The following is a 230686-nucleotide window of genomic DNA, read 5'->3' as shown; positions in this document are numbered from 1 at the left end:
AGTTCCCCGATGACACACCGCAGCATTGAAATATTGTTGCGCCGGTCAACCGATTGTCCGATTTCACGTTAAGTAACCAGTTAACTGTACAAGCGCGACCGGCTGTGCCGCCCGAAATCGGCCTTGCCGGCTTCACCGAATCCAGCCTTGACGCGTGAATTAGCCTTAGATGAAAAAGAAAGACATTGAGATTTTCGATGTCCTGTCGCTGCGCGGACCGAATATGTGGACATATCGGCCTGTGCTGGAGGCATGGGTCGATATCGGCGAACTTGAAGAGTTCCCGTCCAACAAGATCCCGGGGTTTCCTGAGCGGCTGTCCGAGTGGCTACCCACGCTCATCGAGCACCGTTGCAGCATCGGCGAGCGCGGCGGCTTCTTGCAGCGCCTGCGCGAAGGCACGTGGCCCGGCCACATTCTGGAACACGTCACGCTGGAATTGCAGAACCTCGCCGGTATGCCCGGCGGCTTCGGCAAGGCGCGTGAAACCCCGATCAGCGGCGTCTACAAGGTCATCGTGCGTGCGTGGCACGAAGACGTGACCCGCGCGGCGCTGTTCGCTGCCCGCGATCTGGTCATGGCCGCGATCGAAAACCGCCCGTACGACGTGGAAGCTGCCGTCGAAATGCTGCGCGGTCTGGTCGACAAGCACTGCTTGGGCCCGAGCACCGCCTGCATCGTCGACGCCGCTGACGATCGCGACATCCCCCATATCCGCCTGTCCGACGGCAATCTGGTGCAACTGGGTTACGGCGCTGCCGCCCGCCGCATCTGGACCGCCGAGACGGACCGCACCCCCGCCATCGCCGAGAGCATCTCGCGCGACAAAGACCTGACCAAGCAACTGCTCGAATCGTGCGGCGTGCCCGTGCCGGAAGGCCGTCTGGTCGAGAGCGCCGACGACGCGTGGGAAGCCGCCGAAGACATCGGCCTGCCGGTGGTGGTCAAGCCGTACGACGGCAACCATGGTCGTGGCGTGTTTATCAATCTCACCACGCGAGAAGAAGTCACCACGGCGTTCGACGTCGCCCTCGAAGAAGGCAACGGCGTGATCGTCGAGCGCTTCGTGCAAGGGCTGGAGCATCGCCTGCTGGTGGTCGGTGGCCGTGTGGTCGCGGCCGCCATGGGCGAAATGGCGTCGGTGGTCGGCGACGGCAAGCACACCGTCTCGGAACTCATCGAGCTGCAAATTAATAGTGACCCGCGTCGCGGCAGCGCTGAAGACCAGCCGCTCAACCGCGTGCGTATCGACTCGTCGGCCCGGCTGGAGCTCAAGCGTCAGGGTTTCGACGCCGATTCCGTGCCGCCCGAAGGCAAGAACGTCCTGATTCAGCGCAACGGCAACGTCGCGTTCGACGTGACCGACCGTGTGCACCCGAGCGTGGCCGCCCATGCGTCGCTGGCCGCGCGCATCGTCGGGCTGGACATCGCCGGTGTCGATCTGGTGGCGGAAGACATTTCCCGCCCGCTGGCCGACCAACGCGGTGCCATCGTCGAAGTCAACGCTGGCCCCGGCCTGCTCATGCATTTGAAGCCTGCGTCGGGCGAAGCCCGCCCGGTAGGCCGTGCCATCGTCGATCACCTGTTCCCGCAAGGCGATGCAGGCCGTATTCCGGTCGTCGGCATCACCGGCACGAACGGCAAGACCGTTGTCGCTCGCCTGCTCACGCACTTGCTGCAACTGGCCGGCGAACACACGGGCCTCGCATGCAGCGACGGCTTGTTCCTCGACAAGCGCCTCGTCCAAGGCGGCGATCGCGCCAACTGGGACGCCGCGCACCGCGTGCTGATGAACGCCAGCGTCACCGCCGCCGTGTTCGAGAACGACAGCGGCGCCATCCTCTCCGAAGGCCTCGCTTACGACCGCTGCCAGGTCGGCATCGTCACCAACATCGACCGTCCGGACCATCTGGGCCAGTACTTCGTTGAAGACGTCGACCGCATGTACAACGTGCTGCGCACACAGATCGACGTGGTGCTGCCCGAAGGCGTGGCAGTGCTCAACGCCCGTGACCCGCTCGTGGTCGAAATGGCGGAGTTGTGCGACGGCGACGTGATCTTCTTCGGTCTGGACGAGCAACTGCCCGCCATCGTCGCGCATCGCGCCGCCGGTAAGCGCGTGGTGTTCGTGCGCGACGGCCGCGTGGTGCTTGCCACCGGCGCGGAAGAATCCGTCGTGGCTGCCACCGCCGACATGCCCTTGACTTACGCTGGCCGCGTCGCCTTCCAGATCGAGAACGTGCTGGCCGCTGTGGCTGCCGCGTGGTCGATGGGCGTGAAGCTCGACATCCTGCGCACTGGCGTGACCACGTTCGACGTGGGTCAGGTCGACGCGCCGGGCCGCTTCACCTTGTTCGAAAAGCAAGGCGCGACGGTCATCGTCGACGACGCTCACAATGCCCCGGCGCTGACCGCACTGGCGGCTGCACTGGCCACGTTGCCCGGCGAGCGCCGCATTGCTGTCTACGGCCCGGGCCTCGACCGCATGGACGAAGACCTGCAAGCCGAAGGCAAGCTGCTCGCGCAGACGTTCGATCGCGTGGTGCTGTGCGACGACCTGAGCGTCGCGCGCAAGCGTGAGGCGGCCGAGTCGCGTGCGCAACTGCGCGCCGGTATCGATGCCGCAGGGCGCAAGGTGCAAGTCGTTGACGCTGGCGAGCGCCGCAGCGCTGCCGAGGAAGCGTTGGCCCAGTTGGTGCCGGGCGACGTGCTGGTGCTGCAAGCCGATGAAGGCGGTGCAGCGGCCATGCTCGACCTTGTGCATCTGTGGATGGGTCAGCCGATCCGCGCGCTGGCAGCCTGATCGCCAGTCACAGACAACGGCAATGAAATGAAGACAGGCGGTGCTCGGGGAAATTAAGCGCCGCCTGCTCTATATAGATAGCTACCGAATACCCAAGCCACAGTCGTTTTTCTCGCAAACCACCAGCCATACAGGGACGCGAAGTGGACAGACAGGGATTGCAATTTATGGAAGTCTCCCGCATCCGCGCATTGCGCGGGCCGAACCTCTGGAGCCGTCACACGGCCATCGAGGCCATCGTGACGTGTACCGATCTGGAATACTCGATCGGCAATCTGGCGGGCTTTGAAGCCCGACTGCGCGCACGCTTCCCGGAACTGACGGCCCTCACGCCCGACGCAGAAGAGCGTCCGGTGTCGCTCGCCGACGCGCTTGCCACCACCGCCCTGCACTTGCAGGCGGCGGCCGGTTGCCCGGTGACGTTCAGCCAAACGACGCAAACCATTGAGCCGGGTACGTTCCAAGTGGTGGTGCAGTACACCGAGGAGCCCGTCGGGCGTCTCGCGTTCGAACTGGCCCAGCAACTGATCAACGCCGCGCTCGAAGACAGCCCGTTCGATCTGGCCGATGCCCTCTACCGCTTGCGCGATCTCGATGAAGATGTGCGCCTCGGCCCGTCGACGGGTTCGATCGTCTACGCGGCGGTTGCGCGCGGCATTCCGTATCGCCGTCTGACCGAAGGCTCGATGGTGCAATTCGGCTGGGGCAGCAAGCAACGCCGGATTCAAGCTGCCGAGACCGACCGCACGTCGGCCGTCGCGGAATCGATTGCGCAAGACAAAGACCTGACCAAGACGCTGCTGCACGCTGCCGGTGTGCCGGTACCGCTGGGCGGCACCGTGCGCGATATCGAAGACGCGTGGAAGCTGGTGCAGGAAATCGACGCCCCGGTAGTGGTCAAGCCGCGTGACGGCAACCAAGGCAAGGGTGTCGCCGTGCGTCTGCGCACGCGCGAAGAGATCGAGAAGGCATTCGAAGCGGCGCAAGATATCAGCCGCGACGTCATCATCGAGCGCTACATTCCGGGCCACGACTTCCGCCTGCTGGTGATCGGCAACAAGCTGGTCGCCGCTGCGCGCCGCGATCCGCCGCAAGTGACCGGCGACGGCGTGCATACCGTGCGTCAGTTGGTCGAAACGGTGAACGCCGACCCGCGCCGTGGCGAAGGCCATGCGACGTCGCTGACCAAGATTCGCTTTGACGACATCGCGCTCGCGACGCTCGCCAAGCAAGGCCTGAACGCCGACTCCGTGCCCGAAGCGGGCGCGCGCATCGTGCTGCGTAACAACGCCAACCTGTCGACGGGCGGCACTGCCACCGACGTGACCGACGACGTCCATCCGGAAATCGCCGCGCGCGCTGTGGCGGCTGCGCAGCAAGTCGGTCTGGATATCGCGGGTGTGGATGCGGTGTGCGAGACGGTTATCCGTCCGTTCGAAGATCAGGCCGGTGGCATTGTTGAAGTCAACGCTGCGCCGGGTCTGCGTATGCACTTGCAACCGTCGTACGGCAAGGGCCGTGCGGTGGGTGAAGCCATCGTCTCGACCATGTTCGAAGACGGCGACGACGGCCGTATTCCGGTCGTGGCTGTGTCGGGCACTAACGGCAAGACGACGACGGTGCGTTTGATTGCCCATTTGATCGCCCAGCGTGGCCTGCGTGTCGGCATGACCGGCACCGATGGTATTTATGTGAGCGGTCAGCGTATCGACACGGGCGATTGCAGCGGTCCGCGCAGCGCGCGTAACGTGCTGCTGCACCCGGACGTAGACGCTGCCGTATTTGAAACCGCGCGCGGCGGCTTGCTGCGTGAGGGGCTGGCCTATGACCGTTGCGACGTCGCTGTGGTGACGAACATCGGCATGGGCGACCACCTTGGTCTGTCGTACATCAACACGGTCGAAGATCTGGCCGTGCTCAAGAGTGTGATCGTGCGCAACGTCGCGCCGAACGGCATGGCTGTGCTGAACGCCGCCGACCCGATGGTCGCGCGCATGGCCGACGCCTGCCCGGGCAAGGTGACGTATTTCGCCATGGACGCATCGCATCCGGTGCTCGCCACGCATCGTGCCAAGGGCAAGCGTGTGGTGTTCGTTGAAGGCGGCGACATCGTGACGGCGCAAGGCAGCGAAGAAACGCGCTACGCGTTGTCGGCGATTCCGCTCACGCGCGGTGGTGCGATTGGCTTCCAAGTCGAGAACGCCATGGCCGCGATTGGTGCGGCATGGGCGCTGGCGATCGATCCGGCCATCGTGCGCGCTGGGTTGGCCACGTTTGTGAACGATGCAGGCACGGCACCGGGACGCTTCAACGTGTTCGACTACAAGGGTGCGACGGTGATTGCCGATTACGGTCACAACCCGGACGCGATTGCTGCGCTCACGCAGGCTGTCGAAACGATGCCGGCCAAGCGCCGCTCGGTGGTGATTTCGGGCGCGGGCGACCGTCGCGACGAAGACATCCGCCGTCAGACGGAAATTCTGGGCGACGCCTTCGACGACGTGCTGCTCTATCAGGACCAATGCCAGCGCGGCCGTGAAGACGGTGAAGTGCTGGGGCTGCTGCGTGAAGGTCTGGTGGATGCCCGCCGTGCCAGCCATATCGATGAAATTCGCGGCGAGTTTGCCGCTATCGATACGGCACTGGCGCGTCTGCAACCGGGCGACCTGTGCCTGATTTTGATCGATCAGGTGGACGAAGCACTGGAGCACATTGGCAAGCGCGTGAAGGAAGCGGCGGCGAAGTAAGCCGAACGCATAAACTCTCGTTCTGCCATGAATAGCCTTGCGTGAAAGCGCAAGGCTATTTCTTTTTTCGCGGCTGATTTATCGCGCCTGCCCTGCCCCAGCCGACCCAGCACCGTGTGTTAGATTCACGCATCGTGCGTAGTCCACAACATGACCGACTGGGCGGGGATTCATGGGAACGTACCTTGATGGCGGTGATCGAGATTCGCAAGCGCGCAATCAGCATGACCCGTCGGGTCATTGTGCGTGCGGCGGCACTGCGACCACATTCGAGGATCGCAGTCCTCGCGGCGTCGCGCAGCGCAAGCTGAACCAGCTCATCACCCAAAGTCCGCGAACGCAGCAATTCGCGGCACTTCAGTCGTTCTCTGGCGCTGCGCCCATCCAACGCACGGTCAAGCAATTACGCACGCCCGGCCGGAAGTGGGTCAGCTCTGAACTGCCAGATCAGACATTCGACACCAAAGAGCAGGCATTGGCCGCCGAGAGAAAGAAGGTCGCGGACGATAAGGAAGCCGAAGCGGCCCGTGCACTCGAGGAGCGCCCGGAGGTGAACTTCCAGTTCGTGCCGCCGACGAGCGCGCCGCCGACCATCACTGATCCGACCTCGCTCGCGCTTCATCAACACCGTGCGCACTTCGGTCCGTTGCTGACCACCGGTGGCCACGTCCACCGGAATCAGGTGAGCGCGCTGCTGCCGAGTTCTTCCTCTGCCCCGAGCATTACGAAGGACACGGCGTTCACCGGCAAGGATACGAATGCCGCCATTCTCACGAGTGGACCGGGGGATATTCGCCACGTTTTCGGTCCCACCGGAAACAGTACGTCCCTCGACGATCTGCCCGGCACTGATCCGTTCGAGTTCCACAAGAATCACATATTTAAACAGGGGCGGCCGCCTGAGGGCGTGACGCTACCGGATGGCCGGAGGACGGCGCATGCGGAAGCCAATGCCGTGCATAGTCGCGGCTTTACAGGCGCCGTCAAAAAGAACGCCAGCGACCTTAGCGCTGTGGCGAAGTTGCTAGACATCGATCTCGACAATCTCGACGACGAAGACGACCTTATTGCCGCGCTGGGGCTTCCGCCGGTGACAACCGACATCGTCGAGAACCGCACGTCATGCGGAAGTCACGGAAAAAGTGGTTATGGGGGCGGTTGTAATCAAGAGATGGCAGACACGGTTGCGAGGTATCAGAGCGAGTTGGAAGCGCACCTGCCCCCCAGCTTTTCATTTCTTGCGACGCAAACCGGTCTGGCGTCGTTTGGCCTATCGGCCGCGGGGTCTTATCGGCACGAGGGGAACCCGGGCATCATCACCGGCGCGGGAGGACGCATTGGCACACACCACGCGTTCGATTGGAAAACCGGTCAGGCCCGGCACCCCAAGGAAAACCTTCAGGCCTACTACGCTCGAGCGCATGCGCACGAGCATGAGGCGCACGACGACGTCGATGAAGAAGGGGAAGTCAGCGATGACGAGGAAGCCGAAGACACGGTCAAACCCGGCACGCGCGCGAAACGCGTCGTGAAGTCGAAAAGTGACGATGAGACCAGCGATACGGATATCCCCAAGCGCCCGAAGAAGCGCGGACGGCACGCTAGGGACGAGCCAGACGCAGAACCACCGACAAACCACGACCGCGACGATAGCAAGGAGCCAGTTCAGGACGACCCAGCGCCCTCGGCACCAACAAGGCGTACCAGCCGTCGTTCGGGGAACGGCAGTAAGAAAAAATGATGAACGCGGAGACGGGCACTTCCTGACCGCAAATCTAGGCGGTGCTATTAGGTATTGAAATCCCGACCGAGAATGAAATCAGATACGGCATTTCGGAGTGATCGGACACCCGACGGCTATACAGACGCACACCCCAACTCGCTTCCACAGCCGCCGAGAGATTCTTTTGCCCATTGCGTGGCCAGCCTCCGACCTCGAGTCGATCGCCTACCGTCAAGAATTTCGACTGACTACCATGAGGGGGCATCTACTCGTACCGTCGCTCGGACATCCGTGTGCCGACTTTACTAATGAACTGGGTATGCATTCCACGATATTGAAGTGTTGATTTTTGGCCTGCGCGGGTATCCTCCCGTCAAACGGCTACATCAATCCGTTGCATCCACCGGTTAGATCCGCTGGCACCGATCGGTTGTTGCCAGCGGACTTCCGGTTCAAGTTCGATGGATTATCCCTTCTCGCTAGACGTCTGCCCTGTCGTCACTTAAGTGTCCGCTCTGACAACCGTTTTTTGGCGAGCAACGTCAGGCCAAATCATCAAGAGATGTCCAAAAAGATGCTCAGTACGTTTAGCAATAGCCTGTTCATCCCACGAATCCGCATCGGCACCGTGGAAATACTGGCTCAAATTAAGCTTGTTAAACTTAAGTAGTTCCGGGCGCTTGACGCTCCACGCTGAATTCGACAGTGCGGGGTTGAGACTGCTCGTGATTAGCGTAAGATTCCCCAGCTTGTTCACCGCTTCCTGGCGAAGCGCCGTTGATTCTAGTTTCTTGACTGGATCTTCCTCTGAATCCGACGTTAGCGGCCAGTGCGTGCGCCACGACTGCGGCATGACGTGTTCGATGGTCAGGCCTGATGGGAGCGGGAGTGCTTCCGTCTTGGACGTGTGAGCGTACGCATCGAGTGCCTCCAGGACTGCGCGAACTTTGTACTGAGCCAAACGTCCGTATAAAGGCTGGCGGAATATGGCGACTCTCAACTCGTCGTTGTCGGGAAAACGGGTGCTATCACCCGTCCCCTTTCGCAACTGCGCTTCAACGCTTTCGCGCGATACGCCGCCCTCCTTCTCAACAGCCTTGATAAGATCAACGAATAGGCGGTTGTAGTTTTTAGGCGTGAGATTGCAAATCAACCTGCGCATCAGAAACGATTCGAGCACGGCGACCACGCGATCGAACTCGTCCCGCTGAGTCGGCATGAGCGCCGCGTAGGAGTACAGCAAAAACGGGAAAACGGTCGCAGTATCCACCGCCTCCAATCGCCGCATGAAGAGCGCGAGACGCTTGTGCTCCCCAGGGTTCAAGAACTTCTGGAAGATGCCGGAGAATCGTGCCAAGTGCTCTATGCTTGCAGCTGGGCTGTTTGAGCAGTCCCCCGGGGAAGTCGTCGACGACGCAGTGTCGTTCACGAAAGCCTTGAATGCCGTGAAAAGGTGTGCTGAGCGCACCTCCTCCCTTGTCATCATGGTCAGATAGTGGCTGATGAAGAGATCGATTCTTGGACGGCTCAGGCGTCCCTGTTTGATCACCTCGCGCCAAAACTCGGACTCAAAGCCCTGCCAGTATTTCGTGTTGAGCAGCTCAACATCCTCACCCCGGATTACCGCCTTTCGAAAAAGAAAATTCTTGATCAAGTCCGCCGGAAGTAGATCAGCGCCGCGAGCATTCAGTGTTTCGAAGATGACCTGTGTCTCGTCGTTTTTATCCAGATCGATCACAACCAACTGCAGGCACTCCTTGACGACATGCCAAAGCGTTTCGAGGCGCTGATCAATCGACTTTTCTCTCAGTGCACAAGTGTCATCAGCATCGTCCAGCGCCCCCGACAGCCATGCGCCCAAGCTCGAGTAAAAGTAGTTGTAAGCGTCGATAATCCGGTGACTTCCTCCAGCAAGGGTCGCCTCGTTGGACAATGATTCCCTCAACGCGTCAGGCGAGCTAGCTGCGTGAACGAGTCGGAACGCGGGACGATCGCTGTTCGTCGGCAAGACCTTGTAAAGCTCTTCATCGCGATCGATCTTGGATCTCTTGTTTTCGACCAGGTCCAAAAAACGCTCGTGATATTTATTGTTACCGCTGCGTGCCGAATGGTCCCTCGCCGTCATCAAAAAGATCTGCAAGGTGGTGAATCGCTGCTGCCCGTCGATTACCTGCCGGGTTTCAATTGACCCCGCCGAATTTGGCAGCTGTTCAAGGACGACTGCCCCCATGAAATGAGGGTGGACGACGCCACCACGCAGATGTCTCTCCAGGAGCGACTGAATGTCCTCCCAAAGGGGCTCCCAGTTATCTTTCAAATTCCACACATAAGGCCGCTGAAATAGTGGCACCTGGTATGTGACAGTCTGATCAAAAATGCGTTCGAGTTTGCGCGTATTAGCGTCCATGGTTCCCGGTTGTTCCGTTATATCTATCTGGCCGACGTAATTGTTTAAGTTTTTCTTTGCGCAATCTTATATCAACTCGTTCCGCACACTCCCCGTAGCGTCTTGAATTCGCTAGCGGATGAGTTCAAGCACTGCGTTCGAGCCCATATAAACGTGGCGCACTAATGTCAGTTTGTCACTTGCTGCGACAACCACCGACGACAGGCAATCGCTTCCTTCTAAGCTTCTATCTACGTTGTGTATACCTACGAATTATCGAATAACAGCACCGATGGCTTGGCGACCAAATTGACCGAGCGGGCATTACGGTGGCGTGACCTTACGCGGCAGTTCTGACTCGCAAGCCAAAATTCCTAGGAGCGGCGTGACAACATCCGCTTGAACAAGACATTACAGTTCCCGCGTGATCGAACGGACGCGCCATGCAACCGTAACCATTTCAATTACTAGTACCGGTCAAGGCCTGGTAGGTGCACCCGCGCAAGTGCTACCGAAGGTGTCCGCCCCCGCCGCACAGCTACATACCTGATAGCGAAAGGGATACGTTCATCAATGCACTGTCCGGAGTAGTTCGCGCAGCCCATTGATCCCGCGTCTTTTTATCGCCCCATGCGTAGTCGGCTCGCGTCAGTCCGCCGCGCGCCGCGACTTCCCACTCGGCCTCTGTCGGCAGACAGCAAGGAGCCGGTTCAGGACGACCCACCACCCTCGTCACCAACAAGGCATACCACCGATCGCTCGCTACATCGGGATCGGGCATCCCATAAGTTGCCGCAGATTGGCTCGCGTGGCGTAGAAGATTCCAGCCCTGCACGTCCGGTGGGCTATCATGCCAATCTTCTCCGCAGTTGGTCCTTATGATTTCCGTTCGCAATCTCACGCTGCGTCGCGGCGTAAACGTCGTGCTCGACAGCACGTCCGTCACCTTCACCCCAGGCGAAAAGATTGGCCTTGTCGGCCGCAACGGCGCAGGCAAGTCGTCCTTTTTCGGCCTTCTCAATGGCACGCTGCACGAAGATAGCGGCGAGTTCTCGATCCCCGCTTCGTGGAAGATGGGTCAGGTCGCGCAGGATATGCCCGAGACCGAGCAGGGAGCGACCGACTTCGTCGTCGAGGGTGACACCGTGTTGCTGGCCGCGTACGCCGAAGTCGCCGCAGCCGAGGCTAGCGACGACGGCATGCGCATGGCGCATGCGTATATGAATCTCCATGACGCCGGGGCACACGACGCTCCCGCCCGTGCCCAAGCGCTGATTCAGGGCCTTGGTTTCAGTGCCGCGCAACTCGATCAGCCGGTCAACAGCTTCTCCGGTGGCTGGCGCATGCGACTGCAACTGGCGCGCGCGCTCATGTGTCCGTCGGACCTGCTGCTGCTCGATGAACCGACGAACCACCTCGACATCGACGCACTGGTCTGGCTGGAGGGATGGCTCAAACGCTACCAGGGAACGCTGGTAGTGATCAGCCACGACCGCGAATTTCTCGACGCGGTGACGCAAGTGACCGTGCATGTCGACAATGCCAAGCTCGTGCGCTATGGCGGCAACTACAGCAAGTTCGAAGACATGCGCGCCGAGCAACTCGTCTTACAACAGGCAGCAATGGCCAAGCAGGTGGAAAAGATCGCTCACCTGCAAAAATTCATCGACCGTTTCAAGGCTCAGGCATCGAAGGCGAAACAGGCGCAGAGCCGCGTCAAGGCGCTCGAACGCATGGAAAAAGTGGCACCCGTGCTTGCCGAAGCGGAGTTCAACTTCGAGTTCAAGGAACCCCTCAACGTCCCGAACCCACTGTTGTCGATGCTGGACGCAAGTTTCGGCTACCCTGCCCCGAGCGACGCCCCGCCGGGCACGCCGCCCACGGTCATCGTGCAAGGCATCAGCCGCTCCGTGCTGGCCGGGCAGCGCATCGGCATTTTGGGTGCCAACGGCCAAGGCAAGTCCACGCTAGTGAAGACGGTGGCGCACGCGCTGACGCCGATTGCTGGCGAAATCAGCGAAGGCAAGGGTCTGAACATCGGCTACTTCGCGCAGCAGGAGCTTGACGTGCTGCGCCCGCTCGACACGCCGATGGAACACATGATTCGCCTCGCACGCGACACGCCGCCTCAGATGCGTGCCCCCGGCCAAAGTGGCACCGAACAATCGCTGCGCACCTTCCTCGGTACGTTCAACTTTAGCGGCGACATGGTGCACCAAAAGGTGGGCACGATGAGCGGCGGCGAAAAGGCGAGACTCGTGTTGTGCATGATCGTGTGGCAGCGTCCTAACCTGCTGCTGCTTGACGAGCCCACCAACCACCTCGACCTGGCCACCCGCGAGGCGCTGGCCGTGGCGCTCAACGAGTTCGAAGGCACGGTGATGCTGGTCAGCCACGACCGCGCTCTGCTGCGTGCCGTATGTGATGAGTTCTGGCTGGTCACGAACGGCGGCGTCGAACCCTTCGACGGCGATCTGGACGATTACCAACAGTTCCTGCGCGACGAAGCGCGTCGAATGCGCGAGCAGGTCAGCGCATAACGGAAGGCCGTTCGTGCTTATCAACCGCACGCGCGGCCCATTGCTCGGGCGTCATCACCAATCGAAAACCAATGTGCGACATCGGATTGAGCGGATCAGTGCCGCGCCGTGCGCTCGTGCGGTAGCCGCTGCAATAGGTCTCGGTGCAAAGGAATGAGCCGCCGCGTGTGACGCGTTTCGGCGCATTGGGCGGCGTCGATCCATCGTCGGGGTCGAAGCTTTCGAGCGGACCGCGAGGGTCGACGATACGGCCGCCGCGTTTGGCCTGCATCGAGAAGTAGTCAGCACCGTACCAATCCGCCACCCACTGCCACACGTTGCCTGCCATGTCGTAAAGCCCGTAACCATTCGGCGCAAAGCTGCCCACGGGGCGCGTGCCTACCTCGATTTTCGTGGTGCTAGTCACGGGAAACGGCTGCTTATCGTCATCCCAGATGTTGGCCATCGGTTTTCCGTCCGGCGTCTTTTTGTCGCCCCATGCGTAATCGGCCTGTGCCAGTCCGCCACGCGCCGCGACTTCCCACTCTGCCTCTGTCGGCAGACGCTTCCCCACCCACGCGGCATACGCCAGCGCATCGTCGTAAGACACCTGCACCACGGGATGATCGGCTTTGCCCGTCAGATCGCTGCGCGGCCCTTGCGGATGCCGCCAATTCGCGCCGGGCACGAAGCGCCACCAACGCGTTGCATCCTGTAGCGAAACCTGCCGATCCGTTCCGACGAATACCATCGCGCCCGGGACAAGCGTGCTCGCAGGCGGCTCGGGTGTGCCCGGTGGCAATTGCACCTTCAGGTCGTCCCAACGCGGCGCACGCTCGGCGGTCGTCACGTAACCGGTCGCGGCGACGAATCGCTCGAACTCCGCATTGGTCACGTCGTGCACATCCATCCAAAATCCGTTGACCTTCACGTCATGCGCTGGCCGCTCGTTACGCTGAGCGAGCCGACTGTCGGTCCCCATGACAAAACGCTGCCCCGGAATCCACGCCATGCGCGCCGGGCCATCGCGGCCATCGCCAATGCGTGAGACCACTGCGCCGGTTGGCGGCGTGTCGCCACGCGCCGACAACCACCCTCCCACACCGGCGGTCAGCAGCACACCGACGAGCGGCGCCAGCCACGCCACATTGATCGCCCTCACTCCGACAAGCCCGGTGCCAGCACCACACCGACGCGTGTCATGTACTCGCGCCATCCCTGCTTCAGGCGGGTCACAACGTCGGGATTTGCTGCGCTGACGTCACTCGTCTCGCCACGATCCGCCGCCATGTCGTAGAGCTTCCAATCGGGCGGTCCGGACACGGGATGCGGCCCTTGCTTGAGCTGCACCGACAACAATTTCCAGCGGTTATCGCGGATGTACCGGTTACCGGCAAACTCCTCGCCGACCAACGCGTCGTCGGGCAAATGCGTGGCCTTGGTACCAGTTAGCAACGGTAGCAACGAAGTGCCCGTCATCGGATTGACCGTCTCGCCGCGATAGCGACCGCCAGGGTTAGCAACACCCGCCAACTGAAGGAACGTCGGTGCGAGATCGAGTACCGAGGTCAGTTGCGAGGCCTGCCCTTGCGCGTCGTGCTGCCTTGGCATCCGCACAATCGCGGGCACGCTCACGCCCCCTTCCGCCGGATAACCCTTGAACAACCGGAACGGCGTCGCACTGACTTCGGCCCAGCGTGTGCCCAACGCAATGTTGGAACGGCGGCGGCCCATGTTCGCGTAACTGTTGTCGTTATCGGGGCCGTCGGGATAGAACACATCCACGCGCTCCCCCGACGGGCCGTTATCCGACGCGAAGAACACGAAGGTGTTGTCGTATTGGCCAGAAGCTTTGAGGTAGTCGATGAGCCGCCCGATATTGGCATCGAGACTCTCGACCATCGCGGCGTACACCTCCATCTTCCGGGCTTCGACCTTGCGTTGATCGGGCGTCAATTGCTCCCACGCAGGGTTCGCCGGTGACACAGGCAATTGCGCGGCCGGTTTGAAATCGCGCGGCACGATGCCCAAGGCTTTCTGCCGCGCAAGGCGCTCGTTGCGAATGACGTCGTACCCGGCGTCATAACGGCCGCGATAGTGATCGATAGTGTCGTCCGGCGCTTGCAGCGGCCAATGCGGCGCGGTGTAGGCGGCATAGGCAAAGAACGGCTTACCGTCAGCACGATTGCGTTCGATGTAATTGATCAGCTTGTCGGTGTAGCCGGTGCTCGAATAGAAATTCTCAGGCAGGCGCACGATGGAACCGTTCTCACGATACGACGCACGATCAGCCGAAGTGATCTTGCCCGGTGTCGGCCCGAAATGCGCCGCGCCGCCTTGCAACAGGACGAACGACGATTCGAAACCGCGCGCCTGCGGGCTTTGTCCCGGCGTGAGTCCGAGATGCCACTTGCCGACCATGTACGTGTGATAACCGCCGTCGCGCAACAGACTGGCAATCGAGAGCGAACGCTCGTTGAGATAGCCCTCGTATCCCGGCTGTCCGACCTGATAGATCTGCAACGTCTCGGCCATCGTGCCCAGTCCGGACAGATGGTGATCGGCCCCCGAGAGCAACATGGCGCGCGTGGGCGAGCAACTGGGCGCGACGTGGAAGTTCGTCAGAATCCGGCCCGACGCGATGAGCGCGTCCAGATTCGGCGTGCGGATTTCTCCACCGAATGCACCGACATCGGAATACCCGAGATCGTCGGCGAGGATCATCAGGATATTCGGGCGCTGCGCCGGAGCGGCCCATGCGTTCGCGCTCAGGCATGCGGCGACGGCATACGGTAGCCATTTGAGCGCCTTGATCGCCTTCTGCGCAGCAGGTGCCGCCATGCGCACCGTCCGACCGCAAGCGGTCATTGAATCGTTCATGGTTAAGCTCCCCTCAGAAGGCATGACTGATGCCCAACGCCACGGCGCTCGTGTTTTCACCGGGCAGCGGGGTCATATCGAATGCCAGCGCGTATCTGCTGTTGCCGCGATTGTTGATGCGCGCATAGCTTGCATAGAGTCGCGTGCGCTTCGAGAGGCTGTGCTCGATACCGACATACAGCCCGGTCGCGTCCCCGTTCGAGCCGCCGCTCTCGTTGCGATTGACCAGCGACACCACCAGTTCGTCGGCGGCGGTGAATTGATAACGCCCGCCGAGCTGCCAGTCGAAGCCCTGCTGCGACGGCTTGCCCGACGTGTAGATGCCGGAGTAGCGGTGTACAGCGGCAGTGATCTTGTATTGCCCGTGAATCCAGTATTCGCCGACGAGCCACACGTCCTGCATGCTTTCGCCGGGCTTGGCGTTATTGAAGTTGTCGTAGACCAGCGACGCGAACCATGGCCCCGTCGAATAGCGCAGCCCGGTACTGGTGCCCTGCCCGCTGGTTTTCCGCTCGCCGGTCTGAAGGTTTTCGCCCTGCTTGCCCAGCGACAGCGACGAGATCACCTGAAAGCCATTCCATTTCGGCGTCTCATACTTGACGGTGTTGTTCTCGAGCCAGCGCTCGTACGACGCGATGACGTTAGTGATGACGCTGTAGTTGCCGGTGTACGTCGGGTCGATACGGCCGTACGTGGTCGCCGATGTCACACGCATACGCCCGAGCAACAGTCGACCGAAATCACCCTTGAGCGCAACGTACGTGTCACGTGCCGGTGGCACCGGCTGCGTGCCGTTATTCACACGAAAACGCCATTCGAGCACCGCTTGCGCTTCGAGCGTGTCGGTAATTTTTTCGACATCGCGAAAGACGAAGCGCGACGTTTGGAGACCACCGCTTTGCATGCGAGGCGTGGTCTGGTTTTGGGCGCGGATGGTTTCGAAGTAGCTGTCGACGACGCCGGACAACGTCGGTCCGGTTTGCGCGAAAGACGCGCCGGAACAATGCGCGAGCACCAGCGCAGTGCAGGCTTTCTTGTACATGTCTCCTCCTGTGCGAGCGCCGCCTCGTTGGGGTGTGGGCAGCGTCAGGACAAGGTGGTCCCGGGGCCCGGCAACGTGTGCGGGGTCCGGAGCGTTGTTCGTTCGTGTGGGGGACTGCTGGGGGATGCGGGGGCAGCGCGGGGTGGTACTGATTAGCGCACCCGCAAAGGACTACTTGTTGAGACTCATGACCCACGCGGCAAAACGATCGGCCTCACCTTCGGCGAGTGCGTTCGGCGGCATGGGGATCGAGCCCCATTTGCCTTGGCTGCCTTCGAGAATGCTTTTCTTGATCTTCGCCAGCGCCGCCGGATCGTCGCGATACGACGCAGCAATAGCGCGAAACGCAGGGCCCACCTTCTTGTCGTTCATGTCGTGGCAGGCACGGCAAGTCTGCTCGCTCGCCGAAGGCGCAGCGGTTGCCGTATTCGTCAGCACGCCGAACATGCCGGACGCGCTCAGCGTGAGTGCAACGCTGAAGACAGCGCGGAATTTCATGGTGAACCCCTCAAAAAATGCGATCCCCCCGACAGCGGGACCGCTGAACTGTGACTTTTTTATGTATACGTATCGTTACAAAAGAATACATTGTAAAAAAATAAAATACATATCACTCTTTCGGGATGCACATCATCGATTGGTTATAGCTGGGGGTTCCGCTTTTCGGGATCTCGGGCAAGATGCGGGATCTGCCATTTCTGCTGCCCACGCGATGCCCGCTCTCCCCCCAGTTGCCCCAATTCCTCCCTTCCCTGACGACGCCTGGAACGCATGGACACCCAACGAGCTCGCGCAGCGATTGGGCGAGACGTCAGCTGACTGGTACGTCGTAGGGGGATGGGCGCTAGATCTGTGGCACGGCACGCAGACGCGTGAACATGAAGATCTGGAGTTTTCCGTGCTGCCAGAAGACGTGAGTCACTTCCGGGACACGCTGGCGGAGTTGGTGTTCTTCACGGTGCGTGATGGCGTGGTCGAGCACCTGCCTGCGTCGGAGTCTCCGGCGGCAGACATCACACAGTTGTGGGGCGGGGATTTGACTGAGCGGTGCTGGCGCGTCGACATGATGGTCGAGACGCAGGGGACGCGCGACACGTGGGTGTATAAGCGCGCGCCGGAGCTACGGCGTGCACGTGTCGAGATGATCCGAAAAACCGGCGACGGCGTGCCCTATCTGTGCCCGGCGGCGGTGTTGCTCTTCAAAGCGAAGCACCGCCGCGAGAAAGACGAACGCGATTTTCGTCTCGCGCGGCCCAAGTTGCAGCCGTCCGAGAGAGACGATCTGCGGCATTGGCTAACCACACTGCATCCCGGACATGACTGGCTTCAGGCGCTGTAAAGCGCACTCGCCTGCGCAAGGTCTGCGGGCGTCAGGCGTACTGCGCAAGTCCGTTGCCGAACGACCAGTTTTCCTTGGCGACTTCGACAAGACTGATAAACACATCGTCAGGCCGCACACCGGGGCGCTCCCCTAGCAAGTCGACCAAGCGTCGGTAGAACGCCTTCTTCTGATCTAGCGTTCGCGTGTTGTTGGCGGTGATCTGGATAAACATCACGTCGTCGCTGCGCGATACGCCCTGATAGGTCGGGTCGTAGCGGAAGTTGGCGGCGTCATGCTCCCTGATGGTCATGAACTGATCGTTCTCGGGCACATTGAACGTTTCGCGCATGGCCTGATAGACGCTATCGAAAATCGCCTGACGGTACGCTTCCGGCTTTCCTGCACGCAGAGAGATGCTGACGAGTGGCATGGCTTGGCTCCTGTGGAAATGAGCAGTGGGAACAACGTCAGGTTATCTATTTTGATATGCTATCGCCAATTATTTCACTGATAAGCATTGAATATGATTGGACGCCCGCTGGACCTCGATGCTGTCGACGCATTCGTGCGCATTGCCGAGTTCGGCAGTTTCACGCGCGCCGCTGAAGCGATGCTGACCACGCAGGCCGCCGTGAGCCTCAAGCTCAAACGGCTGGAGGATCGGCTCGGCTTTCGTCTGTTCGAGCGCACGCCTCGGTACGTTGAGCTCTCCGTGCAAGGCGCGGCGTTTCTGGAGCATGCGCGTGAATTGCTCAAGGTGCACGACCGGGCGCTCTCGTCGGTCGCGGGCACGCGTCAGCGTCTCACCATCGGTATTAGCGACCACGTCGCGGGACCGGAACTACCCGCGCTCATCGCGCGGATGAATGCGCAAGACCCGAAGCAGGTGATCGAGATTCGCATCGGGTCGTCCTGCGACTTGCTTCAGAGCTTTGACCGCCGCGAATTTGACACCGTGATCGTGCGCCTGCATGACGGACGTAGTGACGGCGAAGTGCTGGCGGAAGAGAAATTCGGCTGGTTTGCGGCACCGGGTTGGCAGCATCGCAGCGATGAGCCACTGCCAGTGGCGACACTGGCCGAGCCGTGCGGTGTGCGCGTGATGGCTGGCAAGATGCTGGATGCCGCCGGCGTGCCTTGGACGGAGATATTCGTGGGTGGTGGTGTGGCCGCCGTCTCCGCGGCCGTCATGGCCGGATTGGGCGTAGCCGCGTTGGCACCGCGCATGCTTCCGTTCGGTGCGATCGATGTCGGCCCACGCCTCGGGTTACCCGATTTGCCGCGCTTACCGGTGCTGCTGCACACGCGCATCAAAGATGGCCCTGCCCGCGAAACCATCGCTGCGCTATCGGCCGCATTCCGCGCGGCGGTAAGAGGCTAGGGCTAGGGCTAGGGCTAGAGCTAGCGTCTCTCGCCTGCCAGTATTCGTGGATAGCGCGCACCAGTAGAATGAGCCACCTTTCTCACGTCGCCCCTCGCCCGCCGCCCTATGCGAACCCTCCTTGCCTCTGCCCTGCTCTGCGCGCCGCTGCTCGCGCACGCCGATTGCCAAGACAACTTCAAGGCATGGGCGCAGACGTTGCAACCCGGCCGCGCGGTCGATACCGATGTGGCGGCATGTAAGGTCTGGCCCGCGAATCCCGCGCAAACACTAGCGGTCCTGCCACTGCCGCAAAAGGGCAGCACGGATGACGACAAGGTCTATGACGTGGAAGTGCTGGTGGCCGACAGCCAGACGGGCAAGATCATTGCGCACAATTTCGAATCGTCGGCGATCACGTCGGATGCCGTGCAACTGCGCAGCCTCACGCTCGACACAGCCCCTTGGCGACTCACGCCACAGGTACTCGCCTTTGGCGTTCGCGCGACCTATGAAGGGTCGTCGCGCGTGAATCCGTACTCACAAACAACGCTCAGCTTGTATGTCGTCGATGGCGGAAAGCTGCGCAAGGTCGTCAACAATCTGTCGACGCAGCAAGGCGGCGGCGAGTGGGATGGCAACTGTGCGGGCAGCTTCTCCGACACGTCGCGCACCGTCTCCGTCGGCCCGGCAGGGAAAGCCGGTTACGCCAAATTGATCGTCAGCGAGAAGACCGTCACCACGACGAACAAGCCCTCGCGTAACGACTGCGCGAGCAAAGAAAGCACGGCCAAAAGCGCCAACGTCACGCTTGAGTACGACGGCGCGCAGTACAGCATTCCGAAAGCGCTCTCCGGCAGTTGATTCCTCCGCGTCGCGCAGCATCACAACTGCCCGATGTTCAGCCACCTGATACTCGGATGATCGCCGGGCACCGTCAGTGGCACGACGGTATGCGCGAGACGCAAGCCTCGCGCGGCATTTGCGAACCAGACGACGGCGTCTTGCGTCTCGCGATTCGCTAACACCACCGCGCGAAACCCCGGGCTGTTCCCCCAGTGGAAGACGCATCCCTGATCGATCTCGATGCCCCAGCCCAATCCCCAGCCGACCGCCGGATCGATGGGGAATTCGCCTCGCAAATCCTCGACCTCGACTTGCCGCGTGTTGACCCTCGGCACATACCACGCCATGTGACTCGTGTCGGACAACCCACGCCCAGCGAGCGCCGCCTGAACAAACGCGATGTAGTCGGAGGCTGTCGTGAGCAGCGACCACGATGCCTGCGCCTCGGTCAACCGACGTTTCAGCGCAGGCGTACCGTCCAACTCACGCCCTTGCGCGTGATTGTCGGCAAAGCGATCTTGCCAATGCAGGCTTGAGCGCTGCATGCCGAACGGCTCGAACACGCGGCGGCGTGCGAGCGCTTCCAGCGATGCGCCACTCACCGCCTCCATCGCCCGTTGAAGCCATGCGAACGCACTGCTGCCATAGCTGAAGCGCTCGCCGGGTGCGAAGTAAGTACGAAGCGGCGCCTCGTTACGAACGATGTTCGGTAAGCCGCTGGTGTGGGTGAGAACGTGGAATGCCGTGATGCGGTGTGAGCGTGGATCTTGCGGGACGTATTCGCCGCAGATATCGACGAGGGGGCGATGCAAATCCAGTCGCCCCTCGTCGACCAATTGCAGGGCAATGAAGGCAACGAGCGGCTTAGTAAGGGAGGCGGCTTCGAACACCGTCTGCGCATCGACGGCGGCACCGTCGTGCGCGCCACGAATCCCTGCATAGCACTCGATGTGCCGCTCGCCTGCGCGCAAGGTCGCTAACGAGACGCCCGGGATCGCTCCGTCCGATGTGACCTGCGCAAGAAATTTGTCGAGATCCATCGGCGGCACCACGGTGAAGACTGTCGGGGAAAGTGATTCTACAGAATGCGCCGCATGGCGCAGCGCCGGTCTTCCGGCAAACCGCCCTCCACTTCGTCCGCCAAGACTTGCTTGAGCCTTGCGCTCAATTCGGTCGACGGGATTGTCGCGAACCCTAGACGTTCGTAAAACGGCCCGTTCCAAGGCACGTCGCGGAACGTCGTGAGGGTGAGCGCCGCTAGTCCCGTGCGTGTCGCATAGTCGCCCGCCGCTGCCATCAACGCCCGACCAAGACCACGCCCTTGCCAGTCACGATGCACCGACATTTCCCACACATGGAGTTCGTCGCCCACGACTTCGGCATCGAGAAAACCGACCGGCGTATCGTTTTCGTCGACGCCGACCCACGCCGCGCCCTTCTCGATAAACGCCCGATGACGCTCGACCGGCATGCCCTCACCGTCCGCGAGCCACGCAAGCTCAGGAAACCGACGGAATATCTGTCCCGCGTCGCGGTCGATGAAGGGCAGCGCCTCGGCGTCGGCGATCGTCGCCGGGCGTACCTTCACTGCTGTGATTGGCGACGCCGACGGCGTCGCCGACAACGTCAAACCACCACCTCTTGCGGCGCCATTTCAGTGCCGTACGACGTTGCCCAACGGACATCCGCATCGGGTGCCGCCACCGTCGGTTTGCACACGCCAGCCGTCTCGTCGAGCCCTTGCAGCAGCGGGCAGCGCTCAAACAGTTCAGCGATGAAGTCGACAAATACCCGCACCTTGGGCGACAAATGACGATTATGCGGATAGACCGCCGAAATCGGCATGGGTGGCGGTTTCCATTGATGGAGAATCTCGACCAGTTGCCCAGATTGCAGATACGGCAGCGCCATGAAGCGCGCCAACTGCACCGTTCCGAAGCCCGACAATCCCAGTTGCAGATACGCCTCGGCATCGTTCACCGCGACCGAACCTTGCATTTGGACGTCGACTTCCTTGCCATCGACGAGAAACTGCTCGTCCATGACCCGGCCTGTGCGGCTCGAGAAGTAATGCACGGCTGTGTGCCGTTGCAGATCCTCCAGCGTATGCGGCATGCCCATGCGTTCGAGATACGTCGGCGACGCACACGTCACACTCTGGAACAGCCCCACGCGTCGCGCCACCAGACTCGAATCCTGCAACGTGCCCACGCGCAGCACGCAGTCCACCCCTTCCTGAATCAGATCGACGGGCTTGTCGCCCATGCCGACCATCAATTCGATTTCGGGATAGCGGTCGTGAAATTCGCACAGCGCCGGTAGCACCACGAGCTTGCCGAGCGAGCCCGGCATGTCGACGCGCAACTTGCCACGCACGCGCTGGCTGCTCTCCCGGAACGACGATTCCGTCTCCTCAATGTCCGCCAGAATGCGCAGACAGCGCTCGTAGTACGCCGCGCCGTCGGGGGTGAGGTTAAGCCGCCGGGTCGTGCGCTGCAACAGCCGCGTGCCCAGATGCGCCTCGAGATTTTGGATGATGGTGGTCACGGAAGTGCGCGGCATGCCGAGATTGTCGGCGGCGCGCGAGAAGCTGTTCGCCTCGACCACCCGCGTGAAGACCTGCATCGCTTGCAAGCGATCCATGATGTTTTCCCCAGTGAAAACGCTGTTGCACTGGTCAAGCCGACGTTTTCACGCCAATCGCAAAAATATAAGCATATTGGTCGGCGGCATAAGCCAATAACCACAAGGCGGGCGCCGATTAGTCGAACTGACCGAACAGTGTTGCCAAATTATAGGCGTTTATCCCAATGTGCGTGGCCTCTAGACTTCGCTCCATCGAAAGTCACCAGAGGGGCGTCGCTCACGCGACCCCGAAGCCAATATGTCTGCTAACGCCAAGTCGCAATCGGGCCACGCCAGCCAAACCAGCGACGGACTGCGCATCGAAGATGTCAGCATTGCCGGCCATGTCGGCCCGCTGACGCTGCGCCTGTACCGTCCGGTGGCGAAGCCCGGGAAGTCGGCGAAAGCTGCCAAAGATAGCCATCCCGCCCAGACGGGCGAGGCCGGCGTTGTCGTGCCGCTCGAAGCGCACCTGCCCACCGTGTTGTATTTCCACGGCGGCGGCTTCTGCACGGGCACGCTCGACGACGGCGACGCCGCCGCCCGTTACCTCGCCACGCACGTGCCTGCGCTGGTGGTGTCGGTCGCCTACTCGCTGGCCCCCGAATTCCCGTTCCCCGCCGCGCCGGAAGACGCTTGGTGCGCCGCCCTCTGGGTGCAACGCCACGCCCGCCGCTATGGCGCCAGCCCGCGCCGTCTGGCGGTGGCCGGTCACGACTCGGGCGGCAACATCGCCACGTCGCTCACGATGATTGCCCGCGACCGCGGTGAAGTCACGATCTCGGCGCAAGCCCTGCTCGCCCCGCTGCTCGACCCGAGCATGACGCGGCTGGCCAATGCCCGCACGCCCAGCGACATCGAAGCCAGCGAATGCGCCAAGTGCTATCGCGCTTATCTGCCGCATGCCACGCAGCGCTTGCATCCGTATGCCGCACCGCTCGAATCGCGTCGTCTGGGGGGGTTGCCGCCCACGCTGATCGCCTCTGCCGAACACGACCTGCTCCACGTCGAAGCTGAAAAATACGCTGCCGAACTCATCGCGGCCGGCGTGCCGACGCAAGTCACGCGCCATTTGAGCGCGTCCCATCACGGCCTGGCCGCCTTGCCCGCTGCATTGCGCGAGGTAGCCGCCTTCCTGACACGCCGGCTGGCACCGCCTGCCGCTGGCTCTACCCAGTGAGTCCATCCGTTCCGGAGATTTGAATAATGACCACCCTCGCTCGCAAACCCGTCATCATCGCCGCCGCCGCTACGCTGGCGCTCGTGGCTCTCGGCACGCTCACTGTCGTGCGTGTCGATGCCAGCACGCCGCCGGCCGCCCAAGTCATGCCGACTGTCGAAGTCGACGTTGCCAACGTGATCTCGCGCACGGTGACCGACTGGCAAAGCTACTCCGGCCGGCTCGACGCAGTCGATCGCGTCGATATCAAGCCGCTCGTGTCAGGCACCATCACCGCCGTTCATTTCAAGGACGGTCAGCTCGTGAAGAAGGGCGACGCGCTCTTCACCATCGACCCGCGCCCGTATGCGGCGGAAGTCGATCGCGCCGAAGCGCAACTGGCTTCGGCACAAGCGCGCGACGTCTTCACCAGCACCGATCTCGCTCGCGCTAACCGACTGATCGCGGATAACGCCATCGCGAAGAAGGACTTCGATCAGAAGGAAAACGCCGCACGTGAAGCCGTCGCCAACGTGAAGGCCGCGCGCGCTGCGCTCGAAACCGCACGCATCAATCTCGGTTACACGCAGATCGTGGCACCGGTGGCCGGACGCGTCTCGCGTGCGGAAATCACCGTGGGCAACACCGTGTCGGCAGGTGCGCAATCGCCTGCGCTGACCACCGTGGTGTCGGTCTCGCCGATCTACGCCTCGTTCGATGTGGATGAGCAGACGTACCTGCGCTACCTCTCGCGCGACACGGCCAAAACGAGCAGCGTGCCGGTCGATCTCGGTCTCGCCAACGAGTCTGGCTTCTCGCGTAAGGGCACGGTGTACTCGGTCGATAACCGCTTCGACACCACGTCGGGCACGATCCGCGTGCGCGCTCGCTTCGACAACGCCGATGGCGCACTCGTCCCGGGCCTGTATGCACGCATTCGCGTCGGTGGCGGCGAGCCGCACCCGGCCCTGCTCGTGGACGAAGCCGCCGTCGGCACCGACCAGAGCAAGAAGTTCGTGCTCGTGGTCGACAACGCCAACAAGGTGCAGTACCGCGACGTGCAATTGGGCGAGCGCCATGGCGGGCTCGTCGAGATTGCCGGTGGCCTGAAGGAAGGCGAGCGCATTGTCGTCAACGGTCTGCAACGCGTGCGCCCGGGTGACCCGGTCACGCCGAAGGCCGTGAAGATGGCAGGCGACACCGGCGACGCACACGACATCGTGGCCCCGGCACTGGCCGCCAACCCCGCGAGCGCAGTGAATGCCGCCCCGCAGACGACTTCGCAGAACGACGCAAAAGCCCCGGCGAAGGCCGCAGCCGCGAATTCAGCCGCGCATTCAGCCGCTCAACCGGCCGCTAAATCGGCTTCGGCCGACACGACGGCGAAGCGCTCGTAATGCGGACCAGGCACCGTCACGAATTACACGCTGAACGACACCACAGAGTTTCGTAATGAACATCTCAAAATTCTTTATCGACCGACCTATCTTCGCAGGGGTGCTCTCGGTCATCACGCTGCTGGCCGGCTTAATCGCCGTGTTCCAGCTGCCGATTTCGGAATACCCGGAAGTGGTACCGCCGTCGGTCGTCGTGCACGCCCAATACCCCGGCGCCAACCCGAAGGTGATCGCTGAGACGGTGGCTTCGCCGCTCGAAGAGCAGATCAACGGTGTGGAAAACATGCTGTACATGCAGTCGCAAGCCAACAGCGACGGCAACCTCACCACGACCGTGACCTTCCGTCTGGGCACCGACCCGGACAAGGCGCAGCAGCTCGTGCAAAACCGTGTCTCGCAAGCGCTGCCGCGCCTGCCGGACGACGTGCAGCGTCTTGGCGTGACGACCATCAAGTCGTCGCCGACGCTCACGATGGTGGTGCACCTGATCTCGCCGAACGATCGCTACGACATGACCTACCTGCGCAACTACGCGCTCATCAACGTCAAGGATCGCCTCTCGCGTATCAAGGGCGTCGGTGAAGTGCAGTTGTGGGGTGCTGGCGACTACTCGATGCGTGTGTGGCTCGATCCGGCCAAGGTTGCCCAGCGCGGCCTGACGGCTTCGGATGTCGTGAAGGCAATCCGCGAGCAGAACGTGCAGGTGGCGGCCGGTGTGATCGGCGCGACCCCGGCTGGCCCGAATACCCCGCTGCAACTGAACGTGAATGCGCGTGGCCGTCTGAACACGGAAGAAGAGTTCCGCAACATCATCCTGAAGACCTCGCCTGACGGTGCCGTGACGCATCTGGGCGATGTGGCCCGCGTGCAACTCGACGCGTCGTCGTACAGCCTGCGCTCGTTGCTCGACAACAAGCCTGCGGTGGGTCTGGGTATCAACCAGTCGCCGGGCGCGAACTCGCTGCAAATCTCGGACGACGTCCGCGCAGCGATGGCTGACCTGCAAAAAGATATGCCGCCGGGCGTGGAATACCGCATCGAGTACGACCCGACGCAGTTCGTGCGTTCGTCGATCTCGGCCGTGGTGCACACGCTGCTCGAAGCCATTGCGCTGGTGGTGCTGGTGGTGATCGTGTTCCTGCAAACGTGGCGCGCGTCGATCATCCCGCTGCTCGCGGTGCCGGTGTCGATCGTCGGTACGTTCGCCCTGCTGCTCGGCTTCGGTTATTCGATCAACGCGTTGTCGTTGTTCGGGATGGTGCTGGCGATCGGTATCGTGGTGGACGATGCGATCGTGGTGGTGGAAAACGTCGAGCGGAACATCGCTGCCGGTCTCTCGCCGAAGGAAGCGACGTATCAGGCCATGCGGGAAGTGAGCGGTCCGATTATCGCGATTGCGCTCACGCTCGTGGCCGTGTTCGTGCCGCTGGCGTTCATGTCGGGCCTGACGGGTCAGTTCTATAAGCAGTTCGCCATGACCATCGCCATCTCGACGGTGATCTCGGCCTTCAACTCGCTGACGCTCTCGCCGGCCATGGCCGCCCTGCTGCTCAAGGACCATCACGCCAAGCCCGACTGGCTGACGCGTCAGATGAACCGCTATCTCGGTGGCTTCTTCGGTGCGTTCAACCGCGTGTTCCATCGCGGCTCGGAGAAGTACGGTCAGGGTGTGACCCGCGTGATCGGTCGCAAGGCCGTCATGATGGCGCTCTTCGCGGTACTGATCGGCATCACGGTGCTGCTTGGCAAGGTGGTCCCGGGTGGCTTCGTGCCTGCGCAGGATAAGGAATACCTGATCGCGTTTGCCCAATTGCCCAACGGCGCGTCGCTCGATCGCACCGACAAGGTGATCCGCGACATGTCGGAAATCGCACTGAAGACGCCTGGCGTGAAGAGCGCTGTGTCGTTCCCGGGGATGTCCGTCAACGGCTTCACCAACTCGTCGTCGGCAGGCATCGTGTTCGTCACGCTCAAGCCGTTCGACCAGCGTAAGGACAAGTCGCTGTCGGCCGCTGCGATCGCCGCCAAGTTGAATGCGGAGTACCAGAAGAACAAGGACTCGTTCATCGCCGTGTTCCCGCCCCCGCCGGTGATGGGTCTGGGTACGCTCGGCGGTTTCAAGCTGCAAGTGGAAGACCGTGGCGCGCTCGGCTACGAAGCCCTCAACGATGCGACGCAAGCGTTCATCAAGAAGGCCTCGCAGACGAAGGAGCTGGGCCCGACGTTCTCGTCGTACCAGATCAACGTGCCGCAACTGAACGTGGATCTCGACCGTATCAAGGCCAAGCAGCTCGGCGTGCCGATCACCGACGTGTTCGACACCATGCAGATTTACCTCGGCTCGCTGTACGTGAACGACTTCAACAAGTTCGGCCGCGTGTATCAGGTGCGAGTGCAGGCCGATGCGCCGTTCCGTGCCCACGCCGACGATATCGGCCTGCTCAAGACGCGTAACAGCTCGGGAGACATGGTGCCGCTGTCGTCGCTGGTGAAGGTCACGCCGACGTATGGCCCGGAAATGGTGGTGCGCTACAACGGCTACACGGCGGCTGACATCAACGGAGGCCCGGCTCCGGGTTACTCGTCGGGTCAGGCACAGGCTGCGGTCGAGAAGATTGCTGCTGAAACCCTGCCGCGCGGTGTGAAGTTCGAATGGACCGACCTGACGTATCAGCAAATTCTGGCGGGCGACTCGGCGCTGTGGGTGTTCCCGATCTCGGTGCTGCTGGTGTTCCTGGTGCTCGCTGCGCAGTACGAGAGCCTGACGCTGCCGCTGGCCGTGATCATGATCGTGCCGATGAGCATCATGTCTGCGCTGTTCGGTGTGTGGCTGACGCGCGGGGATAACAACATCTTCACGCAGATCGGTTTGATGGTGCTGGTGGGGTTGTCGGCGAAGAACGCGATTCTGATCGTGGAATTTGCGCGGGAACTGGAAATGCAAGGCCGTACGGCCGTGGCTGCGGCCATTGAAGCAAGCCGACTGCGTCTGCGCCCGATTTTGATGACGTCTATCGCGTTCATCATGGGTGTGGTGCCGCTGGTGATGTCGACCGGCGCGGGTTCGGAAATGCGTCATGCCATGGGTGTGGCCGTGTTCTTCGGCATGATCGGCGTGACCGGATTCGGTCTGGTGCTGACGCCGGTGTTCTACGTGCTGCTGCGTACGCTGGCTGGCAAGAAGCCGCTGCATAGTGCGCACGCGTCGACCATGCCCACCAACGTCAAGGCCGAAGTCTGAAGGATGCCAATCATGCAATCGCAATGGATTAAACGCAGTCTGGGTGTTTCGGGCTTGCTCGCCACGCTGCTGGTGGTGGCGGGCTGCTCGATGGCCCCCACGTATGAAGTGCCGAAGGTGACCGATAAAGGCACGCCGACGGCGTTCAAGGAAGACGCTCCGCTGTCGGCTGCCGACGCGGGCACGTGGAAGACCGCGCAGCCGTCGGAAGCGGTGGCGCGCGGTGAATGGTGGAAGGTGTTCGGCGACGCGACGCTCGACAAGCTCGAAGACGACGCGCTCGCGGCCAACCAGAATCTGGCGGCGGCGGCGGCGCGTGTGAAGGAAGCGCGCGGCGTGCAGCGTCAGGCTCGCGCCGCCCTCTTCCCGACGCTCGATGCGGGCTTCGGCCCGACGCGTCAGAAGATCTCGCCCGCTTCGCAGTTGCAGCCGGACGGCAACAACATCGCGCCGTACACGCTGTGGCGTGCACAGGCGAGCGTGGGCTACGAAGTGGATCTGTTCGGGCGCGTGTCGGATAACGTCGCTGCGGCCCGTGCGGACGCCGAGCAAAGCGAAGCGCTGTACCGTTCGGTGCAGCTCGCCTTGCAGGCCGACGTGGCGCAGAACTACTTCAACCTGCGTGAGCTCGACGCTGAACAAGCGCTGTACACGCAGACCGTGAAGTTGCGTGAGGATGCCCTGAAGTTGGTGCAGCGTCGTTTCACGGAAGGCGATATCGACGAGTTGGACGTGGCGCGCGCCAAGGCTGAATTGGCCACGGCCCAATCGGATTCGCTGGCCGTGGCGCGCCTTCGTGCCGCGTCGGAGCATAGCCTCGCGATTCTGCTGGGTAAGACGCCTGCGGAGTTCTCGTACACGCCGACGCCGCTGGTGCCGGTGAACGTGCGGATTCCGGCTGGTCTGCCTTCTGCCCTGCTGGAGCGCCGCCCGGATATCGCGGCGGCGGAACGTGCGATGGCAGCCGCCAATGCGCGTATCGGTGTGGCGAAGGCCGCGTTCTTCCCGTCGCTGTCGTTGACGGGTTCGGGCGGGTTCGAGGCGGCAACGTTGGGTGACTTGTTCAACTGGTCGAGCCGTACGTTCTTGCTCGGCCCGGCCGTGGGCGGTTTGCTCTCGTTGCCAATCTTCGACGGCGGCGCGCGCAGCGGCAATCTGTCGCGTGCCCGTGCGCAGTACGAAGAAGATGTCGCGAACTATCGCCAGCAAGTGCTCGTGGCATTCCGTGATGTTGAAGACAACCTGTCGAACCTGCGCTTGCTTGCCGAGCAGACGCGCGCGCAGGACGATGCCGTGAAGGCGTCGAATCGTGCCGCGCAACTCTCGCGCACGCAATATAAGGAAGGCTCGATTGCGTATCTGGATGTCATCGATGCCGAGCGCACGGTGTTGCAGGCGCAGCGCAGCGCGGTGCAGTTGGCCGGTGCGCAAGCCGTATCGACCGTCAACTTGATCCGCGCGCTGGGTGGCGGGTGGGGTGATGTGCCAGCGGCACAGCCTGCGCCTGACGCAGCGGCGCCGGTGGCGGCTGTGGTGAATCCCGCCACCGTCGCCGCTCGATAAGTGATGAAAAGACGTAAATGCAAGTGAAGTGATTTAGCCCCGTAGCCAACCGAAAGCATCGGGCCGGCGGCCGTCCTCGTGTCCCCCAAGGCGAGCGGCGCGTGGAGTTGCCCCCTCCCATTGCGCGCCATGCGCGCCGCCGGTTTCGATGCTCCTCTGCTTGGTATAGCGGCACCCCGTTTTAACAGTTTCTTCCCTGCGTCCCTGCTTGCCCGGTGTCTGTCCGATGTCAATCGACGTCCGACATGCCCGGGCTCTTTTTTATGCTGCGATGGTAGGATGGCCCTACGGTTGCCCTCACGCGCATTGCGTATGCAGTGCGTCTGACTGGCAGCCGTTACTGGCAAGTCATCTCGAATGCTTCCCCCGCGTGCGGTCGCTAGATCTCACGAAAAGGAGTGCAAGAATGAAGATGCGCAAGACGTTGTCGATGTGTCTCGCCGCCGCTCTGGCGGTGTCATCCACCCTCGCCCTCGCCCAGGGCGGTCCGCCGCAAGGGCGTCCGGACGATCACCGAGGTCCGCCGCCGGGTCATGGCCCGCAACACGGCGGACCACCGCCGGGACACGGCCCGCAGCATGGCGGACCGCCGCCGCGCGGCCCCGCCGAAGATACCTGGCAGCATCCCGACTGGCGCAAGGGCGACCGCATGCCGCAGCAGTATCGCGATCGCCAGTACGTCGTCGAAAACTATCGCGATTACCACCTGCCGCCGCCGCGCCGCGGCTATCAATGGGTTGGGGTCGGCGGTGACTTCCTGCTCGTGGCCATCGCCAGCGGTGTCATCGCAGACATGGTGGTCAACGGCGGACGCTAGCCACCCGCCCCTGTGAACACAGCGAATTCCCGCTGACTTGCCAAACAGCGGCAGGGCCTCAAAGCCCTGCCGCTTTTTCATTTTCACCGCAGTCATCGCGCTCCCCTCCCAGCAACGTGCTGTCGCGCGTGTCGCCAGAAGACATCTCCCCTGCATCGTCTCGTTTTCCACCTTTTGGTGCATCGCATTGCCAACGCGTGGGGCAATGCCGGGATTTCGCTGCGTTGCAGCACTAAAATCACGCGTTCATGCTCTCCCAATCCATCGATATACGATATATCATGCACAAAATATCAATCGATTGCCCCATCTCGGTGCGGTCGGCGGAGGGGACGACATGGCAATGACGCAACGTGATGTAAGGCAATGGTTGACCGGTTTTCTGCCCGCTGTAGTGGCGGTGCAATGGCGCGAGCGGTTACGCGCCGGGGTGGGTGCCCTGTGCGGCATCGCCTTCACTGGTGGCTTGATGCTCTGGATGCTCGGCCCCGCAACTTATATCCCTTGGCTGGTCGCCCCGATGGGGGCCTCCGCAGTCTTGTTGTTCGGCGTTCCTGCCAGTCCCCTCGCGCAACCGTGGTCGATCCTCGGCGGCAATCTCATCTCGGCGTTCGTCGGTGTGACGTGCGCCATGTTTATTCCGTCGCCGGTGGTGGCGGCTGCGGCGGCGGTCGGTATCTCGATTGCGCTGATGTTTACGCTGCGCTGCGTGCATCCGCCTTCAGGTGCTGTCGCACTCACGGCAGTGCTCGGCGGTCCGGCCGTGCACTCGCTCGGCTACGGGTTCTTGCTGGAGCCGATCGCCGTGCAGTCTGTTGCGCTGCTCGCGGCGGCGATTGCTTATCACGCGATCACGGGTCATCGGTACCCGCACGTGGCACGCGCTCAAGCGGCACCGGCCCGCGCGGCCGATGCGGCTGGCGTTCAAGTCACCACGGCCGATGCCGAAAAGGCGCTTGCGCGACATAGCGAACTGCTCTCCATTTCAGCCGACGATCTGGCCGATCTGCTGCGCGACACCCAACGGGAAGCCTATGCCCGACGTGCCCGCGAGCTGACCGTGGGCGATGTGATGACCCCGCCGGTCGCACACGTCAATGCGCATGATGTAGCACCGACCGCTTGGCGCTTGTTGCAACGGCATGGTCTCGATGCGTTGCCGGTCGTCGATGCCGACGCCCGGGTCATCGGACTGGTTTCCCGTCACGATCTGCATTCGCGTCGCGCGCGTGGACAGCGTTGGCCGCGCTTCGGTGCGGGCCTGAGTGCCGGGCCACGTCCGTCCATTCGCGAAATGATGCAGACGGACATGAAGTCGGCCACGGTCGGTATGCCGCTCTCGGAAATCGTCCCGCTGCTGGCGACCCAACGCCACGGCACGGTGCCGGTGCTGGACGAAGCCGCTCGGCTCATCGGCGTGATTACGCACGCGGAAGTGCTGCGTAAGGTGATGTCGTCCTGATCTGATTCACATGCCGTCCGGATGCCATCCGGGCGGCATGCTGTTTTTCGCAGACCGAAACACGTCGACCGTTCGTGTCGACGCTTCCCTCCAAACGCCCTGCCCTAGCGCCGCCCGCCATTTGTCAGTCATTCACCGATCTGTGAGAATGGCGGCGTCGTGACATGCTGCTGCGCGCGCAATAACGTATTCGATGAACAAGCGCGCCCTGCCATCGCCGGGCATGCCGCGACGGGTCAACCACCCGCGCTCCTCAGCCGCTCCGGGACGCGTCATTGCCGCACAGCTTCGGATCACGAAGCGACATACGCTCAGGGGAATCATGGAACCGATCACGTTCAAGCAGTGTTTCACGGGAGCATGGCGCGACGGATGGAATGCTCTGCGCAGTCGTCCGCTGTTGAGTCTGACGGTGGCCGTCATCGGACTGGTCTCGAACGCCGTCAGCGTCTCGATCAAACAACTCGCCCTGACGATGGCGCAAAACGGCGACGCGCCTTCGAGTCGTATGGGGCTCGTCGGCATGGCGCTCGTCGTGGGTATCGTGAATGTGCTTGCCTACACGGTGCTTGCGCTTCATGTCTACCGGCAAACGGTGCTCGGTGTCGACGCCGCGCGGCAAGCCCGTTGGTATCGCGATCTGGGGCGCTACATTTGGACGACGATCCAGTTCGGCGTTGGCGTAGGTGTCGTGTGGGCCATCGTTCTCGTGGTCGCCGCATTAGCGATGCGAGGCGTGGCGCAGGGCGCGAGCTACGCCGTGATCTCCACCGTTCTCACGTTGCTGCTTTGCGCAATGCTGTTCGTGTTTGTGCGCGTATCGCTCATCTTCCCGCAGATCGCTGTCGAGAGAAGCAAACGCTGGGGAGCCGCTTGGGACGACTCACGCGGACACTTCTGGGTGATGTTCGGCACGGCATTCGTGACGATGCTGCCGCTACTCGTCGCTGGCGTGATCCTGACGATTGTCTTCGGCGGGATCATGCAACTCATGCCGAGTGCCACGACGCTGGTGCTTGGCACGCTCATCATTCAGACCGTCCTCGCGGTCGTGTGGATTGCGGTGGGCGCGGGTGTGCATGGCTGGATATATCTGCGTTACGCCGACAAACTGCTCACCCTCGAAGACGCCCCGGACGATCTTTGAGCGCGGGCGTCAGTCCTTCGAAATCACCAGTTGCGTGGCCAGTCCGTGCTGCACTTGCGGCACGACGGCCAGCCGCACTTCGATCACTTCCGCATCGCCCTGCTGCACAGCCATCGGCATGGCATAGACGCACGCGTGCACGCGCTGCACGATGAGCGCGCCGTTTGGCTTTTGATAGGGAGTAAAGCGCATGCTCGCCAGGCGGTCGAGCAGGAAGTTGGCGACGTCGCCGTCGGCGAGCACTTCCACGCCAATGATCCGGGCAAACTCGTCGTGAGCGAAACGGCGCGCCAAAGCTGCCGTTTCCACGAGATTCCCTTCGTCTGCTATCACTTTCATGATGTGTCTGGGATGTCCGCGGTACGCACGCGGGCGGCGTTAGCACGCCGCCGTATATTGCGTGACGAGAAATCCTAGCATGCGAACGCCCCCATTCGCATCATCCGAATGGGGGCGTTTTGAGGGGTACTCAGTGCGTGACTCAGGCAGCGTTTGCTGTCGCTGGGCTGCTGCTGAGCGGGCCGAAGCGCTCGTATTCGCCCAGCCCGTCGGGCCATTGCGTGAGCACTTCGAAGCCGGTTTCAGTCACGGCCACCATGTGTTCCCATTGGGCGGAGAGCGAGCGGTCGCGCGTGACCACGGTCCAGCCGTCGCCCAATTGCTTGGTGTCGGACTTACCGGCGTTCACCATCGGCTCGATCGTGAAGATCATGCCGGGCTTGAGCGTAAGCCCCGTGCCGGGGCGGCCGTAGTGGAGCACCTGCGGATCGTCGTGATACGTGGTGCCGATGCCGTGGCCGCAGTAGTCGCGCACGATGCTGAAGCCTTCGCGATGCGCCACCGTTTGAATGGCATAGCCCACGTCGCCAAGCGTAGCGCCTGGACGCACGGCACGAATGCCGGCGAGCATGGCTTCGTAGGTGGTGTCGACCAGACGCTTGGCGAGAATGCCCGGCTTGCCCGCGTAATACATACGGCTCGTGTCGCCGAACCAGCCGTCTTTGATCAACGCCACGTCGATATTGACGATATCGCCGTCATGCAGTCGCTTATCGCCGGGAATGCCGTGGCAGACCACGTGATTGACCGACGTGCACACCGTCTTCGGATAGCCGTGATAGCCAATGTTGGCGGGCACGGCCTTCAGTTCATTAACGATGAAGTCGTGGCAAATGCGGTCGAGCTCATCGGTCGTCACACCGGGTTTGACGTGTTCGCCGATCATGGCGAGCACTTGGGCGGCCAACTGGCCTGCGTGACGCGAGAGGGCGACTTCTTCTTTCGAGCGGATAACAACGTGTTCGCGCACCATTACGCCACCTTGTTGAATGCGGTGACAGGTGCACCGGTTGTTGGAGAAACGGCGGTCGCTGGCAGTGTGGCAGTAGCCACGGATGCCGCGGAGGCGCCGTCGGATTCGATGAGATGGCGGCAAATCTCGCCATAACTCAGGGTGGGATTGAGCTCGGCGAGCATGCCGACGCGCAGCCAATGCTCGGCTTGCGCATTGATCGAGCGACTGAGGGCGCCACTCGTGTTGCGCAATGCCTCGTGCATCTGCTCCGATATCTTGACGATACCCATGTTGCGGACCTCTTGTATACGAAATAGCTACGAAACGTATATTAGCAGGTCGAGGGGGATTTGTCAGGGGTGGGAGCACATCGGCGGGTGTCAACGTGGGCGGTAGCGCCTCTTATAGGCCCCACTGGCACAGGCATTTCATATGGCGTTGCGAGAATTGCGTGAACAAAAACCGCCGTCCCCGTCCGCAGGCACCATGACACCCCAGCACTTCGCCCTCGCGAGCCTGTTGCCTCTCGCCGCAACCGCACCGCTCGTTGTCCTCTCGCAATTCAAAATGCCGGTTATGCAATGGCGATATATCGGTGTGGCCGTCGCACTGTTCATTCTTAGCTCGTTGTCGCTTTACTTACCAGTGATGGTTCCCGTATTTCAACTCGGACACTATGCCTGGACAGGAAAAATCATCAGTGCAGGTGTGGTGTACATCGTCTTATTGAATTGGCGTTCCGCCGCACCCGGGCGTGAATACCTGACGATCACGCAACGGATTGAACACCCGCGAACTGCCGCGCTTTCCGGCGTATTGCTGGCAGTCATTCCGATTGCACTTTGGCTACGCGCCGATTCGCCGACAGTCGTCATCCCCGGATGGGAGCAACTGCTCTTTCAAGCCACGCTGCCCGGCATTGATGAAGAGGCATGCTTCCGCGCGGGCATCATGGGTTGCTTGCTGGCGGCGTTCCGTAATGATCCAAAGAACCGCGCGGATTACATTTCCGCGGCCATTCGGGCAGTAACGATCAGCAGCGCCCTATTTGGCTTCGCGCACGGACTCAGCATCGACCATCGCTTCGAGATGCACTTCAACTTATTCGCTGTGCTGTTGACCGGCACAGTCGGCGCCCTACTCGCGATGCTGACCATCAGTACAGGGTCTATCGTGCTTCCGATTGTTGCGCACAACTTGCTGAACGTCGTGTTGTCTTTTCAGGGCTAATGAAAAAGTCACCATGACCGCCCGCCGCAATTGCGTTGGCCTGTCTAGAGCAAGTGCAGCGCACTGCCGCACGATTACCGCGTGATGTTATCCGCAGGAAACCGACTACCCAACACGTAGCGATTGGCGGGGTGATAGCAACGCACCATCGTGACGACTGAGCCTCGGGTCCACGTTCTGCGGAACAGCACCAGACACGGCTGCGTCGGGTCCATTTGCAGCAGCGAGGCTTGCTTCTTGGTCGGCAGCGTTGCGTCGACGATGTGCTCGATCTCGTCGACCGGGACCGCTCTGAGTAGAAACGCCGCCGGGGTCTCCTCCGTGAACGTTTGATTGACAAAGTCCGGCGCCATGAATTGATTGACGTAGCGATCTTCCAATTGCACTGGCACTTCGTTTTCTAAGTGAACGCAGACGGAATGCGCCACGAGCTGACCGGTCGGCAGCCCCATCGCGCCCGCGATTTCCGGCGTCGCGGGCACACTTTCCACCGAGATCACATGGCATTGATAACGATGCCCGCGACGGCGGATTTCTTCGGCGATATTCGCGATATGAAGCAGTGTGGATTGCGGGCGGGGTTCAGCAACGAAGGTGCCAACACCTGCGACACGCTCGACGCGCCCTTCTTTCGCCAATTCGCGCAGCGCGCGATTCACCGTCATCCGCGAAATGCCGAATTGCTCGACCAGTTCCTGTTCAGACGGAACGCGGTCACCCGGCACCCACTCTTTCGAGGCGATCTTGCCTTCGATGTAATCGCGGACTTGTTGATAAAGCGCAGATGGCTTAGCGCTAGAGAATGGGGTCGGCACGGCGCTGGCGTTGGATTTCGGGGAAGACATGAATGGAGCCCGCATGAATTGTGCTCACATGATAATGCATGTCTATATCACCTCTGGCCTGGCAATTTCAACGCCCTTCTAGAAAATTCAGCATGGTTTCCAACATGCGGCGCAGATGTGGGGAAATTCCCTTCGCGGTTTCCGGCATATATTCGTATGGCGGGTGTTCCGCCATGTAACACGACCACGTCATTTCGAGTTGTACGGCGTGCACGTTGTTGGCGGGTTGGCCGTAGTGGCGCGTGATATAGCCGCCGGTAAAACGTCCGTTGAGCACGCTGGTATAGCCGGAGGCTGACTTGGCGTCGGCTAGCAGGCGATCTCCTAATGCTGCGGCGCAACTCGTGCCCTTGCCGGTGCCGAGATTCAGATCGGTGAGTTTTCCTTCGAAGAAACGCGGCACGACGGAGCAGATGGAATGCGCATCCCAGAGACCGGCGACGCCATGCACCGCACGAATGCGGGCCAATTCGGCGGTAAGTTGCTGGTGATACGGTTCCCAAATCGTTTTGCGCCGGTCGTCGATTTCTGCTTCGTCTGGCTCGTCGCCGGGTTTCGCGTAAATCGGCGTGTTGTCGAAGATGTCGGTCGGGCAAAGGCTGGTTACGCTTTGGCCGGGATACAGACTCGCGTTGTCAGGCGGGCGATTTAGATCGATGACGTATCGAGAATGCGTGGCCACCAGCACGGACGCGCCAAGTTCATCGGCAAAGTCGTAGAGACGTTCGAGATGCCAGTCGGTGTCGGGGACTTGCTGCGCTGCATCAGTGAAGCGCGCCGCGAGCGCTGGAGGCACATACGTTCCCGCATGCGGTATCGAGATCAGAAGCGGCCGGGTGCCCTGCCGGAATCGAAAAGGCGGTTCGTGAGTCTGCATAGCGTGGGTTTGGGTAGGTGCAGCGTCACTCACTCTGCAATTGGGGACGCGACAAGTCAAGGGAGACGAAAATCGCGCTCGCCGGTGGAAATCCGCTGCCGACGTGGGGGATGAGTCGGACTTATCGGCGTATTCATGGCGCTATGAATCGCTGGCGCGTTGGCTCTCGGCGATGAGGCGCTCCGCTTTTACACTCGGTTCAACTGGTCAATTGTTCAACTGAGAGCACGATTTATGAGCGAGTCATTGGTAGTGCGCGATGTGGTGCCATCGGATTTCGAAGCATGGTTGCCGCTTTGGAATGGATATAACGAGTTTTACGGGCGTGTTGGCGCGACGGCGCTTCCCAAGGAAATTACAGAGATCACGTGGAAGCGTTTCTTTGACGGCTATGAACCGATGCACGCCATGGTCGCGGAGTTGGATGGCCAAATCCTCGGGCTAGTGCATTTCTTGTATCACCGTCACACGACGATGGCTGGCCCCATCTGCTATTTGCAGGACCTCTTCACCGTTCAGGCAGCGCGCGGCAAGGGCGTGGGACGTGCGTTGATTGAAGCGGTGTATGCCGAAGCGAAGAAAGCGGGTTCTGAGCGGGTTTATTGGCAAACCCATGAGACGAACGAAACCGCGATGCGACTTTACGATCAAGTGGCGACGAAGTCGGGGTTTGTTGTGTATCGAAAGGCGCTGTAGGTTGTCGCGAGCGAGCCAGTTAGGCCGATGTATCGTCGTAGCGCTGCCGTGCGTCACGAAAGTCAGCGGCATTGTCGATGACCCAACGCCAAAGGGGCATCATGCCGACCAACAGACCGCGTCCTAATTCGGTCAAACGATAATCGACGCGCGGCGGGACTTCGCCATAGTCCTTTCTGGCGATCAAACCGTCGCGCTCCAACTGACGCAACGTTCGCGTGAGCATGCGTTGCGTCACGCCCTCCAGTTGGCGCGCGAGTTCTGCATGCCGCAACGGGCCGCCGACACCCAAGGCATGCACCACACCTAGCGACCAACGATTTCCCGCATGCGCGAGAATTTCGCGCTTGAGCCCGTCGTCGTCCGCGGACAGGGCGTCGCAAGCCTCTTGCGACTGTCGCACGATCTCTTCGAACGACGGCGACGACGGCAGTATCACTGGTGTGCCTTCTTCTCGCGGGCTCATAACGCTCCTATGATTTGCCACTCACTAGGAGTTGCAAATGACCATTCAAAATTCGCCGTCCGATTCCATCCTCGTGCTAGGCGCAGGAGAACTCGGCGCGTGCGTGCTGCGAGAACTTGCCGAACTTCGCGACGCGGGACAGGTGGGCACTGTCTCCGTGCTACTGCGCCCGGCCGCTGGCGCAACATCGTCCCACAGAGCCGACATCGTTGCCATGCTGGGGGCGCTTCGGGTTTCCATTGTCGAAGCGGATCTCGCTGTCGACAGCGAAGAAGACTTGGCCGCCATCTTCTCCGGATTCGACCAGATTATCTGCTGCACTGGATTTGTCGGTGGCCTTGGTACTCAACGGAAGATCACTGCTGCCGTTTTGGCGGCGGGCGTCGCGCATTACATCCCGTGGCAGTTTGGTGTGGATTACGACGTCGTTGGCCGGGGTAGCGGTCAGGATGTCTGGGATGAACAACTCGACGTGCGCGATATGTTGCGCGCTCAGGAGAGTGTTCGTTGGACGATTGTCTCGACAGGGATGTTCACAAGCTTTGTGGTTCTGCCTGCGTTTGGTCTCGTGGACCTAGAACGCGGTGTCGTGCGCGCGCTTGGCGAATGGGATTACGAATTAACCGTCACCACCCCGGAAGACATTGGCCGCTTGACCGCCTTCGTCGCAGCGAACCGGCGCGACTTCGAGGACAAGGTTGTTCACGTGGCTGGCGACACGTTCACGTACAACGAACTGGCCGATACGTTGGAGGTTGTGTTGAGTCGGTCATTCACTCGCGAACGCTTGAGCGTGCCGCAACTGCGGACTGATGTTGCCGAGCAACCCGAAGACGTGATGCGCAAATACCGCCTCGCCTTCGCGCGCAAAGATGGCGTTGCGTGGCCAAAAGATCAAACGCTTAACAGCAAACTAGGGATGACAGTGATTGATCTAGAGACGTGGCTGCGCGAGTGGAAAGCGCGGGGATATGATCGGTGATATTCGAATGTCGCCAACAAGGTGCTAGGAACTTTCCCCATGCATCGATGGGCGACTTCCGATTCTCGCGACTGACCATAATATCCAGGAATCGTCCGATTGTTTCGCACGTGCCACGCCAATAAGCTTCACATCGTCACGTCCCAAACGTGACCGGGTTTAGCAGCCCGATGATGAGTTGATGGGCACACGACCGCAGTGTTTTGCGGTCTTTGTGTGCAACACCCTTCGTGCGTAAATGCCATGGGTGGGCTTGGATTGGGACGCCTTCGGGCGTGCCGCTGAACCATACTCGTCGCGGTCTGCTAACCCAATCCAATGCCCGCCCACCCCCGCTTCGCGCGGCGGGTGCGGGATTCAACTGGTAAGCACGAGGACAACCGTATGGCGACGCAGCAACATCTCCCCATCCCTTCTCGCGACACGTTAGATCGTCTCAACGAACTCTCCGAACGACTCGTCGCACTCTCAATGGTTGGCGCAAATCAGCGCCACACACCGATTCCCGAGCAATTCAACGAAGCGTATTTCGATCAGATGAGCGACCTGTCGAGCGAGGTCTACAACCTGTGCCATCGCCTCGACGAAGATTTGAGCTATTTGCTGCCGAGTAGCGTGACGCCGTCGCAGTTGTCCTAACCGAAGCGAGCAGAGTTTCGGAAAATCGACTCGGCCACATTGACGGAACTGTACAAGTCCATGTGGCCGTAGCTTTGACCATGAGCTAGCGACACAGTTATCCCAGCACCACTATTGCGCCGCGAGGCTTCGCTGACCGACTGCGAAAACCTGCAATTCGAATTGCGACGATGCCGGCGTGGCCTGAACGCACGCTCGAGCGGGGGCTGCCCCTGACGGCAACCAGTCGGCCCATGCACGGTTGACTTCAGGCAGATTCGCAAGATCTTTCACAAAGATCATTGCAAATAGCATTTCGTCGCGCGTACCTCCAGCCTTGACCAAATATTTTTCAACTTTGTTAAGGGCCTCCAACGTTTGCTCGTACGGCGTGGCATCTGCGTTGTTGGGCACCTGTCCTGACACGAAGATAAAGTGCCCGGAAGCAACGGCTTTACTCAGCTTTTCAGTGGTGTCGAAACGAGTGATGTCAAACATATAAAACTCTCTACAGTGCGATGAAGATCCGATCGCTGCTTTGGCCCGTTCGGTTTTACCAAGCCGAGCAGCGCACGGGAAAAGATGAGGGGAAATGTTGAGGTGCCTACAGTGGCATCACTCGCATGAGGAGCCCTACCGAGAGCAGCTATCGAAGGTTGCTCTGCTTGACGCTGTCGGAACGTGGCCAAGCCGCACCTCGTCGCTTACGTTGAAAACGAACGGCCTGCCGACTCGCCCGCCCCAATAGTCGCGTCTTTGCTTGCCGCAGGTGCATCCACCGAGTCGTGCTTAGCCTCCCACTTCGCAACGACCGCCGTGGCAATGCCGTTCCCCGTGAGGTTCACGACGGTACGGGCCATATCGATGAACGTGTCTGCTGCGAGGAGGATTGCCAAACCCTCAATGGGAACACCGAACATAGGGAGCGTCGAGGCAACAACAACCAGCGACGCACGCGGAACGCCGGCGGCGCCTTTGCTGGCCACCAACATGATGAACATCATTCCAATTTGTTGAAGCAAGGACACGTGGATGCCGTAGGCCTGCAACAAAAAGACGGTAGCGAATGCTTGATACATCATGACCCCGTCCGCATTGAAGGAATATCCGAGCGGGAGGATGAGTGATGAGATGCGATAGGGAACGCCCACCTTGGCGAGCTGCTCAAGCATTTTGGGGAACGCAGCTTCACTGCTCGACGTCGAGAAGCCGATGATCATGGGCGTTCTCATCGCGGAGAGCAGTCGGAACACGCCGCGCTTCAGGAACAGATATCCAACGGCGATCAGCGCGAACATCAAGATCGCGAACCCGCTGTAACAGGCAGCGATAAATTTGCCGTACACGAGGATAACGCCAAGGCCGTGTTCGACGATGGCGGACGCAGTCGCACCGAACACACCTACCGGCGCGAACCACATCACGAAATGGGTCAACTTGAGCATGATTTTCAAGATGCCCTCAATGGCCTGCGCGACGACTCCAGCGCTCGGCTCAACTTTGCGAATCGCAGACAACGCGAACCCGAAGAACACTGAGAAGACGACGATCGCAATGATGTCGTTTTGAGCCATGGCGGCAATTGCGCTTTGCGGCACCATGTGCGTCACAAACGCTTTGAAGTCGAGTGCGCCAGCACTGATATCGGTCTTCAGCGTGCCGTGCGGAAGCGGCATCCCGGCGCCAATGCCGTACATGTTGGCGAGCACCAGGCCAATCAGCAATGAGCAGATCGACGCGGTCAAGAACCATGCCATTGCCTTGGCGCCCAGTCGCCCCACTTCTTTCGGGCTCTCACTACCCAGCATTCCGGAAACAATCCCGGCGAAGACAAGTGGCGCGATGATCATTTTGATCATCCGCAAAAAAATGTCGGCAAGAAGGTGGAAGTAACCAGCGACCTCGACGTGCCAAGTCCCGTCTGGAAGTGTGATGTTGAGGATGTACCCGACGCCGATGCCGAGGAGCAATCCCAAGATGATGAACGTAGAAAGTCGTGGCTTCTTCAAGATTCGTCTCCAAGGTAATGTCGTCACCCCGAATCACAAGGATTCTGGATACAGGATTCTATTTTTGTGAGACAGAAATGCCTTGTCAAGCAAGGGTATGTCCGTAGTCATGAGGAATGAGTTGTCCTCGAAAGCCTTAGATTTTCATTATTTTTCATTAAAAACAACAATCTAAATTCAAAACTGATGTCCAGGCGTTCTCCGATACGGGGTGTTGCAACAGCGATTCACATCGGATATTCTTGGATACAGGATTCAATTTTTGGAGGTTTGGGTGATCCACGTTACCGACGATCAGGTCAATTTGACTGTGACAGCGGCGGATGCGCAGCGAGTGATGCAGGAAGCATTCGCCAGCTTCGGCGTCGATCAGAGTGCGGTTCAGGAGCGAGTCAGAACGCAGGCGCAGGGGGTCAAGTTGTCCACGCTAGGCGCCGTACTGCCGCAGCAAGGGGTGGTCGGGGCCAAGGTGTACACGACGATCGCGGGGCAGTTCAATTTCGTCATATTGCTCTTTTCGGCAACTGATGGTCGCCCGCTCGCGACATTCGATGCCGGTGCAATCACGAGACTTCGCACCGCCGCCACGTCGATTGTTGCCGCCAAGTTTCTTGCCAGGCGAGATGCTCAGAAGCTCGCCCTTTTTGGCGCAGGGCAGCAGGGTATTGAACACGCGATACAGTTTTGCCGCGCATTTCCGATCGACGAAATCTCACTCGTCGATCCGTACGCGGGTGGCGATATCGTGAAGACGCTGGAGCGCGCTTGCGGCGTGCCGGTGTCGCTGCGCGAGCCGAACGATGCGGTGCGCTCCGCTGACATTGTGGTCACCGCATCACGATCGCCTACGCCGTTATTCTGCGGAGCTTCCCTGAAAGCGGGATGTTTCGTCGCAGCAATCGGTTCAAGCCTCCCCCACACCCGAGAGCTTGACGACGATGCATTGCAACGTGCATCGCTCGTGGTAGTCGATTGGCGCCTACAAGCGTTGAAGGAAGCCGGAGATCTGGTGCTTGCGCGCCCAGGCAGCTTGCCAGACGAGAAGGTCGTCGATCTCGCGCAGGTCGTGCTCGGCAAGACCAAGCGCTCCTCCGATGATGACATCGTGATCTACAAATCCGTCGGCATCGGCCTTCAGGACATTGCGCTAGCTGGATTTGCCTACACCGAAATCAGAACGGCCTCCGAGAAAGCACCGGATTCCAGCCCACGCACTTTGGAATGAGGCTTGTCTTCTGATTGGTCAAAGCGCAAGAAGCAAAACCTTAAGAAAGGAAACAGGTTGTGAGACACACGATAACGCCTATTTCTGCGTCGTATGTACGTGGTGGAACCAGTCGGGCGGTAATTTTCCGTTGGGATGACTTGCCGAGTGACCAGACTAAGTGGAAGTCGATTTTCCAGTCGGTTCTCGGTAGTCCCGACCTGGGAAGTAAGCAGCTTGACGGACTTGGTGGTGGGATAACGTCCCTATCAAAGGTTGCCGTCGTCCGACGATCATCAAGGCCTGGCGTCGATGTCGACTACTATTTCGTTCAAGTCGAGCCATCAACTGGTGAGATGTTGGTTGATGCCAACTGCGGAAATATCTCGTCGGCCATCGGTCCTTTTGCTGTGGATGAAGGTTGGGTGCACCCAGAGACTGGTGGTGCACGAGTTCGCATCTTCAATGAGAACAGCGGAAAGATCATCGAATCCAGATTCAATCCTGCTGCGGACGAATCTGAGTTTATCGAGATCGATGGCGTTGCAGGAAAGGCCATGCCGATCACCCTGTCTTTCGAAGATCCATCGAGTTCCATGGGGCGTGGCTTTCTCCCGACCGGGAACATCGTCGACACACTTGATGTCGCTGGCAAAAAACTTGAGGTAACGCTGCTCGATGTCGCCGTCCCTTGCGCCATTGTGGCGGCGAGTTCCGTCGGGATTAACGGTGACGATTCGTATACCGCACTTGTCGCCAACCGGGATTACGTCGATCTGATGCGAGAACTACGCGTTGCGGCGTCATTGCGCATGGGATTCTGCAGCGATGCACGGGAAGCGCGTGACGTCCTGGTGAACGTCCCGGATATCGTCGTCGTTTCGCCCGCGCCTCTGGGACGAGCTGGCATTACGGCCCGGTTCGTAAGCTGCGACCTCCCACACCGCGCCGCTCCGGTGACGTCGTCAATGGCCCTCGCAACCGCTTGCCTATCACCTGGCACGGTTGCCGCAGAGTTCACGGGCATCAATGACACCTCCGTGGTGACGATTCACCACCAATCTGGAGAACTGTCGATTGGCGTTCGGCTCCATCCAGACGGGCGCCCTCTGTCGACGGAAATACAACGTACAGCCCGACGCATCATGCAAGGCCAGGTACTGGTGCCGTTTTCAATGCCCTAACGAGCGAGACACCGCACTGAGTCCAGCCGAGCGCTATCATCCTGTCTTCAACAACGAGAAAGTCTGAGATGGATATGGAAGTGAAGGACGCCCCGACGAAAGGCGTACCCCTGTTTGACCAAGTCCACGGCGCGTTGTGGGGCATGATCATCAAGGGCGACATCAAACCGGGACAACGGCTAAAGGACAGCGAGTGGTCAACCAAGCTGAACGTCAGTCGCACGCCTGTGCGCGAAGCGATGCGCAAGCTGCAACAAGAGGGCGTCTTGTTACCCTTGGCTTCCGGCGGATATCAGGTCAAGGCGGTCAGTAACACTGACCTCGCTGAGCTCTACACCTGCCGAGCCGCCTTGGAGGCAATGGCGACTGAACTTGCGTCGCAACGCATGAAGGCCGGTGATGTCGCCCAGATCGCAAATGCTGTCTATGCCGCCGACGAGGCGATTGAAGCGGGACAGCTTGACGAAGCCTTCGCCCTGAACAGCAGTTTTCACAGGCAAATTCTCGAACTGTCGGGAAACAGCCACCTCAACTTCCTGTCGGAGACGCTGAACAAGATGGTCTTGTTCTACCGGTCCGCATTGTTGAACCGCGTTAAGCGCGACCCTCAATTGGCGAATGCCTATGTGGCTCGCTTGCGGATCAAACAGGAAGCACACCGAGAAATCATTGCGGCGATGGTTGCTGGGAAACACCGAGAAGCCGGTGAATTGATGCGGGAGCATGTCCTTGCGAGCATCAAGGAACTAACAACGGAAGAGCAACGCTAGGAAAAAAGCATGATCGACACGACCGTAACGGTTTGGGGGCGCCTGAATTCCGCAAATGTGCAAAAGGTACTTTGGTGCCTTGCTGATTTGCAAGTCGCATATCGCATAATTCCGGCCGGCGGAGTCGACGGTGGACTGGATACGGACGACTTTGCCAAGCTAAACCCGAACAAACTCGTCCCCGTGCTTGTCGACAAAGGAGTCGCGCTTTGGGAGTCGAACGTCATCGTTCGCTATCTTTGCAAGCAGTATGGTGCCCAACTTGCGTATCGCGACGATCCCTTGCAACAAGCGCTCGAGGAGCGTTGGGTTGATTGGTACGGTACAGAGCTTGGCGGTCTAATGACATCCCTCTGGGGGCATTTCAAGCGGGGGAAGACCCTGGAGCCTGCGCTGCTTACCTCTCGACTTGAACGGGCGGCTCAACTGTGGGACATCATTGATCGGGAACTGGCCGATCGCATCTTCATCGGCGGCAAAAGTCCGGGGGTCGCAGATTACTCGTTAGGTGCAGCCGTGCACCGTTGGGCATCGATCAGAGGCGACGCAGTCAGCGCCAACGTTTCTCGCTGGTATCAGGCGCTGGCTGCACGACCGGTATTCGAGCGGCACATCACCGCTGCGCCGTTGTAAGACGCGTTCCATCAGGGAAGAAGTGAGACCTACAAAACCGATGCCAAAACGGGGAGTTGGTGCGAGGAAGGGGACTCGAACCCCTACACCCTTTCGGGCGTCAGGACCTAAACCTGGTGCGTCTACCAATTTCGCCATCCTCGCAGCCCGTGGGTGTCGGGCACCTGGGTAAGGTGTCGACATCCCGGCATCGGGTCGACTGCATGCGTCCTGTCGGACATGAAAAGGGGCGACTGGTGCCGCCCCTGCTGCATGCGTCAAAGCAGGCGAGCATTCTACACGAAGTGAAAATCGGCGGCAATTGCCTTCCCACATGTCGATTGATGCGCGAGAAAACGATAGCGATACTGAGTCGACCGTACGTCATCTGGAGCCTCGAATGACCTCGCCATCAAACACCCCTCCCTCCGCGCGCAAGCAACTCATTCCCTCCCCCGATCATCCGATCACCGTCACCCCCTCAACCACACGCGTCGTCGTTCGCGCCAACGGACACGTCATCGCCGACACCCGCCATGCCCTCACGTTGCGCGAAGCGTCATATCCGCCAGTGCAATACATCCCGCGCGACGACGTCGACATGTCACGCCTAGTCCGCACCGAGCATCAGACTTACTGCCCCTACAAAGGCGACGCCTCGTACTACTCGATCGCCGCCTTAGGCGAAGCAGGTGAAAACGCGATCTGGACTTACGAGACGCCGTTCGATGCCGTCAAAAGCATCGCCAACTACGTCGCGTTCTACCCCAATCGCGTCGACATCGATGCGAGCGAACCGCTCGGCAATTGAAGCGCCACTGCATCAGGAAAGTACAACGTGACGCCATGCCTCACGCGGTGCAATGCTAGAATTCGCCCCAATTCATGGCATGGCCCCGGCTGCGCGAGCGCGCGCCGACGTTCGGGTCAATGACCCGACCGATACCCCGAAGCACATGCAACCCGTTGATACCGCCGACGACACCGTCGGCACCCCCGCCGGCCCCGCACAGGCCAACGAGTATTGCCGCCAGAAATCGGGTCCGCCGGGATCGGCGCTCTACTACGCCCTGCTGCAACTGCCGCCGTCCAAACGCGATGCCGCTTACGCCGTGCACGCGTTCAGTCAGGAAATCGCCGATATTCACAGCGCCGTGCACGATCCGGGCGTCGCGCATGTGAAGCTCGACTGGTGGCGTCAGGAAATCACGAATCTTTTCGCAGGCAAACCGTTGCACCCGGTCACCCGCGCGCTCGCACCCGTGGTCAAAGACACCGGACTGTCGCGCACAGCGTTTGACGCGGTGCTGCACGGCGCGGAGATGGATCTATCGCAAATGCGATATCTGGATTTTGCAGGGCTCGATCACTACTGCGATGCCGCCGGTGGCGCGCCCGCGGAACTTGCGGCGCACGTGTACGGGTTTGAAGACGCGCAAACGCCCGCCCGCGCACGAGCACTCGGGCACGCAATCACGCTCGCACGACGCGTGACCGACGCAGGCGTCGATGCGCGAGCGGGCTACGTCTACTTCCCTATCGATGAATTGCAACGCTTCGGCGTGACGGCTTCTGATATCCAGAACGGCCGCTATTCGCCTGAATTCGTCGCATTGATGAAGTTTCAGGATGCACGGGCGCGTAAGGCGATCCGTGAAGCGATGGCGGCGATTCCCAAGAAAGACCGCCGCAAGCAGAAGCCTCTACTTGCCCTCGCCGCCTTGCAACTCGCGCTGCTCGACGAAGTGGCAGCGAGCGACTACCAAGTACTGCATCAGCGGATCGATCTCACGCCGCTGCGAAAATTCTGGCGCGCGTGGCGGGCGCGATAATCCCGCCGGACTACGCCCGCAGAATATCCAGCGGCCGGAACGGACCACCCAACACCGGCTGCGGGTTCAATCCCCACCAGCGCTGCAAAACCGTCGCATAGACATCGCGGAAGTCGACGGCGAATGGCAGATTGCCGTTCCCGTCGAGCCGGTCCAGACGCGGCACGTCGCCATACATCCCCCCTTTCACCCGGCCACCCGCCACGAAGTGCGGCGCCACCGTGCCGTGGTCTGTGCCGCTGCTCTGGTTCTCGCGCGGACGCCGTCCAAACTCGGCATACGTCACGATCATCGTCGACTGCCAACGATTCAGTTCGGTCAACCCTGCGCGCAGCGCCATCATCCCGTCGGCCAACTGACGCAACAGATTCGCCTGCTGCCCCGGTTGATTCTGGTGCGTGTCGAAACCATTGAGCGTCAGGCGCAGCACCGCCACGCCGCGCCCCGGCTGAGGCGTGCCCGTCGGGGAATCCGCCGCCGCGACCACCTGCAATGCCGTCTTCACCACGTTGCCGAACGCGCCCTGCGGCATCGGCGTCTTCAGCACGTATTGCCCCTGACGCGGTCGCAAACCGTCGGCCGCCTTCACGATATCGTTCTCTACACGCAGGACGTGCGCCAGCGCCGGGTTGCTCACCTGCGCCGCATTGGCCGACGCGAGACTCGCGTCGCGCAAGAATTGCGCCGGGTTAGTCAACGTGACCGCCCGCGCACCACCCGCCAACGGCCCAAGTTCAGCGCTACCGACGATCACACCATCAGCATCGAAGCCCGTCGGCACCGCATGCTCGGCAAACGCGCGCGACAGCCAACCATCTCGCAAATATTCATCCGAGCGCGAGGCCGTGTTCCAAATCTCGATGGAACGGAAGTGCGACAGATTCGGCTGCGGATACCCCACGCCCTGCACGATCGCCAACTCCTTCGCCTGCCACATCGGCATGAGCGCACGCAGCGACGGATGCAAACCACTCCGGTCGTCGAGCTGCACCACCTGCTCGCGCTTGATACCGATGGTCGGACGCAGACTTGCATACATCGGGTCGGCATACGGGATCACGGTGTTCAAGCCGTCATTGCCGCCCTTGAGTTCGATCAGAATCAGCAAATTGCCGTAGTTGCTCGCGCTGGCGAGTCCCCCGGGCAGCGTGCCAGCGAGGGATTGCGTTGCCGCCAGCAACGGTGCCGGGGTAAGCCATGCAGCCCCGAGGCCGCCAGCGAAGGTCAGAAAATCGCGTCGATGCATGTCACACCTCACTTCACTGCAATTCACTTCAATTGATAAGCCGGGTCCATTAACAACGCCTGCAAATATGCCGCGCTGTTATCGCTCGCCGTTTGCGGTGCCGCCGGTGCGAACGGCAATACGGCGCGCTGCAACGCGTCCCGTGCGCCGGAGTCGGGAACATCCACTGGCCCCAACGAATACGGCTGCAACCAACGCGCCAAATCGAAACGCACCCCCGCCACCGTACGCGGCATCGGCTGCGCAGGCCGCAACGCGGTGAGCTGCACACCCGGGCGCGCCGACAACATCTGCGGCGCCATCGCCGGGCCACCCGCGTTGGCGTTTTCCGTCGCACGGAACATGCGCTCGACGAACTGTTTGCGCGCGAGCAGCGTCGTGCTGTCGATCCACGCATCGCCGCCCGGCCAGCCCTTCACGTTCGGCGGACGGAACAGGTCCTGCCCAAGCACGCGCATCTGCTGCGCGAGCATCACCGGATCGTCGTAGCCGATGTCGAACGCGCGCACGGTGTCGGTCACGAACTCCGATGGCGATTTGACCAGCGTGCCGCGCGTTCGTGCGTCCCAGAAGGCAGGCGTCAACAGCAGCGCCTTGAGCGCCACACGGATGTCATAACCACTGGAACGGAAGGCGTCGGCCACACGGGTGACTTGGGCGGCATCGGGTGTCGGCGAGACGAATTCGCGCCAGAGCTTGGTCGTGACAAACGTCGCCGTCTCAGGACGCGCGAGCAACACGTCGAGCATCTGATCACCGTCGAAATTGCCCGTCTGGCCGAGGACGGTCTTGCTATCGGGATCGTGGAAATTCGGCCGCCAGAGGTAAGTCATCGTCGGCCGGTCGATGCTCCATCCGGTATAGGCCCGTGCAGCTTCTCGCACGTCCTGTTCGCTGTAATGGCCCTCGCCCAGCGTGAACAACTCCATCACTTCACGCGCAAAGTTCTCGTTCGGACGCCCCTTACGACTGCCCGCCCCATCGAGATAGATCAGCATCGCCGGATCTTTCGATACCGCATGCAGCAGGGTGCCGAAGTTGCCGAGAGCATTGGCGCGTAGCAGCACGTTCTGGCGATAGAGCACGCCCGGCTCGCGCACCTTGTCGTCGCTCGAGACAAAGTGGTTGTGCCAGAACATCGTCATGCGCTCGGTCAGCGGCGACGGCGTGGTCGCCATCTCCTGCGCCCACCAACCGGCAAGTTGATTCGCCATTTGGTTGCGGCGCTGATCGAGTGCGCGTCGCTGTTCGACGGTCAGGTTCTTGACCGGCTCGCCATAAAGGGGCGTGTCGTTGACCCATGGCAGGGGCGGCGTGACGGCGGTACGTCGCGTCTCGGCAAGCAGCCGGTCGACGGCCTCCGCACGCGTCAGACCGACGAAGGGCGCAAGCTCCCGGGCGTCGGGCGCGTAACCGGTGCGGGTGAGCAGATAGCGAGCATCGTTTTCGGTGAGCGTGCGCTGCGACTGGTCAGCAGCCGCAGGCGCGCGCGCTGAACGGTGAGCGCTGCCGGACGCCGTAGTGGCATGCTTACCGCTCGCCGCCTGTGCAGGCACAGCGACCAAAGCCAGCGCCGCCATCATCACGGCTGTCATTACCGAGGAACGGCGGGCGCAAAAAAAGCCAGCGTCGATCGAGGCTGGCTGGATTCGGTTCGGCTTCATGAGACGCTCGCATCACAGGGGGCAACGTTGGCGAACGGGGCTGGGTTTCGCGTCGGTCAGTGGCTATACAACTCGCGCACTGCATCCTTAATATGCTCGCGAAGCAAGCGCCGGTCTTCCGGGGTCATATGGCCGTTGGGACGGCGGCCTGCGGGCGGACTCGGCAGATCGTCGGCTCGACGCTCGGCATTCGGATCGTTCGCAGGCGAATTCTTTGGCGCGTTGCGTTGTGGCGTGGTGGCACGCTCGACTTTGGGTGCAGCATGGGTTTGCGCACTGAAATGCGGCACGGGACGGGCGTACGTCACGCTCAGGTGTCCCCAGAGCATGATCCCCCCGAACAGTAGCGTCAACTCAGCAGCCCATCTCATCTTTTGCGTATGTCCTTCATGCCACGCGGCAGGTTTTCGCCCTGGCAGGGGTGCAAGTGTACCCACTGCCTATGGTCATTGCACAAGCCGTAGGGTAAATTGTGTAACCCTTTGTAACCCGCTTTGGCGGCCTCCTCAGTTCGCGACATTTCGAGCTAAGATACGTGGCATGGAAAATAAAAACGCTTCCAAAATTCTGGTTGTCGACGACGATCCGCGCTTGCGCGACCTGCTCCGTCGTTACCTCGGGGAACAGGGTTTCAATGTCTTCGTGGCGGAAAATGCGACGGCCATGAACAAGCTTTGGGTGCGCGAGCGCTTCGATCTGCTCGTGCTGGACCTGATGCTCCCCGGTGAAGACGGTCTGTCGATTTGCCGCCGTTTGCGTGGCGCCAATGACCGCACGCCGATCATCATGTTAACGGCCAAGGGCGAGGATGTCGACCGAATCGTCGGCCTCGAAATGGGTGCGGACGATTATCTGCCCAAACCCTTCAACCCGCGCGAGCTTGTCGCCCGTATTCACGCCGTGCTGCGCCGTCAGGCCCCGCCCGAACTTCCCGGTGCGCCTAGCGAAACGATGGAGACGTTCGAGTTCGGCGACTTCGCCCTGAACCTCGCCACACGCACGCTCACCAAGAACGGTCAGGAAATTGCACTGACCACCGGTGAGTTCTCCGTACTCAAGGTCTTCGCCCGCCATCCGCGCCAACCGCTCTCGCGCGAGAAGCTCATGGAATTGGCCCGTGGCCGCGAATACGAAGTGTTCGATCGCAGCCTCGACGTGCAGATTTCGCGTCTGCGCAAATTGATCGAGCCGGACCCGGGCAGCCCGCGTTTCATTCAGACGGTCTGGGGCTTGGGCTACGTCTTCATCCCGGACGGCGGCGCGTGATCGCTCGGCTTCACGTCTCACGCTTCAAAACGACGCCGGTCGCGACCTCTTCGCGCACCGGCGTCGTGTCTTATCCGGCAACGCCTCTGACGAGGTGCCGCGTGACACACACGCTGGCCCGCCGGACGACCTCGCACTCACGCATTACGCTTTAGACGGAGCAACCCCATGCATCCGATTCGGATGGTACGCGGGCTGTTCGGCGGTCTGTTCTGGCGTACTTTCTTCCTGATTGCCCTGCTGATCGGCGTGAGTCTGGCCGCCTGGTATCAGAGCTTTCGTGTGATCGAGCGCGAACCGCGCGCCCAACGCGTGGCGCAGCAACTCGTGTCGATCGTCAAACTCACGCGCACCGCCCTGCTCTATTCCGAACCCGACTTGCGCCGCGCGCTGTTGCAGGATCTCGAGAGCAACGAAGGCATTCGCGTGTACCCGCGCGAGCCCGCCGACAAGATCGAGAAGCAAGCCGGTGGCGTCGTGACCGACCTCATCACACGCGACGTGCAGCGCCGTCTCGGCACCGATACGGTGATCGCCTCCTCGGTCAACGAAATTCCCGCGATGTGGATCAGCTTCAAGATCGATGAAGACGACTACTGGGTCGCCATCGAACAAGACCGCATCGACACAGCGACCGGCTTGCAGCTATTCAGTTGGGGGACGTTCGCGTTAGCGCTGTCGCTGATCGGCGCAGCCTTCATCACCGCACTGGTGAACCGGCCGTTCGCGCGGCTGGCGCATGCCGCGCGTGCCATCGGCGGCGGCCACCGGCCCGACCCCTTGCCCGAGCGCGGCATGGGCGAAGCGGCCGAAGCTAATCGAAGTTTCAATCAGATGGTGCAGGAGCTGGAGCGGCTAGAAGCCGATCGCGCGCTGATGCTCGCGGGTATCTCGCACGATCTACGCACGCCGCTCGCCCGCTTGCGGTTGGAGACGGAAATGAGCCCGTCGGAAGAGTCGGTCAAGCGCGACATGATCAGCGACATCGAGCAGATGGACGAGATCATCGGCCGCTTCCTCGATTACGCGCGTCCGGCTTCGCGCACTGTGCTGCAAACGATCGACCTCTCGGAGACTGTGCGCGAAACTGTCCACGCCTTCGAAGGCCGCGAAGACCTGAACATCAGCGTCGAGCTGTCCGATGAAACGTTCGTGCTCGCCGAGCGCACCGACCTGAAGCGTCTGCTCAACAACCTGATCGAGAACGCCCGCAAGTACGGGCGCGATGCCGAAACCGATATCGCCAACGTCCACATCGCGACGCGCGTGCTCGGCGAGCGTGTCGAACTGCGCGTGCGCGATACCGGCCCGGGCATTCCCGAAGAACAACTCGCGCTGGTATTCCGTCCGTTCTATCGCGTGGACACGGCCCGTACCAAGGCCGACGGCACGGGGCTTGGCATGGCGATCGTGCAGCGCATTGCGACTCGCTACAAGGGACAGGCGTCGCTGCGCAATGTGCGCCCCGGCTCCGGGCTTGAAATCATCGTGTCATTTCCCCTTGCTAATTAAGGCGTATCGTGCGGAAATTGGCCTCTGCCCACGCTCCGCTGCCGGGCAACCCACAAAATCCTATCGACGGGATTTGATTTAACTATCCCCAGCATAAATATTAACTATTGCTGTCGATTATTCGATAGCGTATAATCCATTAGTTGCCCGGGATCGCGTGAACCCGGGTAGTTGCAGGTTGCGATGTATTTGAAGACATCCAACGTTAACCGCATCAATTAAGGAGTAAATCGATGAAAACTGTCGGCGACAAACTCGAAGCGTTCTCGGTAGAAGCGGCCAAGCCTGGTTTCAACAACCACGAAGAAAACGGCGTGTCGGCTTTCGAAACCATCACCGAAGCCTCGTTCCCGGGCAAGTGGAAGATCATTTACTTCTACCCGAAGGATTTCACCTTCGTGTGCCCGACGGAAATCGTCGAATTCGGCAAGCTGGCGAACGACTTCGCCGATCGCGACGCTGTTCTGCTCGGCGGTTCGGGCGACAACGAATTCGTGAAGCTGGCATGGCGCCGTGAGCACAAGGACCTGAACAAGCTGAACCACTACTCGTTCGGCGACACGACCGGTGCTCTGATCGACCAACTCGGCGTGCGTGACAAGGAAGCTGGCGTGGCCCTGCGTGCAACGTTCATCGTTGACCCGCACAACGTCATCCAACACGTTTCGGTGAACAACCTGAACGTCGGCCGTAACCCGGAAGAAGTGCTGCGTATTCTGGACGGTCTGCAAACGGACGAACTCTGCCCGTGCAACCGCGCCGTCGGCGGTGCAACGCTGTAAGCATCGTCTCGAAGCCCGCGCAAGCGGGCTTTTTCAGCCCAACGCAATAGGAGAAATTTATGGAATTCCTGAACGCGATTAAGGCGCAGATTCCCGACTACGCCAAGGACATCCGCCTGAACCTCGACGGCACGATCGCTCGTTCGTCGCTCGAAGGCACCGACGCTGTGGGCGTCGCCCTGGCCGCCGCGTTTGCCGCGAAGAGCCAGCCGCTCATCAAGGCGATCCGCGAGTCGGGCGTGCTGCCCCCGGAAGAGCTGGAAGGCGCGTTGACCGCAGCCGCGCTCATGGGCATGAACAACACCTGGTATCCGTATCTTGAGATGGCAGATAACGCCGACCTCAAGAACGAGAAGGCCCAACTGCGCATGAACGCCTACGCCACCCGTGGCGGCGTGGATCAGCGTCGCTTCGAGATGTACGCGCTCGCCGCGTCCATCGTCGGCAAGTGCCACTTCTGCGTGAAGTCGCACTACCACCTGCTCGCCAGCGAACAAGGCATGAGCACGGCGCAACTGCGTGACGTCGGCCGTATCGCCGCTGTCATCAACGCCGCGGCGCAAGTCATTGCGGCTGAAACGGCCTAAGTGGTTGAAGCGGTAGAAGCGGTTGAAGTGGCAAAGCAGTAATGCGACTTACGCAAACTAAGTCGCAAGCAAACAAAAACGGCGCTGCCGGGATGATCCCCGCAGCGCCGTTTCCATTGGTGGCACCGACATCTGGGCGACATCCGCCACCCCAGTCCCCCTACACTCACACGCCGACGAGCAACGCCGCAGCCTGTGCCTCGATACCTTCCTGACGGCCGAGATAGCCGAGCTTCTCGTTCGTCTTCGCCTTCACGTTGACCTGCCCTGCCGTGATACCGAGCGCATCGGCAATCGACTGCGTCATCGCTGCGATGTGCGGGGCCAGCTTCGGCGCCTGGGCAATCACCGTGCAATCGATGTTCACGATCTCGTAACCTTGCGCCCGCACACGGCGCATCGCTTCTTGCAGCAGCACGACGCTGTTCGCGCCCTTGAACGTCGGGTCGGTGTCAGGAAAATGACGGCCGATGTCGCCCAGCGCCGCCGCGCCGAGCACGGCATCGGTGATCGCGTGCAGCAGCACGTCAGCGTCGGAATGGCCAAGCAGGCCGCGATCGAACGGAATGGTCACACCGCCCATGACCAGCGGGCGACCGGGGACGAGCGCATGCACGTCGTAGCCCTGACCGATACGGATCTTGGGCAATGCAGCGAGCGAGGGAGAAGAAACAGCTTGTTCAGTCATGAAGGGATCGTCAAATGCAGAGAATCCGGCTCACGCCGGGCGGGCTGCGCCGAGAAAGGCCTCGGCCAGCGCGAAATCTTCGGGATACGTGACCTTGAAGTTGCGCAGGCTGCCGCGCACGAGCTTCGGCGCATGGCCCATGCGCTCGATGGCGCTGGCTTCGTCGGTCACTTCGGCCCCCGCCGCGAGCGCGTCTTCGAGCGCCTGACGCAGCATGCCCAGACGGAACATTTGCGGCGTTTGCGCTTGCCACAGGCCATCGCGCGACTCGGTCGTGCCTACGCTCGACAAGGTTCCCGCAGTGGCCGGACCGGCCTCACGCTTGAGCGTATCGGCCACCGGCAGCGCCAGAATGCCGCCCACCGGGTCGTTGCGCAGCGCTTCGACGAGCGTGCGGATCAATGCCGGGGTGATGCCCGGGCGCGCGGCGTCGTGCACCAGCACCCAGTCGCTATCCTGCGCGCCGAACTCGGTCAGCGCTTGAAGGCCGCCCAGCACCGACGCGTGACGCGACGCTCCGCCGCAGCGGCGCACGGCAAAACGCAGGGGACCAAAACGGCGGCCATCGAAGTGATTGTCGTCCGGCGCCAGTACCAGCACGGTCTGCGCGAACTCGGAACAGGCGTCGAACGCGGCGAGCGCATAGTGAAGCATGGCGCGTCCGCCCACGCTCCGGTATTGCTTGGGCACGTCGGCCCCGGCGCGCACACCCGCCCCGGCGCAGGGGATGACAGCAAAAAGTCGGTCGCTCACGATAAAACGCAGGTAAGGGTAAAGCGGGGATTTTATAATAGACGCTGATTGTCACGGGGCCCCATCTTCATGGAGCCCCGTGCTTTGCCATTTCTGCAACGCTTTTCTATGTCATCCGCTAACGCCATATCCCGTACTACCGTGCCTGTGCCGCTCGTGAAAGCGGGACAGCGTTACGCCTTCGCCGGTGCCCACGCGTCGTCCGACGCGCTGCTCATCGCCCGTTACTTCGAAGAGAACAAAGGCCGTCTGCCGCTGCTCGCCGTCGTCTGCGCGCAAGCCACCGACGCCCTGCGGCTCCAGCAGGAACTCAAGTGGTATGCGCCCGAAGCGCGCGTGCGACTGCTGCCTGACTGGGAAACGCTGCCGTACGACACGTTCTCGCCCCATCAGGACTTGATCTCGGAGCGTCTGGCCACGCTGCACGATCTCGGCGAAAAACGCTGCGACATCGTGCTCGTGCCCGCCACCACGGCGCTGTACCGCATGGCCCCGGCCAGCTTTATGGCCGCGTACACGTTCTACTTCCGCAAAGGCGAACGGCTCGACGAAGCGCGACTGAAGTCGCAATTCACGCTCGCCGGTTATGAGCACGTGTCGCAGGTCATGCGTCCGGGCGAGTACTGCGTGCGCGGTGGTCTGATCGACTTGTTCCCGATGGGCTCGCCGCTGCCCTATCGTCTCGACCTATTCGACGACACGGTCGACAGCATCCGCGCGTTCGATCCCGACACACAGCGCAGCCTGTATCCGGTGACGGAAGTGCGTCTGTTGCCCGGCCGCGAATTCCCGTTCGATGAACCATCACGCACGGCGTTTCGTGGGCGCTGGCGCGAAGTGTTCGAAGGCGACCCGAGCCGAAGCACGATCTACAAGGACATGGGCAGCGGCGTGCCGTCAGCTGGCATCGAATACTATCTGCCGCTGTTTTTTGACGAGACGGCCACCCTCTTCCACTATTTGCCGTCCGATGCGCAACTCGTGTTCGTCGGTGATCTGGAAGGCGCGATCCAGCGCTTCTGGAACGACACGCGCCAACGCTACAACTTCCTCTCGCACGACCGTGAACGCCCGGTGCTGCCGCCCGAGCAATTGTTCCTGCTCGACCAGGACTTCTTCACGCTCGCCAAGCCGTTTGCGCGCCTCACGCTGGCCAAACCCGGCGACAGCAGTTGGGCCACGTCGCTGCCGCCGCTCGCGGTCAACCGCCGTGCCGACGACCCGCTGGCCGCCCTGCGCGCCTATCTCGCGCGCACCCCGGCACGCGCGCTGTTGCTCGCGGACTCTGCGGGCCGCCGCGAAACGCTGCTGCAACTGCTGCACGACAACGATCTGCGGCCAGTCTCGGTCGAATCGCTCGACGACTTCCTGAGCTCCGACGCGCGCTTCGCCATTGGCGTGGCCCCGCTCGCCGCCGGCTTCTTGTTGCCGACGGAAGATCTCGCGTTCATCACCGAGAACGAACTGTACGAAGGGCTAGCACGTCGCGCAGGCAAGCGACGTCAGGAACAGGCGACCTCCGTCGATTCGATGGTCCGCGATCTGGCCGAGCTCAAGGTCGGCGACCCGGTGGTGCACAGCCAGCACGGCATTGGCCGTTATCAAGGGCTAGTCAGCATGGATCTCGGCGAAGGCGAAACCGAGTTTCTGCATCTCGATTATTCGGGCGAGAGCAAGTTGTATGTGCCCGTCTCGCAGCTGCACCTGATCTCGCGCTACAGCGGTGCCGACCCCGACACCGCGCCGTTGCACTCGCTCGGTTCAGGCCAGTGGGAAAAGGCCAAGCGTAAGGCAGCGCAGCAGATTCGCGACACTGCCGCCGAACTGCTCAACCTCTACGCGCGCCGCGCCGCACGTTCGGGTTACGCGTTCGAGCTTTCGCCGAAAGACTACGAGAAGTTTGCCGACAGCTTCGGCTTCGAAGAAACACCCGATCAGGCCGCCGCAATCACTGCCGTGATGGGCGACATGACGAGCGGCCGACCGATGGACCGGCTGGTGTGCGGCGACGTCGGTTTCGGCAAAACGGAAGTGGCTTTGCGCGCGGCGTTCATCGCGGTGCTGGACGGCAAACAAGTCGCCCTGCTCGCGCCCACGACGCTGCTCGCCGAGCAGCATGCGCAAACGTTCTCCGATCGCTTTGCCGACTGGCCGGTGCGCATCGCCGAACTCTCGCGCTTCAAGACCACGAAGGAAGTGAACGCGAGCGTGAAGGCGATCAACGAGGGCCAAGTCGACATCGTGATCGGCACGCACAAGCTGCTCTCGAACGACATCCAATTCCAACGCCTGGGTCTCGTCATCATCGACGAGGAACACCGCTTCGGCGTGCGCCAGAAGGAGGCGCTCAAGGCACTGCGCGCGGAAGTCGATGTGCTCACGCTCACCGCCACGCCGATTCCGCGTACGTTGGGCATGGCACTCGAAGGCCTGCGCGACTTCTCGGTCATCGCCACCGCCCCGCAGAAGCGTCTTGCCATCAAGACCTTCGTGCGGCGTGAAGAAGACGGCGTGATTCGTGAAGCCATGTTGCGTGAACTCAAGCGCGGCGGTCAGGTGTACTTCCTGCATAACGAAGTCGAGACCATCGAGAACCGTAAAGCAGAGCTGGAAGCTCTCGTGCCCGAAGCGCGCATCGTTGTCGCGCACGGCCAAATGCACGAGCGCGATCTCGAGCGCGTGATGCGCGACTTCGTGACCCAGCGCGCTAACGTGCTGCTGTGTACGACGATTATCGAAACCGGTATCGACGTGCCGACCGCCAACACGATCCTGATGCATCGCGCCGACAAATTCGGTCTCGCGCAGCTGCACCAGTTGCGTGGCCGTGTCGGCCGCTCGCACCATCAGGCCTACGCTTACCTGCTCGTGCACGATCCGAAGTCGCTCACCAAGCAAGCGCAGCGCCGCCTCGAAGCGATTCAGCAGATGGAAGAACTGGGCGCTGGCTTCTATTTGGCGATGCACGATCTGGAAATTCGCGGCGCGGGTGAAGTCCTCGGCGACAAGCAGTCGGGTGAAATTCATGAGATCGGTTTCCAGCTCTACACCGACATGCTCGCCGATGCCGTCAGCGCACTCAAGGCAGGCCGCGAGCCAGACTTGAATGCGCCGCTGGCCGTCACCACGGAAATCAACTTCCACGTCCCGGCCATCTTGCCAAGCGACTATTGCGGCGACGTGCAAGAGCGTTTGTCCTTGTACAAGCGACTCGCCAACGGCACGAACGCCGACGCCATCGACACCATTCAAGAGGAACTGGTCGACCGCTTCGGCAAGCTGCCGCAGCAAGCGCAGGCGCTCATCGAGACGCACCGCATGCGTTTGCTCGCGAAACCGCTGGGCATCACCAAGATCGATGCAAGCGAGGAAGCCATCGCGCTGCAATTCGAGCCGACACCTGCCGTCGACCCGATGCGCATCATCGAACTGGTGCAGAAGCATCGCCACATCAAACTGGCCGGGCAGGACAAGTTGCGCATCGAGGCGAGGCATCCGCAACTGACCGACCGCGTGCGTGCGATCAAGGAAACGTTGCGCGCCATCGGCGCACCGGGCGCTCGTGCGGCCTGACGCGCGCTCGCCTCATGACAAAACCAAGGGCAAACCCGCATGCGCATGCCCCTCGGCGCGCGCATGCTGTGGTGAATTCCCGCGCAGCAAGAATGGTTGTGTAAGCAATCTTTTACCTCTAAATTATTTTTGGGTACCATTTCCCGGTACGTATGACTGAAAGATTCACGGAGATTCGAATGACAAGCGCTTCCCCCCTGACCGCAGCGACGCAAGCCACGAACGACGCCCAGCCCGCCTCGCTCGACTGGATCAAGAAGCTGGTCAGCATCGACACGACGAGCCGCGAATCGAACCTCGGCCTGATCGAGACGGTGCGCGACAGCCTGAAGGACGCCGGTGTCGAACCGTGGCTGTCGTATGACGCCACGAAACGCAAAGCCAATTTGTTCGTGACGCTGCCCGCTGCCGACGGCAACACGCAAGGCGGTATCGTCCTGTCGGGCCACACCGACGTGGTGCCGGTCGACGGCCAGCCGTGGGACACCGACCCGTTCAAGCCGGAAGTTCGCGACGGCAACCTGTATGGCCGTGGCACTTGCGACATGAAGGGCTTCATCGGCTCGGTCATGACGATGCTGCCGCAAATGCGCGACGCCAAGCTCAAGACGCCGTTCCACTTTGCGTTCTCGTACGACGAAGAAATCGGCTGCGTGGGCGCACCGGTGATGCTCGCCGAACTGCGCGAGCGCGGCATCCGCCCGGACGGCTGCATCGTCGGCGAGCCGACCAGCATGCGCGTGATCGTGGCGCACAAGGGCATCAATGCCTATCAGTGCTGCGTGCGTGGTCATGCCGCGCACTCGTCGCTCACGCCGAAGGGCTCGAACGCCATTGAATACGCCGCGCGCCTGATTTGCTACATCCGCGATCTGGCCGATCACTTCAAGCAAAACGGCCCGTTCGACGAACTGTTCGACGTGCCGTTCACCACGGCGCAAACGGGCACGATCTCGGGCGGTATCGCGCTGAACACGATTCCGGCACTGTGCGAATTCGTCTTCGAATACCGCAATCTGCCGGGCGTCGACGCCGAAGGCATCTTCGCGCGCATTCAGCAGTACGCCGTCGAAGAGCTGGTGCCGAAGATGCAGAAGGAACACCCGAACGCCGGCATCGAGTTCAAGAAGATTGCCGCTGCCCCGGCGCTTGACGCTTCGGAACAAGACGCCATCACGCAACTCGTGCGCGCGCTCACCAAAGACACCGACAAGCGCAAGGTCGCCTATGGCACCGAAGCCGGTCAGTTCCAATTGGCAGGTGTGCCGTCGATCGTGTGCGGTCCGGGCAATATCGAACAGGCCCACAAGCCGAACGAATTCGTCTCGCTCGAACAAATCGCCCAGTGCGAATCGTTCCTGCAAAAGCTGATTCGCAGCAACACCGTCGGCGCATAAGCCCTTTCGGCAGACGCATCGACTGAAGTCACATCGGGCCGCATTCCGCGTTGGAATGCGGCCCGTTGCCATGGCGCTTCCGCTCAGGCGCGCCACGCAGTACCAGACGCCTCTCGTAGCCAACTACGGCAAGGGCGCAGGACAGTCATCAAGCACCATAACAAGCACCTAGGGTCTCGTCGCCCTAGGGCATACATACCGCACGACAGGATCTGGAGATCTCGCACATGAGCGCAGCAGCCCCCGACGCGACGGCCCCGGCCGCCCGGACTTCCCCGCACGCCTGGCGTGTGATCGTATCGGCCTCGATCGGCAACGCCCTCGAATGGTTCGACCTCGTGGTGTACGGCTTCTTCGCCGTGACCATCGCCAAACTGTTCTTCCCGACCGGCAACGACACGGTGTCGCTGCTCATCGCGTTGGGCACATTCGGCGTGTCGTTCTTCATGCGCCCGCTCGGCGCCATTGTGATCGGCGTGTATGCCGACCGCGCTGGCCGCAAGGCAGCGCTCACGCTCTCGATTCTGCTGATGATGGTGGGCACGCTGCTCATCGCCATCATGCCGACGTATTCGTCGATTGGCATTCTGGCGCCGATCGGCATCGTGCTCGCCCGCATGATTCAAGGCTTCTCCGCCGGTGGCGAATTCGGTAGCGCGACGGCGTTTCTCGCCGAACACGCCCCGAAGCGTCGCGGCTTCTTCTCGAGCTGGCAGGTGGCCAGTCAGGGCCTCACCACGTTGCTCGCTGCCGGTTTCGGTGCATTGCTCACGGGCAACCTGTCGCCCGAAGCCATGGCCTCGTGGGGCTGGCGCGTGCCGTTCTTCTTCGGCCTGTTGATCGGCCCGGTCGCGTATTACATTCGCCGCCGCCTCGATGAGACGCCCGAATTCCTCGACGTCGAACCCACGCAAAGCCCGCTGCGCGACACGTTCGCCAGCCAGAAAGAACGCTTGCTGCTGGCCATCGGTGTCGTGGTCATGGCCACCGTCGCCACGTATCTCGTGCTCTATATGCCGACGTATGCCGTCAAGCAATTGGGCATTCCGTCGTCGGCCGCCTTCTCGGCGGTGCTGCTCACTGGCGTTGTGCAATTGATCGTTGCGCCGATCGTCGGCCACTGGTCGGATACGCATGGCCGCACCAAGCCGATGCTCGCCGCCGCCGTCGCACTGCTGGTGCTCGTCTATCCGATGTTCCGCTTCCTGGATGCGAACCCGACGTTCACCTCGCTGATGGTGTTCCAGATCGTGCTGGGCTTGCTGATGACGACGTACTTCGGCGCGCTGCCCGCCTTGCTCACCGAACTGTTCCCGGTGCAAGTGCGCACGACCGGCCTCTCGCTGGGCTATAACATCGCGGCCACCGTGTTCGGCGGTTTCGCACCGTTTATCATCACGTGGCTCATCGGCGCGACCGGCAACAAGCTTGCGCCGAGCTTTTATCTGATTTTCGCGGCGCTTATCAGCATTACCGCGTTGCTGCGCGTGCGCCGCATCGGTCTGCGCTAAGCCAGCCAAGGCAACCCGCCGCCCCCTCAGGAGACAACGTCCAAGTGACTCAAACCAACACCGCCCTGCACGCTGACACCATCGACGGTCAGCCCGCGCCGACCAAGGACGCCATTGCCGCGTTGCACGAGCAACTCAAGCCGTATGTGCGCACGACGCCCGTCTTCACGCGCAGCGACTTCCCCACGCTCGGCGACACGCAAGTGACCTTCAAGTACGAGTTGCTGCAAGCGTCGGGCACGTTCAAAGCACGCGGCGCGTTCTCGAACCTGCTCTCGCTCAGCGATGCGCAGCGTCAGGCGGGCGTGACGTGTGTTTCCGCAGGCAATCACGCTGTGGCCGTCGCGTATGCGGCGCAAGCCATGGGCGTGAGCGCCAAGACGGTGATGCTCAAGACGGCAAGCCCGGCGCGTTCGTCGCTGTGCCGCGAATACGGCGCGGACCTCGTGCTGGCCGAGAACGTGCACGAAGCGTTCGACGTGGTGAAGCGCGTGGAGCAGGAAGAAGGCCGCTTCTTCGTGCATCCGTTCAACGGCTATCGCACGGTGCTGGGTACGGCAACGCTCGGGTACGAGTGGGCGCAACAAGCGCCCGATCTCGACGCCGTGATCGTGCCGATTGGCGGCGGCGGCCTGATCGCAGGTGTGGCAACGGCGTTCAAGCTGTTTGCGCCGCATGTGAAGGTCTACGGCGTGGAACCGGCGGGTGCCGACGCCATGGCACAAAGCTTTGCCACCAACGGTCCCGTCAAGATGGGTCCGATGACAGGCATTGCCGACAGCCTGATGGCACCGCACACCGAGCTGTACAGCTACACGCTGTGCCGCCGCAATATCGATGAGCTGGTGACGGTGACCGACGACCAGATGCGCGCTGGCATGCTCACGCTGTTCCGTCAGTTGAAGTTAGCTGTGGAACCTGCGTGCGCTGCTGCGACCGCAGCCCTGATGGGGCCGCTGCGCGAGAAGCTCGCGGGCAAACGCGTGGGCGTGTTGTTGTGCGGCACGAACACCGATCCGGCCACGTTCCAGCGACATATCGAAGCGGCGCTTGCCGCCGAAGCGAACGGCTGATCGCCCATGACTGCCACTTCGCCCTCTCCCGCCGTGCTGTTGCTAGACGCTGCGCAAGTCGCGGCGTTGATGCCCGTCGCCGACGCCATTCCCGTGATGTCGGACATGTTCGGCGCGCTCGCGCGCGAACAGATTCACCTGCCCCTGCGTCAGATCGTCCGTCCGCCCGAGGCACTGGGCGCCAAAGGGCTGTTGGGCATGATGCCTGCGTTCATTGCGGGCGACGGCAGCATGCCTGTCTACGGGGCGAAGGTCGGCACCTTCTTTCCGGGCAACAGCACGTTGGGCAAAGATCCGCATCAAGGCTGCGTCGTGTTGATGAGCGGCGAGACGGGCGAGTTGCTGGCCATCATGAATGCCGCCGAGATCACCGGCATTCGCACGGCGGCCGTCACCGGCCTCGCCACGCGCCTGCTCGCCCGGCACGATGCCACGCGCCTCGCGCTGATCGGCGCAGGTCATCAGGCGCACTGGCATCTTGCGGCGCTCGCAGCGGCGCGCCCGCTGTCACACGTTCGCGTGGCAAGCCGGTCGCGTGCGAGTGCGCAAGCGTTTGTCGATGCGGAACAGCCGAACTATGGCTTCACGCTGGAAGCTGCCGACAGCGTCGAAGCTGCGGTTCGTGATGCCGATATCGTCGTGACGGTCACCAATGCCAGCGAGCCAGTACTGCATTCGGGCTGGCTGGCACCTGGCACGCACGTCAATCTGGTCGGCAGCAGCACGCCGCGCCAGCGCGAAGCCGATGCCGAGCTGATGGCACGCGCGCAACTGTTCGTCGACCGTCGCGAGTCGACCATCAACGAATCGGGCGACTATCTGGCGGCGGCCGCCGAAGGCCGTATCGGTCCGGAAGACCTGCTCGCCGAACTCGGCGAACTGGTGATCGGGAAGCACGCAGGACGGACTAGCGCTGAGGACGTCACGCTGTTCAAATCGCTCGGCATGGGCGCGCAGGACGTGGCGCTCGCCGCCGCGCTGTATCGCCGCGCGCAAGGCTCGGCCATCGGCGTGCGGGCGGCTATCTAGCGTTTCGGGACCTAGGGCATAACCGCCCTAGGGTTTCGGGACTCGGGGACAAGGGCGTCGGACCCTGCCGCGTGACAAACAGGTTGTCCGAATACGTCCGCTTCCCGTCCGCACTGGGTCTATTGCCCTCTCGCCGACGTCCGTAAGATGACTCCATCGTCACCCGACCCCATGGAGTCAGTCATGTCGCAAAATCAAACGTCCCGCACTGCCCTGATCGTCATCGACGCCCAGGAATCGTTCCGTCAGCGTCCGTACTGGCGCGAAGACGATCTGGCGACGTACTTCTCGCGTCAGCAAGCGCTGGTGGACGGTGCCGTGGCACGCGGTGTGCCTGTGGTGCAGGTCTTCCATATCGACTCGGGCGTATTCTCGCGTGCCTCCGGCTTTGTCCGCACGCTCGAAGAACTGCGCATCGAGCCGGTTTTCACGGTCGATAAGGTCAAGCACAGCGCGCTGGCTGGCTCCACGCTCGGCGCATGGCTGGTCGAAAACGGCATCACACGCCTGATCGTCTCCGGCATTCGCACCGAGCAGTGCTGCGAGACGACGACCCGTGCGGCCTCCGACGCCGGCTACGAAGTCGATTTCGTCACCGAAGCCACGCTCACGTTCCCGATGAAGCACCCGCGTACGGGCCGCGAATTGTCGGTCGCCGACCTCAAGGAGCGGACCGAAACGGTGCTGGTCGACCGCTTCGCCCGCATCGTGACGGTTGAGGAAGCGCTGGCGGCGGTGTAACGTCGAGGCTCATCCGAAATTGTCCGAATTTGTCCGCTGACTTCTTCGCCCCGGCCATCGCCGGGGTGCTTACGTGATGCCGCGAATCCAACCCGTCTACCTGCTGGTGATGCCCGACGCGCTGCTACTTGATGTGGCCGCGCCTGCGGAAGCGCTGCGCATGGCGAATTTGCAGCAGGATGCGGTGCACTTCACGTTGCATTACGTGGGCACTCAGCCGTCGGTCGCCACATCGATTGGCTTGCAACTCTCGCCGTTGACGGTGTTGCCGGATGCAGTCCCCAACGATGCATGGCTGGTGGTGACCGGTACGGTAGAAAAGCCGCTGCCGCTCGCGACCGTGCCCGGAAACGGCACAACGGCGGCACAGTCGGAGCAGTCAGCGCAGGTGGCTCAGATGGCGCGAGAGGCGCAACAAGGTGCGCCGAGTCGGGCGTCGGGGGATGACCCCGAAACACTGGCAGTGGCGTGGCTGCGGCGAACCGTCCGCCCGACGCACCGGCTGGTGTGCATCTGCACCGGCGCGCTGCTCGCTGCCCGTGCCGGGTTGCTCGACGGGCGCGTGTGCACGACACACCACGGCAGTTGCGACGAACTGCGCACGCTCGCACCGGGTGCGCGCGTGGCAGACAACCGGCTCTACGTTCAAGACGGCAATGTGTGGAGCAGCGCTGGCGTGACCACCGGTCTCGACCTGATGCTCACGTTGATTGCCGAGGTCACCAGCCCCTTGTGTGCGGCGGCTGTCGCCCGGTTGATGGTGGTGTATTCCCGCCGCGCCGGGGCCGACCCGCAGCTCTCGCCATGGCTTGAAGGCCGCAATCATTTGCACCCGGCGTTGCATCGCGTGCAAGACGCCATCGCCGCCGACCCCGCACGCGACTGGACGCTCGCCGCTATGGCCGACATTGCCAGCACTAGCGAGCGCCAGATCACGCGGCTCTTTCGCGAGCATTCCGGCACCGCCCCTATCGACTATCTGCACCGCTTGCGCATCGCGCTGGTGCGAGAGATGTTGGGCAACAGCCAACTCGACCTTGAGCGGATCGCCGAGCGCGCTGGCTTCGGCTCGGCGCGTCACATGCGCCGGGTATGGCACAAGTTCGATGCCGTGCCGCCCAGCCGTACACGTCGGCCCTCGCACCCAGCGGCACTCAGCTAGCTGGTAAATCGCGTCAGGGGCCGTGTCCCGGTAGAATGTCGGTCGCGCCCGGGGTATGCGTCGTAAAACGCGACGCCACCGGCGTATTTGCCGCACCTTTGCCGGACTCTCCCTTTCAAGATGGCCAACGATCTCGTCATTCTGGGTGCCACCCAGCTCCAAGCCGCCACTGCCGACGCCATTCGCGCGCTGGTACCCAGCGCCAAAGTGACCTTCGCCCCGGGCGTGGCACGCATCGCCGACGTCACCGACACCCCGGCACTTCGCACCGCCATGGCGGCGTTCGCACAGGCACATGGCGTCGATGCCGTGCTGGTGGACAGCCAACGTCGCCTCGCAGATTTCAAGCTCGTGGCCATGGACATGGACTCGACGCTCATCACGATCGAGTGCATCGACGAGATCGCCGATTACTGCGGCCTGAAGGCGGAAGTCTCGGCCATCACCGAAGCCGCCATGCGCGGCGAGATCAAAGATTTCAACGAAAGCCTGACGCGCCGCGTCGCCTTGCTCAAAGGACTCGACGCAAGCGCGCTCGAAAAGGTCTATGAGGAACGCCTGCAACTGTCGCCGGGTGCAGAGAACATGTTGCGCGGTGTGCAAGCGTTGGGCATCAAGACGCTGCTGGTGTCGGGCGGTTTCACGTTCTTCACCGATCGCCTCAAAGCGCGGCTGAATTTGGACGTCACGCGCGCCAATACGCTGGAAATCGTGGACGGCAAGCTGACCGGGCGCGTGATCGGCGAGATCGTCAACGCTGAAGTGAAAGCACGTACCGTCGCGGAAGTGGCAGCGCAGTTCGGTGCGACGCCGTCGCAGGCCATCGTCATGGGCGACGGCTCGAACGACCTGCAAATGATGGCGATTGCCGGGCTGTCGGTCGCGTTTCGCGCGAAGCCGGTGGTGCGCGAGCGCGCATCGGTCGCGTTCAATCATGTTGGGCTGGACGGGCTGCTGTCGCTGTTTCGCGGGGATTGATTCGCCAGCCAATCGACACACGGCGCAGTTTGAAAACACGACGACGCGCCGACGATTAGCGTCTCTCCTGCAAAAAAACACCCCAACCGCTGGATAGCCATCCAATCGGTTGGGGTGTTTTTTATTACAGCAGACGGTCAGCTTACGTGGCCAAGTTACGCGGTCAAATGCCCACTCAAGCTCGTCTCGATATCGGCTTGCAGATCGCGCACGTCTTCCAGACCCACATAGAAGCGCACGAGCGCGCCCTTGTGCGGCCACGGCATTGCCGTGCGCATCGACGGCACACGGTACGGCACCACCAAACTGTGCGCACCGCCCCAACTGAAACCAATCTTGAACAGACGCAGCGCTTCGATGAACGCATCGATCTGTGCCTGCGAGTAGCGCTCGTCGAACACCACCGAGAACAAACCGCCTGCGCCCGTGAAGTCGCGGCGGAAGTTCTGATAACCCGGGCAATCTTCGAACGCCGGATGCAGCACGGCGGCAATTTCCGGACGCGTCTTGAGCCAAGTTGCCAGCGTCATCGCCGCACGATCATGGGCTTCGAAGCGCAGTTGCATATTCGGCAAGCTGCGCAGCAACAGACTGCAATCGTCCACCGAAACACCGACGCCCATGCGCATGCGGGCTTGCTTCAGGCGGTGGTGCACTTCGTCGTCGACCGTCACGACCGAGCCCATCAGCACGTCGCTGCCGCCCGACTGGTATTTGGTCAACGCCTGCACGGAAATATCCACACCGTGATCGAACGGGCGGAACGCGATACCTGCGGAATAGGTGTTGTCGATGGCGGTGAGTACGCCGCGCTCACGCGCTACGCGGGCGATGGCCGGGATATCAGGCACTTCCATCGTCACCGAACCCGGGGCTTCGAGCCAAATTAGTTTGGTGTTCGATTGAATCAGATCGCCAATGCCCTCACCGATCAGCGGATCGTAATAGCGCACGGTAATGCCGAACGACGCTTGCAACCAGTCGCCATGCTCACGGTTGGGACTGTAGGCGTTGTCGGGAATCAGAACGTCGTCGCCGGTCTGGATCAGGCCGAAATAGACATTGGAGATGGCGCCCAAACCCGACGGGAACAGCAAGCAGTGCTTACCGCCTTCGAGCGCTGCGAGGCGGCGCATCAGTTCCATCGAGGTAGGCGTGGCATGCAGACCGTAGCGCCACTGACTGTCGTTCTTCCAGTCGAGCGAGCGCATTGCAGCGAGGTCGGGGAAGATCACCGTCGACGCGCGGGCGACCGGCACGGGCATCGCGGCGAAGCCAGCGGGTAACTGCGTGTCGGCGTGGAGAATGTTGGTTTGCCAGTGCCAGCCGTTGGCGTCCGGCTTATCGAGCGCCCCAGCGGGCTTGCGGTTGTCTTGCGTCATCACAGCTCCGGATCTCACGGGCCGGCAACACCGCCGGCCCCCGGGGTGTAACTTACACGCGCTCGAACACGGCGGCAATGCCCTGACCGCCGCCAATACACATCGTCACCAGCGCATAACGGCCGCCGACGCGCTGCAATTCATGCAAGGCCTTCACGGTAATCAGCGCACCCGTCGCACCGATCGGGTGGCCCAGCGAGATGCCGGACCCATTCGGGTTGACCTTGGCCGGATCGAAACCGAGATCGCGCGTGACGGCGCAGGCCTGCGCTGCAAACGCTTCGTTGGCTTCCACCACGTCGATGTCGCTCACCTTCAGACCCGCACGCTCCAGCGCCTTACGCGAGGCCGGCACGGGGCCAATCCCCATGTAGTTCGGATCGACACCGGCGTGCGCGTAGCTCACCAGACGCGCCAGCGGCTTCGCACCGCGACGCTCGGCTTCGGCACGTTCCATCAGGATGAGCGCAGCGGCGGCATCGTTCAGGCCCGAGGCATTGCCAGCGGTCACGGTGCCGTCTTTCTGGAACACAGGACGCAGCTTCGCCATGTCTTCCATCGTGACTTCGGCACGCACATGCTCGTCGGTGGTGAACGCAATGTCGCCCTTCTTCGACTTGATCGTGATCGGCACGATCTGATCGTTGAAGTAGCCCGCGGCCATCGCACGTGCAGCGCGTTGGTGTGATTCCACGGCGAGGCGGTCCTGATCTTCGCGCGTGATATCCCACTTCTTCGCGATGTTCTCTGCCGTCACGCCCATGTGGATGTTGGCAAACGGATCGTGCAGCGCACCGAGCATCATGTCGACCAAGCGCGATTCGCCCATGCGGGTGCCCCAGCGAGCGCCCGGCATCACGTACGGCGCGCGGCTCATGCTCTCGGCGCCACCGGCCATGGCGACATCGGTGTCGCCCAGCAGAATCGACTGCGCGGCCGAGATCACGGCCTGCAAACCGGAGCCACACAGGCGGTTCACGGTCATGGCCGGCGCGTGCTGGCTCACGCCGGCCTCGATGGAGGCCACGCGCGCCAGATACATGTCTTTGGGTTCGGTATGGATGACGTTGCCGAAAACGACGTGACCGACGTCTTCACCGCTCACGCTCGCGCGTGCCATGGCTTCGCGGGCAACAATCGCGCCGAGCTGCGTCGGCGCGAAATCCTTCAGACTGCCACCGAAATCACCGATGGCCGTACGCACACCACTCACAATCACCACTTCTCGTTGCATGTCTCTTCTCCGGGTGGATATAGGTTTGACGTTTGCGAACGAGTATACAGCGGGCAGGGGTTACCGCGATGGCAGGCGCATTGGAGGGAAACGTCAGTTGCCCATCAGGGCCAGCACTTGCTCGGCACGCGGGACCGGAGCTACGGCACCGTAGCCGGTGGTCGAGAGCGCCGCGCAAATGTTGGCGTAGCGCGCCGCCGTGAACGGATCGTCACCCAATGCCAGACGCGCCACGAAAGCGCCGCCGAAGCAGTCGCCCGCCCCGGTCGCGTCGAGCGCTTGCACCGGGTACGGCGCAACGATGCGGCGCTCAGTTGGCGTAGCGACGTAGCAACCTTCGCGGCCCAGTTTGAGTGCCACGACCTTCACACCGTGGGAGAGAAGTTCGTCGAGAATGGCGTCGCGATCTTCCAGACCGGTCACCGCCGTGACGTCGTCCCAGCTCGGCAGGCAAACGTCCGTGAGGCTGAACGCTTCACGCATGGTCGCGCGAGCGCGGGCCAGCGGCCACAGCTTGAGACGCAAGTTGGTGTCGAAAGACACCTGACCACCTGCGGCGCGAATCTTCGACATGGCGTCGAAAGCGGCGTCGCAAGCGTTCACGCTGATCGCCAGGCTGATGCCCGACAGATGCAGAAACTTGGCACCGGCCAACGCTTCGCGCGGCAGATCCTGCGCGTGGTAGCGGCTGGCTGCCGAACCGGCGCGCAAATAATCGAAGTGGTGGCCGTTCTCGTCGTGCGATACGAAATACACGCCGGTCGGCGCCTGCTTGTCGATGCGCACGGTCGACGTGTCGACGTCTTCATCGCGCCACAGGTCCAGCAGCATGCGGCCGAACAGGTCGTCGCCAACCGCGCTCACAAAGCCGGTGCGCACACCCTGACGGCGCGCGGCGATGGCGAAGTTGGACGTATCGCCGCCGAAGCCCTGAAGGTACTGACGGGCGTCGTCGGGCGACTGGTTGAACTCGACCATGGCTTCGCCCATGGCCAGCACTTGCGGCGTTTTCGATTGTGCTTGTGTCATCGATTCGATCCTTAGACCACTTCGCCCCACAGGTCATGGCCATCGGCGCCAGTGACCGTCACGTTCACGAATTCGCCTACCTTCAGACGCTTCGCTGCCTTCGGGGTCGGTTCGATGTACACGAGGCCGTCGATTTCCGGGGCGTCAGCGGCCGAGCGAGCGACGCCGCCGTCCTGATTGATTTCGTCGACGATCACCTGAATCGTCTTGCCGATCTTGCGCATCTGACGCTCGGCCGAGATTTCTTCGGCCACTTCCATGAAACGCGCGCGACGCTCTTCACGCACTTCGTCGGGCAGCGCGCCCGGCAGTTCGTTGGCCTTAGCACCTTCCACCGGCGAATAGGCAAAGCAGCCCACGCGGTCGAGTTCGGCTTCTTTCAGGAAGTCCAGCAGGTATTCGAATTCGGCTTCGGTCTCGCCCGGGAAACCAGCGATGAACGTGCTACGGATCGTCAGGTCCGGGCACGCCTTGCGCCACGCCTGAATGCGCTCGAGGTTCTTTTCACCCGAGGCCGGGCGCTTCATACGCTTGAGCACGTCGGGGTGCGCGTGCTGCAACGGCACGTCGAGATACGGCAGGATGTGGCCCTCGGCCATCAACGGAATGATCTCGTCGACGTGCGGGTACGGGTACACGTAGTGCAAACGCACCCATGCGCCGTACTGCTTGGCCAACTCGCCCAGCGCCGTAACCAGTTCAGTCATGCGGGTCTTGAGCGGACGACCAGCCCAGAAGCCGGTGCGGTATTTCACGTCGACACCATACGCGCTGGTGTCCTGCGAAATCACCAGCAGCTCTTTGACGCCGGCCTTGAACAGGTTTTCGGCTTCGAGCATGACTTCTGCCACCGGACGCGAGTCGAGATCGCCGCGCATCGACGGAATAATGCAGAACGTGCAACGGTGGTTGCAGCCTTCGGAAATCTTGAGATAAGCGTAGTGACGCGGCGTGAGCTTGATGCCCGCAGCAGGCACGAGATCGCTGAACGGATCGTGCGGCTTGGGCAGGTGCGTGTGTACCGCGCTCATGACTTCGCCCAGCGCGTGCGGGCCGGTCACGGCGAGCACCTTCGGGTGGACGGCGGTCACGATGTCTTGCCCGGCGGCGTCTTTCTTCGCGCCCAGGCAGCCAGTGACGATCACCTTGCCATTCTCGGCGAGCGCTTCGCCGATGGCGTCCAGACTTTCCTGCACGGCGTCGTCGATGAAGCCGCAGGTGTTGACCACGACGAGATCGGCACCGTCGTAGGTGCCCGAAATCGCATAGCCTTCAGCGCGCAATTGGGTCAGGATTTGCTCGGAGTCGACCAAAGCCTTGGGACAGCCGAGCGAAACGAAGCCGACTTTAGGGGTGCCGGCGGGCGATGGGCGGGACATGGGGCGAAATCCTGATCTAGTGAATACGGTGTAACGACCGGACAGCGAGCCTCGCAGGACCAGAACGAGGCGATTTCGCCGTCGTAAGTCCCCTGCCCGCCTGCCGATCCTCGCGCCACGGACAAAACCCGCAGCGAAGAACCGCGCATTTTACCTTGTTCGCCCGTTGTGCGTTCCAACTATCGTTGCGGTGTGCGCCCCGAGCCACACCGCAACGTCATACCTATGCGTGCATTCCGCACGCAAAACGCGCACTACGTCGCGTCAGGGTTTCTTATTGGGATCTTTGCCCGGCGTGCCTGGCATTCCCGGCATGCCCGGTGCACCCGGCGCTCCCGGGAACGGGAACGTGCTGAACATGTTCTTGGCCTGGCTCTGCATTTGCTCCTGCATCTGCACAAACAGGTTCTTCGACTGCTCGATGTAGTTGGTCATCATGCCCTGCATCATCGGCGCTTGCATGTTCATGAATTGCGCCCAGACGTCCGGATTGAAGGCAGCGCCCTCGTAGATGCCCTTCGACTGATCGGCCAGCTTGTTCTGAATCTCGATGAAGGTCTGGATGTTCTTCTCGAGGTAGGTGCCCATCATCCCTTGCAGCGCGTGGCCGTAGAAGCGGATGATCTGAGACAACATGGCGCTCGAGAACATCGGCACACCGCCGGTCTCTTCTTCCAGAATGATTTGCAGCAGAATGCTGCGGGTCAGGTCCTCGCCCGTCTTGGCGTCGACGACCTTGAACTCCTCGGTCTCGAGCACCAACTGCTTCACATCGGCAAGGGTGATGTACGTACTGGTCTGGGTATCGTACAAACGCCGGTTCGGATACTTTTTGATCAGGCGCTCGTCAGTCTTCTTGCTCGCGGTCATGCGGTGGGTTTCCTGCTTTTATGAAGGACTTCCCCGACCGACGGTCGGGGTTAGTCACATATTATCGATTCTAGGGCGTTTGCTGCTATGCGGCAAAGCCCTAACCCGCGGCGGAAAAAGGTAGCGACCCGTGGTTCGCCCCTCGCGCTTGCGCGCTTCCGCCCTGCCACCGCTTAGCCCATGTGCAGGCCGCCGTTGAGCGAGAAGTCGGCCCCCGTCGAGAAGCCGGACTCTTCCGAAGCCAGCCAAGCGACGATGGATCCGATTTCGCTCGGCTCGCCCAAGCGCTTGACCGGAATGGTTGCCACGATCTTGTCGAGTACGTCCTGACGGATCGAGCGCACCATGTCCGTCCCGATATAGCCCGGCGACACCGTGTTCACGGTCACGCCCTTGGTGGCCACTTCCTGCGCCAGCGCCATCGTGAAGCCGTGAATGCCGGCCTTGGCCGTCGAGTAGTTCGTCTGACCGAACTGCCCCTTCTGACCGTTCACCGACGAGATGTTGATAATGCGGCCCCAGCCACGCTCGCACATGCCCTCGATCACCTGCTTGGTGACGTTGAACAAGCTCGTGAGGTTGGTCGCGATCACCGCATCCCAGTCCTCGTGCGTCATCTTGCGGAAGACGACGTCGCGCGTGATACCGGCATTGTTCACCAGCACCTCGATCTCGCCCACTTCTGCCTTCACCTTATCGAATGCAGCCTTGGTCGAATCCCAATCACCGACGTTACCTTCGGAAGCGATGAAATCGAAACCCAGCGCCTTTTGATCTTCCAGCCACTTCACGCGGCGCGGCGAATTCGGACCGCAGCCCGCCACGACCTTGAAGCCGTCTTTGTAAAGCCGCTGGCAAATGGACGTACCGATACCGCCCATCCCGCCCGTCACGTATGCAATGCGTTGAGTCATGGAACGCTTCCCCCTAAATAACGGCAAATCTGCCGCCTGTTGCGACTGCCAATTGACCGACGCGCAGGCCGCGCGTTCCCACGCGAACCTTCCGTCTCCTGACTGCCTCCGGCAACAAGCCCGCGCGCGTTGCACGCACGGGCGTCACCGGTTTGATTCGTTGTGGGTTACCGCTCTTCTACAGCGAACAGCGAGTGCGCTGTCACACCCGCTGCCAGGCAATTACACACGTTCGAGCGCCAGCGCCACGCCCATGCCGCCGCCGATACAAAGCGAGGCCAGACCGCGGCGTGCGTCGCGACGCGCCATTTCGTGCAGCAGCGTGACGAGAATACGGCAGCCCGATGCACCGATCGGGTGGCCGATCGCAATCGCGCCGCCGTTCACGTTGATCTTCGACGTATCCCAGCCCATCTGCTTGTTCACCGCCAGCGCCTGTGCAGCAAACGCTTCGTTGATTTCCATCAGGTCAAGGTCTTTCACATCCCAGCCCGCACGTGCGAGGCAACGCTGCGACGCCGGCACCGGGCCAATGCCCATCACGGACGGGTCGACACCTGCATTCGCATAGGCCTTGATGCGTGCCAGCGGCTGGAGACCCAGTTGCTCGGCGCGCTTGGCCGACATCACCACCACGGCTGCTGCACCATCGTTCAGGCCCGAAGCGTTGGCCGCAGTGACGGTGCCGTCTTTCGCGAACGCAGGCTTGAGGCCAGCAAGCGACTCCGCCGTCACGCCGTGGCGCACGAACTCATCGGTGTTGAACAGCAGCGGATCGCCCTTGCGTTGCGGAATCGAGACCGGCACGATCTCCGCGTCGAAACGACCGGCCTTTTGCGCGGCCTCTGCCTTGTTCTGCGAAGCGGCAGCGAACGCGTCCTGCATTTCGCGAGTGATGCCGTATTCCTTCGCCACGTTTTCAGCCGTGATGCCCATGTGGTACTGGTTGTACACATCCCACAGACCGTCGACGATCATGCTGTCGATCAGCTTGGCATCGCCCATGCGGAAACCGTCGCGCGAACCCGGCAGCACGTGCGGTGCGGCGCTCATGTTCTCCTGACCGCCAGCGACCACGATGTCGGCATCGCCCGCGGCAATCGCATTGGCCGCGAGCATCACGGCCTTCAGGCCCGAGCCGCACACCTTGTTGATCGTCATGGCTGGCACCATCGTCGGCAGACCCGCCTTGATGGCCGCCTGGCGTGCAACGTTCTGCCCCGAACCGGCGGTCAGCACCTGACCCATGATCACTTCGCTGACATCGTCGCCCTTGAGTTTGGCGCGCTTGAGGACCTCGTCGATCACGATCGCGCCCAGATCCGGCGCAGCTACCTTGGCGAGCGAACCACCAAATTTACCGACTGCGGTGCGCGCAGCCGACACAATCACGATATCCGTCATGTCTCTTTCCTCGTCTTCAAAATAAGTCGAACCAAAGGGCTGCCCGACGACGCCGCGCCTGCTCAGGCTTTCGCCTTGACATAGCGGCCGGGTGCCGGTTCGATGGGGGCATAAGCAACATTACCATACGCCTTTGGCGCTTTGACGCGTTTTCCGGCATAGCCGGCGAGCCAATCGCTCCAGTCTGTCCACCAGCTCCCCGGGTGTTCCGTGGCACCTGCGAGCCAGTCGTCCGACGCGACGCCCACGTCGTCGTTACGCCAATAACTACGCTTCTTTTTCACGGGCGGGTTGACCACGCCAGCGATGTGACCCGACGCACCCAGCACGAAGCGACGCTCGCCACCGAGCAACGGCAGCGAACGGAATGCCGACGTCCACGGCACGATGTGATCTTCTCGCGATCCGAACACATAGGCCGGGGCATCGATCGTTCCCAGATCGACTGGCACGCCGCAGGTCTGCACGACGCCGGGCTGCTTCAGTTCGTTCTGCAAATAAAGATGGCGCAGATACCAGCAGAACATCGGCCCCGGCAGGTTGGTGCCGTCGCCGTTCCAGTACAGCAGGTCGAACGGCTGCGGCGCGTTGCCCTTCAAATAGCTGTCGACCACGTAGTTCCAGACCAGATCGTTCGGACGCAGGAACGAGAACGTGTTGGCCAGTTCGACACCGCGCATCAACCCAGGCGGTTGTCCAAGCGCCCCGCCGATCGTCTGTTCGCGGAACTGCACATGTGGCTCGTCGACGAACACGTCGAGCACGCCAGTATCGGAAAAATCTAATAGTGTGGTCAGCAACGTCACACTCGCAACCGGCGACTTGCGGCCGTTTTGCCCCTTGGCGGCGAACACGGCAAGGGCCGCTGCGAGCAACGTGCCACCGACGCAAAAACCGAGTGCGTTGATCTGCGGCTGTCCGGAGATTTCACGCACGACATCGATGGCCGCAATCGGCCCTTCGCCCACGTAGTCGTCCCACGTCTTGTGCGCGAGCGATGCATCGGGGTTACGCCACGACACCACAAACACCGTGTGACCCTGCTCCACGGCATAGCGCACGAGCGAGTTCTCGGGTTGCAGATCGAGGATGTAGTACTTGTTGATGCAAGGCGGCACCACCAGCAACGGGCGCTGGTGCACGGTCGGTGTGAGCGGCTTGTACTGGATGAGCTGGATGAGGTCGTTCTCGAAAACGACTGCCCCTTCCGTCGTGGCAACGTTGCGTCCCACTTCAAAGGCGGCCTCGTCCGTCTGCGACACTTTGCCCTTACCCATATCGACAAGCAGATGCTGCATGCCAGCCAGCAGGCTGTCGCCGTGCGTTTGCACGAGGCGCTGTTGTGCGTCGGGATTTGTCGCGATGAAGTTCGCGGGCGAGCTCGCGGCCACCCATTGCTCGACGGCGAAGCGGATGCGTTCGCGTGTCTTCACATCGGCATCGACCAGTTCGGCCATGCGCATCAGGAACCGGCCGTTGAGCAGATAGAGCGCAGCGGGCAATGCATAGAACGGATTGCGCCAGCCGTCGCCCGCGAAACGCCGGTCACCCAGCGGCGGCGCGTTATCGAGCCCCGGCTGGTTGAAACTGGCGACAAGCTCGGCAAATTCGCGCGCATATTCCGTCTGAAGGGCATTCAGACGCGCGGGATCGACGTGCAATGGCGTCGGCTGCGGCATATTGCCGGACTTACCGAACAGTTCGAAGAGATGTGTGAAAGGATTGGCGGGATTCGCTGCGCCATTGGCGCCCGCAGCGGTGGAGCCCCCAGCGCCCGGCAGCGCGCCGAACAGTTGTTGGGCGGCACTGAACCACTGCGACATGTCCTGAGCGGAGAGCGAAGCGGAGGGAAACTGCTGAGCAAACGAGGCGGCAAACGAAGCCGGATCGAAGTTGGCACTGGCGCGATTCATGATAGCCTGAGCGTCACGTCCGTTGCGTCCACGGGCCAGTGCCCGAAACGCGGCGGCGTGCTACGCCTCGCGAGCGTTGCGCCCCGCCTGTAAAGCATTCTTGCGTGCGAGCGCAGGCGTGTCAATGCTTGCGGTGTACGTCCTGCGGAATTCTCCGGCCGCCCCGACCATTTTTGAATGCGCGTTTGTCCCGATGCTGATCATCGTTCTCGGCTGGCTCTATGTTCTCGCGATGGTCGCCATCACCGCACCATCGATCTGGCTCGGCCTGTTTATCTTTCTCGGCGGTGGCGTCGCCCCGGCGCTGCTGTGGCTCTATATCGCCGGGGGACGCATCCGGCGGGCGAGACGGCGGCATCTCGACAGCCTCGCCGACACCGCGCCCAGCGACCTCCGCATGGAGGAGCATCGCCCAAGCGCGCACGATGCAGACACGCCACAGCCCGCCCCGCCGTCACACCCACGTCATTAAGTGACGTCATGAACGTACGACACTAAGTGCGCAGCGACTTACGCCTCGCGCCACACCAGCGCCGCCATGCGCCCCGTCGTCCGATCACGGCGATACGAATAGAACCGCGACGCATCGCTGACCGTACACCACTGACCACCAGACACACTCGTCACGCCCTCGCGAGCGAGCCGCAGGCGCGCCAGCGCGCACAGATCCGCTAACGACTTCCCTACCATCGGATCACCATGCGCGACGAAGGCCGCAAGCGTCGCGTCAAGCTCTTCGGGCAATGCTGCCGCCAAAAACGCCTCGCGGACTTCCGGTCCGACTTCGAACGCTGTCGGCCCGATGCACGGTCCGAGCCACGCGATCACGTCGGCGCGTTCGCCCGCTTGTTCCACTGGTTCCGCTTGCGCCGACTGCGGCAGACGTGCACGCAAGGCTTGCACGGCCTGTTCGATCACCCCCGCGCAAAGCCCACGCCACCCCGCGTGCGCCGCAGCGACCGCGTGCCCCTGCTTGTCACACAACAGGACGGGCAGACAGTCGGCCACCATCACCGTACTCGCCAAGCCCGGAGCATTCGTCGCGCTGGCATCGGCCTGCAACGGATCGCCCGCGCGAACGGCGTCGAGCGCCGCCTGCGCATCCACCACACGCGGGCCGTGCACTTGCGCGACCCACGCCGACGGCACCCCCGTGCGCGACGCCAGCAACGCGCGGTTCGTCGTGACCGCAGCGGGATCGTCATCTGCCTTAAAACCCAGATTAAACGTCGCTTGCGGACCTTCGCTCACCCCACCCGCGCGCGTGGTGAATACCGCGCGAACATTCGATGGTGCGGGCCAATCGGGAATGATCCAGTCGTTGGGGATGTCGTGCTGATGGTTTCGTTCAGGCAGGGAAGAAGTCATCGAGCGAATCGGGAAGGGTTGAAAAGTCGAATTCGAGGCCAAGCGCCGCCATGAGTTCGCGCATATCGTCGGGCAACGGTGCCTGCCAGTGCATAGCACGACCATCGTCCGGATGAATCAGGCCCAGACGCCAGGCATGCAACGCCTGCCGCGTGAAATCGCCGGGCAACGCAGGACGCCGATGGCGAGGCTTATATAGCGGATCGCCCAGCAGCGAATGTCCCAGGTGGGACAAATGCACGCGAATCTGATGGGTACGTCCCGTATCGAGCGAACACAGCACCAGCGAGACCGGCGAGCTCTCCCACTCGGCGCTCGCCACCGTGACCACACGTGTGCGAGCGGGTTTGCCGCCCTGCCCGTGAACGACCGCCATGCGCGTGCGCTCGCGGGGATCGCGCCCGATGGGGGCGTCGACGACCGTACGCAACGGCGGGCGGCCCCACACCAATGCTGCGTAATGACGCTTGACGGTACGCGCCTGCAATTGCCGCACAAGATCGGTTTGCGCGATCAAAGTACGCGCCACCACCATCAAGCCAGACGTTTCTTTATCGAGCCGATGGACGATGCCCGCACGCGGCAGGTCAGCGGCGGCCTGCCCATAGCGGTGCAGCAAGCCATTGAGCAACGTCCCCGACCAGTTACCGGCCGCCGGATGTACCACTAACCCTGCGGGCTTGTTGAAGACGGCCAGGGCGGCGTCTTCGTAGACGGCGTCGAGCGGCACGGGCTCCGGCGCGAACGCCAACTGCTCGGGGAGTGCCGCCGGGATGATCGCCACCGACTCGCCGCCAGCGACTTTTTGGCGCACTTTGGCCGTCACGCCGTCGAGCGTCACGCGCCCATCTTCGACCCACGCCTGTAACCGGCTTCGGGAATACTCGGGAAAACATTGTGCCAGCGCCTTGTCGAGGCGCTCGCCAGCGAGCGCGTCGGGCAATGTGGCGGTCAGCGGTTCAGCACTTTCGGCCGAACCGGCAACGGCAAGGGTAGAATCCGTGTCGGAATTGGCGGTGCCATTGGGAGCACCGGGGAAAGCCGCGGGAAGCAATTCGAGGTCGTCGTCCGACGAGTCCTCTGCATTTTCCGTGGCAAATGAGGCGGTTACGCTATAATCCGGCACTATTGAACGGGTCATCGAGAAGTGAAGCCAACGAGCATGCAAGCCCTGAAACTAGTCAAACATCTTACGCTGGCCGTAATGCTGGTCGGCGGCGTGGCCGCCTGCGGCATTCTGCCGGAGAAAACCGACGAAACGGCCAGCTGGTCGACGAACAAATTATACTCGGAAGCCAAAGACGCCTTTGACGGCGGCGACTACACCAAGGCAGCCAAGTATTACGAGTTGCTCGAAGGGCGCGATCCGTTCGGCCCGCATGCTCAGCAAGCGCAGATCAACACCGCTTACTCCTATTACAAAGACAACGAGCAAGCTCAGGCGCTTACCGCCATCGACCGCTTCATTCGTCTGCATCCGGATAGCCCGTCGATCGATTACGCCTATTACCTCAAGGGCCTGATCAACTTCAACGACGATTTGGGTCTCTTCGGCCGCTTCTCGGGTCAAGATCTGAGCGAGCGCGATCCGAAGGCACTGCGTGCCGCGTACGACAGCTTCAAGTACCTGGTCGAGCACTATCCGACCAGCAAGTACGCAAACGACGCTGCACTGCGTATGCGTTACGCCGTCAACGCGATGGCCGCGCACGAAGTGCATGCCGCCGAGTACTACTACCGCCGTGGTGCGTATCTGGCTGCCGTGAACCGCGCCCAGACCGCACTGCAAGACTTCGACAAGGCCCCGGCCCTCGAAGACGCGCTGGGCATCATGATCAAGTCGTACGACAAACTCGGCATGACCGAATTGCGTGACGACACCCGCCGCGTGATGGAAAAGACGTATCCGAACAGCGGTTATCTGACCGTTGGCCATCGTATCGACGACGGTACCGGCAAGAAGGCCTGGTGGCAGATCTGGCGTTAATTCGTCAGTGCCCCCCGGCATCGAACCTTGCGGTTCTGCCACACCCTCGAAAAGCCCTCGCATGCGAGGGCTTTTTGTTTTCCGCTTACATTGTTGCTTTCTCCGGATATTACGTAAGGAGTCTGTCGCGTGAGTTCGCCTCTTTCCTTCCCCCAACCCAACAAGACCCTGCTCGCCCTGCGTCACGTGCACTTCGAAGATCTCGGCATGCTTGCCCCGTTCTTCGCCCAGCGCGGCTATGCAATTGAATATGTGGATGCGCCAGTGCGTGATTTGCGTAGCATCGACGCCCTGTCGCCCGATCTGATGGTCGTGCTCGGTGGCCCGATCGGCGCGTTCGATGAGGCCATCTACCCGTTCGTTGCTGACGAGTTGGCGTTGGTGAAAGCGCGCCTCGACGCGAAGGCACCGATACTCGGCATCTGCTTGGGTGCGCAGTTGATGGCGCGTGCGCTCGGGGCGAAGGTGTACCCGCTTGGGGTAAAGGAAATCGGGTACGCGCCGCTCACGCTGACGGCTGCGGGCGAAGCCTCGCCGTTGGCGGTGTTAGGCGATGCGCCGGTGCTGCATTGGCATGGCGATCAATTCGACATTCCCGAGGGTGCGGAGCATCTGGCGCTTACGGAGGTTGGCGCGCATCAGGCGTTTTCGCTTGACCGACATGCGCTCGGTTTGCAATTCCATTTGGAAGCCGATGCCGCACAGATTGAATCTTGGCTCGTGGGCCATGCGTGTGAACTGGGCGCAGCGGGCGTAGATCCCGTGGCGCTGCGCGCCGATGCGCAGCGTTATCAGGCACGTCTGGCGCAGGTGGCCCCGGCAGTGATCGGTCACTGGCTCGACGCGCACGCTTAATTTCCAGCGTCTGCCGCCATCTCATCGAAGAACGCACGCACGATCGAGAGTTCGCGCGTGCGCTTGAACGGCGGCAGACTTTGCCAAATGCGCCGACCGTAAGGCTTATCGACCAGACGTGGATCGCAAATCATCAGCACGCCGCGGTCGCGCTCGGAACGAATCAACCGCCCTGCCCCCTGCTTCAGCGTAATAACCGCCTGCGGCAGCTGATGAACGGCAAACGGGCTCAGGCCCTTCTTGGTCAATGCATCGAGCCGCGCGGCCAGTACCGGATCGTCGGGCGGCGCAAACGGCAGCTTGTCGATGATGACCAGCGACAGCGCCTCGCCGCGCACGTCCACCCCTTCCCAGAAACTCTGACTGCCGATGAGCACCGCATTACCGAGTGCTCGGAACCGGTCTAGCAGTTCGGTACGGCTCGCTTCCCCCTGCACCAGCAGCGGATACGGCCAGCCGCGTCGTTCGAACTCTTCGCGCAAACGCTCAGCGGCACGATTGACAGCGCGCAATGTCGTGCACAACACGAACGCCCGGCCGCCACTCACTTCCAGCACAGGCAGCGCTGCATCGAGCACCGCATCGGTAAAGCCTGGCGACGACGGCTGCGGCAAGCCGCGCGGCACATACAGCAAGCTCTGATTCGGATAATCGAACGGGCTCGCCAACGTCAACGACTTCTCGGAATCCAGTCCCAGCTGCGCCGCGTAGTGATTGAAATTGCCCTTCACCGACAGCGTCGCGGACGTGAAAATCCATGCTCGCGGCGCGCCGGCCCGCTGCTTGGCGAAGATCGGCGCAATCGACAGCGGCGTCTGATGCAACTGCACGGCTTGTGAGAACACCTCGATCCAGCGCACCGTTTCAGGCGGCGTGTAGACCTTTTCTTTCCCGCCCTCGCCCTCGGCTTTCGCCTCGGCAGCGACACGTGCCGCTTCCGCCTCACGCGCGATGGCCGCTTTCGCCGCCTTTTCACGCTTGCCGTCCGTCACGCGCGGCGCATCGGGGTCGAGCAGCGGCAACGGTTCCTCACCCGGCGTCGGCGGCGTCACGCCCATCTGCCAACGCTCGAGCTGTTGATGCAGTTCCATTGCGCGACGCAGGCAAGCGCCCAGCGCCTCTGCACGTTCCGCTTGATGTTGCAGCGTCTCGATCAAATCCTGCAACGCGACGTCGACACCATCGAGCGCACCGAACAGCTCGTGATCGTCCGCCAACTGCGTCACCGACATCCGCGTGTTTTCGGGCCCGAACGTCAGTCGCACATCGCGTGCCGCACGCTCGAGATTGGCGCCCAACTTGACCCAGTCGGCGGCATCACGCGCGTGAATCAGACCCTCGGCCACGCAATCGCGCGCGAGTTCGAGAATCTGCCCCGTGGACACCGTCTCGCCGAAGAAAAGCGTCGCCGTCTCGGGCAACTGATGCGCCTCGTCGAAGATCACCGTATTCGCGCTAGGCAGCAATTCAGCCATGCCGGTGTCGCGCAGCATCACGTCCGCAAAGAACAGATGGTGGTTGACCACCACGAGGTCGGCTTGCTGCGCTTCCTTGCGAGCCAGCATCACAAAGCAGTCTTTGTAACGCGGGCACTCCTGCCCCAGACAGTTGTCGCGCGTTGACGTCACCTGCGCCCAGACCGGCGAGTTCTCCGGCACCGACGCCAACTCGGCTTTGTCGCCACTCTTCGTGATCTGCGCGAACGTCACGATCTCGCGCAACTGTGCGGCCTCGTGGCGCGATGCGAAGCGCGCTTCCTGCTGCGCCCGCTCGAGGTAGTAGTGACAGAGGTAGTTCGAGCGGCCCTTGAGCATCGCCACACTGACCGGCACGGCCAGCGCACGGCGCACGGTCGGAATGTCGCGCGCGAAGATCTGATCTTGCAGGTGCTTGGTGCCCGTCGAGATGATCGTCTTGCCGCCCCAAAGCATGGCCGGCACAAGATACGCATACGTTTTGCCGGTGCCCGTGCCTGCCTCGGCAATCAGCGAATCGTGCGTATCCATCGCCGATGCCACGGCGCGGGCCATTTCGGTTTGCGGCTCGCGCGAACGATAACCGTCGATGGCGCGCGCCAGCATGCCGCCATCGCCGAAGATCTCCTCCAGCTCTCGCTCTCGCTTGGGGGCAAGGGGCTTGAGGCCGTGGAAGGTGGGCGCGTCGGCGGAAGTGGAGACGTCGGGAGTATCGCTGGCTGCGGCTGCGGAATCGGTCAAAACGGCAAATAAAACTCAAAGGCGCCGCGAATCGACAACGAGCGATTCGCGGCGCCGGCAATAAAAAGTGTCGCGCAGACGGGGACTTCATGTCACGCGGAGAAGATGCACTGCCGAACATTAGCAAGCGACTAACAAGCGACTAGCAAGCGCTGGCAGGATCCGAGTGCTTCAGACGGATCGAACGATTCGAACGGTTCGAACGGTTCGAACCGTCTCCCTCAGCATTCAACAAATTCACGCCGGTTGATCCGGCGTTTGCTGCACTTGCAGCAGGGTAATGGTGTCTTTGATTTTCAGACGGCGCTTCTTCAGGCGCGTGACTTGCAGTTCATCGTACGTCGGCTCCGTTAGCAACTTGTCGATCAAAAAATCGAGATCGCGGTGTTCGATCTGCAACTCAATGATGCGACGTCCAATGGAGTGAAGATCGTGCTGCATCGTGGCAACTCTCCTGCAACGCTGAAGTGACTCCGGGCCCGGTCACCGACCGGCCCGGCCTCGCTTACTGTCCCGGCAATGCCTTTTGTGCCGGGGTGCTGCCCGACTGCGACTGGGCGCGGCGCTCGTCCGACTTCTTCTGGCGCTCGATGGCTTCCGCCTGCTTCTCGCCGTACTTTCGAACGTTCTCGGCACGCTCGGCAGCCTTCTGATCGGCCGTCGCCTTCGCTTCGTCGAGCTTCTTCTGCTGCTCGGCTTGCTTGGCATTGTACTGCTCGGCGTTAGCCGCCCGTTCCGGTGCCTTGCCGGTGCGCTCGGTCACACGCTGCTGGTATTCGGCCTGCTTTTCCTGATAGGAAGTCACGTTCTGCGCACGCTCGGCGGCGCGTTGCGGGGCTTCGGCAGCGGTCTGTGCGCGCTTGGCATCCAAGCGCTCGTCGCGCTCGTTCGCCCGCGCTTTGCGCTCGGCATCTTCGAGCACCAAGCGCTGGCTGCGCAAGGCCTTGAGCGCTTCGCGCTGTTCGTCGCGCGCCTTGTCGATGCAATAGTTCACGAAGAACTTCGACGCACATTCGTACTTCGCCTCTTGGAAGCGATAGTCGATCCACGCGCGCTGACGATCGAGCACGGCACGACGGCCGGCGAAATCGTCATCATCGGGATGCATGTCGAGTTTGTCGTCGTAGGCGACCGGCTTGTCGTCTTCTGCGGCAGCCGCCGCAGACGCGCTGCTAGCCGCAGACGGCGTGCGATCGGCCGTGGCATCAAACGGGACCTGTGGCACGCGAAGCTGTTCGGTCGTACGGCCCACGGCTTCCGCCGCAGTGAATCCCTGCGCGGACGACACAACGGGCATGGCAACGACGGCCACGGCCGACAGCGCGCTAAAAGCAGCGACCGACGTACCTGCGCGACCGCGCGAAAACAATTTTGCGAAGGAAATCATGAGGTTGAGCAGAGTGATGCCAAATTTTAGCATTGCCTGCCCGGACGCGCCCGCGGTTTATGGCAAAATGCCCCGCTCCTGGCACTTGGGTAATTCGCAACACTCATGACGCAAAACGTAGCCCTTCAGATCGTTCAACGCATCGCCGCCGAACTCAGCGTGCAGCCACGCCAGGTCGCCGCCGCCGTGCAATTGCTGGACGAAGGCGCCACCGTGCCCTTCATCGCACGCTACCGTAAGGAAGTGACGGACAACCTCGACGACACGCAGCTGCGCACGCTCGAAGAGCGTCTGCTGTACCTGCGCGAGCTCGAAGACCGGCGCGCGGCCATCCTCACGAGCATCGAGGAACAAGGCAAGCTCACTGACGAGCTGCGCACGGCCATCGTGGCCGCCGAGACGAAACAAACGCTCGAAGACCTCTACCTCCCGTACAAGCAAAAGCGCCGCACCCGCGCGCAGATCGCCCGCGAAGCGGGCCTCGAGCCGCTCGCGCAAGCCCTGCTCGCCGACCCGACGCTCGATCCGCAAACGGAAGCCGCCAAGTTTGTCGACGCCGACAAGGGCGTGGCCGACGTGAAGGCGGCCCTCGACGGCGCCCGCGACATCCTTTCCGAACAATTCGGCGAGACCGCCGACCTGCTCGGCAAGCTGCGCGACTACCTGTGGAATCAGGGCGTGGTCTCGTCGAAGGTCATCGAAGGCAAGGAAAGCGAAGAAGGCGAGAAATTCCGCGATTACTACGACTACGCCGAGCCTATCGCTTCGGTGCCGTCGCACCGCGCGCTCGCCCTCTTCCGTGGCCGTAACCTCGGCATCTTGATGGTCAAGCTCGGGCTGGGCGAAGAACTCGACGCGCAGATCCCGCATCCGTGCGAGGGCGTTATCGCCGGTCATTTCGGCATTCGCAACCAGAGCCGCGCCGCCGACAAGTGGCTGGCCGACGTGTGCCGCTGGTGCTGGCGGGTGAAGGTGCAGCCGCATCTGGAATCGGAACTGCTCACGCAAATGCGTGAGAGCGCCGAGAGCGAAGCGATTCGCGTGTTCGCCCGCAACCTCAAGGCCCTGCTGCTCGCCGCACCTGCTGGCCCGAAGAGCGTGATCGGTCTCGACCCGGGCCTGCGTACCGGCGTTAAGGTGGCTGTCGTCGACCGCACCGGCAAGCTGCTGGGCACGGACACGATTTATCCGCACGAACCCCGCCGCGATTGGGACGGCTCGCTCGCACGTCTGGCCAAAGTGGTCGCGGCCACGGGCGCGGAGCTTGTCAGTATCGGCAACGGCACGGCCTCGCGCGAAACCGACAAGCTGGCGCTCGAACTGATCAAGCGTCACCCGGAACTGAAGCTGCAAAAGATCGTGGTGTCGGAAGCGGGTGCTTCGGTCTACTCGGCATCGGAATTTGCGGCGAAGGAATTCCCGGAACTCGACGTCTCGCTGCGTGGCGCGGTGTCGATCGCTCGCCGTCTGCAAGATCCGCTGGCCGAACTGGTGAAGATCGAGCCGAAGGCGATTGGCGTGGGCCAGTATCAGCACGACGTGAATCAACGCGAACTGGCTCGCATGCTCGACGCCGTGGTCGAGGACTGCGTGAACTTCGTCGGCGTCGACGTGAACACTGCGTCGGCCCCGCTGCTCGCCCGCGTGTCGGGCCTGAACAGCACGCTCGCGAAGAACATCGTGGACTTCCGCGATAGCAACGGTCCGTTCGCCAACCGCGAGGCACTCAAGAAAGTGCCGCGTCTGGGCGACAAGACGTTCGAACAAGCCGCAGGCTTCCTGCGCGTGAACGGCGGCGACAACCCGCTCGATCGTTCGTCGGTGCACCCGGAAGCGTATCCGGTGGTCGAGCGCATTCTCGCGAAGATCAAGAAGAGCATCGGCGACGTGATGGGCAACGGCTCGGTCGTGCGCAGCGTCACAGCAACCGAGTTCGTCGACGAGCGCTTCGGTCTGCCCACGGTGAAGGACATCCTGACCGAACTGGAGAAGCCGGGCCGCGATCCGCGTCCTGAATTCAAGACGGCGACGTTCCAAGAAGGCGTGGAGAAGATCACCGACCTGAAGCCGGGTATGCAACTCGAAGGTGTCGTTACGAACGTGGCGGCCTTCGGTGCGTTCATCGACATCGGCGTGCATCAAGACGGTCTGGTGCACGTCTCGGCGATGTCGACGAAGTTCATCAAAGACCCGCACGAAGTCGTGAAGGCTGGCGATATCGTGAAGGTGAAGGTGCTGGAAGTCGATCCGCGACGTCAGCGTATTTCGCTGACCATGCGTCTGAACGACGACCTGCCGGTGGCCGGTGCGAGCGATCGTCCGGGCGCGGGTAGCGGCGGCGGCGCGCATCGCGGTGGTGGCAACGGCGGCAACCGCAGCGGTGGTGGTGGCCGTCAGCGCGAACCGGAAACGGTGAACGCAATGGCAGCCGCTTTCGCCAAGCTCAAGCGCTAACCCAGACGCAACTCGAAGCACCTCGCAGCAAAGAGAAAAGGCCCACGAATCTTCCGATTCGCGGGCCTTTTCTTTTGATCTCTTGCCAAGCGATGCGATGTTGGGGCGACGTCTGTGCCGCCCCGAAACCCGCATCAAATCTCGATCTTCGTCCCCAGTTCAACCACGCGGTTCGCCGGAATGCTGAAGAAGTCCGTCGGCTTGGCGGCATTCTGGTGCATCCAGGCAAACAAGCGCTCGCGCCAGATCGACATCCCCGGCAGCTTGGTCGGCACGACCGTTTCACGCGCCAGGAAGAACGACGTATCCATCAGCTCGAAATGCATATCCGTCTTCTCTTCGAGCAGGTGAAGCACTTCCTTCACGTCCGGCGTTTCGTTGAAACCGAAGGTCGACACGACGCTGTACAAACCGCCCGTATGGTCCTTCACCTCCATGCGCTTGTCGTCTTCGACGTACGGCACATCCACCGTGCGGAACGTCAGGAAGATGGTGCGCTCGTGCAGGATGCGGTTGTGCTTGAGGTTGTGCAGCAAGCTCACTGGCACTAGCGTATTGCCGCCCGTCAGATAGATGGCCGTGCCCGCCACGCGATGCGGCGGGTGCGCCAGCAAGCCTTGCAGGAACGGCCCCAGCGGAATACCGTCGGCAGCCGTGCGCTCACGCAGCAACTGGCGGCCCTTGTGCCAGGTCATCAGCATGAAGAACAGGAACGCCCCCAACGCCAGCGGCAACCAACCGCCCTCTTCGACCTTGATCAGGTTCGCGCCGAAGAACGCGAAGTCGACTACCAGGAAGCCGGTAATGATCAGCGCGACGAGGAACTTGTTCCAGTTCCAGACCTTGACCATGACCACGCACGCGAGAATCGTCGTAATCACCATGGTGGTCGTCACCGCAATGCCGTACGCGGCCGCGAGGTTGCTCGACGACTTGAACGCCAGCACGATCCAGATGATGACCAGCAGCAGCGACCAGTTGATCACCGGCATGTAGATCTGACCGATTTCACGATCGGACGTGTGCAGAATCTTCATGCGCGGCACGTAGCCCAACTGAATTGCCTGGCTCGTGAGCGAGAAAGCCCCGGAAATCACGGCCTGCGAAGCGATCACCGTAGCCGCCGTCGCCACCACGACCAGCGGCAGCAGCGCCCAGTCGGGGGCCATCAGGAAGAACGGATTCTCGATCGCTTTCGGGTTGCTCAGCAGCAGCGCGCCTTGCCCGAAGTAGTTGAGCACCAGCGCCGGGAACACGAGGAACGACCATGCGAAGCGAATCGGACGGATACCGAAGTGGCCCATGTCGGCGTACAGCGCTTCGGCACCGGTCAGCACCAGGAACACCGAGCCGAGCACGATGTAGGCCTGCAAGGCGTGCGTGTGGATGAAATGGATGCCGTAATACGGGTTGATGGCCTTGATGATCTCGGGTGCGGCGAACATGTTGTACACGCCCAGCACGCCGAGAATCACGAACCACACGACCATCACCGGGCCGAACAGGCGCCCCACTTTGGCCGTGCCCGACTTCTGCATCGAAAACAGAATAATCAGGATGACGATGGTAATGGGCAGCACAAAGCGCGTGAGCGATGGCGCGGCGATCTCTAACCCCTCGACGGCCGACATGACGGAGATGGCGGGTGTAATCACCGCGTCCCCGTAGAACATACAGGCCCCGAACATCCCCAGCATCATGAGCACCGACGCCCACTTGCTGCCCGCACGTACGCTGCGCAGGCTCAGCGCCATGAGCGCGAGCACGCCGCCCTCACCGCGGTTGTCGGCGCGCATCACGAACAGCACGTACTTCAGGGAGACGACGATCACCAGCGCCCAGAACAGCAGCGAGATGATGCCGAACACGGCTTGCTGGTTAAACGGAATGCCGTGTTGCGGATCGAAACATTCCTTGAGCGCATAGAGCGGGCTGGTGCCGATATCGCCGAAGACCACGCCAATGGCTGCCACCATCAGCGCAGGCATGGGCTGAGGGCGATGCCCCTGTCGTATGTTTTGCGTCATAAGGTTTGGGTAATCGCTTTATTGCGCTGCACAAAATGGGCGCTATTCTAACTGGCTGCCGAGTCCCTAGCTAGTCGGGACGGCCCCCGAGTGCCGGACGCCACACGCGACACGTTCGCCTAGGATAATTGCTGCCGCGCCCCATGACCAGCGCGGTACGACGCGGTTTTCCCTACCCCTCGCCTACGCCCGAACCCGCCGGTCCAACGCGCATCGCGGCGTCATTTGAGTTGCAAATGCGAGACATGAGCCATTCGCCTGTCGACAGTCCCGATGAATGCGTGTAGCGCATGCACTCGCGGCGCCGCAACGGACCTCAATCCCCCCCGATTACCCTTGATCCGCTCCGATTCCGCATGAAAAAAGCCGCCCGAAGGCGGCTTTCTCACAGGCTGACGGCAGCCAATCGACAATCGACCGTGAATTGACGGTGAATCGACCGATTAACGCTTCGTCTTGCGGCTGCTGGTGGTCTTCACCGAGCGGACCAGATCGGAGTCGGCGCTGTTCTGCTCGGCTTCCAGCGAACGGATCTGACCTTGCAGGTCGTTCAGGCGCAGACGCGCGGCAGTACGTTCGGTCTCGAGCGCGGAAGCCTGCTCACGCACGGCTTGCTGGTTCTGGGCCAGCGCTTGTTCCTGCTGACGCTGGATGGCCAGATCGTTCTGCACCGCGTTCAGGCGGTTTTCGCTCTCGGCCAGTTGGCGCTCCATGAGGGCCTTCTGCGCTTCGAGCTTGATCCGGCGAATCTCGACGTCGGCCAGCACTTGCGTCTGACGCACGAAGTCGCCGTACAGCGCTTCGGCCTTCTTCTCGTTGCTCAGCTTGACCACGCGCCAGAACTGGCCTTCGTGGAACAGTGCGACGTAGTAGCCCATCGTCTGCGGATAGAACAGCAGGCTGGCGCCGTAGCGGCCGTTGTACGTCGTGCGAAGTTCGGTGACTTCCTTGTTTTGAATGCGATCGCGCAGTTCTTGAATCGTGCCCGACGCCGATGCCGTGGCCGACGGGGCTTGCGCTGGCACTGCCGGTGCGGCGAACTGACCCGGAGTCGACGACCCGGTCACATCCTTCACCGCTTCCGCGGCGCCCGCTGACGTCCCCCAGGCTGCCAGGCATGCCACCCCCACGCCCAACCAAAACCGCCCCCGGCAATCACTGATTTTCATCTGATCTGTTTTCCTGTTATCGACCGGATCGTTCAACGACCCTTATGCGTCGCATTCATTCCGCCCCCCCGGACTCCGTCCCGAGGATCTGAGACCTGCGTTTTTTTGCCACGACAGTGTAACGGACATCATGTCCCGCCGCCGCGCTGCCGGCAGATATTCACCGCACGCTCACAATAGCCGCCAATTCTATCCATTGCGCGGCGCTCTTCCAAGCGCGGAATGCAATATTGGGCCGGGAGGAATTCAACTGTTGATAACGCGCAACCCCGCAGCCAAAGGTTTTCCCTTAAACCGAAGTTGTGTGTCAGACAAATCCCTGCATTTGGCGGGATTTAAAGACCTACGTCCTACGCAACGCGCGGAAGCCAGAACGGCGAGTTTTTGTGCCGATGCCGTCAACGCGAGGTCGACGTTCGGTTAGCGCCCGCTCAGCTTTCGTATTCGCTGGCCAACTCTGAATCGTTGCCCAAAATCTGATATTTGCGCATTTTTTCCCACAGCACCTTGCGACTGATGCCCAGCGCATTGGCGGTATCCTGCCGCCGCCAGCCGTTGGCGTCGAGCGCCGCCACGATGCGGGTACGCTCGGTGGCGTCCCAGCGGGCGCGGTCGGTGAGCGCGCCGCCGCGTACCGGGTCGTCGCTACGTACCACCACGCCAGTGGCCAGCGCCTCGAAGATGGCACGGATGCGACGCTCGTCCCACGTGCCCAGTTGGCGGTAGATGATCCCGACTCGCTCGGCGATATTGCGCATCTCGCGCACGTTGCCGGGGAACACGCCCCCTTCGACCAGCTCGCGCAGCCAGGGTGGTATCTTGCCGCCGATCTCCGGGTCCCCCGCCACTTTGCCGAGATAGGCGCTAAACACCGCCAGCTTGTCGACCGGCCCGCGCTCCTCGAGGCTGGGAATATGCAGCTCGATCACGGCCAGCCGGTAAAACAAGTCGGCGCGGAACAGTTCGTCACGCACCATCGACTTCAGATTCTTGTTGGTGGCCGCCACCAGCCGGAAATCCAGCTTGACGGGTTGGGCCGACCCCAGACGCGTGACCGCGCTGTCTTCCAGCACACGCAGCAGTTTGACCTGCTGATACAGCGGCAAGTCGCCGATTTCGTCGAGGAACAGCGTGCCGTCGTTGGCCTGCTCGAAATAGCCCTTGTGCGAGTACAGCGCGCCCGTGAATGCCCCTTTCGCATGCCCGAAGAAATGCGACTCGAACAGGCCATCGGGAATCGCCCCGCAGTTGACCGCGACGAACGGCCCCTGCCCATAGTGGCTCTGCTTGTCGTGCAACAGCCGTGCAATGCGCTCCTTGCCCACGCCTGTCTCGCCGTGGATCATCACGTTGGAATCGCAATCGGCGAACGCATCGACTTCGGCTAACAGATTGAGCATGGCGCTCGACTGCGCCACGAGCGGGTCGGACGGCGCCGGTGCGCGATCGGCCTCGGCAATCGCGCCCGAGAGTTTGAAGATGAGCGTGCGCAGTTCCGCGCCGGAGAAGTCGAGCGTCAGGATGTTGCTGTACTCGGGCGGATAGACACGCGGATCGTTCTCGCGCGGCGCCGTCGCCACCCAGATGACCGGCATGCCGTGGCCGAGTTGCCACTCGTGCGCGTTCGTCGATGCCCCTTCGATAACCGACACGCTCACCACCGCGATGGACGCGCGCGTCTTGGTGCGCTCGCGCGAGAGATCGGCCCCGTCGGCGCGAATCACTTCCATGTCGAAGCTGGCGAGGCAATGCGCCACCCGGTCGGCAATGTCAGACTTGCCTTCCCACACATACACGTCGAGGTCTTCACGTACTGGCTTGCTTTTCATGCTTATCCGCTGGTCGCCGGACGCCCCCGGGCGTCCGTCATGGTGAAGTTTTGTCGTCGGGTTATCGGATTATTTTTTTGTGAGCGTCGCTAATACACCAGTTGCACCAGCCCGTTCTGGCAGTTGATGCTGTCCACGGTGACCGTCGTCATGCCGAGCGTGATGCCCAGCGCGTTGAGCAACGTGTTGAGCAACGTGCTGATCGGCGTGAGCAACGGATTGAGCAGCGTGTAAAGAATGCTGCCGAGTACTGGTGAGATGTTGCTGGTGCTCAGGCCGCTCTTCACCGCATCGACCCGGCACTGGTTTGCCCCGCTGCCGAGCAAATCGCACCCCACGTCGGTCAGCGTACTGAGCAGCCCGTTCACAATGCCACCGAGCGTGTTGAGAAGCCCGGTGACGAGACCACCAACGCCACCCAGCACCTGCGGCAGATTGAGCGTCAACACGCCGCCAAGCGTTGTCCCGAGTGCGTTCACAGTGGACTGAAGCCCTGAGGCCGCGGAGCTAAGGAAATTGTTGACCGTCGTCACCGACAACCCGACGGCGGAGTTCGGCACATTGCCCACCAGCCCACCCGCGGTCGTATTCGTTGACGATGTCCCCCCGCCCGCACTCACATCGAGCGACAACCCCGTAAGCAGCGCTGTGACGATCTGGCTAAGGTTCACGCTCGACCCGATCGGCCCGACTTTCTGCGGGAAGGGACCGCTGAACGTGATCGGCGCGGGCGAGTTCGTCACCAGCGACAAATTCACGTTCCCCGACACGTTGATCAGCCCAAGCAGCGTCGCGATATTCACGCGGTTCGTCATAAGCGTGGTGCAGCTAGCCGGGTTGGTCTTCACGTTCACCCCGCTCGCCGCCGCGCCCACGCAAACGTTGACTAACCCTGAATTCACCTGAATCGTCGTAGAGGGTGTCGCACCGCACTGCACCGCCGTAACCGTGCCGGTCGATTGCGCGACTTCCAGCACCAGCGGCAAATTCAACGTCGTGCCCAGCGAGTTCAGTAGCGAACCCGCCACCGAACCCAGCGACCCGGAAGCCGCCGCAGTATTCAGCGTAAGAAACAGCCGGACCTGAGCCGTCGTCGCGGTCGCGCCGACGCCGCCGACGCCGACCTGCGGCGGCGAGATCACGTTCGCGCTGACGTTCACCGCGTTGCCCAGCAGGCTAAGCCCGTTGATCGCGATCGCGTTGTTCCCATTCGCACCGACGATGGCTGCCGTAATCAGATCCGCCACGCCGATGTTCGCCGTCAGCGCATTGGCGGCCGTCACACCGGCCGCATCGATGTTGGCGATGATGCCGGGGCTCGTCGCCGTGCCGAGCAACTGAATCGGCAGACTCAAGACCGGGCTGTTGCCGAACACGTTGACGAGGTTGTTCAACGCTGTCACCGACGCCGACAAGGCACCGTTCTGCGTGGCCAACGCGGTGTTCGTTGCGCTAAGCAGCGCGCCGACCGTCAGGTTCTTCACCGCGGCAACACCCGAGAGCGACGCCACCGACACGTCGCCCGTGACCGGCACGCCGAGCGCTTGCAGCAACCCTTGGGGTGTGATGTTCACGCCCACCAGTTGCTGCGCCGCGCCGACATAAAGCGTTGGCGAAATACCGATCGATTGCAGCAACGGCGCCAGCATCGAGTTATTCGCGTTGAGCGCGAGCAACCCGGAGTCGACGGTGAACGTCACCACCGCTGGCGCTTTACGGGCAATGGCAGTGGCCGAGATGTTGCGCGAGCCGGTGAGCTGGAAGAACGACACCACCGGCAAGGTCAGCGTGACCTGCACGGCATTGCCGCTTGCCGCATTGCCCGAACTCACAGCCGCGAACGTACCCGGCGTGGTGGCACTTGCCGTCGGGTTAGTCCAGACGCCACATGCCGTCGTGATCGTAGTCTTGGCGGCATCGCTGCCCAGGTTCGACGTCGCGTTTGCACGGGCCACCGTGTCGTAAGAGGTGGCGTTCGCGCAGCCTGGCAGCGTCTGTGCCCCCGCGAGCGCTGCCATGTCGGCGGCGCGTTGCAGGTCGCGCCGTTTCATGAACGCATAGCCCGCGTCGATAGCCAGTGAAAGCAGCAACACCACGAAGACGAACGACATCGCAACGATCGGCACGGAACCACGCTGACGCCCGCCCAACCGGCGCAAGTTGCCTAGCCACGTCGCACGCCCCTCACGAGACGCGCAAGCCGCGGCGTGCGATGCCGCATGGGAAACCGTTTTGCGCACAGGCGCACGGGGAGTCATGACGATTTACTGGCTTGCGCCAGCCCCTCCGCTCGATACCGTCCCGCCCGCGCCACCGCCGCTGCCCGTGTTGCTGTCGCTTTGCACCATCGTCGGATAGAACGCAGGAATGGCGTAATTGAAGCTTTCGAGATAACGGCGGTAGGCACGCGACGCCGTTGCGCCCAGCATCGGCAAGCCGCGTCCTGCGGCCAAATTGCTCGCCTGCAATGTGAGCAATGCCTCGGTCTCGTCACCCAGCATGCCGTCGGGGGCATGCTCGCCGACGCGCAACGGCGTCGTGCGGCGCACGGTATTCGGCGGCACGCGGCTCGCTTGCTGCACCGGTGCCGCTTGCGTCGGCTGAGCTGCCGGGGCTTGGGCGGGAATTTGCTGGACGACGGCAGCGTTTGCCGGTGCTGCCGGTGCTGCCGGTTCCGCCGTGGCCTGCGCCACGGTACGGGTATCGGCAGCGCCCATTTGTCCCGTCAAGGGCTGACTCTGTGCACAGGCCCAGCTCGCGCAGAGCGCCAGCGCAACGCCGGCAAGCCATTGCGACGCCGTCATCGCGTGGTCCGGCACATCCCGATTCAGCGCCCGGGTCAGCGGGGAGACTTGCTCCCATCGTTGCATTTGGCCTGCCATCATCACGTCTCCCTGAAGTTGCGTGACTACTTATGCGTTTCGCTGACTGTGGTCTGCACTGCACATCATTGCGAATTCGAGAACCGGTCGAGCAACGACGTCGGCATGTCGCTGCGTGAGACGTCATTGGCGCGTGCCAGCTTGGCGTCCGCTCCGCTCGCGCCACCATTCGATACAGCGCGGCTGACGGGCACTGCGACCGCTCCCGGTGCGGCATCTACCGTCGAAGCCACTGCCCGCGCGCCGGGTTCCGGCAGACGGACGACGACGGCCCCGGCAGGCAAAGTGGGAGTGGCAGTCGGTGCCGCTTGCCATGCGGTAACAGAGGTGGGTGCGGTCGACGCGACAGCCGTCATCGACGGGCGAGATGGCGTTGCCGACGGCGCCGCAGGCACAATCGTCGCCGCCGCCTGCGCGGCAGCCCGAGCCGCCGCAGCATCGGCAGCAGCGCGCGCGGCCTGCGCATGGCTGCGAATGTCGCTCGCCAGCTTGGCAATGGCCTCACGCGTGGCGGGTGGGAATTTCGCCTGCGTCATCATTTGATCGGCACGCGTCGCCTCGCCCGTCACCAGCAAATACACGGCGAGATTGCTGAGCACCTTGCGGTTGTCGGGCTTGAGTTCGGCAGCCTGCGCAAGCGGCACGCGCGCTCCGGCGGTGTCGCCGTTGCTCAACTGTGCAAAACCGAGATCGCTCAGATAGAACGGCTCCGTCGGTGCACGGCTCACCGCCTCGCGCAACGCCTGCGTCGCGCCTGCATAGTCTTTGCGCTGTGCCGCCACTAACCCGAGTCCGTGCCAAGCCGCGGCGGCCACACTGCTGCCGAGCAGCGTGCGATAAGTGGCTTCGGCGGCGTCGGGCTGTCCCGTCTCACGCAGCGCATCGGCGCGCAGAATATCGACGTCCGGTGAAGTGCCGTACTGAATGCGGAACTGGTCGATATGCGCCAGCGAGGCGAAGTAAGCCCCGCGCTCCTGCATCTCGCGAATCATCGACAAGTAAAGCTCTTTCGTATCAGGCGCAGCGGTCTTGGCTTTCGCCTCGTCATCTTGCTGTGCGCGCATGAGCGCAGCGGCGGAAGGGGCGCCGTAGCCACCGCCCTTCGACGCGCACCCGGCGATCATCAGCACGCAGAGCACGCCCACGCACACGCGCGCGACCGGCGTGATCGGCGTGATCGACGTCGTCGGCATGGGCTGACGCACCGTTTCGGATCGAGTCATGGTTACAAGCCCTCCAGGGTTTTCGCCAGCGAGAGAATCGCCGGCCCCGCGACCACCATCATCAGTGCGGGTAACAACGTGAGCATCATCGCGAGGGTCATCTTGACCGTGAGCTTGCCGATACGCTCCTTCATCGTCTGCCGGCGTTGCTCGCGCAGCCGGTCGCTGAACTGCTGTAACGGTTCCTGCACCGCGCCGCCGTGCTGTTCCACTTGTGCAATCAGCCGCACCAGCGCGCGCAGGTCGTCGTTGTCGTACACCTCGCGCAAGCGCACCATCGACGCTTCGCGCCCGCGTCCGGACGCGTATTGGCGGTTGGCGTTCTCGAACTCTTTCGAGAGAATCGGCAGCACTTCACGGAAGTCCGACACCACGACGTACAAGCTTTGATCCATCGACAGCCCCACGCCTTGCAACAGCCGCAACAAGTCGATCAGCAGCGGAAGCTCTTCCACCATCTCGCGGCGGCGCAGCCCGGCCCGGTGTTGCACGTAGAACTTCGGCAGCATTAAGCCCACACACAAGGCACCGATCAGCCGCAAGAGCGTGCCCAGCCCACCGCCGCCGGGAAACCAGATCCACACGACGAGCAGCAACACCACCGCCGTGGCGACACGAGAAAACAGAAACAACGACTTCGCGCGAACGCTGTCCCAGCCGCATTGCGAGAGCAGCAACCGGTCTTCGCCAGCGATCAGATACTGTCCCAGCCGGGTTTCCGACCATCGCTTACCGAGTGCTGCCGCGCGGTCGAACAGCGAGCGCCACCCCTTCGCCCCAGTATTGGTTCCATCGTCTTCCTCGCCCTGCGAGAGCGAACTGCCGATCGGCGCCGTAGCCGCCCGAAGCGCGGCAAGCGCTTGCTGTTGTCGATTCGCAAGTACCTGATCGATCACGCGCCCGCTGCGGTCCTGACGAAGGCCGCGCAGCAAAATCGCCGAAGCGGCGAGCAACACCCCCGCGGCGACCAGCAACAGGCCGATCATCAGCCACAGGTGCGAGTCACCAGCAATCGATGTGAGGGACGCAAGGTTCATAAGAGGACGCCTCTCGCTCAGATGGATTTGGCCAGCCGGTACAGAATGAAACCGCCCAGCATTTCCAGCCCGATCCCGACCGCCAGAATCTTCTGGCCCGACGTTTCCTGAAACATGGGTTCGAAAAACGACGGATTGAAGAGCATGAGAAACGCACTCACCACGATCGGTAGCGCGGCCAGTACCCAGGCCGACATACGCGTCTCCGCCGACAGCGCCTGCAACTCCGCTTGAGCTTGCTCGCGATCACGCATGAAGCCCGACATGCGCGAGAGAATCTGGTCAGCGCGTCCGCCGAAGCGCGTCGACAGATCGACCACCGACGCGAACAGGTAAATTTCTTCGACGCGGTACACACGGGCAATCTGCTTGAGCGCGACATCGAGATCGACCCCGGCCTGCACTTGTCGCACGGCGCTGTCGAGCAGCTCGCGCAGCGGCATGTCGGCGTTACCCGAGGCCGTCTGAAACGCGGCTGGCAAGCTGTTACCCACCGTCAGCATGCGCACCATGCCGTCGAGGAACACCGGCAATTGCCGCACGATCTCGGTATGTCGGCGCACGCCCTTGTACCAATAGCGCAGCACCACACCGATCACGTACAAAGCCAGCACGATCAACGCCGAGAACGGCCCATGCCATAGCCAGAAAAGCAGCGAGAGCGCGACGCCGCCGCCGATCAACATGGCATAGAAGCCCGTGGTCGGATACACGCCCGCACGCTCGAAAAAGAACTCCCACGGCAGCGCTTTGCGACGCGCCACCCGAGCGATAGCGCCTTCCGCTGCCGCGAACTGCGGCGCGTTGTTGGCGAGTTGCCGCTCGAGAAACGCACTCGTCGCCTGCTCGCGTGCGCGCTGGTGGTTGCGTCGCCACAACTCCAGCCCCGCCGCTACCAAGAGCAGCGCGACGCACGAGATCCACAACACTACGGGGTTCATCGCCGACGTCCGAAGAAGCCGCCGCCGCCCGAGTCGGGAGGCGTGTTGGTCTGCTGCTGCGCGGCCGCCGCCACGTTGCGCGTGTGATCTTTGTAACGTTGCAATTTGGGCGAGTGCGGCTGAATGCCCAGCGACACCCAGCGGTCTTTCTCTTCACCGTCGGGGCCGACAAACGCTTCGTGACGATAGAGCTCCTGTGTGGAAATCACCGTGTCCGACACGCCCGTGACTTCGGTGATCGACAAAATGCGGCGGCGCCCGCTGGATAAACGGCCAATCTGCACGATGAAGTCGAGCGCGCTCGTAATCTGGCGGCGCAAGCTGCTCTCGCTGCCCTGAAAGCCCGCGAAACCTGCCAGCATTTCGAGACGATAGAGACACTCGCGCGGCGAGTTGGCGTGAATCGTGGCCATCGAGCCTTCGTGGCCCGTGTTCATCGCCTGCATCATTTCGAGCACTTCCGAGCCGCGCACTTCGCCCACGATGATGCGGTCTGGGCGCATCCGCAAGCTGTTACGGATCAGGTCACGGATGGTCACTTCGCCCGAGCCGTCAAAACCGCCTTGTCGCGACTCCAGCCGCACCACGTGCGGATGGTTGAGCGACAGTTCAGCCGTGTCTTCCACCGTCACCACGCGCTCGGTGGCGGGAATGAAACTGGCCAGGGCGTTCAGCAGCGAGGTCTTCCCCGAGCTGGTACCGCCGGACACGAGGATGTTGCATCGCGAGCGCACGGCCGCTTCGAGCAAACCGTAAATCTCTTCGTTGAAGCTGCCCAGCGCAAGCAGGTCCGACGGCTTGAGCGGGTCTTTACGGAACTTCCGGATCGACACCACCGGCCCGTCGACGGCTAGCGGCTCGATCACGACGTTCAGACGGCCGCCATCGGGCAAGCGCGCATCCACCATCGGGTTCGACTCGTCGAGCCGGCGGCCGATGGGCGCCAGAATGCGGCGCACGATCCGCAGCAAGTGGGCATTGTCGGAGAAGCGCAGGGCCTCACGCGCGAGCACACCGTTGCGCGACACGTACACGTCGTTGTAGCCGTTGATCAGAATATCTTCGACGGCAGCGTCGGCGAGCAAGTCTTCGATCGGGCCGAAACCGGCGAGCTCTTTCGTGAGGGCATCGGAGATCTGACGTAATTCGGCTTCATTGATCGGAATGCGGCGCAGCCGCACGAAGCCGTCCATCTCCAAATCGACAAACTGCTGAATGGCACCGCGGCTCCAGCGGCCGAATTCAGCACCGAGTTCCTCGATCCGCGCGAGCAGATGCTCGTGCGCTGCGGTCTTGATGTCCTGAAATTGCTGCGAGTTGGCAAATGCACGCCTGTCGTCGGCAAATTCGATCGAGTCAGTCATATCAGTGCTTTCCAATGAAGCGGCCAAGCCAGCCCGAAGCCTGACGTTGAGCCGCAGCGCCCGCGTGCTGCGCGGCAAGCAGTCGTTCCGCAAGCGGTTGCAACGCCCGCACGTACGGGTCGCTGCGCGCCGTGTCGAGAATCAGCTTGCCCTGATTGGTCGCCGAGAGCATCGCCAGCGGCCGGTCGGGCAGCGTGGCGAGCAGCGGCACGTCGAAGCGCTTGGCGATCTGATCGGCCGCCATGCCATAACGCGGGTCGTAACGATTGAGCACCAGTTGAAGATGACTGCGCTCCACACTCTTCTCTTCCAGATCGCGCAGCAGCGACGCGAGCGAGACGATGGCGCCCACGCTTTGATCCACGACGAGCCAGACTTCGTCCGCTGCGCGCACCAGGCTCGCCACGAACGCCGGGTTGGAGAAGCCACCCAGGTCGGCGACGATCAAATCGAAGAACGAGCGCAGGCGGTCAGTGAGCGCGAGCGCATCGGCAGCCGCCACGCTGCGCATGTCGCCGAGATCGAGCGGCAGCGGCAACACGGCCAGACCGGTCGAGGCATGCGAGATGGCCGTATGCACCAGCGTCTCGTCGAAGCGGCGCAGGTTCTGCACGGCTTCGGCGAAGCTGAATTGACTTTGCGTGTTGAGATACAGCAGACCGTCGCCCGAGGGCAGACCGAGGTCGAGCAACGCCACGTGACCGAGCAGCGAGGCGTCGAACTTATCGTCTTTGGAAGGGGGGGCTTTGGCCGGCTTCGCCGCAGGCGTGCCGACGGCGAGTTCCTGCGACAGTTGCGAGAGGTGTGCGGCGAGCGTGCTACAGCCCACGCCAATGCGTGCGCCGAGCAGCACCACGAAGCGGCCGTGCCGCGAGGGCGCCGAAGCACTCGGCGGCGGCGTCTGATCGATCACGCGGCGAATGACGTCGAGCGCCTCTTCGTGCGTGGAGTGCATGTCGATGAAGTCGTGCACGCCCGCGCGAATGGCTGCCTTCATGCCGTCGGCGCGCACCATCGAGCCCACCGCCACGAGCGGCAGCTTGGGCGCGACACGCTTGAGCATCTGCGCGAGTTCGGCCGCCTGTGCAATGCCGCCGTCGGCTGGCTCCTCGGCGTGCCCCGTCGGCTCGCCCGAGAAGTCGAGCAACACCACCTGCGGATCGAGATCGCCAATGCGCTGCTGCAATTGCGCTGGCCGGCCCGCCTCCTGAAGCAAGACGCCCTCTTCGCGCAGCGCTGCCGAGAGCCACTGACCGTGGCCGGCGTGCGCGCTGCAAAAGAGGAAGCGATGCAACTCAGTCATGGTGTCCAGTATTCGGTTCGGTGCGTTCATGTTTGCACTCCTTACTGCTCTGCCAGCGTTACTTCGAGAACCCCGGCAGTTCACTGTCGCTTGCTACACCCATCAGGTAAGCGCCCCACACCTGACCGGGACGCTGCTCGCGCGTGTCGCCCGGTAACGGCATGGCCACGCCGGCAGCGACCGGCTTGACCAGATGCGGCGTTACGATGATGACCAATTCTTTTTCTGCACTCGAATACTTCAAGTCCCGGAAGAACGCGCCGATGAGCGGCAAATCGCCGAGCAACGGAATCTTGTCGACCGATGCGGTCGTGGTACGTGAAATCAGCCCGCCGATGACGAAACTCTCGCCATCGCCCAACTCGACCGTGGTATCGGCGCGCCGCGTCGTAATCGCGGGAATTTGCACCGAATCGGTCACGATGGCGTTGGTGTAATCGATGTCCGACGCTTCCGGCGCCACCTTCAACGCAATGCGGTTGGGTGCGAGAATCGTCGGCGTCACCGTCAGACCCACGCCGAACGGCTTATAAGTCACTGTCGTCGTCCCCAGCCCGCCCGATTGCGGCACCGGAATCTCACCGCCCGCGAGGAAACTTGCGCTCTGGCCGGAAAGGGCGACGAGCGTCGGCGCGGCCAAAATGCGGCCCAGGCCGTTCGTCTGCACCAGATCGATGGCCGCCGAGAGCGTGAAAGCGCCACGCGTAATCGAGCCGAAGAACGTGCCGAAGCTGGAGACCTGACCGCTGCCCGTTCCGCCCGTCCCACCGAAGGCCGACGCCAGTTGCGAGACCACGCCGAAGCTGCCCGATCCGGTCTTCTTCGATGCGGCGAAGCTCGCCCCGATCTGATTCAGGATGTTGCGGTTGATTTCGACGATCTTCACGTCGACCTGCACCACACCCGTCTCACCGACCGTCGAGCGATCGACCACCACGCCGCCCTTGCCGGTGGCATCGACTGCCGCCGCTTGCAAGCCGCTGTGCTCGACCATCGTGTTCGCATGGCCCTGAATGAGCGCCGCGCCGCCGCGCGCATCCACGTTCGCCGTGCCGGTATCGCCCAACGCACTTTGCAGATCACCCGTCACGTGCACTTCCCAGCGTACGGCCTCGCCGCCGCGCGGCCATGCAGCCACCTGCGTCGTACCCGCCTTCTTGCCGACGACGAGCACCGACCCTTTACGCCCGCCTGAACCCCGTAACACCACCACATCGGCCACCGCCGGGTCGGCCACGGCGATGCGCTCGAGCGTGCCGGGCAACGGCAATTCCCGTTGCTCGCGCACACCCAACGTCAACGAGCGCGTGGCGCTCTGAGAGGTGTCTGCGGCTTCGGCCAGACGCACCGACACCGTGGCAGCGCACGCGACCAGCGCGGCGAAGCACAACAGCGTCCCCGTGACACGTCTGACATCTCGTCTGGCAGTGCGAACCTGGCTTCTGATCATGGCGTGGCTGTATCGGTCACTGTTTCGATTGAACTTGAAAGCCTTGGGTCAAGCGCTTTTCTACGTCGTCTTGTCTATGTTCCTGCCGTTCAGAATGCTGCCGTCGTGCGCTCGGCACCGCGCACGACTTCGATGGAACCGCCACCGCCGTGTCCGCCGCCAGCAGGCCGCGGGGCAACCGCAGGACGTACCGGCGCGCCGGCCAGCCCCGTGGTCGCGATGCCGGCGTAAGCCTGGTTCTCCGGCGTATCGAGTGCCGCCTTGTCGTCGCCCTTCAGCCCGGCCTTGCCTGCGAGTACCGGCGGCGGCGACGGGAAGAGCGACGTGTCGGGTTTGGCGTCGTCGGCGGGGTTGCGCAAGGCGAGCGTGATCTTTCCTTGTTGCGTGCCGAGCACCACGCGATTGACTTCATCCACCGGCACGGCCACGACGGCGGCAGTCGCCGGCATCGGTGGCTGCACATTCATATTGGGCGGCGGCGGGGGTGCCGATGTCGTAGCGGCTTGCACGGTCGACGCGACACCGGGTGTGGCCGGTGGCGGCGTCACGTCGTCGAGCGACGCATTGCCGTAGCTCAACACGCGCACGCGTGCCGCGAGCAAGCGGGCCTGTGTGTCGTCGACCAGCCCGACAGCCGGGCCGGGTGCCTGATTGGTCTTCATCGTGAAGAACACGTCGACGTAGTCGCCCGGACGGATACGGTTCGAGACGCCGACGACTTCAGTGACCGGCAGCGCGACGGCACGCTCGCCCGGAGCGAGCTGCATGGCAAGACCGCGCGCGAGAGTGTTTTGCGTGACCGGCACCCCGGCGGCAAGTGCCACGAGCGGTACACGGCCGACGACGTCGGCGGGATTGGTGAAAGCGCCCGGGGTTTGCGCGTCGAATTGCACGATCTTGACGGCGTCGGCGGCAATGGGCTGCCCCGGCGCGAGCGCCTTGGCCGCCACCACGGCCGGGTAGCGCTGGGTGAGCGTTTGTGTGACCGCCGAAGGCGTGGCCGACGGCGCTGGCGCGTTTTGCGTTCCCAATTTCAGCGCGAAGATCGCCAGCACCACCCCGGCAATGACCAGCAGAACAGCAATAATCTTGGTCGCTTTGTTCATGGCTTGAGGCCCTGCGGCCGTTCAGTCACAAATTTCGGGCGCCGGCGAACCGGCGGCATGACAACGTCGGTCAAACTTTTCATCACGCGCCCACTCAGCTGCCGCCGAGCGTCGACGTGTCGAGCGTCACTGCTGCGGTGCCATTGATGGTTGATGGCACCAGACTCCCTAACCCCGGCCAATTGACGGTCATGGGTTGATTCAAGCTGAGGTTGACGTGAACGATGCATTGCGACGCGCTACTCGTTGCGCCGGAAGCCGGGCACGGATACGTGGTATCGGGCACGAAGCTGGTCGTCACTGCGCTCGACGCGGGCCAGGCGAGCGTGTTGCCGACCGCTTGCGTGGCATAGCTCTGGCGCTGAGACAACGTCCCGGCGCGCAACATGGCCCGGCCGCCTTCCGAGGCAGCCTGCGTCAGCATTTGACGCGCAAGAATGGTGATGGAGAAGCCAACGGCGACGTAGAAGGCGGGCAACAGGATGATCAGGATGAGCATAAATTCCAGAGCGGCGACGCCGCGCGCACGCGCCCGCCGTAACCCTGCTCCCATCGGTGTCCCATACCGCTTCATGACGACACTCCCCGTCGCACACGGCGCTTGCAGGCCGTGTTTGGCGACGCATTGGTGCTGCTTATTCGCGCGGCGTCGCCCGCGCCTCCCGTTTTTGCGGTGCCGCTTTTTGCAGCACTCGGCACACTATTCCAACTGCCTGCTACCGCACCACCAGCGCCGCCGCCGCCAGATACGCCCCGTAGGGCAACCCGATACGCCCGGCCCGCGATTGCTCTACACGTTGCCATGTGGCGGTCGCCGCCATTCGCTCGCGCCATCGCGTGAGCCACGCGAACCGCCCGGCCAGCAATACCAGGGCATGAATCCCCGCTGCGACGCTCGCCAGACACCACACTGGCAAAAGCGCCGGATACCCGGCAATCAAACCGATCAGTGCGAACAACTTCACGTCGCCCGCGCCCATCACGCCGCGCCACCAAAACGGTAGTAGTACGATCAATCCAAGCAGCGCACCGAGACCGTGAACCCAAAGGACGTGAGGTTCGCCCTGCCACGCCCGCCAGCCGATCCAGCCCAGCGCAAGCGCACCGACCGAGAGCAACCAGACGTTAGGAATGCGGCGTGCAATCAGATCGGTGACCATGATCGGCACGCAGAGCAACCACAGCAAGGTGAGCACGATGGCCCTCGTTTCAGTGCGAAATCACCGAGATGGCAGCTGACGACATGGTGCTGAATACCGACGTGATGGCCCCTCCCAACTGGGTGTAGACCGTCGTGCCGACGATCACCACCACAATCGCCGCGAGAATGCCGTATTCCAACGCCGTAACACCCTGCTGCCGTCGTGGCCCCCGGCATCTGCCAACGCGGTGACGATGCACACCCCGCATACGCCGCACCCCGCGCGCCAGACCTTAACTACCCGCAGCCGTGACGACAGACTGGACCTTGGTGAAAATCGAAGTAAAGGTATTGGTCAGCCCCGGAGAGACCGTGACGCCGATCACCACGGCGACAATGGCGGCCAGAATGCCGTACTCCAGCGCAGTTACGCCACGTTCATCGCGCGCAAACAGTCGAATACGATTGCCGAGTTTCATCTCACCCTCCCTCAGTATTAAGGCGTTTTTCGCCCGTTGGCATACACGACGAGTCACGTTCAGGTACTCACCTGAAAGGCGCAAACCCGCCATATCGCTTATCAACTCTGGACTTCGACCCTGGGTTCGTTACGCAGCAAGGCTTCCGAACCTCTTTTACTTTGTACGCCATTATTTCCCGACCTGCCGAAGTAACTGTTGGGATGACGCACTATTTTTTTTCGATGCTAATTTAAAGTAAAACGCAAAAACTAGAGCCTTCCTACCAATCACCGTGGAGAATGTAAGAAAACGTTACACGGGTTGCTCAAACAATACTCCAAAACTAAGCAATGCAACACCGTCGAGGGAAAACCATGATTCTGTGCGTGTGAGCGAAACAACGCATCAAATGCAGCGGACATTTAAATAACTTTTCATCCATCCGCTATCCCCGCCTCACGACACCCTCAATCCGCCTCGCATTCTGCCGATGACTTCGCAATCCTTGCCAGTTGTGGCGTCAGGCGATATCTCACACTTCCCGAGCGCGGCGCGCAACTACCAAATCTTTCGAAATCTTTCGCCATCCGTGGCATTTTCATACTGCCTGCATTAGCTCGGCAAATACCATCCGCATTACCTCCTATTCGACGTCGGCACGCCCCTTTTTCCAGAGGGTCAATCGCCTTTGCCAGCATGCGCAGCACATCGCATTGCGAACCGTATAGGCGACGTGATTTCCGAAGATTACGTCGTATCGCCAAGCGCCCCGCCTGCGCTTCACGCGAATCAATCGCAATTGCGTTTACCCATCTCGGCAGCGCCGCTTTATCCGCGTATTTACCCGAAGGAACACGATACGACGTTACGTAACGTTACCCGTAACGCCCCTCGTAACGGGAACGGAAATTCGCCGGATTTCTCCCCGCTTTCACCTTTTCCCGATCACGTTAACCCTGACTTTTGATCAGGCGTGCCAGTTGTCGATCTCTCGATCCAAAAGATTCTTGTTTTCCGAAACGCAAATAAATACAGGCTTTCGCGGCAGTCGCCGAGAAAACTAGAGCGTTTATTCAACCCCGGATTTAGAGGTTGGCACACCTCTTGCGGATATCCCTGCATCGCAACGCTAAAGATCACCGGGGGACACCATGATCATTGGCATTACCAAACAAACGACGCTCGGCGCCGCAGGCCTCACGGCCTCGCAGCAACGCGTCGGGGCCATGCAGCGCAGCGCTGCCGCCCAAGACGATCGTAGAGGCGCAAGCCCAGGGAGGAGCGGTGAGGACGGCGGTGGCGTACGCGCCACCGCCACACCGTTCGACACGGCAGGCACGCAACACACGAATCAGGCCCTGGCGATGACGGGCCCCACCAGCGCAGCCGTCGAGGCGCTTCTGTTCGCACTCATCGCACAACGCATGAATACCCGACTGGCAGCGCAAGAAGCGCTCGCCTGATCACATAAACGACCAGAGGACACCATCATGAACAACATCCAACGCAACCTTCTCGCTTCGGCCTGCCTTCTCGCTATCGTCACCATGACCGGCTGTGCCGGCTCCGGCGCCGGCGGCATCGGCGGCGCACTCGGCGGCGGATCGGGCACCGGTACCGACGGCAGCAGCAGCGGCGCTAGTAGCAGCGGTGCCAGCAGCGGCGGCAGCGGCAGCGGCAGTGGTAGCAGCAGCGGCGCCAGCAGCAGCGGTAGCGGCAGTGGCAGCAGCAGCGGCGCTAGCAGCAGCGGTAGTGGCAGCGGCAGCAGCGGCGGTAGCAGCAGCGGTAGCAGCAGCGGCAGCAGCAGCGGCAGCAGCAGCGGCAGCAGCAGCGGTAGCAGCAGCGGTAGCAGCAGCGGCAGCAGCAGCGGTAGCAGCAGCGGCAGCAGCAGCGGTGGCGCCTCCACCAACCCGATCGGCACGGTCGCCGGCACCGCCAGCACGGGTGTCGTGACGCAAGTGGGCAAGACGGTCAGCGACCTGGGCACCACGCTTGCTGGCACGCAACTGCCGCTGGTCAGCACCCAAACGCAAAGCGGCCTGGCTGGCGCGGTCGTCTCCACGGGCAACGCCGTGCAAACCCTCGGCAACGGCCTGACGAACGGTGTGGGCAAGCTGGGTTCGGTCGCCGACCCGTTGAACCCCACGCTCGCCAGCGTCGGCGGCGTCGTCTCGAACCTCGGCACTGCCGGTACGCAACTGGGTAGCGCAGTCGCCGGCCTCGGCCAAACGGGCCCGTTGGCCAACACCCCGGTGAACGGCGTGACCACGTTGCTCGGCGGTGTCGTCACGGCAGTCGGTAATGGTGGCGTGGCCATCGGCAACAGCCTGACGAGCACGATTACGAGCGCACCGGTGCAACAGCTCACGACGGGTCTGTCGTCGGCCATCACGCCGATCACGAACGTTGTGACCAACACCACGCAAACCGTCGGCAACGTGACGGGCCTCGGTACCCCGGTAGCAGGTCTGCTGACGCAAGTCGGCGGCGGTCTCGCCGGTGTGGGCACCAAGGTGGCGTCGCAGCTCAACAACCCGATTGCGACCGACGTCGGTGGCCTCGTCGCCGGCTTGGGCAACACCGTTGCCAGCCTCGGCGGCCTCGTACACGGCACGCCCACGAGCACCAACCCGCTCGCCCCGATCACCTCGGCCCTTGGCGGTCTTGGCGGCCTCGGCGGCGCAGGTGGCACGGGCACGGGCCCGCTGGCCCCTGTCACCAACCTGGTCTCGGGCCTGACGGGTGCACTCGGCGGTGCGGCTGGCGGCACGTCGGGCAGCAACCCGCTCGCCCCGGTCACCAACCTGGTGTCGGGCCTGACCGGCGGTCTCACCGGCGCAGCCGGCGGCACGTCGGGTACCAACCCGCTCGCCCCGGTCACGAATCTGGTGTCGGGCCTGACCGGCGGTCTCACCGGCGCAGCTGGCGGCGCCTCGGGTACCAACCCGCTCGCCCCGGTCACGAATCTGGTGTCGGGCCTGACCGGTGGTCTCACTGGCGCAGCCGGCGGCACGTCGGGTACCAACCCGCTCGCCCCGGTCACCAACTTGGTTTCGGGCTTGACCGGCGCACTCGGCGGCGCGGCCGGCGGTGCCTCGGGCAGCAACCCGCTCGCCCCGGTCACCAACCTCGTCGCAGGTTTGACGGGTGCGCTCGGCGGCACGGCATCGGGTGGCGCAGGCGCTTCGGCCGGAACGGGCGGTGCTTCGGCAGGTGCTGGCGGTTCGGCCTCGACCGGCGCACTGGCACCGGTGACGAACCTCCTCGGCGCAGTGACCGGTGCCGTGGGCGGTGCCACCGGCTCGGCCGGTGCCAGCGGCGGTGCACTGGCCCCTGTGACCGGCTTGCTGGGCGGCCTGCTCGGCGCCAAGAAGTAAGCGCATAGCACGCCAAACCGTCGAGCCAACAGGAGCGTCGCGATCATGACTCGAGCGATTCCCCCACCCGCCTGCGATCGCCGCGATCCGGCCCTCCTCCCGATGTCCGCACATCGGGTCGAGAAGGTCCGGGTCCGGCCCGCCCCGAACGCGGCCCGCCCTAACCGTCCATCAAGACTTCAGCGGTTACAAAGCGACCGGCCCAGGTTTCTGAAATGGAAGTAACCAAGCAACCGAAGACATAACCACAGAACGTCACCGCGCGGCGCGCCGCCGGGACTCAGGAAAAAACAGGGAGATGAACATCATGTCGAACGCACTGCAACGCACGCTTCTCGCCTCTGCCGCTATCGGCGCCATTGCTCTCACGGGCTGCTCCAGCGGCGGTGGCGGCAGCGGTGTCGCCTCGACCGGCACCACCGGCACCCCGAATGCGGTCGGCACGACGGCGACCGGCGCAGGCGGTGTGGTGAGCTCCGCCGGTAACGTGGTCAGCGCCTTGGGCAATCAGGTCGCCAGCACCAATCTGCCGCTGGTCTCGCCGCAAGCCACGCAAGGCATGGGCAACGCCCTCGCGCAGACCGGCAATGCCGTCACCGATCTGGGCAACGGCGTGAGCAGCGGCCTGGGTCAAGTCGGCGCATCGAAAGATCCTGTCGGCACCACGCTCGCCAGTACCGGCAACGTTGTGACGGACCTGGGCAACGCCGGCGTGTCGCTGGGTAGCGGCGTCGCAGGCATCGGCAAGAGCGGCCCGCTCGCCGGCACACCGGTCGACACGCTCACAACGGCACTCGGCAATGTCGTGGGCACCGTCGGCCAGGGTGGCATCGCAGGCGGCGCCATCCTCAAACAAGCCTTCAGCGGCGGCCCGCTCGTGACGGCAACGACGGCGCTTTCGTCGGCCATCACCCCGATCACCAATGTGGTCTCGGATACGACACGCACGGTGGGCAACACCACGGGTCTCGGCGGTCCGGTGCAGAACCTGCTCACCACGCTGGGTAACACGGTTGGCACGGTCGGTACGACGTTGCGCGGCGCCTCGTCGAATCAAGTGGTCTACGCCTTGGGCGGCACGGTCATTGCCACCGGTAACACGGTGTCCGGGCTGGGCGGCTTCGTGAACGGCTCAACCTCGACGGGCTCGGCGAACCCGTTCGGCTCGCTGCTCGGCAACCTCGGCAACACGGCGGCCGGCGGCGGCACGTCGAGCAACCCGCTCGGCTCGGTGACGGGTCTGTTGGGCGGCCTGGGTGGCGCGACGGGTGGCAGCAGCCCGCTGTCGTCGGTCACTGGCCTGCTGGGCGGTCTGGGCGGATCGAGCGGCGGCAGCAGCCCGCTCGCACCGGTCACCAACTTGCTCTCGGGTCTGGGGGGCGCGGCGGGTGGCACGAGCGGCAGCAGCCCGCTCGCACCGGTGACCAACCTGTTGGTGGTGGTCACGGGTGGCGGCTCTGGCTCGGGTAGCGCCAGCAACCCGCTCGCACCGGTCACGAATCTGCTCTCTGGTGTGACGGGCGCAGCCGGTGGCAGCACGGGTTCGGGCGCGACAGCGGGGTTGGGCAGCTTGCTCGCACCGGTGACCAACTTGCTCGGCAGTGTTGGCTCGGTTGCCAAGTAATTCGTAGTGAACGTTTAAGCAATACCCATCGCGCAACGCTCACCGATGCGTTGCGCACCTGATCGATAAGGAGATGCCATGGCCCGCTTCATTCCCGACACCGGCCTTTTGATGCGCGGCCATGGCGAGTCCGCCACGCAAATGACCGAACCGGCAGCCATTCGCGAACCCGGCAACGGTACGTTTTCGAGCCACTTGCACAACACCTCCGGCACCGACCACGGTGCCGCTTACGGGGCAACGTCTTCTGCCTCTCAGCTCAACGGAACGCACGGCACCATGAGCGACCGACACACGAACCGCAACGACCTCGTCGCCGGCATCGTCCGCTCGCTCGGACGCCGGCTCGCCGTGTACACCGCGCTCTATCACGCGGCGCTCGCCGAACAACTCGGTCTGAACGTCACGGATCTGAACGCCCTCGATCTGATTCTCGAACTCGAATCGATTACCGCCGGGCAACTCGCCGAACTCATGGGCGTGAGCTCGGGCGGCATCACCACGGTTATCGACCGGCTCGAGCGCGCTGGCTTCGTCGAGCGCGAGAAGAACCCGCACGACCGCCGCATGGTGATGATTCACCCGATCGAATCGCGCTGCGCGCAAATCGAACAGTTCCTGTCGTCGGTGTCGCGCGAACTCACTGCGGTGAGCGCCGCGTACGACCACAACGAACTCGCCGCCATTCACGACTTTTTGGTGCAGAGCATTCGCACGCTCAAGAGCGAGACGTTCCGTCTGCGCTTCGAAGCGGACCAGGACATTGCCGGATTGGTCTCGACCGCCCGGCCCGCCCCGGCGCGCACCTAAGCCTGCGCGACGCGCTGCCCCTCTGAGGAGACATGACATGTCGAAGCTTTTGCGTCCTACCCTGCTCGCCGCGCTGGCGGCAGGTGTCGTGGGAGTGACGGGTTGTTCCAGCTCGGGGGACGGCAGCGGCGCGACCGCCACCAACCCGACCAATCCGACGAACCCCACCAACCCGACGAATCCGACCAACCCCACGAACCCGACCACGAGTAGCAATGGTGTTGTGAGCTCGGTAGGTTCGGTGGTCAGTGCCGTCGGCAATCAGGTGTCGGGCACGACGATTCCCGGCGTCTCGCCGCAAGTGAATCAAGGCTTCGGCGGTGCCCTCACGCAAACGGGTAATGCCGTGACCGATTTGGGCACCGGTGTCGGCAACGGCCTCGGACAAGTCGGCAAGTCCGGCACCGACCCCGTCGGCACCACGCTCGCAAGCACTGGCAATGTCGTCACCGATCTGGGCAATGCGGGGGTATCGCTGGGGAGCGGTATCGCAGGCATCGGCAAGAGCGGCCCGCTTGCGGGCACACCAGTCGATACGCTGACGGGCGTTCTTGGCAACGTCGTCTCGACCGTCGGTCAGGGGGGTGTGAAGGGCGGCGCGGTGCTCACGCAAGCGCTCACCAGCGCCCCCGTCGTGCAAGCGACGACGGCACTCTCGTCCGCCGTCACACCGATTACGAACGTGGTGGTGAACACGACACAAACAGTCGGCAATACCACTGGGCTAGGTGCCCCGCTCTCCGGTCTGCTTGGCACCGTAGGCGGCGCGTTGAATTCCGCAGGACTGCAAGTCAAGGGCGCTGCACCGAATGCAGTGGTGGCGAGTCTCGCCAATCCGTTGATGGCACTGGGCAACACCGTGACCAGCGCTGGCGGCTTGCTCACTGGCAGCACGAGCGGCACGAGCGCCAATGCGCTGGGCATCGTGCTCGCCAACGTGGGCAACACGACGGTCACGCCGACGTCGTCCACTGGCACCAATCCGCTAGGCGCGTTGACGGGGCTGCTGGGCGGACTCAGCGGCGCGACCGGCTCAGGTGGTTCGACTTCGGGCACCAATCCGTTGGGCGCAGTCACCGGCCTTCTCGGCGGGTTGTCGGGATCGGGTGGATCGGGTTCGGCGGCAAGCAATCCGCTGGGTGCCGTGACGGGCCTGCTGGGAGGCGTGACGAGTGCCGCCGGCGGCTCGGGTAGCGCAGGCAATCCGCTCGCGCCCGTCACGACGTTGCTGACGACGGTGACAACGCCGCTCACAACGATTGCCAGCAGTTCCTCGGGCGGTGCCGGTGCCGCAGGCGGGTTGCTTGCACCAGTCACTGGCCTGCTCGGCGGGCTGGGCGGACTAGCGAAATAAACGAAGTATTCAGCAGGGCCGGTAGTGCGTGATTCGCGAGAGGAAGAGGCAGTGTTGCTGGGGGTGTGAAGGGCGTAGTTGAGTAGTTAGCAGGGCTAGGGTGGGCGGCAAGCCCGGACAGTGTGGCGACACTGTCCGGGCTTTGTCGTGCGCGCATCACATGTAGGCGAGCCCTGCGGTGCGTGTTGCGTGTTGCGTGCACCGTCTCCGTCACGCCGTCGCGCATAACAAAACACCCGCCGTAGCGGGTGTTTTTTCGTGTCGCGAATCGGCGTGCGACTTATTGCTCGCGGATCCAGGTCTGCGTGCGGCCCAGCAGCGAGATGCCGATGTAGCCACGCACTTCCATCTTCTTGCCACCGTCGAGCAGCGTCATCTTGCAGCGATATTCCTTGCCGTTCTCCGGATCGAGAATCTTGCCGCCGTCGAACCCTTCGCCGTCTTTACGAATCCCGTTGATGATCTGAAGGCCGAGCATCTTCTGTCCCTTGCGGGCGTCGGTGCAGGCCGTGCAAATGCGTTCCGGGTCGTCGTTCTCGCCGAGGCCCTTGGTGATCGTGCCGATGTACTCACCGTCTTTCTCGGTGATCGTCACGAGCGCCTTCGGCTTGCCGGTGTTGTCGTCGATCGTCTTCCAGACACCTGCGGGGGTCGCCTCGTCGGCGGCCATCGCCATCGTCGCGCCACCCAGCAACGCCACCGCCACCAGTGCACGGGCACCCAAACGTCGCCACGACGTCGTGTTCGAAATCTGCATCATGATTGTCTTCCTCCCAGATACGGAATTGATTCTCGTAGGACCCACTCGCCGGCAAGTCTCATGCTGCCGCGCGCGTCAGCCGTTTTGAAGAGTACGCCAAAGCCGTGACGCCGTGCTGAGGAAGTCCTCTAGCGATTGCCTCGGCAAATGAGCCATTTCTAATGTTCTTCGCAGGCGCGTCCCGACACACTTTTTCGTCATCGCATCCCACTCTTCATTCATCGAGGCAGGAACCATCATGATCGGCGCCACCAGCCCCATGACCGGCGCAGTGCACATTCCAAGTTGTGCGCCGCCAACACCCGCCCATTCGCGCAATGCGCCCCGCATCGAGCCAGACTCGAAGGACGCACTTCGCGACGAAAACCACGACCACGATCGACGGTCGCCCAATCACTGGCAGCACTATGCGCGCGAGCAACGTTTGCGAAGCGAACTGCGTCGCACATTGGTGAACGCCGTCCCTGCCGCGCAGGCGTACGACAACGTGTACGCCCAGATGCGCCAGCTCGTCGACGAGCGTGATGCCGCCGCCTATGCCGTGCAGACCTCGCAGCTAGTCGACGTCGCACAACGCATCGACGCACTCGACGCCCTTGATGCCGCCATCGAAACGAAGCGCGGAGATGCGAAAAATGTGGCGCCGCTAGAGACGCGCACAGCACTCACGGCTGCGCTCGTCGGACAGGATGTCTACTTCGACGAATCGATTCCGCAGATTCTGCCCAAGCGCGTTCAGCGCTTCGAAACCAACGACGACAATGGGCCGGAACAATCCGGTTTCTTCGGGGCGCTCTATTCGGACAACGATGCCGACGAAATCTTTGTCGCGAACCGCGGCACGGAAATGGGGATTGCCGGAAGATCGGGCGTCGACTGGCAACAGAATGTGCGACAAGCGTTGGGATTGCGCGCCAGTCAGTACGAACGCGGCATCGCATGGGCCGATGCATTGGCGCAACGATACGGATCGTCGCGGCTCATCTTTACCGGGCATTCATTGGGGGGCGGCCTCGCCTCAGCCGAAGCCGCTGCGGTGCCATCAGCACGCGCACTGACGTTCGACCCGGCAGGTGTGCACGTCAACACGATGGCGCGGCACGACGCAGCGCTGATCGATACCGGGGTTACGGCGTATCACGTAGAAGGCGAAGTGCTCTCGGTCGTGCGGACGTGGGTATGGGCGGCTGCGCGCCGGGTGTCCGATTTGCCGATCATCGGCGGCTTCATCAAACCATGGGTCGCCGCGAGCATGCCGCACAGGCTCGGGCGATCGATCGCTTTGCCGCCATCGCCACCGCCCTCAGCAATCAATACCGGCGCCACGTCTGCCGACTGGCAACCACCGTCGGGCATTCGCGGGGCGATCGAGCGTCACGGCATGCATCAGATGATTTATGCGTTGTTTGCAGGATTGGGTCGCAAATCAGCCTAGCGTTGCAACTGTCGTTACAACGGGCGTTACTCTTCGCGCACCCACGTCTGGGTGCGACCCAGCAGGGTCACGCCCAGATAACCGCGCACTTCGAGTTTCTTGCCACCGTCGACAACGCGCACCTTGCAACCGTATTCGGTGCCGCTGTCCGGATCGAGAATCTTGCCGCCGGTATATTCGTCGCCCTCCTTATGCAGGCCACGGATGATTTGCAGGCCCTGAAGCTTGTGACCTTTGCGCCAATCGGTACACGCGCTGCACACGCGATCGAGCGCATCGCGGCGCCCAAGACTGCGCGTCAGCGCGCCGACGAATTCGCCGTCCTTCTCGGTAATGGTGATGAGCGCTTTGGGCTCGCCCGACTTGTCGTCGATGATTTGCCAAACCCCGGCAGGCGTCATCCCGTCGGCGAAAGCGACTTGCGCCGCACCGCCCACCAGTGACATGGCCAGCAGTGCACCGGCGCCCAGTCGCCGCCATGACGTCGTATTCAAAATCTGCATCAGACTTACCTTCGTCCCAATGAAGGGATGTTCCTTGTGCTACCCCTGGATGCGTGCGCCTAACGGGATTCCGTTGGCCGAAACCGGGCATTGTCACCGCATTTTGCGTCGTTTTTATTTCCGGCGCTTACCAGGATTCCACGATCCGAGGGTTTCGCAGGGCAGGAACGGTTACAGCGGGGGGACGGCGATCGCCGTCAGGCGCCACTGCACAAGGTTGCGTCGCGTGAGTGTGAACGTGACGACACGGTCTGGACGATCGCTGCGCGAGACGTGCACGAGGAAGTGATTGAAGTCCTGAAACTCGGTGCGGGTCAGCGTGCGCGGGGTTTCGGCTGCGGGGGCCGCCCCCGAGGCGCCGGCGTCGGCACTGCCGGGCGCGGGGGCCGACGGCGCCGCAGGTGCTGCCGAACCTGCATCGTTCGCCGCGTTCGGCGGGGTGACATCGCGCGGCGCCGGTGCCCCTGGCGCGGGCGGCAAGCCGGTGCTATCGCCGCGCAACATGGCCGCAACCGCTTCCGGCGTCAACAATGCCTCGACCACCCGATCCGACACCCAGCCGCCGAATGCCAGTGCCAGCGCGCCCAACGCGTTACCGCGTTGTTTATCCATCTGACGCGCGAGTTGGTCGTGAAGGTTCGTTTTCAGGCTTTCCCGCACGGCCGGATAGTCGACATACGACGAAAGCGTATCGGCATCGCGTGCGTTCGCCGCGTCGCGTGCACGCCACAGCGTGTAATACGGCGTGCCGAACAGCAAGCCCAGCACCACCACCAGCGCCACTAGGGCAATCCACAACTTACGCATTGGGAAAACTCCGACCATAAACAGGGCATGGTACGTAGCACATTACGTCATGTGCGTACCGACTTACATTGCTTTACAAATCTTTACAGCAGCCGAGGCGCAGCCCTCTTACTCTCGAAGCGTAGCCGCACGATCGAGCACGTCCGATGGTCTGTACTTCGTTCTGAATGGCCCCGAATGGGCGGCGCATTGTGCGCCGGAACACGCGAAATCGCGCGGCAACTTCACCGACAAGGAGGTGGCAGCATGCGTCACACCCGACTTGTCCCGATACTGTGTTTTGTCATGCTGGCCAGCGTCTCGATGGGCGCAACGGCGCAATCGACATCGAACGGGCGCTTTTTCGCAGGCTGGTTCGCGCAAGGCAGCGAGCGTGCGGACGGCCGCGGCAATGGCAACAACGGCGGCAATAACGGGGCACGCCCTGCGCCGCCGCGCCCGCAGCCGCAAGAGGTACGCCCGCAAGGCGACCTGCGCGGCGATATCTACAACCACATTCGCGAGCAGCGTCAGGCACCGCCCCCGCCGCCCCCGCGCGAGCGAGGCGGCAACCGCAATCGCTACTGATCAGGTCAGCGACGTGTCCACCACGCGACGCGGCGTCTCGAGATATTCGAGCGATTGCATCTCGACCAGACGCGACACCGTTCGCGTGAACTCGTTGGCGAGTGTGCCCTCGGTGTACAACTGCTCCGGCGGCACCGCTGCCGACATCAGCAGCTTCACCTTGTGGTCGTAAAACACGTCTACGAGCCACGTGAAGCGGCGCGCTTCCGACGCCATACGCGGCGTCATCTGCGGCACATCCGACAGCACCACGGTGTGGAAACGGTTGGCCAGTTCGAGGTAATCGTTCTGCGAACGCGGGCCACCACACAACGTATGAAAGTCGAACCACACCACGCCACCGGCTCGGCGCAACGCCTTCAACTCGCGCTGTTCAATGTGCAGTAACGGGCTTTCGTCCGGCACCCCCGCGATTTCGGCAAACGCCGCACGCAAGGCACGGTTGGCTTCGTTGCCCAGCGGATAGTGATAGACCTGCACCTGTGCCAGCGTGCGGCGGCGATAGTCGATCCCCGCGTCGACGTTCATCACATCGAGCTTCTCTTCGAGCAACTTGATCGCAGGCAGCACGCGGTCGCGATGCAGGCCATCGGGATACAGCGTGTCGGGGCGATAGTTCGACGTCATCACGAACTGCACGCCGTTCTTGAACAACTCCGAGAGCAAGCGATGCAGAATCATCGCGTCGGCCACATCGGAGACGTGAAATTCGTCGAAGCAAATCAACCGATACCGCTTGGCAATGCGCTTGGCCAATTCGTCCAGCGGATCGGGCAGGCCTTTGAGCGCCTGCAACTGGTGATGGACTTCGCGCATGAACTCGTGGAAGTGCAGGCGCGTCTTGCGCTGCAACGGCACCACCGAGTAGAAGCTGTCCATCAGGAAACTCTTACCGCGCCCTACCCCGCCCCACAGATACACGCCCTTGGGCAGATCGGGATGCACGAGCCATTTCTTGAGCGTGTTCGAGCGTTTGGCCTTATAGGCCGCCCATTCGTCGTAGCACTCTTGCAGGCGGTCGACGGCACGCTCCTGCGCTTCGTCGGGCTTGTAGCCGCGCGTGGCCAATTCTTGTTGGTAGTATTCGCGAACGTTCATGCGTACAGCGCCGGTAGACGGGCAGAAAGCGGGGCAGAAAGCGCCACTTAGATCGGGATTCGGGAAAAAACAAAGGCGAGTTACCTCGCCTTTGTTCTCACAACTTAGTGCAACTCGCTTACTTGTTCAGCGCGCGCTTCTCGACGTCGAGGGCGGCTTCGCGCATCACTTCGGACAGCGACGGGTGCGGATGGCAGATACGGCCGATGTCTTCCGACGCGGCCTTGAACTCCATCGCGACCACGGCTTCGGCGATCAGATCCGAAGCGTTCAGGCCGATCACGTGCACGCCGAGGATTTCGTCGGTCTTGGCATCGGCCAGCACCTTCACGAAACCGTCCGACGAGCCCATACCCAGTGCGCGGCCGTTGGCAGCGAACGGGAACTGACCCGGCTTGAACTCACGGCCTTCGGCCTTCAGTTGCTGCTCGGTCTTACCGACCCATGCGATTTCCGGCGAGGTGTAGATCACCCACGGAATGCAGTTGTAGTCGATGTGCGGCTTCTGGCCAGCGATGACTTCGGCCACCAGCACGCCTTCGTCTTCGGCCTTGTGCGCGAGCATCGGGCCACGCACCACGTCACCGATCGCGTACACGTTCGGCAGCTTGGTCGCGCAGTGATCGTCCACCGGAATGAAGCCGCGCTCGTCGGTCGCCAGACCGATATTGCCCAGACCCAGATCGTCGGTGTTCGGCACGCGGCCGACCGACACGATCAGACGATCGACGACCAGCTCGTGGGCGTTGCCGTCCTTGTCCGTGTAGTTGACCGTGACGTTGTCCTTGCCGGTCTTGACTTCGCCGACCTTCACGCCGACGTTGATGTCCAGACCCTGCTTCTTGAACTGCTTGGCAGCTTCCTTGGCCACGCCTGCATCGGCGGCTGCCAGGAATTCCGGCATGGCTTCGAGCACGGTGACTTCAGCACCCAGACGGCGCCACACCGAACCCAGTTCCAGACCGATCACGCCAGCGCCGATCACGCCCAGCTTCTTCGGCACGGTGTCGAACGAGAGCGCACCTTCGTTATCCGAGATGAGCTTGTTGTCGACCGGCATGCCCGGCAGGTGACGGGCCTTCGAACCCGTGGCGATGATGATGTTCTTGGCGTTGACCGATTCGCTGGCCTCGCCCGTCACGTCGATCTGATAGCCAGCGTCGTTCTTGGCGATGATCTTGCCGTGACCCTTGAGCCACGTGATCTTGTTCTTCTTGAACAGATACTCGATACCGCCCGTCATCTTGTCGACGATGCCTTGCTTGCGCGTGAGCATCTTTTCGATGTCGATCTTCACATCCGACGTGGTAATACCGTGGTCAGCCAGGTGATGACCGACCTTTTCGAATTCTTCCGACGACGCGAGCAGTGCCTTCGACGGAATGCAGCCCACGTTCAGGCACGTACCGCCCAGCACCATCTTGCCGGCCGGGTTGGTCCACTTCTCGACGCAAGCGACCGAGAAACCGAGTTGGGCAGCGCGGATCGCGGCGATGTAACCGCCGGGGCCGGCGCCGATAACGACGACATCAAATTCTTTGTTTGCCATTTTGAGACTCAGTGAGGTTGACGGCAGGGGGAGGCGCGGTGCGCCGGCCACGCGAACGTCGCCGGGCAAACACCGCGCAGTGCGCGCTAACGCTTACAGGTCGAGCAGCAGGCGCGCCGGATCTTCCAGCGCTTCCTTCATGGCGACGAGGCTCAGCACGGCTTCGCGGCCGTCGATGATGCGGTGGTCGTAGCTCATGGCCAGATAGTTCATCGGACGGATGACGATCTCGCCGTTCACCACGACAGCGCGTTCCTTCGTGGCGTGCACGCCCAGAATGGCCGACTGCGGCGGGTTGATAATCGGGGTCGACAGCATCGAGCCGAACACACCGCCGTTCGAGATCGAGAACGTACCGCCGGTCATTTCTTCGATCGACAGCTTGCCGTCGGCAGCCTTCTTACCGTACTCGGCGATCTTCTTCTCGATGTCGGCCAGGCTCATCTGGTCGGCATTGCGCAGAATCGGCACCACCAGACCACGCGGCGAGCCGACAGCGATACCGATGTCGAAGTAGCCGTGGTAGACGATGTCGTTACCGTCGATCGAGGCGTTCACGGCCGGGTACTTCTTGAGCGCGTGCACAGCTGCCTTGACGAAGAACGACATGAAACCCAGCTTCACGCCGTGTTCCTTTTCGAACTTGTCCTTGTACTTGTTGCGCAGGTCCATCACCGGCTTCATGTCCACTTCGTTGAACGTGGTCAGAATGGCGTTGGTCTGTTGCGATTGCAGCAGGCGCTCGGCAATACGGGCGCGCAGACGCGACATCGGCACGCGCTGTTCCGGACGGCCTTCGAGCGACGTGTCGCGGCCAACGGCGGCAGCGACCGACGGCAGTGCGGCGCGTTGTGCCGGTGCCGGAATCGACGACGCGGCAGCCGCCGGCTTAGCGGCGCCAGCGGCCAGGGCGTCGCCCTTGGTCACGCGGCCGTCGCGGCCCGAGCCAGCGACGTCGGTCGCCGACAGGTTCTTCTCGGCCAGCACCTTAGCGGCGGCCGGGCTGGCGATGCCACCCGATGCACCACCCGTAGCAGCAGCGGCGGCCGGCGCAGCAGCGGCCGGTGCGGCTTCTGCCGGCTTGGCAGCGACCGGCGCGGCGGCGCCCGCCTTAGCTTCGGTGTCGATCTTGGCGATGATTTGTTCCGACGTCACCGTGTCGCCAGCGTTGGCGCTGACTTCGATGAGCACGCCAGCAGCGGGGGCCGGCACTTCGAGCACGACCTTGTCGGTCTCGACTTCAATGATGGTTTCGTCCTGAGCGAATGCTTCGCCGACTTTCTTCTTCCAGTCGAGCAGCGTGCCTTCGGAAACCGACTCGGAAAACTGGGGGACTTTGACTTCAACAATGGCCATTTCTGGATCCTGGATTCGATAAACGTTCAATTCGGAAATACGGCAGCGGCCGTCCCTGGGGGAGGACGACCGCTGTAAGACCTAACCGGTTACTGCACCACGGTCGCGCCCTTGAGGCGACCGAAAGCCGTGTCGAGCAGCTGCTTGAGCTGTTCGTAGTGCTTGGCGTAGTAGCCCACCGCAGGCGAGGCCGAGGCCGGACGGCCGGCGTAAGCCAGCTTTTGACCGGCGCTCATCGCTTCGAGCAGGTGGTGTTCGATGTAGAACCACGGACCCTGGTTTTGCGGCTCGTCCTGGGCCCACACCACTTCGGCGAGGTTTTCGTACTTCTTCAGCTCGTTCTCGAACGCCTTGTGCGGGAACGGGTAGAGCTGTTCCACACGGACGATCGCGGTGTCGGTCGACTTGTCTTCGCGACGGCGAGCAATCAGGTCGTAGTACAGGCGGCCCGAGCAGGCGACCACGCGCTTGACCTTCTTCGCGTCGATCGAAGCATCGGTCTCGCCGATGACCGTCTGGAAGCCGCCCTTGGCGAGTTCCGACAGGTCGCTCACAGCTTCCTTGTGGCGCAGCAGCGACTTCGGCGTGAACACGATCAGCGGCTTGCGCAGCTGGCGGATCATCTGACGACGCAGCAGGTGGAAGATCTGAGCCGGCGTGGTCGGCTGGACCACTTGCATGTTCGTATCGGCGCACAGTTGCAGATAGCGTTCGATACGTGCCGACGAGTGCTCCGGACCTTGGCCTTCGTAGCCGTGCGGCAGCAGCATCGTCAGGCCCGACACGCGGCCCCACTTCACTTCACCGCTCGAGATGAACTGGTCGATCACGACTTGAGCGCCGTTGGCGAAGTCGCCGAACTGGCCTTCCCACAGCACCATCGTGTTCGGCTCAGCCGTCGAGTAGCCGTATTCGAAGCCGAGCACGGCTTCTTCGGACAGCACCGAGTCGATCACCGTGAAGTTGGCTTGACCTTCGGCCACGTGTTGCAGCGGCACGTACGTACCGTCGTTCCAACGTTCGCGGTTTTGATCGTGCAGCACCGAGTGACGGTGCGTGAACGTGCCACGGCCCGAATCCTGACCGGTCAGGCGCACTGCGAAGCCCGACGAGACCAGCGATGCGAAAGCCAGGTGTTCGCCCATACCCCAGTCGAGCGGCTGCTCGCCCAGACCCATCTTGCGACGGTCGTTGATGACCTTCTCGACGAGCGGGTGAACCTTGAAGTTTGCCGGGATCGTGGTGATGCGCTCAGCCAGACGCTTGAGTTCGGCCAGCGGCACGGCCGTATCGGCCTTGTCGGTCCACGGCTTGTTCAGGAACGGAACCCAGTCCACCGCGTACTTGCTCTTGTAGTTCGAGAGCACCGGATCGATGGTGTGGTGACCGTCGTCCATGGCCTTGCGGTAGGCGGCGACGAAGCCGTTACCTTCTTCGGCCGTGATCACGCCTTGCGTGACCAGCTTCTCGACGTACAAAGCGCGCGTGCCCGGGTGTTGGGCAATCTTCTTGTACATCAGCGGCTGCGTGACAGCCGGGGTGTCTTGCTCGTTGTGACCCAGCTTGCGGTAGCAAACGATGTCGACCACGGCATCCTTCTTGAATTCCTGACGGAATTCGAGGGCCAGTTGCATCGCCAGCACGACCGCTTCCGGATCGTCGCCGTTCACGTGCAGCACCGGCGCTTCGATCATCTTGACCACGTCCGAGCAGTACGTCGTCGAGCGCGCATCGCGCGGGTCCGACGTCGTGAAGCCGATCTGGTTGTTGATGACGATGTGCACCGTGCCGTGCGTGCCGTAACCGCGCGTTTGGGCGAGGTTCAGCGTTTCCATCACGACGCCCTGACCTGCGAAGGCCGCGTCGCCGTGCACTTGCACCGGCAACACGCTGGCAGCGTCAGCTTCGCCGCGGCGGTCCATACGGGCCTTGGCCGAACCTTCGACCACCGGGTTCACGATTTCAAGGTGCGACGGGTTGAACGCCAGCGACAGGTGGACCGGGCCACCGCTCGTCGAGACGTCGCTCGAGAAGCCCTTGTGGTACTTCACGTCACCGGCCGGCAGGTCGTCGACGTGCTTGCCTTCGAATTCGGCAAACAGATCCGACGGCATCTTGCCGAGGGTGTTGACCAGCACGTTCAGACGGCCGCGGTGGGCCATGCCGATCACGATTTCTTGCACGCCCTTGGCACCGGCGTGGTGAACCAGTTCGTCCATCGCCACGATGAACGATTCGCCGCCTTCGAGCGAGAAGCGCTTCTGGCCGACGAACTTGGTATGCAGGTAACGCTCGAGGCCTTCGGCGGCCGTCAGGCGTTCCAGAATGTGCTTCTTCTTTTCAGCGGTGAAGTTGGGCGTGGCACGCACCTTCTCCAGACGCTCTTGCCACCAGCGCTTTTGCACCGGGTCGCTGATGTACATGTACTCGGCGCCGATCGAGCCGCAGTACGTGTCGCGCAGCGACTTGAGGATGTCGCGCAGGCTGGCTTGTTCAAAACCGAAGTAGGTGTTCTCTGCCGAGTACACGCTGTCCATGTCGGCTTCGGTCAGGTCGTAGAAGGCCGGTTCCAGTTCCGGAATGGCCGGACGTTCCTGACGCTTAAGCGGATCGAGGTTGGCCCAGCGGGCACCCAGGAAGCGGTAAGCGGCAACGAGCGACTGCACGTGAACCTGCTTGCGGGCCACGGCCATGTCGGTAGCGCCGGCACGCGGCAGGAAGGCATTGGCCTTCGCGCGCTGGGCGAACGACTCCACGATCGGGGCGTGAGCCACGTCGTTGGCGTTGGAACCATCAACAGCGGGAACGTTTTGCAGCGCGTCGAAATACTGGCGCCAGTTGTCCGGCACGGAAGCCGGATTATCAAGATACGACTCGTACAGTTCTTCGACGTAGGGGGCATTGCCGCCGAAGAGATACGAGTTCGCTTGGAATTGTTCCATCAAACTCATTTTGCGCTCACCTTTTCTACGAGTATCTCGAGAAATAGCGGGTTACGAAACCTTCCGCGACACGGCCTGACCGGATAGCGGATTGCGTGAATCAAGTGGTGCTTGGAAGGACCTGATCAATCACGGCGAGGAGCATAGCACGTTTTCCCCGCAGTCATCGGGCTGGAAAGCCGTCACACGGGGCTGACCGGCGTTACCGCACATTACGCATCCGGGCACCCTGATCAGCGCCGCAAACGGCCGTTTGACGCGTCCACGTCCCGCGACCGACTGCCGCTATCCGACCCCGATATGGCGGCACCTCCCCTCGAATGCGTCGTCAACATGCCGTCATCGCGCATCGGACGGTTACGCCCCTATTCCTTGGAAAACGGCTTGCGCTTTATGCTTATATGGAAATTGGATATATAGGAATTAAATTTTATTATTTTAATTTCTAATCAGTGACCGATATCGTGTCGACTATCCCCTTGCCGGTCCATCTTGGGGGTGGCTTGACGGGTCAGACCCGCCCGGGCTTCCGCGCTGGTCCGGCCCCTGGAGCCAACAACGATATGCAAGAGACGACGCCTCTCACCGCCCAGCAGGCCCAGTTGCTCAGCCAACTGGTCCAAGGCCTTTCCACCGAACAGCTCGCGTGGGTGCGCGGCTTTCTCGCGGGCATCAATCACTCGGTCAAGCAGTCGGGTGCGCAAGCACCGGCTGCCGCGGCAAGCGCCACCGCGCCGCAACTGACCATTCTGTACGGTTCCCAGACGGGTCACGCCCAGGAAGTCGCCGAGCATGCGAAGGCACGTGCCGTCGCCGCTGGCTTCAAGGTCGACCTGTTCGCGATGGGTGACTATAAAGCGTCGCGCCTGAAGAACGACAAGCTGCTGCTCGTCGCCGTCTCCACGCAGGGTGAGGGCGAACCGCCCGACGACGCCCGCGATTTCTACGAATTCCTGCATGGCGAGAAAGCCCCCAAGCTCCAGGGCACGCGCTTTGCCGTGCTGGGTCTGGGCGATTCGAGCTACGAGAAGTTCTGCCAGGCCGGTAAAGACTTCGACGCCCGGCTCGCCGCGCTGGGCGCCGAGCGTCTGGTGAACCGTGTCGACAGCGACGTCGATTACGACGCCCCGGCCGAGCGCTGGATCGAAGAGTCCGTTGAAGCCCTCAAGCGCGTGGCCGCGCCGGTCGCCGCAAGCGCAGGCAGCGCCGCGGGTAACGACGGCTTCAGCCTCGCCGCCCTCGCGAGTGGCGTGGCTCCGGCCGCTGCCGCCAGCCAGTACAGCCGCAAGCATCCGTTCGAAGCGACGGTGCTCGAGAACATCAAGCTCTCGGGCCGTGGCTCGTCGAAGGAAGTGCATCACGTCGAACTCTCGCTCGAAGGCTCGGGCCTCACGTACGAGCCGGGCGACGCACTGGGCGTAGTCGTGAAGAACGACGACAAGCTGGTCGACGACCTGATCGACACGCTCGCCCTCGACCCGCAAGCGACCACCACCACACAGGACAGCACGCTCACGCTGCGCGACGCGTTCCTGCGCGCCTACGACATCACCACGCTCTCGCGCGCTTTCCTTGAGAAGTACGCGGCGCTGGCCGAGTCGACCGAACTCAAGGCATTGCTCGCCGTCGGTAACGAAACCGCCTTGCGCGACTATCTGTATGGCCGCGATGTGCTCGACGTGGTGCGCCAGTTCCCGGCGCGCAAAGTGAAGGCTGCTGAATTCGTCGGCACGCTGCGCACGTTGCAACCGCGCCTGTATTCGATTGCCTCGAGCCTCGCCGCCAACCCGGAAGCCGTGCATATCACCGTGGGTGCCGTGCGTTACGACAGCCATGGCCGTGCGCGCCGTGGCGTGGCATCGACGTATCTGGCCGATATCGCCCGCGAAGGCGAAACGGTACCGGTCTATATCGAAGCAAACCGCAACTTCAAGCTGCCGAGCGACACCAACGCCCCGGTCATCATGATCGGCCCGGGCACCGGCATTGCTCCGTTCCGTGCGTTTGTGGAAGAGCGTCAGGCGCTCGACGCACCGGGCAAGAACTGGCTGTTCTTCGGCGATCGCAACTTCCGCACCGACTTCTTGTATCAGCGCGAATGGCAGCGTTATGTGAAAGACGGCGCGGTGAGCAAGATCGATCTGGCGTTCTCGCGCGACACCGAAGACAAGGTCTACGTGCAGCACCGCATGCGCGAACAGGGCAAGGAGCTCTACTCGTGGCTGCAAGACGGCGCGCACCTGTATGTGTGCGGCGACGCCGACCAGATGGCCCGTGACGTGAACACCGCGCTCATCGACATCGTGGCCGAGCATGGCGGCCTGGGTGCCGACGCCGCCGCCGAATACGTGAAGACGCTGCAACGCGAAAAGCGCTATCAGCGCGACGTGTATTAAGCGGCACGCCGCCCACACGTCCGTAGCCAGTGCCCACAAACAAGACAAGCAGACTAGCAGCCCACATGACGCAGACCATTATTCAAGCAGGAAGCGACGTGCCGGTTTCGGCGCGCAATGACGTCGAAAAGCTCAAGGACGTAACCAACTACCTGCGCGGCACCATCGCCGAAGGACTGGCCGACCCGCTCACCGGCGCCATCTTCGAGAAAGATGCGCAGCTCCTGAAATTCCACGGCTCGTACATGCAGGACGATCGCGACCTGCGCGCCGAGCGTCAGAAGCAGAAACTCGAACCGGCCTACCAGTTCATGATCCGGCTGCGTATGCCGGGCGGCGTGTGCACGCCTGAGCAGTGGCTCAAGCTCGACGATCTGGCGCAGAAGTACGGCGGCAACACCATTCGCCTGACCACGCGTCAGACCGTGCAGTATCACAACGTGCTCAAGCATCAGCTTCGCCCGCTCATTCGCGGCATGGACGAAGTCGCCATGACCAGCATTGCGGCGTGCGGCGACGTGAACCGCAATACGCTGGTGTCGAACAACCCGCACCTCTCGCCCGCCCACGCAGCCGCGCTCGACTGGTGCCTGAAGATCGACCAGCATTTGCTGCCGCAGACCACGGCCTATCGTGAAATCTGGCTGGGCGACAAGCGTCTGGGTGCGGGCAAGGAAGATCACGAACCGATTTACGGCAAGCACTACCTGCCGCGCAAGTTCAAGATCGCGATTGCGGTTCCGCCGAACAACGACGTCGATATCTACGCCAACGATCTGGGCTTCATCGCCATCGTGAATAAGGACGGCGAGCTCGAAGGCTTCAACGTGACGGTGGGCGGTGGCATGGGCATGACCCACGGCGACGCTGCCACGTACCCGCGCACCGCAAGCGTCATCGGCTACACGCCCGCCGATCGCGTGGTGGACGTGGCAGAGAAAGTGCTGCTGGTGCAGCGCGATTTCGGCGACCGCACCAACCGCAAGCATGCGCGTCTGAAGTACACCATCGACGATCGCGGCGTGGAGTGGTTCAAGGAAGAGCTCAACCGCTATCTGGGCTGGAATCTCGAGCCGGTGCGCGAATTCAAGTTCACGACCAACGGCGACCAGTACGGCTGGCTCAAGGGTGCCGACGATTTGTGGCACCTCACGCTGTTCATCCAGAATGGCCGCGTGAAGGACTGGGACGACTACCGCCTGATGACCGGCCTGCGCGAGATTGCCAAGGTGCACGACGGCGACATTCGAATTACCGGCAACCAGAACCTGATCATCGGCCGCGTGAGCGAGGCGAACAAGCCGCAGATCGAAGCGCTGGTGAAGGAATTCGGCCTGCTCGACGGCAAGCAACAAAGCGCGCTGCGCATCAACTCGATGGCTTGCGTGGGCTTCCCGACCTGCGGTCTGGCGTTGGCAGAAAGCGAACGCGCGCTGCCCGAACTGGTGACGCGTCTGGAGAAAGTGCTCGACGACGCGGGTCTCGCTGGCGAGCCGATCACCATTCGCACGACCGGCTGCCCGAACGGCTGCGCGCGCCCGTATCTGGCAGAAATCGGTCTGGTGGGCAAGTCGACGGGCAAGTACAACTTGTATCTGGGCGCGGGCTTCCACGGCCAGCGGCTCAACAAGCTGTATAAGGAGTCGGTGAACGACGATCAGATCGTGGCGGAGCTCACGCCCCTCTTCCAGCGATATGCCAAGGAACGCGAGGCTGGCGAGAAGTTCGGCGACTTCCTCGTGCGACAAGGCGTGGTGAAGGAAGTGGTCGAAGCCCGCGAGGACTTCCACGGCTGATCGCCACAAAAGCTCGGCTGAAAACAAAAACGCGACGGTTGCCCGTCGCGTTTTTTGTTGGCTCGAACGCTCGCGCGTCGATCAGTCGTTGCTGCCCGAGTACGGCACCATGCAGCGCTTGACCGTGTTCTCGTAGTCGCGCGACAGGTTGCTGCCCGGCGTCTCGTAGTACTGCACGCGCGCACCGAACCCGCCCTGCATGATGTCGACATACGGGTTGTAAGTCGCTTGGCCGTTGGCGTCCGGTCCGCGATAGACGCGCACTCGGTCGGCGCCCTCGCGTGCATACCCCGTCGAGTCGACGTTCGGCGCCAGTTCGCTCCAGCCGTGATAGATGCAGTTGAGCACCATGAAGCGATCGGCCGACGTGCCCTGATCGAGCAATCGCCCCGAGGCCGGATCGGGCCGGGACATCTGGTTGATCGGACCGCAACCTGCCAGGATTGCTACTGCCGCCATCAGCGCCATTCGCTTCATACCTCGACACCCTCAACTAATCAAAAGATGCCGAATGTTACCCGGTTCGGCGCGCCGCCGCCACGAAGCCGCCTACGCGCACGCTGAACCGCTGCGCTCACCGCGCCCTTCACGCCCACACCGATCGCACCGCTACGCGCTCACGCTGCCAGCGTCAGCGGCGACGTCTGCACCGCGTGCAATGCCGCGCGCCGGTGCGTGGCGGCATGACTTTCATCGCCTAACCGGAAGCGGGCCATCTCGCTGCGCAACGCATTCGTCTGATCTTCCAGCGACGCCGCAGCGGCCGCCGCTTGCTCGACCAGCGCCGCGTTCTGCTGCGTGACCGTGTCCATTTGCGTGACAGCCTGATTCACCTGCTCGATGCCGCCGCTCTGCTCGTCGGACGCCGCCGAGATTTCGCCCATGATGTCGGTCACGCGCTGCACCGCATGCACGATATCGTCCATCGTGCGCCCTGCCTCCGCGACCAGCGACGAGCCATCGGCCACCTTCTGCGCCGAGGCCTCGATCAGCGCCTTGATCTCGCGCGCTGCCGTGGCGCTGCGTTGCGCCAGCGTGCGCACTTCCCCCGCCACCACCGCGAAGCCGCGCCCTTGTTCTCCTGCGCGCGCGGCTTCCACCGCCGCATTGAGCGCCAGAATATTCGTCTGGAACGCGATGCCGTCGATCACGCTGATGATGTCCACCACCTGCGTCGAGCTCGTCGAGATACCGTGCATCGTGTCGACCACGCGCGCGACCACCTGACCGCCGCGCGACGCAATATCCGAAGCATTCACCGCCAACTGGCTCGCTTGCCGGGCGTTGTCGGCGTTTTGCTTCACGGTCGCCGTCAGCTCTTCCATCGACGAGGCCGTCTCTTCGAGCGATGCCGCTTGTTGCTCCGTGCGTGCCGACAGGTCTGTATTGCCCGCGGCGATTTCCGCCGTCGCCGTAGCCATCGCATCGCAACTGCGGCGCACGCCGCGAATCGTGCCCGCCAGACGCGATTGCATCGCGTCGACACCGCGCATGAGCAACGACATCTCGTCCTTGCCGCGCACTTCGATGTGGTTGTCGAGCTGCCCCGCAGAGATCGCCTCGAAATGGGCCAGCGCGTCGTGCAGCGGACGCATGATCGCGCCGCGCAGCGAGAAGTAGCAGGCGATGGAGAGCAACACGCCTAGCACCGTTGCGCCAACGCTCACCCAGCGGAATATGGCGAGCTCGGTCATCGACGCTTCGTACGTGTCGTGCCCGAGCTTCATCTTGTAGGCTGCGAGCGCGTCGCTCACGGTCGTGAGCGCGGCGTAGTACTTGGGCAGCGCGTTCATGGTGATGTCGTCCATGGCAACGCGATCGCCCGCGTTGATGGCCGCGATCATCGGGTTCATGCCCTTTTCGAAGAAGGTGGCGCGGCGCGCGGCGACGTCGTCGGCCATGCGTTGCTCTTCGGGGCCACGCGGTAAGGCCAGATAGGCGGCCCATGCAGCATCGGCGTCCTTGAGCATGCCCTGCGCACGGCTAACCACTTTGCCTACGTCGGGAGAATCGGGGTGAAGCACGACCCGGTCGAGAATGGCCCGGGTGCGGGCGAGCGTGGCGTTGTCTTTGCCTAGTGCCACCGTCGCCGCGAGATGACTTGAGTACGTCTCACGCAACGCATCGCCCGTGCGTGTCATACCGGCGATGCCCAGCGCGCCCATCAGAATCAACAATGCCGCCAACAACGCCATGGTCAGGCCAAGGCGCGCCTTAATCGAAAAGCTACGCAACATGCTGTCGTCTCCGTCTTTATCATGGGTGGCCTATGGATGGCCGTTCTCCCTGTCCGGCCTCTGATGGGCCGGTCATACTTGTGACATCGGCGCGGCCCGGCTCGGACTTGAGCATCCTGCGGGTTTACGTGCCTACGCGCCTAGCTGTCGGCGAGCGCCCGGATTGATGCAAATCAACCGGTGACGCTTGCCTGGCTTCTGTGCGGCCGTCTTGCGCATCGAAACAACGAAATGTGTCGACAGACCGAAAAAACCGGTCTGATGATATGTCATATTTTATATATCAACATAATTTATTCGAATCATGATCGAAGGACTCGAGAAATTGCTGGCCGCGGGCAAAGACAATGCGTTGCTCCGGTTCGGCTTGGGCAAGGCCTATTTGGATTCACAGAACTTCGCCGTGGCGGCCGATCACCTGACGCATTGCGTGGCGTTCGATCCCAAGTACACGGCCGCGTGGAAGCTGCTGGGCAAGGCGCGACAAGGCGCGGGCGACATCGAGGGCGCGCGAGACGCATGGACGCGCGGCATCGCTTCAGCCCAAGCCCACGGCGACCGGCAGGCGGAAAAAGAGATGACGGTGTTTCTGAAACGGCTGGGCTGAACACGGCTTCGGAGGGGAGCAAACGCCCTCCCCGCAAGCCGTCGGCGCCCCGGCGTGACTCAATCGGCGTGCACGCCATTGACGTGGTATCTTGCAGCTTACCTTTTTGGCCTGCTGGTTAACCCACCCGTAGTGCCTTCGCCATCGACTGCATATTCGCCGCCCCACATGCCTTCCATCGCTACCTGGTTAGCCTTCGCGCTTGTCGCGCTGGGCATGGCCCTGACGCCCGGGCCGAACATGATGTATCTGATCTCGCGCTCCCTGTGTCAGGGTCCGGCCGCGGGGTTGGTTTCGCTGGGTGGTGTGGCGCTCGGCTTCGTCGTGTACATGATCAGCGCCGCGTTCGGCATTACCGCCCTGCTCTTCGCAGTGCCGTTTGCCTACGACGTGCTGCGCTTCGGCGGCGCGTTGTATCTGGGCTGGCTGGCCTGGCAAGCGCTCAAGCCGGGTGGCCGGTCGCCGTTCGAAGTACGCGCACTGCCCCGTGACAGCAATCGCCGACTGTTCCTGATGGGCCTGTTCACGAGCGTGCTCAACCCGAAGATCGCCATGTTGTATCTGGCGCTGTTGCCGCAGTTCGTGCACCCGGAACACGGCAGCGTGCTCACGCAGTCGCTGTTGCTGGGCACCACGCAGATCGTTCTCAGCGTGCTGGTCAACAGCAGCGTGGCGCTCTCGGCGGGGGCCATCTCGACGTTCTTCGCGCAGCGTCCCGCGTGGCTGCGCATTCAGCGCTGGCTGATGGGTGGGGTGCTCGGTGCCCTCGCGCTGCGCATGGCGACAGAAGCCCGCCGTTGAGTACCGCCCAGTTTTTAGAGGATGCCCGCCCCGGCGTGGCATACTTCTCCGATTTCCCGATTTCGCCGCGCGGCGGGGATCCACGCAGCGCTAGGCCGGCCGGCCTGTTCCCATCCTGCAATTTTCGTTGGGTATGTCCTTGAAGCATTATTTGCCGCCTCGTGCGCCGTCTGATCCGGTGCCCAGTACTTCCCGTACATCCGCTACGTCCGTTACCTCTCCCACTCCCGTCGATCCGGCGCGCCTGCCACGCACCCGCCGTGCATCGGGCCCGCTCGGCCGTCAACGTGGTTTCGGCACGATCGCGGTCATCCTCACCGCGCTGGCTGGTCTGGCCGTCGTCGGTGCGCTGATCGTCGGTTATGCGCTGATTGTCATGCGCCCGAACCTGCCGCCGCTCGACGTCATTACCGACTACCGGCCCAAGGTGCCGCTGCGCGTGTACACGTCGGATAACGTGCTGATCGGCGAGTTTGGCGAAGAGCGCCGCAGCCTGGTCACCATCGACCAGATTCCGGACGTGATGAAAAAGGCCGTGCTCGCCATCGAGGACTACCGCTTCTACGATCACGGCGGCGTCGACTTCATCGGCATTCTGCGTGCGGGCGTGTCCGACGTGATCCATCGCGGCGCCGCGCAAGGCGCCAGTACGATCACCATGCAGGTCGCGCGTAACTTCTTCCTCTCGCGAGAGAAGACGGCGACCCGCAAGATCTACGAAATGCTGCTCGCCTACAAGATCGAGTCGGCACTCTCCAAAGACCAGATCCTCGAGCTGTACATGAACCAGATTTATCTGGGTCAGCGGGCCTACGGTTTTGCGAGTGCTGCGCGCATCTATTTCGGCAAGGATCTGAAAGACATCTCGCTGGGCGAAGCGGCCATGCTCGCCGGCCTGCCCAAGGCACCGTCGGCGTACAACCCGATCGTGAACCCGAAGCGCGCCAAGATTCGTCAGGAATACATCCTCAAGCGCATGCTCGATCTGGGCTATATCACGCGCAATCAGTATGAAGACGCTCTGCACGAGCCGATTCGCACGCGCACGGCTGGCAACGAATACAACGTGCATGCCGAGTACGTCGCCGAAATGGTGCGTCAAGCGGTGTACGACCAATACAAGGACGAGGCTTATACCCGCGGCCTGACGGTCATCACCACGCTCGACTCGAAGAAGCAGCAGGCCGCATATGACGCCGTGCGCATGGGCGTGCTCGATTACGAGCGCCGCCATTCGTACCGTGGCCCGGAAGGTTTTGTCGAGTTGCCCGCCCCGATGCCCGACCGTCAGCAGTCGATCGAAGATGCGCTGCTCGAACACCCCGACAACGGCGATCTGGTCGCCGCCGTCGTGGTGGCGGCCAGCACGTCGCAGATCACGGCGATTCCGCTCTCGGGCGATGCCGTGACCATCAGCGGCGACGGCATCGGCTTTGCTGCCCCCGCCCTCTCGGCCAAGGCCAGCGAGAAAGTGCGCATTCGACCGGGCTCGATCATCCGCATGATGAAGGACGCGCGCGGCAAGTGGCGTGTGTCGCAGTTGCCGGAAGTGCAGGGCTCGCTCGTGTCGCTCTCGCCTGACGACGGTGCGATTCGCGCGCTCGTCGGCGGCTTCGACTTCAATCAGAGCAAGTTCAACCGGGCGACGCAGGCATGGCGCCAGCCGGGCTCGACGTTCAAGCCGGTGGTGTACTCGGCCGCCGTCGAAAAGGGCGTGAGCCCTGCCACGACGGTGATGGACGGCCCGCTGAATCTGCCGCCGGCACAAACCGGCGGACAGGCATGGGATCCGCATGACGACGACGCCTTCAGCGGCCCGATGACCGTGCGCGAAGGTCTGCAACGCTCGAAGAATTTAGTGGCGATTCGCCTGCTGCAATTCGCTGGCACGCAGTTCACGCAAGACTTCGCGACGCGCTTCGGCTTCGACGCCGACAAGGTGCCGCCGTATCTGCCGATGGCGCTCGGTGCCGGTCAAACGACGCCGTTGCAGTTGGCAGGTGCGTATGCCGTGTTCGCGAATGGCGGCTACCGCGTAGCCCCCTATCTGATTAGCGAAATTCGCGATGCGCGCGGCAATGTGCTGAACAAAGCCACGCCGGTGATTGCGGGCGTGAATGCAGCGCGCGCGATCTCGGCCCCGAACGCTTACATCATGAACAGCCTGCTGCAAAGCGTGGCCCAGCGTGGGACGGGCTCGGGCACCAATGTGCTCAAGCGTAACGACTTGGCGGGCAAGACGGGTACCACCAACGATGCGCTCGACGGCTGGTTTGCCGGGTATCAGCATTCGCTGGTGGCGGTGGCGTGGCTTGGTTTCGATCAGCCGAAAACGCTGGGCAGCCGCGAATTCGGTGCACAACTGGCCCTGCCGGTGTGGACGAAGTACATGGGCGTAGCGCTCAACGGCGTGCCGCAGCAGCAGATGGCGATGCCTGAAGGCGTGAGCGTGGTGAACGGCGAGTTGTACGAGACCGACAAGCTGCCGGGCAACGGCTTCGTGGCGAGCATCGGGATCGACGACAACAGCGGCGGCGGTTTCTCGCTGCCGTTCTTCGGCAGCAATTCGCCCTCGCCTGCCCCTGTCGCGCCGCCGCCTGCTGCCGCCCAGCCGCCGTCGCCAGGCGGGGTCGATGCCAGCGAGAAAGCGCGCATTCTCGACATGTTCAAGCATCCGTGATGCGGCGCTGCCAAAGCCCATGACGCTTTGGCTGAGACGTAAGATCGAACGGCCGCCTACGGGCGGCCGTTTGCTATGCGCAAGAACGTACAAGTCAGACCGGATGCCGCCGCGTTATGCTCGCAGCCATCCGCAACCGTTATTTCGCGTTTTCCGAGGTCAGCACCATCATGTCCGCCCCGTCCCGCGCGGCCAGCTTCACGGCTGGCATCCGCGACACCTTCCCGATGATCGTCGGCGCTGCGCCCTTCGGTCTGATCTTCGGCGCGCTGGTGGCCACCACGCCGATGGCCACATGGCATGGTCAGCTCATGTCGCTCACCGTGTTTGCCGGTTCGAGTCAGTTCATCGCTGCCGGACTATTTGCGACCGGCGTGGGCTACGTGGTGCTCTGGGCGACAACGCTGATAGTGAATTTGCGTCACATGCTGTACGCCGCCAACCTGCTGCCTCACGTGCGTCACCTGAATCTGCGCTGGCGCTGCCTGCTCGGCTTCACGCTGACCGACGAGACGTTTGCCGTGACGAGCAGCCATTTCCACAAGCATCCGGACGATCCGATGGGGCATTGGTATTTCTTGGGCTCCGGCGTATCGATGTATTTGAACTGGCAACTCTGGACGTTGGCCGGGTTGCTGTTCGGTGCCGCCTTTCCGCGACTGCAAACACTCGGTCTCGATTTCGCGATGGTGGCAACGTTCATCGCGATTATCGTGCCGCAGATGGCCCGCATGCCGTGGGCCGTGGCGACGGTGGTGGCGGGTACCGCAGCGTATCTCTGTCAGGGACTGCCATACAAGCTGGGGCTGCTCGTCGCTGTCACGCTGGGCATTGTGGCCGGAATGATTACCTTGCATCTGCGACGCCGGGGCAATGGCCTAACGCAGGGATCGACGCCGGGAGGTGCGCGATGAATTATGTGATCGCAATTCTCGGCATGGCGGTCGTGACCTTCGCCGTGAAGGCGGGGATCTTCGTACTGGGCGACCGGGTGCGCTTTCCCGAATGGCTACGCGCGGCGCTGTCGTTCGTGCCGGTCACGGTGCTCACGGCGATCATCGTGCCGATGACGCTTGCACCGCACGGCAACGGGCTGGAGTTGACGTGGCGCAATCCGCAGTTGGTGGCAGCCCTCGCGGCGATTGCCGTTTGTGCCGCGACGCGCCATCAGCTCCTCACCATCGGTGTGGGGTTGGGCGTGTTCTTCGGCTGGCAGTTCGGGATATTGGGCTGACGAGGCCAGTAATGCTTCACCGCCTCAGGATATGAAAAAAGCGCCCTCGGGCGCTTTTTCCTTTGTGCCGACGCGGAATCAGACCGTCACCGTCCCGAGCGTGCCTGCACGATACGCCGCGACGAAGGCATCGAAGTCACCGACTTGAGTGCGCTCCAGTTCGGCTTGGGTTTCCAGCGACTTGCGAGCCAGCGTTTCAAAGTGTTCGACCACCTTGTCGTCGAGCGGCATGTCGCGCAGCGTCTGCGCGTGGCGCTTGCTCTGCGCCAGCGAGAACGCTTGAAACGCACCGCCAGCGGTGCCGCGCAATGGTTCGAGCGCCGCCATGACGCGGGCCGACGGCGTGAGCGTCACGTCTTGCACCTTGGCACGTTGCACCGCCATGGTGTGGGCGTACTTCGCGCCACCGCGCTGGGCGTCGAAGGCCGCGGCCGCGCGGTCGATGCGATCGAGCAGTTGCTCGGCCCAATCAAACAGCGTGATCGCTTCGCCGCCACGATGCAGCACCAGTCCAGGCTTGCGGCCTTCCTTGACCACGTGCGCGAAGTTATCGCGGTTTTCGATGTTCTCGGCGTTCGAGCACGACGGGCTGTCTTCGAGCGCGCAGAAGAGCATGAAAGCGTCGATGAAGCGTGCCGTGTCCACATCGATACCCACCGGCAGGAACGGGTCGATATCCACGCAGCGCACTTCCACGTACTGCACGCCACGGCGCGCCAGTGCCTGCACCGGGCGCTCGCCGCTGTAGGTCACGCGCTTGGGACGAATGGTCGCGTAGAACTCGTTTTCGATTTGCAGCAGGTTGGTCGAGAGCTGAATCCACTCGCCGTCGCGCTTGGTGCCGAGGGCTTCATACGGCGGATGCGGTTGGCTGACGGCTTGCGTGAGTGCATCGATGTAGCTCGGCAGGCAGTCGTAGCACGGCGAGACTTCCGATTGCGCGCTGTTCTGATAGCCCAGATCGCTCATGCGCAGGCTGGTCGCGTACGGCAGACCGAGCGTGCCTTCATCGAAGGATTCAAGCCCATGTTCTCGACCGCGCAGAAACTCGGCATGCAGCACCGGCGACGCGCCGAACAGATACATCAGCAGCCAGCTATAGCGGCGGAAATTGCGAATCAGCGCCACGTAGCGTGCCGATTGATAGTCGCGCGCCGACACGTCCTTCACACCTTCTTGTTCGCGCAGCAGTTCCCACACGGGTTCCGCCAGCGAGAAGTTGTAGTGGATGCCTGCGATGCATTGCATCGGCTTGCCGTAGCGCAGCGCGAGGCCGCGGCGATAGACGTGCTTGAGCATGCCGATATGCGACGTGCCGTAGTCGGCAATCGGGATCACCGCTTCCGGCGGCAATGCGGGCGGCATCGAGTCGCTCCAAAGCAGTTCGTCGCCGAGCTTGCGGTACGCGAACTGATGGATCTCGTCGAGGCGAGCGATGACTTCAGCGGCGTCGTGCTGCGGCGGCGTGATGAATTCGAGCAGCGCTTCGGAGTAATCGGTGGTGATTTCTTCGTTGGTCAGCGCCGAGCCCAACGCGCGCGGGTGCGGCGTCAGGGCAAGTGCACCATCGGCTTCGACGCGCAGCGTTTCGCGCTCGATGCCGGACAAACCCTGTCCGAGCAGTGCGCGGTGCGCGGGCTGCATGATGAGTGCGAGACGCCGGTCGAGCACGTCACCGGCGGAGGACGCATCGCGTCGTTCGTTTTGGCAATTCTGGTTTTCCAACTTCCATCCCTCTGGTGAGGCGCGATGCTGTACGGCATGGCTGTCGCCGCCTGTGCCTGTCATGGCGAGGCCATGAACTGACGAGGGCACGGCAGGCGTACGGTGGTCTACGGGGTGCCGATGGCCTTCGATGGGTTCGCCGGGAGACGTCTCCGGGAAGCACTTCAGGCGCGGCACGGCGCGAATTTGGCCTGAGCATAACTGAAAACGCCAAAGCGCGTCGGACGCCGCCTAAAACGCCGCCATCGAGCGCCAAAAGAGCCTCAGCGTCAGGCTGAGTGCCCCTGCGCGAATGCCACATTGGCGATGGGGTCATGCGCACCGATACTGGGCAGCATGATGAATACACAACATTTGACCGACCTCATCCCCCTGCTTTCGCTGGGGCTCGTTACCTTTTTGCTCGCTGGCTTTGTCAAAGGCGTGATCGGGCTGGGTTTGCCCACGGTCGCCGTGGGGTTGCTCGGGCTGGCGATGCCGACGGCGGAAGCTGCGGCGCTGCTGATCGTGCCGTCCCTCGTGACGAATGTGTGGCAGTTGCTGGCGGGTCCGCGTTTCATGGCGTTAGCGAAGCGGCTCTGGCCGATGCTCGCGGGCATTTGCGTTGGCACGTGGGCGGGCGGCGGCTGGCTGGCGAGTGGTGGCAACACGCCGGGTATTGCGTTGGGCGTCGCGCTGTTGGCGTATGCGGCGTTGGGGCTGGCGGCGGTGCGCATGCGTATTCCTGCGGCCTGGTCGAGTGGACGCGTCAGTGCTCTGGGCGGCGGGATCGGCGTGATAACGGGGCTGGTCACGGCAGCGACGGGAGTCTTCGTGATTCCCGCAGTGCCGTTCCTGCAAGCACTGGAGCTCGACAAGGACGATCTGGTGCAGGCGCTCGGGTTGTCGTTCACCGTGTCGACAGTCGCGCTCGCGGCGGGACTCGCACGTGACGGCATCTTCCACGGGCATGCGATTGGTGTGTCGCTGCTGGCACTGGCACCGGCATTGGGCGGGATGTTCTTCGGGCAGTGGGTGCGCGGACGCGTGAGCGCACCGGTGTTTCGCCGCTGCTTCTTCGTTGGGCTAGCGATGTTGGGTGCTGAATTGGTGATTCAACATATGCGCTGAGGCGGTCAATGCGCGGGCGTGAGGGCGCCGCCCTCACATCCTCACTTCAAGTCGGTGAAATCGACGTCCCAGAACTCAAGTTCGCGCCGGGCGTCGAGACTTCGCCCTTCTTCCGTTCGGCGCAGTTCGACGCGTCGGATCTTCCCGGAAATCGTCTTCGGTAAATCGCAGAATTCCAAGCGGCGAATGCGTTTGTAGGGTGCGAGGTGATCGCGGCAGAAACGGAGAATATCGAGCGCGAGTTTGTCGTCGGCTTTAAAGCCGGTGCGCAACGAGATGAACGCCTTCGGTACGGCGAGCCGCACCGGATCGGGGCTAGGCACAACGCCTGCTTCGGCCACGGCCGGATGCTTGATCAGTTCGCTCTCGAGTTCGAACGGGCTGATGCGATAGTCCGACGCTTTGAAAACATCGTCGGCGCGTCCGACGTAAGTGAAGTAGCCGTGATCGTCGCGCATCGCGACATCGCCGGTGCGGTAGTAGCCGTCGCGCATGACGTCGGCGGTCTTCTCTGGATCGTCTTCGTAGCCTTGCATCAGGCCGGTGGGCCGTGGCGAAATCACGAGCGCGATTTCGCCTTCGTCGGCGGGTACGCCATCGTGATCGAGCAGCACCACACGGTAGCCCGGCATCGGCCGCCCCATCGCCCCGGCTTTGACGGGTTGACCGGGCGAGTTACCGATTTGGCAGCAGGTTTCGGTTTGGCCGTAGCCGTCGCGAATGGTGATGTTCCATGCGCGTTTGACCTGATCGATGACTTCGGGATTGAGCGGCTCCCCTGCGCCGATCAGTTCACGAAACTTCACGGGATGCCGGGCGAGGTCTTCCTGAATCATCATTCGCCAGACGGTGGGTGGTGCGCACAGCGTGGTGACACCGCAGCGCGCTGCGGTCTCGAGTGCCGCACGGGCGTCGAAGCGCGAGAAGTTGTAGATAAAGATCGTCGCGCCTGCGTTCCAAGGCGCAAAGAAACAACTCCATGCGTGCTTGGCCCAGCCGGGCGAGCTGATGTTCCAGTGCACGTCGCCGGGTTGCAGGCCGAGCCAGTACATGGTGGCGAGGTGGCCGACGGGGTAGCTCTGATGGGTGTGCAGCACGAGCTTCGGGCGCGACGTGGTGCCTGACGTGAAGTACAGCAGCAACGGGTCGGTCGCGAGCGTGGTGCCGTCGGGCGTGAAGGTGTCGGGTTCGTCGTAAGCGGGAGCGAGCGACGTCCAGCCATCGGGCGTGTTTTCGCCGACGGCGATGCGTTGGTAGTTGCCTGGGAGGTCAGCGAACTTGAGCGCGTCGCGTGTGGTGGTGACGACGTGACGCACACGGCCGCGCTCGATACGGTCGACGAGATCGCCAGCGGCGAGCAGCGTGGTGGCGGGAATCATGACGGCGCCGAGCTTCATGCAGGCGAGCATGAGGTCCCAGAGTTCGACCTGATTGGGCAGCATGAGCAGCACGCGATCGCCACGCGCGACACCTTGGGCGCGCAGGAAGTTGGCGACTTGATTCGAGCGTGCCGACATTTGCGAGAAGGAGAGGCGTGTGTCGGTGCCGTCTTCTTCTACGACCCAGAGGGCGGGGGTGTGATTGTCTTGTGCTTGTGGATCGAAGAAGTCGAGGGCCCAGTTGAATTGCGTGAGTACGGGCCAGCGGAAGTCACGGTACGCCACGTCGTAGTGGGCGCGCTGCGCGAGCAAGAGGTCGCGTGCGGCCTCGAATCCCTGGATATGCGGCATCGCTTGTCTCCAAGCCTCGATAGGCAGGATTCCATTATGGTGAGGCCCCTCGAATGCGACATTCGGGATAACCATCATGGGGTTGGCGTGTGCGAAGACGACGGGTGCGCGATCGGTGCGCGGTGACGGGCACGGTGGATGTGCGATGTAGGCGGAAGAAAAAATATGCGGAGAATGCGCGCAGACGCTTTCATTCCTGCGAAAAGCTCTGCTATAATCGCCTGCTTTCGAGCGATGCATTTAACGATGCATCTCTCACGGGGCGTAGCGCAGCCTGGTAGCGTACCTGCATGGGGTGCAGGTGGTCGGAGGTTCAAATCCTCTCGCCCCGACCAGAATAGAAAAACCCGCACAGTCTTTGGCTGTGCGGGTTTTTTCGTTGTTGGCTCAACTGCCTTGTGCGTCTCTCCGAGCGCGTCAGCAGTTCCCCTTCTTCGCCTGTCCCGGCGGACAGAAATCGTTACCGGGGCCGCCTCTGCCACCACGAGGACCGTCATCGGGGACGTACACGGCACAGCTCGCGAGCAACATCGTGCACGCGAGGAACAGGAAAGTTAGTTTGCGCATTTGTCAGGTCCTCCAGGGAATGCGGCTGCGAAACATGAACCTTCTAACTCAACGTCGATCAGTTTTCGCAAGCGTATCCGATTCATCTCGGCGTTCGATGCGAAATATCGTCAAGCAACGGCACAATCGCCAACAAGATAAGTATCAACGCCAGCGGAATCGTCGACACGAATCCAAGATGCTTAAACCCTAGCGCACCCACGACGCCGCCGAGGAAGAACATCCCGAGCAACGACGCCAATAGGCGCAGCTTCGCGTGATCGGCAGTGACCCTTTGCGGTTCCGCTAAAAGCCCCGGCCGGTTCCAGTACAGCATCTTCCCTAGCTCAATACCGATATCGGTGACCAGCCCAGTCACATGCGTCGTTCGGATTTCCGCCTTGGATATCTTCGTGATGATCGCGTTTTGAAGACCCATCACGTAGCACAGCAATGCCACCGTTGCAGAAGCGAACAACCATCGATGGTGTTCTAGATTCGTCCCCACCAAACCGAAACACAGCAGCAACACCGCCTCCAAAAGCAACGGCGCGGCGTAAGCGCTGTGCGTCTGGTGACGTCGCCCCCAGTTGATGAGAATCGCAGACGTCGCGGCACCGAAGAGAAAAGCGAGTAACGCGCTGAGACCCGTGAGCACATACACCAACTGGCCTAATACGAGATCGTCGGACAGCGACGCCACGATGCCCGACATATGCGACGTGTATTGCCCGACTGCCAAAAATCCACCGGCGTTCGCGGCACCCGCAACAAACGCCAACGAACACCCTAATCGGCGGTTCGCAGCATCGGTGCGCGCTGGCTGGGTGAACCCCCGCAAGTAATTGATCGGCATGACGCAACTCACTAAAGGCACAAGGGAACAGGCTTGCCGATCAATTCTAACGGCTCGGAATGCTGTGCCATTTGATCCGAATAAAACTCGGTTGCGCCGCCACCGTGTCACAATCCCGACTCTCATCACAACATCGGAGCCAAATATCATGGCGCTATACGATCTGCCTGAGGCTCGGCAAATTGCAAGAACCTTCGTCCAAGAACTCATCAAGGCGCAAGGCATTCCCCTGACGGGCTCGAAAGGGGTCACCGACCCGGCAGCCTCGGGCGAACGCGACGCCGCATATCTGCATAGTCTTCTCGAATCACTGACCAAGAAACTCTCGGGCAGTTAATAAAGACGAGCCCGCACAACGACGGGCTCTCATTCACTGCTCGCGGCGTTTCATTCTCTCGAACTGAATACCGCCGATGCCTTCAACCTCAACACACGCTGTCGACTTCCTCTCCCACAACCGTGCCGCGTGGGACAAACAAGCCGCTGAAGTCCGCGAATGGTCACGTCCGGTCAGTCCGGAAATCGTTCAAGCGGCAAAGCAGGGCCATTGGGGTGTACATCTCACGCCACGGCCACTGCCGAAAGACTGGCTTGGTGACGTCACGGGCAAGCACATTCTGTGCCTCGCCTCCGCAGGCGGACAACAAGCCCCCGTGCTCGCCGCCGCCGGTGCCCACGTCACTGTCTTCGATATCTCCGACGCGCAACTCGAGCAAGACCGCAAGGTCGCAGCGCGCGACGGCCTGACGCTCGACACCCGGCAAGGCGATATGCGCGACCTCAGCGCCTTCGACAATGCCTCGTTCGACATCGTCTTCCACCCGATTTCCAACCTCTATGTGCCCGACGTGCGCCCCGTCTGGCGCGAATGCCACCGAGTGCTCAAATCCGGTGGCTCGTTACTTGCGAGCTTTTACAACCCCGTCGTCTTCATCGGCGACCGCGATCCCGAATACGCCAAGCAAGGGCTCATCCGCCCGCAATTCAAACTGCCCTATTCCGATCTGAACGACCTCGCGCCCGATCAACTTCAAAAGAAGCGCGAGTCGGGTGAAGCACTGGTCTTCGGGCATTCGCTCAGCGATTTGATCGGCGGACAACTCGATGCTGGCTTTGCCATCGAAGGGTTTTACGAGGACGAGCAACCTAACCCGCGATTCGTCGTGGACCGGTTTCTGCCCACTTTCCTCGCCACGCGTGCCCGCAAACGCTAACTCACACCCAAAACCAGAGCCCACACTCCAATTTCCGTCATTGGCATCCGCCATCGCTTTTCGCTACGATACGTTTCAAAGAAGTTCCGCTAACAACGCATTACAACAAACCGGAGCTATCAGATGCGATTACGCACGAGGGGACACGCGTACGGGCGTCGTAAGCCGGTACTTCTACCGGCCTTATTTTTTCTGCTAATTTCGACCAATCCGGGCCACGTCATTGCGGCAGAGGAATCCCCAGGCGAGACAACCGCTTGGTTGATTGGCTTGCTCAAAAATAACAACGGCAAGACGTTCTGCATCCCCAAGGAAACCAGCGTCCGGACCGTCGTCAGCGTGTTGCGCGATTACTCGGTGGCGCATCCCGAACTGAATGACCAGTTCACCGATCCGATGGCGGTTCAGGTCATCGCGCGTTTCTTTCCTTGCACAAGCCTCTTAGGAGACGTGTCGCTCAGAGAACTCGGCGACGCCGGTGTACGCCGAATCGAATTCGCACCAAAGGGCGAATACGCCACCATCGACAACGCCGAACTCAATGCGACGTTACAGCGCCTACAAGCCACGACCGGGCACGAAAACGATGCGCTGATTGAAACGATCACCGCCAATTCCGCCAACTACGCCCCGCCCGTGTTCTACGCACTCGCCTGGCTGCTCTACCGACAAGGACGAGTGACCGACGCCTTGTTCTGGTACAACGCCGGGCGCATCCGCAGCACATTCGATGCCCGCATCTGCACCGATGCCACAGCCCACAACGCCATTGGTGCCCTCACCCAAAAGACGCCCGTCGCACTCTTGCGAGCGCAGATCGAAGACCCGGCCCGCTATCGCGACATCGCCAAAAAGATTGTGAAATGGGACGAATCGACCCCCTACCGATACGACCACCGGTGGATCAGCCTGCACGGCGTACAGGCCATCGCAAAAAGTTTGAACAAGGAGAAATCAACGCCGACGCCGCTCACACTGCCCCGCGATCAATGGGACAGCATCGCGGCAGGTAATCGCGCCGACTTTTTGAAAGACGTCGACTACACGCTGGAAAAGTCAAAACGCGCAAAGTCGACCGAGTGACAGCGCTGTGCCGTCAACAGGTGCGTGGCCTCACCTACCCATTGCGCTCGCACACGAACGCAAACACATCCCGATCGACAAGCGCACCTAACTTGTTGAAGCTCTTACGCAGCGTCCCCTCGTGCGCGAACCCGCACTTGGTCAACACACGAGCGGACGCCGTGTTCCACGAGAACACCGTCGTCTCGACCCGCACCAGCCCCATCGTGTCGATGCCATGCGACAGCGCTTGTCTGAGCGCCGCCGTCGCGATCCCCTGCCCCCAGAACGCTTCGCCGAGCCAATAAGAAATCACGCCGCAATGCGACGCGGCGCCCGTTAGTCTGCGCAATCCAATGCCCCCCGCCAACTGCCCATCCGCTTCGATCGCCCAGGCAGGCCGGTTCGGATCGAGTAGCGGCGCGCTCACCGTCGCCACCCATCGCTGGGCATCCTGCACCGTGTAGGGCGATGGAAATCGCTCCGCCATGTTCGCAGCAACGCGCGGGTTGTTGGCCAACGCGGGCAACGCTTGTACGTGATCGTCTCGCCACGAAACGATGTGAACCGAATTCGCCATGATCGCCAGAGAGATGTGGGAAGGATGAGAACCGCGGCCAACGAGGCAATAACGGCGTCACCACAAAATCACTGTACATTTAAACATTACTGTTTTTTTGTACAGTATCTTGTGCTACATTTCCTTTCACCAATATTCCTTGGGGAAATGCATCGTGAGTGATCCGAAATCCGTCAAATTTATCGTCGTGCCGTATCGCAAGAACAAGGACGGCGCGTTGCAACCCGGCGAACTTCGCCAGGCCAGTACCGAGTTCGGCGCCGTACGTATCGCACAAGCGATGGCTGCCGGTTTTGCCGGTATCGCCGCCTACGAAGTGCTGGTCGACGACGAGTCCGGCACCATGGATTCGCCGCGCGTCCTGTTTCAGGAGGGATCGATTCCGGCACTCGCGGAGTAATCGGCATCACCGCATCAACACCTCAACGTCCGTACTCCGATCGAATTCTGATCGACAAATATCGCAGCCGTATGACGTGCATCGCACGGCTGCGATATTTGGATTGTTTATTTGGATTGTTTATTTGGCTTGTTAATTTGAATTACTCAGGCCGCGACGGACGCGCAATGGCATCGAACGTACGGGTCTGGCGCGGATGCTGCAAGTCGCGCGTATCGAGCGCCCGCTGCGTCGCGGCGACATCCTGTGCGCTCGGCCCCGGTTGCGCACCGTTGCGCTCACTCGCCACGCGGTTGATCGCTGCGCTGGCCGATTGCGCGTCAGCAACCGGTGCCGAAGCGACGAGGCCCGTCGAAGGGTGCAACGAAGGCGCCGCCTGATTCGTCTGACGAATGCTGCTGAGGTCGCCGGTGCCCAGATACGACTGCGCACTGGCATGGCCTGCGAAGAAGGTCGCGAAACAAACGATTGCTGCGCTCAGGCAGGTCGCGAGGAAATTGGTGCGGTTCATATTGGCCCCCCTTTAAGTTGTTAGTTGCGTCGAGCCCTTCTACAGCAGGTGTTTCGACATGGCTGCATTGTCTCAGCCGAAACACCCTTTGTCGCCCGCACTAATCACAGTTGACGGTGGCTTTCGGGGGGATCAGGGGTATCGGGGGGGGATATTGTTACCCCTCTCATTTTCGGCAGCCCGTTCTGCTACACTGCGCAAAAAATGGGCCTCAGGCCCACGGGATAGCAGCGCATACGGGGGATCCCATGTCGGACGACATCAGTTTTCGACGGGCGTCGGACGCCGTGCAGGCGGTCGGTGCCGGGCAAGCAGACTGGCTCGACGTCGTAAAGACGGCACGCGACTTTCTGGGCGCGGAAGCCGCCACGTTCCTGTGCCACGACAAACAAAGCCGCTCAGTGCGATTCATCGAGCAGTCGGGCCACGAAGACGGCCTGATTCAGGAATACGCGCAGCACTACTACCAGTACGACGACTCGACCCGCCGCTTCTGGGACGCCCCCGCCGGCACCTGGTACGACTCCTCCATCGCACTCAAGCACGAATCGCCGAACGACCGCGTCTTCTGGAACGAGTTCATGCGTCCCTACCAGCTCCAGCAACTGGTCGGCGTCGTCATCTGCAACGACAGCGACGTGCTCACCGCGCTGAGCATTCAGCGCATGCACGTGGTCGAACCCGACTTTGCGCACGCCGCCCGCATCGCTGAATACGAGCGCATGTTGGCCGCCGCGTTCGCCGCCCGGCGCGCGGCCACCCGCATGAGCCTCGACGCCCTCGGGCAAATGCTCGATCCCACCCGCGAAGGTTTTCTGATTGCCTCACCCGACGGCTGGATGCTCGACGCCGCCGGCGGACTCGACGTCTTGCTCGGCAGCGACGACAGTCAACTCGTGCTCAAGCAGCGCCGCCTCACTCACCGGCAGCCCGACTGGCAAGCCCGGTTAGAGGAGACGCTAGCGAAAGTGAGCACTACCGGGGTGGCGGCGTCACTCGTCGTACCGGACTCATGGGGACACGCGTACCGCCTGACGTTGCGCCCGCTCGCCAACAACATGAACCATGGCTTGCGCTCGGCGGTAGGTATTCGTGTGGAGCGTCGCAGCATCTTCAACGTGCCGACCGAAGCGGCACTTCGCGAGCATTTCTCGCTGACGCGCGCCGAGGCTCGACTGTTCCATCACCTCGTCGCGGGCTTGACCATCGGCGAATGCAGCGACGTCCTGCAACTGGGTACAAGCACGCTGCGCACCCAGCTATCGGCCATCCTGCGCAAGACGGGATGCCATCGTCAGGGCGAGTTGTTACGCCTCGCGGCCATGCTCGCTCCCTGATGCTGATTCCGCCACCAGTACCGTGGCTCGCGTGCGGTTGCGCCCCGCCTGCTTAGCCGCAAAGAGTTGCTCGTCGGCCGCCCGCAATATCGCGTCGGCACTTTCGCATTCGTTGGCGCCCCCCGTGGCCGCCCCCACGCTCACGGTCAACGTGCCGACGTCGCTGCCGATATGGGCAATGTGCAGCCGCTCGATCCCCACCCGAATCTGCTCGGCCATCTTGGCCGCGCCGGCCGCCGGGGTGTCAGGCATGATCACCGCAAATTCCTCGCCGCCATAACGCGCCGCCATGTCGGTATCGCGCCGGACATGTCCCGCAATGTTCTGTGCGACCGCTTTGAGCACGTCGTCGCCCACCGCATGGCCGTATTCGTCGTTGAAACGCTTGAAGAAGTCGATATCGATGAACAGCACCGAGAGCGGCCCCCCCGTGCGTTGCGCCCGGCGCCACTCCATTGCGAGCTTGCTGTCGAGCGAGCGGCGGTTGTTCAAGCCGGTAAGCCCATCGGTCACCGAAAGACTGGCCAGCCGCGTCATGGCGGCGGCGCGCATACGAATGGCTGCAACCAGGAGCCACGAGCCCGCGATCAGGGTCGCCGCACACGCCAGCGCGATCGAGCCGAAGGTCGCCACGTTCCAGCGCCATTCGCGCATCGTGCCAACGGTCAACGGGGTAATCACCACGAACAACGACGCGCCCGGCACGCGCACCGACCGGTAGTCGTGTGCACGCGCCCCGGCGGGAAACGATAACGCCGTGAGCAGGTTGCCATTGCGCGTGGCATTGCCGGGCAGCTTCGCTACCGTCCCCGGTTGTGCATCGCCACAAGGTGCGCACGCGAGGACGGTGCCCTTGTCCTCGATGATCTGAATGGTCTTGATGTCTTCCGATTCGACTTCCGCCACCAGATTCTGGAAATGATCGAGGCGCAGCGCAATCACCGCCACCCCGGCGAACGAATGGTCCGGCCCGCTCACGCGACGGGTGAGCGCCACCGACAGCAAGCCGCCATGTAAGCGTGATTTATAGGGTTGCGAGATATACAAGCCAAGCGACGGGTTGCCCAGATGCGAGCGGAAGTAGTCGCGGTCGGAGACATCGACGACCCTGTCGGAATCGGGGTGCAGCGGCGCGGCGATCTTGCCGGTGTTGTCGACCACATAAGCGTCGTCGAGAAAATCGCGGCTCAGCATCTGACCGAAGCGCACGCGGTCGCGAACCCGGTCGGTGAACATCGGCGTGGCGGGGTTTTCCGCGTCGCGCACCATGTCTTTGAGCAACGTGTCGTAGATGGCGATATTGCCGCCCAGACTCGTCGCCACGACCGTCGCCGCGCTTTGGGCCCGGTCGAGCGTGGAGACAATTCGCCCCTCACGGTTGTTTTCCAGCGAGATGGCCACGCCGATCAGAATCGCCAGCGCAATGACCGTGCCGACAACGCCGACCATGACCGGCCGATGGTCGAACTTCTCGACCAGCATCCGCAGGCGCTTGCCCGCCCAGGTGTGAAGACGTTGGGTGCCAGAACGCGTCGACATGCCCATGATTTCCTCGCGAGAAGTTGAGGTATTCTAATGCGCGTCGCCCCGACTAACACCGTACTTTATTACCGCCTCCCGGATCCCGCTTATGACCGAGTGCTACGCGTACCTGAGCCGTGCCCTGCCCGACCTCGATCCGCTCATGCTCTCGAAGATCATCGTCAACTCCCGGGGCTTCAACGAGACGTACGGCATCACCGGGGTGCTGCTCTACGACGGCGTCACGTTCTATCAATACATCGAAGGCCCAGCGGAGCCGCTCGCCGATGCCCGCCAGCGCATCGAAGCCTCGCGCCATCACTCCGATATCCGGGTACTGCTCGACGGCACGCCGCGCACGCCCGGCGCCTTTCCGACGTGGAGTCTAGGCTATCTGATGCTCGACGAACCGGCCCATACGCTGCGCGCCTTCGTCATGCCCGCCGACCACGCCGCGCTGGTCGCCGCGTTCGCCGCCCTCGCCGAGAAGTCGGACGCGATGTAGTCTTCGCCGCTAAATCCCCCGAATCCCCCGAACTCACCGAAGACAAACGACAAAACGCCGGGCAGCCCCCCAGAGGTGCCCGGCGTTTGTCATGCAGACCTGAGGGTTACCCGGCGATTCTCCGCGGGCCACCTCACGGGCTTACCGCTCGATCTGACGGTTCCAGCGCTGATCCCACTGCGCGCGGCGCTGGTTGATGGCGTCCCAATCCACGGTCTTAATGTCTTTGACCAGATCGTCGATCTTGCCCAGACGCTTTTGCATCGCCGGCGGCACGGTGGCCTGCGGGTTGGTCGGAATGTAAGCACCGGCCGAAGCGGCCAGCGTCTGACCCCGTGCCGAGAGCAGGTACTGCGCGAGCTTTTGCGCCATCGCGTTATCGGGGCTGTTCTTCACCACGCACAGGTCGACCAGCAACTGCACGGCGCCTTCCTTCGGCGCGACATAAGCCACCGGAATGTTCTTGTCCTGAAGGTCGCTCACGGCCGTGGGCGTGAGCGGGAAGATCGCCGCTTCACCGGTCTGGATCATCTCCGAGAGCTTGGCCGAGTTCGGAATGTACTCGACCACGTTCGGGCCCACGGTGCTCGCCCACTTGGTAAAGCCCGGCTCGACGTTGGTCTCGCTGCCACCCCAGATGCGGTTCAGTGCGAGGAAGCCGTGCAGGCCAAACGTGCTGCTCGACGCCGACTGGAACACCACTTTGTTCTTGAACTTCGGATCGGCGAAGTCGGTCCACGACGTCGGCGCGGCCCAGCCCTTTTCCTTGAACACCTTCGTGTTGTAGCCGATACCGGTCATGCCGAGTTGCACGCCAGCGCCCATGTCGTCCTTCACGCGCGCAAACGGATACAGCTCCTTGAGCACGGGCGAGTCGTCGAGCTTCTGGCACACACCCATGCTGATGGCGCGCGCCATCACGCCGTCATCGAGAAACACGACGTGCATCTGCGGGCTGTTACGGTTCGCAAGCAGCTTCGCCAGCACGTCGGACGACGTGCCCGGCACCACCACGACCTTCACATTGTTGGCTTTCTCGAACTCGGGAAAGACCTGGCTCGTGTAAGCCTTTTCCATCGGGCCGCCGTTCATGCCGATGTAAAGCGTTTTGCTCTGCGACCAAGCGGCGCTGCTCGTGCCCAGTGCCAGCGCCGCAGCGCACATGACGACCTTCTTGGATAGCTTCATCGTGGTTCTCCTTGCGTTTCGAGAGGTAAGGAACGTGTGAGTGACGTTTTTTTAACGTTGAGTGATGACGTAATTCGTGGTGGCGCGACGCTTCACGCGAGCGCGGTATTCGACGGCACTTGCGAGAAACGGTCAATCGAAAAGGCATCCAGCGGCGTGACGGTCTCGCCCTGCGTGACGAGATCGGCCAGCACTTCGCCCACGCCCGGCGCCAGCAGAAAACCGCCGCCCGAAAAACCGAACGCGTGCAGCAGACGCGGCGTCGTGCCGCTTGCGCCGATGATCGGGTTGTTGTCGGGCGTCTCGCCCTCCACACCGCTCCACGTGCGAATGAGCAACGCGTTGCGCAAGGCAGGCACCAGCGCACAGGCTTCACGCATGACGGCGCGCGTGGTGTCCGCCGAGGGTTGGGCGTATTCGCCGTTGCCCGTGCCACGCCCGCCGCCGATCACGCAATTGCCCCGCTCGACCTGACGCGCATACACGCCGCCGCCGTACACGCCGAGGTTGTGGCCGATGCACTTCGGCATCGGTTCGGTGACCCACATGTTCGGGTAGATGGCATGCATCGGTACACGCTCGCCGAACGTGTCTGCGATGTGGTTGGCCCATGCGCCCGACGTGTTGAGCAGCCAGTCGGTGCTCACATGCAACGCATCACCTTCGGCAGGTTGCGCCGTCAATTGAAAGCGCACGCCGTCGTGAGCGATGGCGGTAATGGGTGTGCGCTCACGAACATCGGCACCAAGTGCCCGAGCCGCACGCGCAAACGCGGGCGAGACAAGACGCGGGTTGGCATGGCCGTCGCTCATGCACAGCGAACCGCCCACCGCGCCGTCGCCCAGCCACGGAAAACGTTGACGGAAAGCCGCACCGCGCAGCACTTCCGTTTCCAGACCGTGCGTACGCGCCATCGCAGACCACGCGTCGAGCGGTTCGAGATCGCTCTCGCGGCGCGCGAGTCGCAGATGACCCGAGCGCACGAACTCGCCGTCGATGCCGATCAGTTCGGGCAAGCGGTCCCACAGGCGTCGCGCACGCATGGCCAGTGGCAGTTGTTCTTCGGGGCGGCCCTGACAACGCACGCCGCCGTAGTTCACGCCGCTCGCCTGTGCGCCGCAGTAACGACGCTCGAAGAGCCCCACGCGCAGGCCGCGCTCAGCGAGTGCCCGGGCTGCCGACGCGCCCACCAAGCCGCCACCGGCGACCACCACGTCGTAATGCAAGGTCTCACTCATCGCGCGCCTCATCGGGAATGGCGGCGACGTTCTCGTCGTACAGCATCGGGGCAATCGGAATCGGTTTGATCGGCGCCTGTGCACGCAGGCGTCCCACTTGCGCGAGCGTCTGCCCGGTCGCTTCGGCCAGCAGATGACAGGCGGCTTCACCGCACATGCGCCCCTGACAACGGCCCATCCCGACGCGAGTGAGCGCTTTCAAACGATTGATTTCGCTCACACCGTCGAACCGGACACACTCGCGCAATGTGCGCGCGTCGACCTCTTCGCAGCGGCACACCAGCATGTCGTCGGGCCATTGTGCGGACGGGTCGGCCGGTGGGGCAAACGCCTGCTCGATCCCCACACGAAAACGGTGGATGCTCGCGAGGCGCCGCTCAAGCGTGGCAGCGTCCGGGGCATCGGGCATTACCGGCGCGGCAATGCCAAGGTCTTCGAGCATGGCGAGGGCCGCGCGACGACCGGCCATCTCGGCGGCGTCGGCACCGGCGATGCCTGCACCGTCACCAGCGAGATACACACCCGACTGCGAACTACGGCCTGCCGCGTCACGCTCGGGCAACCAGCATTGGTTCAGTTCATCGAAGACGAAACGGCAGCCTGCGAGGTCGGCCAGTTGCGTCTCTGGACGCAAGCCAAAACCCAACCCGAGCGCAGTGCACCCCAGTGTGTGCTCACGTCCGTCGCGCTCCCATCGAACGGCGCGCACGCCAGCCGTGCCATCGATTCCAGTGAGTGTCACGCCATGTTCGATGCGCACGCCATGTGTGCGCAGCCAACCGACGTAGTAAAGGCCCTTGGCAAACGTGCCCGGCTGATTGAGTAAACGCGGCGTCGCTTTCACTTGTCCGGCGAAACCGCTCGTGTCGAGTACGGCAACGACATTTGCGCCAGCCTTCACGTATTGATAGGCCACGAGGTAAAGCAATGGCCCGGTGCCCGCGAACACCACGCGCTCGCCGATCGCACAGCCATGCGCTTTGAGCGCGACCTGCGCGCCGCCCAGCGTGTAGACGCCCGGCAAGGTCCAGCCCGGCACCGGCAGCACGCGGTCGGTCGCGCCGCTGGCGATGAGCAAATGCGTGAACGACACCGCTGTCTCGCGGCCAGCGTGCATCGTGTGCAGGCGTTGTCGACTGCCTGCCGCGCTCGTCGCGCCCGCGACGCCTGCGGTATCTGGCGACGCGTTCACCGGGTCGCACGCCCACACAAGCGTGTCGGGACGATAGTCGATCTGCGGGAGCAGCGCGGCCATCGCGGCGTGCACCGCGTCGGCCTTCTTCGCCTCGAAACCGTAGAGCGTTTGCTGGCTTCGAACGAAGCCTGCATCCGCTGGCGGCTGACGGTAAATCTGACCGCCCCAGCGCGCATTCTCGTCGAGCACGATCGGGCGGATGCCTGCGGCAACGAGCGTCTGTGCGGCGCGAATACCGGCAGGGCCAGCGCCCACGATTACCACTTCGGGGCGCGCGCTCATGCCTTGCCTCCGCGACGCATATCATCGTTACCCGCCAGCGGCGAGGCCGCCGCGCTGGTCACGATACGCATGCCATCGCGCACGAGCGTCGAGCAAGCGCGCAGACGCGTGAGTTGCCGATCCTGTGGCGCAATGCCATTGGCGTCCACCGCGTCGATTTCGCAGCGCACCCAGCAGTCCTGACATGCGCCGATCAGGCAAAAGCCCGCGCGCGGTGCGCCGCTGAACTCGCTGATGCGCACATGGCGCTGGTGCATGAGAATCGCCGTGAGCAGCGTGTCGCCGGAAAGCGCTTTCACCGGCGCACCGTCGAGATAAAACGTGACCGGTGCGCGCGTGGTCTCGGCCAAGCGCGCCAGTTGCGGAGAATGTTGCAGATCTTGCATGAGGCGGGACATGAAAAGTCTCTTGTGAGCGCTCGCTCAGTGCTGACCGATCAGAATGCGGTTCAGGCCGTAGACGCGGTCGAGCAACAGCATCGCGCCCAACGTGATGACGATCACCAACGCGGAGACCGACGCCATCATCGGGTCGATCGACTCGGTGGCGTACATGTACATGCGTACCGGCAACGTAATGGTCTGCGGCGACGTGATGAAGACCGACATCGTCAGTTCGTCGAAGCTATTGATGAACGCCAGCAACCAGCCACCGGTGATGCCCGGCAGAATCATCGGCATCGTGACGCGGCGAAACGTCGTCCACGAGCCTGCGCCCAGCGACGCCGCCGCATGCTCAACGCTGCGATCGAGACCGCTGATCGAGGCCAGCACGAGGCGCATGATGAACGGCGTGATGACGATCATGTGGGCGAACGTCAGCGCGGCGAACGAGCCGGTCACGCCGAGCATCGCGAAAAAGCGCAGCAGCGCAATGCCGAGCACCAGCCCCGGAATGACCAGCGGCGAGAGCAACAAGCCGTTGAGGAAGTTACGCCCCGGAAAGCGGGCCCGACCGATGGCCAGCGCCGCCGGCAGCGAGATCAGCAGCGACAGCGTGGCCGACAGGAACGCAAGCTTCAAGCTCGTGAAGAACGAGGCGATGAAGTCCGGATAGTCGAGAATCGCGCGGAACCAGCGCAGCGAGAAACCGTGCGTGGGCAGCGAGAGCGTTTCTTCGGGCGTGAAAGCGACCAGCGTCACGATGATGAGCGGCGCGAGCACGAAGAGGATGACGAGCGTGTGGAACGCGAGCGCCAGAGGACTGTTTTTACGCATGATGGCGGCAGTAGAGTTCGGGTCTGCGGTAACTGACGGCTCAACCCATGCTGCGCGCGTAACGGCGCTCGAGCACACGGTAGTAGGTCAGCATCACGATCAGGTTCGCCACGAGCAGCAGCACGGCAATCGTCGCGCCCAGCGGCCAGTTCAGCGAACTGAGGAACTGGTCGTAGACCGCCGTGGCGGCCACTTTCAGACGGCGACCGCCCAGCAGGCTCGGAATCGCGAACGCGCTGGCCGACAGGCCGAACACCATCAGGCTGCCCGACAAGATGCCCGGCACCAGTTGCGGCAGCACGATGCGGCGCAGCGTGGTCGCGGGCGAGGCCATCAGCGACAGCGCGGCGTTCTCCGTTTGCGGATCGAGCCGTTGCAGCGATGTCCACACGGGAATCACCATGAACGGCAGCATCACGTGCACCAGCGCCACGACGATGGCGAAGTTCGTGTACTCCATCTTGTACGGGCCCATACCGACGAACGCGAACGCCTGATTGATCAGACCGCCCGAGCTCATCAACATGCTCCAGCCGAAGGCGCGCACGACAATCGAGACCAGCAGCGGCGAGAGAATCACCAGCAGGAAGATCGAGCGCCACGGGTCACCCATGCGCGAAAGCACATAGGCTTCGAACGTACCCACGACCGCGCACACGGCAGTGACCGTCAGCGAGATGCCGAACGTGCGCAGAAAAATCGTGTGGAAGTAATCGTCGAACAGGACTTCGGCGTAGTTGCCAAACTGGAACGCCGCAATCGGGCCACTCGCCGGATCGAACTGATAGAAGGTGAGCGCTAACGTCATCAGCAGCGGGATGAGCACCAGCGCCGTGAACAACAGCATGGCCGGCGCGCTCATCACCCACATCGGCAGATAGGCATGCCATGGCGCGCGGGGGCGCGCGGCCGGTGCGGCTTGCGTCACTTGCAGTGTTTCAGCCATGAGCCCGGTCTCCCGCGACGCCCGATGCGACCGGCGCGATGAAACGCACCGCTTCGGCGTGCCAGTCGAGCCCGACCGGTGCACCTTCGGTGAGCGGCTCGCCGCCCTCGTTCTGACAGCACACCAGCACTTCGCCGAGCGCGCTGTCGACGCGATACAACCACTGGCTGCCGAGGAAGAAGCGGCTCGTCACCGTGGCAGTCACACGGCCTGCGTTCGGCGCACACAAGCGCACTTTTTCCGGACGCAGGCACAGGGTGATGGCGTCGCCTACGGCCACGCTGCGCTCACGCGGCGAGAGGTCGACGAGCGGTGCGCGCTGGGTGAGTCGCGCGTCGGCATGCAGGCCATCAAGTTCCACATGCAAGTGCTCACCGTCGCGGGCCGACACGCGCCCGGCCAGCATGTTGGCCTTGCCGATGAACTGCGAGACGAATTGGTTTTCCGGACGCTCGTAAGCGCGGTACGGCGTGTCGACCTGCGTGATGCGACCGGCTTCCATCACGACCACGCGATCGCTGATCGACAGGGCTTCCGATTGATCGTGCGTGACCATGATCGTCGTCGTGCCGATCTTGCGTTGGATCGAGCGCAGTTCGAACTGCATGTCTTCGCGCAGCTTGGCGTCGAGGTTCGACATCGGTTCGTCGAGCAGCAACACCGGCGGCGCAATGACGACGGCGCGGGCGATCGCCACGCGCTGACGCTGGCCGCCCGACAGTTCGCGCGGGAAGCGGTGGCCCAGCGCATCGAGCCGCACCAGCGCGAGGGCTTCGCGAATGCGGTCCTGCCGCTCGGCCTTGTCGACGCCGCGCATCTCCAGACCGAAGCCCACGTTGTCCGCCACCGTCATGTGCGGAAACAGCGCGTAGCTCTGGAACACGATGCCCAGACCGCGCTTGTTGGGGCGCATGTTCGTGATGTCGCGGCCGTCGAGCGTGATGCGCCCGGTCGTCGCTTCCACGAAACCGGCAATCATCTGGAGCGTGGTGGTCTTGCCGCAGCCCGAGGGGCCGAGCAGCGAGACGAACTCGCCCTTCTCCACCGAGAGATTCACGTTCGAGACGGCATTCAATTCGCCGAACGTTTTGGAGACATCCGTCAGAGTCAGAAAAGACATGGTCACTACCTTCGGGCGCGTGAGCACCGCATCTGATGCAATTGCATCGAACAGTAGCGAGCCAAATTCCTTGCTGCAAGATAACGATTCCATGAAACGAGATAAATTTTATGATTATTTCGTTTGATGGAATATATGTGGGAATGAGCATGTCATTCGTTTCGCGTCAGCGTCTCGGGATAATCCCTAACTAATGATGATTATTCAGTGTTTTTGCGCATTTCGATGCATCGCGTCTGTTTTCAAGATCAGGCCGCTTGCGATAACATTCCGTTTGACGGAATAATTCGAGACACTCATGCGCACTTCCGATTCACCTCGCGAGGCCAAAGGCCCGGCGGCGTCCGACGCCGCAGGCGCAGGCATTCTGCAACGTACGTTCGCGGTCATTCGCGCCCTTGGCGTGGCCAAGCCTGAAGGCGAGCGCGTCACGCACATCGCCAAGGCGGTCGGGCTCAGTCAGGCGACCGTCCACCGTATCCTCCATGCCCTGATTGCCGAGCAGGTGGTAGAGCAGGACGAGACGTCCAAGCTGTACCGGCTGAGTGTCGACTTCTTCGCGATGGCCGCGCAGGCTGGCAATCCGAGCGGCATGCGCACGCTCTGTCGCCCGTCGCTGCTGCGCTTGTGCGCGAGCCTCGGCGACACGATCTTCCTGCTGGTGCGCAGCAGCTTCGATGCTGTGTGTCTCGACATGTGCGAAGGCCCGTTCCCGATTCGGTCGTTTACCGGGGACATCGGTGGTCGCGTGGCGCTGGGGGTCGGTCAGGGAAGTCTGGCGATTTTGGCGTTTCTGCCGGAGGCCGAACGCGAGGAGATCATTCGCTTCAACGTGCCGCGTCTGCGCGGATACGGCGTGCTCGACGAGGTGTATTTGCGCACGGAGATCGAGCGGGTGCGGCAGTTGGGTTACGCAGGCAGCAACAGCGGCGTGCTCGAAGGCATGGCGGGTGTGGCGGTGCCGATTTTCGACCGCACGGGGCATGCCGTGGCCGCGCTGAGTATCGGCACGCTAGCCGCGCGTCTGTCGCAGGATCGTCTGCCGATGGTCGTCGAGTTGCTGCGGCGTCAGGCTGAGCTGATCGGCCCGCAGACCAACCCGTTCGACGTTGCCATGCGCCGCCCCATGCACGGCCTCACACGGGCACTCACAACGGAGCCGATCGCCTGATGGGCACGGCGTGATTTGTGCGGCATGAAAGTGTGCCAAGAATTTGATGGCCGAAAATGGCTAGCGGTCGCGACGTGCGCCTGCAAGAATGTCGCGCGACGCGTTTGACGCGTCGCACAACCTCCCCACTTACTTTCTGGCAGAGAGACACGTCATGGCATCAGGAGAACACCAGTACCGCGTTCGCATCGAGTGGATCGGCAATCAGGGCACGGGCACGTCGGGCTATCGCGAGTACGGTCGCAACCATGTGATTGAAGCGGCCGGTAAGCCTGAGATTCCGGGGTCCGCCGACCCGGCTTTCCGGGGCGACGCCACGCGCTGGAATCCCGAAGAGTTGCTGGTAGCGTCGGCCAGTGCCTGTCACAAGCTCTGGTACTTGCATTTGTGTTCGGATGCTGGCGTTCGCGTCGAGGCGTACCGAGACGATGCGCTGGGCACCATGATCGATACGCCGCAGGAGGGTCGCTTCACGCGCATCGTGCTGCGCCCGCATGTGACGCTGCGCGCGGGCAGCGATGCCAAGCTCGCTGCCGAGTTGCATCACGAAGCACATGCCAAGTGCTACGTTGCCAACTCGGTCAACTTCCCTATCGAGTGCGAGCCGCAAATCGAAGTGTTGCCCGAGTAACTTTTGGCTCAGGTTTGGCTCAGGGGGCGAGGCTTTTCGCGAGTTCGGCGTCGCGTGCGTGCCCCCGTTTGACCGAGCCACGTTCGCGGAAGCGTTCGACATAGGCGGAGATCGCGGGTGACGCGGGCACCATCTTGAACAGTGTGAGGAAGTGCAACGCATTCCCCCACAGTGCGTCGGCGGCGGTGAATGACTCGCCGAGCCACCATGGCCCGGGGTTTTGGGTCAGGTGGCGTTCGATGGTCCACATCACTTCGTCGTAATCGCCGTAGGGCGAGCGCGAGTGTTCCATCACGGGGCGTGCCATCGCCTTGTCGGTCACGGCGGGTTCGACACACGAGCCGTAGAAAACCATCCATCGCAGGTAGGCGCCTCGGCGCGGATCGCCCGGCGGCGGCGACAGCCCTTTCTCCGGATAGAGCTCGGCGAGATACATGTACACCGCCGCTTGCTCGGTAACCACGGCGTCGCCGTGACGAATGGCGGGCACTTTCCCCATCGGGTTGATATCGAGGAATTCGGCACTGCGCTGCTCGCCGGTGGCGAAGCGCAGGAGGTGCAGGTCGAAGTCGGCCTGTAGTTCGTCGAGCAGCACCAGCACGCCGGTCGAGCGGGTGTTGGGTGCGTGAAAAAACGTGACTCTCCGATCGATCGTCATGTTCGCCTGTCTCCAAGGGTGATCACATGTTGCGGCTATCAAAACATGGTACTGCGTCAAAAATTGTCAGCATTGCAAATAGTGCCCCGCTCAATCAGAGAAGCGAAGCTGAAGCGCCAAGCGGCAGAGACTCTGGATCGTCGCCTGGCAATGCGGCGAGATCGCCGAGCAGGTTCATGAGGACAAGCGCGTTACGTTGCCCTTGATCTTCATAGTTGTTGTTGAAGACCACATACACGCGCGCAACTTCTTTGGCGATGACGCGGATCGGGTCGACGAGCGCTGCGAGTTCCGCTTCGCGGTAGTCGTAATTGAATCGATCGGACGCGGCGGTGGCATCGCGCACATTCCACGTTTCGTGATTACGGCCGTGCAAGCGGAGGACGGCGGCGCGGGGCGTGGTGTATGCCCACACCGCCGGGATGCTGTTGGTGAAGCCTTGCGGTTCGTCGACGATGGTGTTGACCCAGCCTAGGTCGCGCAGCCACGCGAGCGTGCTGTCGCGATGGGTGTCGTCGAACCAGCGTTGGTGTCGAAACTCTGCGGCCACGCCATAACCGGCCATGCGTTGTGCACACATTTCGATGTGGGCGCGGCTCGCGTGGTCACCGGTTAGCCACGGCGGAAATTGAAAGTGCACCAGCCCGAGTTTGCCCGCACGCACGAGCGGCGCGATGGCTTCCAGATAGCGCCGCCAGATCTCGTCCTGCACGGCCGCAGGCACATCCTTGTAATACACATTGGCACGCGGCCCCGGCGGCAACGCCGCCTGCAAATCTTTCGGGAATGCGACGCGCGGCGTCTGGTGTCCGGTGAGTAAGCGAAACGCCTTGATGTTGAAAATGAATGACGGCGGCGTGCGCTCGGCCCAGAGTTGGGCATTGGATCCCGAAGGCATCGCGTAGTAGCTGCTATCGACTTCCACCATCGGAAATCGACTTGCGTAGTAGCGCAAACGCGCTTCGGCCGACGAGTGGCCCGGCGGATAAAAGCGCTTGCACGCGATGAGCGACTTATCCGTCCACGATGCCGTGCCTACGTATACCTTGCCGCGCATATGCCCTCCTTTCGCTTCGCGACACAATGCCGACTGGGTGTCGCGTTTTGCTGCGCCGTAAAACGCGATTTCACGCGCTTCGTGGGGACTGGACTAGGACGATGCCATTGCATACTACGCTCACATCTGATCCGGCACGCGCTCCCCGCACCGTGCCGTTTATCGGCCCGCAGCTCACCCTGCGGGCCGTTTTTTCGGATGCTGCTATATCCGTTATTGCAAGCGTCGCCGCGGCTCGCGCCGCGCTATCATGACCCGCTCTATCGAAGCCAAGCTGTCGAGTGCCCGCCATGACCGAAATGATCGAACGCCTGCCCGTCGAATTACCGAAAGCTTATCGCCTGCTCAATCACGGCCCGACCGTGCTCGTGGGCAGTGCCCATGCCGGACGCCGTAACGTGATGGCCGCCGCATGGTCGATGCCCCTCGACTTCTCGCCGCCCAATGTGGCCGTCGTCATCGACCGCAATACGCTCACGCGCGAGTTGGTCGAAGCCTCGGGTGAGTTCTCGCTGAATGTGCCTGCTCGCGCCATCGCTCGCGAGACGTTGGCGGTCGGCTCTGTCTCCGGTCGCGACGTCGATAAGTTCGACGACACGTCCGGCAACGGCAGCGGCGTTCAAGCGTTCGACGGCACCCACATCCAAGCCCCCCTCATCGGCGGCTGCCTCGCTTGGCTCGAATGCCGTGTGATTCCCGAGCCGCACAATCAGGATCGCTACGATCTGTTTCTTGGCGAGGTCGTTGCGGCCTGGGCCGATCCGCGTGCGTTTCGCGACGGGCACTGGCAGTTCGCGCCCGGCGTGTCTCGCAGTATTCACTACATCGCCGGCGGTAACTTCTTCGAGACCGGTGAAGCCTTCGAAGTCAAGTCATGACCCACAGCGCTGCAACGCAACCACCCGTCGACCCCGCACAAACCGCCCAAGACCTCTGGCGCGAAGCGTTGCTGCTACCGCCGAATTTGCCAAGCGACGACATGCGCGGCAGAATGAGCAGCGCATCGTTCATGCAGTTGCCGTCATCCATGCTGCCGGTGACGGAGCTGTTGTCATCCACTCGCCACGCCTCGCCAGCCCGTCGCGATATGACTACACCCGGAGCTCCCTCACCGCACGCCTTGCCGCACGACGCACTGCAAAGCCTGCTCCCCACGTCGTACTCGCCCAATACCGGCGCGACCATCGACGAAGCGGCACGTCTGGCGGCCCTGCGCCGCTACGACATTCTCGACACCTCCCCGGAACCCGCCTTCGACCGCATCGTGCGCATCGCCTCGTATATCGTGGGCGCGCCTATCTCGCTCGTGTCGCTAATCGACGAGACGCGCCAATGGTTCAAGGCGAAACAAGGTATCGATGCCACCCAGACGCCCCGCTCGATGGCGTTCTGCGCGCACGCCATTCTGGGCGACGACGTGCTCGTGGTGCCTGACGCCCACGCCGACCGGCGCTTCGCCGACAACCCGCTCGTGACTGGCGACCCGCACATCCGCTTCTATGCCGGGGCGCCGCTGCGCACGCCCGAAGGCCATCGGCTCGGCACGCTGTGCGTGATCGACCGCCGCCCGCGCACCCTTGACCCGGAAATGCGCGCGCTACTCGCCGATCTCTCGGCACTCGTGGTCGACGAACTTGAGTTGCGCCGTGTGAATCAAGTGCTCGGGGACATGGCCATGCGCGACGGCCTGACCGGTGCGCTCAATCGCCGCGCGTTTCTCATGCAGGCCGAACAAGCGTTCGCCACTGCCCGCGCGCAGCGCCGCCGCCTCTCGGTGCTGATGATCGATATCGATCACTTCAAAGCCGTGAACGACACCTGGGGACATGCAATCGGTGACCGCGTCATCGTGGAATTGACACTGGTCGCGCGGGCCACGTTGCGCAAGGGCACCGTCATGGGACGGCTCGGCGGCGAGGAATTTGCCGTGCTGCTGCCCGAGGCCGACGCACAGCGCGCCATGCAGGCCGCCGACCGGCTGCTCTCGGCCATCGGCAATACCAGCGTGCCGGGCACCACCGGGCCGGTGCGCTTTACGGCCAGCATCGGTGTCGGTAGCCTTAGCGCCGACGACGCCGATTTCGGCAGTATTTTGCAGCGCGCCGATCGCGCTCTGTACACTGCTAAGCAGTCCGGCCGGAATCGCGTCGCCATCGCCTGAACCGGCGCGGTGCCCCGGCGATTTGGAACGCCGCCGGCACCACATCGACGCTTCATCGTCGCTTCTTCGTCTTTTTTAACCCCTCGAACCAAGAGCAAACGCCATGGGCAAAAGCCGACTGGAAGCCTTCAGCGATGGCGTCATCGCCATCATCATTACGATCATGGTGCTCGAGATGAAAGCCCCGCACGGCACCGATCTCGATGAGCTGTTGCCGATCCTGCCGACCTTCCTGACGTACATCATGAGTTATATCTACGTCGGCATTTACTGGAACAACCACCACCATCTGTTTCACGTCGTCCAGCGTGTCTCGGGCGGCGTGCTGTGGGCCAACCTGCATTTGCTGTTCTGGCTGTCGCTGATTCCGTTCGTCACCCACTGGCTGGGGGAAAACCATCTCACCGCGTGGCCCACGGCGCTCTATGGCGGCGTGCTGTTCATGGCGGCGGTCGCCTATTACATCCTCACGCGCGCCCTGCTCGCCGTGCACGGCGAAGGGGCCAACGTCAAGCTGGCCACGGCCATCGGACGAGACGCCAAAGGCAAGCTCTCCGTTGTCGGCTATGCGCTGGCCATTGCGTTCGCGTTCGTGATGCCGGCCGTCTCGCTCGGCATCTATGCACTGGTCGCCATCGTCTGGCTGATTCCCGACCGGCGTATCGAACACGTCATCGAGAGCTGACGGACCCGCGCAACAGTCGACGCGCATCGGGTTTTTACGTAGTATCCGGTGCATCATGCAAAACGTTACTTTTGAACTCACCGGCGAATTTATCGCCCTGAACGACCTGCTCAAAGTGGCAGGTGTGGCCGACTCCGGCGGCGCCGGCAAAGCGCTGGTCGCCAGCGGTCTGGTTAGCGTCGACGGCAAGCTCGAATCGCGCAAGACGGCCAAAATCCGTGCCGGTCAGACGGTTTCGCTCGACGGCATACGGATTCGCGTCGTCGCGGCCTGAGGCGTAGCCCCAAGCACCGCCTGAAACCCGGCAAAAGCCCGACGGAAGTCCGACGACGCAAGCGCACCGAACGCCCTTCCCCCCAGCACGCACCCCCGGGTGCGTTCTCCCGGTTTCTCCCATGTCGGCCTGCCCTCGCAGGTCGCTATACTTGAAAGCGTTTTTGGTGTGTCATCCCGCGTAACACCCCACCCTGTCCGCAGGTCGTCTGAGGAGGCCCTTGCGATGGCCGTGCCCGGTTCACCGTCCACCGCCGGCGCTTTGCCGGCGCCGGGGCCCGATGCGCTGCTTGCAGCGCTCGACCGCTCGCTCGGCATGCTCACCCTCACACCCGAGGGCACGATCGTCGACGTCAACGACAAGTTGCTCGGCGTCGTCGGCTACACCCGCGACGAATTGATCGGCCAGCCGCATGCCACACTGTGCGACCCGGGCGATGCCGCCTGCGGCGACGCCCTGGCACACGTGGTCAGTACCGGGCGCGCCCACACGGCGCAAGTGCGCCGCCGCCGTCGCGATGGCGGCACGGTTTGGTTTGAAGCCACTTACAACCCCGTTTTCGATGACGCAGGCAAGCTCGCCTGCGTGGTCAAACTCGCCGCCGACGTGACACATCGCGTCGAGCGCGAAGCCCAGGACAACGCCCGCTTGCACCTGCTGTCGCTTGGCGTCGACGAGACCGATAACGCGGTGCTCATCACCGATGCACAAGGCGTCGTCTGCTATGTGAACGCAGGCTTCACTCGCATGTTCGGTTACCGTGCCGACGAGGTGGTCGGCAAGCCCGGGCACAGCCCGTTCGGCGATGCCCCGGTCGACGAATTCGCCAGCGGCTCGGCAGCCGTCGACATTCAGCAGGCTCTGACCGGCTGCCTCGTGTCGGCCCGCGACGGACGCAGTTGCCATTGCGAAGTCCTTGTGCGCACGGCGCAAGGGCAACCGCTCTGGGCGTCGATCGTGACCAACCCGATTCTCGATGCGAACGGCAAGCTCGTGAATGCCGTCGCGCTCTTCACCGACATCACCCAGTCGAAGATTCAGGAAGTGCTGCAACACAAGGCGCTGGCCGCGATGGTGCGTGACGCACCGCTCGTGGAAGTGCTGATGCTGATTTGCCGCGAACTGGAGCAGATTGCGCCGGAGGTCATGGCCTCGGTGGTGCGCGTGGACGCCGAAGGCCGGTTGCGCCCGCAGGCTGGCCCGAGCTTGCCCGCGCAGTATCACCAGTTCATCGACGGCATTGCCATCGGGCCCAATGTGGGCACCTGCGGCACCGCCGCGTTTCAGGCGCGCCCCGTCATCGTCACCGACATTGCGCAAGACCCGCGCTGGGCCGATTTTCGCGACATGGCGGCCACCTACGGGCTCGCCGCCTCGTGGGCCATGCCGATCATCGCCAACGACGGCCGCGTGCTCGGCGTGCTCGCGTTCTATTACCGCACGGTGCGCGGCCCAGACGCCTTGCACGAGCGGCTGGTCGACGTATGCGTGCATCTGTGCAAACTGGCCTTCGAGCGCGATGAATCGCGCACGCGTATTCGTCAGTTGGCGTTCTCCGATAGCCTCACCGGCCTGCCCAACCGCAGCATGCTCGGCGTGCTCGCCGCGCAGGCCATTGCCAGTGCGCACGAGCTGAACACGCGCATGGCAGTGATCTTCCTCGATCTGGATCGCTTCAAGCAGGTCAACGATTCGCTCGGCCATCAGGCAGGCGACGTGCTGTTGCGCACGATTGCCCAGCGTCTGCGCCGGTCGCTGCGCGGGGCGGACATCGTGGCACGCCTGTCCGGCGACGAATTCGTGGCCGTGCTCACCGAGTGCGACCCCGACCGGCTCGACGCCGCCATCGAGCGCATGCGCAGTGCGCTCACCGCGCCGTGTCAGGTCGACGGCGTGACGTTGACGCCTTCGGGCAGCTTCGGCATCAGCCTCTATCCGAATCACGGGCAGGCGTTCGACATCCTGCTGCAACGTGCGGATATGGCGATGTATCAGGCCAAAATGGCCAGCCCGGGGAGCGTGCGGTTCTATCACGAAGACATGAACATCCACGCGCAGGAGCGGCTCGAGCTGGAAACCGCCATGCGCGATGCGCTACGCCGCGACGCGCTACGCCTGCATTACCAGCCGCAGATCAATCTGCTCGACGAGTCGGTGTGCGGCGTGGAAGCGCTCACCCGCTGGGTGCATCCGCAGTACGGCGACGTCTCGCCCACGCGATTTATTGCGCTGGCCGAGGAGTGCGGACTCATTGGCGAGTTGGGCGCGTGGACATTGCGTGAATCGTGCCGACAGTTGGCGCAATGGCGCCGACGTGGCGTGCCGATCGCCAACATCTCGGTCAATCTGTCGCCGACCAATTTCCACGATCACGAGCTGCCGAGCATGATCGCGGAGACGCTCGCCGCCAACGATCTGCCGCCGACGTGCCTGGCCATCGAAATTACCGAAAGCGTGCTGATGGATCACAACCCGAGCACGCTGCGCATCATCGAGGCCGTGCACGCCATGGGCGTGCGGCTGTCGATGGACGACTTCGGGACGGGGTATTCGAGCCTCGGTTATCTGCGCCGTCTGCCGGTCTCGGAGCTCAAGCTGGACCGCAGCTTTGTGCATGACGTGACGCGCGACGAAACCGTGCGCGCGCTCACCAATGCCATCATCAGCATTGGCCGGAGTCTGCATCTGACGGTTGTGGCGGAAGGGGTCGAAGACGAGGCCCAGCGCGATCTGCTGATCGCACAGGGCTATCGGGTGGCGCAGGGCTTCCTGTTTTCCCCCGCGCTCAGCGCCGAGGATCTGGAACAGTGGCTGGCGCGCTGGGATGCCCGGCGACGGGCTTCGGCAACAACGGCAGCTGCGAACGCGGCACCCAGCGAGCAGCCCTGAAAGGGTTACGACACGTCACATGCCGACGCTCAAGGCGCGAGCCCTAGCTCCATTTGATGCAACGCAGTTTCGATGGCCTGACTCTGGCGCTCGTTGAGTGCGTCGGCGGCGATGCTCGTGTCGTGGCGGTAAATCATCTCGCCGTAGACGTCGGCCAGCACACGCGCCGACGGGCACAGCGCCCAATGGCTATCGGCCGCCTGACGGCGGGTCCAGTAGTTGATCGCCTGCTCGATTTCGGCGATGGAGTAGTTGGCTTTCATCGAATGTTCGGTCTCGCCGTTGAATGGAATACTGTGATTATATACAGTAAATGTGAGATCGGAGAATCGCCTGTCGCGGAGTCCGTTTGTCGTCTCGCTTCTCGTCCCGCTTCTCATCCCGCTTCTCGCCCGATTCTCAGGCCCACGTTTCGGAACTGCAACACTTGATGTGGGTTCGCTCACTGCCGGTTGCCGCTGGGCACTGAAAATTCCATAAAAATCATTGGCTTGCCACTTCCGGCACGATACTGGCTTATGGCAGACGAGAGGTGCCAGCGTTGCGTCGCCGGGCACCGACGATGTTCGTCGATCCAACGCTCGTCCCGACGGAGCCCGCCATGCCGCCGAGCCCTGCCACATCCCGCGCACGCCACGCATGCCATTCAGATCGCCCGTATCGCTCAGCGCGCGCCGGGCGCCCATGGCGGCAAGCCATCGCCGTGACGACACTTTGCCTGCTGGCAGTCTCGAATGCCCTGAATGCCACCAGCGCCCGCGCGCAAGGCATGCCGCCTGCCGTCAATCCGCCCACCGATCCGTTTCATCAGCCCTGCGTTGAGATACGCGACGGGGCAAATCGCGGCGCGGCGGCATCGGCGAGGTTGTTGCATTCGGCGTCAGCCAGCCGATCCGCTCGCCCGCTCAAGCGTTATGTCGATTTAGACGACCGCTGCGCGAATCTCCCCGAGTTCGCCCCCACGCGCGACACCGACACGACTTCCGTCTGGTACGTCAGCATGCCAGGCAACGCGGCGCATGGCACCCACGGCGGCACAGATGCTCACTCCGCGCACGCGACATCGCCGAGAGCCACCTTGCCAACGGTCGCCTCCTGAGCGTCGACGGTCGACGTTTGCTATGCTGCGGCTTTCCCGCGCGCGGCCGGTCGAACCACCGCACGCGCAGCCGCTTTCTCCGGAGCCTCGATGTCCAACGACACGCCAGACACGCCTCGCAAAACCCCGTCCCCTGCCTCGCCCGCTGCCGCCGTCAAGCCGCCGCCACCGGGGGCCACGCCATTGGCATGGATCGGCTTGCTGGCCGCTGCCGCGTGGGTGCTGAAAAACCCGAACCCGACGTGGGCTGTGGGCGTGCTGTGCCTTTGCGCCGGGTTGATCTCGTCGTTCGGCGCGCGGCGCAAGGGCCGTGGACCGTGGCCCGCCTTCTTCACCGGCCTGCTGCCGGTCGGCGTTGCGCTGTTCTTCGCGTTGATGATGCTGCGTCCGCTCTTCCGATAATCGCGTCGACATCCCCCGCGCGGATATCGGAAAGTTACCCACAGCTTCTGTGGATAACCCACTGGATAACCCACCACCACCCTCCGAAAAGGCCCGCCGTTCCACGCTGTCAAGAGGATTGCCCGTTTCGGCATCAGCCTTGAGCAAATTTTTTGCGCTTGACGATTTGCCCCGCTTCTGGGCGTCGATGTCATCGCTTTGACATGCGTTAATTCACCGCGAGAAACCCCGTACAGCCCCCTCTTTTACCCATCATGGGAGGGTTCGCAGCGCGGGGGAATCGGCCTATGATGGAGACAAGCCGCCGCACTTCGCGCAACATTTTCGGCGCGATGGCGGCGCGGCTCTTCAGTCACCTCCGGGAGAAAGTCTGGTATGACCCAATCCGACAAGCCGTCTGCTGCACCGTCGTCCCCTGCATCCCCCTCCCCGGCTACGGCCAATACCGACACCACGAACGAGGCCGAACGCGTCCATCTGGACGAACTGCTCGCCCACCACTCGGTGACCGAGACGGTCGACCGCGCCTCCGTGATCGATCTCATCAAAGCATTGCGCTCGCCCGATGTGAAAACGCCCGAGGATCGTCAGCGTGTCGTCGAGCGAAGCCGGTTATGGCGGGAGGTGTCGAATAAGGACACCGCCATGTCGCTGCTCAATTCGCTGGCGCAAATGGCACCGATTCTGCTCAATTCGATCCACTGGTAAATCCTGCATCGCCCTGGCGCGACCGGCATCCGGACGCACCCACCGCGCACCGACAAAAACGCCCGCCACATCGCTGTGTGCGGGCGTTTTTGACTTGATCTGGGTTAACTTTCCCGCACGCCGGGGTAGCGCGAACAGAATTTCGCCGCGCGCGTGTCTTACAATGCGGGTCGCATTTGTTTCCCTCGCATTCGTTTCCCTGCTACCCACTCGCTATGACCACCACGCTGGATACCCCGATCGAATTCAAGAGCTGGATCTGCCTGATTTGCGGCTGGATTTATAACGAAGCCGAAGGCGCGCCGGACGACGGCCTCGCCCCCGGTACCCGCTGGGCCGATGTGCCCGCCGACTGGCGCTGCCCGGAGTGCGACGTCTCGAAAGAAGACTTCGCACTCTCGGAGTTCTGACCGGAAGCTCCTCCGATCAAATGGGCCGAAGGTCGGCTGAGTGGTTCGGCTTAGTAGTTCGGCTTAGTAGTTCGGCTTAATGGTGCCAGCCCCAGCCGCCGCCACGGCCACGACCGCCCCAGCCTCGGCCATGCCAACCACGATAATAGCCGCCGCCGTAGTAGCCGCCGACGCCGACCGTCACCACTGGCGCAGGCGCCACGGCGTACCCTGGCCCGTAGCCGTAGTAGTTGTAATCGTCCGTCCCGTAATAGGCGCTGCCGTACGCTGGGCCACCATAAGGCACAGCGACGCAACCCGCCATCAGCGTCGCGACGACCGCGCCGCCCGCTAGCATGAGTATGCGTTTCATGATGATGTCTCCCGCGTAAGTCATTCGCGCCACACCGCGAACTGCGGCGCGACACTTACTCGTTAGACACGCGGGTTCCGGCAAGATGCACGATGAGTGCACCCTCTTTGGTTACCAAACGTGACATTGGTAACGCCGACGGAATAATGCAGGGCACCTTCTGTATACGACCGAGCGGCGAACGAGCCGCGACACCGGATCAGAACACCCAGCAGCGATCGCGTCCGGCGCGTTTGGCGCGATAGAGCGCCATGTCGGCACGCTCAACCATGTTCATCGGCGAATCGTCGTCCTGCCATTCGGTGATACCGAAGCTCGCCGAGAAACGCAGCGGCGGCTCGCTGCCTTCGAGCGATTCGCGCTTGCAGCGCTCGCGAATCCGGTCGGCCACTCGCAGCGCATCGCGCTCGCTCGCCCCAGGCAGCAAGATCGCAAACTCCTCGCCACCGATGCGCCCGATCAGATCGTCGCCCCGCAACGTCGACGAACACACGAGCACAAAACGGCACAAGACCTGATCGCCGATGGCGTGCCCGTAGGTATCGTTGATCGACTTGAAGTGATCGAGATCGGCCACGATCAGGCTCATCGGCTCGTTCTTGCGTTGCGCATTCTCGAGCAACTGGTCGAAGCGATGGAAGAAGTAGCGGCGCGTGAGGCTGCCCGTGAGTTCGTCGTAGCTCGCCTCGAACGCCAACTGATTGTTCGCCGCGCGCAATTCCTCGTTCGACTGTCGCGTTTGCCGATGCAAGGTGCGCTCGCGCCAATAGATACGGCCAGCCATGATCATGATGACCACACCGCCTAAATACAGCAGAAAACACAATGCGAAATCTTTCGCGTGCTGGCGTGTGAGGCCCTCCCACGCGTCGACGTTCTCCACCGCGTAGACGGTCAGGTCGTTGCTCGAACTGGCGCGCTGGGTGATGACAAACGGCTTGTGGAACTCGTCGAACTCCGACATCTGGTCGAGCAGTTCCTGCGGCACCCAAGCATTGGAGCGGCCCGGCGCGCGCTTGAACGGGAAGATGGGCATGCGCGAGAAATCGTTGCGCTGATAGAGCGCCTGACGCTCGATCTCGGAGAGCCCGCCGAGCTTGCCGTCGAGCATGAAGCGATTTTCGAAGCGCGGGTCGTTGGCCATGATGACCACGCCGTTGCCGTCGGTGATGAAGGACTCCCCGTTGGCGACCCAGTGACGCAACCGGGCGAGACCGATCTTGGTCATCACGACGCCAATGAGAATGCCCTCGCGATACACCGGTGCGCTGAAATAAAGGCCGGGCGCCTGATGCTCCCATCCCGCCGCGTAGCTCTCGAAGCGAGCGCCCAGAATCGCGTTCGTGAAGTACGGCATCCCCGCCACCGATTGACCGACGGGTGACGGCGTATCGCGGTAATTGCTGGCGGCGACGCAGACGCCTCGCGTATCGACGAGCCACACCCGATCGACACCGAAATAGCCCTGTGCCGATTGCAGAAAGTCGTTGGCGCGGGCCACGACGTCCGGCGCGTTTGCGGTGCCGTTGGCCGGGCGCAGCACGTCGCGCAGCAGGTCGACTTCGGCCAGTGTCGAAGGAATGGCCCGTACCATGGCCAGATCCGTGTTGATGGCGTGAATCATGCCGTCGGCAACGCGATCTGCCACCGTCTGTTCGGCTTCGACGCTCTGCGCGAGCTTATCGCCAACCAACGAGGTGGCGGTCCGATCCGCCGCGACCCAGCAGGCGACCAGCACGCCAACCGCAACGCAGGCGGCATAAAGCCAATGCCGTATCCTCATCCGAAAATCAAACGCTCGTTCTAATATTTTTCACTTGTTACGTTGGCAAAGCGATTCGCCTGATTTGATCGCGCGTCTGTCGTTTCCCCGGACAGAAGTTCTGGTCGCGACCGGCATTCGATGTGCCGGCAAATACCTGCCAATTCTGGTCTGCGCGTCAAAATCTTTTCCCCGTTCCCGACCCTCGGCTTGTCGCGCCCCGCGCCTTCGGATCGTTGCTGCAAACTATTCTCCACCCCGACGATTGCAGGCTGTTGACAGTCTGCCGTAATGTTCCATGTTGCCTGCTTCTGTTGCGCTGCCGGCGCCCTGCCCGTGCGCACTTAATCTGGAGAAGTTTCGGTAATTCTATAGCACTCCGACGGTCCATCAGAACTTAAAACTACCAAAACACCGTCCTATTACGAAGCCCTATTTAATCTATTAACTAGAAAGGCGCGGCCTTTATCATTGGCGCATCCTTTATCCGCAAATACCAAATCGCGCAATTACCGATTCCATCTGTTCGATTTCCACCGGCCGGGAAAACCAGTAGCCCTGCGCGGCCAGTGGCACGAAATGGCGCAGCCAGGCAAGCTGGCGCTCGTTCTCCACGCCCTCAACGATCAACTCGATGCCGAGCGAGCGCGCAATGTTCACGATATTCGAAATCATCAGACATGAGCGCGACGAGTCGGGAATCGATTCGACAAACGAACGGTCGACCTTGAGCGTATCGACGGCAAAACGCGTCAGATAGGATAACGACGAATAGCCGGTGCCGAAGTCGTCGAGTGCGATGCGCACGCCGGTGCGTTTGAGCTGGTTGATCTTCGACTCCACCAGCGCCGGGTTCTTCACCATGACCGACTCGGTAATCTCCAATTCCAAACGGCTAGGGCCGATGTCGTACTCGTTCACATAGCGCTCGACCAACTCGCAAATGTCGCCACGCCAGAACTGCACCGACGAGACATTGACGGCCAGACGCAGTGACGCCATCGGGGTATCGCGCCACGCGGCGAGTTGTCGGCAGGCTTGCGCCAGTGCGAACTCGCCGATGGCCACGATCTGCCCGGTCGTCTCCGCCAGCGGGATGAATTCGCCCGCGGCGATGACGCCCCGTTCGGGATGACGCCAGCGAATCAGCGCCTCCATGCCGCAGATGCAATCGGATTCGAGCGCGACGATCGGTTGATACGCGAGGAAGAACTCGCCATTCGCAAGCGCCTGCTCCATCTGACGCTCCCACACCACCAACTGGTGCGCCTGATACGTCATCTGCTGGGAGTACACGCGTACGACGCTCTTGCCAGCCTCTTTCGCCGAGTACATCGCCAGATCGGCCTTCTTGATGAGATCGGCCTCGGTTTCCTCGGACTTGGACCAAAAGGTAACGCCGATACTCGCGTGCAGCGCAAACGATGTACTGTCGGCCACCATCGGCGCCTTGAGCGCTGCGAGTAACGTTTCGGCAAGCGGCTCGGCATGCGCGACCGCATCGTCGCCGCGCAGCACCACCATGAACTCGTCGCCGGCAAAGCGAGCAAGCAAGGCATCGGCTGGCACGCGCGTGACAAAACGTTCGGCCACTTGCCGGATGATTTCGTCCCCTTGGGCGTGCCCCAGCGTGTCGTTCACGCTCTTGAAGTTGTCCAAGTCGATATGCAGCAATGCCACTTTGCCCACGTTACCCGTGTCGGACAGGTCGTTGCGTAGCGACTCCATCAAGGCATAGCGGTTCGGTAGTCCGGTCAGTGCATCGTAGGAAATCAGGCGAGTGAGTTGCTGATCGCGACCGATTAAACGCTGCATCAGATACGCGATGAGCGCGAAGAACACGACCAACGCGACCGACACGAAAGTCGCCATCGTGAGATACACGCGCTCGACGTGCCGATACTCGGCCAGTTCCTCGTCCATCGACAGCCCGACCTGCACGGCGAGCGGATAGTCGCCGAGGTGCCGATAGGCCACGACGCGCTCGACCCCGTCGATCGGGTCGCGCTGCACGCCCGAGATACGCTGCGCTGCGGGAAATGGCGGCAACTCACCGGAACCGGTCACGGCGACACTCGCGCCCGTACTGCGCGCGAGCAGCGTGCCATCGTCGGCAATGATGGCGATCTGGCCGTACTGCCCGAGCACGGCGTTAGTGTAAAAGTCTGCTGTGAAGTAGCTGGGCTCTTGCGAAACGACGACCACGCCAGCGAAGCTGCCATCCGGATTATTCAAGCGGCGGCTGAATTGCAGCACCCACTTGTGCGATACGCGGCCGAATACCGGGTGACTGATGAACAGGCTCTCGCTCGCGTCGTCGACGTGCACGCGAAAATGTTCGCGATCGGCGATGCTCACGCCGGAAGTGCCGCGCTCGGGGATGGTCGCCGCCGTGATGTTGCCCTTGGCATCGGCCAGACTCACCAACACCATATGACGATCGGCGACGATGCCGGCATTCATCGTGGCGTTCAGATTGAACTCGCTGCGATGATGTTCGAACTCGTATTTGACGAAGCGGGTGATCTGATCGACCTGACGAATGGCACGTAAGGTCTGCTGTTCGAGCGCGTTGGCCACGGTCGACGCCGAGGCAGCGGCATCGCGCAAGATTGCTTTGTGTTCGATGGAGATGCGCCAAAGCACCGCTGTCCAGACAAGGACAAGGATCAGGAAACCGAAAATCAGAATCGCGACAATCGAGCGATAGGACGTTGCCCAACGCCCGCGCCGCGCTCCCGTCGTACTCGGTTCCACCATAGGTCGAGATCCTTTCAGCCATCTCGCCCCCGCGAGATGGTCGGTGTTGGCCCGGAGTGTGCAGAGGATCCAACGAGCGGCGCATGAAATGACCGCCATGTTTTCCGGCAAGTGTATGACAATCGGCGCGACGCCGGAAGCGGTTGCACGTCACTCAATCGGGGGATGCCGTTGGCGCACGCAAACGCGTCTCATGACGATCTGGCCATCGGCGAGCGCAGCCCCGCCGCAACGGCGTCTCTTATCTCGGATTACGGATATTTCGGCGTTCGCCGCATCGGGAGAATCCCGGAGACAGGCACGCCAAGGTAGCGGCCGTGGAGGAAAGATTCGGAAAGGACTGCGTCGTAGCGATCGGTGCGACGGCGAGCGGTGTGGCGCTCAAGTCTTCAGCAGGTCGATGACGGCTTCGAGCTTGCGGCGCAGATCATCGACATCGAAGCCCGCATCGGTGTCGGGCACGCCTTCTTCGGAAGCGGCACGCATCGCCGCCGCAGCGCTGGCGCTACGTGCGCCGCGCGGCGTGTCGGCTTCAAGCCGATTACGGGCACCGTTGATGGTGAAGCCCTGCTCATAGAGCAGCTCCCGGATACGCCGGATCAGCAGGACTTCATGATGTTGGTAGTACCGTCGATTGCCGCGGCGTTTGACCGGGCGCAGTTGCGTGAACTCCTGCTCCCAGTAGCGCAGCACGTGCGGCTTGACGCCACACAACTCGCTCACTTCACCGATGGTGAAGTAACGCTTGGCGGGAATCGGCGGCAAGGCAACGTGATCCATCGCGGCGTCAGCGGTGTTGAACGACAGTTAGGATGCGGCCGCCACAGAAAGCGGCGGCCGGGGACTTACTTGCTCAGTACGCCAGACTCCACCATCGACTTGAGCTTCTGACTGGCGTGGAAGGTCACGACACGACGAGCGGCGATCGGGATGGCCTCGCCCGTCTTCGGGTTGCGGCCCGGGCGCTGCGGCTTGTCGCGCAACTGGAAGTTGCCGAAGCCGGAGAGCTTGACGCTGTCCCCCGATTCGAGGGCATCGCGGATCGATTCGAAAAACGCTTCGACCATATCTTTGGCCTCGCGCTTGTTCAGACCCACGTGCTCGAACAACAACTCGGCCAGTTCGGCCTTGGTCAGCGTCGGCGCTTCGCTGCCGACGTCGTTCACTTCGCTACGACCCAGCGCGATACGCTGCGCCGCGAGCATGGCTTCAAATTCACCAGGATTCATTTCGTTCATACGTCCCACGCGATGGCGATGACAGTGCGATAAAACCACTCGCAACCAGACTCTACAATGCTTTACGCGCGCAAACGTGCGCCGAACGCGTCTCCAACCCGTTGGACCAACGCAGCGACAGCGCGCTCGACGGTCTCGTCTTGGAGGGTACCCGAAGGGTCTTGCAGAGTAACACGAAACGCCAGGCTTTTGTCTTGCGCGCCCAGCGATCCCGACGTTGTGCCAGCCTTCGGACGGAACTCGTCGAACAGCTGCACAGACTGCACCACGCCGCATGCCGGGTCATCGTTGCGAGCGGCCAACATCGCATCGATCAGCGGCTGTACGGGCTGCGCTTGTGACACCACGAGTGCGAGATCTCGCGTGACCGGCGGGAACTTCGAGATTTCCTCGTAGCTAGCCACGTCGCGCGCGAACAGCGCTTCCGCTTCAATTTCGAAGAGCACCGGTGCATGCGGCAGATCGTACTTTTGCTGCCAACGCGGATGCAGTTCGCCAAGGAATCCGACACGCTTGCCGTCGACTTCGATCGCAGCGCTACGTCCCGGGTGCAATGCCGGGTGTTCAGCCTTCACGAAACGTGCGGTGCGCGGTGCGAGCAGTGCTTCGAGGTCGCCCTTCACGTCGAAGAAATCGACCTGACGCGATGCGGCGCCCCACTGCTCGTCGACCACCGGACCGTAAGCCAGCGCCGCCACCGTCACCGGTTGGCGATAGCCACCGACCGTCAGCTCGCCCGACGCCACCGTGTTGTCACGATGGTACGTGCGGCCGATTTCGAACACGCGAACGCGCGACGCCTTGCGGTTCAAGTTGTAGCGCGTCGTTGCGATCAGGCTGCCGATGAGCGTGGAACGCATCACGGCGAGGTGACTCGCAATTGGATTGAGCAGCTTGATCGGGTTGTCGTTGCCAGCGAAGTCGGCTTCCCACTCGACGTCGACAAAGCTGAAACCCACCGTCTCGTGATAATCGCGCGCGGCAATGGCGTGACGCACCGCGTGTTGCGAGCGGCGGCCTTCCTGCGTCGGACGCATCGCGCTCGCGGCCACCGGCGGGTTGGCCGGAATGCGGTCGAAGCCGTAAATGCGCGCGATCTCTTCGATCAGATCTTCTTCGATCTCGATATCGAAACGGTACGACGGCGGCGTCACTTCGAAGACGCCATCGCTCAGCGTGAACGGCAGGCCCAGACGCGTGAAAATTTCACCCATCTCCTGCTCGCTCACCGGCACGCCCAGAATCTTGACAGCACGGGCAACGCGCATCGTCACCGGCTTGCGCTCCGGCAGACGGGCGACCTGATCTTCCAGCGGGCCAGCTTGGCCGCCGCAGATCTCGAGCACGAGTTGCGTAGCACGTTCCAGCGCGCGCACGTTACCGGCGAAGTCGACGCCGCGCTCGAAACGGTGCGACGCATCGCTCGTGAAGTTGTACTTGCGTGCGCGGCCTTGAATGGCTTGCGGGAAGAAGAACGCGCCTTCGAGGAAGATGTTCTGCGTTTCCAGACCGGCCTTGGTCGAGTCGCCGCCCATGATGCCGGCCAGACCAATCGGGCCGCTCGCATCGGTAATGGCAAGCACGCTCTCGTCGAGCGTCACGGTTTGTTCGTTAAGCAGCTTGAGCGTTTCGCCCGCGCGGCCGAAGCGCACGTCGATGCCGCCTTGCAGACGATTCAGGTCGTACACGTGCAGCGGCTGACCGAGTTCGAGCATCACGTAGTTGGTGATGTCGACCAGCGCCGAAATGCTGCGCTGACCGGCGCGCTCGAGGCGCTCAACCATCCAGCGCGGCGACGGTGCGGCAGCGTTCACGTTGCGGATGATACGGCCGCCGAAACGACCGCAGCCTTCGGGCGAGCTGATGCGCACAGGGAACGTGTCGGCGATCGCCGACGGTTGCGCGCCCTGCCCCGGCAAATCTTTCAGCGGTGCGCCGGTGATGGCGGCCACTTCGCGTGCGATACCGAGCAACGACAGGCAGTCGGCCTTGTTCGGCGTGAGCTTCACAACGAAGACGGTGTCGTCCAAGTCGAGATACTCGCGAATGTTCATGCCGACCGGTGCGTCTTCGGGCAGGATCATCAGACCGGCATGGTCTTCCGAGAGCTTGAGCTCACGGGCCGAGCACAGCATGCCGAAGCTTTGCACGCCGCGCAGTTTGCCGATCTTGATCTGGAACGGTGCCGCGCCGGGTTCTGCCGGGGGGAGTGCCGCGCCAACGGTCGCGCACGGCACTTTGATGCCAGGGGCAACGTTCGGCGCACCGCACACGATGGTGAGCGTCTCGCCGGTGCCGGCATCCACCTGGCACACGTTCAGACGGTCGGCATCCGGGTGACGGGCCACTTCGAGCACCTTGGCCACCACGACGCCGTTGAACGGCGGGGCGACGGGGTCGGTTTCCTCGACTTCGAGCCCGGACATCGTCAGGGCGTGCGCCAACGCGTCGGTCGACAGATCTGGGTCGACCAGGGTACGCAGCCACGATTCAGAGAATTGCATGGATCAGTTCGCTCGCAGTTAAGTCTTCACATCCGAGAGCCCGGCGGCAGCGGCTTGGCGCGCCTGCACAGGGCCGTCGACATCAATTACATGAATTGGCGCAGGAAACGCAGGTCGTTCTCGTAGAACAAGCGCAAATCTTGCACGCCGTAGCGCAGCATCGTCAGACGCTCGAGACCCGAGCCGAACGCAAAGCCGATGTAGCGTTCGGGATCGAGACCCATATTGCGCACCACGCTCGGATGCACCTGCCCCGAACCCGAAATCTCCAGCCACTTGCCGGCGTTCTTGCCGGTCTCGAACTGCATGTCGATCTCGGCGGACGGTTCCGTGAACGGGAAGTACGACGGGCGGAAGCGCACCTGAATGTCGTCGCGCTCGAAGAACTTGCGCAAGAAATCGGTGTACACGCCTTTCAGGTCGGCAAAGCTGATGTCTTCGGCAATCCACAGGCCTTCGACCTGATGGAACATCGGCGAGTGCGTGGCATCGGAGTCGACGCGATAGGTACGCCCCGGGGCGATCACCTTGATCGGCGGCTTGTTCATGCGCGCGTAGCGCACCTGCATCGGGCTGGTGTGCGTACGCAGCAGCAACGGCTTGCCAGCGTCGTCATTGCCTTCGACGTAGAAGGTGTCCTGCATCGAACGGGCCGGGTGATTTTCCGGGCTGTTCAGAGCAGTGAAGTTGAACCAGTCGGTTTCGATCTCGGGGCCGTCGGCCACGTCGAATCCGATGGAACGGAAAATTTGTTCAACGCGTTCCCACGTGTTCAGCACGGGGTGCAGGCTACCGGCACCCAGGCCGCGCCCGGGCAGCGTCACGTCGATGGCTTCGGCGGACAGGCGCGCATCGAGCAACGCATCGGCCATGGCCTGACGGCGCGCCTGCAAGGCGCCTTCGATCTGTTGCTTGGCCGCGTTGATCCGTGCGCCTTCGCTCTTGCGGGCTTCAGGATCGAGCTTGCCGAGGCCCTTGAGCAACTCGGTCAGTTGGCCGGTCTTGCCAAGAAAGCGGGCTTTCTCGTTTTCCAGCGCGGCGGCGTCGGGAGCGGCGGCGAACGCACGCTGCGCTTCGCTGACGATAAGTTCCAGATCCATATGCTACAGGCTCAAGTTAGGCGGTCGGAATGGCCGCATTACATGCAAAAAAGCAGTCGAAAAACAAAAGGGGGCTCCGATGAGAGCCCCCTCCTGGCGAATGGCGCGCGGTAAAACGCGCTATACGCTAACTACAGCTTCAGGCTGCGACGGCGGCTTTCACCTGGGCGACAATCGCGGCAAATGCCGGCTTGTCGTTGATGGCCATGTCGGACAGCACCTTACGGTCGAGTTCGATCGAGGCCTTCTTCAGACCAGCGATGAACACGCTGTAGGTCATACCGTGCTGACGCACACCTGCATTGATACGCGCAATCCACAAGGCGCGGAACACGCGCTTCTTGTTACGGCGATCGCGGTAGGCGTATTGCCCAGCGCGCATGACCGCTTGCTTAGCGATGCGGAAGACGTTATTGCGGCGGCCGCGGAAACCCTTGGCAGCTGCGATGACTTTCTTATGGCGGGCCCGTGCAGTGACCCCACGTTTGACTCGAGGCATATTTCTCTCCTATCTAAGTCGGGGTTTAAGCGAAGGGCAGCATTGCGCGTACGGAGTTCAGATCGGAATCATGAACGCCGACGGCACCGCGCAGGTGACGCTTATTCTTGGTGGACTTCTTCGTCAAAATGTGACGCTTGAAAGCCTGACCACGCTTAACGGTACCGCCCGGACGCACGCGAAAGCGCTTCTTGGCACCGCTCTTGGTTTTCATCTTAGGCATGAAAAACTCCGAGGTTTTTAACATGATCACAGGTGTGACGCCAAAATCGCGCCCCTTGTAGAACCCGGGATCACTTATTTTCAGGGTCCGACTGCACCCTGCATCGCTGCGGACGCCCTCTCGGGCAACCGCGGCAATTCTAGACAACCCGGCGGTGTCACTCGACACCGCCACGGCTTATTTCTTCTTCGGCGCGATGACCATGATCATCTGACGGCCTTCCATCTTCGGCATCTGTTCCGGCTGACCGAACTCTTCGAGATCGGACTTCAGACGTTCCAGCATACGAGCGCCGATTTCCTGGTGAGCCATCTCACGACCGCGGAAACGCAGCGTGATCTTGGTCTTATCGCCGTCTTCGAGGAACCGCTTCAGATTGCGCAACTTGACGTTGTAGTCGCCGTCGTCAGTGCCAGGGCGGAATTTGACTTCCTTGATCTGGACAATCTTCTGCTTCAGCTTGTTCTCGTGCGCCTTCTTCTGTTCCGAATACTTGAACTTGCCGTAGTCCATCAGACGGCACACCGGCGGCTGCGCCGTCGGTGCGATTTCCACCAGATCGACATCAGCCTCTTCGGACAGACGGAAAGCTTCGGCCAATTTCATGATGCCGAGAGCCTCGCCATCAACGCCAGTTAGACGCACTTCAGGCGCGGTGATTTCGCCATTAATGCGATGCGACTTATCGGTAGCGATGTTGCTTATCCTCGAAAAAAGTCAAAAATTTAGCCGCGCTGTCCGACAGGCGTTATTGGAACGATGCGCATTCTTGCGCAAGGCGTTCGATGAGCGCGTCAACGGGCATCACACCCAGATCCACGCCGCCACGGGCACGCACGGCTACCGTATTCCCCTCTTGCTCTTTGTCCCCCACTACCACGAGATAGGGAACTTTCTGCAACGAGTGCTCGCGTATTTTATAGCTAATTTTCTCGTTGCGCAAATCGACCCGAGCCCTAAGCCCTTGTTCTTTCAACTTTTTCGTCACTTCTTGCGCGTAATCGGCCGTTTTTTCGGAGACATTCAGCACAATCACCTGCTCCGGCGCGAGCCACGTCGGCATTGCACCAGCATGGTGCTCGATCAAAATACCGATGAAACGCTCTAACGAGCCCAAAATCGCACGGTGCAGCATGACCGGACGCTTGCGGCTGTTGTCTTCGGCCACGTACTCGGCGTCCAGACGCTCCGGCATCGAGAAATCGACCTGCATCGTGCCGCATTGCCACTGACGGCCCAGCGCATCCTTGAGCGTGTACTCAATCTTCGGGCCGTAGAACGCACCGTCGCCTTCGGCGATCACGAACTCGCAACCCGAACGGCGCAGCGACTCCATCAGCGCAAATTCGGCCTTGTCCCAGTTTTCATCGGAACCGACACGATGCTCAGGACGCGTAGCGACCTTATAGATCATGTCCGAGAAGCCGAAATCCTTATACACCGCGTGCAGGAGTGCCGTGTAGTTCACGCACTCGTCGAGGATCTGGTCTTCCGTACAGAAGATGTGACCATCGTCCTGCGTGAAGCCGCGCACGCGCATCAGGCCATGCAAGCCACCCGACGGCTCGTTGCGATGGCATTGACCGAATTCGCCGTAGCGCAGCGGCAGATCGCGATAGCTATGCAGCGACGAGTTGAAAATCAGCACATGGCCGGGACAGTTCATCGGCTTGAGCGCGTACGAGCGATTCTCCGACTCCGTCGTGAACATGTTGTCTTTGTAGTTCTGCCAGTGGCCCGACTTCTCCCACAGCGAACGATCGAGAATCTGCGGACCCTTCACTTCCTGGTAACCGTTGTTACGGTAGACGCGGCGCATGTACTGCTCGATCTGCTGCCAGAGCGTCCAACCCTTCGGGTGCCAGAAGACGAGACCCGGCGCCTCTTCCTGCATGTGGTAGAGGTCCAATGCTTTGCCGAGCTTGCGGTGATCGCGCTTCTCGGCTTCTTCGAGCATGTGCAGGTACGCGTCCTGATCTTCCTTCTTCGTCCAGGCCGTGCCGTAGATGCGCTGCAACTGTTCGTTTTTCGCATCGCCGCGCCAGTAGGCGCCAGCCACCTTCATCAGCTTGAAGACTTTGAGCTTGCCCGTGGACGGGACGTGCGGACCGCGGCAAAGATCGACGAACTTGCCTTCGCGGTACAGACCGATCTCGTCCGTGGCCGGGATCGACTCGATGATCTCGGCCTTGTACTTCTCACCCATCGACAGGAACAGACGCACGGCGTCGTCACGCGAGAGCACTTCGCGCGTAACCGGCTCGTCCTTCTTGGCGAGCTCGTGCATCTTCTTCTCGATGGCTTCGAGATCTTCCGGCGTAAAGGGGCGGTGGAACGAGAAGTCGTAGTAGAAACCGTTCTCGATGACCGGGCCGATGGTGACCTGCGCCTCGGGAAACAGCTCCTTGACGGCATAGGCCAACAAGTGAGCCGTCGAGTGACGGATGACATCCAGACCGTCGGCGTCCTTGTCCGTGACGATCGCGAGGTTCACATCGTGATCGATCAGAAAGGACGTATCGACCAGCTTGCCGTCGACGCGGCCGGCCAGTGCCGCCTTTGCCAGACCCGAGCCGATCGAACCGGCGACCTGCGCCACCGTCAGCGGGGCTTCGTACTGGCGTTGCGAACCGTCAGGCAAACGTACCGAAATCATGTCGCACTCCCATGCGCTAAAACGTCACACGCGGCCAACGCCACGCGGCAAAACCACGAAAAAAAACGGCCTCGACTGTCGTCGAGGCCGTCTCTTCATTCCTTGCATCCAGACGAAAAACACCCTCGACTAACGTCGTACCTTCACCACTGTGAAAGTTCGGGCCGTCTTCAACATGAGTGTTTTCTTCCAGCGTCTGTGTCTGCGGGGTCTCGCGGACTGTAATGCATCAAAATTCGTTGGTAGGCTCGATTGGACTCGAACCAACGACCCCCACCATGTCAAGGTGGTGCTCTAACCAGCTGAGCTACGAGCCTATTGCAAGAGAACGAGATTCTAGCAAGATTTCGACGCGTCGCCAAGCGATTAATGTGCCTGATCGCGAAAAACCGCGTCGGGCGGCGATTCCGGGCACCTTCCCTGCGCAGAAACCGCGTCGCCCAACCCGCCTTTCGCGATCATTCGCCAGCCTCTCCGCCGCTATCGGTCGATCTACCGCCGGCGCGACGACACCACCCCGGTCACCCCGGAGAGTTGCGCCAGCGCGCGCTGCAACTGACCGCCATCGCGCACTTCGACGGTGAACTGCATGAACGCCTGCGCCCCTCGCGATTGCGTACTCACACCGGTAACGTTGAGTTTCTCGCGCGAGAACACTTCCGAAATGTCGCGCAGCAGACCCTGACGGTCCGTCGCTTCAATCTGGATATCGACCGGATAAGCGGCAACGCCACGGCCCTCGAGCACGTCGCCCGACCAAGCGGTGTGAATCACGCGCTCGGGTGAGCGCGCCTTCATCGCCTGAAAGCTCGTGCAGTCTTGCCGGTGAATCGACACCCCCTTGCCACGCGTGACGAACCCGACAATCGGGTCCGGCGGCGCCGGACGGCAGCACTTGGCCAGTTGCGTGAGCAGCGCGCCCACACCGACGACCAGTACGCCGCTCTTGGCACCTTGCGCAACGCTAGTATCGAGACTCTTCTTCGCGACCAGCGTATCTTCATCGCGCGGCTCCGGCCCCGGCAAATTCCCCGAGAGCGCCTGCTCCACGTGGCGCAGACTGAACTCGTCCTTCGCCACGGACGCGTACAAATCGTCCGGCGTCTTGAAACCCAGCCGCCCAGCCAGCTCTTCGAGATTGACCGACGTCTTGCCTTCGCGCTGCAACGTCTTGTCGATGAGCGTGCGGCCGTGCGCGATCGTCTCTTCGAGATCGATCGTGTTGAACCATTGGCGCACCTTCTGCCGCGCACGATGGCTTTGCAGATACCCCAACTGCGGGTTGAGCCAATCGCGCGACGGCCCGCCCTGCTTGACCGTGACGATTTCGACCGTCTGCCCGTTCTGCAATGCCGTATTGAGCGGCACCATCGCGCCATCGACCCGCGCGCCGCGGCAGCGATGCCCCAGCTCCGAATGCAGGTGATAAGCGAAGTCGATCGGCGTGGCACCTTGCGGCAGCGAAATCACACGCGCCTGCGGCGTCAATACATAGATGTGATCGTCGATGGTCGCGCGCTTGAGTTGCTCCCACGGCTGGGCGGCACCTTCCGCGCCCACCGTGTCGGCAACATCGTCTTTCCACGCCAGCAACTGACGCAGCCACGCGATCTTCTCGTCGTAAGCATCGCCCGCCGAAAACGCACCGCCGTAGCCGCGCTGCCCTGCTTCCTTATAACGCCAGTGCGCGGCAATGCCGTACTCGGCGAAGTGATGCATTTCGTGCGTACGGATCTGCACCTCGAACGCGCGGCCGTCATCGCCGATGACCACCGTATGCAGCGACTTGTAGCCGTTGGGCTTGGGCCGCGAGATGTAATCGTCAAATTCTTTCGGAATCGGCTGCCACAAGTTGTGGACGATGCCCAGCACCGTGTAGCAATCCTTGATGTCGTCGACGATCACGCGAAACGCACGCACGTCGTAAAGCTCGGCGAAGTCGACCGCCTTGCCACGCATCTTCTTCCAGATGCTATAGATGTGCTTCGGGCGGCCAGACACTTCGGCCTTCACGCCCGCACGCGCCAACTCGTCTTGCAACCGCTCGATCGCGCCTTCGATGAAGGTCTGCCGCTCGACGCGCTTCTCTTCGAGCAGCTTGGCGATCTGCTTGTAAGTCACCGGCTCGAGAAAGCGAAACGCGAGGTCTTCGAGCTCCCACTTCAGTTGCCAGATCCCGAGACGATTCGCGAGCGGCGCATAGATTTCCAGCACCTCATGCGGCATATCCTCGGGCGGCGGCTTCTTCTCGGCGGCATACCAGCGCAGCGATTGCAATCGCGAAGCCAACCGGATCATCACGACGCGAATGTCCTGCGCGAACGCCAGCAGCATCTTGCGCAATGCCTCGACTTGCGACTTGCGCTCTTCCGAAGCATCGCGGTCGCGGCCATCGGCGGGCATCGCGTGCGCGGCCAGCGAACCGGCGCCCGAAAGACGCTGCAACTTACGGACGTCAATAACCAGCGCGCAGACTTCCGCGCCGAATTTCTGCGTCAGCGTGGTTTGAGTATCGGGAAGGAATTCGCCGGCGCAGAACAGTGCGGCGGCCTGATGTGTGGCCTCGTCCACACGCAGCGTGTCGAGGATGGCGAGCATGCCGCGGGCATGTGCCATAACGGGTTCGCCGGACGAGAGAACGTTCTCGCCGCACAGCGCTGCGGCGAACGCGAGCGCGTCGTCGAGCGTGGCAGGCAGCGAAGCGTCGCCCACACCTGCCGAGGAATTCGCTTGAGACTTCGAATTCGTCGGGTTCGTTGCGTTTGCAGCAGCGGGTGTCGGCGCTTGATGTTGGGTCATGTCGTTACACGGGGCGGCCAGCGCCCCTCAGGGTACGGATCGTGCGCTCAGCTTTCGCGCTGGGCAGCGACGACCACAATTTCAACGAGCATTGCGGGGTCGGCGAGAGCTGCCTCGACAGTGGCACGCGGCGGCGCGTTACCGGCCGGCACCCACTCGTCCCACACCTGATTCATTTCACCGAAGTACTTCATGTCGGAGACGAAAATCTGGCACGACAGAATGAGCGACTTGTCGCTGTTCGCTTCCGCGAGCAGTCGATCGATGTGAGCGAGTACCTGACGCGTCTGCCCGGCCATATCTTGCGAGCGGTCGTCGGGGGTCTGGCCCGCGAGATAAACGGTGCCATTGTGAATGGCCATGTCCGACCAGCGCTTTTCGACGTAGAAACGTTGTACTGCCATGATGTAAGACTCCTCGTATTCTTCTGAAACTTCGGACCAGCCGCTTATCGGTGCACATCGGCGCACGTCGGCGCACATCGGCGCCAATATCAGTCGGCGTATCCGTCAAAAAACCGGCGTGCGATCTGAATTTGATCGTCATGCACGAACGTGGGCGCATGGCCCACACCGGGAATTTCTACGGCACGCGCATGTTGAGCGTGTGCCAGCATTTGTTCTAGCGTCGTACGCGAGAGCAGATCGGACTGCTCGCCGCGCACGATCAACGTGCGGCCGGGGAATGCCGCGAGCGATGCCCACAGCACAGCCTCACCCGCCGCAATGGCCTCGGCCGGGACCGCCGAGAACGCAGCACCGATCGCCGGGTCGTAGCGCAGCACGTACCCGCCGCCATCTGGCTTGAGCAGCGGCTCACTCAAGGCACGCCACTCTTCTCGCGTATGCGGTCCGAACGACGACGAGATCGACCACAAGTAGTCGACCGCTTCATCGATCGAAGCGAATCGCTTCGGAATGCCGACATACTGACCGATACGCGTGAGCGACGCCGCATCGATATGCGGCCCTACGTCGTTGAGCACCATGTTGCGGATGGGCGAGTCGGGCAAACCTGCCAGCCCCATGCCGATCAAACCGCCCATGGATGTCCCAAACCAGTCGACCGTCGCGACACCCAATCGGGCAATCAGCGTGACCATATCGGACGCGTATTGCGGCACCACGTAGCCTGCCGCATTACGCAGCCAGTCCGACTGACCACGCCCGACGACGTCAGGACATACGACACGATAGTCGTCGGCGAACGCGCGCGCCATCGCGTCAAAATCGCGGCCGCAGCGCGTCAGGCCATGGACGCACACCAGCACGCGCGGGTTCTCGGGATCGCCCCACTCCGCGTAGGCCATCCGATGCAGACCGGAAGGGCTCAGACATTGAACGCTCGACAGACGTGGCACGTGGTTCGACATGGCAGACTCATCGGATCGGTTTACAGCCCGAATTCTACCGCGCTTGTCGCAAACCGTAAGCTAGAATGGGTCGACTCATGGGCCGCATGGCGCATCCGCGCGTGCGGCGCGCAGTCAGTTTCTACGCAATATGCCTACGGAGACGACGTAATGCTGAAAGGAAAAATCGCCCTCGTGACCGGCTCGACCAGCGGCATCGGCCTCGGGTTGGCGCAGGCGCTCGCAGCACAAGGTGCCACGGTGATCGCGAACGGATTCGGCGATGCCGACGCCGCGCGCAAAGCCATCGCCGAGGCGGCGGCCAAAGCGGGACACGGCGAAAGCCGCGTCGGCTATCACGGTGCCGACATGAGCCGCGCGAGCGAGATCGAAGCGATGATGCAATACGCCGACGCCGAATTCGGCGGTGTCGACATTCTCGTGAACAACGCGGGCATTCAGCACGTGGCCGAAGTTCAGGATTTTCCGACGGACAAATGGGACGCGATTATCGCGATCAACCTCACCTCGGCCTTTCACACTACGCGGCTCGCTCTGCCGAAGATGCGCGAACGCAACTGGGGCCGCATCGTCAACATCGCGTCTGTGCATGGACTCGTGGGCTCGGCCGGCAAGTCGGCCTACGTTGCGGCCAAACACGGCATTGTCGGACTGACGAAAGTGACGGCGCTCGAAAACGCACAAACCGGCGTGACGGCCAACGCCATTTGCCCGGGTTTCGTGTTGACGCCGCTGGTGCAAAAGCAAGTCGACGCTCGCGCAGCGCGCGACAACCTATCGGGCGATGATGCAAAACGCTCGCTGCTCGGCGAGAAGCAACCGTCGGGCGAGTTCGTCACGCCGGAGCAACTCGGCGCGCTTGCCGTGTTTCTTTGCAGCGACGCGGCGTCGCAAGTGCGCGGTGTGGCGTGGAATATGGACGGCGGCTGGGTCGCCCAGTAACCTGGCGTATCGAACGCGACTGATTCGGCGGACGCAGCAGAAACGGCGGAAGCCGCGGATACCGCGAACGCTGCAAACGCCGTGCATCAAAACAAAACGGGCGGGGATATCCCCGCCCGTTTCGCCTTCCATCGACAACGAGGTTCAACGGCCTCGATGCCCTCAGCAAGGTGGTGCGTCAGCATGACTGACGCACGGCCCAGTCCTCAGACAGCGCTCGTATCGAGAGGTGCCCCGGTCTTCTGTGCAATTTCTTCCTTCGTGACGCCCGATGCCAACTCGACGACCTTGAGGCCGTCCGGCGTCACGTCGATCACACCGAGGTCGGTGATGATGCGATTGACCACGCCCACGCCCGTCAGCGGCAAATCGCACGCTTTCAGAATCTTGTGCGCGTCGCCCTTGGCCACATGCTCCATGAGCACGACCACACGGCCGACACCGGCCACGAGGTCCATCGCGCCGCCCATGCCCTTGATCATCTTGCCCGGGATCATCCAGTTCGCCAGGTCGCCCTTCTCGCTGACCTGCATCGCACCGAGGATGGCCAGGTTGATGTGACCGCCGCGAATCATCGCAAACGAGTCGGCCGACGAGAAGATCGACGAGCCTGCCAGCGTCGTTACCGTCTGCTTGCCGGCATTGATCATGTCGGCGTCGACTTCGTCTTCGGTCGGGAACGGACCAATGCCCAGCAGACCGTTCTCCGATTGCAGCCACACTTCCATGCCGTCCGGCACATGGTTCGCCACCAACGTGGGCAAACCGATGCCGAGGTTCACGTAAAAGCCGTCCTCAAGCTCACGCGCGGCGCGCGCAGCCATTTCATCACGATTCCATGCCATGGTTATCTCCTTGATCTCGGCGCTTACTTGGCACGTACCGTGCGCTGTTCGATGCGTTTTTCCGGCGTCTTGTTCAGCACGATGCGCTGAACGAAGATCCCCGGCAGATGCACGTCGTCCGGATCGATGGCACCGGTCTCGACCAGTTCTTCGACTTCCACGATCGTGACCTTGCCGGCCATGGCGGCCATCGGGTTGAAGTTGCGAGCGGTGCGATGGAACACGAGGTTGCCGGCGCGGTCGGCCTTAGCGGCCTTGATGAGGGCGACGTCGGCGCGCAACGAGCGCTCCATCACGTACACATCGCCATCGAATTCGCGCGTTTCCTTGCCTTCGGCGACGACCGTACCTACACCGGTCTTCGTGAAGAATGCCGGGATACCGGCGCCGCCTGCGCGCAGCTTTTCAGCGAGCGTGCCTTGCGGCGTAAATTCCAGCTCGAGTTCGCCGGCCAGATACTGGCGCTCGAACTCTTTGTTCTCACCGACGTACGACGAGATCATTTTCTTGATCTGGCGTGTTTCGAGCAGCAGGCCCAGGCCGAAGCCGTCGACGCCTGCGTTGTTGCTGATGCAAGTGAGTCCTTTGACGCCCGAGTCGCGCAATGCTGCGATCAGGGCCTCCGGAATGCCACACAGGCCGAAGCCGCCGACGGCGAGCGTTTGCCCGTCTGCGACGACACCGGCGAGCGCCTCCTTGGCGCTGGCGAATACCTTGTTCATCGTTTGTCCCTTTCCCTCGGTTGAGAATTGAAATTATGCCGCGCGCTAGCGCGTTGCGTCGCTCACGCGGCCCGATCCAAACCGGGTGGCCACGCGTCTCATGCAATCATAGAGCTTACGGTGCCGTGCAAATGGGGCACAATACGTGAAATTACATATCTTCCCGCGTGCCGGGCCGCTGCACGCGGCGCCCTAGCGCCAGGACCGACCCGATCAGCCCCCGCTCCGCCCTGCCCTCATGCCGACGTTCGACTACCAGACAGCTTTTCACATCGCCCCGGTCGGACTGGTCATTTCCCGCCAGCGCATCATCGAGGACTGCAATCGGCAGCTCGGCAAAATCTTCGGTTATGAGCACACGACGCTCATCGGCCAGTCGTTTCAGGTGCTGTACCCCTCCCCGAAGGAGTTCGAACGGATTGGTGAGCGCATTCCGCCGATCATGAGTTCACAGGGTGTTTATTCCGACGAACGCATCATGCGCCGGGGCAATGGCGAGCTGTTCTGGTGCCACGTCACAGGGCGCTCGCTCGACGTGAACGACCCGCACGCGGCGGGCCTCTGGACCTTCGAAGATATCTCCGCGACGCGACGCGTTGCCGTTGCCCTGACCGCTCGCGAGCGCGAGATTGCCGCGCAACTCGTACAAGGCAAGACGAGCAAACAAATCGGCAAGGTTCTCGAAATCAGCCCGCGCACGGTCGATATCTACCGCGCACGTCTGATGCAGAAATACGGCGCAGGCACCGCAACCGAATTGGTGCAGCGACTCTTAGGCAACTGAGTCACAGCGGTGGTGGAGGTGAATCGCGTCGGTCGATTCACCTCTGCCAGTTCACGCCATCAAATCGCGAATCGATGTCGGCAGCGGCACCGATTTCTCTTCCTGATAGTTCACCCAAACGATCTTCGCGCCGCCTTCCGCCACGATCACGTCGGGCGTGTCGGCACGGCGCAGTTCGAAACGGGTATCAATGCTGGAGCGCCCCGGCTCGCCGATGAACATGCGGCAATCGATATCGCCCGGGTAGCGCAGTTGCTTCAGGAACGTCATGTTCGCGTTGATGATGACGGGGCCCTCGCCCGCCGAGCGCTCCTCCGCTTCGACATTCAACGTCTCCAGCCACGAGATACGCACCTGCTCCATGTACCGGAAGTAGACGGTGTTATTGACGTGACCGAACGCATCCATATCGCCCCAGCGAATGGGCATGCTCATGCGAAAGACTTCCTTGTATTGCGACGACACTGCGAATTCTCCATATGAAAAGACAACGCCCTGCCGAGCGGTGGCAGGGCGTCATGGAGACAAAGTGTAGCGCTTTGGGGTGTCGTGCGTGCGGCAGCGGCGTAGTGGCACGCCTCGGCTTATTTCAGAGCACTGACTGCGGGGCGGGGCTTGTTGCTCACGACATCGTCGCCTTTCACGGCGGCTTCGGCCTTTTCCACCAGATCGCGCCCAACGAGCACCTTCCACTTCTGATAGACAGGCCGCGTCGCGTCGATGAAACGCTGACGTTGGTCCGGCGTGAGGCGCACCACCTTGACGCCGCGGGTTTCCAGGTCTTCCCACATCGCTCGCCCAGAGCTGAGCAGGTCTTCGCGCGCGAGTGTGACTTCGAAGCGTGCCGCTTCCACAGCAGCGTCGCGCACGATGTCGCGGTCCTGCGCGGACCAGCTATCCCAAACCTGCCGGTTGACGACAAAAACGATCGGATCGGCCACGTAATCCCACACGGTGACGTAACGCTGGCCGACGGTATCGAGTCGGACGTTGTTATAGATCGTCATCGGATTTTCCTGCCCATCGATCTTGCGGCTGCGCAGCGCGCGAATCGCGTCGTTCCACGTCATCTGGGTCGGATACGCCCCCAGCGCTGTAAAAATATCGTTGAACAGCAATGAGCCGACCACGCGAAAGCGCAAACCGCGCATGTCGTCGGGCGAGCGAATCGGACGGCGGGAATTGGTCAGTTGCCGAAAACCGTTTTCGCCCCAGGCGAGCGGTACGACGCCCTGCTCCTCGACGCGCCGGAACAGTTCACGGCCGACGTCGCCATGCGTAAGCGCATCGAGCGAACGATAGCCCTTGAGCAGGAACGGCAGGGAGAACACGTTGAATTCGGGGATGGCCGACGACCAGTTGATCGTCGAGCCGACCGCCATGTCGATGACACCTTGGCGCAGCGCGGAGAATTCGCGCGTCTGATCGCCGCCGACCAGCGCCGCCCCCGGATGCAACTTGATATTGATGCGTCCGTGCGTGCGCTCCCGGACCATATCGGCCCAGAGCTGCGTGCCTTTGCCCCAGGGCGTGCCCGCATCGGGCACGATCGACAGCGTGTATTCGGCTTTGTAGGTTTGAGCGGCAACGGGCAACGCCGTTGCGGCGAGGGCAAGCGCGACTCCGATGAGCCCCCGCCAGCCTGGATTACGCATGATGTCCTCGAGATGATTCGGGGTCCTTGTGCGACCCCGTGAGCATCGATGAATTATGCGCCCGCCCCCATCACCCTGACTGCCTCGGACAATCCCCGATTGCCGCATTGCAGCGAGCCTGCGCAATCGGGGCCAAGCCTCAACCGACAGCCAATCCGTCGTCGATGGTCATGATCGAGCCGTTGATAAAACGAGAGTCGTCCGACGCCAGAAGCAGAATCAACCCGTCAAGATCGCTCGGTTCGCCAACACGCTGACGCGGCAACATCTGAATGAGCTTGCGCCCGGCTTCCGTTTGCCAGTGGTCGTGATTGATCTCGGTATCGATATAGCCCGGGCACAGCGCGTTCACGTTGATGTTGAATTTGCCCCACTCGAGTGCCATGGCGCGCGTCATGTGGATCACCGCGGCCTTGCTCACGCAATACACCCCGAGCATCGAAATCGCGCGCTGACCGGCCACCGACGCCACATTGATGATCCGATGCTGGCGCTGCGGGTCGCCTTTGGCGCGACGGAGCATGCGCTTGGCCACTTCCTGCGCCACGAAAAACGCGCCACGCGTGTTCGTGTCCAGCACGTAGTCGTACTCCTGCGGGGTGACATCGACAAGCTTCTGCTGCGTGGAAACGCCCGAGTTGTTGATGAGAATATCGATCGCCCCCGCCTCGGTCTCGGCATGCGCCACGCCCGCGCGAATGCTGTCGTAGTCGGTCACATCGAGCGGCACGACGTGCGCCGCCCCCCCCATCGCCTCGATTTCAGCACGCAATTCCTTGAGCCGTTCCACACGGCGGCTGGCCAATACGACCTTGGCACCGGCCTGTGCCAGCACCTTGGCGAACTGCATGCCAAGCCCGCTTGACGCGCCGGTGACCAGTGCCACCTTCCCTTCCAGATTCAGTGAACGCCCCATCCTCATCTCCCTTGCGCCCGGACGCGCATTGAATAACGACAGTGCCGCATGGCCCGCCGCTAGAGCTTCTTACCTAGCAAACCGAACGATCGTGCTATTAATATGCGGTTGCGAGGTGTTCCCCATTCCCGGAAAATGGCCGCACCCACGAATTCTAACGTTTATAACAGGAGCATCAATGGATCCCAAGCTGCTCGAGCAGTACGGCCCGAGGGAATCGATGGAGTACGACGTCGTCATCGTTGGCGGCGGTCCGGCCGGTCTGTCCACAGCCATCCGTCTGAAGCAGCGCGCGCAGGAAGCCGGCAAAGAGATTTCCGTTTGCGTGCTGGAAAAAGGCTCGGAGATCGGTGCCCACATCCTGTCCGGCGCCGTCATGGATCCGCAGGCGCTCACTGAACTCATCCCCGACTGGAAGGAACGCGGCGCACCGCTCGACACCCCCGTGAGCGAAGACCGTTTCCTGTTTCTGACGGAAAACGGCGCAACCTCCACGCCGTTGTGGCTGCTGCCCGCCTGCTTCCAGAACCACGGTAACTATGTGATCAGTCTGGGCAATGTGGTGCGCTGGCTCGGCCAGCAGGCCGAAGCGCTCGGCGTCGAGATTTTCCCCGGCTTCCCGGCCGCGGAAGTGCTGTACGACGAGAACGGCGCCGTGATGGGCGTTGCCACCGGCAACATGGGCGTGGGCAAGGACGGCGAGCCGACGGAGAACTTCCAGCTCGGCATGGAGTTGCACGCCAAGTACACGATCTTCTCGGAAGGCGCACGCGGCAGCCTCGGCCGTCAGTTGATGCGCAAGTTCAATCTGGACGAAGGCCGCGATCCGCAGGCGTACGGTCTGGGCATCAAGGAATTGTGGGAAATCGATCCGGCCAAGCATAAGGAAGGTCTGGTCGTGCACACGGCCGGCTGGCCGCTCAATTCGCACACCTACGGCGGCTCGTTCCTTTATCACCTGCCGAACAATCAGGTCGCTGTCGGTTTCATCGTCGGCCTCGACTACAGCAATCCGTACCTGTCCCCGTTCGAAGAATTCCAGCGCTACAAGACGCACCCGTCGATTCGCCACTTCCTCGAAGGCGGCAAGCGCGTGTCGTACGGTGCGCGGGCGATCACGGCCGGTGGCCTGCTCTCGCTGCCGAAGCTCGTTTTCAAGGGCGGCGCACTCGTCGGCTGCGAAGCCGGCTTCCTGAATGCGAGCCGCATTAAGGGTAGCCACGCGGCAATTAAGACCGGCATGATGGCCGCCGATGCCGCCTTCGACGCGCTGGTCGCCGATCGTCAACGCGACGAACTGAGTGCCTATCCGGTGGCGTTCGAGCAATCGTGGCTGCACGAGGAACTGAACAAGGCGCGCAACTTCAAGCAGTGGTTCAAGAAGGGCCTGACGGTTGCCACGCTGATGACCGGCATCGAGCAAAAGCTGCTCGGCGGCAAGATGCCTTGGACCATCCACCGCAAGAAGGCCGATCACGAGTGCCTGCTGCCTGCATCGCAGTGTCAGCCGATCGTCTATCCGAAGCCGGACGGTAAGCTCACGTTCGACCGTCTGTCCTCGGTGTTCATCTCCAACACCAATCACGAAGAGAACCAGCCGGCTCACCTCACGCTCAAAAATCCGAGCGTACCGGTCGGCATCAATCTTTCGGAATACGCCGGTCCGGAACAGCGTTACTGCCCGGCCGGGGTGTATGAGTTCGTGAAGAACGACGACGACTCGGAACGTCTGCAAATCAATGCGCAGAACTGCGTGCATTGCAAGACGTGCGATATCAAAGACCCCACGCAGAACATCGTGTGGGTCACGCCGGAAGGTGGCGGCGGGCCGAACTACCCGAACATGTAATGCACGACAGCCGCCGGTTCGCCCGGCGGTTTGTCATTTCGCGGGTCGCTTCGCGGTGATGTCGTGACGGCTCGCATCTTCAACGCCAAAGGCAAGGGGGCTTCATGCTGCGGACTTCCTCAACATCCCGGTTCTCCAAGTTTTCTCTCGGCACAGCGGCACTCACCGGGGCACTACTGCTCGCAAGCGCCGGCGTACAGGCAAAGACCGTGAGCTATCTCTGTGAAAACGGACACGTCGCGGTCGTGGTCTACGACGATCACAACCTTGGCGGCGACGTCACGCTTTACTGGATGGGCAAGCGCGAGGTGCTCAAACCGACGCGTGCGGCGAGCGGCGAAAAACATGTCGGACGTTCGTTGATCTGGTGGAGCAAAGGGCCCGAAGGGACGCTTTATCGGACGAAGGGGGAACAGCCGATTACGCAATGTAAGGAATGATTTGCACACCACGCGGCCCAACAAAAAACGCCAGACAATGTCTGGCGTTTTGCTTTGCTGAGCCACTCGCATCGCGAGCCGTGAAGCCGTCGTAACGCTTATTCCGGTGCGTGCGGTGCAATCACCGGCGTGTCGACGTGCACGTCGCCGCATTGCGCGCGATGGCGCAATGCGTGGTCGATCAGCACGAGTGCCAGCAACGCTTCGGCAATCGGCGTCGCACGAATGCCAACGCATGGGTCGTGACGGCCGAAAGTCTCAACGGTCGAGGCATCGCCCGCTTTGTCGATCGAACGGCGCGGCGTGCGGATGCTCGACGTCGGCTTGATGGCAATCGACACGTCGATATCCTGCCCCGTCGAAATCCCGCCAAGAACGCCACCGGCATTGTTGCCGACGAAGCCTTCCGGCGTCAGTTCGTCGCCGTGCTCCGAGCCCTTCTGCGTCACGCTCCGGAAACCTGCACCAATCTCGACGCCCTTAACGGCATTGAGACCCATCATCGCGTGAGCGATATCGGCATCGAGGCGATCGAACAACGGCTCGCCCAAACCGACCGGCACGCCCGTCGCAACCACGCGCAACTTCGCACCGACGGAGTCGCCCGCCTTGCGCAGGTCATCCATATAGGTTTCGAGTTGCGGCACGACGTCGGCATTCGCCGCGAAGAACGGGTTTTGCGACACTTGGGACCAGTCCGTCTGCGGAATTTCGACTTCGCCGAGTTGCGTCATGCACCCGTGGATTTGCACGCCGCAACGCTCGGCCAGCCACTTCTTCGCCACGGCACCCGCCGCCACCACCGGCGCCGTCAGACGTGCCGACGACCGGCCGCCGCCTCGATAATCGCGCACGCCGTATTTCTGCCAGTAGGTGTAGTCGGCGTGGCCGGGACGGAACGTCTCGACGATATTGCCGTAGTCCTTGCTGCGCTGATCGGTGTTACGGATGAGCAAGGCGATCGGGGTACCTGTGGTCACACCCTCGAAAACGCCGGAGAGAATCTCGACGGCATCGGGCTCGTTACGCTGCGTAACGTGGCGCGACGTGCCGGGACGGCGACGATCCAGCTCAACCTGGATATCGGCTTCCGTGAGCGCCATTCCCGGCGGGCAGCCGTCGATGACGCAGCCGATGGCCGGGCCATGCGATTCGCCGAAAGTGGTGACGGTAAACAGGGTTCCAAGCGTATTGCCAGACATACGGGGATCAGGTTCGGGTGAGACGGGAAGGCCCTATTATGCCAGCGATCCCGCCCCGCCGCGCTTAGACAGGCCAAGGGCCGCGCAATTCGAGCACGCGCTCGCGCAGCACCTCGGGGGTGGCTTGGGTTGCCGTGACCGGCTCGCCAATGACAAGCTCCAGCCGGTTGAGGATGCCGCGCTTGAACGGCCGCGTCATCGCCGAGCCGCCGTGGCGTGAGAAGAAGCTGCCCCATAGCCCGCGCAGCGCCATCGGAACGACCGGCACCGGCGAACGATCGAGAATGCGCCGCACCCCTTGCTTGAACGCCTGCAATTCGCCGGACGCCGTGAGCTTTCCCTCAGGAAAGATGCAGACCACTTCGCCAGCGTCGAGCGCTTTTGCGATCTCCTCATAGGCGCGCGAGAGACCTTGCGCATCTTCATGCGCGGGCGCAATCGGAATCGCTTTTACCGTGCGGAAGAACCACGACAGCACCGGAATGCGGAAGATTCTGTGATCCATCACGAAGCGCACCGGACGGCGAATCGACGCGCCGATGACCACCGCATCGGCGAAGCTCACGTGATTACACACGAGCACGCACGGTCCCTCGTCCGGAATTCGATCGGCCCCGCGCACGTCGATGCGATACACGGTATGCAGCAACAACCACATGACAAAGCGAATGAGGAACTCGGGCAGCAATGTATAGAGGTACACCGCCACCAGCGCATTGAGAATCCCGGTGACGAGATACAACTGATCGATGGTGAACCCAGCGCGCGTGAGCGCCATCGCCATGAGCGCCGATACGACCATGAACAGCGCGTTGAGAATATTATTCGCGGCGATGATGCGCGCTCGATGCGAAGGTGCGCTTCGGCTTTGAATGAGCGCATAAAGCGGCACGCTGTAAAAACCGCCGAACATCGCCAGCAAGAACAGATCGGCCAGAATGCGCCAGTGACTCGGTTGTGCGAGAAACTGCCCGACGGTTTGCAACGTCGCCCCCGGCGCCCCACCACGGCTCGCGAAATACAGATCCACGGCGAAGACGGTCATCCCGATGGAGCCGAACGGCACGAGCCCGATCTCGACCTTCCCACCGGACAAGCGTTCACACAGCATCGAACCAATGCCGATACCGATCGAGAACATCGCGAGCAGCAATGTCACGACGTTCGGATTCGCCCCCAGCACATCGCGCGAGAAATTGAAGAACGACGCGAGAAATGTCGCTCCGAGAAACCACAGCCACGAGATTCCCAACAGGCTCAGAAACACCGCCCGCTCGCTGCGAGCGATGCGCAAGTTCCGCCACGTCTCCGTGAACGGATTCCAGTTGATTTTCAGATCCGGCTGCGCGGCAGGTGTCGATGGCACCCAAGTGGACACGAGTCGCCCCAAGACGGCCAGCGTGACGCATACCCCACCCAGCCAAGGCAATGCCGACGCCCCGACGCCGGCAATTTCGCCACCGATGATGGTGCCGATCAGAATGGCGACGAACGTCCCCATCTCGACCAACCCGTTGCCGCCTACCAGTTCGTGATCGCCGAGATGCTGTGGCAGATAGGCGTATTTCGCCGGGCCGAATAGCGTCGAATGCAGCCCCATCAGGAACGTACAAACGTAAAGCAGCGGCGCGCTCGCCCAGAGAAAGCCAGCCGCACCGACGGCCATGATGACGATCTCCAACGTCTTGACAAAGCGGATCAGGCGCGCCTTATCGAACTTGTCTGCAATCTGTCCGCTGGTGGCGGAGAACAGCAGAAACGGCGCAATGAAGATGGCGGAAATCAGGAACGCCGCCGTCTTGCCGTCGACGTCCTGGAAAAGGCTTGCGTGGTAGGTGACGAGCGACGTGAACGCGATCTTGAACACGTTGTCGTTCATCGCGCCCAGGAACTGCGTCCAGAAAAACGGCGCGAAACGACGCTCTTTCAATAATCGGGATTGGTGGCCCTCGCCGCGTGCCCCGCGCTGGCTGGGCTGGCTCACTTGGTGCTTTCCGCTTCCTCGGCCGGCCAGTCGCGAATGTAGGCCTTGAGCATGCGATTCTCGAACGACTGCTCTTCGACAACCGCGCGCGCCACGTCATAGAACGAGATCACGCCCATCAACGTGCGGCTGTCCATGACCGGCAGATACCGCGCATGGCGCTCCAGCATCATGCGGCGCACCTCGTTCACGTCGGTCTCCGGCGTGCAGGTGAGCGGGTGATCGTCCATGACCTTGCGGATGGTCGACGTGCCGACCGTGCCGCCATTCTTGCTGATCGTATTGATGATTTCCCGGAACGTGAGCATGCCCACGAGATCGCCGTACTCCATCACGACGAGCGAGCCGATGTCGTGCTCCGCCATCGTGTCGACGGCTTCGGCCAGCGACGTTTCCGGGGTCACGGTGAAAAGGGTGTTGCCCTTTACCTTCAGGATGTCAGACACACGCATGGCACACACTCCTCTTGGCATGACTCGGGCGCAGGCTGCACAGCGCTACCGCAGACCCTGCCGCCAGACTTCAAATAGCGACGCGAAGTACCGGCGTGTCTGCCAGCGTCTCCGCACTGAATTGTAATTAGTTGAAGTGATGCTATCGGAAAGCATCCTAAAAGGAAAGGCGCGGCGACGCCTCCATCGCCGCGTGGCGCGGGTTTTCGGCCGATTCTCCCCGCTTGCTCGGACAACACCGGATGCAATGACTCGGACAGCACCGCAATTTGCCTGACACCCCCACGAAACCTTGTCGGCGCGCACGAAGGTGGTGCTAGCATTGCCGTATACGTCAAGTGACACCGCCACCGCTTCTCCCGCAGATGTTTTGCGTAAGGTGGCTGCCGACGTTCCTGCGGCTTCTCTCGATTCTCCCGCTGTTCCCTTTTGTGCTACGAGGCCTTCACCGACATGTCCGTACCGCATTTCGACACGCTTGCCCTGCATGCCGGGGCCGCCCCCGACCCGACGACGGGCGCGCGCGCCACCCCGATCTACCAGACCACCTCCTTCGTTTTTACCGATTCGGATCAGGCCGCAGCTCTCTTCAATATGGAGCGTGCGGGACACGTCTACTCGCGCATTTCCAACCCGACGAACGCGGTGTTCGAGGAGCGCATGGCCGCGCTCGAAAACGGCGTGGGCGCGATTGCCACGGCGAGTGGTCAGGCGGCATTGCACTTGGCCATTGCCACGTTGATGGGGGCCGGGTCGCACATCGTCGCATCGAGCGCGTTGTACGGCGGATCGCACAACCTGTTGCACTACACGTTGCGCCGCTTCGGCATCGAGACCACATTCGTGCGCCCGGGTGACATCGCCGGATGGCGCGCCGCGGTGCGCCCTGAGACGCGTCTGTTTTTCGGCGAAACGCTCGGCAACCCCGGGCTCGACGTGCTCGATATCCCGAGCGTTGCGCAAATCGCCCACGACGCCGGCGTGCCGTTGATGGTGGATAGCACCTTCACCACGCCGTGGCTGATCAAGCCGTTCGAACACGGAGCAGACCTCGTCTATCACTCGGCGACCAAGTTCCTCGGCGGACACGGCACCACTATCGGCGGTGTGCTGATCGACGGCGGCACGTTCGATTTCGAGGCCAGCGGAAAATTTCCCGAACTGACCGAACCTTACGACGGCTTTCACGGCATGGTGTTTGCCGAAGAAAGCGCCGTCGCGCCATTCCTGCTGCGCGCACGTCGCGAAGGGTTGCGCGACTTCGGCGCGTGCCTGCACCCGCAGGCCGCATGGCAACTGCTGCAAGGTATCGAAACGCTGCCCCTGCGCATGGCACGACATGTCGACAACGCACGCCGCGTCGTCGAATTCCTGGCCGGGCATGAAGCTGTGGCGTCCGTCGCCTACCCCGAACTGCCCTCCCACCCGGACTACGCACTCGCGAAGCGGCTGCTACCGCGCGGCGCTGGCGCGGTGTTCAGCTTCAATCTGAACGGCGACCGAGACGCCGGGCGGCGTTTCATCGAATCGTTGCAGTTGTTCTCGCATCTGGCCAACGTCGGCGATGCCCGTTCGCTCGTGATCCATCCCGCATCGACAACGCACTTCCGCATGGACGCAACGGCGCTGGCCGCCGCAGGCATCGGCGAAGGCACCGTCCGCCTATCGATCGGACTGGAAGATCCGGACGATCTGATTCAAGACCTCAAACGCGGCCTGAAGGCATCGACAAAACGATAAAGGGGACACGACTCATGAACTTCGACGTCGCGGGCAACACCGTCTACGCGTATACCGCTGGCAAACCGATTCAGCCGTCGCAGCCGACGGTTGTCTTTCTGCACGGCGCGCAACACGACCATAGCGTTTGGGGGCTGCAAAGCCGATACCTCGCCAATCACGGCATGAACGTGCTCGCACTCGACTTGCCGGGACACCATCGCAGCACCGGCACACCGCTTAAGACCATCGGTGCGTTGGCCGATTGGGTCGTGGCCGTGCTCGATGCAGCGGGTGTACGGACCGCCGCCTTGGTCGGTCACAGCATGGGCTCGCTCATTGCGTTGGACGCGGCGGCACGGTACCCGACGCGCGTATCGCGCATCGCGCTCGTGGGCACGGCGTATCCGATGAAAGTCTCCGATGCGCTACTCGACGCCGCAGCACACCGCGAACCGGAAGCGATTGCGCTCGTGAACGAGTGGTCGCACAGCACGCTCGCCGCAAAACCGTCAGCGCCGGGCCCCGGGTTTTGGACGTGGGGTGGCAACCAGCGGCTCATGGAGCGCGTGGCGAAACGCAACCCCGGCGAAAAGGTATTTTTGACCGATTTCGAAGCCTGCAATAGCTACGATCAAGGCTGGGAGGCGGCTGCCCGGGTGAAGTGCCCGGTGCTGGCGGTCCTTGGACAACGCGATCTGATGACACCGCCACGCGCGGCGAAGGCGCTGCTCGACGCGCTGCGGGAAGGCGGGGTGAGCGCGTCAGGGGGCACGGAAGGCGCCGGCGGTGTGTCCAGTGTGGAGAGCACCGGCGGCGTACCGGTCACGGTGAAAACCGTCAACGCCGGGCACGCCATCATGACGGAACAGCCCGATGCCTTGCTCGATGCGCTTGTGCAATTCATGCGACACTAAATGCGCCGCTATATACGTGACTAGATACGTGACTAGACGCACATGGAATGCGCGACCAAGTAGGCCACGTACCGCGACATCCAGCGCGTCCACTCGCAAAGGAGGCTTGTCATGCGAGATTCCCACGACGCCGCACCCGCGTTCACGCGGTTTGCGGATTTCTACCCGTTTTATCTGGGCGAACACCGGAACGCCACGTGCCGCCGTCTGCACTTTGTCGGCTCGTGGGGCGTGATTGCGTGTGTGCTGGTGTTCGCGGTGACCGGTAACGTCTGGTGGCTACCGGCAGCGGTCGTCTGCGGCTATGCGTTTGCGTGGGTCGGCCACTTCTTTTTCGAGAAGAATCGGCCTGCCACGTTCCGCCATCCGTTCTACAGCCTGCTGGGTGACTGGGTGATGTTTCGCGACATCTGCCTCGGACGGATCAAGCTCTAGCGCTTCCCTGCCCCGTGGGGCGATCGGCGTCATCTTGTCCGGACTCAGCGGCGGGTTCGTCTTCCGGCAACACTTCGCGCGGCAATGCATCGATAAGCGGGACGTCCCATTTGCCTTCGCGCAGAATCTCGGCCACGTGCGCGCCGTCGAGCGCGTGGCGTTCCATCTGACGCGCCAGTTCGTCCACGTTCAGCGCGAGTTGCCCGACCAGCGGTGCGAGCGTCGCGGTGTGCGGATTCGCCAGCAGTACCCAACGTTCCGCAGGCGGCTGCATCATCATGCGGCCAACCCACCCCATGCGCTCTAGCCGTAGCAATAACCCGTTGGCGTGGTCGAGGCTCGTATGCATGGAGCGCGCCAGTTCGATCGTTGTACGGCCACGTCCGCCGGTTTCCCGATCCTGATTGAGCAGATGGATCAGCGTCAGGCCGTCGAGCAAATCGCTGCCCGGGAACTGTGGATATTGGAAGTGCCCCAAGCGCAGCGCCGGCAACACCGACGCAATCGTCGCGCCCACGAGGGCGACCAGCCACGAGAGATAGATCCACAGCAAAAAGATAGGCACGGCAGCAAACGCGCCATAGACCGCCGTGTACGTCGGAAACTGCCGAATGTACAAACCGAAGCCGCGTTTGGTCAGATCGAGGGCCAGCGCCGCCACCACGCCGCCAGCGAGTGCATCGCGCCAATCGACCTTGCAGTTCGGCATGTAGAGATACATCAGCATGAACGCCACACTCGTCAGCGCGGGCGGAATCAAGCTGAGCAGCGAAGCGACGGCCGGTGGCAGCGTGCTCACCAGCGACATCGACTGCGTGAAGATGTACGAACTGATCGACAGGCTCACGCCGAACAGCAGCGGCCCCAGCGTCAACAAGCTCCAATAGATCAGCAACCGCTGCGCCAGCGGGCGCGGACGCGGCACGCGCCAAATCACGTTGAACGCCGATTCGACGGTCATCAACGTCAGGACCGACGTGACCAGCAAGCCAATCAGGCCGAATGCCGTGAGACTCGTCGCCTTCGCAGCGAATTGATTGAGATAACCGAAGATCTGCGCGTTGACGCTCTCCGGCATCAAATGCTCGATGAGAAAGCCTTGCAGCGAATCGCGAAACGACTTGAAGATCGGGAACGCCGTGAACAGCGCGAACGTCACCGCGAAGAGCGGCACGATCGAGAGGATCGAAGTGAACGTGAGGCTACCCGCCACCTGGGGAATCCGGTCGTCCTGGGCACGCGAAAGCGCGTACTTCAGCAGTTGGCGAACGTTGTTCCAGTTGATGCGGGACAGCTTGATCAAATCGGGCTCCTTGAGAAAGGTCGTGCGAAGACATGCGAGAACATGCAAGGATGGGCAAGAACGCGCAAGGGCACGGCCAAGGTTACTCGCTTAGGAACGCCCTATAATACCCGCACTTTTTGCCCCGTTTTCACTCGATACGCAAGGTTCCGAGCCGTTTGCCGCCTCGGGGCGCGCGACCTCACTCCGATTTCATGACCGAAATTCTCGTCCTGTATTACAGCCGACACGGCACCACCGCCCAACTCGCACAATGCATCGCCGCCGGTATCGACAGCGTGCCCGGCGCACAAGCCCGCGTGCGCACGGTGCCTGCCGTCTCGACGGTGTGTGAAGCGAGCGCCTCCGACATTCCCGACAGCGGCCCGCCCTACGTCGAATTGCGCGACCTCGAAGAGTGCACCGGCCTGGCGTTAGGCTCGCCCACGCGCTTCGGCAATATGGCCGCCGCGCTCAAATACTTCCTCGACGGCACCACGCCGCAGTGGCTCTCGGGCGCCCTCGCCGGGAAGCCCGCATGCGTGTTCACGTCGTCCGCCAGCTTGCATGGCGGGCAGGAAAGCACGCTGCTTTCGATGATGATTCCGCTGCTGCATCACGGCATGCTGCTCATGGGGTTGCCGTACACGGAGCCGGCATTGTCGAGCACCCGCACGGGTGGTTCGCCTTACGGTGCGACGCACTTCGCCCATGACGGCAACCCGCTGTCGGCCGACGAGCGTCAACTGGCGTCGGCACTCGGGGCACGTCTCGCACGCGCGGCGCTCAAGCTGGCAGAATGACGTTTTTTGCGTGATTGCCCAGCGCACGCGCACGAAGAGGCGACGCGCTGTGCATATCACTCCTTGCAGTCGCTCCATGCAGTAGTTAAGGCAACCGAGACAGCCCATGACTGCCACACCGCCCGAGTCGTTCGAGTCGTCCAATGCGCAAGGCAATACGCCTGCAACGTCAAGCACGTTGCGGCGCATCAGCATCGCCAGCCTGTTGGCCTTAATTGCACTTTCGGTGGCGTGGGAACTGTGGCTCGCGCCCTTGCGTCCGGGCGGCTCGTGGCTGGTACTCAAAGCACTGCTTCTGCTGTTGCCGTTACGGGGCGTGTTGCGGGGCAATCTCTACACGCTGCAATGGTCGAGCATGTTCATCCTGCTGTTTCTGGCCGAAGGCGTGGTGCGCGGCATGACGGATACCGGACCGTCCGCCACGCTCGCTTGGATCGAAACGGCGTTGTCTGTCGTCTTCTTTTTTGCCACCGTGTTCTACCTGCGCCCATTCAAACGCGCGGCGAAGGCACGTAACCGGCAGACGGCGCCAACGCACTGACCCGGCACTAACCCCGCACCAACCCCGATGACCGACACCGCCTTCCTCACCGCCTGTCGCGACCTCGTTGGCCGCGACCACGTGCTGCACGACGACGCTGACGTTGCCCCTTATCTGACCGATCAGCGCAAGCGCTATGTCGGACGCGCCCTCGCCGTCCTGCGCCCCGCCGATGCCACGCAGGCCGCAGCACTGGTGCGCCTGTGCGTTGCGCATGGCGTGTCGATGGTGCCGCAAGGCGGGAACACGGGCTTGGCTGGCGGCGCAACACCGGACGCGAGCGGACAACAAGTCGTCATCAGCTTGCGAAGGCTCGACCGCATCCGGCAGGTGGATGCGGAGAACATGACGCTGACCGCGGAAGCCGGGGTGTTGCTCGCCAATGTGCAGGCAGCGGCAGCAACGGCGCAACGCTTGTTCCCGTTAAGTCTCGCGGCAGAGGGCAGTTGCACGATCGGCGGGAATCTCGCCACGAACGCAGGTGGCACGGCGGTGCTGCGTTACGGCAACGCACGCGAACTGTGTCTGGGACTCGAAGTGGTCACACCGCAGGGCGAATTGTGGGATGGCTTGCGAGGGCTTCGTAAAGACAACACCGGCTACGATCTGCGCGACCTCTTCATCGGCGCGGAAGGCACGCTCGGGCTGATTACGGCCGCGACGTTGAAACTGTTCGCGCAGCCTGCCGCACGCATGACGGCGCTCGCCGCCCTCGATAGCCCCGCGCATGCGCTGGCCCTGCTCAACCTCGCGCAATCGATGGCGGGACCGCTGCTCACAGGCTTCGAGCTGATGTCCGACTTCTGTCTGCAACTCGTCGCCCAAGTGTTCACGCAGCAACGATATCCGTTCAGCGAATCCCATCCGCAAGCGGTACTGCTCGAACTCTCCGATAACGAAAGCGAAGCGCACGCGCGCGACTTGCTGGAGCGGCTGCTCACCACAGCCGTCGAGGGCGGCATCGTGCGCGATGCGGTGGTCGCAGCCAGTCTCGCCCAATCGAATGCGCTCTGGCACCTGCGCGAAAGCATCCCGCTCGCGCAATCGGCCACCGGTCTGAACATCAAGCACGATATTGCGGTGCCGGTCTCTCAGGTGCCTGCGTTTCTCGCGGCCACCGATCCGATCGTGCAAAAGATCGCGCCCGGCGCCCGCATGGTGACGTTCGGACACCTTGGCGACGGCAATCTTCACTACAACGTGATGGCCCCGGCCGGTGCGGATCCGGAAGCGTTTCTGCGCGACTATCAAACCCCGGTCACGACGGCAGTACACGACAGCGTGCATGCCCATCGCGGCACGATAAGCGCAGAACACGGGCTTGGGCAATTCAAGCGCGATGCGTCGGCGCACTACAAATCCCCCGTCGAACTCGCGTTGATGCGTCAAATCAAAACGGCCCTCGACCCCCTCGGCCTGATGAACCCCGGGAAAGTGCTGCCGGACTGATAGGCGCGTCGGTTTCGCGTCGTCCTGCCATCGCACCTGGCCTCAGCAGCATTACGCTCGAAAGTCGCCCCATTTCCGTAAAAATATCGTCAATTTCGCGACAAAACGCCGCGAAATGGAGTGGTTTTCTTTACAGAAGCGGGATAAAACCCTAAAATCACGTCTTTCCAATTACGACGGAGTTTTCCGTGGGCAGTTGCTCCAGTAGCACGCAAGCGTCGGCAATGACCGACGAGGCGTTGGCCCGGTAACCCGCAGTCGTCCTCGACTGCCGCTGCCGGCCCCAATGTCGCAGCGGTAGTGCATCGATCGCACCGATTTCATCAGCCTCAACACCTGTTCTGAAGCCCGGCAGCGGTCACGTTTTCCAGCACTTCCAACCGCAGTTCAGCTATTTCCCGATGCGTACACGCGCCCGGGAACGACACGCTCGATGCGCGTGTTTGCTCGCCACCGCACTGGCAGCAAGCCCACGCCCGCATAGCCTGTCGACGCTTGCGTAACCTTCGCGCGTTTGCACCCACCGCAGCACTGACACGTGCGCCGGCGATCCGCCCGCACGCGTGCGCTGCCAACGTGATACGCGCAGCCATGCCCCGGCATCCACCGTCTCAGGCCCTTCCTCGGGCCCTCGATTCAGGAGGTCACCATGACGCTGCAAATGTTCATCCCAACGCTGTTCGGCCGCCAACGCGCTCGCACATCCAGCGCCCCCACGACGGTGACAACGTCGCCGCAATACCGACTTGTCGTGCTCACCCTCGCCTCGAAAGCCAGCGAGATCGACGTGAAGGTGCGCACCGCCCTGCACTCGCACCAACTCAAGCTGGAAACCGCCGCACGCACCCACCGCTCGGGCGGCTACCTGCTCGAACTCGACTACGTGCTGCGCTGCGAACGCGGACAACGCGCCGCACTCGTGCATTTAGTCTCCACCTTGGGCGATACGGCAGGCGTGCGCGCCATTCGCTGGGAAACGGCACCCAACGAGTCGGCTCGCTAAGCCCGCCTCCTCGGCGAGGGGGGGGCCGATCAGCCGCCACCACCTCTCGCTGTACTTCCCGCAACGCCCTCACACTCAAACCTGTACGTTCACGTACAGGTTGTGCTAACATTCGCTCCATCATTTGATCGGAGGCACCCCCAATGCCCACAGATCCCACCGAATCGACCGCGCCGCCAGCCCCGCGCGACGGCGATGCTGACTTGCTCACCGTCAGCCAAGCCGCCACCGCGCTAGGCGTCACGGCCCGCACGCTGAAGTACTACGAAGAGCTCAATCTCGTCGTACCCGCCCGCAGTGAAGGCCGCTATCGCATGTACACCCAAGGCGATCTCGCCACCTTCGGGCGCATTCTGCGCATGCGCTCGCTCGGCTTTTCCATTGCCGCCATCACGGAAATGCTCAAGCGCCCCATGCGACTCGTCGAAGCCGGCAAGTCGCGAATGAACGACGAAGACCTTCAAGTCGTGCGCCAAGCCCTCCACTCACAGCGCGAAACGCTGCGCGAACGCACCGCCCAGGTGCGGCGCGAACTCCGCGAAGCTGAAAAAATGGAAGCGCAAATCACCCACGATCTGGAATATATCGAACAGCGGCTACGCGGCGCCCCCGCCGACGACCTGCTGGCCGAACGCGCCGCCAAGCTGCGCAAATCGTAATTCGCATCCCCCGTCATGACCTCTGCCGCCCCGCCCACCGGCCCCACGCCCACACCGCGTCCGAGCGCACCTGCGCAGGGCGGCGCAGGTGGTGATTCGTTGCGGCCAATGCGCGCTGAAGCCTATCGCTACGCGCTCGGCCTGATCCCCGGGCTTGAATTCTTCGAAAACGCGCTACTGGTCTATTTCGCCGTCTATGTCTCAGGCGGCGTCGACGCCTCCCCCAAAGAATTTGTCTGGATGACGACCGCCTACGGCATCGCCTCGGTTCTCGCCATCCTCAAACAACAGTGGTTCGTCGAGCGCATCGGCTACCGCCGATACCTCACCGCCTCACTGTTGCTCTACGCCTGCGGCGCAGTGCTCGCGGGCACCAGCGAGAGCGTTACGCAACTTGTCATCGCACGGGCCTGCCAAGGCTTCTGCGCTGGCAGTTGGATGAGCTCGTGCCGCATCCTCGCGCAAGTGAGTGTGCCCGCCGAGCGGCGTGGCAAGACGGTGCAAACGTTCGCCCTGCTGCTCTTTACCGGCTCGGCAGCCGCGCCGCTCATCGGCGGTATGCTCGTCTCGGCCTACACGTGGCGCACGCTGTTCCTCTGCACCGCACCGCCCGCGGTGCTGCTCGCCGCCCTCGCCTGGTTTGCCATCCCCGACGTCGGACGCCTGCGCGATCGCGCCACCGGCGGCAGCTACCCGTTTGCGCCGTTCATGGCGTTCGCGTTAGCGATGGGCGCATTTCAGGTTGTGCTTCAGGAGATGCGCTACACCCTCTGGCTGCAAACGCCTTGGCTGCCGCTGCTTACCGTCGCGGGCGTCGGCGCGCTGGTGTGGTTCGGCTATCACCAGTGGCAACACCCGGCGCCATTCATTCGCCTGCAATCGCTGCGTCGACGCGAGTTTCAAGTCGGCCTGCTGCTGTACGCCGCCTATTACTATCTGGCGAACACGCAGAGCTATCTGATGCCGCGCCTGCTCGAACAAGGGCTGGGCTTCACCGTCGAGCGAACCGGTCAGCTACTCGGCTACTCGGCGCTGCTGACGGTCATCCTGCTCATGCTGTATTTCCGGGTCGCGAAGTTCATCACCCGCAAGAAGTATCTGATCGTGAGCGGCTTCGTGATGACGATCGCCACCAGCCTCTGGCTCGGCGCGATGCCGCCTAACGCCGGGCAAAGCCAACTTTATGGTGTGCTGGCGCTCAAGGCGGTGTTCGGTATCTTCACGGTGCTGCCGGTCGCGAATCTCACGTTCCGCACGTTCGATCACGAAAGTTTCGTGCATGGCTATCGGCTCAAGAACATCCTGCGCCAACTCTCCGGCTCGTTTGCGGTGTCGACCATCGTCGCGTTCGAGCAGCACCGCGAGGCACTGCATCGCACGCGCCTCACGGAAATTGCCAATCCGTATAACCCCGTCTTCACGCAGACACTCGACTCGCTCGCCAATGCCCTCGCGCACGCGGGTGTTGCCGTGTCGCAGGCGCACGGCGCGGCACTCGCCCAGATTGCGCAGATGATCGAGCGGCAAGCCGCTTTCCTGTCGTTTATCGACGGTTTCCATTTCATCGCCATCGTGGCGCTGTGCGGCGCGATATTTGCAGCGTTCCAGAAGCAGCTAAATTAGAATCGTGACGTGCCCGCCGGAGGGCGCGCCACGGCATCGGGGCGCACCGGCGCTCCTGCTCTCGCTGCCTCGGCCGCCATGCTCAAAGCCCTGCTCTCCCGCTTCATGCCATCGCACGCGCCAAACCGCGCCATCGACGATGATCTGTGGCGCGAAGTCGTCGCCGCCCTGCCGTTTCTTGCCACCCGCCACGCCGCCGATCTCGACAAGCTGCGCGCACTGGCCACCGACTTCTTGAGCGGCAAGCACTTTTCCACCGCGCACGACCTACCGCTCACGCAAGCGATGCAGGTCTCGGTTGCCGCCCAAGCCTGTCTGCCCATTCTCAATTTGCCGCCCGCGCTCTACCGCGGCTGGACAGGCATCGTGCTCTATCCGGGCGAATTTCTGATCCGCAAGACGGTGCAGGACGAAGACGGCGTCGTGCACGACGTCGCGCAGGAAGCCAGCGGCGAAGCCTGGGAGGGCGGCCCCGTGGTGCTCTCGTGGCAGGACGTGCAAGCGAGCGACGTCCTCGCCTACAACGTGGTGATTCACGAGTTCGTCCATAAGATCGACATGGAGAACGGGGAAGCCGACGGCGTGCCGCCGCTCATCCGGCGTCTGCATGGCGACCTGACCGAGCAGGCTTGGTGCGAAGTCTTCGACCCGGCGTACGAAGAGTTTTGCCATCACGTATCGAACGTGCCCGATACCCGATGGGAAGCTTTCGCCTCGACATCGCTGCTCGACCCTTACGCCACGGAGCATGAATCGGAGTTCTTTGCGGTCTGCGCCGAAGCGTTTTTTGTCGCACCGGTTGCGTTTCGCAACGAATATCCGGCCCTGTACACGCTCTTTTCACGGTACTTTCTGCAAGATCCGGCCGCCACGCCAGCACCGGGCAGCGAATTGGCACCGCCATTGGCCCCAAGCCTATGAAATCGTTGCGAAATTCGCGATTCTCGTGGCATAATGCGCGTTTTCCTCACCCGGAAAGTGGTTGACGCCATTTCAGTCGCACAACGTCGATACGTTCAAATACGGTTCGAACACGCGCGACGGCGTTAGCGGGGAGACCCCCGCGCAGACTGGCTACCGACTTAACCATAGGTACATCATGAAAGAAGGCATTCACCCGAATTACCGCGAAGTCGTGTTCAAGGACATGACCCCGGGCATCGACTTCCAATTCATCAGCCGCTCGACGATCCAGACGAAGGAAACGATCGACGTTGATGGCACGACCTACCCGCTCGTGAAGCTGGATACGTCGTCGGCATCGCACAACTTCTACACCGGCGAAACGCGCATCATGGATGCTGAAGGCCGCGTGGACAAGTTCAAGAAGAAGTTCGGCAACCGCGCCGGCGGCAAGGTCGCCTAAGTTTTTCAGGCGACGCGCCGCACAACGCGAAGTCTCGCCCACGGCAAGTCCGGCGGGCGAAATTCTCGGGGCAAAACCCCAGCGTTGGAAAGCATCGGAAAGGGGCAGCTCAGGCTGCCCCTTTTTGTTGGGTGTGCCCTGCGCCGCGCCCCGGGATACTGTCATACTGTCGGCTTTTCTGGTTTTCCCTGAATTTTCTCCCGAGCCATCTCCGGCTCACGCCCTGTTTTTCCGCGATCCGGCCTTGTTGCCGGTAACGTCGTCCGGCCTATGAAACGAGTTCGCATCACCGCCTCCGCTACCAGCGCGCTTCCTCGCTCGCTGCTTTTTGCCATTTGCGTCATCTATGTGCTGGCGGGGTTGTTCGGTCGCGATCCGTGGAAGAACGAAGATGCCGCAGGCTTCGGCATCATGTGGACGATGGCGCACGGCCAAGTGGCCGACTGGCTGCTGCCGAATATCGCCGGCAAACCCATTTACGACAATGGCCCGCTGGTGTCCTGGCTGGGCGCACTCGCCATTCGCACGTTCTCGTGGCTCGACGCGCCGGACGCCGCGCGCATCGTCACCGGTCTGTGCTTCTACGCGACCTGCACGTTCATCTGGTATGGCACCTATCTGCTTGGCCGCCGCCCGGAAGTGCAACCGTTCAAATATGCCTTCGGCGGCGAACCCGAACCACGCGACTACGGCCGCACCCTCGCCGACGGCGCGCTGCTCATTCTGCTGGCCTGCTTTGGCCTGGCCGAGCGCGGTCACGAAACGACCGCAACGGTCGGGCAACTGACGCTCATCTCCATGGCGATCTACGGCTTGGTGCGCAGCCTCGACAAGCCGCGTCAGGGCGCCGTGTGGTTCGGCCTGGCACTGGGCGGCATGGCGCTCGCCTCGTCGCCGCTCATGACCCTGGCGCTGTGGGTCGCCGGCATCGCCGTCGGCGTGCTCTGCCGTGCCGTGCCGCTGCGCATGTTGCTGATCATCTCGACCCCCGTCGCTGTGATCATCGCCTGCGCATGGCCGCTCGCAGCACTCAAGTTCGCCGATGGCGCCCAACGTTGGCTGCGCCAATGGGCCCACATCGGGATCGATGCTTTCAGCGGCCCGACGCTCGACTCCCTGAGTTACATCATCAAGAATCTGGCGCTGTTTGCCTGGCCGGCATGGCCGCTGGCAGCGTGGTCGCTCTATTCGTGGCGCGGCATGCGCCGGGCACCGCATATCGCCATTCCGCTGGCGCTCGCCGTACCGATTTTGGTGCTGATCGTGTTGCAGGCCCATCAGGGCAACCAGCTCTTTATGCTCGCGCTGCCTGCGCTGTCGATCATCGCCGCGTTCGGTTTGCCGACACTCAAGCGCGGCACCGTCAACGCCATCGATTGGTTTGCGGTGCTGTCGTTCACTGTGCTGGCCTGCTTCGTGTGGATTGTGTGGCTGGCCGGTATCACCGGCTTCCCGGCATCCACCGCGCGCAACCTGCGACGCCTCGTGCCCGGCTTCAACCCCGAATTCAGCTGGGTGACACTCATTAGCGCACTGGCCGTCACGGGCGCTTGGGTGGCGCTGGTGGCATGGCGCGTGTCGCGCAGCCCGAAGGTGATGTGGCGCAGCGTGGTGCTCTCGTCCGGTGGCACAACGCTGATGTGGGTGCTGCTGATGACGCTCTGGCTGCCGGTGGTGAACTACGGCCGGACGTACCGCGACGTCGCCGCCCAGATTGCCGCGCACCTGCCCGCCGATTACACCTGCATTCGCACGGCGCGCGTGGGCGATGCGCAGCTCGCTTCGTTCGCTTACTTCGGCAAGATGCGCTTCGGCTCGGCGAACGACGACTGCGATGTGCTGCTGCGCCAAGATTCGCAAGACTACAGCGAGCCGCTTTCGCTCGCGCCGTACGAGTGGCGTCAGCTCTGGGAAGGCCGGCGCGCCGCCGACCGCGACGAGCGCTTCCGCCTCTACGTCCTGCAAGAACGTCCGTGGCGCCGCTCGGCGCGTCCGCGTTGACCGGTCGCTGCCATGTGGCATGACATCAGGCGTATCGCCAGCCTCGCCTGGCCGGTACTGATCGGGCAGCTCGCCGTCATCGCCTTCGGGGTGATGGATACGGCCATGGTTGGGCGCGCCTCAGCGTTCGACCTCGCCTCGCTCGCCCTCGGCGGCTCGATTTACATCACGGTGTACGTCGGCTTGATGGGCATTCTCGTCGCGCTCTCACCGATCACCGCGCAGCTGTTCGGCGCTGGCGAGCGGCTAGCCATTGGCGAAGAAGTGCGTCAGGCGATCTGGCTCGCCCTCTTTCTCGCGATCCCCGGTTTTCTGCTGCTCACGCATCCGCAGTTCATCCTGCGTTTGTCGGAAGCAAACCCCGAGCTAGAGGCGCGTGCGAGTGCCTATCTGCAAATTCTCGCGCTCGGTCTACCTGCCGCATTGCTGTTTCGCGTGTACTCGTCGCTGTCGACGGCGGTCGCGCAGCCGCGCATCGTGATGGCGATTCAGGTCACCGGGCTTGCGCTGAAGGTGCCGCTCAATCTCGCGCTGATCTACGGCGTGGATAGCCTGGGCATTGCGCCGCTGGGCAGCACCGGTTGCGCCATTGCCACCACAGCGATCAACTGGGTCTCATGCTTGCTGGGGCTCACGCTCATGGCGCGCCATGCGAAGCTGCGCGAATTCGGCATCTTCTCGCACTTCTGCTGGCCGCAATGGAGCGCCATTCGCGCGTTGCTCAAACTCGGCGTACCGATGGGACTGAGCTATCTGATCGAAGTGACGGCGTTCTCGTTCATGGCGATCTTCATCACGCGCATGGGCGATATCACGCTTGCCGGGCATCAGATCGCGGCCAACCTCGGGGCACTGGTGTACATGCTGCCGATGTCGATCGCCATTGCCACCGCGACCCTCACCGCGCAAGCCATCGGTGCCCGCGACTTCAAGGCCGCCCATCTCGTCGGACGGCACGGCATCGCGTTTGCCGCGATGCTCAGTGCAGGTCTCGCCACCCTCGTCTGGCTCGCACGCCCGCTGATCGTCGAAGCCTATACGAGAGACCCGCTGGTGGCGGCCGTGGCGACCCCGCTGCTGGCGTTCGTCGCGTTCTACCACCTGTTCGATGCTCTGCAAGTGAGCGCCGTCTTCGTGTTGCGCGCATGGAAGGTGGCCGTCATTCCGACCGTCATCTATGCGATTTCGCTGTGGGGCGTGGGACTGGGCGGCGGCTACGTGCTGGGCTTCGACAGCTGGGGGCTCTCGCCGGCATGGCTGCACGGTGCGAAGGGTTTCTGGTTCGCCAACAGTGCAAGCCTCGCCGTCGCGGCATTCGGGCTGCTGTGCTATTTGCGCTGGGTGGCGCGCGCCAAAGGTAGCGACAGCCCCCAGACCTTGCCCAACTAGTTGGCGCGCACGGCCACGTCTAGCGCACCGAAAAAGCCGTCGTAGACATCCTTCTGAAGCACGGTCTCCGTGCGCGCATCACCGTTACTGTCCCACACCGTGCGGTCGAATCGCGCACGCACCAACAAATCCGGCCGACCATCGACCGTGCGCACGGCAATGATCGCCGCCATCCGCTCGTGATCGGGCTTGGCAGGTAAGGCGCCGATACGCGACTTCAAAATACCCCGCGCGATTTGCCGCCACTTGGGCACCAGCACCGCGTTACGCTCCGCCTCGACGACCCCGGTTTCCGCATCGACCGAGACCGGAGCGTAGCCCTGCTGGGTGAGCGTTTTGGAGATGGCGTCGAGCACACGCGCTTGCTGCGTCCCGGCATACCGGCGATCCCGCAATTGCCGCAACGTCTCGCGCTGCTCGTCGGTCAGGTCGACACTGACTTGCCGCGAGCTGTAGCGCACTAACTCGCCTCCGCTCCCCGTTTCGCGTTCGTTCGCTGGCGGTGTCGAACACGCGGCGAGCCCCATGAGAAGTGCTGCGCCCAGCACGGGAAAGACGTGTATTTGCGGTAGTTTGATCGAGTTCATGCGCTTAGGAGAACGAGAGAGCGCACCTATAATAGGAACCCGCATTACCCGCCACAAATGACATTTTCTTGCTAACGCATTAGCCGTTCTACAAGGTTTCGCCATGCGCCGACTGCCCCCACTGAACGCACTGCGAAGTTTCGAAGCCGCTGGCCGGTTGAACAGCCTCACGCTTGCCGCCGAGGCGCTGAACGTCACCCAGAGCGCTGTCGCCCAACAGATCCGCGCGCTCGAGTCTTTTCTCGGTCAAAAACTGTTCGAGCGCGATGGCCGCGCCGTGCGGCTCACATTGCGTGGACGTCATTACTGGACCGACGTGTCCGCCTGCCTCGGCCGGCTTGCCGAAGCGACTGAGCAGATGCTCGATGGCACGGCCGACCTGCCGATTCGCGTGAATGCGTCGACGTCGTTCGCTCACGCCTGGCTGCTGCCGCAACTCGCCAACTTCCGGGCGCAACACCCTGACATCGATGTCGAAATTGTCGCGACGCCGGATCAACACGTGGCGCACATCGACGAAACCAGCGACGTCGTGATTCGCCGATACACGCCCGAGCTACGTCGGCAGGGTTACACCTCGACACCGTGGTTGCGCAGTGAGGCCGTGGCCGTTTGCGCACCGGACCACCCGGTGCTCGACGCACTCCACACCCCGGCGGACATGCTTCGTGCGCCATTGCTGCACTACGCGGGCCTTCCGCAGGGCTGGCAATACTGGTTCCACTGTGCGCAGGTGAGCGTGGGCGAAACGTTGCGCGGGCCGATCTTCGATGAGTTTCTGCTGGTGCTTAGAGCCGCCTCGAGCGGTCACGGCATTTGCCTCGCACCGCGCGCGGTGATTCAGGACGATTTGGATCGTGGGCGGCTGGTTGCCCTCTTCGACGACACCGTACGCCTCGAAGGTCCGCCCTATCACTGCCTGTATCGGGTGGACGACGATCGCCGCCTGAGGACGTTCATCGATTGGCTCGTGAACCGGCCACACGAGATGCATCGGCCAACGGATCTTCTTCAAAACGACGAATAACGCACCGCCGCCTGCCCGGCCATGCCGAGATCGCATGGCTGCGTCAGTCCCGCCCGATGGGCGCTCATGAGGACGGGCCCGACACGATGTTGTACGACAACATTGCCGACGGGTGAGCGCGTTCCCTTTGTGATGAACCACTGCGCCCTCGTGGCTTGTGATGGTTGGACGGCACAGCACTTAGACCAGCCAAGACATTCGAGGTATTGCCGGAAGCCCGTGATTGTCACGCACAAAAGGGTATACCCGGAAAGGCATTCCAAAGACTTTTCCATAGAATGTTGTCTGACGACATACAACAATGTTGCATGTACCCACCCACTCTTTCGTCAGACAAGGTCTCACTCGCCATGCCCCGTACCCCCATCGTTACCGCGTTGCGTGTCGTTCCCGTCGCTGGACGCGACAGCATGTTGCTGAACCTGAGCGGCGCCCACGGCCCTTTTTTCACGCGCAATCTGGTGATCTTGCAAGACAGCGCCGGGCACACCGGCGTTGGTGAAGTCCCCGGCGGCGAATCGATTCGCAAGACGCTCGAAGACGCACGCCCCTATGTCGTCGGCCAATCGGTTGCCAACGTGCAAGCGATTCTCGGTCAGACACGCCGCGCGTTTGCCGATCGCGATGCCGGCGGACGTGGTCTGCAAACCTTCGATCTGCGCACGACGATTCATGCCGTCACCGCGCTCGAAGCCGCGTTGCTCGACCTGCTGGGCCAGCATCTGGAAGTGCCGGTCGCTGCGCTGCTGGGTGAAGGTCAACAACGCAGCGAAGTGGCGATGCTAGGTTATCTCTTCTTCATCGGCGATCGTCACGCGACGGACTTGCCCTACGACGATAACCGTCACGCACGCGATGATTGGGAGCGAGTGCGCACGGAAGTCGCCATGACGCCCGATGCCGTTGTGCGGCTGGCCGAAGCGGCACACGCGCGCTACGGCTTTCAGGACTTCAAGCTCAAAGGTGGCGTACTCGAGGGCGACGCGGAAATGGAAGCCGTCACGGCACTGGCCAAACGTTTCCCGCAAGCCCGCGTCACACTCGATCCGAACGGTGCATGGTCGCTCGCGGAAGCCATCCGCTTGTGCAGTGATAAACACGATGTGCTCGCCTACGCAGAGGATCCCTGCGGCGCAGAAAACGGCTACTCGGGCCGCGAGGTGATGGCCGAGTTCCGGCGCGCGACGGGCCTGCCGACGGCCACCAATATGATCGCCACGGACTGGCGCCAGATGGGGCATGCGATTCAGTTGCAATCGGTGGACATTCCGCTGGCCGACCCGCACTTCTGGACGATGCAGGGTTCGGTGCGTGTGGCGCAGATGTGCAACGACTGGGGCCTGACGTGGGGCTCGCACTCGAACAATCACTTCGACGTGTCGTTGGCCATGTTCACGCATGTGGCCGCCGCGGCACCCGGCAATATCACAGCGATCGATACGCACTGGATCTGGCAGGACGGTCAGTACTTGACGCAAAACCCGCTGCAAATCGTGAACGGCAAGGTGCAAGTGCCGTCGACACCGGGGCTGGGCATCACGCTCGATATGGAGGCCGTGGAAGCCGCCCACGCGCAATACCTTGAACATGGCTTAGGCGCACGCGACGACAGCGTGGCGATGCAGTATCTGATTCCAGACTGGATATTCGACCCGAAGCGGCCTTGTCTGGTGCGCTAAACGGGAGGCGCGTCGCAAAATTGCGCAGTGCCTGTCACGGCACTGCCGCAATGCGAGCGAATTGCGTAATATCGAAAAATCACGCGAAACATCCGCAACGGGATTTTTGAGTCGATACGAAGAGAATTAGCGCGGCAAAAACGGGCACGAGAAGCACTAACGGCACCGTCAAATAACATCCAGAAATGAAAAAAGCCTGTCCAACTTTCGTTGAACAGGCTTTCTTACTTGGCGGAGCGGACGGGGCTCGAACCCGCGACCCCCGGCGTGACAGGCCGGTATTCTAACCAACTGAACTACCGCTCCAAACTTGCTGCAGCATCGTGACGTCGATCACTTTGCTTTCCTGCTAGTTGCTCGGCATTGCAGCATTTTCATGCGCAAATCACCGAACTTCGTAGGTTTTGGCGGAGCGGACGGGGCTCGAACCCGCGACCCCCGGCGTGACAGGCCGGTATTCTAACCAACTGAACTACCGCTCCAAAACCGACAAAAAAACCCGCCAAACTTTCAGCGGGCTTTTGCCACCAACTTCGTGGCATTTTCAAACTGACACCGACTCGCTACCGGCACCAATTCTGGCGTCCCCTAGGGGATTCGAACCCCTGTACTCACCGTGAAAGGGTGATGTCCTAGGCCTCTAGACGAAGGGGACAAAATCGTCAAAACTTTGTCTGTTTCGCTTTACTGCATTTCGCGAAGAACGCTATTCTAAACAACATTTCTTCGCTTGTGAAGCTTTATTTTCAAGTTTTTTGCATCGTTTTTGCAAGAATCTTGCTCATTCGACGCACCCGAAAATCAAACCTCAGAATCCGTGGTGGAGGTAAGCGGGATCGAACCGCTGACCTCTTGCATGCCATGCAAGCGCTCTCCCAGCTGAGCTATACCCCCCGAACAGAGAAATGAGATTCTAATGACAAACCCATTTCCTGTAAATACCCCTCTCGCATTTTTTCCGCATTATTTCGCCGATCCGTGCGAAAAACGAAAAACGGCGACTCAACCGAGTCGCCGTTCTCCTTTTCAGCGCAGCCACGCGCAAGCACGCGGCCTAAAGCTTCGCTGATTTAGCCCTCGTGCTTGGTCACTGCCGCAGCGCCAACGCGCTCTTCTTCGGTCAGTGCCTTGTGCGACAGACGCAGACGGCCCTTGTCGTCCTGCTGAATCACCTTCACACGCACCGACTGACCTTCCTTCAGGTAGTCGTTGATGTTGTTGATGCGTTCATTCAGGATTTCCGAGATGTGCAGCAAACCATCCTTGCCCGGCAGCACCGAGACGATCGCGCCGAACTCGAGCAACTTGAGCACGGTGCCGTCGTAGACCTGACCCACTTCGACTTCCACGGTGATCAACTCGATACGACGCTTCGCTTCGGCAATACCTTCAGCGCTCGGGCTGGCGATGGTGACCACGCCGTCGTCCGAGATGTCGATGCTCGTGCCCGTTTCTTCCGTCAATGCACGAATCACCGAGCCACCCTTACCGATCACGTCGCGGATCTTTTCCGGATTGATCTTGATGGTGACCATGCGCGGCGCGAATTCCGACAGCTCCGTACGCACGCCCGATTGGGCTTCGGTCATCTTTTCCAGAATATGCAGACGGCCTTCCTTGGCTTGCGCCAGTGCCACTTGCATGATTTCCTTCGTGATGCCCTGGATCTTGATGTCCATCTGGAGTGCGGTCACGCCGTTCGACGTACCTGCCACCTTGAAGTCCATGTCGCCCAGGTGATCTTCGTCGCCGAGAATGTCGGTCAGCACGGCAAACTTGTTGCCTTCGAGGATCAGGCCCATGGCGATACCGGCGACCGGCGAGGTCAGCGGCACACCAGCGTCCATCATGGCGAGGCTACCGCCGCACACCGAGGCCATCGACGACGAACCGTTCGACTCGGTAATTTCCGACACCACACGCACGGTGTAGCCGAAATCGTCAGCGCCCGGCAGGCAAGCGACCAGTGCACGCTTGGCCAGACGGCCGTGACCGATTTCGCGACGCTTGGGCGAACCCACGCGACCCGTTTCGCCCGTCGAGAACGGCGGGAAGTTGTAGTGCAGCATGAAGCGATCACGGTACTCGCCTTGCAGCGCGTCGATGATCTGCTCGTCGCTCTTGGTGCCCAGCGTGGCCACCACGAGTGCCTGCGTTTCGCCACGCGTGAACAGTGCCGAACCGTGCGCACGCGGCAGCACGCCGGTACGAATCGAGATCGGACGCACGGTGCGCGTGTCGCGGCCGTCGATACGCGGCTCGCCAGCCAGAATCTGGCTACGCACGATCTTGGCTTCCAAATCGAACAGGATATTGCCGACTTCGATCGCGTCCGGGGCGGCTTCGCCCTTGGCGGCAGCGGCTTCGCCCAGCTTAGCGATCACGTCGCTGCTCACGGCACGCAGTTGTTGCGTACGGGCTTGCTTCTCACGCGTTTGATAAGCGGCGCGCAGCGAGGCGTCAGCCAGCTCGGTCACTTGTGCGATCAGCGCTTCGTTCTTGCCAGCCGGCGTCCAATCCCACTCGGCCTTGCCGCCATCGCGCACCAGGTCGTGAATGGCGTTGATCGCCGTTTGCAGTTGCTCGTGGCCGAACACCACGGCGCCCAGCATCACGTCTTCCGGCAGTTCCTTGGCTTCCGATTCCACCATCAGCACGGCTTGTTCCGTACCGGCGACCACCAGATCCAGTTGCGACTTGGCGATTTGCTCACGCGACGGGTTCAGCACGTACTGGCTGTCGACGTAGGCAACGCGAGCGGCACCGACCGGGCCGTTGAACGGCAGACCCGAGATGGCCAGCGCGGCCGAAGCACCGATCAGGGCCGGGATATCGGCCGGCACTTCCGGGTTCAGCGAAACGACTTGCACGACCACTTGCACTTCGTTGTAGAAGCCTTCCGGGAACAGCGGGCGGATCGGACGATCGATCAGACGCGAGGTCAGCGTTTCGTTTTCCGACGGACGGCCTTCGCGCTTGAAGAAGCCACCCGGGATCTTGCCGGCGGCGTAGGTCTTTTCGAGGTAATCGACGGTCAGCGGGAAGAAGTCTTGGCCCGGCTTGGCGTTCTTTGCGCCCACAACCGTAGCCAGCACAACGGTGTCGTCCATGTCGACGAGCACAGCGCCCGACGCTTGACGGGCGATCTCACCCGTCTCCATGCGAACCTTATTTTGGCCCCACTGGAATTCCTTGGACACTTTATTGAACATTTGCACTCCTTTATCGAATCGCGCGAATGCAGCAGCGGCGCGATATCGCTGCCGGGGTGGTCCCGACGCCGCACAGGGGGGAGTGTTATGCCATTCCAGCGTTGCTCGGCGCGTTGCCGTGCAGCTCTCTGATGCGACCCTGGAATGACACAAGCCCTGCTTGCCGACGAGGCCCCGTAACTCGGGAACCCGGTGCGAGGACCGGGCTTGGCGACCCTAAACGCTTCGAAATGAAGCTATTCAGGCGTCGCCCAAAAACAAAATGCCTGCATCAGCACGCTGATACAGGCATCTCGTCGTAATCGTAATCGCTTACTTACGCAGGCCCAGCTTCTCGATCAGGGCGCGGTAGCGGTCCGCATCCTTGCCCTTGAGGTAATCGAGCAGCTTGCGGCGACGGCTCACCATGCGCAGCAGACCGCGGCGGCTGTGGTGATCCTTCATGTGGGCCTTGAAGTGCGGGGTCAGTTCGTTGATGCGCGTGGTGAGCAGCGCAACTTGCACTTCGGGGGAACCGGTGTCATTGGCCGTGCGGGCGAATTGCGCCACAACGTCCGACTTCTTGATATCTGCGTTCGACATTTGCTTTCCTTGGATACACGCGGTCACGGAAGAATGGCCGTGCCGTGAACTTACAAAAACATGCGCGACAACCGCCGCGCACAAACAAAAACTGCAAGTGCGCGATTATACGGGAATTGCCATCAGGCCGCCACAATTTTCCATGCAGCGCCCCAGCGGGCGGGCCTGAGGCCCTCAACTCAAGGGCTAAACGCCGCCAAACACCCCGTACAATCCGCCCCAAATCGCCGGATTGTCACGAAATTCGCACCAATCGAACCCCGGCGGCACACCGCCAATCAACGCTGGCGCGCCATCCGGCAGGTACTCGGCAGCGCCACCTTGTTCGCCGGCAGCTCCATCACCGTCTTGAAGCCATACCCCGAGCCTTCGTTATCGAACTTCACGCCCGGCTCGCCAGCACGACGCATCACGGACACATACAGCGGCTCGATCATCTGGTGGTCGTTCGGGCGCATCCACGCATCGGCCGGCGCCTCACGGATGCGGCGATTCTCCAGCGCCCTGCCTACCGTCGTCACGTCGGTCGTACCGGCCTGCTCGAGCGCCGACGTAATCATGTCGATCATCACGCTCATACGCAGCAGCGGATAGTCGTCGCGCGCTTCCGGGTAACGTGCACGAAACGCCTTATAGAACGCATCCGACGCCTCACCGCCCACATTCGGGTGCCACTCGGCCACCGCATAGACGCGCCCGACCCCGGCGTCGCCAAGCGCGGCAGGCGCGCCCAATGCATTGCCGTAGAACGTGTAGAACTTGAGCTCCATGCCCTGCTCGCGGGCGGCTTTCACCAATAGCGTGAGGTCGTTGCCCCAACTGCCGGTCACCACCGTATCGGCACCGGCGGCGCGAATACGTGCGAGGTACGGCGTGAAATCCTTCACGCGGCCCACCGGGCTGAACTGTTCGCCGACGATCTGCACATCGGGACGCTTCACCCCAATCATCTGACGCGCCAGCCCCGCCACTTGCCGCCCAAAGCTGTAGTCCTGATTGAGCAGATAGACCTTCTGAATGCTCGGATCTTCCTTGATCGCTTCGGTCAGCGCCTGCATACGCATCGCGGCGTTCGCGTCGAAGGCGAAATGCCAGAAGCTGCACTGCTCGTTGGTGAGCGCCGTATCCACAGCCGAGTAGTTGAAGAACAGCATGCGCTGTCCCGGCTCACGGGCGTTTCGCTTGTTGATCGCGTCGATCAACGCCGACGCCACGGCCGAGCTATTGCCCTGCAAGACAAAGGGAATTCCCAAATCGCCGGCCGCTTTGAGCTGCACCAGACTGTCTTCGACCGCCCCTTTGCTATCAAAAACCGTGAGTTCCAGAGGATGGGCGCCATCACGCAATTTCACACCGCCACGGGCATTCACACGGTCGATCGCAAAGCGCAAATTGCGCTCGACCATCGCGCCCGCATTGCCGAACGGCCCGCTCATGCCTTCGATGAGCGCCAGGCGAATCGGCGGTGCGGCATGCGCAAGACCGGTGGCGGCCAAGAGGCCAACCGCGACTAAGCGCGGCAGTGAACGCGGCAATACGCGCGCCAACAAGACGTGAAATTTCATCGAGGCCCCAGTAACTCTCTCGGCGCGAATCATAACTGCCCGGTCCGGCCCCGGCAAGCCGAGGCACCCCACGATGCGTCACACGGCGGTATGCTTACGGCGTGCCGCTGTGCGGTATTTCCGCGTCATTTCCGCGTCGATATGAGGCTATCCATGATCCCGATTTCCAGAGTGCTCGCAGTTGGCGTGCTGACCCTGTCGCTCACCGCCTGCTACACCGCGCCATGGCAGACGTTGTCGCCCAACGCGTCGCAGGCTGACGTTCAGGCCCAACTCGGCAAGCCGAAGGAGGTCTATCCGTTGGCGCCGGGCGTCACTCGCTGGCTTTACCCGACCAAGCCGTTTGGCGAAGAGACCATCGCCGCCGACTTCGACGCGCAGGGCCGCTTGCTGAAAACGACGCAGGTGCTGTCCACGCAAGAGTTCAACAAGGTCGAGGTCGACAAGTGGACCAAGACTGACGTGCTGCATCACTTTGGCGAACCGGTCGAAACGTCGGCTTTTCCGCTCATGAAGCGTGAAGTCTGGACGTACCGGTTCAAGCAAGACGACGTGTGGTTCTCGATGATGAACTTCTACTTCGACCTCGATGGCGTCGTGAAAACCACGCAAATCAGCCCCGACCCGCTTCACGAGAAGCGCGACAACAACCTGTTCTAGCCGCAGGAGACGCGTTATTCCCCTTTCCCCCGATCTCGATACTGCATACCTCACTGAACTCCGGCACGACCTGTTGCGTTTTGCCCGGCTGCAATTGCGCGACGACCATCTCGCTGAAGACGCCGTGCAGGAGTCGCTCCTGGCGGCCTGCGCCCAATCGCACGACTTCGCAGGCCGCGCCCAGCACAAGACTTGGGTCTTCGCCATCCTGCGCAACAAGTTGATCGATACCATGCGCGCACGGCGGCGCACGATCAACGCGTCGGCGCTAGAAACCTCGGGGGACGCCGACGCCCACGGCGACTCCGTGTTCGATCGCGAACTCTTCGAAGACAACGGCCATTGGGCCGAACACGCGCGCCCGCGTCCATGGCCCCGGCCCGAGGCCATCGTTGCCCGGCAGCAATTCTGGACGATGTTCCATTGGTGTCTGAACGACCTTCCCGAAGCCACCGGACGCGTGTTCGCGATGCGCGAATTGCTCGACATGGAAATGGCAGAAATCTGCGACGAACTCGAATTCAACGCGAATCATTGCAGCGTGCTGCTGTACCGCGCGCGTCTGCGCTTGCGTACGTGCCTGTCGGCCAAGGGACTGGAGAGCGCCGATGCCACTGGGTAAATGCCGCGCCATGACACGCACGATCTCCGATGGCCTCGATCGCCGCTTAACCGTTGTCGAAGCGATTCGCCTTCGCTTACACCTGAGTGCCTGCGACGGCTGCCGCCATTACCGTCAGCAGGTTCAGGCGCTGCGCGCGATCGCGCGCATCGCCAGTGGCCGGGACGCGGATGGGAACGGCGATCTTTGAAATTTTTCTGCGAAATCTGTCATATCCGGCTCGCCGGTCCGACTAAACGGTGTCATCGCCAGCCAATGTGCTGCGCGGTGCTCCCTTTCATCGACCGGAGAGACACCATGAAAATTCGCAGACTTGCCATCGCCACCACCCTCGCTGCATTCGGCGCGATTGCCGCCAATTCGGCAACCGCATCGAACCACTCGGGGCTCACGCGCGCCGACGTCAAAGCCGAACTCAAGCAACTCCATGAAGCTGGCTATTCGGCCGGATACGACCACACTCGCTACCCCGCGAGCCTGATGGAAGCGCTGGACGACGTGGCTCGCAACAATGCTGCGAGCACTGACGCGAATGGCACGCCCGCAAAGCAGAAAATGGCCGCCATGGACATGGATCGACCGGCGTTCCGCGACGGGGACACAGGCTTTCTGAACCGCGTGTATCGAGGCAGCTAAGCAACGCATTGTGGCGTCGCGCTCCTCGCGCTAGCGAGAGCCTGGAGCGCTGGGCGCAAGCGTTTTTAGTCGCGGCACAGACGCCCACCTATGCGGCGGGTGCCCGCCACGCGATCATGCCCTGCGTGCGCGCCCGTACGTCGCTCGGTGCGAGGCACGACGCAAGCGCCTCGTACCCGCGCGCGCCGGGATACGGCGCGACACAGAATGGCGGTTCGTGATTCGCCGGACACAAGATCAACGTCTCGCCGGGCACAACAGCAGACAGATCGAGGATGTGCACCGAGCGCGTCATGAGAATTAGCCGCTGCGACGAGCGCGTCGCGCGATGGCGCAAGAAGCGAATCAGTGCTTCTTGCGTCGCTTGATTCAGCCCCTGCTCCACCATATCGACAACGACAACAGGTGCCGGGCGTGTCCGCGCGAGCGCAGCCCCCTCAGTCACTTCGTCTGTGTCGTCTGTGTCGAGCGAGCGTAAGAGCGAATACAGATCCGGACTCAATTGGCCGCCCTCATCTACAATCCACGCCGTCGCTCGCTCGATGCGAGCACGCTGAGCCGCATCGGGCGAAGGCGAGGCGGCTGCACCAGCCGACCGGTCGAGGCCAAGGAAAATCGCCCCGGGTATCGACTCGGCCAATTGCATCGCCAAACGCGTCTTGCCGCTGCCGAGCGGGCCAGTCAGAAACGTAAGCGCTCCCACGTCCTTCAATTCAAACCACTCGCCGCCCCACGGCCACGGCAGCGTGAAGCCGACATTCAACGGCGCTGCGCGGGCGTCATGACGAGGTTCATTACGCAGCAACTGCGTCAACACCCCAATCGCAGGCATTCGCCCGTCACGAAGTTCTGCGCGAAGGGCACGCACGTGAGCAATCTGTTGCATTCGGACCGCCGTGTCACGCAACAACGCCACCTCGTGCGCCTCAAGCGCCTGCGCGAGTGCTTCGCCATCCCCACCCAGCACCGATTTCACCTGCGCAAGGCTCAAGCCCAACTTGCGCAACGCCACGACTTCCCCGGCCCGCGCCATGTCCTGCTCGCCATACTGCCGATAACCGGCAGCGGTGCGCCCCGGCGCCAGCAGACCGTGTTGCTCGTACAGACGCAACGCCTTGCCGGACACGCCAAGCTGCTGCGCCGCCTCGGACGCCGTGAGATTTCGATCGTAAGACGCCATTTATCGCTCCTTCATCTGCGGGATGACATCATGTTCAGCCCGACCCCAAGGGACGGGTCAAGCAGCGTTTCCGTCATCACCAGAAACGACAAAGCCGCCACCTTCGAGACGAAAGCGGCGGCCTTTCTGTGGCTCAGCACATCGGCGCGAGAGCCAATTACGGCGTCAGTTGCGGATTGAGCTTCTCGGCCTTCGAATACAACTTGTTGAGCGCCGACAGATACGCCTTGGCAGACGCGGCCACGATATCCGGATCGGTGCCCACGCCGTTCACGATACGGCCAGCCTTCGACAGACGCACGGTCACCTCACCCTGCGACTGCGTGCCCGTCGTAATCGCGTTGACCGAGTACAGCAACTGTTCGGCACCGCTTTGCACTTGCGACTCGATGGCATTGAGCACCGCGTCGACCGGGCCGTTACCTTCGGCTTCGCCGACCAGCTCCTTACCCTGTGCCGTGAACACGACACGTGCGCTCGGGCGCTCACCCGTCTCCGAGTGCTGTGCCATCGACACCAGATAGAAGTGCTCGCCGCCTTCGGCCGCCGCTTCGTTCGAGACGATCGCCAGAATGTCTTCGTCGAAGATTTCCGACTTCTGATCGGCCAGCTCCTTGAAGCGCGCGAACGCGGCGTTCACGTCTTGCTCCGACTCCATCTCGATGCCCAGCTCTTGCAGGCGCTGCTTGAATGCGTTGCGGCCCGAGAGCTTGCCCAGCACGATCTTGTTCGCGGTCCAGCCCACATCTTCCGCACGCATGATTTCGTAGGTATCGCGAGCCTTGAGCACGCCGTCCTGGTGAATGCCCGAGGCGTGCGCAAAGGCGTTCGCACCGACCACCGCCTTGTTCGGCTGCACGTTGAAGCCGGTAATCTGCGAGACCAACTTCGAGGCCGGCACGATTTGCGTCGTGTCGATGCCCAGTTCCAGCCCGAAGTAGTCTTTGCGCGTCTTGAGCGCCATCACCACTTCTTCGAGCGACGTATTGCCCGCACGCTCGCCCAGACCGTTGATCGTGCACTCGATCTGACGTGCGCCGCCCAACTGCACGCCCGCCAGCGAGTTCGCCACGGCCATACCCAAGTCGTTATGGCAGTGCACCGACCAGACTGCCTTGTCCGAGTTCGGCACGCGCTCGCGCAGCGTACGCACCAGTTGGCCGTAGAGTTCCGGCACGCCGTAGCCGACCGTATCGGCCACGTTGATGGTCGTCGCGCCTTCGTCGATCACGGCTTCGAGCACGCGGCACAGGAAATCCAGATCCGAGCGGCTGCCGTCTTCCGGCGAGAATTCGATGTTGTCGGTGAACTGACGCGCGAAACGCACGGCCAGTTTCGCTTGCTCGAACACCTGATCGGGCGTCATGCGCAGCTTCTTCTCCATGTGCAGCGGAGACGTGGCGATGAACGTATGGATACGCGAGGAGTTCGCGCCCTTGAGCGCTTCAGCGGCACGGGCGATATCGCGGTCGTTGGCGCGCGCCAGCGAGCACACCGTGCTGTCCTTGACGATACCGGCGATTGCCTTGATCGACTCGAAGTCGCCGTTCGAGCTGGCGGCAAAGCCCGCTTCGATGACGTCCACGCGCAGACGCTCCAGTTGACGGGCGATGCGAATCTTCTCGTCGCGGGTCATCGATGCGCCGGGCGACTGTTCGCCGTCGCGCAAGGTCGTATCGAAAATGATCAGCTTGTCAGCCATGACTTTCTCCTGTGGGGATCTCGTAGGGTTCGGTTTGTTCTTGGTGTCTTGTCGCGCTTGCCTGGACGGCGAGCGGTGCGCGCGGGCGGGCCGGGGCCGGTCGGAAGACGGCGGAGCCGCGTGGCGATATCGGTGCGAAATCATTGCCCAAAAAAACGGCCCGGTCAATGCCGGGCCGCTTTCTGTCAGCGCTTGCCTAATACAGGCGTGTCAGGCCGGTGGAATGCGCAGCACCTGCCCCGGGTAGATCTTGTCCGGGCTGGTGAGCATCGGCTTGTTCGCTTCGAAAATGGCGTTGTACTTATTGGCATTGCCATACACCTCCTGCGAAATGGCCGACAGCGTGTCGCCCGACTTCACCGTGTGATAGGTCGCCTCGGCCGAGGCCGTCGACACGGACATCTTGTCGTCGACCTGCGCCACGCCCTTCACATTGCCGCAACACAGCAGAATCTTTTCCTTGGTCGCCTGATCCGGTGCCACGCCGAACACCGTCACCGTGCGCGACGCGCCGTCAAACGTCACCGTCAGCCCGGTGGCGTCCAGATTCTGCGTTTTGATGTAGTTCTCGATGGCCTCGGCGGCCGTGCGGTTCGCGGCGTCCGCATCGGGGCCCGGCGGCGGCGGTTCGGCGGCTTCTGCCTTGCTGCCCAACAATGCCTGACCGGCTTCTTTCACGAAGTCCAGAATGCCCATGATTTCTCCTTCGTCACGTAGAACAACGGAAACGGCGCCGGAACCGGCCTGATGAACCACGGCACACCCGCGCCGACGGGGGGGTACTTCGGAGCCTGCAACCGCAAGACTACAGCATCGCGGCACAGGGTCACCTGACAACACTGACAGGTGGATGTGACAAGGGGCGTACCGAGACGCCCCTTGTTTTGACCTGATTACTCGTCCACTTCGCCGAAAATCCGCTGGCGGCGGCCTTTCACGAAGCGAATCGCCCACAGCACGTAGCCCGAAATGCTGTAGAGGCAGAACATGCCGAACAGCACCAACGGCGGGTCGGACGACACCAGAATGAAGCCGACCATGAACAACAGCACCACGCCGAACGACACCCGCTGGCGCACATCGAGCGCTTTACCGCTGTAGAACGGCGCATTGGAGACCATCGACATCCCGGCGTAGATCGTCAGACCGAACGCCACCCACGGCATCCAGAACACGTTCACGGGCAGCTTGTTATCGATCGTGATCCAGACGAAACCGGCAATGAGCGCGGCGGCCGCCGGACTCGCCAGCCCTTGGAAGAAGCGCTTGTCGACCACGCCGATGTTCGTGTTGAAGCGCGCCAGACGCAACGCCGCCCCGGCCACGTACACAAACGCCGCCAGCCAGCCCCACTTGCCGATTTCGTGAAGAATCCACTCGTACATGACCAGCGCCGGCGCCACGCCGAACGACGTCATGTCGGAAAGCGAATCGTACTGCTCGCCAAACGCGCTCTGGGTGTTGGTCATGCGGGCCACGCGCCCGTCCATGCCGTCGAGCACCATGGCGAAGAAAATGGCGATGGCTGCCTGCTCGAAGCGGTCGTTCATGGCCTGCACGATGGCAAAGAAGCCACAGAACAGCGCGGCCGTCGTGAAGGCGTTGGGCAGCAGATAGATACCGCGACTGCGCGGGCGAACCGGCAGCTCGTCCTCCGCGGCGTGTTCGTGTTCTTCGTTCATCGATGAGTCTGCGGAAGCGTTTTTATGACGGCCGAACGGTGAAAGGTGTCGGACATTGTTGCGTAAGCGGCCGCGATGGTTTTCCGGCATCTGAACCTCCTTGACGATGCGTGGGGCTGCGGGCCGGGCCCGCGACGGATCACCGCTATTGGAACGCGAGAAGCGAAAGCAGTTGCAGACCGCGGCACAGTGACGCACAACATGGCTTCAATTTCATGCCCAACGTTGCGTTGCGTCGCCGCGCGCGGCCCGACTTGGTCAAACGGTGCCGATTACAGGTCGGCGAGGATCGTCGTGGTCGCCGACACCTTTTCGCCGATGGTCACGCGCGGACGCGAGCCCAGCGGCAAGTACACGTCGACACGCGAACCGAAACGGATAAAGCCATAACGCTGACCGCGCGTGAGGTTCTCGCCCGGCTTCACGTAGCACAGAATACGGCGCGCGATGAGGCCGGCCACCTGCACGCTCGTGACGATCTGACCGCCCACGTCGATCACCAGCGCATTGCGCTCGTTCTCCAGCGATGCCTTGTCGAGATCGGCGTTGAAGAAACGACCCGGGAAATATTCCACCTTGGTCACCGTGCCGTCAACCGGGGCACGATTCGAGTGAACATTGAAAACGTTCATGAACACGCTGATCTTCAGCGCTTCACGGCCTGCATAGGGGTCCTGCGTGGTTTCGATGGCGACGATGCGGCCGTCGGCCGGCGAGAGCACGGCGCCTGCCTGTTGCGGCACCTGACGCGGCGGATCGCGGAAGAATTGCAGCACGAACAGGGCGATCACCCAGAACGGCGCGGCCCACAACACGCCTGCCAGAAAGTGCACGACAAGCGCGACGGCGACGGCGATGCCCAGGAAGGGCCAGCCCTCGCGGGCGATGATCGGGTGAGGATAATTCATGCGATTGACTCGCGTCCTTGGGAAAACGGTTGAGTGAGCGGGTCGGCCTGCTTCGGGCCAAACCGTGGCGTGGCGGCATTGTAGCAATGCGCGCGCCGAGACGACACTTTTTCGCCATTTGACACGCCGGCGTCACAAAAAAAACCGCCCGCCGAACCGCGGCGAGAGCCACGGCGGGGCGGACGGCTGATACTGCTAGAACCGCGGCGACTGACGTCGTGCTTAGTTCTTCGACTGGTCGACCAGCTTGTTCTTGGCGATCCACGGCATCATTGCGCGCAGCTTGCCACCAACTTGCTCGATCTGGTGCTCGGCCGTGATACGGCGGCGCGAGATCAGGGTCGGGGCGCCGGCCTTGTTTTCCAGGATGAACGACTTGGCGTATTCGCCGGTCTGGATGTCGGTCAGGCACTGCTTCATGGCCTTCTTCGTCTCTTCGGTCACGACGCGCGGGCCGGTGACGTACTCGCCGTATTCGGCGTTGTTCGAGATCGAGTAGTTCATGTTGGCGATGCCGCCTTCATAGATCAGGTCGACGATCAGCTTGAGTTCGTGCAGGCACTCGAAGTAAGCCATTTCCGGGGCGTAGCCGGCTTCCACCAGCGTTTCGAAACCAGCCTTGATCAGCTCGACGGTACCGCCGCACAGCACGGCTTGTTCGCCGAACAGGTCGGTTTCCGTTTCTTCGCGGAAGTTCGTTTCGATGATACCGGCACGGCCACCGCCGTTAGCGGCGGCGTACGACAGGGCGATGTCGCGAGCGGCGCCCGACTTGTCTTGTGCCACGGCGATCAGGTGCGGCACGCCGCCACCTTGCGAGTACGTCGAGCGCACCGTGTGGCCCGGGGCCTTCGGGGCAATCATGATGACGTCCAGGTCGGCGCGCGGGATCACGCAGCCGTAGTGAACGTTGAAGCCGTGTGCGAAGGCCAGTGCGGCGCCTTGCTTGATGTTGTCGTGCACTTCGTTCTTGTACACGTCGGCAATTTGCTCGTCCGGCAGCAGCATCATGACGATGTCAGCCGACTTCACGGCTTCTGCCACTTCCTTGGTGTTCAGGCCGGCGTTGACCGCCTTGTTCCACGAAGCGCCGTTCTTGCGCAGACCGACCGTCACGTTCACGCCGCTGTCCTTCAGGTTCTGTGCGTGGGCATGGCCTTGCGAGCCGTAACCGATGATCGTGACTTGCTTGCCCTTGATGAGGGAGAGGTCGGCGTCTTTGTCGTAGAAAACTTTCATTTTGAAATTGTCCCGTATTACTAAAAATTAACTGAAATCAGAATGGATCGAAATCCGCTTACCGTGTTGGCGTTACCGCTCAAACCTTCAGGATGCGCTCACCGCGACCGATGCCCGAGCCGCCGGTACGCACCGTCTCGAGAATCGCCGTGCGATCGAGCCCTTCGATGAACGCGTCGAGTTTCGACGAGTTGCCCGTGAGTTCGATCGTGTAGGTCTTTTCAGTAACGTCAATGATGCGGCCGCGGAAAATATCCGACATCCGCTTCATCTCCTCGCGCTCCTTACCGACCGCGCGCACCTTGATGAGCATCAGCTCACGTTCGATATGCGCACCTTCGGTCAGATCGACCACCTTCACCACTTCGATCAGCCGGTTCAGGTGTTTCGTGATCTGTTCGATTACATCGTCAGAGCCCGTCGTGACCACCGTCATGCGCGAGAGCGAACGATCTTCGGTCGGCGCAACGGTCAAGGTCTCGATATTGTAGCCACGTGCGGAGAACAGCCCGACAACGCGCGACAGCGCGCCCGGCTCGTTCTCGAGCAAAACAGAAATAATGTGCCTCATGGTGTATCCCGGATTGTCCAATTTTGTGGGTTCGCCGCGCCTGTGCCCCGGCCTCAATTAGCCAGGCGCACTGCGGCGCACCGCGCCTTGTTACAGATCTTCCGAACCAAGCAGCATCTCGCTGATGCCCTTGCCCGCCTGGACCATCGGCCAGACGTTCTCGGTGGGATCCGTTTGGAAATCCATGAATACCGTACGATCCTTGAGCGCAAGCGCTTCGCGCAGTGCCGGCTCGACGTCCGACGACTTCTCGATGCGCATACCCACGTGACCGTACGCCTCGGCG

At 62.2% G+C, this 230686-nt stretch carries 203 protein-coding genes, 7 tRNA genes and 4 pseudogenes (1 of these 214 running past the window's edge); 95 read left to right on the top strand and 119 right to left on the bottom strand.

Going from position 1 to position 230686, the window contains the following annotated elements; translation table 11 throughout:
* Positions 1–169: 169 nt before the first annotated feature.
* The 3 genes from cphA (ACPWR9_RS08905) (at position 170) to ACPWR9_RS08895 (ending at position 7291) form a co-directional block, all read left to right on the top strand.
* Positions 170–2803, top strand: coding sequence for a cyanophycin synthetase (gene cphA / locus ACPWR9_RS08905; protein WP_426297287.1), 2634 nt, complete (start codon positions 170–172; stop codon positions 2801–2803).
* A 167-nt stretch (positions 2804–2970) separates the two neighbouring features.
* Positions 2971–5550 (top strand): cyanophycin synthetase, encoded by a 2580-nt coding sequence (cphA, locus tag ACPWR9_RS08900; protein WP_426297288.1) that lies wholly within the window; start codon positions 2971–2973, stop codon positions 5548–5550.
* A gap of 172 nt (positions 5551–5722) precedes the next feature.
* Positions 5723–7291 carry a hypothetical protein gene (locus ACPWR9_RS08895; RefSeq protein ID WP_426297289.1) on the top strand — a complete coding sequence of 523 codons (1569 nt, stop codon included), beginning with the start codon at positions 5723–5725 and terminating at the stop codon, positions 7289–7291.
* A 484-nt stretch (positions 7292–7775) separates the two neighbouring features.
* Here the strand turns inward: ACPWR9_RS08895 and ACPWR9_RS08890 are convergent, their stop codons facing one another.
* Together ACPWR9_RS08890 and ACPWR9_RS08885 are read right to left on the bottom strand one after the other, a co-directional pair.
* Positions 7776–9680, bottom strand: coding sequence for a DUF262 domain-containing protein (locus tag ACPWR9_RS08890; protein ID WP_426297290.1), 1905 nt, complete (start codon positions 9678–9680; stop codon positions 7776–7778).
* Between the two features lie 586 nt (positions 9681–10266).
* Positions 10267–10353: pseudogene (locus ACPWR9_RS08885) on the bottom strand (SUMF1/EgtB/PvdO family nonheme iron enzyme); the annotation flags it as partial.
* A gap of 184 nt (positions 10354–10537) precedes the next feature.
* Here ACPWR9_RS08885 and ACPWR9_RS08880 point away from each other — a divergent pair.
* Positions 10538–12199 carry an ABC-F family ATP-binding cassette domain-containing protein gene (locus tag ACPWR9_RS08880; RefSeq protein ID WP_426297291.1) on the top strand — a complete coding sequence of 554 codons (1662 nt, stop codon included), beginning with the start codon at positions 10538–10540 and terminating at the stop codon, positions 12197–12199.
* Here the strand turns inward: ACPWR9_RS08880 and ACPWR9_RS08875 are convergent.
* The 4 genes from ACPWR9_RS08875 to ACPWR9_RS08860 form a co-directional block, all read right to left on the bottom strand.
* Positions 12189–13340 carry a formylglycine-generating enzyme family protein gene (locus ACPWR9_RS08875; RefSeq protein ID WP_426297292.1) on the bottom strand — a complete coding sequence of 384 codons (1152 nt, stop codon included), beginning with the start codon at positions 13338–13340 and terminating at the stop codon, positions 12189–12191. The two genes, ACPWR9_RS08880 and ACPWR9_RS08875, sit on opposite strands and share 11 nt — an antisense overlap.
* Entirely contained in the window at positions 13337–15058 is a 1722-nt protein-coding gene (locus ACPWR9_RS08870; RefSeq protein WP_426297293.1) for an arylsulfatase, read from the bottom strand. Before ACPWR9_RS08870 ends, ACPWR9_RS08875 begins: the two co-directional genes overlap by 4 nt.
* A 13-nt stretch (positions 15059–15071) precedes the next feature.
* The gene (locus ACPWR9_RS08865; RefSeq protein WP_426297294.1) at positions 15072–16100 is read right to left on the bottom strand and encodes a porin; all 1029 of its coding nucleotides are present in this window, start codon (positions 16098–16100) and stop codon (positions 15072–15074) included.
* 171 nt (positions 16101–16271) lie between these two features.
* On the bottom strand, positions 16272–16598 hold the full coding sequence (locus ACPWR9_RS08860) for a c-type cytochrome (RefSeq protein WP_426297295.1): 327 nt from the start codon (positions 16596–16598) through the stop codon (positions 16272–16274).
* Positions 16599–16899: 301 nt separating this feature from the next.
* Between ACPWR9_RS08860 and ACPWR9_RS08855 the strand changes: the two genes are divergently transcribed.
* Positions 16900–17439, top strand: a complete 540-nt coding sequence (locus ACPWR9_RS08855; RefSeq protein WP_426297296.1) for a nucleotidyltransferase domain-containing protein — start codon at positions 16900–16902, stop codon at positions 17437–17439.
* 31 nt (positions 17440–17470) lie between these two features.
* Here ACPWR9_RS08855 and ACPWR9_RS08850 read toward each other — a convergent pair whose 3' ends face one another.
* Positions 17471–17851: a tautomerase family protein gene (locus ACPWR9_RS08850; RefSeq protein ID WP_426297297.1), complete on the bottom strand. Its 381-nt coding sequence runs from the start codon at positions 17849–17851 to the stop codon at positions 17471–17473.
* 93 nt (positions 17852–17944) lie between these two features.
* Here ACPWR9_RS08850 and ACPWR9_RS08845 point away from each other — a divergent pair, with 93 nt between their 5' ends.
* Entirely contained in the window at positions 17945–18802 is an 858-nt protein-coding gene (locus tag ACPWR9_RS08845; protein ID WP_426297298.1) for a LysR family transcriptional regulator, read from the top strand.
* 108 nt (positions 18803–18910) lie between these two features.
* Positions 18911–19645 carry a hypothetical protein gene (locus ACPWR9_RS08840; protein WP_426297299.1) on the top strand — a complete coding sequence of 245 codons (735 nt, stop codon included), beginning with the start codon at positions 18911–18913 and terminating at the stop codon, positions 19643–19645.
* Between the two features lie 20 nt (positions 19646–19665).
* Here ACPWR9_RS08840 and ACPWR9_RS08835 read toward each other — a convergent pair whose 3' ends face one another.
* From ACPWR9_RS08835 to ACPWR9_RS08825, 3 genes are read right to left on the bottom strand one after another with little or no spacing between them, the layout of a single operon-like run.
* Positions 19666–20667 carry a serine hydrolase domain-containing protein gene (locus ACPWR9_RS08835; protein ID WP_426297300.1) on the bottom strand — a complete coding sequence of 334 codons (1002 nt, stop codon included), beginning with the start codon at positions 20665–20667 and terminating at the stop codon, positions 19666–19668.
* A 38-nt stretch (positions 20668–20705) separates the two neighbouring features.
* Positions 20706–21257, bottom strand: coding sequence for a GNAT family N-acetyltransferase (locus tag ACPWR9_RS08830; RefSeq protein WP_426297301.1), 552 nt, complete (start codon positions 21255–21257; stop codon positions 20706–20708).
* The gene (locus ACPWR9_RS08825; RefSeq protein ID WP_150677733.1) at positions 21254–22270 is read right to left on the bottom strand and encodes a LysR family transcriptional regulator; all 1017 of its coding nucleotides are present in this window, start codon (positions 22268–22270) and stop codon (positions 21254–21256) included. The genes ACPWR9_RS08830 and ACPWR9_RS08825 overlap by 4 nt, the downstream gene beginning before the upstream one ends.
* A gap of 241 nt (positions 22271–22511) precedes the next feature.
* Between ACPWR9_RS08825 and ACPWR9_RS08820 the strand changes: the two genes are divergently transcribed.
* The 7 genes from ACPWR9_RS08820 to ACPWR9_RS08790 all read left to right on the top strand — a co-directional run bounded on the left by ACPWR9_RS08820 (position 22512) and on the right by ACPWR9_RS08790 (position 33038).
* The gene (locus ACPWR9_RS08820; RefSeq protein WP_426297302.1) at positions 22512–23432 is read left to right on the top strand and encodes an alpha/beta hydrolase; all 921 of its coding nucleotides are present in this window, start codon (positions 22512–22514) and stop codon (positions 23430–23432) included.
* A gap of 26 nt (positions 23433–23458) precedes the next feature.
* Complete coding sequence (locus ACPWR9_RS08815) at positions 23459–24808, top strand: efflux RND transporter periplasmic adaptor subunit (RefSeq protein ID WP_426297303.1); 1350 nt, start codon at positions 23459–23461, stop codon at positions 24806–24808.
* A gap of 55 nt (positions 24809–24863) precedes the next feature.
* Complete coding sequence (locus ACPWR9_RS08810; RefSeq protein WP_426297304.1) at positions 24864–28049, top strand: efflux RND transporter permease subunit; 3186 nt, start codon at positions 24864–24866, stop codon at positions 28047–28049.
* Positions 28050–28061: 12 nt separating this feature from the next.
* Positions 28062–29612 carry an efflux transporter outer membrane subunit gene (locus ACPWR9_RS08805; RefSeq protein WP_426297305.1) on the top strand — a complete coding sequence of 517 codons (1551 nt, stop codon included), beginning with the start codon at positions 28062–28064 and terminating at the stop codon, positions 29610–29612.
* 406 nt (positions 29613–30018) lie between these two features.
* Positions 30019–30429, top strand: a complete 411-nt coding sequence (locus ACPWR9_RS08800; protein ID WP_426297306.1) for an RcnB family protein — start codon at positions 30019–30021, stop codon at positions 30427–30429.
* Positions 30430–30772: 343 nt separating this feature from the next.
* The gene (locus ACPWR9_RS08795; RefSeq protein ID WP_426297307.1) at positions 30773–31891 is read left to right on the top strand and encodes an HPP family protein; all 1119 of its coding nucleotides are present in this window, start codon (positions 30773–30775) and stop codon (positions 31889–31891) included.
* Between the two features lie 322 nt (positions 31892–32213).
* The gene (locus tag ACPWR9_RS08790; protein WP_426297308.1) at positions 32214–33038 is read left to right on the top strand and encodes a hypothetical protein; all 825 of its coding nucleotides are present in this window, start codon (positions 32214–32216) and stop codon (positions 33036–33038) included.
* Positions 33039–33047: 9 nt separating this feature from the next.
* On the opposite strand, the gene ACPWR9_RS08785 is transcribed toward ACPWR9_RS08790, so the two are convergent.
* The 3 genes from ACPWR9_RS08785 to ACPWR9_RS08775 form a co-directional block, all read right to left on the bottom strand.
* A complete protein-coding gene (locus ACPWR9_RS08785; protein ID WP_426297309.1) occupies positions 33048–33377 on the bottom strand; it encodes a hypothetical protein in 330 nt (109 codons plus the stop codon).
* A 142-nt stretch (positions 33378–33519) separates the two neighbouring features.
* Entirely contained in the window at positions 33520–34350 is an 831-nt protein-coding gene (map, locus tag ACPWR9_RS08780; RefSeq protein WP_426297310.1) for a type I methionyl aminopeptidase, read from the bottom strand.
* The gene (locus ACPWR9_RS08775) at positions 34350–34622 is read right to left on the bottom strand and encodes a ParD-like family protein (RefSeq protein WP_426297311.1); all 273 of its coding nucleotides are present in this window, start codon (positions 34620–34622) and stop codon (positions 34350–34352) included. The genes map and ACPWR9_RS08775 overlap by 1 nt, the downstream gene beginning before the upstream one ends.
* A gap of 142 nt (positions 34623–34764) precedes the next feature.
* Here ACPWR9_RS08775 and ACPWR9_RS08770 point away from each other — a divergent pair, with 142 nt between their 5' ends.
* Entirely contained in the window at positions 34765–35562 is a 798-nt protein-coding gene (locus tag ACPWR9_RS08770; protein WP_426297312.1) for a CPBP family intramembrane glutamic endopeptidase, read from the top strand.
* Positions 35563–35636: 74 nt separating this feature from the next.
* On the opposite strand, the gene hutC is transcribed toward ACPWR9_RS08770, so the two are convergent.
* Complete coding sequence (gene hutC, locus ACPWR9_RS08765) at positions 35637–36407, bottom strand: histidine utilization repressor (RefSeq protein WP_426297313.1); 771 nt, start codon at positions 36405–36407, stop codon at positions 35637–35639.
* A gap of 67 nt (positions 36408–36474) precedes the next feature.
* Entirely contained in the window at positions 36475–37284 is an 810-nt protein-coding gene (hutG, locus tag ACPWR9_RS08760; protein WP_426297314.1) for an N-formylglutamate deformylase, read from the bottom strand.
* 234 nt (positions 37285–37518) lie between these two features.
* On the opposite strand from hutG, the gene ACPWR9_RS08755 reads away from it, so the two are divergent.
* Complete coding sequence (locus tag ACPWR9_RS08755; RefSeq protein WP_426297999.1) at positions 37519–37980, top strand: GNAT family N-acetyltransferase; 462 nt, start codon at positions 37519–37521, stop codon at positions 37978–37980.
* 19 nt (positions 37981–37999) lie between these two features.
* Here ACPWR9_RS08755 and ACPWR9_RS08750 read toward each other — a convergent pair whose 3' ends face one another.
* Positions 38000–38446: a winged helix-turn-helix transcriptional regulator gene (locus ACPWR9_RS08750; protein WP_426297315.1), complete on the bottom strand. Its 447-nt coding sequence runs from the start codon at positions 38444–38446 to the stop codon at positions 38000–38002.
* 37 nt (positions 38447–38483) lie between these two features.
* Between ACPWR9_RS08750 and ACPWR9_RS08745 the strand changes: the two genes are divergently transcribed.
* Both ACPWR9_RS08745 and ACPWR9_RS08740 read left to right on the top strand, forming a co-directional pair.
* Positions 38484–39428 (top strand): aromatic alcohol reductase, encoded by a 945-nt coding sequence (locus ACPWR9_RS08745; RefSeq protein WP_426297316.1) that lies wholly within the window; start codon positions 38484–38486, stop codon positions 39426–39428.
* Positions 39429–39812: 384 nt separating this feature from the next.
* The gene (locus ACPWR9_RS08740) at positions 39813–40067 is read left to right on the top strand and encodes a hypothetical protein (RefSeq protein WP_426297317.1); all 255 of its coding nucleotides are present in this window, start codon (positions 39813–39815) and stop codon (positions 40065–40067) included.
* A gap of 111 nt (positions 40068–40178) precedes the next feature.
* Here the strand turns inward: ACPWR9_RS08740 and ACPWR9_RS08735 are convergent, their stop codons facing one another.
* Both ACPWR9_RS08735 and ACPWR9_RS08730 read right to left on the bottom strand, forming a co-directional pair.
* The gene (locus ACPWR9_RS08735; RefSeq protein WP_426297318.1) at positions 40179–40544 is read right to left on the bottom strand and encodes a Rid family hydrolase; all 366 of its coding nucleotides are present in this window, start codon (positions 40542–40544) and stop codon (positions 40179–40181) included.
* Between the two features lie 206 nt (positions 40545–40750).
* Positions 40751–42055 carry a dicarboxylate/amino acid:cation symporter gene (locus ACPWR9_RS08730; protein WP_426297319.1) on the bottom strand — a complete coding sequence of 435 codons (1305 nt, stop codon included), beginning with the start codon at positions 42053–42055 and terminating at the stop codon, positions 40751–40753.
* 274 nt (positions 42056–42329) lie between these two features.
* On the opposite strand from ACPWR9_RS08730, the gene ACPWR9_RS08725 reads away from it, so the two are divergent.
* From ACPWR9_RS08725 to ACPWR9_RS08710, 4 genes are all read left to right on the top strand, one after another.
* Positions 42330–43280 carry an ornithine cyclodeaminase family protein gene (locus tag ACPWR9_RS08725; RefSeq protein ID WP_426297320.1) on the top strand — a complete coding sequence of 317 codons (951 nt, stop codon included), beginning with the start codon at positions 42330–42332 and terminating at the stop codon, positions 43278–43280.
* 59 nt (positions 43281–43339) lie between these two features.
* A complete protein-coding gene (locus ACPWR9_RS08720) occupies positions 43340–44443 on the top strand; it encodes a PrpF domain-containing protein (RefSeq protein ID WP_426297321.1) in 1104 nt (367 codons plus the stop codon).
* A 68-nt stretch (positions 44444–44511) separates the two neighbouring features.
* Entirely contained in the window at positions 44512–45213 is a 702-nt protein-coding gene (locus ACPWR9_RS08715; protein ID WP_426297322.1) for a GntR family transcriptional regulator, read from the top strand.
* A gap of 9 nt (positions 45214–45222) precedes the next feature.
* Entirely contained in the window at positions 45223–45846 is a 624-nt protein-coding gene (locus tag ACPWR9_RS08710) for a glutathione S-transferase family protein (RefSeq protein ID WP_426297323.1), read from the top strand.
* Between the two features lie 57 nt (positions 45847–45903).
* Here the strand turns inward: ACPWR9_RS08710 and ACPWR9_RS08705 are convergent.
* A tRNA-Leu gene (locus tag ACPWR9_RS08705) sits at positions 45904–45990 on the bottom strand.
* A 235-nt stretch (positions 45991–46225) separates the two neighbouring features.
* Here ACPWR9_RS08705 and ACPWR9_RS08700 point away from each other — a divergent pair.
* Both ACPWR9_RS08700 and hpnD read left to right on the top strand, forming a co-directional pair.
* Positions 46226–46636 carry a DUF427 domain-containing protein gene (locus ACPWR9_RS08700; RefSeq protein WP_426297324.1) on the top strand — a complete coding sequence of 137 codons (411 nt, stop codon included), beginning with the start codon at positions 46226–46228 and terminating at the stop codon, positions 46634–46636.
* A gap of 145 nt (positions 46637–46781) precedes the next feature.
* Complete coding sequence (hpnD, locus tag ACPWR9_RS08695) at positions 46782–47657, top strand: presqualene diphosphate synthase HpnD (RefSeq protein ID WP_426297325.1); 876 nt, start codon at positions 46782–46784, stop codon at positions 47655–47657.
* 10 nt (positions 47658–47667) lie between these two features.
* Here the strand turns inward: hpnD and ACPWR9_RS08690 are convergent, their stop codons facing one another.
* The 3 genes from ACPWR9_RS08690 to ACPWR9_RS08680 form a co-directional block, all read right to left on the bottom strand.
* Complete coding sequence (locus tag ACPWR9_RS08690) at positions 47668–48903, bottom strand: DUF1501 domain-containing protein (RefSeq protein WP_426297326.1); 1236 nt, start codon at positions 48901–48903, stop codon at positions 47668–47670.
* A 23-nt stretch (positions 48904–48926) separates the two neighbouring features.
* Positions 48927–50486 carry a DUF1800 domain-containing protein gene (locus ACPWR9_RS08685; RefSeq protein WP_426298001.1) on the bottom strand — a complete coding sequence of 520 codons (1560 nt, stop codon included), beginning with the start codon at positions 50484–50486 and terminating at the stop codon, positions 48927–48929.
* Positions 50487–50623: 137 nt separating this feature from the next.
* The gene (locus tag ACPWR9_RS08680; protein WP_426297327.1) at positions 50624–50938 is read right to left on the bottom strand and encodes a hypothetical protein; all 315 of its coding nucleotides are present in this window, start codon (positions 50936–50938) and stop codon (positions 50624–50626) included.
* A 169-nt stretch (positions 50939–51107) separates the two neighbouring features.
* On the opposite strand from ACPWR9_RS08680, the gene ompR reads away from it, so the two are divergent.
* From ompR to ACPWR9_RS08660, 4 genes are all read left to right on the top strand, one after another.
* Complete coding sequence (gene ompR, locus ACPWR9_RS08675) at positions 51108–51833, top strand: two-component system response regulator OmpR (RefSeq protein WP_058378278.1); 726 nt, start codon at positions 51108–51110, stop codon at positions 51831–51833.
* A 168-nt stretch (positions 51834–52001) separates the two neighbouring features.
* Positions 52002–53345: an ATP-binding protein gene (locus ACPWR9_RS08670; RefSeq protein ID WP_426297328.1), complete on the top strand. Its 1344-nt coding sequence runs from the start codon at positions 52002–52004 to the stop codon at positions 53343–53345.
* Positions 53346–53578: 233 nt separating this feature from the next.
* Positions 53579–54127, top strand: coding sequence for a peroxiredoxin (locus ACPWR9_RS08665; protein WP_150677619.1), 549 nt, complete (start codon positions 53579–53581; stop codon positions 54125–54127).
* Positions 54128–54186: 59 nt separating this feature from the next.
* A complete protein-coding gene (locus ACPWR9_RS08660) occupies positions 54187–54714 on the top strand; it encodes a carboxymuconolactone decarboxylase family protein (RefSeq protein ID WP_426297329.1) in 528 nt (175 codons plus the stop codon).
* Between the two features lie 166 nt (positions 54715–54880).
* Here ACPWR9_RS08660 and ispF read toward each other — a convergent pair whose 3' ends face one another.
* Positions 54881–55402: a 2-C-methyl-D-erythritol 2,4-cyclodiphosphate synthase gene (gene ispF, locus ACPWR9_RS08655; RefSeq protein WP_426297330.1), complete on the bottom strand. Its 522-nt coding sequence runs from the start codon at positions 55400–55402 to the stop codon at positions 54881–54883.
* 30 nt (positions 55403–55432) lie between these two features.
* Positions 55433–56155, bottom strand: coding sequence for a 2-C-methyl-D-erythritol 4-phosphate cytidylyltransferase (ispD, locus tag ACPWR9_RS08650; RefSeq protein WP_426297331.1), 723 nt, complete (start codon positions 56153–56155; stop codon positions 55433–55435).
* A 108-nt stretch (positions 56156–56263) separates the two neighbouring features.
* Here ispD and mfd point away from each other — a divergent pair, with 108 nt between their 5' ends.
* From mfd to serB, 8 genes are all read left to right on the top strand, one after another.
* Entirely contained in the window at positions 56264–59728 is a 3465-nt protein-coding gene (gene mfd / locus ACPWR9_RS08645; RefSeq protein WP_426297332.1) for a transcription-repair coupling factor, read from the top strand.
* Positions 59729–59907: 179 nt separating this feature from the next.
* The gene (argE, locus tag ACPWR9_RS08640) at positions 59908–61125 is read left to right on the top strand and encodes an acetylornithine deacetylase (protein ID WP_426297333.1); all 1218 of its coding nucleotides are present in this window, start codon (positions 59908–59910) and stop codon (positions 61123–61125) included.
* 227 nt (positions 61126–61352) lie between these two features.
* A complete protein-coding gene (locus ACPWR9_RS08635) occupies positions 61353–62636 on the top strand; it encodes an MFS transporter (RefSeq protein ID WP_426297334.1) in 1284 nt (427 codons plus the stop codon).
* A gap of 44 nt (positions 62637–62680) precedes the next feature.
* Positions 62681–63709 (top strand): threonine/serine dehydratase, encoded by a 1029-nt coding sequence (locus ACPWR9_RS08630; protein WP_426297335.1) that lies wholly within the window; start codon positions 62681–62683, stop codon positions 63707–63709.
* A 6-nt stretch (positions 63710–63715) separates the two neighbouring features.
* The gene (locus ACPWR9_RS08625; RefSeq protein WP_426297336.1) at positions 63716–64738 is read left to right on the top strand and encodes an ornithine cyclodeaminase family protein; all 1023 of its coding nucleotides are present in this window, start codon (positions 63716–63718) and stop codon (positions 64736–64738) included.
* Positions 64739–64921: 183 nt separating this feature from the next.
* On the top strand, positions 64922–65479 hold the full coding sequence (locus ACPWR9_RS08620; RefSeq protein ID WP_426297337.1) for a cysteine hydrolase family protein: 558 nt from the start codon (positions 64922–64924) through the stop codon (positions 65477–65479).
* Positions 65480–65555: 76 nt separating this feature from the next.
* The gene (locus tag ACPWR9_RS08615) at positions 65556–66641 is read left to right on the top strand and encodes a GlxA family transcriptional regulator (RefSeq protein ID WP_426297338.1); all 1086 of its coding nucleotides are present in this window, start codon (positions 65556–65558) and stop codon (positions 66639–66641) included.
* 120 nt (positions 66642–66761) lie between these two features.
* Entirely contained in the window at positions 66762–67619 is an 858-nt protein-coding gene (gene serB, locus ACPWR9_RS08610; RefSeq protein WP_426297339.1) for a phosphoserine phosphatase SerB, read from the top strand.
* A 155-nt stretch (positions 67620–67774) separates the two neighbouring features.
* Here the strand turns inward: serB and ACPWR9_RS08605 are convergent, their stop codons facing one another.
* The 8 genes from ACPWR9_RS08605 to phaC form a co-directional block, all read right to left on the bottom strand.
* Positions 67775–69001, bottom strand: a complete 1227-nt coding sequence (locus ACPWR9_RS08605; protein ID WP_426297340.1) for a cystathionine beta-lyase — start codon at positions 68999–69001, stop codon at positions 67775–67777.
* A gap of 52 nt (positions 69002–69053) precedes the next feature.
* A complete protein-coding gene (gene bktB / locus ACPWR9_RS08600) occupies positions 69054–70235 on the bottom strand; it encodes a beta-ketothiolase BktB (protein ID WP_426297341.1) in 1182 nt (393 codons plus the stop codon).
* Between the two features lie 93 nt (positions 70236–70328).
* Positions 70329–71264: a sugar kinase gene (locus ACPWR9_RS08595; RefSeq protein ID WP_426297342.1), complete on the bottom strand. Its 936-nt coding sequence runs from the start codon at positions 71262–71264 to the stop codon at positions 70329–70331.
* Between the two features lie 11 nt (positions 71265–71275).
* Positions 71276–72643: a 30S ribosomal protein S12 methylthiotransferase RimO gene (rimO, locus tag ACPWR9_RS08590; protein WP_426297343.1), complete on the bottom strand. Its 1368-nt coding sequence runs from the start codon at positions 72641–72643 to the stop codon at positions 71276–71278.
* A gap of 264 nt (positions 72644–72907) precedes the next feature.
* Positions 72908–73513, bottom strand: coding sequence for a polyhydroxyalkanoate synthesis repressor PhaR (gene phaR, locus ACPWR9_RS08585; protein WP_426297344.1), 606 nt, complete (start codon positions 73511–73513; stop codon positions 72908–72910).
* 173 nt (positions 73514–73686) lie between these two features.
* Positions 73687–74427 carry a 3-ketoacyl-ACP reductase gene (locus tag ACPWR9_RS08580; RefSeq protein ID WP_426297345.1) on the bottom strand — a complete coding sequence of 247 codons (741 nt, stop codon included), beginning with the start codon at positions 74425–74427 and terminating at the stop codon, positions 73687–73689.
* Between the two features lie 222 nt (positions 74428–74649).
* Entirely contained in the window at positions 74650–75831 is a 1182-nt protein-coding gene (locus ACPWR9_RS08575) for an acetyl-CoA C-acetyltransferase (protein WP_426297346.1), read from the bottom strand.
* A gap of 62 nt (positions 75832–75893) precedes the next feature.
* A complete protein-coding gene (gene phaC / locus ACPWR9_RS08570) occupies positions 75894–77744 on the bottom strand; it encodes a class I poly(R)-hydroxyalkanoic acid synthase (protein ID WP_426297347.1) in 1851 nt (616 codons plus the stop codon).
* 124 nt (positions 77745–77868) lie between these two features.
* On the opposite strand from phaC, the gene ACPWR9_RS08565 reads away from it, so the two are divergent.
* Entirely contained in the window at positions 77869–78216 is a 348-nt protein-coding gene (locus ACPWR9_RS08565; RefSeq protein WP_426297348.1) for a hypothetical protein, read from the top strand.
* 38 nt (positions 78217–78254) lie between these two features.
* Here ACPWR9_RS08565 and pgeF read toward each other — a convergent pair whose 3' ends face one another.
* Positions 78255–79112, bottom strand: a complete 858-nt coding sequence (pgeF, locus tag ACPWR9_RS08560; protein WP_426297349.1) for a peptidoglycan editing factor PgeF — start codon at positions 79110–79112, stop codon at positions 78255–78257.
* Positions 79093–80253: an RluA family pseudouridine synthase gene (locus ACPWR9_RS08555; protein ID WP_426297350.1), complete on the bottom strand. Its 1161-nt coding sequence runs from the start codon at positions 80251–80253 to the stop codon at positions 79093–79095. Before ACPWR9_RS08555 ends, pgeF begins: the two co-directional genes overlap by 20 nt.
* A gap of 21 nt (positions 80254–80274) precedes the next feature.
* On the opposite strand from ACPWR9_RS08555, the gene ACPWR9_RS08550 reads away from it, so the two are divergent.
* A complete protein-coding gene (locus ACPWR9_RS08550; protein WP_426297351.1) occupies positions 80275–81099 on the top strand; it encodes an outer membrane protein assembly factor BamD in 825 nt (274 codons plus the stop codon).
* 129 nt (positions 81100–81228) lie between these two features.
* On the top strand, positions 81229–81954 hold the full coding sequence (locus ACPWR9_RS08545; RefSeq protein WP_426297352.1) for a glutamine amidotransferase: 726 nt from the start codon (positions 81229–81231) through the stop codon (positions 81952–81954).
* Here the strand turns inward: ACPWR9_RS08545 and ACPWR9_RS08540 are convergent.
* The 3 genes from ACPWR9_RS08540 to ACPWR9_RS08530 form a co-directional block, all read right to left on the bottom strand.
* Positions 81951–84170: an ATP-dependent DNA helicase gene (locus ACPWR9_RS08540; RefSeq protein ID WP_426297353.1), complete on the bottom strand. Its 2220-nt coding sequence runs from the start codon at positions 84168–84170 to the stop codon at positions 81951–81953. The genes ACPWR9_RS08545 and ACPWR9_RS08540 overlap by 4 nt on opposite strands.
* A 237-nt stretch (positions 84171–84407) precedes the next feature.
* Positions 84408–84611 carry a YdcH family protein gene (locus ACPWR9_RS08535; protein WP_426297354.1) on the bottom strand — a complete coding sequence of 68 codons (204 nt, stop codon included), beginning with the start codon at positions 84609–84611 and terminating at the stop codon, positions 84408–84410.
* Positions 84612–84675: 64 nt separating this feature from the next.
* Entirely contained in the window at positions 84676–85557 is an 882-nt protein-coding gene (locus tag ACPWR9_RS08530; RefSeq protein WP_426297355.1) for a hypothetical protein, read from the bottom strand.
* Between the two features lie 105 nt (positions 85558–85662).
* Here ACPWR9_RS08530 and ACPWR9_RS08525 point away from each other — a divergent pair, with 105 nt between their 5' ends.
* Entirely contained in the window at positions 85663–88011 is a 2349-nt protein-coding gene (locus ACPWR9_RS08525; protein WP_426297356.1) for a Tex family protein, read from the top strand.
* 134 nt (positions 88012–88145) lie between these two features.
* Here ACPWR9_RS08525 and ACPWR9_RS08520 read toward each other — a convergent pair whose 3' ends face one another.
* The 16 genes from ACPWR9_RS08520 to ACPWR9_RS08445 all read right to left on the bottom strand — a co-directional run bounded on the left by ACPWR9_RS08520 (position 88146) and on the right by ACPWR9_RS08445 (position 105962).
* Positions 88146–90038 carry a potassium transporter Kup gene (locus ACPWR9_RS08520; protein ID WP_426297357.1) on the bottom strand — a complete coding sequence of 631 codons (1893 nt, stop codon included), beginning with the start codon at positions 90036–90038 and terminating at the stop codon, positions 88146–88148.
* Between the two features lie 443 nt (positions 90039–90481).
* The gene (locus ACPWR9_RS08515; protein ID WP_426297358.1) at positions 90482–91207 is read right to left on the bottom strand and encodes a DUF2968 domain-containing protein; all 726 of its coding nucleotides are present in this window, start codon (positions 91205–91207) and stop codon (positions 90482–90484) included.
* Between the two features lie 431 nt (positions 91208–91638).
* Positions 91639–93036, bottom strand: a complete 1398-nt coding sequence (locus ACPWR9_RS08510; RefSeq protein ID WP_426297359.1) for a sigma 54-interacting transcriptional regulator — start codon at positions 93034–93036, stop codon at positions 91639–91641.
* A gap of 89 nt (positions 93037–93125) precedes the next feature.
* Positions 93126–95294: a TadG family pilus assembly protein gene (locus tag ACPWR9_RS08505; protein WP_426297360.1), complete on the bottom strand. Its 2169-nt coding sequence runs from the start codon at positions 95292–95294 to the stop codon at positions 93126–93128.
* Positions 95295–95300: 6 nt separating this feature from the next.
* On the bottom strand, positions 95301–95921 hold the full coding sequence (locus ACPWR9_RS08500) for a DUF3613 domain-containing protein (protein WP_426297361.1): 621 nt from the start codon (positions 95919–95921) through the stop codon (positions 95301–95303).
* Between the two features lie 62 nt (positions 95922–95983).
* The gene (locus ACPWR9_RS08495; RefSeq protein WP_426297362.1) at positions 95984–97141 is read right to left on the bottom strand and encodes a tetratricopeptide repeat protein; all 1158 of its coding nucleotides are present in this window, start codon (positions 97139–97141) and stop codon (positions 95984–95986) included.
* Positions 97142–97143: 2 nt separating this feature from the next.
* Complete coding sequence (locus ACPWR9_RS08490) at positions 97144–98178, bottom strand: type II secretion system F family protein (protein ID WP_426297363.1); 1035 nt, start codon at positions 98176–98178, stop codon at positions 97144–97146.
* A gap of 17 nt (positions 98179–98195) precedes the next feature.
* Positions 98196–99119: a type II secretion system F family protein gene (locus tag ACPWR9_RS08485; RefSeq protein WP_426297364.1), complete on the bottom strand. Its 924-nt coding sequence runs from the start codon at positions 99117–99119 to the stop codon at positions 98196–98198.
* Positions 99116–100483, bottom strand: coding sequence for a CpaF family protein (locus tag ACPWR9_RS08480; protein WP_426297365.1), 1368 nt, complete (start codon positions 100481–100483; stop codon positions 99116–99118). The genes ACPWR9_RS08485 and ACPWR9_RS08480 overlap by 4 nt, the downstream gene beginning before the upstream one ends.
* A gap of 1 nt (position 100484) precedes the next feature.
* Complete coding sequence (locus ACPWR9_RS08475; RefSeq protein ID WP_426297366.1) at positions 100485–101816, bottom strand: hypothetical protein; 1332 nt, start codon at positions 101814–101816, stop codon at positions 100485–100487.
* A 28-nt stretch (positions 101817–101844) separates the two neighbouring features.
* Complete coding sequence (locus ACPWR9_RS08470; protein WP_426297367.1) at positions 101845–103236, bottom strand: type II and III secretion system protein family protein; 1392 nt, start codon at positions 103234–103236, stop codon at positions 101845–101847.
* 89 nt (positions 103237–103325) lie between these two features.
* The gene (gene cpaB / locus ACPWR9_RS08465) at positions 103326–104342 is read right to left on the bottom strand and encodes a Flp pilus assembly protein CpaB (RefSeq protein WP_426297368.1); all 1017 of its coding nucleotides are present in this window, start codon (positions 104340–104342) and stop codon (positions 103326–103328) included.
* A 94-nt stretch (positions 104343–104436) separates the two neighbouring features.
* A complete protein-coding gene (locus ACPWR9_RS08460) occupies positions 104437–104916 on the bottom strand; it encodes a TadE/TadG family type IV pilus assembly protein (RefSeq protein WP_426297369.1) in 480 nt (159 codons plus the stop codon).
* A 142-nt stretch (positions 104917–105058) separates the two neighbouring features.
* Positions 105059–105538 carry an A24 family peptidase gene (locus ACPWR9_RS08455; RefSeq protein ID WP_426297370.1) on the bottom strand — a complete coding sequence of 160 codons (480 nt, stop codon included), beginning with the start codon at positions 105536–105538 and terminating at the stop codon, positions 105059–105061.
* A 13-nt stretch (positions 105539–105551) separates the two neighbouring features.
* Positions 105552–105683: a hypothetical protein gene (locus ACPWR9_RS08450; RefSeq protein WP_426297371.1), complete on the bottom strand. Its 132-nt coding sequence runs from the start codon at positions 105681–105683 to the stop codon at positions 105552–105554.
* A gap of 93 nt (positions 105684–105776) precedes the next feature.
* Positions 105777–105962, bottom strand: coding sequence for a Flp family type IVb pilin (locus ACPWR9_RS08445; RefSeq protein ID WP_426297372.1), 186 nt, complete (start codon positions 105960–105962; stop codon positions 105777–105779).
* A 1133-nt stretch (positions 105963–107095) separates the two neighbouring features.
* Between ACPWR9_RS08445 and ACPWR9_RS08440 the strand changes: the two genes are divergently transcribed.
* The 5 genes from ACPWR9_RS08440 (at position 107096) to ACPWR9_RS08420 (ending at position 113109) form a co-directional block, all read left to right on the top strand.
* A complete protein-coding gene (locus ACPWR9_RS08440) occupies positions 107096–107407 on the top strand; it encodes a hypothetical protein (protein WP_426297373.1) in 312 nt (103 codons plus the stop codon).
* A gap of 27 nt (positions 107408–107434) precedes the next feature.
* Positions 107435–109321, top strand: a complete 1887-nt coding sequence (locus tag ACPWR9_RS08435) for a collagen-like triple helix repeat-containing protein (protein ID WP_426297374.1) — start codon at positions 107435–107437, stop codon at positions 109319–109321.
* Between the two features lie 307 nt (positions 109322–109628).
* The gene (locus ACPWR9_RS08430) at positions 109629–110945 is read left to right on the top strand and encodes a collagen-like triple helix repeat-containing protein (protein WP_426297375.1); all 1317 of its coding nucleotides are present in this window, start codon (positions 109629–109631) and stop codon (positions 110943–110945) included.
* Positions 110946–111023: 78 nt separating this feature from the next.
* Positions 111024–111755 (top strand): MarR family winged helix-turn-helix transcriptional regulator, encoded by a 732-nt coding sequence (locus tag ACPWR9_RS08425; RefSeq protein WP_426297376.1) that lies wholly within the window; start codon positions 111024–111026, stop codon positions 111753–111755.
* A gap of 37 nt (positions 111756–111792) precedes the next feature.
* On the top strand, positions 111793–113109 hold the full coding sequence (locus tag ACPWR9_RS08420; RefSeq protein WP_426297377.1) for a collagen-like triple helix repeat-containing protein: 1317 nt from the start codon (positions 111793–111795) through the stop codon (positions 113107–113109).
* Positions 113110–113389: 280 nt separating this feature from the next.
* Here ACPWR9_RS08420 and ACPWR9_RS08415 read toward each other — a convergent pair whose 3' ends face one another.
* The gene (locus tag ACPWR9_RS08415; RefSeq protein WP_426297378.1) at positions 113390–113869 is read right to left on the bottom strand and encodes a DUF2147 domain-containing protein; all 480 of its coding nucleotides are present in this window, start codon (positions 113867–113869) and stop codon (positions 113390–113392) included.
* A gap of 238 nt (positions 113870–114107) precedes the next feature.
* On the opposite strand from ACPWR9_RS08415, the gene ACPWR9_RS08410 reads away from it, so the two are divergent.
* Positions 114108–115304, top strand: coding sequence for a hypothetical protein (locus ACPWR9_RS08410; RefSeq protein WP_426297379.1), 1197 nt, complete (start codon positions 114108–114110; stop codon positions 115302–115304).
* A gap of 26 nt (positions 115305–115330) precedes the next feature.
* On the opposite strand, the gene ACPWR9_RS08405 is transcribed toward ACPWR9_RS08410, so the two are convergent.
* Both ACPWR9_RS08405 and ACPWR9_RS08400 read right to left on the bottom strand, forming a co-directional pair.
* Positions 115331–115807, bottom strand: a complete 477-nt coding sequence (locus tag ACPWR9_RS08405) for a DUF2147 domain-containing protein (RefSeq protein WP_426297380.1) — start codon at positions 115805–115807, stop codon at positions 115331–115333.
* Between the two features lie 171 nt (positions 115808–115978).
* Complete coding sequence (locus ACPWR9_RS08400) at positions 115979–116614, bottom strand: DUF2939 domain-containing protein (RefSeq protein ID WP_426297381.1); 636 nt, start codon at positions 116612–116614, stop codon at positions 115979–115981.
* A 246-nt stretch (positions 116615–116860) separates the two neighbouring features.
* On the opposite strand from ACPWR9_RS08400, the gene ACPWR9_RS08395 reads away from it, so the two are divergent.
* A complete protein-coding gene (locus ACPWR9_RS08395; RefSeq protein WP_426297382.1) occupies positions 116861–117181 on the top strand; it encodes a hypothetical protein in 321 nt (106 codons plus the stop codon).
* Here ACPWR9_RS08395 and zapE read toward each other — a convergent pair whose 3' ends face one another.
* The 4 genes from zapE to ACPWR9_RS08375 all read right to left on the bottom strand — a co-directional run bounded on the left by zapE (position 117182) and on the right by ACPWR9_RS08375 (position 124135).
* A complete protein-coding gene (zapE, locus tag ACPWR9_RS08390; protein WP_426297383.1) occupies positions 117182–118279 on the bottom strand; it encodes a cell division protein ZapE in 1098 nt (365 codons plus the stop codon). It abuts the gene before it with no gap.
* A gap of 118 nt (positions 118280–118397) precedes the next feature.
* Entirely contained in the window at positions 118398–119828 is a 1431-nt protein-coding gene (gene lpdA, locus ACPWR9_RS08385; RefSeq protein WP_426297384.1) for a dihydrolipoyl dehydrogenase, read from the bottom strand.
* A 93-nt stretch (positions 119829–119921) separates the two neighbouring features.
* Entirely contained in the window at positions 119922–121184 is a 1263-nt protein-coding gene (gene odhB, locus ACPWR9_RS08380) for a 2-oxoglutarate dehydrogenase complex dihydrolipoyllysine-residue succinyltransferase (RefSeq protein WP_426297385.1), read from the bottom strand.
* Positions 121185–121273: 89 nt separating this feature from the next.
* The gene (locus ACPWR9_RS08375; RefSeq protein ID WP_426297386.1) at positions 121274–124135 is read right to left on the bottom strand and encodes a 2-oxoglutarate dehydrogenase E1 component; all 2862 of its coding nucleotides are present in this window, start codon (positions 124133–124135) and stop codon (positions 121274–121276) included.
* A 554-nt stretch (positions 124136–124689) separates the two neighbouring features.
* Here ACPWR9_RS08375 and ACPWR9_RS08370 point away from each other — a divergent pair.
* Both ACPWR9_RS08370 and ACPWR9_RS08365 read left to right on the top strand, forming a co-directional pair.
* Complete coding sequence (locus ACPWR9_RS08370) at positions 124690–126522, top strand: assimilatory sulfite reductase (NADPH) flavoprotein subunit (protein WP_426297387.1); 1833 nt, start codon at positions 124690–124692, stop codon at positions 126520–126522.
* Between the two features lie 65 nt (positions 126523–126587).
* On the top strand, positions 126588–128318 hold the full coding sequence (locus ACPWR9_RS08365) for an NADPH-dependent assimilatory sulfite reductase hemoprotein subunit (RefSeq protein ID WP_426297388.1): 1731 nt from the start codon (positions 126588–126590) through the stop codon (positions 128316–128318).
* A gap of 81 nt (positions 128319–128399) precedes the next feature.
* On the opposite strand, the gene ACPWR9_RS08360 is transcribed toward ACPWR9_RS08365, so the two are convergent.
* Together ACPWR9_RS08360 and ACPWR9_RS08355 are read right to left on the bottom strand one after the other, a co-directional pair.
* Positions 128400–128777, bottom strand: coding sequence for a hypothetical protein (locus ACPWR9_RS08360; RefSeq protein WP_426297389.1), 378 nt, complete (start codon positions 128775–128777; stop codon positions 128400–128402).
* Positions 128778–128935: 158 nt separating this feature from the next.
* A complete protein-coding gene (locus ACPWR9_RS08355; protein ID WP_426297390.1) occupies positions 128936–130555 on the bottom strand; it encodes a methyl-accepting chemotaxis protein in 1620 nt (539 codons plus the stop codon).
* A gap of 304 nt (positions 130556–130859) precedes the next feature.
* Here ACPWR9_RS08355 and ACPWR9_RS08350 point away from each other — a divergent pair, with 304 nt between their 5' ends.
* From ACPWR9_RS08350 to ACPWR9_RS08330, 5 genes are all read left to right on the top strand, one after another.
* On the top strand, positions 130860–131162 hold the full coding sequence (locus tag ACPWR9_RS08350) for a hypothetical protein (RefSeq protein ID WP_426297391.1): 303 nt from the start codon (positions 130860–130862) through the stop codon (positions 131160–131162).
* A gap of 168 nt (positions 131163–131330) precedes the next feature.
* Positions 131331–131963, top strand: coding sequence for a LysE family translocator (locus ACPWR9_RS08345; RefSeq protein ID WP_426297392.1), 633 nt, complete (start codon positions 131331–131333; stop codon positions 131961–131963).
* 133 nt (positions 131964–132096) lie between these two features.
* Positions 132097–134643 (top strand): penicillin-binding protein 1A, encoded by a 2547-nt coding sequence (locus tag ACPWR9_RS08340; RefSeq protein ID WP_426297393.1) that lies wholly within the window; start codon positions 132097–132099, stop codon positions 134641–134643.
* 170 nt (positions 134644–134813) lie between these two features.
* Complete coding sequence (locus ACPWR9_RS08335; RefSeq protein WP_426297394.1) at positions 134814–135557, top strand: AzlC family ABC transporter permease; 744 nt, start codon at positions 134814–134816, stop codon at positions 135555–135557.
* Positions 135554–135877, top strand: coding sequence for an AzlD domain-containing protein (locus tag ACPWR9_RS08330; protein ID WP_426297395.1), 324 nt, complete (start codon positions 135554–135556; stop codon positions 135875–135877). The genes ACPWR9_RS08335 and ACPWR9_RS08330 overlap by 4 nt, the downstream gene beginning before the upstream one ends.
* A gap of 78 nt (positions 135878–135955) precedes the next feature.
* Here ACPWR9_RS08330 and gshA read toward each other — a convergent pair whose 3' ends face one another.
* Complete coding sequence (gshA, locus tag ACPWR9_RS08325) at positions 135956–137665, bottom strand: glutamate--cysteine ligase (protein WP_426297396.1); 1710 nt, start codon at positions 137663–137665, stop codon at positions 135956–135958.
* 273 nt (positions 137666–137938) lie between these two features.
* On the opposite strand from gshA, the gene ACPWR9_RS08320 reads away from it, so the two are divergent.
* Positions 137939–138712, top strand: coding sequence for a sulfite exporter TauE/SafE family protein (locus ACPWR9_RS08320; RefSeq protein ID WP_426297397.1), 774 nt, complete (start codon positions 137939–137941; stop codon positions 138710–138712).
* A gap of 41 nt (positions 138713–138753) precedes the next feature.
* Here ACPWR9_RS08320 and ACPWR9_RS08315 read toward each other — a convergent pair whose 3' ends face one another.
* Positions 138754–140442, bottom strand: coding sequence for an AMP-binding protein (locus ACPWR9_RS08315; RefSeq protein WP_426297398.1), 1689 nt, complete (start codon positions 140440–140442; stop codon positions 138754–138756).
* 258 nt (positions 140443–140700) lie between these two features.
* Here ACPWR9_RS08315 and ACPWR9_RS08310 point away from each other — a divergent pair.
* Positions 140701–140777 (top strand) — tRNA-Pro (locus ACPWR9_RS08310).
* A gap of 314 nt (positions 140778–141091) precedes the next feature.
* On the opposite strand, the gene ACPWR9_RS08305 is transcribed toward ACPWR9_RS08310, so the two are convergent.
* Positions 141092–141844 carry a YoaK family protein gene (locus ACPWR9_RS08305; RefSeq protein WP_426297399.1) on the bottom strand — a complete coding sequence of 251 codons (753 nt, stop codon included), beginning with the start codon at positions 141842–141844 and terminating at the stop codon, positions 141092–141094.
* Between the two features lie 148 nt (positions 141845–141992).
* Here ACPWR9_RS08305 and ACPWR9_RS08300 point away from each other — a divergent pair, with 148 nt between their 5' ends.
* The 3 genes from ACPWR9_RS08300 to ACPWR9_RS08290 all read left to right on the top strand — a co-directional run bounded on the left by ACPWR9_RS08300 (position 141993) and on the right by ACPWR9_RS08290 (position 144141).
* Positions 141993–142181: a hypothetical protein gene (locus tag ACPWR9_RS08300; RefSeq protein WP_150677554.1), complete on the top strand. Its 189-nt coding sequence runs from the start codon at positions 141993–141995 to the stop codon at positions 142179–142181.
* A 76-nt stretch (positions 142182–142257) separates the two neighbouring features.
* Positions 142258–143058 (top strand): class I SAM-dependent methyltransferase, encoded by an 801-nt coding sequence (locus ACPWR9_RS08295; RefSeq protein WP_426297400.1) that lies wholly within the window; start codon positions 142258–142260, stop codon positions 143056–143058.
* 123 nt (positions 143059–143181) lie between these two features.
* Positions 143182–144141: a hypothetical protein gene (locus ACPWR9_RS08290; RefSeq protein WP_426297401.1), complete on the top strand. Its 960-nt coding sequence runs from the start codon at positions 143182–143184 to the stop codon at positions 144139–144141.
* Positions 144142–144175: 34 nt separating this feature from the next.
* Here ACPWR9_RS08290 and ACPWR9_RS08285 read toward each other — a convergent pair whose 3' ends face one another.
* Complete coding sequence (locus tag ACPWR9_RS08285) at positions 144176–144700, bottom strand: GNAT family N-acetyltransferase (RefSeq protein WP_426297402.1); 525 nt, start codon at positions 144698–144700, stop codon at positions 144176–144178.
* A gap of 154 nt (positions 144701–144854) precedes the next feature.
* On the opposite strand from ACPWR9_RS08285, the gene ACPWR9_RS08280 reads away from it, so the two are divergent.
* A complete protein-coding gene (locus tag ACPWR9_RS08280; protein ID WP_426297403.1) occupies positions 144855–145100 on the top strand; it encodes a hypothetical protein in 246 nt (81 codons plus the stop codon).
* Between the two features lie 142 nt (positions 145101–145242).
* Here the strand turns inward: ACPWR9_RS08280 and ACPWR9_RS08275 are convergent, their stop codons facing one another.
* Positions 145243–145611 (bottom strand): hypothetical protein, encoded by a 369-nt coding sequence (locus tag ACPWR9_RS08275; RefSeq protein WP_426297404.1) that lies wholly within the window; start codon positions 145609–145611, stop codon positions 145243–145245.
* A 248-nt stretch (positions 145612–145859) separates the two neighbouring features.
* Here ACPWR9_RS08275 and ACPWR9_RS08270 point away from each other — a divergent pair, with 248 nt between their 5' ends.
* Positions 145860–146948 carry a helix-turn-helix transcriptional regulator gene (locus ACPWR9_RS08270; protein ID WP_426297405.1) on the top strand — a complete coding sequence of 363 codons (1089 nt, stop codon included), beginning with the start codon at positions 145860–145862 and terminating at the stop codon, positions 146946–146948.
* On the opposite strand, the gene ACPWR9_RS08265 is transcribed toward ACPWR9_RS08270, so the two are convergent.
* Entirely contained in the window at positions 146919–148487 is a 1569-nt protein-coding gene (locus tag ACPWR9_RS08265; protein WP_426297406.1) for a sensor domain-containing diguanylate cyclase, read from the bottom strand. The two genes, ACPWR9_RS08270 and ACPWR9_RS08265, sit on opposite strands and share 30 nt — an antisense overlap.
* Before the next feature lie 91 nt (positions 148488–148578).
* Here ACPWR9_RS08265 and ACPWR9_RS08260 point away from each other — a divergent pair, with 91 nt between their 5' ends.
* Complete coding sequence (locus tag ACPWR9_RS08260; protein WP_150677548.1) at positions 148579–148974, top strand: BLUF domain-containing protein; 396 nt, start codon at positions 148579–148581, stop codon at positions 148972–148974.
* 141 nt (positions 148975–149115) lie between these two features.
* On the opposite strand, the gene ACPWR9_RS08255 is transcribed toward ACPWR9_RS08260, so the two are convergent.
* The 8 genes and pseudogenes from ACPWR9_RS08255 to ACPWR9_RS08220 form a co-directional block, all read right to left on the bottom strand.
* Entirely contained in the window at positions 149116–150162 is a 1047-nt protein-coding gene (locus tag ACPWR9_RS08255; RefSeq protein WP_426297407.1) for an ABC transporter substrate-binding protein, read from the bottom strand.
* 92 nt (positions 150163–150254) lie between these two features.
* On the bottom strand, positions 150255–151400 hold the full coding sequence (locus ACPWR9_RS08250; protein WP_426297408.1) for an NAD(P)/FAD-dependent oxidoreductase: 1146 nt from the start codon (positions 151398–151400) through the stop codon (positions 150255–150257).
* Positions 151393–152877, bottom strand: coding sequence for an FAD-dependent oxidoreductase (locus tag ACPWR9_RS08245; RefSeq protein ID WP_426297409.1), 1485 nt, complete (start codon positions 152875–152877; stop codon positions 151393–151395). The genes ACPWR9_RS08250 and ACPWR9_RS08245 overlap by 8 nt, the downstream gene beginning before the upstream one ends.
* Positions 152874–153275, bottom strand: coding sequence for a (2Fe-2S)-binding protein (locus ACPWR9_RS08240; protein ID WP_426297410.1), 402 nt, complete (start codon positions 153273–153275; stop codon positions 152874–152876). Before ACPWR9_RS08240 ends, ACPWR9_RS08245 begins: the two co-directional genes overlap by 4 nt.
* Positions 153276–153299: 24 nt before the next feature.
* Complete coding sequence (locus ACPWR9_RS08235; protein ID WP_058378193.1) at positions 153300–154094, bottom strand: ABC transporter permease; 795 nt, start codon at positions 154092–154094, stop codon at positions 153300–153302.
* Positions 154095–154134: 40 nt separating this feature from the next.
* Positions 154135–155040 carry an ABC transporter permease gene (locus ACPWR9_RS08230; protein ID WP_426297411.1) on the bottom strand — a complete coding sequence of 302 codons (906 nt, stop codon included), beginning with the start codon at positions 155038–155040 and terminating at the stop codon, positions 154135–154137.
* Positions 155033–155335 (bottom strand): annotated as a pseudogene (locus ACPWR9_RS08225) (TOBE domain-containing protein); the annotation flags it as partial. The pseudogene ACPWR9_RS08225 and the gene ACPWR9_RS08230, both read right to left, overlap by 8 nt.
* Positions 155336–155433: 98 nt before the next feature.
* A pseudogene (locus tag ACPWR9_RS08220) lies at positions 155434–156160 on the bottom strand (ABC transporter ATP-binding protein); the annotation flags it as partial.
* Positions 156161–156458: 298 nt separating this feature from the next.
* Between ACPWR9_RS08220 and ACPWR9_RS08215 the strand changes: the two are divergent.
* Together ACPWR9_RS08215 and ACPWR9_RS08210 are read left to right on the top strand one after the other, a co-directional pair.
* Entirely contained in the window at positions 156459–157331 is an 873-nt protein-coding gene (locus ACPWR9_RS08215) for an IclR family transcriptional regulator (protein WP_426297412.1), read from the top strand.
* 154 nt (positions 157332–157485) lie between these two features.
* Positions 157486–157962, top strand: a complete 477-nt coding sequence (locus tag ACPWR9_RS08210) for an OsmC family protein (protein WP_426297413.1) — start codon at positions 157486–157488, stop codon at positions 157960–157962.
* A 19-nt stretch (positions 157963–157981) separates the two neighbouring features.
* Here the strand turns inward: ACPWR9_RS08210 and ACPWR9_RS08205 are convergent, their stop codons facing one another.
* Both ACPWR9_RS08205 and ACPWR9_RS08200 read right to left on the bottom strand, forming a co-directional pair.
* The gene (locus ACPWR9_RS08205) at positions 157982–158620 is read right to left on the bottom strand and encodes a glutathione S-transferase family protein (protein ID WP_426297414.1); all 639 of its coding nucleotides are present in this window, start codon (positions 158618–158620) and stop codon (positions 157982–157984) included.
* 94 nt (positions 158621–158714) lie between these two features.
* Entirely contained in the window at positions 158715–159677 is a 963-nt protein-coding gene (locus tag ACPWR9_RS08200; protein WP_426297415.1) for a DUF72 domain-containing protein, read from the bottom strand.
* Between the two features lie 299 nt (positions 159678–159976).
* Between ACPWR9_RS08200 and ACPWR9_RS08195 the strand changes: the two genes are divergently transcribed.
* The 5 genes from ACPWR9_RS08195 (at position 159977) to ACPWR9_RS08175 (ending at position 165686) form a co-directional block, all read left to right on the top strand.
* Positions 159977–160555, top strand: coding sequence for a flavin reductase family protein (locus tag ACPWR9_RS08195; protein WP_426298003.1), 579 nt, complete (start codon positions 159977–159979; stop codon positions 160553–160555).
* On the top strand, positions 160552–161838 hold the full coding sequence (locus tag ACPWR9_RS08190) for a GGDEF domain-containing protein (protein WP_426297416.1): 1287 nt from the start codon (positions 160552–160554) through the stop codon (positions 161836–161838). The genes ACPWR9_RS08195 and ACPWR9_RS08190 overlap by 4 nt, the downstream gene beginning before the upstream one ends.
* A 103-nt stretch (positions 161839–161941) precedes the next feature.
* The gene (locus tag ACPWR9_RS08185; RefSeq protein ID WP_426297418.1) at positions 161942–162523 is read left to right on the top strand and encodes a TMEM175 family protein; all 582 of its coding nucleotides are present in this window, start codon (positions 161942–161944) and stop codon (positions 162521–162523) included.
* 55 nt (positions 162524–162578) lie between these two features.
* Positions 162579–162797: an RNA-binding S4 domain-containing protein gene (locus ACPWR9_RS08180; protein ID WP_426297420.1), complete on the top strand. Its 219-nt coding sequence runs from the start codon at positions 162579–162581 to the stop codon at positions 162795–162797.
* Positions 162798–163022: 225 nt separating this feature from the next.
* Positions 163023–165686 carry a sensor domain-containing protein gene (locus ACPWR9_RS08175; RefSeq protein ID WP_426297422.1) on the top strand — a complete coding sequence of 888 codons (2664 nt, stop codon included), beginning with the start codon at positions 163023–163025 and terminating at the stop codon, positions 165684–165686.
* 29 nt (positions 165687–165715) lie between these two features.
* Here ACPWR9_RS08175 and ACPWR9_RS08170 read toward each other — a convergent pair whose 3' ends face one another.
* Positions 165716–165949, bottom strand: a complete 234-nt coding sequence (locus ACPWR9_RS08170) for a DUF3717 domain-containing protein (protein ID WP_426297424.1) — start codon at positions 165947–165949, stop codon at positions 165716–165718.
* Positions 165950–166875: 926 nt separating this feature from the next.
* Between ACPWR9_RS08170 and ACPWR9_RS08165 the strand changes: the two genes are divergently transcribed.
* The 3 genes and pseudogenes from ACPWR9_RS08165 to ACPWR9_RS08155 form a co-directional block, all read left to right on the top strand.
* Complete coding sequence (locus ACPWR9_RS08165; RefSeq protein WP_426297426.1) at positions 166876–167187, top strand: hypothetical protein; 312 nt, start codon at positions 166876–166878, stop codon at positions 167185–167187.
* A gap of 375 nt (positions 167188–167562) precedes the next feature.
* A complete protein-coding gene (locus tag ACPWR9_RS08160; RefSeq protein WP_426297428.1) occupies positions 167563–167895 on the top strand; it encodes a hypothetical protein in 333 nt (110 codons plus the stop codon).
* Positions 167896–168137: 242 nt separating this feature from the next.
* Positions 168138–168305, top strand: a pseudogene (locus tag ACPWR9_RS08155) (rubredoxin); the annotation flags it as partial.
* Between the two features lie 76 nt (positions 168306–168381).
* Here the strand turns inward: ACPWR9_RS08155 and ACPWR9_RS08150 are convergent.
* The 15 genes from ACPWR9_RS08150 to ACPWR9_RS08080 form a co-directional block, all read right to left on the bottom strand.
* Positions 168382–168657: a hypothetical protein gene (locus ACPWR9_RS08150; RefSeq protein ID WP_426297430.1), complete on the bottom strand. Its 276-nt coding sequence runs from the start codon at positions 168655–168657 to the stop codon at positions 168382–168384.
* 199 nt (positions 168658–168856) lie between these two features.
* Positions 168857–170440, bottom strand: a complete 1584-nt coding sequence (locus ACPWR9_RS08145) for a sensor domain-containing diguanylate cyclase (RefSeq protein WP_426297432.1) — start codon at positions 170438–170440, stop codon at positions 168857–168859.
* A gap of 462 nt (positions 170441–170902) precedes the next feature.
* Positions 170903–173179: a bifunctional diguanylate cyclase/phosphodiesterase gene (locus ACPWR9_RS08140; protein WP_426297434.1), complete on the bottom strand. Its 2277-nt coding sequence runs from the start codon at positions 173177–173179 to the stop codon at positions 170903–170905.
* Positions 173180–173560: 381 nt separating this feature from the next.
* The gene (locus tag ACPWR9_RS08135) at positions 173561–173959 is read right to left on the bottom strand and encodes a MerR family transcriptional regulator (RefSeq protein ID WP_426297436.1); all 399 of its coding nucleotides are present in this window, start codon (positions 173957–173959) and stop codon (positions 173561–173563) included.
* 65 nt (positions 173960–174024) lie between these two features.
* A complete protein-coding gene (locus ACPWR9_RS08130; protein ID WP_426297438.1) occupies positions 174025–174417 on the bottom strand; it encodes an integration host factor subunit alpha in 393 nt (130 codons plus the stop codon).
* 62 nt (positions 174418–174479) lie between these two features.
* Positions 174480–176921, bottom strand: a complete 2442-nt coding sequence (gene pheT / locus ACPWR9_RS08125; protein ID WP_426297440.1) for a phenylalanine--tRNA ligase subunit beta — start codon at positions 176919–176921, stop codon at positions 174480–174482.
* 86 nt (positions 176922–177007) lie between these two features.
* Entirely contained in the window at positions 177008–178021 is a 1014-nt protein-coding gene (gene pheS / locus ACPWR9_RS08120) for a phenylalanine--tRNA ligase subunit alpha (protein WP_058378173.1), read from the bottom strand.
* Between the two features lie 139 nt (positions 178022–178160).
* Positions 178161–178520: a 50S ribosomal protein L20 gene (gene rplT, locus ACPWR9_RS08115; protein ID WP_010806048.1), complete on the bottom strand. Its 360-nt coding sequence runs from the start codon at positions 178518–178520 to the stop codon at positions 178161–178163.
* Positions 178521–178545: 25 nt separating this feature from the next.
* On the bottom strand, positions 178546–178743 hold the full coding sequence (rpmI, locus tag ACPWR9_RS08110) for a 50S ribosomal protein L35 (protein WP_150677526.1): 198 nt from the start codon (positions 178741–178743) through the stop codon (positions 178546–178548).
* A 177-nt stretch (positions 178744–178920) separates the two neighbouring features.
* Complete coding sequence (gene infC, locus ACPWR9_RS08105; RefSeq protein ID WP_084656116.1) at positions 178921–179439, bottom strand: translation initiation factor IF-3; 519 nt, start codon at positions 179437–179439, stop codon at positions 178921–178923.
* A 52-nt stretch (positions 179440–179491) separates the two neighbouring features.
* Positions 179492–181399 carry a threonine--tRNA ligase gene (gene thrS / locus ACPWR9_RS08100; RefSeq protein ID WP_426297442.1) on the bottom strand — a complete coding sequence of 636 codons (1908 nt, stop codon included), beginning with the start codon at positions 181397–181399 and terminating at the stop codon, positions 179492–179494.
* 240 nt (positions 181400–181639) lie between these two features.
* Positions 181640–181716, bottom strand: a tRNA-Val gene (locus ACPWR9_RS08095).
* Between the two features lie 175 nt (positions 181717–181891).
* Positions 181892–184198, bottom strand: a complete 2307-nt coding sequence (locus ACPWR9_RS08090; protein ID WP_426297443.1) for a RelA/SpoT family protein — start codon at positions 184196–184198, stop codon at positions 181892–181894.
* A gap of 47 nt (positions 184199–184245) precedes the next feature.
* Positions 184246–184602, bottom strand: coding sequence for a RidA family protein (locus tag ACPWR9_RS08085; RefSeq protein WP_150677523.1), 357 nt, complete (start codon positions 184600–184602; stop codon positions 184246–184248).
* Between the two features lie 89 nt (positions 184603–184691).
* Entirely contained in the window at positions 184692–185570 is an 879-nt protein-coding gene (locus ACPWR9_RS08080; RefSeq protein ID WP_426297445.1) for an alpha/beta fold hydrolase, read from the bottom strand.
* Between the two features lie 150 nt (positions 185571–185720).
* Between ACPWR9_RS08080 and ACPWR9_RS08075 the strand changes: the two genes are divergently transcribed.
* On the top strand, positions 185721–186512 hold the full coding sequence (locus ACPWR9_RS08075) for a 3-hydroxybutyrate dehydrogenase (protein ID WP_426297447.1): 792 nt from the start codon (positions 185721–185723) through the stop codon (positions 186510–186512).
* 206 nt (positions 186513–186718) lie between these two features.
* Here the strand turns inward: ACPWR9_RS08075 and ACPWR9_RS08070 are convergent, their stop codons facing one another.
* Positions 186719–187357 carry a CoA transferase subunit B gene (locus tag ACPWR9_RS08070; RefSeq protein WP_426297449.1) on the bottom strand — a complete coding sequence of 213 codons (639 nt, stop codon included), beginning with the start codon at positions 187355–187357 and terminating at the stop codon, positions 186719–186721.
* Positions 187358–187380: 23 nt separating this feature from the next.
* On the bottom strand, positions 187381–188079 hold the full coding sequence (locus ACPWR9_RS08065; RefSeq protein ID WP_426297451.1) for a CoA transferase subunit A: 699 nt from the start codon (positions 188077–188079) through the stop codon (positions 187381–187383).
* Positions 188080–188317: 238 nt separating this feature from the next.
* Between ACPWR9_RS08065 and ACPWR9_RS08060 the strand changes: the two genes are divergently transcribed.
* Positions 188318–188863 carry a LuxR C-terminal-related transcriptional regulator gene (locus ACPWR9_RS08060; RefSeq protein WP_426297453.1) on the top strand — a complete coding sequence of 182 codons (546 nt, stop codon included), beginning with the start codon at positions 188318–188320 and terminating at the stop codon, positions 188861–188863.
* 51 nt (positions 188864–188914) lie between these two features.
* Here ACPWR9_RS08060 and ACPWR9_RS08055 read toward each other — a convergent pair whose 3' ends face one another.
* The 3 genes from ACPWR9_RS08055 to ACPWR9_RS08045 all read right to left on the bottom strand — a co-directional run bounded on the left by ACPWR9_RS08055 (position 188915) and on the right by ACPWR9_RS08045 (position 191434).
* Positions 188915–189328, bottom strand: coding sequence for an acyl-CoA thioesterase (locus tag ACPWR9_RS08055; RefSeq protein WP_426297455.1), 414 nt, complete (start codon positions 189326–189328; stop codon positions 188915–188917).
* Between the two features lie 119 nt (positions 189329–189447).
* Complete coding sequence (locus ACPWR9_RS08050; RefSeq protein ID WP_426297457.1) at positions 189448–190518, bottom strand: DctP family TRAP transporter solute-binding subunit; 1071 nt, start codon at positions 190516–190518, stop codon at positions 189448–189450.
* A gap of 139 nt (positions 190519–190657) precedes the next feature.
* Positions 190658–191434, bottom strand: a complete 777-nt coding sequence (locus tag ACPWR9_RS08045) for an SDR family oxidoreductase (RefSeq protein WP_150677516.1) — start codon at positions 191432–191434, stop codon at positions 190658–190660.
* Between the two features lie 178 nt (positions 191435–191612).
* On the opposite strand from ACPWR9_RS08045, the gene ACPWR9_RS08040 reads away from it, so the two are divergent.
* Both ACPWR9_RS08040 and ACPWR9_RS08035 read left to right on the top strand, forming a co-directional pair.
* Complete coding sequence (locus ACPWR9_RS08040; protein WP_426297459.1) at positions 191613–193283, top strand: FAD-dependent oxidoreductase; 1671 nt, start codon at positions 191613–191615, stop codon at positions 193281–193283.
* A gap of 209 nt (positions 193284–193492) precedes the next feature.
* Positions 193493–193723, top strand: a complete 231-nt coding sequence (locus ACPWR9_RS08035; protein ID WP_426311981.1) for an MliC family protein — start codon at positions 193493–193495, stop codon at positions 193721–193723.
* A 98-nt stretch (positions 193724–193821) separates the two neighbouring features.
* Here the strand turns inward: ACPWR9_RS08035 and aroC are convergent, their stop codons facing one another.
* The 3 genes from aroC to ACPWR9_RS08020 all read right to left on the bottom strand — a co-directional run bounded on the left by aroC (position 193822) and on the right by ACPWR9_RS08020 (position 197361).
* Positions 193822–194925 carry a chorismate synthase gene (gene aroC, locus ACPWR9_RS08030; protein WP_426297463.1) on the bottom strand — a complete coding sequence of 368 codons (1104 nt, stop codon included), beginning with the start codon at positions 194923–194925 and terminating at the stop codon, positions 193822–193824.
* Between the two features lie 64 nt (positions 194926–194989).
* Positions 194990–196909, bottom strand: coding sequence for an MFS transporter (locus ACPWR9_RS08025; RefSeq protein ID WP_426297465.1), 1920 nt, complete (start codon positions 196907–196909; stop codon positions 194990–194992).
* Positions 196906–197361: a CBS domain-containing protein gene (locus ACPWR9_RS08020; RefSeq protein ID WP_150677511.1), complete on the bottom strand. Its 456-nt coding sequence runs from the start codon at positions 197359–197361 to the stop codon at positions 196906–196908. Before ACPWR9_RS08020 ends, ACPWR9_RS08025 begins: the two co-directional genes overlap by 4 nt.
* 453 nt (positions 197362–197814) lie before the next feature.
* On the opposite strand from ACPWR9_RS08020, the gene ACPWR9_RS08015 reads away from it, so the two are divergent.
* The 3 genes from ACPWR9_RS08015 to ACPWR9_RS08005 all read left to right on the top strand — a co-directional run bounded on the left by ACPWR9_RS08015 (position 197815) and on the right by ACPWR9_RS08005 (position 200432).
* Entirely contained in the window at positions 197815–199101 is a 1287-nt protein-coding gene (locus tag ACPWR9_RS08015; RefSeq protein WP_426297467.1) for an O-acetylhomoserine aminocarboxypropyltransferase, read from the top strand.
* A gap of 14 nt (positions 199102–199115) precedes the next feature.
* Positions 199116–199997, top strand: coding sequence for an alpha/beta fold hydrolase (locus ACPWR9_RS08010; protein WP_426297469.1), 882 nt, complete (start codon positions 199116–199118; stop codon positions 199995–199997).
* A gap of 111 nt (positions 199998–200108) precedes the next feature.
* Complete coding sequence (locus ACPWR9_RS08005) at positions 200109–200432, top strand: Mpo1-like protein (RefSeq protein ID WP_426297471.1); 324 nt, start codon at positions 200109–200111, stop codon at positions 200430–200432.
* Here the strand turns inward: ACPWR9_RS08005 and ACPWR9_RS08000 are convergent.
* Positions 200422–201735: a YihY family inner membrane protein gene (locus tag ACPWR9_RS08000; protein WP_426297473.1), complete on the bottom strand. Its 1314-nt coding sequence runs from the start codon at positions 201733–201735 to the stop codon at positions 200422–200424. The genes ACPWR9_RS08005 and ACPWR9_RS08000 overlap by 11 nt on opposite strands.
* Positions 201736–201929: 194 nt before the next feature.
* On the opposite strand from ACPWR9_RS08000, the gene wrbA reads away from it, so the two are divergent.
* The 10 genes from wrbA to ACPWR9_RS07950 all read left to right on the top strand — a co-directional run bounded on the left by wrbA (position 201930) and on the right by ACPWR9_RS07950 (position 212548).
* Positions 201930–202517, top strand: coding sequence for an NAD(P)H:quinone oxidoreductase (gene wrbA, locus ACPWR9_RS07995; protein WP_426297475.1), 588 nt, complete (start codon positions 201930–201932; stop codon positions 202515–202517).
* A 106-nt stretch (positions 202518–202623) separates the two neighbouring features.
* The gene (locus tag ACPWR9_RS07990) at positions 202624–203058 is read left to right on the top strand and encodes a DUF2069 domain-containing protein (RefSeq protein ID WP_426297477.1); all 435 of its coding nucleotides are present in this window, start codon (positions 202624–202626) and stop codon (positions 203056–203058) included.
* Between the two features lie 27 nt (positions 203059–203085).
* Positions 203086–204507, top strand: a complete 1422-nt coding sequence (locus tag ACPWR9_RS07985) for an FAD-binding oxidoreductase (protein ID WP_426297479.1) — start codon at positions 203086–203088, stop codon at positions 204505–204507.
* A gap of 649 nt (positions 204508–205156) precedes the next feature.
* Complete coding sequence (locus ACPWR9_RS07980; RefSeq protein ID WP_426297481.1) at positions 205157–205510, top strand: hypothetical protein; 354 nt, start codon at positions 205157–205159, stop codon at positions 205508–205510.
* 143 nt (positions 205511–205653) lie between these two features.
* Entirely contained in the window at positions 205654–206169 is a 516-nt protein-coding gene (locus ACPWR9_RS07975; protein ID WP_426297482.1) for a MerR family transcriptional regulator, read from the top strand.
* Positions 206170–206184: 15 nt separating this feature from the next.
* Positions 206185–207792: an MFS transporter gene (locus ACPWR9_RS07970; RefSeq protein WP_426297484.1), complete on the top strand. Its 1608-nt coding sequence runs from the start codon at positions 206185–206187 to the stop codon at positions 207790–207792.
* Positions 207793–207870: 78 nt separating this feature from the next.
* Positions 207871–208713, top strand: a complete 843-nt coding sequence (locus ACPWR9_RS07965) for a zinc-dependent peptidase (protein ID WP_426297486.1) — start codon at positions 207871–207873, stop codon at positions 208711–208713.
* A gap of 178 nt (positions 208714–208891) precedes the next feature.
* The gene (locus tag ACPWR9_RS07960; protein WP_150677499.1) at positions 208892–209158 is read left to right on the top strand and encodes a type B 50S ribosomal protein L31; all 267 of its coding nucleotides are present in this window, start codon (positions 208892–208894) and stop codon (positions 209156–209158) included.
* A gap of 270 nt (positions 209159–209428) precedes the next feature.
* Entirely contained in the window at positions 209429–211159 is a 1731-nt protein-coding gene (locus tag ACPWR9_RS07955; protein WP_426297488.1) for an ArnT family glycosyltransferase, read from the top strand.
* Positions 211160–211171: 12 nt separating this feature from the next.
* A complete protein-coding gene (locus ACPWR9_RS07950) occupies positions 211172–212548 on the top strand; it encodes an MATE family efflux transporter (protein WP_426297490.1) in 1377 nt (458 codons plus the stop codon).
* On the opposite strand, the gene ACPWR9_RS07945 is transcribed toward ACPWR9_RS07950, so the two are convergent.
* Positions 212545–213135, bottom strand: a complete 591-nt coding sequence (locus ACPWR9_RS07945) for a hypothetical protein (protein ID WP_426297492.1) — start codon at positions 213133–213135, stop codon at positions 212545–212547. The genes ACPWR9_RS07950 and ACPWR9_RS07945 overlap by 4 nt on opposite strands.
* Positions 213136–213238: 103 nt before the next feature.
* Here ACPWR9_RS07945 and ACPWR9_RS07940 point away from each other — a divergent pair, with 103 nt between their 5' ends.
* Positions 213239–214162 (top strand): LysR substrate-binding domain-containing protein, encoded by a 924-nt coding sequence (locus ACPWR9_RS07940; RefSeq protein ID WP_426297494.1) that lies wholly within the window; start codon positions 213239–213241, stop codon positions 214160–214162.
* Positions 214163–214512: 350 nt separating this feature from the next.
* Entirely contained in the window at positions 214513–215841 is a 1329-nt protein-coding gene (gene gudD, locus ACPWR9_RS07935) for a glucarate dehydratase (protein ID WP_426297496.1), read from the top strand.
* A gap of 229 nt (positions 215842–216070) precedes the next feature.
* On the opposite strand, the gene ACPWR9_RS07930 is transcribed toward gudD, so the two are convergent.
* The 7 genes from ACPWR9_RS07930 to ACPWR9_RS07900 all read right to left on the bottom strand — a co-directional run bounded on the left by ACPWR9_RS07930 (position 216071) and on the right by ACPWR9_RS07900 (position 221200).
* Positions 216071–216147: transfer RNA gene (locus ACPWR9_RS07930), tRNA-Asp, on the bottom strand.
* Positions 216148–216246: 99 nt separating this feature from the next.
* Positions 216247–216323: transfer RNA gene (locus tag ACPWR9_RS07925), tRNA-Asp, on the bottom strand.
* 97 nt (positions 216324–216420) lie between these two features.
* Positions 216421–216496 (bottom strand) — tRNA-Glu (locus ACPWR9_RS07920).
* Between the two features lie 163 nt (positions 216497–216659).
* Positions 216660–216735 (bottom strand) — tRNA-Ala (locus ACPWR9_RS07915).
* Positions 216736–216911: 176 nt separating this feature from the next.
* Positions 216912–219059, bottom strand: coding sequence for a polyribonucleotide nucleotidyltransferase (pnp, locus tag ACPWR9_RS07910; RefSeq protein WP_150681162.1), 2148 nt, complete (start codon positions 219057–219059; stop codon positions 216912–216914).
* A 306-nt stretch (positions 219060–219365) separates the two neighbouring features.
* Positions 219366–219635 carry a 30S ribosomal protein S15 gene (gene rpsO, locus ACPWR9_RS07905; protein ID WP_023595479.1) on the bottom strand — a complete coding sequence of 90 codons (270 nt, stop codon included), beginning with the start codon at positions 219633–219635 and terminating at the stop codon, positions 219366–219368.
* 278 nt (positions 219636–219913) lie between these two features.
* Positions 219914–221200, bottom strand: a complete 1287-nt coding sequence (locus ACPWR9_RS07900; protein WP_426297498.1) for a branched-chain amino acid ABC transporter substrate-binding protein — start codon at positions 221198–221200, stop codon at positions 219914–219916.
* A 153-nt stretch (positions 221201–221353) separates the two neighbouring features.
* Here ACPWR9_RS07900 and ACPWR9_RS07895 point away from each other — a divergent pair, with 153 nt between their 5' ends.
* The 4 genes from ACPWR9_RS07895 (at position 221354) to ACPWR9_RS07880 (ending at position 223118) form a co-directional block, all read left to right on the top strand.
* Entirely contained in the window at positions 221354–221860 is a 507-nt protein-coding gene (locus ACPWR9_RS07895; protein ID WP_426297500.1) for a hypothetical protein, read from the top strand.
* A gap of 16 nt (positions 221861–221876) precedes the next feature.
* Positions 221877–222482 carry a sigma-70 family RNA polymerase sigma factor gene (locus ACPWR9_RS07890; protein WP_426298005.1) on the top strand — a complete coding sequence of 202 codons (606 nt, stop codon included), beginning with the start codon at positions 221877–221879 and terminating at the stop codon, positions 222480–222482.
* Positions 222469–222672 carry a zf-HC2 domain-containing protein gene (locus ACPWR9_RS07885; protein WP_426297502.1) on the top strand — a complete coding sequence of 68 codons (204 nt, stop codon included), beginning with the start codon at positions 222469–222471 and terminating at the stop codon, positions 222670–222672. Before ACPWR9_RS07890 ends, ACPWR9_RS07885 begins: the two co-directional genes overlap by 14 nt.
* Positions 222673–222779: 107 nt before the next feature.
* A complete protein-coding gene (locus ACPWR9_RS07880; protein ID WP_426297504.1) occupies positions 222780–223118 on the top strand; it encodes a DUF4148 domain-containing protein in 339 nt (112 codons plus the stop codon).
* Positions 223119–223206: 88 nt separating this feature from the next.
* Here ACPWR9_RS07880 and ACPWR9_RS07875 read toward each other — a convergent pair whose 3' ends face one another.
* The 8 genes from ACPWR9_RS07875 to ACPWR9_RS07840 all read right to left on the bottom strand — a co-directional run.
* Positions 223207–224298: a MerR family transcriptional regulator gene (locus tag ACPWR9_RS07875; protein WP_426297506.1), complete on the bottom strand. Its 1092-nt coding sequence runs from the start codon at positions 224296–224298 to the stop codon at positions 223207–223209.
* A 157-nt stretch (positions 224299–224455) separates the two neighbouring features.
* Positions 224456–226000 (bottom strand): 2-isopropylmalate synthase, encoded by a 1545-nt coding sequence (locus ACPWR9_RS07870; protein WP_426297508.1) that lies wholly within the window; start codon positions 225998–226000, stop codon positions 224456–224458.
* A gap of 210 nt (positions 226001–226210) precedes the next feature.
* Positions 226211–226696: a peptidoglycan-binding protein LysM gene (gene lysM, locus ACPWR9_RS07865; RefSeq protein WP_426297510.1), complete on the bottom strand. Its 486-nt coding sequence runs from the start codon at positions 226694–226696 to the stop codon at positions 226211–226213.
* 197 nt (positions 226697–226893) lie between these two features.
* Positions 226894–227772 (bottom strand): CDP-alcohol phosphatidyltransferase family protein, encoded by an 879-nt coding sequence (locus ACPWR9_RS07860; protein ID WP_426297512.1) that lies wholly within the window; start codon positions 227770–227772, stop codon positions 226894–226896.
* A gap of 182 nt (positions 227773–227954) precedes the next feature.
* Positions 227955–228590: a phosphatidylserine decarboxylase gene (locus ACPWR9_RS07855; protein WP_426297514.1), complete on the bottom strand. Its 636-nt coding sequence runs from the start codon at positions 228588–228590 to the stop codon at positions 227955–227957.
* A gap of 222 nt (positions 228591–228812) precedes the next feature.
* The gene (ilvC, locus tag ACPWR9_RS07850) at positions 228813–229829 is read right to left on the bottom strand and encodes a ketol-acid reductoisomerase (RefSeq protein ID WP_426297516.1); all 1017 of its coding nucleotides are present in this window, start codon (positions 229827–229829) and stop codon (positions 228813–228815) included.
* A gap of 79 nt (positions 229830–229908) precedes the next feature.
* Complete coding sequence (gene ilvN, locus ACPWR9_RS07845) at positions 229909–230400, bottom strand: acetolactate synthase small subunit (protein ID WP_023595471.1); 492 nt, start codon at positions 230398–230400, stop codon at positions 229909–229911.
* Positions 230401–230490: 90 nt separating this feature from the next.
* A protein-coding gene (locus tag ACPWR9_RS07840) for an acetolactate synthase 3 catalytic subunit (protein ID WP_150681175.1) crosses the window boundary here: on the bottom strand, positions 230491–230686 show its final stretch. 1574 nt of this gene lie beyond the right edge of the window; the window shows 196 of its 1770 coding nt (coding positions 1575–1770); its start codon lies beyond the right edge, outside the window — the gene reads right to left on this strand; its stop codon occupies positions 230491–230493.

The sequence above is a fragment of the Pandoraea pneumonica genome (assembly GCF_049918595.1).
Taxonomy (GTDB): domain Bacteria; phylum Pseudomonadota; class Gammaproteobacteria; order Burkholderiales; family Burkholderiaceae; genus Pandoraea; species Pandoraea pneumonica_A.
This window is presented reverse-complemented; position numbering and strand designations above follow the sequence as displayed.

What these genes read in the sequence shown, in the direction of transcription:
- cphA (WP_426297287.1), top strand. Translation starts at nt 170, where the DNA reads ATGAAAAAGAAAGACATTGAGATTTTCGATGTCCTGTCGCTGCGCGGA.
- cphA (WP_426297288.1), top strand. Translation starts at nt 2,971, where the DNA reads ATGGAAGTCTCCCGCATCCGCGCATTGCGCGGGCCGAACCTCTGGAGC.
- ACPWR9_RS08895 (WP_426297289.1), top strand. Translation starts at nt 5,723, where the DNA reads ATGGGAACGTACCTTGATGGCGGTGATCGAGATTCGCAAGCGCGCAAT.
- ACPWR9_RS08890 (WP_426297290.1), bottom strand. Translation starts at nt 9,680, where the DNA reads ATGGACGCTAATACGCGCAAACTCGAACGCATTTTTGATCAGACTGTC.
- ACPWR9_RS08880 (WP_426297291.1), top strand. Translation starts at nt 10,538, where the DNA reads ATGATTTCCGTTCGCAATCTCACGCTGCGTCGCGGCGTAAACGTCGTG.
- ACPWR9_RS08870 (WP_426297293.1), bottom strand. Translation starts at nt 15,058, where the DNA reads ATGAACGATTCAATGACCGCTTGCGGTCGGACGGTGCGCATGGCGGCA.
- ACPWR9_RS08865 (WP_426297294.1), bottom strand. Translation starts at nt 16,100, where the DNA reads ATGTACAAGAAAGCCTGCACTGCGCTGGTGCTCGCGCATTGTTCCGGC.
- ACPWR9_RS08860 (WP_426297295.1), bottom strand. Translation starts at nt 16,598, where the DNA reads ATGAAATTCCGCGCTGTCTTCAGCGTTGCACTCACGCTGAGCGCGTCC.
- ACPWR9_RS08850 (WP_426297297.1), bottom strand. Translation starts at nt 17,851, where the DNA reads ATGCCACTCGTCAGCATCTCTCTGCGTGCAGGAAAGCCGGAAGCGTAC.
- ACPWR9_RS08845 (WP_426297298.1), top strand. Translation starts at nt 17,945, where the DNA reads ATGATTGGACGCCCGCTGGACCTCGATGCTGTCGACGCATTCGTGCGC.
- ACPWR9_RS08840 (WP_426297299.1), top strand. Translation starts at nt 18,911, where the DNA reads ATGCGAACCCTCCTTGCCTCTGCCCTGCTCTGCGCGCCGCTGCTCGCG.
- ACPWR9_RS08835 (WP_426297300.1), bottom strand. Translation starts at nt 20,667, where the DNA reads ATGGATCTCGACAAATTTCTTGCGCAGGTCACATCGGACGGAGCGATC.
- ACPWR9_RS08825 (WP_150677733.1), bottom strand. Translation starts at nt 22,270, where the DNA reads ATGGATCGCTTGCAAGCGATGCAGGTCTTCACGCGGGTGGTCGAGGCG.
- ACPWR9_RS08820 (WP_426297302.1), top strand. Translation starts at nt 22,512, where the DNA reads ATGTCTGCTAACGCCAAGTCGCAATCGGGCCACGCCAGCCAAACCAGC.
- ACPWR9_RS08815 (WP_426297303.1), top strand. Translation starts at nt 23,459, where the DNA reads ATGACCACCCTCGCTCGCAAACCCGTCATCATCGCCGCCGCCGCTACG.
- ACPWR9_RS08810 (WP_426297304.1), top strand. Translation starts at nt 24,864, where the DNA reads ATGAACATCTCAAAATTCTTTATCGACCGACCTATCTTCGCAGGGGTG.
- ACPWR9_RS08805 (WP_426297305.1), top strand. Translation starts at nt 28,062, where the DNA reads ATGCAATCGCAATGGATTAAACGCAGTCTGGGTGTTTCGGGCTTGCTC.
- ACPWR9_RS08800 (WP_426297306.1), top strand. Translation starts at nt 30,019, where the DNA reads ATGAAGATGCGCAAGACGTTGTCGATGTGTCTCGCCGCCGCTCTGGCG.
- ACPWR9_RS08795 (WP_426297307.1), top strand. Translation starts at nt 30,773, where the DNA reads ATGACGCAACGTGATGTAAGGCAATGGTTGACCGGTTTTCTGCCCGCT.
- ACPWR9_RS08790 (WP_426297308.1), top strand. Translation starts at nt 32,214, where the DNA reads ATGGAACCGATCACGTTCAAGCAGTGTTTCACGGGAGCATGGCGCGAC.
- ACPWR9_RS08785 (WP_426297309.1), bottom strand. Translation starts at nt 33,377, where the DNA reads ATGAAAGTGATAGCAGACGAAGGGAATCTCGTGGAAACGGCAGCTTTG.
- map (WP_426297310.1), bottom strand. Translation starts at nt 34,350, where the DNA reads ATGGTGCGCGAACACGTTGTTATCCGCTCGAAAGAAGAAGTCGCCCTC.
- ACPWR9_RS08775 (WP_426297311.1), bottom strand. Translation starts at nt 34,622, where the DNA reads ATGGGTATCGTCAAGATATCGGAGCAGATGCACGAGGCATTGCGCAAC.
- ACPWR9_RS08770 (WP_426297312.1), top strand. Translation starts at nt 34,765, where the DNA reads ATGGCGTTGCGAGAATTGCGTGAACAAAAACCGCCGTCCCCGTCCGCA.
- hutC (WP_426297313.1), bottom strand. Translation starts at nt 36,407, where the DNA reads ATGTCTTCCCCGAAATCCAACGCCAGCGCCGTGCCGACCCCATTCTCT.
- hutG (WP_426297314.1), bottom strand. Translation starts at nt 37,284, where the DNA reads ATGCAGACTCACGAACCGCCTTTTCGATTCCGGCAGGGCACCCGGCCG.
- ACPWR9_RS08755 (WP_426297999.1), top strand. Translation starts at nt 37,519, where the DNA reads ATGAGCGAGTCATTGGTAGTGCGCGATGTGGTGCCATCGGATTTCGAA.
- ACPWR9_RS08750 (WP_426297315.1), bottom strand. Translation starts at nt 38,446, where the DNA reads ATGAGCCCGCGAGAAGAAGGCACACCAGTGATACTGCCGTCGTCGCCG.
- ACPWR9_RS08745 (WP_426297316.1), top strand. Translation starts at nt 38,484, where the DNA reads ATGACCATTCAAAATTCGCCGTCCGATTCCATCCTCGTGCTAGGCGCA.
- ACPWR9_RS08740 (WP_426297317.1), top strand. Translation starts at nt 39,813, where the DNA reads ATGGCGACGCAGCAACATCTCCCCATCCCTTCTCGCGACACGTTAGAT.
- ACPWR9_RS08735 (WP_426297318.1), bottom strand. Translation starts at nt 40,544, where the DNA reads ATGTTTGACATCACTCGTTTCGACACCACTGAAAAGCTGAGTAAAGCC.
- ACPWR9_RS08715 (WP_426297322.1), top strand. Translation starts at nt 44,512, where the DNA reads ATGGATATGGAAGTGAAGGACGCCCCGACGAAAGGCGTACCCCTGTTT.
- ACPWR9_RS08710 (WP_426297323.1), top strand. Translation starts at nt 45,223, where the DNA reads ATGATCGACACGACCGTAACGGTTTGGGGGCGCCTGAATTCCGCAAAT.
- ACPWR9_RS08700 (WP_426297324.1), top strand. Translation starts at nt 46,226, where the DNA reads ATGACCTCGCCATCAAACACCCCTCCCTCCGCGCGCAAGCAACTCATT.
- hpnD (WP_426297325.1), top strand. Translation starts at nt 46,782, where the DNA reads ATGCAACCCGTTGATACCGCCGACGACACCGTCGGCACCCCCGCCGGC.
- ACPWR9_RS08690 (WP_426297326.1), bottom strand. Translation starts at nt 48,903, where the DNA reads ATGCATCGACGCGATTTTCTGACCTTCGCTGGCGGCCTCGGGGCTGCA.
- ACPWR9_RS08685 (WP_426298001.1), bottom strand. Translation starts at nt 50,486, where the DNA reads ATGATGGCGGCGCTGGCTTTGGTCGCTGTGCCTGCACAGGCGGCGAGC.
- ACPWR9_RS08680 (WP_426297327.1), bottom strand. Translation starts at nt 50,938, where the DNA reads ATGAGATGGGCTGCTGAGTTGACGCTACTGTTCGGGGGGATCATGCTC.
- ompR (WP_058378278.1), top strand. Translation starts at nt 51,108, where the DNA reads ATGGAAAATAAAAACGCTTCCAAAATTCTGGTTGTCGACGACGATCCG.
- ACPWR9_RS08670 (WP_426297328.1), top strand. Translation starts at nt 52,002, where the DNA reads ATGCATCCGATTCGGATGGTACGCGGGCTGTTCGGCGGTCTGTTCTGG.
- ACPWR9_RS08665 (WP_150677619.1), top strand. Translation starts at nt 53,579, where the DNA reads ATGAAAACTGTCGGCGACAAACTCGAAGCGTTCTCGGTAGAAGCGGCC.
- ACPWR9_RS08660 (WP_426297329.1), top strand. Translation starts at nt 54,187, where the DNA reads ATGGAATTCCTGAACGCGATTAAGGCGCAGATTCCCGACTACGCCAAG.
- ispF (WP_426297330.1), bottom strand. Translation starts at nt 55,402, where the DNA reads ATGACTGAACAAGCTGTTTCTTCTCCCTCGCTCGCTGCATTGCCCAAG.
- mfd (WP_426297332.1), top strand. Translation starts at nt 56,264, where the DNA reads ATGTCATCCGCTAACGCCATATCCCGTACTACCGTGCCTGTGCCGCTC.
- argE (WP_426297333.1), top strand. Translation starts at nt 59,908, where the DNA reads ATGACAAGCGCTTCCCCCCTGACCGCAGCGACGCAAGCCACGAACGAC.
- ACPWR9_RS08635 (WP_426297334.1), top strand. Translation starts at nt 61,353, where the DNA reads ATGAGCGCAGCAGCCCCCGACGCGACGGCCCCGGCCGCCCGGACTTCC.
- ACPWR9_RS08625 (WP_426297336.1), top strand. Translation starts at nt 63,716, where the DNA reads ATGACTGCCACTTCGCCCTCTCCCGCCGTGCTGTTGCTAGACGCTGCG.
- ACPWR9_RS08620 (WP_426297337.1), top strand. Translation starts at nt 64,922, where the DNA reads ATGTCGCAAAATCAAACGTCCCGCACTGCCCTGATCGTCATCGACGCC.
- ACPWR9_RS08615 (WP_426297338.1), top strand. Translation starts at nt 65,556, where the DNA reads ATGCCGCGAATCCAACCCGTCTACCTGCTGGTGATGCCCGACGCGCTG.
- serB (WP_426297339.1), top strand. Translation starts at nt 66,762, where the DNA reads ATGGCCAACGATCTCGTCATTCTGGGTGCCACCCAGCTCCAAGCCGCC.
- ACPWR9_RS08605 (WP_426297340.1), bottom strand. Translation starts at nt 69,001, where the DNA reads ATGACGCAAGACAACCGCAAGCCCGCTGGGGCGCTCGATAAGCCGGAC.
- bktB (WP_426297341.1), bottom strand. Translation starts at nt 70,235, where the DNA reads ATGCAACGAGAAGTGGTGATTGTGAGTGGTGTGCGTACGGCCATCGGT.
- ACPWR9_RS08595 (WP_426297342.1), bottom strand. Translation starts at nt 71,264, where the DNA reads ATGACACAAGCACAATCGAAAACGCCGCAAGTGCTGGCCATGGGCGAA.
- rimO (WP_426297343.1), bottom strand. Translation starts at nt 72,643, where the DNA reads ATGTCCCGCCCATCGCCCGCCGGCACCCCTAAAGTCGGCTTCGTTTCG.
- phaR (WP_426297344.1), bottom strand. Translation starts at nt 73,513, where the DNA reads ATGACCGCGAGCAAGAAGACTGACGAGCGCCTGATCAAAAAGTATCCG.
- ACPWR9_RS08580 (WP_426297345.1), bottom strand. Translation starts at nt 74,427, where the DNA reads ATGACTCAACGCATTGCATACGTGACGGGCGGGATGGGCGGTATCGGT.
- ACPWR9_RS08575 (WP_426297346.1), bottom strand. Translation starts at nt 75,831, where the DNA reads ATGACGGATATCGTGATTGTGTCGGCTGCGCGCACCGCAGTCGGTAAA.
- phaC (WP_426297347.1), bottom strand. Translation starts at nt 77,744, where the DNA reads ATGAATCGCGCCAGTGCCAACTTCGATCCGGCTTCGTTTGCCGCCTCG.
- ACPWR9_RS08565 (WP_426297348.1), top strand. Translation starts at nt 77,869, where the DNA reads ATGCTTGCGGTGTACGTCCTGCGGAATTCTCCGGCCGCCCCGACCATT.
- pgeF (WP_426297349.1), bottom strand. Translation starts at nt 79,112, where the DNA reads ATGACTTCTTCCCTGCCTGAACGAAACCATCAGCACGACATCCCCAAC.
- ACPWR9_RS08555 (WP_426297350.1), bottom strand. Translation starts at nt 80,253, where the DNA reads ATGACCCGTTCAATAGTGCCGGATTATAGCGTAACCGCCTCATTTGCC.
- ACPWR9_RS08550 (WP_426297351.1), top strand. Translation starts at nt 80,275, where the DNA reads ATGCAAGCCCTGAAACTAGTCAAACATCTTACGCTGGCCGTAATGCTG.
- ACPWR9_RS08535 (WP_426297354.1), bottom strand. Translation starts at nt 84,611, where the DNA reads ATGCAGCACGATCTTCACTCCATTGGACGTCGCATCATTGAGTTGCAG.
- ACPWR9_RS08530 (WP_426297355.1), bottom strand. Translation starts at nt 85,557, where the DNA reads ATGATTTCCTTCGCAAAATTGTTTTCGCGCGGTCGCGCAGGTACGTCG.
- ACPWR9_RS08525 (WP_426297356.1), top strand. Translation starts at nt 85,663, where the DNA reads ATGACGCAAAACGTAGCCCTTCAGATCGTTCAACGCATCGCCGCCGAA.
- ACPWR9_RS08520 (WP_426297357.1), bottom strand. Translation starts at nt 90,038, where the DNA reads ATGACGCAAAACATACGACAGGGGCATCGCCCTCAGCCCATGCCTGCG.
- ACPWR9_RS08515 (WP_426297358.1), bottom strand. Translation starts at nt 91,207, where the DNA reads ATGAAAATCAGTGATTGCCGGGGGCGGTTTTGGTTGGGCGTGGGGGTG.
- ACPWR9_RS08510 (WP_426297359.1), bottom strand. Translation starts at nt 93,036, where the DNA reads ATGAAAAGCAAGCCAGTACGTGAAGACCTCGACGTGTATGTGTGGGAA.
- ACPWR9_RS08505 (WP_426297360.1), bottom strand. Translation starts at nt 95,294, where the DNA reads ATGACTCCCCGTGCGCCTGTGCGCAAAACGGTTTCCCATGCGGCATCG.
- ACPWR9_RS08500 (WP_426297361.1), bottom strand. Translation starts at nt 95,921, where the DNA reads ATGATGGCAGGCCAAATGCAACGATGGGAGCAAGTCTCCCCGCTGACC.
- ACPWR9_RS08495 (WP_426297362.1), bottom strand. Translation starts at nt 97,141, where the DNA reads ATGACTCGATCCGAAACGGTGCGTCAGCCCATGCCGACGACGTCGATC.
- ACPWR9_RS08490 (WP_426297363.1), bottom strand. Translation starts at nt 98,178, where the DNA reads ATGAACCTTGCGTCCCTCACATCGATTGCTGGTGACTCGCACCTGTGG.
- ACPWR9_RS08485 (WP_426297364.1), bottom strand. Translation starts at nt 99,119, where the DNA reads ATGAACCCCGTAGTGTTGTGGATCTCGTGCGTCGCGCTGCTCTTGGTA.
- ACPWR9_RS08480 (WP_426297365.1), bottom strand. Translation starts at nt 100,483, where the DNA reads ATGACTGACTCGATCGAATTTGCCGACGACAGGCGTGCATTTGCCAAC.
- ACPWR9_RS08475 (WP_426297366.1), bottom strand. Translation starts at nt 101,816, where the DNA reads ATGAACGCACCGAACCGAATACTGGACACCATGACTGAGTTGCATCGC.
- ACPWR9_RS08470 (WP_426297367.1), bottom strand. Translation starts at nt 103,236, where the DNA reads ATGATCAGAAGCCAGGTTCGCACTGCCAGACGAGATGTCAGACGTGTC.
- cpaB (WP_426297368.1), bottom strand. Translation starts at nt 104,342, where the DNA reads ATGAACAAAGCGACCAAGATTATTGCTGTTCTGCTGGTCATTGCCGGG.
- ACPWR9_RS08460 (WP_426297369.1), bottom strand. Translation starts at nt 104,916, where the DNA reads ATGAAGCGGTATGGGACACCGATGGGAGCAGGGTTACGGCGGGCGCGT.
- ACPWR9_RS08445 (WP_426297372.1), bottom strand. Translation starts at nt 105,962, where the DNA reads ATGAAACTCGGCAATCGTATTCGACTGTTTGCGCGCGATGAACGTGGC.
- ACPWR9_RS08440 (WP_426297373.1), top strand. Translation starts at nt 107,096, where the DNA reads ATGATCATTGGCATTACCAAACAAACGACGCTCGGCGCCGCAGGCCTC.
- ACPWR9_RS08435 (WP_426297374.1), top strand. Translation starts at nt 107,435, where the DNA reads ATGAACAACATCCAACGCAACCTTCTCGCTTCGGCCTGCCTTCTCGCT.
- ACPWR9_RS08430 (WP_426297375.1), top strand. Translation starts at nt 109,629, where the DNA reads ATGTCGAACGCACTGCAACGCACGCTTCTCGCCTCTGCCGCTATCGGC.
- ACPWR9_RS08425 (WP_426297376.1), top strand. Translation starts at nt 111,024, where the DNA reads ATGGCCCGCTTCATTCCCGACACCGGCCTTTTGATGCGCGGCCATGGC.
- ACPWR9_RS08420 (WP_426297377.1), top strand. Translation starts at nt 111,793, where the DNA reads ATGTCGAAGCTTTTGCGTCCTACCCTGCTCGCCGCGCTGGCGGCAGGT.
- ACPWR9_RS08415 (WP_426297378.1), bottom strand. Translation starts at nt 113,869, where the DNA reads ATGATGCAGATTTCGAACACGACGTCGTGGCGACGTTTGGGTGCCCGT.
- ACPWR9_RS08410 (WP_426297379.1), top strand. Translation starts at nt 114,108, where the DNA reads ATGATCGGCGCCACCAGCCCCATGACCGGCGCAGTGCACATTCCAAGT.
- ACPWR9_RS08405 (WP_426297380.1), bottom strand. Translation starts at nt 115,807, where the DNA reads ATGCAGATTTTGAATACGACGTCATGGCGGCGACTGGGCGCCGGTGCA.
- ACPWR9_RS08400 (WP_426297381.1), bottom strand. Translation starts at nt 116,614, where the DNA reads ATGCGTAAGTTGTGGATTGCCCTAGTGGCGCTGGTGGTGGTGCTGGGC.
- ACPWR9_RS08395 (WP_426297382.1), top strand. Translation starts at nt 116,861, where the DNA reads ATGCGTCACACCCGACTTGTCCCGATACTGTGTTTTGTCATGCTGGCC.
- zapE (WP_426297383.1), bottom strand. Translation starts at nt 118,279, where the DNA reads ATGAACGTTCGCGAATACTACCAACAAGAATTGGCCACGCGCGGCTAC.
- lpdA (WP_426297384.1), bottom strand. Translation starts at nt 119,828, where the DNA reads ATGGCAAACAAAGAATTTGATGTCGTCGTTATCGGCGCCGGCCCCGGC.
- odhB (WP_426297385.1), bottom strand. Translation starts at nt 121,184, where the DNA reads ATGGCCATTGTTGAAGTCAAAGTCCCCCAGTTTTCCGAGTCGGTTTCC.
- ACPWR9_RS08375 (WP_426297386.1), bottom strand. Translation starts at nt 124,135, where the DNA reads ATGAGTTTGATGGAACAATTCCAAGCGAACTCGTATCTCTTCGGCGGC.
- ACPWR9_RS08370 (WP_426297387.1), top strand. Translation starts at nt 124,690, where the DNA reads ATGCAAGAGACGACGCCTCTCACCGCCCAGCAGGCCCAGTTGCTCAGC.
- ACPWR9_RS08365 (WP_426297388.1), top strand. Translation starts at nt 126,588, where the DNA reads ATGACGCAGACCATTATTCAAGCAGGAAGCGACGTGCCGGTTTCGGCG.
- ACPWR9_RS08360 (WP_426297389.1), bottom strand. Translation starts at nt 128,777, where the DNA reads ATGGCGGCAGTAGCAATCCTGGCAGGTTGCGGTCCGATCAACCAGATG.
- ACPWR9_RS08355 (WP_426297390.1), bottom strand. Translation starts at nt 130,555, where the DNA reads ATGTTGCGTAGCTTTTCGATTAAGGCGCGCCTTGGCCTGACCATGGCG.
- ACPWR9_RS08350 (WP_426297391.1), top strand. Translation starts at nt 130,860, where the DNA reads ATGATCGAAGGACTCGAGAAATTGCTGGCCGCGGGCAAAGACAATGCG.
- ACPWR9_RS08345 (WP_426297392.1), top strand. Translation starts at nt 131,331, where the DNA reads ATGCCTTCCATCGCTACCTGGTTAGCCTTCGCGCTTGTCGCGCTGGGC.
- ACPWR9_RS08340 (WP_426297393.1), top strand. Translation starts at nt 132,097, where the DNA reads ATGTCCTTGAAGCATTATTTGCCGCCTCGTGCGCCGTCTGATCCGGTG.
- ACPWR9_RS08335 (WP_426297394.1), top strand. Translation starts at nt 134,814, where the DNA reads ATGTCCGCCCCGTCCCGCGCGGCCAGCTTCACGGCTGGCATCCGCGAC.
- ACPWR9_RS08330 (WP_426297395.1), top strand. Translation starts at nt 135,554, where the DNA reads ATGAATTATGTGATCGCAATTCTCGGCATGGCGGTCGTGACCTTCGCC.
- gshA (WP_426297396.1), bottom strand. Translation starts at nt 137,665, where the DNA reads ATGACAGGCACAGGCGGCGACAGCCATGCCGTACAGCATCGCGCCTCA.
- ACPWR9_RS08320 (WP_426297397.1), top strand. Translation starts at nt 137,939, where the DNA reads ATGATGAATACACAACATTTGACCGACCTCATCCCCCTGCTTTCGCTG.
- ACPWR9_RS08315 (WP_426297398.1), bottom strand. Translation starts at nt 140,442, where the DNA reads ATGCCGCATATCCAGGGATTCGAGGCCGCACGCGACCTCTTGCTCGCG.
- ACPWR9_RS08305 (WP_426297399.1), bottom strand. Translation starts at nt 141,844, where the DNA reads ATGCCGATCAATTACTTGCGGGGGTTCACCCAGCCAGCGCGCACCGAT.
- ACPWR9_RS08300 (WP_150677554.1), top strand. Translation starts at nt 141,993, where the DNA reads ATGGCGCTATACGATCTGCCTGAGGCTCGGCAAATTGCAAGAACCTTC.
- ACPWR9_RS08295 (WP_426297400.1), top strand. Translation starts at nt 142,258, where the DNA reads ATGCCTTCAACCTCAACACACGCTGTCGACTTCCTCTCCCACAACCGT.
- ACPWR9_RS08290 (WP_426297401.1), top strand. Translation starts at nt 143,182, where the DNA reads ATGCGATTACGCACGAGGGGACACGCGTACGGGCGTCGTAAGCCGGTA.
- ACPWR9_RS08285 (WP_426297402.1), bottom strand. Translation starts at nt 144,700, where the DNA reads ATGGCGAATTCGGTTCACATCGTTTCGTGGCGAGACGATCACGTACAA.
- ACPWR9_RS08275 (WP_426297404.1), bottom strand. Translation starts at nt 145,611, where the DNA reads ATGAACCGCACCAATTTCCTCGCGACCTGCCTGAGCGCAGCAATCGTT.
- ACPWR9_RS08270 (WP_426297405.1), top strand. Translation starts at nt 145,860, where the DNA reads ATGTCGGACGACATCAGTTTTCGACGGGCGTCGGACGCCGTGCAGGCG.
- ACPWR9_RS08265 (WP_426297406.1), bottom strand. Translation starts at nt 148,487, where the DNA reads ATGTCGACGCGTTCTGGCACCCAACGTCTTCACACCTGGGCGGGCAAG.
- ACPWR9_RS08260 (WP_150677548.1), top strand. Translation starts at nt 148,579, where the DNA reads ATGACCGAGTGCTACGCGTACCTGAGCCGTGCCCTGCCCGACCTCGAT.
- ACPWR9_RS08255 (WP_426297407.1), bottom strand. Translation starts at nt 150,162, where the DNA reads ATGAAGCTATCCAAGAAGGTCGTCATGTGCGCTGCGGCGCTGGCACTG.
- ACPWR9_RS08250 (WP_426297408.1), bottom strand. Translation starts at nt 151,400, where the DNA reads ATGAGTGAGACCTTGCATTACGACGTGGTGGTCGCCGGTGGCGGCTTG.
- ACPWR9_RS08245 (WP_426297409.1), bottom strand. Translation starts at nt 152,877, where the DNA reads ATGAGCGCGCGCCCCGAAGTGGTAATCGTGGGCGCTGGCCCTGCCGGT.
- ACPWR9_RS08240 (WP_426297410.1), bottom strand. Translation starts at nt 153,275, where the DNA reads ATGTCCCGCCTCATGCAAGATCTGCAACATTCTCCGCAACTGGCGCGC.
- ACPWR9_RS08235 (WP_058378193.1), bottom strand. Translation starts at nt 154,094, where the DNA reads ATGCGTAAAAACAGTCCTCTGGCGCTCGCGTTCCACACGCTCGTCATC.
- ACPWR9_RS08230 (WP_426297411.1), bottom strand. Translation starts at nt 155,040, where the DNA reads ATGGCTGAAACACTGCAAGTGACGCAAGCCGCACCGGCCGCGCGCCCC.
- ACPWR9_RS08215 (WP_426297412.1), top strand. Translation starts at nt 156,459, where the DNA reads ATGCGCACTTCCGATTCACCTCGCGAGGCCAAAGGCCCGGCGGCGTCC.
- ACPWR9_RS08210 (WP_426297413.1), top strand. Translation starts at nt 157,486, where the DNA reads ATGGCATCAGGAGAACACCAGTACCGCGTTCGCATCGAGTGGATCGGC.
- ACPWR9_RS08205 (WP_426297414.1), bottom strand. Translation starts at nt 158,620, where the DNA reads ATGACGATCGATCGGAGAGTCACGTTTTTTCACGCACCCAACACCCGC.
- ACPWR9_RS08200 (WP_426297415.1), bottom strand. Translation starts at nt 159,677, where the DNA reads ATGCGCGGCAAGGTATACGTAGGCACGGCATCGTGGACGGATAAGTCG.
- ACPWR9_RS08195 (WP_426298003.1), top strand. Translation starts at nt 159,977, where the DNA reads ATGATCGAACGCCTGCCCGTCGAATTACCGAAAGCTTATCGCCTGCTC.
- ACPWR9_RS08190 (WP_426297416.1), top strand. Translation starts at nt 160,552, where the DNA reads ATGACCCACAGCGCTGCAACGCAACCACCCGTCGACCCCGCACAAACC.
- ACPWR9_RS08185 (WP_426297418.1), top strand. Translation starts at nt 161,942, where the DNA reads ATGGGCAAAAGCCGACTGGAAGCCTTCAGCGATGGCGTCATCGCCATC.
- ACPWR9_RS08180 (WP_426297420.1), top strand. Translation starts at nt 162,579, where the DNA reads ATGCAAAACGTTACTTTTGAACTCACCGGCGAATTTATCGCCCTGAAC.
- ACPWR9_RS08175 (WP_426297422.1), top strand. Translation starts at nt 163,023, where the DNA reads ATGGCCGTGCCCGGTTCACCGTCCACCGCCGGCGCTTTGCCGGCGCCG.
- ACPWR9_RS08170 (WP_426297424.1), bottom strand. Translation starts at nt 165,949, where the DNA reads ATGAAAGCCAACTACTCCATCGCCGAAATCGAGCAGGCGATCAACTAC.
- ACPWR9_RS08165 (WP_426297426.1), top strand. Translation starts at nt 166,876, where the DNA reads ATGTCCAACGACACGCCAGACACGCCTCGCAAAACCCCGTCCCCTGCC.
- ACPWR9_RS08160 (WP_426297428.1), top strand. Translation starts at nt 167,563, where the DNA reads ATGACCCAATCCGACAAGCCGTCTGCTGCACCGTCGTCCCCTGCATCC.
- ACPWR9_RS08150 (WP_426297430.1), bottom strand. Translation starts at nt 168,657, where the DNA reads ATGAAACGCATACTCATGCTAGCGGGCGGCGCGGTCGTCGCGACGCTG.
- ACPWR9_RS08145 (WP_426297432.1), bottom strand. Translation starts at nt 170,440, where the DNA reads ATGAGGATACGGCATTGGCTTTATGCCGCCTGCGTTGCGGTTGGCGTG.
- ACPWR9_RS08140 (WP_426297434.1), bottom strand. Translation starts at nt 173,179, where the DNA reads ATGGTGGAACCGAGTACGACGGGAGCGCGGCGCGGGCGTTGGGCAACG.
- ACPWR9_RS08135 (WP_426297436.1), bottom strand. Translation starts at nt 173,959, where the DNA reads ATGGATCACGTTGCCTTGCCGCCGATTCCCGCCAAGCGTTACTTCACC.
- ACPWR9_RS08130 (WP_426297438.1), bottom strand. Translation starts at nt 174,417, where the DNA reads ATGAACGAAATGAATCCTGGTGAATTTGAAGCCATGCTCGCGGCGCAG.
- pheT (WP_426297440.1), bottom strand. Translation starts at nt 176,921, where the DNA reads ATGCAATTCTCTGAATCGTGGCTGCGTACCCTGGTCGACCCAGATCTG.
- pheS (WP_058378173.1), bottom strand. Translation starts at nt 178,021, where the DNA reads ATGGATCTGGAACTTATCGTCAGCGAAGCGCAGCGTGCGTTCGCCGCC.
- rplT (WP_010806048.1), bottom strand. Translation starts at nt 178,520, where the DNA reads ATGCCTCGAGTCAAACGTGGGGTCACTGCACGGGCCCGCCATAAGAAA.
- rpmI (WP_150677526.1), bottom strand. Translation starts at nt 178,743, where the DNA reads ATGCCTAAGATGAAAACCAAGAGCGGTGCCAAGAAGCGCTTTCGCGTG.
- thrS (WP_426297442.1), bottom strand. Translation starts at nt 181,399, where the DNA reads ATGATTTCGGTACGTTTGCCTGACGGTTCGCAACGCCAGTACGAAGCC.
- ACPWR9_RS08090 (WP_426297443.1), bottom strand. Translation starts at nt 184,198, where the DNA reads ATGACCCAACATCAAGCGCCGACACCCGCTGCTGCAAACGCAACGAAC.
- ACPWR9_RS08085 (WP_150677523.1), bottom strand. Translation starts at nt 184,602, where the DNA reads ATGGCAGTACAACGTTTCTACGTCGAAAAGCGCTGGTCGGACATGGCC.
- ACPWR9_RS08080 (WP_426297445.1), bottom strand. Translation starts at nt 185,570, where the DNA reads ATGTCGAACCACGTGCCACGTCTGTCGAGCGTTCAATGTCTGAGCCCT.
- ACPWR9_RS08075 (WP_426297447.1), top strand. Translation starts at nt 185,721, where the DNA reads ATGCTGAAAGGAAAAATCGCCCTCGTGACCGGCTCGACCAGCGGCATC.
- ACPWR9_RS08070 (WP_426297449.1), bottom strand. Translation starts at nt 187,357, where the DNA reads ATGGCATGGAATCGTGATGAAATGGCTGCGCGCGCCGCGCGTGAGCTT.
- ACPWR9_RS08065 (WP_426297451.1), bottom strand. Translation starts at nt 188,079, where the DNA reads ATGAACAAGGTATTCGCCAGCGCCAAGGAGGCGCTCGCCGGTGTCGTC.
- ACPWR9_RS08060 (WP_426297453.1), top strand. Translation starts at nt 188,318, where the DNA reads ATGCCGACGTTCGACTACCAGACAGCTTTTCACATCGCCCCGGTCGGA.
- ACPWR9_RS08050 (WP_426297457.1), bottom strand. Translation starts at nt 190,518, where the DNA reads ATGCGTAATCCAGGCTGGCGGGGGCTCATCGGAGTCGCGCTTGCCCTC.
- ACPWR9_RS08045 (WP_150677516.1), bottom strand. Translation starts at nt 191,434, where the DNA reads ATGGGGCGTTCACTGAATCTGGAAGGGAAGGTGGCACTGGTCACCGGC.
- ACPWR9_RS08040 (WP_426297459.1), top strand. Translation starts at nt 191,613, where the DNA reads ATGGATCCCAAGCTGCTCGAGCAGTACGGCCCGAGGGAATCGATGGAG.
- aroC (WP_426297463.1), bottom strand. Translation starts at nt 194,925, where the DNA reads ATGTCTGGCAATACGCTTGGAACCCTGTTTACCGTCACCACTTTCGGC.
- ACPWR9_RS08020 (WP_150677511.1), bottom strand. Translation starts at nt 197,361, where the DNA reads ATGCGTGTGTCTGACATCCTGAAGGTAAAGGGCAACACCCTTTTCACC.
- ACPWR9_RS08015 (WP_426297467.1), top strand. Translation starts at nt 197,815, where the DNA reads ATGTCCGTACCGCATTTCGACACGCTTGCCCTGCATGCCGGGGCCGCC.
- ACPWR9_RS08010 (WP_426297469.1), top strand. Translation starts at nt 199,116, where the DNA reads ATGAACTTCGACGTCGCGGGCAACACCGTCTACGCGTATACCGCTGGC.
- ACPWR9_RS08005 (WP_426297471.1), top strand. Translation starts at nt 200,109, where the DNA reads ATGCGAGATTCCCACGACGCCGCACCCGCGTTCACGCGGTTTGCGGAT.
- wrbA (WP_426297475.1), top strand. Translation starts at nt 201,930, where the DNA reads ATGACCGAAATTCTCGTCCTGTATTACAGCCGACACGGCACCACCGCC.
- ACPWR9_RS07990 (WP_426297477.1), top strand. Translation starts at nt 202,624, where the DNA reads ATGACTGCCACACCGCCCGAGTCGTTCGAGTCGTCCAATGCGCAAGGC.
- ACPWR9_RS07985 (WP_426297479.1), top strand. Translation starts at nt 203,086, where the DNA reads ATGACCGACACCGCCTTCCTCACCGCCTGTCGCGACCTCGTTGGCCGC.
- ACPWR9_RS07980 (WP_426297481.1), top strand. Translation starts at nt 205,157, where the DNA reads ATGACGCTGCAAATGTTCATCCCAACGCTGTTCGGCCGCCAACGCGCT.
- ACPWR9_RS07975 (WP_426297482.1), top strand. Translation starts at nt 205,654, where the DNA reads ATGCCCACAGATCCCACCGAATCGACCGCGCCGCCAGCCCCGCGCGAC.
- ACPWR9_RS07970 (WP_426297484.1), top strand. Translation starts at nt 206,185, where the DNA reads ATGACCTCTGCCGCCCCGCCCACCGGCCCCACGCCCACACCGCGTCCG.
- ACPWR9_RS07965 (WP_426297486.1), top strand. Translation starts at nt 207,871, where the DNA reads ATGCTCAAAGCCCTGCTCTCCCGCTTCATGCCATCGCACGCGCCAAAC.
- ACPWR9_RS07960 (WP_150677499.1), top strand. Translation starts at nt 208,892, where the DNA reads ATGAAAGAAGGCATTCACCCGAATTACCGCGAAGTCGTGTTCAAGGAC.
- ACPWR9_RS07955 (WP_426297488.1), top strand. Translation starts at nt 209,429, where the DNA reads ATGAAACGAGTTCGCATCACCGCCTCCGCTACCAGCGCGCTTCCTCGC.
- ACPWR9_RS07950 (WP_426297490.1), top strand. Translation starts at nt 211,172, where the DNA reads ATGTGGCATGACATCAGGCGTATCGCCAGCCTCGCCTGGCCGGTACTG.
- ACPWR9_RS07945 (WP_426297492.1), bottom strand. Translation starts at nt 213,135, where the DNA reads ATGAACTCGATCAAACTACCGCAAATACACGTCTTTCCCGTGCTGGGC.
- ACPWR9_RS07940 (WP_426297494.1), top strand. Translation starts at nt 213,239, where the DNA reads ATGCGCCGACTGCCCCCACTGAACGCACTGCGAAGTTTCGAAGCCGCT.
- gudD (WP_426297496.1), top strand. Translation starts at nt 214,513, where the DNA reads ATGCCCCGTACCCCCATCGTTACCGCGTTGCGTGTCGTTCCCGTCGCT.
- rpsO (WP_023595479.1), bottom strand. Translation starts at nt 219,635, where the DNA reads ATGTCGAACGCAGATATCAAGAAGTCGGACGTTGTGGCGCAATTCGCC.
- ACPWR9_RS07900 (WP_426297498.1), bottom strand. Translation starts at nt 221,200, where the DNA reads ATGAAATTTCACGTCTTGTTGGCGCGCGTATTGCCGCGTTCACTGCCG.
- ACPWR9_RS07895 (WP_426297500.1), top strand. Translation starts at nt 221,354, where the DNA reads ATGATCCCGATTTCCAGAGTGCTCGCAGTTGGCGTGCTGACCCTGTCG.
- ACPWR9_RS07885 (WP_426297502.1), top strand. Translation starts at nt 222,469, where the DNA reads ATGCCACTGGGTAAATGCCGCGCCATGACACGCACGATCTCCGATGGC.
- ACPWR9_RS07880 (WP_426297504.1), top strand. Translation starts at nt 222,780, where the DNA reads ATGAAAATTCGCAGACTTGCCATCGCCACCACCCTCGCTGCATTCGGC.
- ACPWR9_RS07875 (WP_426297506.1), bottom strand. Translation starts at nt 224,298, where the DNA reads ATGGCGTCTTACGATCGAAATCTCACGGCGTCCGAGGCGGCGCAGCAG.
- ACPWR9_RS07870 (WP_426297508.1), bottom strand. Translation starts at nt 226,000, where the DNA reads ATGGCTGACAAGCTGATCATTTTCGATACGACCTTGCGCGACGGCGAA.
- lysM (WP_426297510.1), bottom strand. Translation starts at nt 226,696, where the DNA reads ATGGGCATTCTGGACTTCGTGAAAGAAGCCGGTCAGGCATTGTTGGGC.
- ACPWR9_RS07860 (WP_426297512.1), bottom strand. Translation starts at nt 227,772, where the DNA reads ATGCCGGAAAACCATCGCGGCCGCTTACGCAACAATGTCCGACACCTT.
- ACPWR9_RS07855 (WP_426297514.1), bottom strand. Translation starts at nt 228,590, where the DNA reads ATGAATTATCCTCACCCGATCATCGCCCGCGAGGGCTGGCCCTTCCTG.
- ilvC (WP_426297516.1), bottom strand. Translation starts at nt 229,829, where the DNA reads ATGAAAGTTTTCTACGACAAAGACGCCGACCTCTCCCTCATCAAGGGC.
- ilvN (WP_023595471.1), bottom strand. Translation starts at nt 230,400, where the DNA reads ATGAGGCACATTATTTCTGTTTTGCTCGAGAACGAGCCGGGCGCGCTG.